The following is a 188,425-nucleotide window of genomic DNA, read 5'->3' as shown; positions in this document are numbered from 1 at the left end:
TACATTTTCATGCCTTTCTAGTTGTTTTGTGGTTATTATAATTATAAAGCATGAAGTGGAAAACGAGCAACTCCTAATTGGAATTGCTCGTTTTTTTATTGTGAGAAGCTAGTTTTTGCCCAGCTTCTTTTTGATATTCGGAAAGAAACCATATATATGACTTGATAAGGAATTAACAAGCAGAATGTTTTCTTAAATCATACAATTTCGATATAATGTGTACGAAAAAGGAAGTAATATTATGTATCAAGTTATTAAAATGTATGGAGATTTTGAACCCTGGTGGTTCTTAGATGGTTGGGAAGAGGATGTTACCAGTAGGGCTGCTTTTGAACGCTATGAGGATGCACTGAATGCCTTTCAAAAAGAGTGGGTACGGCTATCAGAGGATTTTCCAATGAAGAAAAGTAAGAATGGAACGATGGTGGCTTTTTGGGATGAATCAGACCAGCATTGGTGCGAGGAATGCGATGAATATTTGCAGCGGTATCATTCGCTGATGTTGGTAGAAGCGAGAGAAAATTTACCGGCTGGTTTTATTAAGCAACCTACGCAACCTCGTGTACGCCCCTGCAAATTAAAACAAAATAATTGCGTAAATGAATAATAAAAGAGGATTGACCTTTGCGGGTCAATCCTTTTTAACTGAATCTGATAGAAAAGGCTTTGGTGTCGAGCTCAACATGCCCGCCAATCCGAATGGTGAAAAGAGGCTGGGTATGGGCAAAATCCAAATCGTAGAGAACAGGGATGGTTTTGAGAGTAGGGTGCTTGTCCAAAATCGCCAGCAAAATCTTCTCCGTCATCTTGGTCTCTTTAGGAAAACGACCGAAGACAAGAGCCTGTGGATTTGGATAGGCTTGTAAAAGTGCAGTCAAGTGACGAGCGATAATGAGATAATCGTCGTCTTCCGCCTCCTCTAAAAATAGAATATATTCGTCTGGTCTGGGAGCAAACTCTGTTCCAGTCAGCAGGTTGAGGGTTGAGATGTTTCCGCCAATGGCAATACCAGAGGCCTGGCCTGGATTATAGACTTTCCATTCTGTTGGGTAAAAGGTGCGAGGGGCGTCTGGTAGGTACCAAGCGTCGCTAGACCATTCTGGACTCGGGATCAAGTCAAAGGAGTCTTGTGTCACAGCCTTGAGCCAGGCTTCTGTTTGATACTCTTGGGCTTGCACCATTTTGAAGCTTGAATAGGCTGGCCCCATATAGGTTGGCATGCCCGTCTTGGCATAGATGGCATTGAGCAGGGCAGTCGTATCTGAGTAGCCACAGAAAATTTTCGGATTTTGTGCAATCAAATCAAAATCCAGATAAGGTAGCAGTTCGTTAGAGTTGAAACCACCAATGGTTGTCAGAATGGCATCGACCGACTCATCCGCAAAGGCTGCTTCCAAGTCCGCAACACGACTGGCAATCGGAGCCGAATTGAACATATCGTTTTCAAAATAATGTTCTGAAAAGGAGAGTTTGAAGCCAAGTTCCTCTAGTCTTTCCTTGGCAGCTAGATTGGCCTCGAAGCCACCAATTCTTTCGATGGAAGATGACGGGCTGACTACGCGAATATGGTCGCCTTTTTTTAATTTTTTCATAGGAACCTCCAAGCTTTTTTATTATTTTATCAGAAAAGAAAGGAAAATCAAGTCAGCTTGCGAATAGATAGGGTGAGGAGGTTGTATGATTCAAGAAAAAGCAAGAAAGATGATTGAAGAGGCGGTGGCAGATAGGGTCAGTGACATCTATCTAGTTCCTAGAGGTGAGTGTTACCAAGTCTATCATCGTATCATGGACGAGCGGGAATTTGTGCAAGACGTGGATGAGGAGGAAGTAACAGCCATCATCAGCCATTTCAAGTTTTTAGCAGGTTTAAATGTCGGTGAAAAACGTCGTAGCCAACAGGGTTCCTGTGACTATGATTATGGTAGCGGAGAGATTTCGCTTCGCTTATCAACTGTCGGTGATTATCGTGGTAAGGAAAGTCTGGTTATCCGCCTGCTCTATGACAATGACAAGGAACTCAAGTTCTGGTTTGAGGCAGCCGAGCGGCTTGCAGAAGAAATCAAGGGACGAGGGCTCTACCTTTTTTCGGGTCCAGTCGGCTCTGGTAAGACCACACTTATGTACCATCTTGCCAGGCTGAAATTCCCAGACAAGCAGATTTTGACCATCGAGGATCCTGTCGAAATCAAACAGGAGGACATGCTGCAACTCCAGCTCAATGAAGCCATCGGAGCCACCTACGACAATCTGATCAAACTGTCCCTCCGTCATCGACCAGACTTGCTCATAATCGGTGAGATTCGGGATGCGGAAACGGCACGGGCGGTCATCAGGGCCAGTCTGACAGGTGCGACGGTCTTCTCAACAGTTCATGCAAGGTCTATTTCAGGTGTCTATGCCCGTATGTTGGAACTGGGGGTCAGCCCTGAGGAGTTAAACAATGCCCTTCAAGGGATTGCCTATCAACGATTGATTGGGGGAGGAGGTGTGGTAGATTTTGCAAAGGGAAATTACCAAAACCATTCCGCAGACCAGTGGAATGCGCAAATTGATCGGCTTTTTGCAGCAGGACATATCAGTCTTCGGCAGGCAGAAACAGAAAAAATTGCCCTTGGCTCGCCAGCGTAAGGTCATTGAGCTTTTCAATAATCTTTTTGCCAGTGGCTTTCATTTGGGAGAGATTGTTGATTTCCTCAAACGCAGTCAGCTTCTGGCAGATCCCTATACCCAGGTCTTGTCAGACGGGTTGCTGGCAGGCAAACCCTTTTCGAGTTTGCTGGCAGATTTGCGGTTTTCAGATGCGGTGGTCACACAGGTAGCTCTGGCAGAGGTTCATGGCAATACTAGTCTGAGTTTGAGCCATATCCAATCCTATCTGGAAAATGTCAGCAAGGTTCGTAAAAAGCTGATTGAGGTGGCGACCTATCCGATTATATTGCTTGTTTTTTTACTCTTGATTATGCTCGGTTTGAAAAACTATCTTCTGCCCCAGTTGGAGGAAGGCAATGCAGCGACCGTGCTGATTAATCATCTACCGACCATCTTTTTATCTCTAAGTGGACTTAGTTTGGTGGCGGTCTTAGCTGGTATGGTTTGGTTTCGCAAAACCAATAAAATTAAGGTCTTTTCCCGCTTGGCAGCTCTGCCATTTTTCGGAAAACTCATCCAAACCTACCTGACGGCCTATTACGCCAGGGAGTGGGGGAGTTTGATTGGGCAAGGTTTGGACCTGCCGCAGATTGTGGGCTTGATGCAAGAGCAGCAATCGCAGCTTTTTCGTGAGATTGGTCAGGACCTGGAGCGGTCGCTTTCCAATGGTCAGAGTTTTCACGAACACATCAAGACCTACGCCTTTTTTAAGCGGGAGCTGAGTTTGATTGTCGAGTACGGTCAGGTCAAGTCCAAGTTGGGTGGCGAGTTGACAGTTTATGCAGCCGAGTGTTGGGAGGATTTTTTCTCTCGGGTCAATAGAGCCATGCAGCTAATCCAACCGCTGGTCTTTCTCTTTGTGGCCTTAATGGTCGTTCTCATCTACGCAGCCATGTTGCTGCCGATTTATCAAAATATGGAGTTGTAAAATGAAAAAATTAGTTGAAATGAAGGTAAAAGGGTTCACTCTGGTGGAGATAAGCATATCTAAAACTCTTGATTTTTTGCCTAAATTTTCCACTCTATTTTGACATGTCCATCTTTCACAAAAACCTTATTTATTAAGCGGTTTAGTATGTGTTTCTGACTGTCATAATCAAGAGTGGTAACATCTTTTGTGTCCAGTAGCCGTTGGAAATTCTCCTTATCAATTTTCTTTTGGATGTCTGGGTTATTTTCTAATTCCTTTTCTAACAACTCTTTTTGTGTTAAGAGTGCATAGCTTTGCCTTTTGAGTTCGTCCAGGTATATCATGTCATTTAGATATAGGTCATTTAATCGTTTCAGCTTATTATTCAATTGGTCTATTTGCTTTTCAATGCCCTCTACATCAATTTTATTGACCATTTCAAACATTTTATCCAGCTTTGCTTGGTTTAGTTGTAACAGTCTAACTTGACCTAGTACAAATACCTCAATATCTTCTTTTTCATAGTATTTGGAATTGCATTTTTTACCCTCATTATAGACCGTGATACCCTTTGTGGTACGAGGAAATCTATTTACACATTGATACCGTCTGTACCTAGAGCCATCTTTTCGTTTAGTTCCTAAAATTATTTCTAGTGGTGCGCCACAGTAGCCGCATCTAATCATACCTGATAACATATATTTTGCTCTGAATGGTCTTGAATTTTTGTAAAATTGATAAGTTTCTATTTGTCGTTTCTTTAGTTCTGCCTGGGTTGTTTCAAAGGTTTCAGCATCAATGATTGGCTCATGGTTGCCCTGGTACACTTCCCCCCTAAACCTAATCATGCCCATATAGACTGGATTTCTTAGTATTCTGCTTATGCCTTGATAGTTCCACAGCTTGCCATTTCTCAAGATGTTATTTTCATTGAGGTAGTCTCTTAGCTTGGTTAATGACCTACCGCCCAGATACTCCTTGAAAATAGTCTTGACGACAATAGCCTCTGCCTGGTTGATATTCAGCGTGCTTGTCAGTCTATCGTAGGTATAGCCAAATGCGATTGTACTTGTCATCATTGGTTTACCAGACTTTGCACGCCCAATCTTACCCATCATCATTCTTTCTCTGATAGTATCTCTGTCAAGCTGTCCAAATGCGGATAGAATACCCACCATAGCTTTTCCTAATGGTGTCGAGGTGTCAAAGTTTTCTGTTAGGCTGATAAAGCCTATATCATTCTTTTCTAGTATATCCTCAATAAAGGCTATATTGTTCCGTTGTGACCGCCCTAGTCGTTTCAAGTCGTAGACCAAAACGGTGTTAAATCGTTTCTTTTGGGCATCCCTGGATAGTTTACTAAGGGCAGGTCTATCAATCGTAGCCCCAGAGAAACCAGCATCTACATAGGTTTCGTATACTGTCCATTTGTGTATTGAGCAATAGCTTGTTAGCATTGCGATTTGCTCATCAATGGAGTAACCTTCTTCCGCTTGTCCTTTTGTGCTGACACGTACATAAATTGCTACTTTATTCATCGTTCTTCTCCCTATTTTGTAGGTTTTATGGTAAAATAGGGTATAGAAAAAAGACCTAAGAAATTAGGTTGATTTTCCATACCAAGCACCTTATGCTCTCCATGACCAAACTTCGAGCATAAGGTTTTTTGTTTTGTAAAAAAGAAAAGGTAACTACCGAATGATAGTTACCTTTTAGGTTGGCGTTACGCCCTGATTTAACATTCCAAGCCATAGACGACTTGAAACAAGTAGGAGCTAGTCCCTTGATAACTATATTCTATCATATTCTATAAAATTGTCAAAGATTTTTGAAGATATTTTGCCTAATCTTCTCTTCCACGGCATCTAAGGTTTGACTAGATACCTTTATTTTTCCACAAGGGTCAAATTCATTTATTGCCATTACTTTATCTTTGCTGATAGTTGTAATATCTTTGCACATTGCATAGGATGTTTTATTGTATCGCTGGTAAGTTGCGGCAACTTCCTTAATTTTTTCGTTATCAGTAAAGTAATTTTCTTGTTTTTTGAAATACTCTTCCAACTCATCAAGTGTTGTGAACTCACCATGATTAGCAGCATGGATTTTTTCTCTGTAACTATAAAATTCTTTTTGTTTTTGTAATAAAGAAGTAGTTAGAAATTTCTCTGATTTTTTGGATATTAGACCATCTATTTTTACAGAAAACTTATTACTTTTGGAACTTATTGGAATGACAGTCAGCTTAGGGCTTTTAGGACTGTCAAAATTATTCAGCACAATTGCCCAATGATAATTAGACAATTCAGCACCAATATTGACACCAAAATTTACAAAAATCAAAGCACCACGTGGATAAACTTTATATTTTGGAGTGTATCCAGACCTATATCGACGTCTTTCTTTTCTCAGTAGGAGCGCTTTTTCATACAGCCAAGTTGGAAGGTGTCTAGTTTTATTAAAACTGGACTGACTTTCTTTTTTGAAAATCTCATTGGCATCGTCACAAAGGGTTTCAATTTCTTGTTTATCCAAATTTAATCCTCCCGATAAATCCCCACAACCTCACCGATTGTACGGATGTCATCATCCTCTGTTAAATAGATTTCCTCATAGCTATCATTGAGACTTTGGAGATACCAACTGCCCCCGTAGTCACGCTTGAGCTTTTTAACAAAGTTTTTGCCGTTTATCTGAAAGATACCAATGCTATTCATGTCAACCTGGCTGGTGACCTCAATAAAGAGCAAGTCATTGTTTTCTATCATTGGTTGCATACTATCACCGACAACTTGGGCAATAGTATCGTACTTATCTGGCACTTTTTCAGCAAGTAGCTTAACCTCCATATTGAGATTGTCCTCTTGAAAAGTACCATGCCCAGCTGCAACAATTCCTTGCACATAATCATTGATATAGTCATCCTCATCATGTCGCTTAGAGAAGATTGATACAACTTTATTCTCTTGCTCTGCTAGTTGTTTGTTAGCGTAGACAACCACATTACCTTTCCTATCATCGTTCAACTGACGGTAGATAGATGTTATTTCTGCCTCATCCGATGGCTGTTTAGAAAATTTCTCATGTCTATTATCTGATAAACCTAGAAGATAATCAGAGGTAACGGAAAAAATTTGAGCTAGTCGTTTTAAGTCTCTACCTTTAGGAAAGTTTTCGTTTTTTTCCCATTTAGAAACCGTAGTATAGGTTTTCATGTCTAGCATCTCAGCTAGTTCTGTTTGGGTCATATTCTTACTTTCTCTAAGCTCACGTACCCTATCGCCTAAATCACTCATGGCAACACCCCCTTATTTAGTTTTGATAAGTAAATTATATCAGAAACATGATTGCAAATCAACAATATAAGAAAAAAGTTTTAAGTTTTTTATTATTTTAGCTGATTTTTAAAAAAAATATAAAATAAATCATATAAAACACTTGACATAAGATTATAAATCATATAGAATGTAGTTACCAAATGAAAGGAGGACTGAAATGGTAACCATTGCAGAACTAAGAGCTAAGCGTGGCAAAATGTCACAGCGAGAGTTAGCAAGCGAGCTTGATGTTACGCAAACATCAATTAGTAATTGGGAGAAAGACCAAACAAAGATTGGTGGCGAGCATCTTATTAAGCTGGCAAAGTTTTTTGGGGTGTCAACTGACGATATTCTAGGATTGTCAGATGATGCAACCTAAAAAATTTTACAGCGTATATGATTTATAATCTCATTGAAAGGAGGGAATCTCAAGGTGGTTTTAACCAAAAGAAAAGCACCCAGGACGGCAATCCAATTGGGTACTTCTCAAAATTATCTACCTAAATTATACCACGGAATGAAAGAATTAGATAGCACACAACAATTATTGGTGAGTAATTGGCAGCGTAAGTATTATCAGTTAAGCGAGGTTTTGATAAATAGCTTAGTCGGTCTTACAGTTGCTGATACTCTGGAAATTTTAGCAAAAGCTAGAAAGGATAAGGCATGGCTCAACAGCATTACACCGTAAGCCATGTAATGGCAGACGGTACAGAGTTGGATGATATTACAGGGTATGTCATCCCAGATGATAATCCCGTGTATGAAATCTTTAGAAAAATCAATGAGGATAGACGGGAGGGCAACAAATAATGCAGTACATCTTTCAAGAATACGCATGACAATTATACCTCTATGAACAATCATTTTTTACAAGACCCTAACCTATCAAGTTCTGCTAAGGGTGTCCTAGCTGTCATTTTGAGTAATAAAGATGATTGGCGTATTTACCCAGACGAAATTGCCAAGCGCTCAAAAGATGGTCTGGTTAGTCACAGAACAGCTTTTGAGGAATTAGAAAAGCATGGGTACATAAGAACTGTTAAGAAAAGTTTAGGTAGGGGTAAAGGTATTCAGCATTATAGATTTGCTCAAGACATACCTATTGCAGATGATTATTTTGAATATATCTTAGAGAAGTTTGAAAAAAAGTTATCCCCAGAAACAGTTGATAACCCAGATGATGGTACTTTACAAGGTTAGGTTTTACAACTTTGTATTTTACAACTTTGTATTTTACAACTTTGTATTTTACAACTTTGTAAAATCGCACACTAATAAACACTAACTATACAACAAGTACTAATATTAAACAATCTAAGCCTTACGGCACTAACAGTCAATAATGACTAATTGACAACAAACTAATAGTAAATAAAAAGACAAAAGAGTTATCCACAGGAGGAAATCAAAATGACAAAAAAATATGAACTTGTCCTAGACGATACAATCAGCTTTTGGGGTTGGAAATTATTTCGCATCCGTGCCTTGATTAGCTTTGGTAGCGTTGAGGTGGGGGATTTAGGCGGATATATCGAAAAAGAGGATAATTTAAGCCATGATGGCAATGCCTGGGTATATGGCAATGCCTGGGTATATGGCAATGCCAAAGTATCGGGCAATGCCAAAGTATATGGCAATGCCAAAGTATATGGCAATGCCGAAGTATGGGGCAATGCCTGGGTATATGGCAATGCCAAAGTATCGGGCAATGCCAAAGTATATGGCAATGCCAAAGTATATGGCAATGCCGAAGTATGGGGCAATGCCTGGGTATATGGCAATGCCAAAGTATCGGGCAATGCCAAAGTATATGGCAATGCCAAAGTATATGGCAATGCCGAAGTATGGGGCAATGCCTGGGTATATGGCAATGCCAAAGTATCGGGCAATGCCAAAGTATATGGCAATGCCGAAGTATGGGGCAATGCCAAAGTATATGGCAATGCCGAAGTATGGGGCAATGCCAAAGTATCGAAGCTAGGCGACATTATTGTTTTTAAAAATCACTGGTCAAGCGGTCGTCACTTTACTTATACAAAATCCAACAAAATGTGGAAAGTCGGCTGTTTCTACGGTACAGGTCAAGAGTTGATTGAAAAAGCATACCGCGATAGTGAGAAATCAGGCAATTATTATAAGGCTTATGTTGATTTTGTAGAAACACTAGAACGATTAAGCGAGGAGTAAATTATGGCTGATTTAACTTTTCCAGAGTTGCAACAAAAGATGCAGCTTGGTAAACAAAAGAAACAAGGTGTAAGTTATTCATTCAGAAACGTTGAAGATATTACAACTAAATTCAAAGAGCTTGATAGTGGTTGGGTATTGAAATTTGAAGATTGCGACCCAATAGAGTTGCAAGGGCGACTGTTTTATAAATCTGTTGCTATAGCTAGCAAAGGCGATGAAACACACAGAGCGCACGGCTATGCAGAACTATCAGAAGTGCCGGTTATACATACCAAGAAAGGCACAACTATTCAGCAAATGCAAGTGCCACAATGGACAGGGGCAGTTAGCTCATACGCTAGAAAATATGCAGTACAAGGCTTGTTTGCCATTGGCGAGAAAGATGTTGATGAGTATCCATCAGAGGGAAATCAACAGCAACAAGACCAAAACAACCAACAAAACCAAGTTAAGTACATTGATAATATTCAGTATCAAGAAATCCTTAAAACTGTTGAAGAATTTGCGACAGTTAAGGGAGCGCCATTTGATACGGTTGCTAATTTTGTGTTGAACAAGTATCAAATTCAAGATTTCCATCAAGTACCAGTTGATGGCTATAACGTAGTGATGGAATATCTCAACGCACAAATTCAAAAAGCATATTCTAAACAAGGAGAATAAAAAAATGAAAGATGTAACTTTAAGCGAATTAGAGAGTATTAAGCCAATTTATGTACCTGGTAAAATAACTCTTGACTTTGAAAGCCTTGACAAAGCAATTACCCTTGCTGTTGCACAGTTGGAAGATAAAAAAATTGATGAGCTTGATTATAAAGAAATCAAGGCACAAATCACACGATATAAAGCCCTTGATGATGGATTAGACGCTGAGCGTAAAAAGATTGCTAAGAATTTCAAAAATCCACTTGATGAATTCGAAGAAAGACTTGAAAAGTCACGCATCCCACTGGGAAGATTGCTAGAAAAACTTAGAAAAGTCAGGGATGATATTGATGAACATGAGCGATTATTGCGCGTGGATATTATTCGGGCTACTTTTGAAGATAAATGTATGGTTGCTGGTCTTGAAAAGTCAACATTTGAGGCAACCTATGATACATATAGCTTAAAAAAATACTTTAAAGATGGTAAGTATGAACTCAAGAAAACAACTCTTGATGAAATGGATGCACTGGTACTTGCTGAATTTGACAAGCTGGAAGAATACAAAGCTAATAAGCAAGCTATCGAGGAACAAGCTCAAGAGTACGATTTACCAGCAGATGGGTATATCAGACATCTTGAAGATGGTAAGTCACTTGTTGATGTCCTAAAAATCATGAAAACAGACCGCGATGCCATTGCTTTACGCAAAGAGCAACAAGAGGCGCAAGCTAAAGCAGATGCTGACCGTCAAGCAGATATTGAACGACTTGCAAAAGAACAAGCCAATGCAAACATCAAGGCTATTGATGTAGAAACTGGGGAAATCATCGAAAATTACCCACCAGAGCTTGAGAGTGGAGCAAGAGGGGTAGATAGACCACAGTCCCAAAACACAGCCCCAGAAGTAGCAAAATTTGAGCCTAGCGAGCCAATGAAAGTTACCATGCTATTAACTTTACATGGTGGCAAACCACAACTAGATCAACTCAAAGAATATCTGGAGGATAACTTTATTAGTTTTGAAACTTTAGGAGGCATCTAATGACAATTACAGATTTAATTGAAAATGTAAAAGATTGGTCAGCTGCAAAAGGTCTTGATAAATCTGATGCAAGAAAACAGATGTTGAAACTATTTGAAGAATTTGGAGAGTTAAACGCTGGTATTGCCAAAAACAATACTACATTGATAAAAGATAGTATTGGTGATGTGATGGTTGTATTGACGATACTCTGTCAGCAACTTAATCTCGATGCTAGAGAAATATTTTTAACAGCAGACAGCCTTACAATACATCATCCAAAAACGTTAGAAATTGAAGTATTGAGCTTAATAACTGGAGCTTTAATAGGAAAGCTATCGACAGCAATTCTAAATAGAACAAATAGAACTCATGGAATCAAATCAAACTTGATTATACGAGAAATTGTATTAAAGTTACATTTCATATCAAAGTATTACGATTTCACAAAGGAACAATGCTTTGAGACAGCTTGGAATGAAATCAAAGACCGTCAAGGGAAAATGGTGGATGGTGTATTTGTCAAAGATGTTGACTTAAAGGAGGGTCAAGATGCCTAAGTATTATGTAACTGGAAAAATCGCCCAACTTGATATTGGTGCTGAAATCGAGGCTGAAACTTCATACATGGCAGCTATTGTTTTTGAAAAGACTTATGACCCACGATTGCACTTTGGTACTCATCAAATGCTGGTTTCAGAAGTCGAGGAGGTGGCAGATGGAAAATCGTATTAAGAAATTCCGAAAACTAAAAGGAATTAAACAAAATGAACTAGCTCAATTAATCGGTGTTGGCAAATTAGCTATGTTTAGGTATGAACATTCTGAGAGTATGCCTAGAGTTGATACAGCATTGAAGATAGCTGAAATTTTAGGTGTCTCGGTTGAAAACTTATTTTTTAGCCAAGAGAATTACAAACCGAAATATTATAATATAACAGCCCAAACTGGTAATTTGACGATAACTTTTATAGTTGAAGAAGAAAATGAGTTACTTGCTATTTTAGAGGCTGAAAGGTTACTTGAGGTTGAGTATGAACTTTATGGTGCTGAAATCATAGAGGTAGACGAGATGTTGAAAGATGGTGGAGAAGATGATAAATAACGTTGTTTTAGTAGGGCGACTGACTAGAGATGCTGAATTAAGATACACACCATCAAATGTTGCAGTTGCTACTTTTACCCTTGCAGTAAATCGCCCTTTCAAAAATGAGGCTGGTGAACGTGAGGCAGACTTTATCAATTGTGTAATTTGGCGACAAGCAGCAGAAAACCTTGCTAATTGGGCTAAGAAAGGCGCATTGATTGGTATTACAGGCAACATCCAAACACGCCACTATGACAATCAACAAGGGCAGCGCGTGTATGTGACAGAAGTTATTGCAAGTAATTTTCAATTGTTGGAAAGTCGGAACAATCAAAGCGGACAGCAGAACCAGAGCAACTCTTTCCAAAATGGAAATAACTCAAATAGTGGTAATTTCCAAAGTGGAAACAACCAAGGAGGCTATCAGTCTCCATTTGGAAATCAATCCACACCAGATTTTAGCCGTAGCAACCAACAATCATTTTTCCAAGGACAAACCACAAATCCTATGGATATTTCCGATGATGATTTACCTTTCTAGGATTGGAGATTTGAGATGAACAAAGTAAAAGTTGACTTACAATGTCCATATTGTGGGTTTTGTAAGATTTTGAAAACAGCATCATATAGAAAAGGCATCACATGCCCTACTTGCAAACAGGCAATATTTTTAAGTTGGGCAACTGGTGTTGAGGGTGAACTTGACAATCATGGATGTTATTTTCATGCTTACGAGCCTTTCAATATCCGAAAAATCAATCAAGAATTTCTAGATGCTTTTGATAATGCACCATCTAGACACCCTTTCACCATCAGAAATAAGATGAGAGGGTGATAGTGTGCAGAAAATGATAGTATGGGCGCTGTTTGATAGTGGTAATGGCTCATACACTAAAGCTATCAACACGCTTAATAGTTCGGGGGGGGCGAAGATTGAAGTATATCCGATAGGAATAGACATTGAAAACAAGAACAATCATTTTATCCCCCTCAATCTTGCTGATTACTCGCGACTATTTGGGGATAACAAGTTATTTGATACGCTTGATGAGCTACCAAAACCAGATTTGATTATTGCTAGTCCACCTTGCGAAAGCTGGTCAAATGCTAGTGCAATGGCAAATGGTAATGCTTGTTGGAAACAGGAAGATTTATCAGATAGCTTATTTGAACCACAAATACCACCTAGTATGTTTACCATCCGAGCAAACAAAGATTATGAGGAGACTTACCAAAACTACCAATATGATAGACAATTTATGAAACGGGTAAATGGTGAGCTTTGTGCCTTTAATACCATTGAAATCATAAAAAGGTATAAGCCTAAGTATTGGATTATTGAAAATCCAGCCACAGGGCGATTGTGGAAATATATTGAGGAAATCATAGGATTTCATTTACCCCACAAAAACCCAACACGTTACAACAATTATGATTACCCATTGCAAAAGCCAACCAAGTTTGCAAGCAACCTTTTTCTAAATCTCAATAATGAGATAAATCCAGCAGAGGTTGAATGGGGTAAATTCTCAAAATCATACAATGAGAGGTCGAACATACCTCAAAAACTACTTTTAGAGATATTTCAGACCGTACTAAACCAATTTGAAAAGGAACAACAACCATGACATTACTTGAATTAACATTTTTGACTATCGCCCTATTATCTGTTACTTGGATGGCAGTAATTTGGGTTTGGGCTTTGCGACTTGTACGCAAATACAGGGAGCAGGTGGAATACTACCAGCATCCAAATGTACAATGCCAGATTGCACGCCATGTACTCAAGCATGGCTGGTACAGTAAAGGTGGCGAGGTGTTTAGATGAAACTATTTGACGGTGCAAAACTAAAGCAGATGCGGCTAGATGCCAAATTGACACAGTATGACCTAGCCCCTCTGACCAATATCACACAGACCAGGATAAGTGATATTGAAAGAAATGTGAGGCAGCCATTGCCAAAAGAAATTGATGCCTTTATGGCAGTATTTGGAAAAACTAAGGCAGATTTTTTATCCGATGAAAGAGAGATAGTCGTTATCTCTGGCACATTCACAAAGACAAAAAAGGCTGGAAAGCCACCACATCCCTCGGAATTTCTAGCGGAAACAAGACCCGCTTGCGACCGTGGGACTACTGGCTCGCTTATTGATACAAAATCAGAACAGCTAGAGCTATTTTCTGGCACAGATGTCCAAGTTGGCAGCGATTTGGCAGGATTTGTACTAATTAGGGCAGATACATACAATGAACTTGTTGAAAGCCAAGCAAAATTACACAAAATGCAATCACTTTTGAAGTAGTGGAGGAAAAATATGCAGAAAAAACTAATCGGGTTAGACTTATCCCATATCGCAGATGGAGGCTTACAGGAGAAGTTAGACCATGAACTTGAAAAAGTCTTTGATAACATCCTTGACCTCAACACAGAGGCGAAAGCCAAGCGAAAAGTCACAATTACCCTAACTATGTCCGCCAACGAGGAAAGGACAGTAGTAGATACCGTGATGGATGTTAAATCCAAACTAGCACCACAAAATGGCGTCGCTACGACAATTCTTGTTGGGCGTGACTATGATACAGGGCGGGTACATGCTAACGAACTAAAAAGCAGCGTACCAGGTCAAATGTATTTTGATGATGATGCACAGTTGCGAACTGATACAGGTCAGCCAGTAGAAGAAGTGGAGCAACAAAGTGCATCAGCCACACCAGATATTATTGATTTCAAAAAGAAAGTAGGAGGACAATAACATGACTGAAAATATTAAGGCAGCATTGGAGTATGCAGTAGAATTAAATCAACACGGGTTGGAAATCGTAACAGCAGGCGATGGCACAGAGTATTATGATGCTAACAAGACACGTATGGTAGAACTTGACCCTAAACGTTATCCAAGGACTTTGGAGCTGTCCACATTGACAAGTCTTGTCGAGTATCTAAAATCAGACCTTAATGGCATGCAAGACCAACGCTTAATTGTTGCCGTTGAAAAAAATGACGAGGTTTGTGTTTGGTCTGAAAATGATGAGTTTGAGCATCGGACATTGCTTGTGGATGTGAAAGCTCGTGTGCCAGAGCTTACTTTTGGGCGTTTCATTTCATCGGAGCAATTCAACATCATGTTGCAATCAAATTTTATTGATGATGCTGACCGTGGGGCTTTACTTGACTTTGCTAGTGCCTTGAAAATCGAAAATGGGGCTGAAATCGAAGATAATGGGGTTAGCCAGGTGGCAACTGTCAAAACTGGAGTTGCCAGCCTAGCCAAAGGCAAAGTGCCAAATCCAGTTGATTTGCGACCATATCGGACATTTAACGAAGTGGAACAGCCAGCAAGTAAATTTGTCTTTCGGATTGACAAAAACGCCCAGATGGCTCTATTCGAGGCAGACGGTAAGCGTTGGGTACAAGAGGCAGTTGGTAACATTGCAGCCTATCTAAAAGCTGAATTGGCAGACCTGGAACACATTACAGTATTGGCTTAATTATAAGGAGGAAAAACAAAATGACCAAAGAAACAAAACTTACCGTAGAGCAAACCTTGGCAAATATCAAGGAATTTCAAAAGAACTTACACGGGGCATCCGCCCTTGGAGTTGTCACCTCAGAATTAGGCTTGTTTGGTGGCACAAAGACACATGCTATGGTCTGCTCTGCTTTGCATGATGTAAGCCATGCCTTAGATAAAGTTATCAAAGGGGCTGCACCAGATGAGGCGCTAAAAACAGCCTTTGGCATTGATGGCGTTGATGAAGATGGCAAAGACACAGGCGATGAGCCAACAGAAAGCATGTTTGCCGGTCAGATTGCTGTTAATGTCAAGACAGGGGAAATCCAAGGCATTGAGGACATCACAGACCCAGAACTGAAATCACAGCTTGCAACTGTTGCACAAGAAATAGCTGATAAGCTTAAAGGGTAGTTGCAATGTTGCTATTTATGAAGTTAATGCTGATTAGTGCATGTGCTTTCCTGGGTTTGCTCACATTGTGGGCAGACCACAGGACTTTTAAGGAAAATCTAGGCGATAAAATCTGGTGGTTTATTCTAGATGCTTATGCACTTGGTTTATTAGCCATTGCAGGCTATATGATTTTTAATTAGAGGAGAAAAAAGATGTTTGAAGAAATGACAGAAAAAGAACAAAAAACAATTAAGCGTGTGGCTCTTGTATGTGGTGTAGTATTAGCTGCTGTACTATTTCGGGTGACAGCAGTAACCAAAATCCCAGCAAACACAGTAGGTGTCTATTATAGTGCAACCTCTGGTGTACAGAATAAGACACTATCCAGCGGTTACCATATCAAAGTGCCATTTATGGACACTATCTATAAGCTACCAACATCGGTGCAAACCTCAAACATTGAAAAGGTAACCACCCAAACCAACGATGCCCAATTTTTGGACAGCACAATTGATGTGAAGTGGCGTGTATCAAACAACAATGCCATGCAGGTATTCAAGGACTTTCAGACCATCGAAACTTTGCAAGAAAAAGGCATCCAGCCAGCTGTACAACGTGCTATTGAGGAAGTCACAGTAAATTACAATATTGTTGAAATTCTTGGTTCAAAACGTAATGAAATCTATTCAGAGTTTGAAAAGAAACTAGCTGAAAAATTAAGCACCTATGGTGTGGAATTGGTTTCTGTCACTATCACAGATACCGATGCTGGGGATGAAATCGAGGCAGCCATCAAGAATGAGGCAGTAAAACAAAAAGAAGTAGATACCGCCAAGCAGGAGCAGGAAAAAACAAAGGTTGAGGCTGAAACTAAGAAAATCCAAGCCCAGGCTGATGCGGATGCAGAAGTCATTAAGGCCCAAGGTCAAGCAAAAGCCAACGCTGAATTAAATAACTCTATCTCTGAGAACCTCATCCGCATGAAAGAAGCTGAAGCACGCTTGGAACATGGTTGGGTTGAAGTTATCACTCAAGGGGATGTGATTGCAAACCAGGGGGAATAGATGAAACAGGCTATTAAATTTGTGATGGTAATGCTGGTTTTGACTTTTGCTATAAGTATGTCTGCTATCTACAAGTTACAAAAGCAAGTTGAGCAGCTTGAGGCAAGAAAACCAGTTATCATTTATCAAGTTGATAATGCTGGAGGTGACCTTTTTGGAACGGTTACAGAAAAAGCAATCGTTGATGGGCATTACACAGTTACAGTTGGTGCTTATGGCAAGTTTATTGTCACTCAAGAACAATTTGACAGTATCAAAATTGGGGATGATGCACCAGACTATTTGAGACAGAGAGGTAGATAGATGGCATTTCTTAAAAAAATAATTAAGAAGCATTTTTTCAAAAAAATCATTGCACAACATCAAGGAATCCTTGAGCCTGGATTTGGCGTTATTCGAATCCATAGTGGAGAGATTATTGTGTTTCAAGCAAATAGTTACACTAAAGACAGCAGAATGATATTCGGTGGAAAATCTGACAAAATCAATATCGATGGAGTAATACTTAATTTGGAGGAGGTAAGGTATGAATAAACGCCAAAAGAAAAAACGCCTTAAGCGTGAGAAAAAGCAACTAATCAATGCTATTGATTTCTTGGAAAATAGTTTTACAAAGGCAGCCCAACAGATGCGGTTGAAATACGATAAGATGCCTAATAGTAATGACAAAATTTATCATGATTTCTTTATCGCAGGGTTTGAGCTTTGTGTCGAGCAACTAGCCAATGTCAAAGACCTTGTAAATAAATTCGATGAAGTTTGAATTTGTTTTACCAAGGAACACACGGCATAAAGCTCAAAACATGGTTATCAATAGCAATGACAGGTTTCATTCTCAAATCAAGGCTAAGATGACTAAACGCATCAGAGTTTTTGCCCACTATCAGACTTTGGCAACCAAGGATAGGGAAGTGGCAGCATTTAGCCCCTTAAATCCTTGTGAGGTTACAGTTACAATTTACAGCCCAACCAAGTCTAAACTTGACCCACCTAATTTATATCCTACTGTCAAAGCTATTATTGATGGCATGACTGATGCGGGTATTTGGACAGATGATAATCACAAAGTTATTAAAAAGCTGTCTTTTGTCTATGGTGGTTTGAGTGAAGAAAAAGGGCATTATCGGTTAGTGTTTGATATAGAGGAGGTAAAGGATGAATAATTTAGAGTACATGGAGCAGCTTTTTAAGAGATACCACTTTGAGGCGTTGGGTATCGAGGCATTCGCTAATGATGCCAACAAGGCTAAAATTAAGCGATTAGGGATTGAATTACGGCAGGCAATGCTAGAATTTGAGCGTAAAAATGCCATCTAAGGAAATCAATCATGACCAAAAAGAAGATTGAACGCTTATCAGTCATGCACCGCAGGGAAATCACATGGCTCAAGTGGTATTTTTTGAGGGATAAGAAAAATCCTAAAAAGACTGTACTAGAGCAGATGATACATGATAGTTTCATGAAGAATGATACAGACCAAGCAACATTTTTGGTCAATCTAAAGCTGGTGACCTCTGAACATGTGGAAAATTCAGAAGAAAAGCTGATTGAGACTATAAAAGAGGTCTATGTTTATGAAAATATCAATGTCATTGGAGCGTGCCAAAAGATTTTATTCCTAAGTCCCAGTCCAGCCTATACCCACCTCAATAAATGGTTTGATGCCTATTTCTACGCCACCTATAAATACCTCCCTTTGGAAAGATAACAGTAAAAATTCCCTAGCCTATGTATCTATAATCAAGGTACATAGGCTTTTTTGCTAGGAGGAGAAACATGGATATATTGAAATCACATCACAGGCAAAATACATTGAGCCAGTACAACCTACTAGATTATGATGCCACGCGCACAGCTGGCAAGTATAATATCCCTACTCTTGAGCCAGTAGACCATGTGCCAACCAAACTACAAGGGTTTAACTATGTTTTGAACAAGCCTAACTATTCGGCAGGTGTCCACTTCTTTTTGGATGATTACCAGTTTGAACGAGTTTGGAAACGCCCAGATTTTTATATTGAGAAACTAGCTGACTTTGATTGTGTGCTTACACCAGATTTCAGTCTCTATACTGATATGCCACTTGCAATGCAGGTATGGAATGTGTATCGGTCAAGATTGATTGGTCAGATGATGCAGAACTGGGGCTATACGGTTATTCCCACGGTGTCCTGGTCACTAAAAGAAAGCTATGAGTTTTGTTTTGACGGCATACCTACAAAAAGCATTGTTGCAGTTAGTACAATTGGTATTAAAAAAAGCAAAGACCGTATCAAGGTATGGAAAGATGGCATGGATGCCATGATTGATAAATTGAAACCAAAGAAAATTTTGGTTTATGGCGGTCACATTGATTATGACTATAAAGGTATCGAGGTCTATTATTTTGACAACGATACGACAGAAAGGATGGACACATGGGAGGCAGAGGAGCAAGCTCTGGAATGAGCAAAACAGGTAAAAAGTATGGTACAGAATATGAGACTGTGCATAAGGTAGGTAATATAAAATTTGTTACTCAAAATGGTAGTGGTGGACAAGTAGCACCTATGGAAACTATGACCAAAGGTAGAATATATGTATTGGTTGATAAGCATAAAAACACCCTAAAGAGCATCACTTACAATGATACAAACAATAAACGTAGTAAGCAAATAGATTTAGACCATGAACATAAGAAGATGCAGCCTCATACTCATCACGGTTATTTTCATGCTGAATATGAAGTAAGTAAGAAAGGTGCTACCAATTTGAACACTAAAGAGAAAAAGATGGTTGATAGGGTGATGAAAGAATGGTATAATTATAATAGAAAACGCAAGGGATAGTATAGAAGGAGTACACCTTGATAGAGGTAGCCACGGTGCGAATCCGTGTCATTGCGTTACATCTAGCCCCTTAATTGGGGCTTTTTAATTTTATATCCCAAAAATAGCGTAAAACATCCCCTTTTCAACCTTATAAAATGAAATCATGAGTAGTAATACTTGTGATTTTTTTGTTGGAAAGGAGGTAGCGAATGAATGACAAGCAAATTCGCTTTGCGGATGAGTTTATCAAACTCGGAAACGCCACACAGGCAGCCTTAAATGCAGGGTATTCGGAAAAGACATCTTACAGTCAAGGACAGCGATTGTTGAAAAATGTTGAAGTAAAAGAATACATCAACAAACAGATGCAAGAGTTACATAAGAGTAATATCATGCAGGCAGAAGAAGCCCTATCCATCCTATCTGACATTGCTAGAGGTAAGCGAGATGAGGAGGTGTTGATACTTAACCCAACAACAGGTAAAGTTGAGAGGCACACCAAGAAAGCTGATAATGCCACAGTCATTAAGGCTATAACTGAAATCTTGAAACGCTACCCAACAGCTAAACAGTCTGAGAAACTAGAGCTTGAATTGGCTAAATTGAAAGCACAATTAAATACTGATAACGATGACGATGATGAGATTATCATCATTGATGACCAGGCTGATGAATTGGAGGGCTTGATTGATGACCTCTAAAAAAGCGAAGTTTAACAAACCTAAAAACATCAACCCTCATTTTAATTCTGTCTGGGCATCGCCAAAACCTTACAACGTACTAAAAGGCGGGCGAAACTCTTTTAAATCGTCTGTAATCGTCCTAAAGCTGGTCTATATGATGCTTAGATACATCAGAGCCAAAGAGACAGCCAATGTGGTAGTTATCCGTAAAGTAGCCAATACAATACGTGATAGCGTGTTTAATAAAGTTTGGTGGGCTATTGGTATGTTTGGAGCTACTAGACGATTTAACAAGACTGTTAGCCCTTTTAAAATCACACACAAAAAAACAGGCTCAACATTCTACTTTTATGGTCAAGATGACTTTCAAAAGCTCAAATCGAATGACATCGGGAATATAATCGCCGTTTGGTATGAGGAGGCGGCTGAATTTAGCAACCAAGAGGACTTTGACCAATCCAATGTTACCTTTATGCGCCAAAAGCATCCACGAGCCAAATTTGTACAGTTTTTTTGGTCCTACAACCCGCCCAGAAATCCTTATAGTTGGATAAATGAGTGGTTTGAAAGTATCAAAACACACGATGACTATCTAGCACATTCTAGTACCTATCTGGATGACAAACTAGGATTTGTAACAGAGCAGATGCTAAAGGATATAGACCGTATCAAAGAAAATGACTACGACTATTATAGGTATCTATATTTAGGCGAGGCTGTTGGTCTTGGTAACAACGTGTACAATATGACTACATTCCATCCAATCGATACTTTGCCATCGGATGACAAGATGATAGGTATTTCATTTGCATTGGATGGTGGTCACCAACAATCAGCAACAGCCGTATGCGCTTTTGGTATCACAGCTAAAGGCAAGGTTATCTTGCTAGATACGTGGTATTACAGCCCAGCTGGTCAAGTAGTTAAAAAAGCACCTAGCCAACTATCGCAGGATATTTACTACTTTACGACTAAGGTTGTCGGACAGTATAAAGTACCAGTGTTGCAGTACACGATAGATAGCGCAGAGGGTGCTTTGCGTAACCAGATGTATCTTGATTTTGCTATTAGATGGCATCCAGTAGCTAAACTAAAGAAAGTGACAATGATTGATAGTTTCCAATCATTACTTGCAGAGGGGCGATTTTATTATCTTGACACAGAGAATAATAAGGTATTTATTGAAGAACACAAGATGTACAGATGGGATGAAAAGACGATAAAGACAGATAACCCAAATGTCATCAAAGACGATGACCATACATGCGATGTGGCACAGTATTTTGTATTAGATAATGCAAAGATACTTGGTTTGCGTGTTGGTAATGTATAAGGAGGGCAGACATGAGCCTAATTCAAAAAGTAAAGGACTTTTTCAACCGTGGGAGGTATAACATGACGACATCACATTTAAGTAGCATCCTAGACCATCCAAAGGTAGCTGTTACACAAGCAGAATTTAGCAGAATACAACACAATCTATCTTATTATCAGTCTAAGTTTGATGATGTTGAGTACATCAACACAGATGGAGATAGAAAACGTAGAAAGATGCAACATTTACCTATTGCACGCACAGCAGCCAAGAAGATTGCTAGTTTGGTTTACAATGAGCAAGCAGAGATTTCAGCAAAGGATAAAACACTCAATGACTTTTTACAAGATATGTTATCTAATGACCGCTTTAACAAGAATTTTGAGCGATACCTAGAGAGTGCATTGGCACTTGGTGGGCTTGCTATGCGCCCTTACGTTGATGGCGATAAAATTCGTGTGGCATTTATTCAAGCACCAGTTTTTTTGCCATTACAAAGCAATACACAAGATGTATCGAGCGCTGCTATTTTGACTAAGACTATCAAGACAGAAAATCGAAAGAATGTGTATTATACACTTGTTGAATTTCATGAATGGGTAACCAAAGATGGTCAAGAAGTGGGCAGTACGAAAGATAAGAGTCTATACCGTATCACTAACGAGCTATATAAATCAATATCAGATAGCACATTAGGGGAGCGTGTGAATTTGAGTGAGCTATACCCAGACTTGCAACCAGTAACACTAATTCAAGGTCTATCACGCCCATTATTTACCTACCTTAAGACGCCTGGCATGAATAACAAGGATATCAATAGCCCTTTGGGTCTGTCTATCTTTGACAATGCCAAAACTACCATTGACTTTATCAATAGTACCTACGATGAGTTCATGTGGGAAATCAAAATGGGGCAAAGGCGCGTGATTGTGCCCGAACAACTAACGCAGCTCAAGGTACAGGATAACCAAGGTAACATTACATTTAAGCGACGCTTTGACGTGGAGCAGAATGTTTATATGCAAGTAGGGGCTGGCAATATGGACAGTGGTAGTATTGTTGACCTTACTACACCTATCCGCTCAAGTGATTACATTTCAGCTATTTCAGAAGGGTTAAAACTATTCGAAATGCAAATAGGGGTATCTAGTGGCATGTTTACCTTTGATGGTCAAGGAGTTAAGACAGCAACAGAGATTGTAAGTGAAAACTCTGACACATATCAAATGCGTAATAGCATTGTGGCACTTGTTGAGCAATCTATAAAAGAACTTTGTGTGTCTATGTGTGAACTCGGCAAGGCTGTTGGGTTGTATAATGGTAAAATCCCAGAACTTGATGACATTTCTGTAAATCTTGACGATGGCGTGTTTACTGATAGACATGCAGAGCTTGATTACTGGATGAAAATGGTAGCTGCTGGATTTGCCACACAGAAACGAGGTATTGCGAAAACCCTCAACATCACAGAGGAGGAGGCAACTAAAGAACTTGCTGAAATCAATGGAGAATTACCACCAGAGAGCGATGCAGAGCTCGCTTTGTATGGTAAAGGTCAACAAAACACAGTAGGAAACAGTAAAGATACAGTAGAGGGAGAAGATGATGGCGAAGTATAAGAAAAAACCAGTTGTAATTGAGGCTATTAGATTTACAGGCTCAAATTATGAAGAAATTAGAGAATTTATTGGAAAAAATACTTTATGCTCTGATTTAAGTATCGTAATACCAACACTTGAGGGAGATATGGTAGCCCAAAAGGGTGATTATATTATTAAAGGAGTGCATGGCGAGTTTTACCCATGCAAACCAGATATTTTTAATGAAACCTATGAGGTAGTTAGCGAGGCTTAATCATGAGCGATACAAAGAAACGCCCAACTATCAATGACCAGCAACTATCATTACAGATGCAAGCTGTGAGTGATATTTATGCCCAGATGCAAACAGAGTTGTTTGATAGTATGATTGAACGACTGATAAGGCGTGGCAGTGCAGACCTAGCAGAAAATCCCTATATTTGGCAACTGGAAAAGCTGAATGATATGTATATGCTAAATGAGGACAATCTAAAAATCATTGTCGAGCGTACAGGTATTGCAGAAGAGCTTTTACGGGAGGTTATAGCTAATGAGGGGCTAAAGGTTTATAAGGACACCAAAGAACAGCTAGAGGAGGATATGGGCAAGTTTCCAGATGGCAAAATCAGAAACGGTGTGACAGATGCCCTGGAGGCTTACACACAGCAAGCCATTAGTGACCTAAACCTTATCAATACCACGTTGCCACAAAGCGTGCAGACTGTCTTTAAGTCAGTAGTAGAGCAGACGGTGGCACAGGTAGTATCAGGAACTAAAACAAGTGAACGGGCATTGCATGATACCATCATGGCTTGGCAGAAAAAGAACTTTACAGGCTTTACTGATGGTGCAGGTAGAGAGTGGCGGGCAGACAGCTATGCTAGGGCAGTCATTAAAACAACCACTTTCAAGGTGTACAATGACATGCGGACAAGACCAGCAGAAGAACTTGGTATAGACACCTATTACTACTCTATCAAGCGGACAGCCAGACCATCTTGTAGCCCGTTGCAGGGCAAGATTGTTACCAAAGAGAGGAGCGAGCGGAAAGAACACGGCATAACCATACACTCTTTGCAAAGTTACGGCTATGGCACTGCTGGTGGTTGCCTTGGTGTCCATTGTGGGCATTACCTTACGCCTTTTATCGTTGGAGTAAACGAGTTGCCAGACCTACCAGACTTTTTGCAAGACCTCACGCCAGAACAAGCAGAAGAAAATGCACGTATCGAGGCTAAACAAAGAGCATTAGAGCGCACCATTAAGAACCATAAAGAAAGGTTACACTACGCCCATACAATGGGAGATGATGAGCTGATACAGGCTGAAAGACTCAAGGTCAGAATGTATCAAGGTAAAATCAAGGCTCTTGTTGATGAGCATGAATTTTTATCACGAGATTATACAAGAGAAAAGATTTACACATAGATTGGGTATTGCCATTGGCAGTGCCCTTTTTAGATAGGCTGAAAACAGTAAAAAATCCCATTCCAAAGAAAGTAAACTGAAAAAGTAAATAATATTTTGCTTTTTGGTGGGAGTTGTCCACCTAAAAAAGAACTAAGGAGGTACAAATGGCATTTACAACAGAGGAACTGCTCAAACTTGGATTGACAGAGGAACAGGCTAAAGATGTATTTGCTTTGCATGGCAAAGACTTAAATGCTAATAAATCAGCCTTGGAAACTATCACACAAGAGCGAGATAGTCTCAAATCACAATTGCAAAACACAGAGGCACAGATTGAAACGTTGAAAGCAGATGCAAATACAAGTGCTGAACAGAAAGAAGCTCTTGATAAATTGCAAGCTGAATATGACAAATACAAAGCGGATGCAGCTGCTGAACTTGCACAAACTCAAAAGGTCAATGCTATCAATCTTGCATTGAAAGATACCACCGCACACAATCCATCAACCTTGATGAAGTTCATTGATGTTGATGCCATCGAGCTTGACAAAAATGGCAACCCAAAACTAGATGACATTCTCAACGGCCTAAAGGAAAGCGACCCTTATCTTTTCAAAGCAGATGATGACAAACCTAACCCAAGCATCGTTGCTACTGGAAATCCAGCGGCAACTGACCCAGCACCAGATGCCTTTGCACAGGCTCTAGGGCTAACAGAATAAAAGGAGGAAGTTATGTCAATTAACTACATTACTAAACATGAGGGAAAATTTGAAAAACGTTTAATGCAAGGCTCTCTAACAGCAATCCTTGAAACACCAAAAGTTAACTGGCTTGGTGCACGTTCTTTTGAACTACCTACTATTTCTGTAACAGGGTATAAAGCCCATACACGTTCAAAAGGATACAATGCTGGAACTGTTTCAAATGATAAGAATGTTTACACTCTTGGTTTTGACCGTGATGTTGAGTTCTTTGTTGATACAGCTGATGTTGATGAAACGAACCAAGAAATTTCAGCGGCTAATATCTCTAACACATTTATTTCAGAACATGCAACACCAGAAGTGGATGCTTACCGTTTTTCTAAAATTGCGACAAATGCAATCACTAATGGTCATTATAAACAAGAGGATGACTATTCGGAAGTCAATGTTTTCTCACGTTTGAAAGCTGCCATCCTACCTATCCGTAAATATGGTGCATCAAATATTGTCGTCTATGTTTCAAGTGAAGTCATGGATTTCTTGGAACGCTCAAAAGACTTTACTCGCTCAATCGCAACCACTTCACCACAGGGAATTGACACCCGTGTGACTTCCATTGATGGAGTACAATTTATCGAGGTTTGGGATGATGCACGTTTCAAAACTCAATTTGATTTCACAACAGGGTTTGTTAAAGCTGATGGTGGTAAAGACATCAATTTCTTGATTGTTGCCAAACCAGCAATCATTGCAAAAGCTAAATTTAACTCTATCTATCTTTTTGCGCCTGGTCAACATACAGAGGGTGATGGATACTTGTACCAAAACCGTTTGTATCATGATTTGTTTGTCCTGAAATCACAAGAAGATGGGGTTTACGTTTCACATAAATCAGCGTAGGAGGTAACGGATGAAAAAGTACATCAAAGAAAACCAAGTCTATACTGTCCAAGAGGGTAGCGAACTTGAGGTACAGCTTATTGCGGATGGTTTTGAGGAACTGGTAAAAGATACAAAATCAGATTTGAGCAAACTGAAAATCAAAGAACTTGTTGAGATTGCGCAGGCGCACGGTCTAGAAGTACCAAACAATGCCAAAAAGCCAGAAGTCCTTGAATTGCTTGAGAGTAACGGAGTAACTATTGATGAATAAATACAAAGCTACTAAAAATCTCACTCTTAAAACACCGGGTATCTATGTCGCAGAGGGAGAAGTTGTTGAACTTGAACCAGCTTATGCTGAACAAGTCAATAATGACCTCAAATCAACATTCCCTAATGTGGATGCCGTTTTAGAGTTGGTTGAGGAGACAAAACCAGTCTCACGCAGTAAAAAAGCTGAAACTAAAGCATCAGAAGATGCTACTGAATAAATAAGGGGTGGCAACACCCTTTGTTTTTAAGGGAGGTTACTATGCCTTATTTAACTAAAGATGAGTTTGTTAAAGATTTAGGCTTTGATGATGTGACTGACTTTGACAAGCTGGCTAAAAGAGCAGAAGTTGCTATCAATCTCTATACTCAAGGAATTTACCAACGGTATATTGATTTTGAGACAGAGGTAGATTATCGCAAATCTGCTGTTAAGTTGGCAATGGCATTTCAGATTGCTTATTTGGATAGCTCTGGCATCATGACAGCCGATGAAAAACAAGCTATGACAAGCGTTTCTATTGGTCGTACTAAAATTGATTATGGCAGTCAACACCGTATTTCAGCAGGTCAACAATTCAACCTTTGCTTGGATGCTGAAAACGCCCTAAAACAAGCGGGATTTAGCTTAATTGTGGGAGTTGATTATGATAGATAAACGCTTACTACAAGATGTTGTTACAGTCCGTAAGGTTGAGGGCAAAGATGATTTTGGAGATGTAACGTATTCTGACCCATTGGATATTAAGCCAGTAAGGTTTGATAGGTCGGTGGCTGTTACAGGTACTAACAACTCTAAAACAAGGCAGAAAGTGGGTACTGTTTATATTTATCCTAAGTTTGCGAGTGTGACAGTTGATGATAGTTGGCTGGGTGCAATTGTAAATGATGGGGCGCGTGATTACCTTGTAACAGGGTATCAACCTAATTACCTTAATGGCAATATTTTCAGTTATGAGGTTGAGGTTACTTAATGGCAGATGTCAGAGTAACAGTTGACCTTGCAGGGGTTGAGAAAAAAGTATCTCCCCAATCTATGCAACGTGGCAAGATTGCTGCTGGTAGCGAGGCTTTGCTTATTATGGATAGTTCAATACCTCTTAGGGCAGGTGGAGGGGCATTAAGAGCCTCTGGGCGTGTAGAGCCTAATGGAGATGCGAGCTATAACACGGTTTATGCCAGAGCTCAATTTCACGGTACTAATGGGATTGTTGTTTTTAAAAAATACACAACATCTGGTACTGGAAAACGGTGGGATAAACCACTAAAAGCAAATATAGACAAGTTAAAAAAAGCCGCTATTAAAGGAATGGGTATTAGATAATGCAAAACAACAAAAACTTTCAACAGGTTTTACTAGACCACATTAACAACATCGAGCAAATACCACTAAAGGCGCGGCTCGATTATTTTGAGGATGATAAAGATGATTTGGTCATCAATGCCTTATCTGGCGGTGTTATTGATAAAGAGTACATGGATGGTACTAGAGAGGTATCACTACCCTTTGAGATTGCGATTAAGTGCAAGGAAAACAAAAAGGCTAGTGACACACTTTGGTTTATCAGTGGTGACCTATCATCACTTGACATTGACCTACCTAGTACAGACAACTCTTATACCTTTTTGTCATTGACAGTGGGCAAACCAGGTATCAATGGCAAAGACGAACAAGGTTACTTTGTTTATTCGATGCAAGTAACCGCAAAACTAGAAGTAGCAGGAGGATAAATAATGGTACGGAATAAAAATGCCAAACGTAAACACGAGATTGCGCCATTTGACCCCAAAAATCCAACAGTTGTACCAGGCGAAGAGGCTTGGAAACGACTAGCCAAATACATTGAAACTATCGATGATGAAACAGATGAAGAAACGGATGATACTGGTTACTATGACGGTGATGGGACTCCAGAAGAAACCGTCATTAGTGTCTCTGGCGCATATTCTGTTTCTGGGTCATACGACCCAGATGATGCCGCTCAAGCTATGATTGCAGCGATGAAGTACGAAACTGGTGATGCGCGCCGTGTATGGCATCGTGTGACAGAGTCAAATGAGAAAAAAACTTATACCCAAGTCGCAAATGTTTCTGAAATCAAAGCTGGTTCTGGAGATGCAACAAGCTACGAAGAGTTTGGTTGCACACTTAAGTGGATTAAGAAACCAATTATTGCAGGTGTAGGTGGATAAGAATTTTTGGAGGAAATAGAACATGGCAAATACTTTTAATCTGTTAGGAAATGATGAAAGTATCATTTTCAACATCGGTGAGCTTTCTTTGAAGTTCGTTCCAACCGACGCAAAATCACAAGAAGTGTCTGAAAAAGCTATCGAGTTGCAGACTAAAGCTGACAACATAAAAGAGGGCGATGAGTGGGAAAATCGTAAGAACATCAAAGAGTTGCTGGATGAATACTTTAGCACAATGTTTGATGCGGATGCCCCAGCCAAAATCTACCAAGAAGCAAGTGAAAACACTTGGGCTTATCTCAAGGTATTCTTGCAGATTTCAGAGGCTATCATGGAAACTAAGAAAAAACAAGAAAACGATGAAACATTTAAGAAGTATCTTGCTGAATAATGTTTGATATTTCCAAAAAAATGGATGACAAGCTGGTACTCAACAACATAGAGTATCAGCTTTTATTATCGTTTGATAGGGTCTTATGGGTCTTTGATATGTGGGGAAATAAAGAAATACCACCACAATTAAAACCTAAGTTAGCGCTGGCAAAACTAACTGATGATGTGACTTTTAAAGATATGGATACAGAAGAGGCTTTAGCAATTTATGCAGAAATATTTGAAAAGCACATACAAGTCACTAGAGCTATTGATGAGGTTGATAGATATGACATTGAGGGAAATGTGATGCCTAAAAAACCAAAAGATGACCTAGAAAGCGATGATAAACCCTTGTTTAGCATCAAATATGATGGCGAGTACATTTTTTCATCGTTTATGCAAGCCTATAACATTGATTTGATTGAGGAACAAGGTAAGCTGCATTGGAAGAAATTCAATGCTTTACTATCTGGATTGCCAGATGGCACAAAGTTTGTTGAAGTGATGAAAATTAGGGCTTGGAAACCCTCAAAAGGGGATAGCACTAAGGAAAAACAAAGGATGCGTGAATTACAAGAAGAATACGCACTACCCGATATTTAACAGGGAAAGGAGGTAACACATGGCAGATGGAAAAGTAACCATTTCGGTTGACCTGGACGGCAAGCAAGCTCAGGGGGGCATTGAAAAGCTAAAAGGTGCATTAGGTGGGCTTGGCTCAACATTCAAATCAATGTTGGGTGCAAATCTAGTTAGCAGTGCTTTAATGGGTGGATTTACCGCCCTTGGCGGAGCTGTCAAGAATGTTTTCTCATCAGCTATTGATGAGGGAGCGAAACTGCAACAGTCTCTTGGAGGTATCGATACTCTTTTCAAGAACTCAGCGGATACCGTAAAGAACTATGCAAGCAATGCCTATAAGACAGCAGGGCTTTCAGCAAATGAGTACATGGAAAATGTAACATCATTCTCTGCCAGTTTGATTTCCTCGCTTGGAGGAGATACCGCAGCCGCTGCTGAATTGGCAAACAGAGCCATGACAGATATGTCCGATAACGCAAACAAGATGGGTACTGATATGCAGGCTATTACTGGCACATATCAATCTTTGGCTCGTGGTAACTACGCTATGCTAGACAACCTAAAGCTTGGGTATGGTGGTACAAAGGCAGAAATGGAAAGGCTTATTAAGGATGCCTCCTCTTATAAAGATATACAAGATGAGCTTGGTATATCGGTTGAAGAAGGCAATATGTCCTTTGCTAACATGGTTAAGGCGATTTCTGTTGTGCAGAAAAAACTTGATATTACAGGGACAACAATGAAAGAAGCCTCTACAACATTTTCTGGCTCTTTGTCAATGATGAAAGGGGCTTTTAACGATTTCCTCGGAAACTTGACAACAGGCGGTGATATTACTAAGCCATTGCAGGCATTGGCAGAAAGTGCCTCAACGTTTTTCTTTGGGAACTTTATCCCAATGATTGCTAATGTTTTTAAAGGTCTCCCAACGGCTCTGTCTACCTTTATAGCCAGCGCTAAGCCTGCTCTTGTTAACGGTTTAAAAGGTCTATTACCAGAAGATGCTTTAAATAGCGTTACAAAGGTCATTGACCTAATCACTTTTTCGATTAGTGACATGGTGATGGCGTTTCAAGACTTTTACCAAGGTTTTGAGAAAACGGGGGCTATCAAGGTATTATCGAGTGCCTTATCAGAGTTGCTGACAGCAGGGCTTGACTTGTCAGAAAAGCTATCTGGCATTATCCCGTGGGAAACCATTGGAGCAGCCGCTGGGCATGTTGTTAAGTTTATCGCTCAAATCATCCAGGCGGTAGCTAAATTTTCCCAATCCATGAGTGGTGACACTTGGCGTGGTGTTGTAACTGGTATTGGTGGTGCATTGGTAGCCTTTAAGGCTTTTAACTTCCTAAAAACTTTCAATCCATTCAGCTTTTTCAAAAAAGGAGCAGAAGAGGCGATAGATGGTGCAACAGGCGGTATCAAGAGAGCCAAAAGTACTATTTCACAGGTTTTTAGCGGCATCTCTAATGTCATTAAGACCGCAGGAAATGCCCTAAAGTCCACTTTCCAAGGTATGGGCAAGATGTTTCAGGGGTTGGGTAAAACCTTTGAAGGAGTCGGGAAAGGGATAGGAGCAGTTCTAAAAGGTTTGATGCAAGGGTTGAGAGGTCTAAACCCAGCAACTCTACTATCATTTGGCGCAGCAGTTGGTATAGCCGCAGTTGGTATCGGTGCAGGTATAGCTATCATTGCAGCAGGTTTTGCCCTACTGGCAAGTCAAGGAGAGGGTATAGCCATCATCATTGAGGCGGTCGGCACAGCCTTTGGTACATTTGCCAGCATGGTCATTGGTGCATTTGCAGAGGCGATTGTTACCGTTGCAGGGGTGCTACCGATTATTGCTCAGTCATTTAACATGATGACCCCAGCAATCATCGCAGTTGGTGTAGCAATCAGTATGATTATCCGAGCATTTAGCTCACTTGCTCCCGTGATTACGGCACTAGGTACAGCGATTAGCGAGATTGTAACAGCCATTACAACAGGGGTGGCAGATATTGTTACGGCAGTTACACCGATGGTTGAAATCCTTTCAAGTGCCTTTGTACAGGTCGTAACAGTTGTATCACAAGCTATTGTGGAGATTATACAGGCTCTTGCTCCATTCATTCCAGCAGTTAGTGAGATGGTGCAGGCGGTAGCGCCAGTGCTACAAGCATTGGTTGAGGCATTCAACAATCTCATTAGTCAGATTAGCCCAATCATTGACAGCATCGCAAACCTATTCAAAACACTTGGCGAACAAATCACATCTATCTTAGATAGTGCCAGTGGGGTTGTGGAGTCATTTGGCTCTGCCATTCGTAATGTCTTGGATGGCATTGCAGGTATCTTTGACAGTATTGGCAATGCAGCTCTAAATGCTGGTAAAGGTTTCGATCAGTTGGCGCAGGGGATAGAACGTATAACCAAACTTAATCTACTTGATATGGGAGCAAGTCTAGCTGCGGTTGCTGCTGGATTAGGGGCTATAGGAGCAACATCTGGTGGACTTATTAGCGCTGGTTCGTCCTTGAGTGTTATTGTTCAAGGTTTGATGACAGTGCAATCAGTAAGTGCTATTGCTTCTGGTTCTTTAGCATCTTTAGGAAATGTTGCGGTTAGCGCAATGTCTATGCTTGTCGCAGGAGTTCAACTGGCAGTATCAGGTACAAAAAGTGGTATGGCACAGATAGTAAATGCAATAAGTTTATCCGCTAATCAGATGATACAAGCTGGTAAACAAGCAGGGGACGGTACAACCAAAGGTGTTGTTACAGGTATTCGGTCTGGAATCGGTCAAGCTGGCGGTGCCATGCATGCTATGATGACCGCAATCCGTGACACAGGTATGCAGGGCGTGAGTTCTATGCGTGTGGTAGGTAGCATGATAAGCCAAGGTTTAGCGCAGGGGATGATGTCATCTATCGGTTCTGTTACCGCTGCTGCAAATGCATTGGTAGCACAAGCAGAGCGAGCAGCAAAAGCCAAGGCGCAAATCCACTCACCATCAAGACTTTTCCGTGATGCAATTGGTCGTTTCTTACCGATGGGTGTTGCTGTTGGTATCGAGAAAAATACTAAGTATGTTGACAAAGCTATGGATGGTATGTATGAGCATATCAACGCTTTTAATTACAAGGCAGAGGATGTGATAGGTGTTGGTAAAACGAAACTATCTAAGGTTGTACAGGTCAAATCAGACCTTGAGAGTGCTATTAAAGCTACCGTTGAAGTTGCCAAAGAAAAGAGTAATGAACTTTTGGCGAAAGCTCTAGATGTTGCAGAAAAAGCTGTAGAACGACCAGCAGAAATGAGACTTGATGACGGCACTCTGGTTGCAAAAACAGGGCATAAGTTTAGTAGTTATCAATCTGAGCAACTACGCAGAGAGAACAGAATGAAAGGAATAATCACATGACAGCAATAATGACATTCAACGGTGTTGATTTGTCGCGCTACTTGCGAATTACAGAGATTATCCGCCCAATTGGAAACAAAAGGAGCGTAACAACTGATGACGCTCCTTCTTTGGGGGTTAATATCCAGCAAGTGAAACGTGGAGCTAAAGAACACACCATCAAATTTGACATGAAAACATCGACACCTATGGAGATGGAACGTTTGAAGCATGAATTAGCTGGTGTACTTGATGTGTCGGAACCTGTGAAAATCACCTATGGCGACGAGCCAGACAAGTATTACATGGGGATGCCGATAGATGAAGTGTCACAAGATAATTTGGCTCGTTGGTTTCAGCGGTCAGAGTTTAAAATTCTCATTCCAGATGGCGTTGCTCATAGTTCAACTTATCGTAAGTTTGATAATGCAACTGTAACAGGCGAAAAGATGGTGCTTAACTTACGAAATGATGGAAATGTGCCAGCAAATCCAATCATTACTGTTAAGCATAATGCAGAAAATGGTTATATCGGCATTGTTAATAGTACTGGTGCAATTGAGCTAGGTAATATCGAGGAGGAGGATAGTCAGACTTACCAACAATCAGAAATCTTGTTTGATTATGTTTCCAATAATGGAATTATCAAGGGTTTTGCTGATGGAAAGAAAAATGTGGCTATTTTAAATGACAACTCACAATCGTTTGATACCCAACTATATATAAAAAATGAATTTGGTCGTCCGCATTTAGCTTTGGGTAATCGTGGAGCTGGTGTCGGACCTAACCATGCTGGTTCGATTAGTTGGGATATACCATTGGATAGCGCGGGTCAAACTGGGGCGCTTAATGAATATATCTGGTGGAGGCAGATATTTTGGGCTGGTGCCGTCAATCAATACGGCTTTATTAAAGTTATGGTATCTGACGAAAAAGGACAGTTTTTATATGGAGTTGAGACATATAAACGCTCTATTGGTGTAGAAAGTGAGTACAACTTTTTGGCATCAGATGGTAAGGGAGGATTTAATGTATTAAAACGTTGGACTTTTAATGCTACTCATCTTGATAGTGATAACCCGTTTAATGCCGAAAGAGGGTGGTCAGATATAAAACGAAATGATGACCAAGTGCAGGTTTTTTGGTGGGGTAGTTATCCAGTATTTACCATACCAGAAATAAAAGGTAAAAAGTCCGCTAAGATACATGTTTCAATAGGTGCAGTAGGAGGAAAACCAGCCATCCATCATGCTTATATTGATAGTATCGTTTATCGTAAAGATTTTGTACAGGGAACAAAGGATATTCCTAATCGCTATATGATAGGGTCTAATGTCGTTGTTAATTGTGAGAACGATAGTGTAACTGTAGATGGTTTGTCTAAATCTTCTGATTTAGTTGATGGGTCTAGTTGGAGACTGTCTATACCAAAAGGAGAGTCACAGTTGGAAATTTATTGCTCGAGCTGGGTAAGAAATAAACCGACTGTAAAAGTAGAATTTGAAGAAAGGTGGTTGTGATGCTATTAACAATTCATGATGCAAATCTAAGAAAAGTAGCATTTATTGATAACGATAAACAAGAAACTTTAAACTACTATGATGACACTTGGACACGCAGCCTAGAAACAGGGTCATCAACTTTTGAATTTACAGTATACAAGAAAGCTATAAAGTCTGATACAGCGATAAATAAAACATATAACTTGTTGAATGAGCGTGCTTTTGTCTCATTTAGACACAACGGTAAAAGCTATGTATTTAATGTGATGACTGTTGAGGAAAATGAGCAAACCATCAAATGCTATTGTGAAAACCTGAACTTAGAGCTTATCAATGAGTACGCCAATCCGTACAAAGCTACTAAAGCTATGTCATTTGTTGAGTATTGTAACTCAATGGATTTGTTGAATTTCACTCATTTATCCGTTGGTATCAATGAGATTTCAGACCAAAAACGGACTCTAGAATGGGATGGGCAGGATACCAAGCTTGCCCGCTTACTAAGTCTTGCCAAAAAGTTTGATGCAGAGATTGATTTTGATACGCAGTTAAACGCTGATAGTTCCATCAAATCCTTTAAGGTAAATGTGTATCATGAAAACGACGATAAACATCAAGGGGTAGGGCGTGTCAGAAACGATATTCAGCTAACATATGGGAAAAATCTTAAATCAATCACACGTAAGATTGATAAAACAGGTGTCTATAATGCTATCCGTCCAACAGGTAAACGGACGGTAAAAAATGGTAAAGGGGAAGAAGTAGAGGAAATTGTAACCATCGGTAGCCTTGGGGAATGGTCTGAAAATAACAAGGATGGGGTGCGTGAGTTTTACCAGCAAGGAGATATGCTCTACGCTCCATTGTCAATGCAGATGTATCCATCAACTTTTACCAGTTCTACCACAAATGACCAATGGATTAGGAAAGATATGGAGGTTGATAGTGATAGTCCATCAGTTATTAGGGCGTCTGCTATTGCAAATCTTAGAAAAAACGCCTATCCTGCATTGACCTATGAAGTGGATGGCTTTATTGATGTTGAAATTGGTGATACTATCAGGATTTATGATGACGGATTTAGTCCTATCCTAATTGTTGAGGCAAGAGTGTCAGACCAAAAAATCAGTTTCACTAACCCCGCGAGCAACAAAACAACTTTTTCTAATTTCAAAGCTCTTGAAAACAAATTGTCTGATGGTATTCAAGCTGCTTTTGAGCGTTTGTTTGAGGCATCCAAACCTTACTTAATTAAGTTATCAACAGACAACGGTATTATTTTCAAAAACCAGATTGGTGAGAGCTTAATTACACCTACTTTGTACCGTGGTGGTAAGCCGGTAGTTTCTGGTGTCACATGGCGTTGGTCGCTAGATGGCACGGTCACAACAGGCATGACTTACCTTGTTAGGGGTTCGAGCATAACAGATACAGTCACTTTAACAGTAGCAGCTTACATTGGCAATGATGAAGTTGCTGTTGACGAGATTTCACTTGTCAATGTTATCGATGGAACAATGGGAACACCCGGTTTACCGGGTAAAGATGGTCGCACTCCCTATGTGCATACAGCATGGGCTAATAATTCAACGGGTACGGATGGATTTTCTTTAGATAGTTCTGTTAATAAACTCTACATTGGTATCTATACTGACTTTGAGCCAATGGATAGCCAAGACCCAAGAAAATATAAATGGACAAAAATAAAAGGCGACAAGGGGGATAAGGGCGATACTGGTGCGCGTGGTATTCAAGGTATACAAGGTGTCAGAGGTGAGCAAGGTATCCCAGGAGAGAAAGGTGCTGATGGTCGTACTCAATACACTCATATAGCCTATGCTGACAATGCCATAGGTGGAGGTTTTAGCCAGACAGACCAAAACAAGGCGTATATCGGCATGTATGTTGATTTCACCGCCACAGATAGCACAAATCCTGCATCATATCGCTGGACCAAATGGAAAGGCTCTGACGGTGCTCAGGGCGTTCCAGGAGCAAAAGGAGCAGATGGTAGGACACCTTATATACATTTTGCTTATGCAGAAAGCGCTGACGGTCGTATAGGTTTTAGCACCACCCAAACAGGCAACAAACGGTATATAGGCACATACACAGACTATGTGCAGACAGATAGTACAGAGCCAACAAAATACAAATGGGTTGATATGGTTGGGACAGTATCATCGGGCAGCAATAACTTATTGCCAAATGCAGATTTTAGCAAGTTACATGATACAACTACAGTTTTCACGGTAGCAGGAGTTACTTACCATAATACTATATTGAAAAATTGGAATAACTTTTACAACAGTGGTATTGCAAATCCCACAACGTCGATGCATAGCTATCTAACTGACAAAATCGTTGCTGGAGAGCAAGTTGTTGTATTCGATGAGTCTGATGGTAGTAGAAACTGGAAATCAATCAATACAAACATTGATAGCAAAAAGCTACGAGCTGGAGAATATTATTTCTCGGCAGATTTGATGACAACATTGATTGGGTCAAAACTATTTTTTGGTTTTTACTATACAAAAAAAGGTGGAGGTCAAAATTTTCACGCAGGACAAGCCACCGTGTATCCAACTGCTGCTAATACATGGCAACGGTTAGGGGCGGTTGTCAAAATAAATGATGATATTGATTTGAGTGTAGCAAGTCATCGTTTCTATATCTACGGATATGGTTTCACAAGTAATGCGATTTTGTACCTCAAAAAACCGAAATTGACAGAGGGGAATGTTATGAGTGACTTTTCGCTGTCGGTTGAGGATGTCAATGAGTATATCAACTCGAAAGCAGACCAAGCGCTGACGCAGGAACAAATTAATGCCCTAAACGAGCGGGCGCAGATACTTGATGCAGAGCTTAAAGCAAAGGCATCTATGGATGCGCTTAGTGACCTCGAGAAAGCTTATCAATCATTTGTAAAATCAAATGCTGATAGCCAAGCAAAAGCAGAAGCGGATTTGGCAGAGGCAGGTCGGCGTATCGAGATGCTTGTTACGCAGTTTGGTGGCTTTAAAGAGCTGAAAACATTTATTGATACTTATATGTCAAGCTCTAACGAGGGTTTGATTATCGGTAAGAATGATGCAAGCTCAACCATTAAGGTATCAAGTGATAGGATTTCCATGTTTTCGGCGGGCAAGGAAGTCATGTACATCAGTCAAGGTGTTATCCATATCGACAATGGTATCTTTACGGCATCTGTACAGATTGGACGATTCCGTACAGAACAATATCATCTCAACGCTGATATGAATGTCATACGGTATGTTGGGTAGAAAGGGATAGATAATGGCAAAATTTAGTAATGCGAGTGGGTCTTTGTACTTGAATGTGTACATCGAGCCAGGCACTCAAAATATAGCTAATAATACAACAGTAGTAAACTGGCGAATAACAGTTAGTCGTACAGGGGCGTATCTCACACGAAATGAGCAGGGGGATAGTACACTTAGCCTTGATTTAAACGGGGGTAGAGTGCACTCCTCCAATCCAAGATGGCGAACATCTGGCGAGGAATTTCTGATGGCTAGTGGTTCGACAACGATTACCCACAATGCAGATGGCACTAAGAGTTTTCCGTTTTCGGCAACATTTAACCCTAACAACGGTCTACATGGGGTTATCACTGTGTCGGGGAATATCGGCTTGGCAACTATCCCACGCTCTAGTTCTGTTTCTGTAGAAGATGGTACGATTGGTAGCCCAATTGTCATCACAATTGAGCGAGCTAGTCCAACATTTACACACGTATTGAGATATGGTTGGGGCGATAAGAAAGAGGTTATTGCATCTAAAGTTGCAACAAGTTATTCTTGGACAATACCGATGGATTTTGCCAACGATATACCAAATAACGTAAGTGGTGAATGTACTATCTACATAGATACCTATAATGGTAACGAGAAGATTGGTACACAGCAAGAGAAGATTAAAGTCACCTTGCCATCTAACGTTAAGCCAACATTTACAAGTTTGACACTAACAGATGCTAATACTGCTGCTAGAGCGCTGTTGTCTGGAAACAATTTCTTGCAAATTATTTCTAATATCCAAGTAACATTTAATGGACATGCAGGTACGTATGGTTCAACCATCACAGGTTTTAGGGCTGAATTGGTCAATAAAAACCAGGTCACGAACTCAAACGGCGGCTCTCTTGGTATCATGAATTTTAACGGCTCCGCAACAATCCGCGCCAGCGTCGTTGATAGCCGTGGCAGATGGTCTGATACCAAAGATGTTACCATCAATGTCATAGAGTATTTTGCCCCTATTTTGAGCTTTACAGCACTGAGGACTAGAGAAACACCTAATATCGTCCAGATTGTCAGAAACGCTAAGATAGCACCAATTACGCTATCTGGTAGCCAAAAGAACATTATGACCTTGACTTTTAAGGTTGCGCCTCTAGGTAGTACCAGTTATACGGCTGACAATGGTAGTGCGTCTGGCAGTTGGACAACTCAAAATACGTTGACCAATTCGGCAGCAAACATGGCTGGAAACTACCCAGCCAACAAGTCATTTACCATCATTGGCACGCTGTCGGACAAGTTCACAAGTGTTGAATTTTCGGCGACAGTAGCGACCGAAAGTGTTGTGATGAGTTATGACAAAGATGGCAGGGTTGGTATAGGTAAAATTGCAGAGAATGGTTCTGCGGGGTCATTGGATGTGGCAGGTAATATCTATGCAGGTGGTAAGCAGATACAACAGTATCAATTGACAAATGTCGAAGGAAATACTATCTACGCATACAATACAGATGTAAATACTCATGTTAACAATGGAACGCGCTGGATAAATCCAGGCTGTGCAAACAGTCCTTTTCCTTCGCAATATGGCTGGATCGAAACGTGTAGAGCTACAACCGATATATTTCAGATTGCTAAGTCTTGGTACGGCGAGTGGAAAATGTATAGAAGGCATGCGATAGGCTATAGAGCGTCAGACGGTTCCGCTACCTGGTATCCTTGGGTTGAAATAACTCCACAAACCAATCATCCAATGCTACAAGAGAAACCACTAAAGACATTGACGATGGGATTTCCGTATGGGCTCAATGCGACATTGACTCGTAAGGACAACTTAGTCACTATCACACTTAATCGTCGCATTACCAACATTGACGTCTTTGAGTATAGTCAAATGGTTGAGACTATACCGTCAGGGTATCGCCCAACCGTTGAGACGCACATGCTTATGGCACCGAATGTAGGTGGCTTTACAAAATCGCCCTCAGTATTACATTTTGCATCAGATGGAAAAATTAGGTTAACAAATGGGACTGGGGGTGCTCATGTATATACTGGCACGATTACATACATCACTAATGACCCATATCCAAACTAAGAATACGTAAAAAATCCCTAGAAATCTATCAGATAATGAAATCATGAAGGAGGTAAAGACTATGTTAAAAGTTACCAAAACACGCCAAACAACGGCAGAATTTATTGTAATTGAGGATAAGCAAGAGAAACTTGTCAAAACCACAGTAATCAATACAGGTGCTGATGCAGTTTCAACTGTTTATGAAACCTTACATGAACCAGAACTCTATGCCAAAAATCGTCGAGATATGCGCAAGCATGAGCAAGAGTTGCGAGAGTTACGCTATAAAATTGAGGATGAGATTTTAGCTGAACTTGAAGCAGAGAATGTTGAAACAGACTGAGGGGGTGAATGAGTGCCACCTTGGTTGAAAGATAGTGCTGTCCTTGTCGCTCTTATCACAGTTTCTGGAGGGGTTGTTGGTACGTTAATCAGTACCATTTCAAATTTTTTTATTGGAAAACGTGATAATGAAGTTAAACAAGGTCAAAAAGAAATCATCCAGTCGTTGGATGTCTTAAAAAACGACAATATAAAAATAAAGGCAGACTTAGCTAGTAATGCAGAGGAACTTGACAAGCTAAAAAAGAACTCTAAGGACATCACTAGATACCGCTTGTATCACGACATGACAAAAGACATTCTAAATGGCTATACCACATTAGAAAACAAGCGTGAAATAGCTAAACTATTTGACTCTTACAAAATGTTGGATGGAAATGGTGAGATTGAAATGATGTATAAAGAGGAGTTTATTGATTTGCCTTTGCGAAAGGAGAAGAAAGATGAAATTGACAAACAAGCAATATGACGTTGCCAAAACAACGGTAACCATCGTAGCACCAGCTGCAATCACTTTAATTTCTGCTTTGGGTGCTTTGTATGGATTTGATGCAACAGTAATCAACGGAACTATTGCAGCCGTGGCAACTTTTGCTGGTACTGTACTTGGTGTCTCTAGCAAGAATTACCACCAAGAAAATAATTAGTGAGGGGTATCATGAAAGCGATAGGGAAAATTCTACTGATTTTGGTCTTGATACCGCTATTTATTGTGATTAGCTTTGTTGTTTTCTTGGTTAGCCCGTTTTTAGAATTATTAATGAAGGGGGATTGACATGCTAAATCAGATTGTTTTGTATTCCAAGAATTTAGCCAATGCTAGAGCAGGTGTTGATAAAGACGGTGCATGGGGTTACCAATGCGCAGATTTATCTTGTTTTATTGTAAAAAATTGGCGTGGTGTTGACATTTGGGGGAATGCTATTGATTTGTTAAATAGTGCAAAAGCGCAGGGCATTAAGGTTGTGCCGTATGTACCTGGCATCAAACCTAAGGCAGGGTGGATTTTTGTCATGCACTACGTTGCAGGAGATGGTATTGATTATGGTCACACTGGCGTAGTTGTCGAGGACAGCGATGGCAACAGTATGCGTACCGTTGAACAAAACCTTGCGGGTAATCTTAACGTTGGCAGTCCAGCACAATATCATGTCCGTAGTATGAATGGTATGGTTGGCTTTATTGTGTTGGCAGATTCTCCAGATTCAGAACCAGCCAAACAAATAGAAACCGGTCGTATTGCTGAAACTGGGGTATTTACTTTGAACAGTACAGCAATCAATGTACGCCGACAGCCCCACCTTTCTGGCGAAATTGTCGCAACATATCAAATTGGCGAAAGTGTAACCTATGATAGTTATCTAACTGCTGCTGGTTACCGCTGGATTAGTTGGATTGGTCGTAGTGGCAAGCGTAGTTATATGGCTATTGGTCAAGTCGATGCTAACGGTCGCCGTATAAGTTTGTGGGGTACATTAAAATAACCCAGAACAGCCTAGATTTGACTTTCAAATAGCAAGGGGTATGATTTACTCTAGAATACAAAAATAATCGCTCTAGGATAAAATCTAGGGCGATTTTGACTATTTTAGAAACATTTTGCGAATTGATAAGTAAGAGGTGATTAAAATGAATGAAGTACAGTATATTTTTTTAGAGGCTAAAGCCAAAGGATTGTTTGGCGATACCGTGGATGTTGTCAGAAAGAATGGCAAGATATTTGATTTTGTCCTACCAGGCGAGCAAGTTCTATCTCATGAGGTTGTAACCAATGAGCCATTGGCAAGTGTATTGGTGGAGATTGCTAGTTACTAAGAGTTTTAGATACGCTAATTGAAATGTTAGTCGTTTTGGGGATCATTAGCCTGCTCTTGCTCTTATTTGTGCCAAATTTGAGCAAACAAAAGGATGCTGTTCAAGAGAAAGGAAATGCGGCTGTTGTCAAAGTAGTGGAGAGTCAGATGGAGCTCTATGAATTGGAATATGACGAGGAAGCAACGGTGGAGGATTTGCAACAGGCAGGTTATATTACTGAAAAACAAGCAAAACAGTATGCTACGGCGAAAAAATAAGGCTTTCACCCTGTTTGAAAGCCTGCTGACCTTGTTTGTTGTCAGTTTTTTAGCTGTTTCCTTATCAGGAACAGTACAAACGGCCTTTTGGTCTGTTCAGGAAGAAATTTTTCTCTGGGAATTTGAGGCCATCTATAAAGACAGTCAGAAATTGGCAGCTAGTTCCCACCAAAAAGCGAACCTTACTATCGGTGGACAGGAAGTTACAAATGGTTATCAGGCTGTAGAGGTGCCCAGAAACGTAGAGGTTTTAGAGGAGAAAACTATTCAGTTTGAAGAAGATGGTGGAAATTCTTCTCTGACCAAGATTCGTTTTCGGCTTAGTCGAAAGACAGTCACGTATCAATTATATATAGGGAGTGGTCGCTATAAGAAAACAGAAGAATAAGGCTTATATTTTGCTAGAAAGTCTGGTTGCCCTTGCGACCCTAGTGACTATTTGCAGCTTGATTTTATCAGCTGTGGATGCAGGTCGTAGGCGACAGGATTGGGAATTGGAACAACAGGAGGTTCTCAATCTAGCACAGATGGCTGTTCAGACCGGGCAAGATAACCTAGCCTTAAACGGTGTTACAGTTCAGGTTCAACGAACAGCGGATAAGATTGTTGTTTTCCACGAGGGAAAGGAGGTTTTATCGGTTGTTAAAAAGTAAAATTCCTGCTTTTACACTCTTGGAATGTTTGGTGGCTTTAATCATCCTATCAGGAAGTCTTCTGGTCTTTGAAGGCTTGTCAAAACTGCTGGTCCAAGAAGCGCATTACCAAGGTCAGACCGTTCAAAAGGAATGGTTGGTCTTCTCTAGTCAATTGCGGTCGGAGTGGGACCAGGCTGAATTGGTCAAGGTTGAAAATGGCAAGATTTATGTCAACAAAGGCGAACAGGCTTTGGCCTTTGGCAAGTCACGGTCGGATGATTTTCGGAAAACAAATGACAGGGGACAGGGTTACCAGCCCATGCTCTATCAGGTGGATAGCGCAGCTATTTCCCAAGAAAACCAGCTGGTGCGCATCGACTTTAGCTTTAAAAACGGAGAGGAGCGGGCCTTTATCTATGCTTTTAAAGAAAAAAGTTAAGGCGGGCATCCTGCTCTATGCCCTTTTGATGCTGGCGGTTTTTAGTCTTTTGCTTCAGTTTTATCTACACCGCCAAGAGGCTGAGAGTCGCTTGGTACAGGTGGCAAGGCAAGAAACGACTGCTTATATCATGGCTCAGATGGTCTTGGATAAGGTCGAGCAGGACCTGCAAGTAGAAAAAATAGTTACGGGAGCGGTAGTGAATGAAAAGGAAGCAAATTTAACCACAGGTTCTAAGCAGAAGGAGAATAGAGGAAGGGTCTCCTTTCAAGAGGGACAGGCTCGTTATCAACTTAAAGGAGACCAACTATTGGTTACAGTTGGGTTAACAAGTGATGGTCTGTATACCTATCAATTTCCTTTGGGGCTATCATCAGAAGGAGGGTGAGTTGACTCGCTCTCCTTTTTGGTGCAAAGTCTGTGAAATTTTGATAAGATAGGAGTATGAATTTTGAAAAGATCGAACAGGCTTATGACCTGCTATTAGAAAACGTACAGACTATCCAAAACCAGCTAGGTACCAATATCTATGATGCCATGATTGAGCAAAATGCTGCTTACGTAGCTGGTCAGCATGAGACGGACCTTGTTGTCAATAACAATCAGACCTTGAAACAACTAGATTTAACCAAGGAAGAATGGCGTCGTGCCTACCAATTCCTGCTCATCAAGGCCAATCAGACTGAACCCATGCAGTATAATCACCAGTTCACACCAGACTCTATCGGCTTTATCCTATCTTTCCTAGTAGACCAATTGGTGCCGACTCAAAAGGTGACGGTTCTGGAAATTGGTTCGGGGACAGGCAATCTAGCTCAGACCATTCTTAACGCCAGTCAGAAAGACTTGGACTATCTGGGGATTGAAGTGGACGACCTCTTGATTGATTTGTCGGCAAGTATTGCGGATGTCATGCAGGCAGATATTTCTTTTGCTCAGGGAGATGCGGTACGTCCGCAGATTTTGAAGGAAAGTCAAGTAATTTTGGGAGATTTGCCTATTGGCTACTATCCAGATGACCAGATTGCTAGCCGTTATCAGGTCGCCAGCCCAAATGAACATACCTACGCCCATCATTTACTCATGGAACAATCCCTCAAATATCTAGAAAAAGATGGCTTTGCGATTTTGTTGGCTCCAAATGATTTATTGACTAGTCCGCAAAGCGATTTGCTGAAAGGTTGGTTACAGGAGCAAGCCAATATTGTTGCCATGATTGCCCTGCCACCAAATCTCTTTGGGAAGGCTGCTATGGCCAAGTCTATTTTTGTCTTGCAAAAGAAAGCTGCAAGATCGTTGACGCCGTTTGTTTATCCCTTACAAAGTCTTCAAGAACCAGAAGCTATTCAGAAGTTCATGCTCAATTTCAAAAATTGGAAGCAAGAGAATGCAATTTAAGTGAAAATCTGTTATACTAGTTAGGAAAACGCTTTAAAAGAGGTAAGATATGTCAAAAACAATTGCAATTAATGCAGGTAGTTCAAGTCTAAAATGGCAACTTTATCAAATGCCAGAAGAAACAGTATTAGCGGCAGGGATTGTTGAGCGCATCGGTTTGAACGATTCCATCTCAACAGTTAAGTATGATGGGAAGAAAGAAAGTGAAGTTTTAGATATTCCTAATCATACGGTTGCGGTTAAGATTCTCCTAGAAGACTTGCTTAAACACAACATCATTGCTGCTTACGAGGAAATTACTGGTATCGGACACCGTGTTGTTGCAGGTGGAGAGATTTTCAAAGAATCAGCTGTTATTGGACCAAAAGAGGTTGAGCAAATTGAAGAACTAAGTGCTTTGGCACCGCTTCATAACCCTGCTCACGTAGCAGCAATGCGTGCATTTGAGGAAGTACTACCAGAAGTTTTGAATGTAGCTGTTTTTGATACAGCCTTTCACACTACGATGCCAAAGCATGCCTATCTTTATCCGATTCCACAAAAGTACTATACCGACCACAAGGTTCGTAAGTATGGAGCTCACGGAACTAGTCACTATTATGTAGCGCATGAGGCAGCAAAAGTATTGGGACGTCCGATTGAGGAATTAAAATTGATTACGGCTCACATCGGAAACGGTGTATCTATTACTGCCAACTACCACGGTCAATCAGTTGACACTTCTATGGGCTTCACTCCTCTAGCTGGTCCAATGATGGGTACTCGTTCGGGAGATATTGATCCAGCGATTATTCCTTACTTGATTGCAAATGTTGATGAGTTGAAGGATGCTGCGGATGTTGTTAACATGCTGAATAAACAATCAGGTTTGCTTGGTGTATCGGGTTATTCAAGTGATATGCGTGACATTGAATCAGGTTTGGAAGCTAAGAACCCAGATGCTGTTTTGGCTTATAACATTTTTATCGACCGTATCAAGAAATTCATTGGTCAATATTTTGCTGTTTTGAATGGTGCAGATGCCCTTGTCTTCACAGCAGGTATGGGTGAAAATGCACCGCTTATGCGCAATGACGTAGTAGAAGGTTTGTCTTGGTTCGGTGTCGAAATAGACCCAGCTAAGAATGTTCGTGGTGCGAATGGTGACATTTCAACGCCAGAATCAAAAGTTCGTGTCTTGGTTATTCCAACGGATGAAGAATTGGTTATTGCGCGTGAAGTTGAACGTTTGAAATAAGAAAAACGAACTGGTAGTCGGAGACTGCCAGTTTCTCTTATAGTTTATACCTTTAGAAAGGTATAGTTTTTAGCAAGTGGTCAAAATATATAGTGTGTGATACAATAGACTAGCAAAGAAATTTGCACAGAGTAGATGGTTTGCGTCAAGTGTATGTGGATGGGATGTTGCCACATAACGAAGCTGATCTTTGCTTGCATCTGATGTCTCCTAGAGTAGGAACATTGGTCCTGGCTGAGAGTAGCGCGGTAAACCATTGCATCCGCTGTCGAATACACACGACAGCTCCATTTTTTGAAAAAGGAGCATTTTTTATGGAAAAGAAAATTCCAAAACTAACGGTGCAGTTGTTGGCTACTATTGCGATGACCCTTGCCTTGGTCATGATTGTGGAGAACTATTTCTCTATTCGGATTTCTGATACTTTACAGGTTCAGTTTACCTTCATTCCCAATACTATTTTGGGAGCTATTGCGGGTCCAGTTTGGTCAGCTGTCTTTGCGGCTATTTCAGACCCAATATTTGTCTTGTTTAGTGGGCAAACGGTCCTCTTCACTTGGATTTTGATTGAGGCGGTATCTGCTTTTATCTATGGCTGGTTCTTCTATCGAAAACCGCTAGACACCAAGAACAAAGCTGATTGGCTCTATGTTGCTGGGATTGTTGTCTTGATTCAGGTTGTGATTTCCTTTATCATGACACCGATTGCCCTCCATTTCCATTTTGGAACACCTTGGATTGCCCTGTATAGCAGTCGTTTCATAAAAGCTATTTTTGAAATTCCATTACGCATTGTCGTGACCATGCTTGTCTTGCCAAGTTTACAAAAAATACCTGAATTGGCCAAGTTAATGGGCATTAAATAAAACAGTATCGAGCAACAGGTCATCCCCCTGTTGCTGCTTTTGTAGAGAGGGAATCATGAATTATCAAGAAACTCGCCGGTGGCTATCTAGTCGTCCTGCATCAGATTTAGAAAACGGCGTTGCACGTGTCAGCTGGCTCTTGGGGCGCTTGGACAATCCCCAGCTTCAAGTGCCGACCGTACACTTTGTGGGCACAAACGGTAAAGGTTCGACCCTCAATGCCCTGCAGGCTATCTTGCAGTCTTCGGATTACACCGTCGGCCGCTTTACATCACCGTCTATCATTGATTTTCGAGAGCAGATTGTCTACCAGCAAGAGATGATTTCGGAGGAGGATTTTGCGAGGATTGTGACAGACTTGCAGCTTTTGATTGAAGACTTGGACCAGACGGCTGGACTGGATGCCATCTCGGAGTTTGAGATTGTCGTGGTGGCTATGTTTGTCTACTTTGCCTACTACCAGCGTCCCGACATTCTCTTGGTGGAGGCAGGCATGGGCGGTTTGCAGGATGCGACCAATGTCCTTAATCCTCTAGCGGTGGTTTGTCCCTCCATCGGCTTGGATCATCAGATTTTTTTGGGAGAGACCCACGCAGCCATAGCCCGTCACAAGGTTGCCGTCTTGCGTGAGAGGGTTCCTCTCATCTATGCGACCGATTTGCCAGAAGTGGAGGCAGTGTTTGAGGATCACGCCAGTCAGCTTCAGAGTCCGACCTATGCGGTGGGACGGGAGATTCTTTTGGAAAATAGCAGAGCAGGCTTTGCGGTTTCAAGTCCTCTCGGCCGTGTGGAAGAGTTAACGCTACAGATGCAGGGTCGTCACCAGGAGGTCAACGCAGCCTTGGCAGTGACAACAGCTCAGCTCATTAAACCTCATTTTCCAAAAATTACCAATGAAACCATCCGCCAGGGCTTGTCCCAAGCCATCTGGCCGGGCCGCTTAGAATTGATACAACCAAGGCTCATGATTGACGGAGCCCACAATAATGAAAGTATCGCCGTCCTGACACAACTCTTGGAAGAAAAGTATGCTGACAGGGATATTGAAATCCTCTTTGCGGCCATCAATACCAAGCCTGTGGACCAGATGTTGTCCCAGCTTAGCCAATTTGGACCTGTTAGCGTTACGACTTTTGACGATTTCAGAGCGGTACAGTTAGAAGATTATCCGTCAGGCTATGAACGAGTTCAGACCTATCAGGAGTGGTTGGAGCAGGCGGACTTGGACAATCCCAAAAAACTCTACCTGATTACAGGCTCGCTATATTTCATTACCTATGTGAGGAAGTACATTTTAGAAGAACTTGTATAGAAAAAAAGGCTTTGCCGGGCATTCAACCCAGCAAAGTCTTTTGTTTTAATAATTTTTAATCAAATCAACCGTTGAGCGGTCTAGTTTTTTAACGATGGCCTGCAAGAAGGCTTGGGCTTCTAAGAAGTCATCCATATTGTAGAGGGTTTGGTGAGAGTGGATGTAACGAGCGCAGACACCGATAGTTGTTGATGGAACACCATGGTTTTTCAAGTGGGCTGCACCGGCATCTGTTCCACCTTTACCACAGTAGTATTGGAATTTAACACCAGCTTCTTCGGCAGTTGTGAGGAGGAAGTCTTTCATGTTTTTTAACATGATATGACCTGGGTCATAGAAACGAAGCAGAGTTCCGTCACCAATTTTTCCTTGGTCGCCATAAATATCACCTGCGGGTGAGCAATCAACAGCGAGGAAAATGTCTGGATTGAACTTGGTTGTAGAAGCATGAGCTCCGCGTAGGCCAACCTCTTCTTGCACATTTGCCCCGGCAATCAACTGATTTGGCAATGCTTGACCGGATAGGTTTTCCAGTAATTCAGTCACCATAAGGACACCGAAGCGGTTGTCCCAAGCCTTAGAAATAACATTTTTTCCGTTGGCAGTTAGAATTGTTTCATTTTTGGGAACGAGGACATCCCCCGGCCGAACGCCGAACGCCCAAGCTTCGTCATAATTGGCAAAACCAGCATCGAAAATAATATCAGCAATGGCAGGCAGGCCAGGAGCGTTAGCCCCACGTGAAAGGTGAGGTGGTACTGAGCCTGAGATGGCTGGAATGGTACGACCGTCCTGCAACTGAAGAGTGAAGGCCTGGCTAGAAACAACCAGAGGATTCCAGCCACCTAATTCGACAACACGGAAAGTACCGTCTGGCTTGATTTGGCTAATCATAAATCCAACCTCATCCATGTGGGCGGCCACTAGGATACGAGGAGCATTTTCAACAGCCGTATCCTTGATGCCAAAAATTCCACCTAGTCCATCTGTTTCGATGCGGTCCACATGCGGTGTGATTTTCTGGCGGATGTGGTTGCGAACCTGTCCTTCAAATCCCGGTAAGCTTTGCAATTCTGTAACTTCTTTAATTTTTTCAAAAAGAGTCATTATTCTTCCTCCATGACATGATTACTACTATTTTATCACGAAGAGCTAGACTTGTCCTACTATTATGTCAAAAGGATCTTCTCAGCTGTCACAAGTCCAATGGCATTTTTGGGAAAATTCCTGGGAAATATGATAAAATAGTCAACATGAAAAAGAAAAAGACAGCCTTGCTAGCAGGCTTATTGGGGGCAGGTGTGCTCACCGCTAGTGCTCAATTTTACCGTAAAATCCAAGAAGACCGTAAAAAAGCACAGGCCTTGCAGGAGGTGCGTGACTTTTTCGCTGATTTAGGAGAGATTGCCACGGTCTATGTGGATGAAACGGCTTCTACGCAGACCACTCTTATCGGAGGGGTTGTGATGGAGGCAGGACAGGTATTTTTGTTTGAAAATACCAAAGGTTCTATTCAATACAGGGAGGAAGAAAGATGATTTTTCCAACAAATCTTGAAGAAGTAGCTGCCTTGATTGAAGATGGCAAGCCGACTGTTTTTCTATTTGTGACAACTTGGTGTGGAGATTGCCACTATATCAAACCGCATGTGCCAGCTATCGAAGAAGCTTTTCCAGATCTCCGTTTTGTGCAACTGGATCGAGATGACTTTATGCCTTTGGCACAGGAATGGGCTATTTTAGGCATTCCAAGTCTAGTTGTTTTGGAAAATGGTAAGGAAATCGGTCGTTTTGTCGATAAGAATCGCAAGACCAAGGAAGAAATCATGAACTTCTTATCTGGACTGGGTAGATAGATTAGCAGAGAAGCTCTGCCATTTCCCAAAAGAAAGGAAAGAACATGAAGAAATCACTAGGAAAAATCCTTCTAGCACCTGTGGTGCTGGGGTTGAGTTTGAGTCTTTCTCCCTTGGTGCAGGCTGAGATTCAAACAGATGTTATCAATGAAAAATGGGGCAAGCCAACACTAGTCTACGGTGGAGGTTTGTCAGATGCGCAGGCGACAGAGGTTAACAATCTATTTGGTATTTCGGATGTTAATAATGTTAGCCGTCAGGTGGTTGTTGGCACGGATATGGACCAATATTTAGGTACATCTGGAGCGGACACAGCCTCCCTCTATTCATCTGTCTTGGTGCAAAAGCAGGACGCTGGAAAAGGGGTTGTGGTGGACATCAAGACACCGCAGAACATCACCTTGATTACTGAAACGCAGTATGCCAATGCGGCCATTACTGCCGGTGCGACAGACGTCTTGATTGACGTTGCAGCACCCATTCAGGTGACGGGAGAGTCCGCTCTGACAGGTGTTTACAAGGCTCTTGCAGCCAATGGTGAAACAGTTGATACCGCTCGAACTGAAGTAGCTCAACAAGAGCTAGAGACAGTCAATGAAGTGGCAACGGCTCACACAGGTGACACTAATTTTGATAGTTCAGCCTTGGATAAGGCGGTAGCGGAAATCAAGACAGCTCTTGCCGACTACAAAAAGTCCAATGGTCAGGTAGCTTCTGAATCAGACATCAATACTATTATTAACGATGTCTTGGCCAATAACGGTTTGGAAAATGTCATCACAGCAGATGAAGTTTCAAAATTGGTTACCTTTGCCAAAGCTTATCAGGAAACCTCTGCCATTGATTCGGCTGAGGTTGCTGCCCAGCTCAACCAGTTCAAACAACAGGCGGAGCAACAAATTTCAGAAGCCTATAAGAATCTACAAGATTCAGGGATTTTAGAAAAAATCGGTGCCTTCTTTGAAAATCTTTGGAAAGGCTTGACCGGTCTATTTGCATAAAGGAGAAATGAAAAAGAAATGATTTTTACATATAATAAGGAACACGTCGGCGATGTTCTGATGGTGATTGTTGCTGAGGACAAGGGACAAGCTGTCCAGTTTGAACGCAAGGGTCAAGTGGCGCGTGTTTTCCTAGAGGAAACAGGAAAAACAGTGGCTTGGAATATCTTTGAAGCATCAAGTTTGATTGAGATTGCCGGAAATGGTCAGGTTTTCCTGACAGACGAGCAAGTTGCGACCTTGAATGTAGAATTGGCAAAAGAAGGTTTTACTGAAAGCTTGGTTAACGACAATGCTCCAAAGTTCGTAGTCGGTCAGATTGTGGAATTGGTTCCTCATCCAGACAGCGACCACCTCAATATCTGTCAGGTCAATGTCGGTGGTAAAACAGTGCAAATCGTAGCTGGTGCCCCAAATGCTGCCCAAGGTTTGAAAACCATTGTAGCTCTTCCGGGGGCAATGATGCCGAGCGGTAGCCTGATTTTCCCAGGGAAGTTGCGTGGTGAAGATAGCTTTGGTATGATGTGCAGTCCGCGTGAATTTGCTCTGCCAAACGCACCACAAGTCCGTGGTATTATTGAATTGGACGACTCCGCAGTGGTCGGAGAAGCCTTTGATCCAGTAAAACACTGGAAGGGATAGAAAAAGAAGAATTGGTCAGATGGCCAATTCTTTTATGCTGTTTCAATTTTTCCTTCAATAGCTTGTTGGAGTTCCGCTGTCAAAGTCTGATGTGAATTGAGTTGGAAGTAGAGACTGGACAGGAAATGCTGGAGGTTGAGCCACCGGAAGTAGTCCAGAGGTTCTTGGTTGGGAAAGTCTAGCTTGTTAATCCATTCTGCCAGCTCCTGGCTTGACACTTTTTCATTCAGCAGGAGGTAGACAGGGATTTGTGCCAGACGGATTTCTTCACCAGCGGAGAAAACTTGCTTTTGTTTCTTTAGACAAGTGACAATAGCCTGCCAGACTTCTTCGGTTTTATCATTGGGAAATTGCTCATGACAGCTTGCAGCCAGAAGAAAATCTGCTCCGTGGGCAGCGGTATGGATCCAGCCGAGTTTTTCATCGTAGCCAGACCAGTCATTTTCAATCGTCAAATAATTCAAGGCCTGTTGGAAAAGCAGTTCGCGGTCGTCAGTGCTTAAAAATGCAGAGTACTCAGAATCTTGGTCATTGTCAACAGACAGCAGAAGACAGTAAAGCAAGCAAGTAAAACTTCGTTTTAGTGTGGAGCTTTCTAGGGAAAGGGGATTGGTTTCTTGAGAGAATTGCAGTAGCGACTGTGCTTGTTCTCTTGTAATCAAACCATTTAGAAAGATGTGGCAAAAACTAGTATAAACCAGATCGTCGCGTATAGCAGGATCTGGATGACCGATGTTTTCCAGCAACCAGACTAGCTCCTGATTGGTATAAGCTTGGGTGGCTTGCAACTTTGAGGTAAGGATATTTTTCATCTATTTTTCTCCTTTTTCATCGTTTTATCATCTTTCCTACGAATAAATAAGTAGGAGGATAAAAAATGTATAATAAAATCATTGCAATCGGTCGCTTGACGGCCCAACCGGAACTGACTCAAACGCCAAATGGCAAAAATCTGACTCGTGTTACAATTGCTGTGAATCGCCGTTTCAAAACAGAAAATGGCGAGCGTGAGGCAGACTTTTTGAATGTTATTTTCTGGGGAAAACTGGCGGAAACACTTGTCTCTTATGGTAGTAAAGGAAGTTTAATTTCTATTGATGGTGAGTTGCGGACGCGAAAATACGAAAAAGATGGCAGCAACCACTATGTGACCGAAATCTTGGGCAATACCTTCCAGTTGCTCGAAAGCCGCGCCCAACGTGCCATGCGAGAAAATAATACTGGCGATGACCTAGCTGACTTGGTCTTGGAAGAGGAAGAATTGCCGTTTTAATATCCGTCCCAAGACCGATGGAGAATGTTGAAAAGTAGGTTATACTATAGTCAATCCTAAATATTTTTCATATCTCCTTAAAAACGCTGACGAAAGTTGGCGTTTTTTGCTGTTCATTTTCTATATTTCCACCATTCTACTAGCATAACAATCAGTGACAATAGGATAACGCCGTAGAAGAAAAAGATGATGTAATGAGGGTGGCTAAAGAAAAATATCCAGACTAGCCAGAGTAGATAGGCGAATATCATTTTCCCCCAAAAGCCTAATTTACGTTTTAAAAACCATTCTGCAAAACTTTCGTAGGCTGAAAATCGGCTTTCTAGGTAATCTGTTTTTAAATCTCTAAAAATTTTCATGAATACCCCCTAACTTGTTAAAAATAGTATAGCATAGTTTACCAATAATGAATAGGTAAATTCTATCTCATACTTAAGAAGGATTTTCACGAAAAAGGAATAGAATTTTCTTGACTATTTTTGACCAAGTGATACAATAGGAAATGTGAATTAGCACTCGGAGGTAAAGAGTGCTAAAAAGACCAGGAGGTAATACTATGTTGAAACCATTGGGCGATCGTATCGTCGTAAAAATTGAAGAAAAAGAACAAACAGTTGGTGGATTTGTCCTAGCAGGTACAAGTCAAGAAAAGACAAAAGAAGCAAGTGTCCTAGCGATCGGACAAGGGATTCGTACCTTGAATGGTGACTTGGTTGCCCCAGCAGTGGCAGTTGGAGATACTGTTTTGATTGATGCCCATGCAGGATTGGAAGTTAAAGACGGAGACCAGACCGTTCACATCATCCGTGAAGCAGACATTTTGGCAATTGTAGAATAGAGGTAGAAAAATGGCAAAAGAAATTAAATTTGCAGCAGATGCACGTGAAAGCATGGTCCGTGGTGTCGATATTTTGGCTGATACAGTCAAAGTAACCTTGGGGCCAAAAGGTCGTAATGTTGTCTTGGAAAAAGCTTACGGTTCACCACTCATTACCAATGACGGTGTGACCATTGCTAAAGAAATCGAGTTGGAAGACCATTTTGAAAATATGGGTGCTAAGTTGGTATCCGAAGTGGCTTCAAAAACCAATGACATTGCTGGTGACGGTACAACAACTGCCACTGTTTTGACTCAGGCTATTGTTCGTGAAGGTTTGAAAAACGTAACTGCAGGTGCCAATCCAATCGGTATCCGTCGCGGGATTGAAGCAGCAGTTGCAACAGCAGTTGAGGCTTTGAAAGCACAAGCAAGTCCTGTATCGAATAAAGCTGAAATTGCTCAAGTCGCAGCAGTATCTTCCCGTTCTGAAAAAGTTGGTGAGTACATTTCAGAAGCTATGGAGCGCGTGGGAACAGACGGTGTTATCACCATTGAGGAATCTCGCGGTATGGAGACAGAATTGGATGTGGTTGAAGGTATGCAGTTCGACCGTGGTTATCTGTCACAATACATGGTAACAGATAATGAAAAGATGGTGGCTGAGCTTGAAAATCCATTCATCTTGATTACCGATAAGAAAATTTCTCATATTCAGGATATTTTGCCGCTTTTGGAAAGCATTCTCCAGACTAGTCGTCCGCTCTTGATTATTGCTGACGATGTGGATGGCGAAGCTCTTCCTACTCTTGTTCTCAACAAGATTCGTGGTACCTTCAACGTTGTTGCAGTCAAAGCTCCAGGCTTTGGTGACCGTCGCAAAGCTATGTTGGAAGACATTGCGATCTTGACAGGCGGTACAGTGATTACAGAAGACCTTGGTTTGGACTTGAAAGATGCGACCATTGAAGCACTTGGTCAGGCTGCTAAAGTTGTGGTCGACAAAGATGGTACAACCATTGTTGAAGGTGCTGGAAATCCAGAAGTCATTGCCAACCGTGTCGCTGTTATCAAGTCACAGATTGAAGTGACGACTTCTGAATTTGACCGTGAAAAATTGCAAGAGCGTTTGGCTAAATTGTCAGGCGGTGTTGCAGTTATCAAAGTCGGTGCCGCTACTGAGACTGAGTTGAAAGAAATGAAACTCCGTATCGAAGATGCCCTCAACGCAACACGTGCAGCAGTTGAAGAAGGAATTGTTGCTGGTGGTGGTACTGCCCTTGTCAATGTTATCGATAGCGTAGCAAAATTGGAGTTGACAGGTGATGATGAAACAGGACGCAATATTGTCCTGCGCGCCTTGGAAGAACCAGTACGTCAGATTGCCTATAACGCAGGCTATGAAGGTTCAGTTATCATTGATAAATTGAAGGATTCTGAGCTTGGAACAGGCTTTAATGCTGCGACAGGCGAATGGGTGAATATGATTGAGGCAGGAATTATCGACCCTGTTAAGGTGACTCGTTCAGCTCTTCAAAATGCGGCTTCCGTAGCCAGCTTGATTTTGACGACAGAAGCAGTCGTTGCCAACAAACCAGAACCAGCCGCTCCAGCTATGCCACAAGGTATGGATGGAATGGGTATGGGCTACTAAGAAATAGCAAAATGACACAGCTGATTGGCTGTGTTTTTTCTTGAAAATTTCAAACATATCTATTTGACAATGGGTTTGGGATATGGTACTATATTAGACGGTACTTTTTACTTTTGGTCTCTCAAGAGTGTACAGGGACGTGCTGACAATTGTTGCAAAAGTACACACAGATAGGGGTTGTCACCAATGCCTTATCACCAAAAATAAAAAATATATACAGGAGAATGTAGATGCCTACAATTAACCAGTTGGTACGTAAACCACGTAAGTCTAAAGTAGAAAAATCTAAATCACCAGCTTTGAACGTTGGTTACAACAGCCGTAAAAAAGTTCAAACAAACGTTTCATCACCACAAAAACGCGGTGTTGCAACTCGTGTCGGAACAATGACACCTAAAAAACCTAACTCAGCCCTTCGTAAATTTGCTCGTGTACGTTTGAGCAACCTTATCGAGGTTACTGCTTACATCCCAGGTATCGGTCACAACTTGCAAGAGCACAGCGTTGTTCTTCTTCGTGGTGGACGTGTAAAAGACCTTCCAGGGGTACGTTACCATATCGTTCGTGGTGCACTTGATACTGCAGGTGTTAACGATCGTAAGCAAGGCCGTTCTAAATACGGTACTAAACGTCCAAAAGGCTAAGAAAGGGGAAATATAAATGAGTCGTAAAAATCAAGCGCCTAAGCGCGAAGTATTGCCAGATCCATTGTATAACTCAAAATTGGTAACTCGTTTGATTAACCGTGTTATGTTGGACGGTAAACGTGGTACTGCTGCATCAATCGTTTACGGTGCCTTTGATCAAATCAAAGAAGCAACTGGTAACGATGCACTTGAAGTATTTGAAACAGCAATGGAAAACATCATGCCTGTACTTGAAGTACGTGCACGTCGTGTCGGTGGTTCTAACTACCAAGTTCCAGTTGAAGTTCGTCCAGAGCGTCGTACAACACTTGGTCTTCGTTGGTTGGTAACAATCGCTCGTAACCGTGGTGAGCACACTATGATCGATCGCCTTGCGAAAGAAATCATGGATGCAGCAAACAACACTGGTGCAGCTGTTAAGAAACGTGAAGATACTCACAAAATGGCAGAAGCAAACCGCGCATTCGCACACTTCCGCTGGTAAGATAGGATATTTTAGCGTTAAACAAATGCTAGCCAAAATAGGAAAATTGACGCAGAAACTTCAGTTTCTAGGAGATTTTATCTTTTTGGCAGACATTTGTAGCTAAAATTCAACTAAGATTAAGATACGAGGGCGTCAAGCAACTCCTAAACAAAATAGGGAAGCGAAGCAGATTGCTGTGCAATCAATGAGGTTCTCACCTAAAGGTAGCCCCATTTGTAATTGGCTAAAGCCAAAACAACTGCGTCTCTTTTTGTCAGTGAGTTGTAGCCCGAGTTCAATTAGGATGTGAGGACGTTAAGTCAGTTCTACATAAATCAATTGAGATTATGGTAGCAACTTATCGTTCAACCATCACAAATCGGATTGAGGCTTGCCTCATCCACTTCACACCATTAGTAAGAACTTAAGCGGGTGGGATTTGCCCACTCGCTTTTCTTAAAATATGGTATAATCAGAATAGAAATCTAAAAATATAGGAGAACAAACCTCATGGCACGCGAATTTTCATTAGAAAAAACTCGTAATATCGGTATCATGGCGCACGTTGACGCGGGTAAAACAACGACAACTGAGCGTATTCTTTACTACACTGGTAAAATCCACAAAATTGGTGAAACTCACGAAGGTGCATCACAAATGGACTGGATGGAGCAAGAGCAAGAGCGTGGTATCACTATCACATCTGCTGCGACAACAGCTCAATGGAACAACCACCGTGTAAACATCATCGACACACCAGGACACGTGGACTTTACAATCGAAGTACAACGTTCACTTCGCGTTCTTGATGGTGCAGTAACCGTTCTTGACTCACAATCAGGTGTTGAGCCACAAACTGAAACAGTATGGCGTCAAGCAACTGAATACGGTGTTCCACGTATCGTATTCGCTAACAAAATGGATAAAATCGGTGCTGACTTCCTTTACTCAGTGAGCACACTTCATGAGCGTCTTCAAGCAAATGCTCACCCAATCCAATTGCCAATAGGTTCAGAAGATGAGTTCCGTGGTATCATCGACTTGATCAAGATGAAAGCTGAAATCTATACTAACGACCTTGGTACAGATATTCTTGAAGAAGATATTCCAGCTGAATACCTTGAGCAAGCTGAAGAATACCGTGAAAAATTGGTTGAAGCAGTTGCTGAAACTGATGAAGAATTGATGATGAAATACCTTGAAGGTGAAGAAATCACAAATGACGAATTGAAAGCTGCTATCCGTAAAGCAACTATCAACGTTGAATTCTTCCCAGTATTGTGTGGTTCAGCCTTCAAAAACAAAGGTGTTCAGTTGATGCTTGATGCAGTTATCGACTACCTTCCAAGCCCACTTGACATCCCTGCTATTAAAGGTGTTAACCCAGATACAGATGCTGAAGAAGAGCGTCATGCATCAGATGAGGAGCCATTTGCAGCTCTTGCCTTCAAGATCATGACTGACCCATTCGTAGGTCGTTTGACATTCTTCCGTGTATACTCAGGTGTTCTTAACAGCGGTTCATACGTATTGAACACTTCTAAAGGTAAACGTGAGCGTATCGGACGTATCCTTCAAATGCACGCAAACAGCCGTCAAGAAATTGAAACTGTTTATGCAGGTGACATCGCCGCTGCGGTTGGTTTGAAAGATACTACAACTGGTGACTCATTGACAGATGAAAAAGCAAAAATCATCCTTGAGTCAATCCACGTTCCAGAACCAGTTATCCAATTGATGGTTGAGCCTAAGTCTAAAGCTGACCAAGACAAGATGGGTATTGCCCTTTCTAAATTGGCTGAAGAAGATCCAACATTCCGCGTTGAAACAAACGTTGAAACTGGTGAAACAGTTATCTCTGGTATGGGTGAGTTGCACTTGGATGTCCTTGTTGACCGTATGCGTCGTGAATTCAAGGTTGAAGCAAACGTAGGTGCTCCTCAAGTATCATACCGTGAAACATTCCGCGCTTCTACACAAGCTCGTGGTTTCTTCAAACGCCAGTCTGGTGGTAAAGGTCAATTCGGTGACGTTTGGATCGAATTCACACCAAACGAAGAAGGTAAAGGTTTCGAGTTCGAGAATGCTATCGTTGGTGGTGTGGTTCCACGTGAATTCATCCCAGCGGTTGAAAAAGGTCTCGTAGAATCTATGGCGAACGGTGTTCTTGCTGGTTACCCAATCGTTGACGTTAAAGCTAAGCTTTACGATGGTTCATACCACGATGTCGACTCATCTGAAACAGCCTTCAAAGTGGCAGCATCTCTTGCCCTTAAAGAAGCAGCTAAATCAGCTCAACCAACTATCCTTGAGCCAATGATGCTTGTAACAATCACTGCACCAGAAGATAACCTTGGTGACGTTATGGGTCACGTTACTGCACGTCGTGGTCGCGTTGATGGTATGGAAGCTCGTGGTAACACACAAATCGTTCGTGCTTATGTTCCACTTGCTGAAATGTTCGGTTACGCAACTGTTCTTCGTTCAGCAACACAAGGTCGCGGTACTTTCATGATGGTATTTGACCACTACGAAGATGTACCAAAATCTGTACAAGATGAAATCATTAAGAAAAACGGTGGCAATGCATAATTGCTAACCAAGGCAGCTTCGGCTGCCTTTTTCTATGTAAGTTCCTGCATTAAAGTATGCAAACTCTTGCAATTTTCGGTAAATAGTTATATAATAAAAACGTTGAAAAGATGCTTGTAGGCTTACAAGTTAATATTTTCACAAAAGGATTAAAAGGCTTGCCTTTTAAAATAAAGAACTCGATTTTCATAAGGAGGAAATCATTCATGGTAGTTAAAGTTGGTATTAACGGTTTCGGACGTATCGGTCGTCTTGCTTTCCGTCGTATCCAAAACGTAGAAGGTGTTGAAGTTACTCGTATCAACGACCTTACAGATCCAGTAATGCTTGCACACTTGTTGAAATATGACACAACTCAAGGTCGTTTCGACGGTACTGTTGAAGTTAAAGACGGTGGTTTCGAAGTTAACGGTAAATTCGTTAAAGTTTCTGCTGAGCGCGAGCCAGGAAACATCGACTGGGCTACTGATGGCGTAGATATCGTTTTGGAAGCTACAGGTTTCTTTGCTTCTAAAGAAAAAGCTGAGCAACACATCCACGCTAACGGTGCTAAAAAAGTTGTTATCACTGCTCCTGGTGGTAACGATGTTAAGACTGTTGTTTTCAACACTAACCACGACATCCTTGATGGTACTGAAACAGTTATCTCAGGTGCTTCATGTACTACAAACTGTTTGGCACCAATGGCTAAAGCTCTTCACGATGCATTTGGCGTTCAAAAAGGTTTGATGACTACAATCCACGGTTACACTGGTGACCAAATGGTTCTTGACGGACCACACCGTGGTGGTGACCTTCGTCGTGCACGTGCTGCTGCTGCAAACATCGTTCCTAACTCAACTGGTGCTGCTAAAGCTATCGGCTTGGTAATCCCAGAATTGAACGGTAAACTTGACGGTGCTGCACAACGTGTTCCAGTTCCAACAGGTTCTGTAACTGAATTGGTTGCAACTCTTGACAAGAAAGTAACTGCTGAAGAAGTAAACGCTGCTATGAAAGCTGCTGCTACTGAATCATTTGGTTACACTGAAGACCAAATCGTATCTTCAGATATCGTAGGTATCTCATTCGGTTCATTGTTTGATGCAACTCAAACTAAAGTTATCGAAGTTGATGGCGAGCAATTGGTTAAAGTTGTTTCATGGTACGACAACGAAATGTCTTACACTGCACAACTTGTTCGTACTCTTGAGTACTTCGCAAAAATCGCTAAATAATCCTTAGTGAAAATCGAAGAGGCTTCGGCCTCTTTTTTTGTATTTTCGGATTGCTGGAATATGGCTGTTTTCTTATGCTAAAAATATGAATGAGATGAGTTGTTTCTGGTTTGGCAATTTTAGAATTTGAAAAATCTGATTACGAGGCGATAGTTTTAGATTTCATAACATTTGTGAAAAAAATATCTTTATGCAAGAAAAAATACAGAAAATATGATACAATGGTAAAGTAAATATAATTTAAGGAGTTCTTATCTAATGGCAAAATTGACTGTTAAAGATGTAGAATTGAAAGGCAAAAAAGTTCTTGTTCGCGTGGACTTCAACGTGCCTTTGAAAGATGGCGTTATCACTAACGATAACCGTATTACAGCAGCTCTTCCAACTATCAAGTATATTCTTGAGCAAGGTGGACGTGCAATTCTTTTCTCTCACCTTGGTCGTGTGAAAGAAGAAGCTGACAAAGAAGGTAAATCATTGGCTCCTGTAGCAGCTGACTTGGCAGCTAAATTGGGTCAAGACGTTGCTTTCATTGCAGGTGCTACTCGTGGTGCTGAATTGGAAGCAGCTATCAATGCTTTGGAAGATGGACAAGTTCTCCTTGTTGAAAACACTCGTTTCGAAGATGTTGATGGTAAGAAAGAATCTAAAAACGACGAAGAACTTGGTAAATACTGGGCTTCACTTGGTGACGGTATCTTCGTTAACGACGCATTTGGTACTGCACACCGTGCACACGCATCAAACGTTGGTATCTCAGCAAACGTAGAAAAAGCAGTAGCTGGTTTCCTTTTGGAAAACGAAATTGCTTACATCCAAGAAGCTGTTGAAACTCCAGAACGCCCATTTGTAGCAATCCTTGGTGGTTCAAAAGTATCTGATAAGATCGGTGTTATCGAGAACCTTCTTGAAAAAGCTGATAAAGTTCTTATCGGTGGTGGTATGACGTATACATTCTACAAAGCTCAAGGTATCGAAATCGGTAACTCACTTGTAGAAGAAGATAAATTGGATGTAGCAAAAGCACTTCTTGAAAAAGCTAACGGTAAATTGATCTTGCCAGTTGACTCAAAAGAAGCTAACGCATTTGCTGGATACACTGAAGTTCGCGACACTGAAGGCGAAGCAGTTTCAGAAGGCTTCCTTGGTCTTGACATCGGTCCTAAGTCAATCGCTAAGTTTGACGAAGCTTTGACTGGTGCGAAAACAGTTGTTTGGAATGGACCTATGGGTGTATTTGAAAACCCAGACTTCCAAGCTGGTACAATCGGTGTAATGGACGCGATCGTGAAACAACCAGGCGTGAAATCAATCATCGGTGGTGGTGACTCAGCAGCAGCGGCTATCAACCTTGGCCGTGCAGACAAGTTCTCATGGATCTCAACTGGTGGTGGTGCATCAATGGAACTTCTTGAGGGCAAAGTGCTTCCAGGACTTGCAGCTCTTACTGAAAAGTAAAAACTTGCGACGAAAAGAGTTGGGCAACCAGCTCTTTTCTAGTGCAAAGGCTAGATTTTCTGTGAACGTAGTGAGTTAGAAAATCAGCCTAGGTAAAGGCTAAAATGCAACGGATTTCCGTTGCATTTTGTGCATCGCGTAGAGTTTCTACGAAGCTAAGCGAGTTAGAAAGTCTAGCAAGGTGAAAAGTATTGCCTGGTCTCGCAGCACTTACTGAAAAATAGGCGGTAAGTCAGCTCAAAATATCTGGGGGATATTTTGAGGTTGGAAATAGAAGAAGCGAAGCTTCTGTCAAAAATGATTCCGTTGCTCGTCACTTTGTTTTTATAGGGTGCTAACTTCAAATAGTCCACTGGGCTATTTGAACTCCGTAAGGCTGAATAGGTTGGTCACAACTGCCATTCAGCTACCAAACAAAAATATAAATGTAAAAAGACGTTGTTTTTTTACAGCGTCTATTCGTTTATCTTACTTCTGGGTTCCTTCTTGCAGCTGATTTAAAGTGGCAGATTATTGGTTTTTTGAAAAGCTGGTGTGAACAGGAGGCTTTTCCTGTCGAGCTTAGGAGAAAAGAAAAGCTGGGCAGGTATTTGCTATTCTATTTTCCGAAATCATGTTAGAATAGAGGTATGTTAAAAAAATATACATTTGATCCAAAGAAATTTCGGTTGGGGATGCGGACGTTCAAATCGGGTTTGGCAGTCTTCCTAGTTATTCTTTTGTTTGGTTTTATGGGGTGGCAAGGGATTCAGATTGCGGCTTTGACGGCTGTGTTTAGTTTACGAGAAGACTTCGATCAGAGTGTCCATTTTGGAGCTTCTCGTATTCTGGGTAATTCTATTGGTGGTTTTTATGCGCTACTTTTCTTTATTTTGGATAGATTATTCTTAGATCATTTTTGGGTAACTGCGGTTTTTGTTCCGATATTTGTCATGTTAACGATTATGACAAATGTGGCGATGAATAATAAAGCGGGAATTATTGGTGGAGTGTCAGCTTTATTAATTATTACATTGTCTATTCCTGCTGGTGATACGATTCAATATGTGTTTATTCGTGTGTTTGAAACTTTTATCGGAGTTTTCATTGCGATTCTAGTTAATTATGATGTGAATGTTATAAAAAAACGTTTTCAGGATAAATGATGTCACAAAATATAACATCGCCTATTGACCTCAAAAAAAAATTCTCCTATAATGGTAGGCAGAAAGGAGTTCGTTATGAGAGAAAAAGAGTTTCGTCGTTCCTTAGCCATCTTTCCGATCGGTAGTGTGATGAAGTTGACAGATTTAACTGCTCGTCAAATTCGTTACTATGAAGATCAAGGCTTGATTAAGCCCGATCGCAATGAAGGGAATCGTCGCTTGTATTCTCTAAACGATATGGACTTACTTTTAGAAATCAAGGATTTTTTGGATGAAGGTTTGAATATTGCTGCGATTAAGAAGGAATATGCAAATCGGGAAGCGAAAGCTAAGGTCCAAAAGCAGCAGAAAACCTTGACTGATGAAGATGTCCGTCGTATCTTACATGATGAATTCAGTCGTCAGGGACGATTTTCAAGTCCTAGTTCCATTTTCCGTTCGTCGTAATTAGCTTTTAAAATAGAGGAGAAAAATAATGACATTCACAGTGGCAGATATCAAGCGCGATATCAAAGAGAAAAACGTTACCTTCCTACGTCTTATGTTTACAGACATCATGGGAGTGATGAAAAACGTAGAAATTCCAGCAACTGATGAGCAGGTCGAAAAGGTTTTGTCAAATAAGGTCATGTTTGATGGTTCATCTATTGAAGGATTTGTTCGTATCAATGAATCAGATATGTATCTTTACCCAGACTTGGATACATGGACTATCTTCCCTTGGGGTGATGAAAATGGCCGTGTGGCTGGCTTGATTTGTGATATTTATACAACAGATGCTAAGCCTTTTGCTGGTGACCCACGTGGAAATTTGAAGAAATCGCTTCGTCACATGGAAGAGGCAGGTTTCTCTTCATTCAACCTTGGTCCAGAACCAGAATTCTTCCTCTTTAAGATGGACGAACAAGGAAATCCAACGCTTGAAGTAAATGATAAAGGTGGTTACTTTGACCTCGCACCAACGGACTTGGCTGATAATACACGTCGCGAAATCGTCAATGTCTTGACAGAGATGGGCTTTGAAGTTGAAGCGAGCCATCACGAAGTGGCAGTAGGTCAGCATGAAATTGACTTCAAATATGCGGATGTCTTAAAAGCTTGTGACAATATTCAAATCTTCAAGTTAGTTGTTAAAACAATTGCTCGTAAGCATGGTATGTATGCGACATTTATGGCCAAGCCTAAGTTTGGTATTGCTGGCTCAGGTATGCACTGCAACATGTCCCTCTTTGACAAGGATGGAAACAATGCCTTCTTTGATCCAGAAGATCCTCGCGGTATGCAGCTGTCTCAAACTGCTTACCATTTCCTTGGTGGTTTGATTAAGCATGCTTATAACTATACTGCTATTACAAACCCGACAGTGAACTCTTACAAGCGTTTGGTTCCAGGCTTTGAAGCTCCTGTGTATATTGCTTGGGCTGGTAAAAACCGCTCACCATTGGTTCGCGTACCTGCATCACGTGGAATGGGAACTCGTTTGGAATTGCGCTCGGTTGATCCAACTGCCAACCCATACTTAGCTATGGCCGTTCTGTTGGAAGTTGGCTTGGAAGGTATTCAAAATAAAATTGAAGCACCAGCACCAGTAGAATCTAATATCTATGCAATGTCTGATGAGGAGCGTCGTGAAGCAGGAATCACTGATCTTCCTTCAACTCTTCACAATGCATTGAAAGCTCTTCGTGAAGATGAGGTAGTTCGTGCAGCTCTAGGTGATCATATCTATACGAATTTCTTGGAAGCTAAGAAAATCGAATGGGCAAGCTACGCAACCTACGTTTCTCAATGGGAAATCGACAACTATTTGGATATGTATTAAACAAAGGACCCCGACGGGTCCTTTGTTCATGAGCCGAGAAATTGGAAAGCGAGTAATGTTGCTAGGACCATTTTTTCATGAGCTTGAAAACCAGATAGCGAATTAGGACCCCAACGGGTCCTTTGTTCATGAGCTTGAAAATCAGAGAGCGAGTAATGGTCCAGTGGAGTGAAGTAGTCTGGGAAGAGACTGTTTCAGCCTGAGCTAAGAAATAGCAGGGCGAGGGGATGGATATGAGCTTGAAATCGGTCTTTTTTCAAGCTGGGTTATCTTGTTATACTCAATGAAAATCAAAAGTAGCCTAGGAAACGAAGCCAAAGATAGAACTGGAGTTCATCAAGGCAAGTTGACAACGGATAATTTTGATTTTCGAAGAGTATTAATATAAAATAAATCCCAGAGGTTCACCTATGGGATTTTAGTGTGTTATCGGTCAGGCGTCAGAATCATTGGGATAATGATTGGTTCACGCTCTGTTTTTTCGTATAGGAATGGTCGTAGGGCGTTAACAATGGCGCCGTTGACTGTTTGGATATTTGCGTCTTTGTTGCGCATGGCGATGCGGATAGCGTTGAAAAGGACGCGTTGGCTTTCGCGAATGAGCTCGCCAGATTCTCTCATATAGATAAAACCGCGACTGAGGATGTCTGGTCCTGCTAATATCATCTTAGAATTAAAATCGACAGTGGCTACTGCAAGGACAACACCATCTTCTGAAAGATCGCGGCGGTCTTTGAGGACTGCTGCGCCGATTTCACCGATGCGGTTTCCATCGACATAGATGTCTTGGGCGTTGAATTGACCTGCGAGACGTGCAGAATCTTTTGTCAGAGCAAGGACATCTCCGTTTTCCATGATGAAGATGTTATCTTTTGGAACGCCTGTATCAACAGCTAGGCTGGCATGGATTTTTTGCATGCGGTATTCACCATGGACAGGCATGAAGTATTTTGGTTTGATCAAGCGGAGCATGAGTTTTTGCTCTTGTTGACCACCGTGCCCAGAGGTATGGATGTTGTTAATCTTGCCGTGAATCACATCGACACCGGCTTCAATCAAGATATTGATGAGCTTGTTGACACCTGTGGTATTTCCCGGAATAGGACTGGACGAGAAGATAACCGTGTCGCCTGGCTGGAGTTGCACTTGACGGTGGGTACCGTGGGCGATGCGAGAGAGGGCTGCCATAGGCTCCCCTTGACTACCTGTACAGAGAATCATGATCTCGCTGGCAGGGTATTCTTTAATCTCGTTTGGCTCGATGAAGGTATCCTTAGGCACCTTGATGTAGCCGAGCTCGATACCGTTAACAATGGCTTTTTCCATGGAACGTCCAAAAACAGCGATCTTGCGTCCGGTCTTAACCGCTGCATCAGCCGCCTGTTGGAGACGGAAGATGTTGGAGGCAAAGGAAGCAAAGATGATACGTCCATGGATGCCTTCAATCAGCTTCATAATGGACTGACCGACCACTTTTTCCGAGTTGGTGAAGGTTGGGACTTCAGCATTTGTCGAGTCGGAGAGGAGGCAGAGAACGCCTTCTTCACCGAGGGCAGCCATGCGGTGAAGGTCTGCTGGCTCGCCAACTGGAGTGAAGTCGAACTTGAAGTCACCGGTACAGACGATTTTTCCTTGCGGGGTGTCAACGACGATACCAAGTGGTTCTGGAATGGAGTGGGTGGTGCGGAAGAAGCTGACTTTGAGGTGCTTGAAGGTCAACTCTGTATTATGATTGATTTCATGCAAGGTCGCATCACGGAGCAGTCCGTGTTCTTCCAATTTGCCTCGAATAAGGGCAAGGGCTAAAGGTCCAGCATAGATTGGGACATTGGCCTGCTTGAGTAAGAAGGGAATGCCTCCGATGTGGTCTTCGTGCCCGTGGGTAATAACCAGACCTTTAACGCGGTCTAGGTTTTCAACGATGTAGGAGTAGTCTGGGATAACGTAGTCGATACCCAATAGGTCATCTTCTGGGAACTTGATACCGGCATCGACGATGAGAATTTCATCCTTATACTCGATACCGTAGGTGTTTTTCCCGATTTCTCCCAAACCACCGATGGCGAAAACGCCAACTTCATGAGGTTTTAGATTGACTGATGACATGGATTAAAACTCCGTAATTTTGAAATCTGCGTGCTCTTTCTCGTATTCAAGATGATTGTCTGATAAGAGGTCGATAAATTCGATATTGTATTCAGGGCGGTTGGTTTCCACCAATTCACGCGCGATAATACGACCTTCCAATTCTGATGCAGCATCGATGTCTAGATAAAGAGCACGTGTCTGCTCGCGACGTGGGCTAATTTTTGATTCTTGATAGAATACTTTATAAATCATGTGTAGTATAGTTCCTTTCTTTTTGACTGGCAACTATGAAAAAAGCCCCAAACAGTTGGGGCTGTCTGGTAATGCCTATTCAATTTTCTCGAGTTGTCAATTTATTCAGTCTAAATGTACTCTTCATTATACCATAAAATTTGCTGATGGTAAAAGGGTTTGGTAGGAAAATGGAAAAGTGTCATGATTTTCAGAAATTCGGTATTTCAGAAGGGGATAAATCAAAGAAATGAGTTAGGATTCCGAGTGTGTTGGGATTACTAAGACTAAGTTCAATTGTGCCGAGAAAAGCCTGTCAACTGCCAGATAGTGATGTGACTTACTAGAATGACAAATCGGTTCGATCCATTAACCTACTAGAAATCACAACCGATTCTTTTCATTATTTGAAAAAATATCCAAGATAGCTTACAATAGAGAGTAGCATTGTACAGAAAGAGAAATTTATGAAAATACTAGCTTTAGACAGCTCCAATCAGGCTCTGTCGGTTGCCTTGGTGGAGGACGGTCGTTTGCAGGCGGAAACCCTGCTGGCCGTTAAGAAAAATCATAGTATCAGCCTCATGCCCGTGGTCGATTTTTTGGTAGCACAGGTGGGATGGACGCCCAAAGACCTGGATAGGATCGTGGTCGCTCAGGGACCTGGTTCCTACACGGGTCTTCGTGTGGCGGTGGCGACTGCCAAGACTCTGGCCTACACCCTCAAGATTGACTTGGTGGGGCTATCCAGTCTTCAGTCTCTGGTTCCTCCTGGCCTGACGGGTCTGGTGGTGCCCCTCATTGATGCCCGCCGTAACTGCGTCTATGCAGGTGTTTATGAAAATGGCAGAGCAGTCGAGCCAGACCGCTACTGGTCTTTTGAAGACTTGCTTTCTAGCCTGTCTGGTAAGGGAAACATCACCTTTGTTGGCGAAGTAGAAAACTTTATCGAGCAAATCGAGCAAGCTCTGCCAACTGCTCAGTATCAAGCCAGTCTGCCGTCTGCCTATCAATTGGCAGTAATCGGTCAAGATCTACCAGCTGTAGATGTCACTAGCTTTGAGCCTAACTATCTCAAGCGGGTAGAGGCAGAGGAAAACTGGCTCAAGGACAACCAAGCTGGCTCAGAAAGTTATATCAAGCGTGTATGATAGAGATTAAGCACTACGACGGCCAGGAAAATCTGGCGGAGGCTGTTTTGGCAGTTATGCAGTCAGTTTACGAAACATCTCCATGGACTTTGGAACAGATTGCCTCTAGCATGTCTAGTCAGGATGAGGACTACTATCTGGCCTATAAAGGTCAGGAATTGGTCGGATTTTTGGCTGTTCAGACGGTACTGGATGAGATGGAAATCTTGCAGATTGCTGTCAAGGCTGATTTTCAGAGGATGGGAATCGCCAGTCAACTGATGGCTGCTGTGATGGACTGGGATGGGGACATCTTCCTCGAAGTGAGGGAGTCCAACAGTGCAGCTCAGGCCCTCTATACACGCCAGCATTTTACCAAAATAGGAAAACGAAAAGACTACTACCGCCATCCTGTTGAGGACGCGGTGATGATGAAGAGAGAACGTGATGAAAGATAGATTGATTTTGGCGATTGAGACCTCCTGTGACGAGACCTCGGTGGCTGTTTTACGAAATGACGCGGAGCTTTTGTCCAATGTCATTGCCAGCCAGATTGCCAGCCATCAGCGGTTTGGTGGGGTGGTGCCTGAAGTGGCCAGCCGTCACCATGTGGAAGTGATAACGGCCTGTATCGAGGAGGCCTTGTTGGAGGCGGAAGTGACGGCAGAGGACTTGACGGCTGTGGCTGTGACCTATGGGCCTGGCTTGGTCGGTGCCTTGCTAGTCGGGATTTCGGCTGCCAAGGCCTTTGCCTGGGCTAACGGTCTGCCACTCATTCCTGTCAACCACATGGCAGGGCATTTGATGGCGGCGCGTGCGGTCAAGGAGTTGGAGTTTCCACTTTTGGCTCTTTTGGTCAGCGGTGGGCACACGGAGTTGGTCTATGTGTCAGAAGCGGGCGACTACAAGATTGTCGGTGAAACGCGAGATGATGCGGTCGGAGAGGCCTATGATAAGGTAGGACGGGTCATGGGTCTACCCTATCCAGCTGGTCGTGTGATTGACGAATTGGCACATGAGGGGCAGGATATTTACGACTTCCCTCGTGCTATGATTAAGGAGGATAATCTGGAGTTTTCTTTCTCTGGTTTGAAATCCGCCTTTATCAACCTCTACCACAATGCTCAGCAGAAAGGGGAAACCTTGTCCAACGCGGACCTGTCAGCTTCTTTCCAAGCCTGTGTTATAGACATCCTTATGGCTAAGACCAAGAAGGCCTTGGAGCAATACCCTGTCAAGACCTTGGTTGTAGCGGGCGGTGTGGCAGCCAATCAGGGCTTGCGAAAGCGGTTGGCGGCTGAAATCACCGATGTGGAGGTCATCATTCCCCCGCTTCGACTCTGCGGTGACAATGCGGGCATGATTGCCTTGGCAGCGGTCAGTGAGTATAATAAGGAAAACCTTGCTGGCTGGGACCTCAATGCCAAGCCTAGTCTGGCTTTTGAGAATTTATAGAATAAAAACCTCTTACGTCAATGATACGTAAGAGGTTTATTTGTGGATTTTTCGCCAGCGATTTGGAGAAATTTGGTAATGTCTTTTAAAAGCAGTTGAAAAATTGAATTGGTTGGAGTAGCCGATTTCTTCAGCAATTTCCTGTAGTGTCTTAGTGGTGTTTTTTAAGAGTTCGCAGGCTTCGCTGAGTCGGTATTGGATGATAAATTGTTGAGGTGAGATGTTCATTTGCTCCTTGAATAGGCGACTGAAGTAGTGGCGGTTGAGGTTGCATACTTGTGCCAAATCATCGACGGATATAGCTTTCTCATAGTTTCGTTCTACGAAGTTGATGGCCTCTCGTATATAGAATTCCTTGTTTTCATCGTGTTTACTGCTTGTTTTGGTCAGAGAACAGTCGATGAGATAGGAGATAAAGAGGTAGAGGTGCCCAAGAAGGCAGGCGCTTTTTTGGTGATGGAGCGCGAGAATTTGTTTCATTTCATGGTAGACAGGGCTAGAGGTGGGCATTTCTCGTTGCGAAAAAATAGGTTGCTCTTTTGAGAGTCCTGCTTGTCTGAGAAAGTGCTCAGTTTTCAGACCGTCAAATTCAAGCCAGATATAGGTCCAGGGGTCCTTCGCGTCTGCTTCGTAGCTACAGATGGCATCTGGGGAGATAAGAAAGCCCTGTCCTGCGGTTAGGTGGTATTCACGTTGGTCGGAGGTATCGTAAAAAGTACCTGAACCAGAGATGATGTAGTGAAACAGGTAGTGTTGTTTCATAGTTGGGCCGAATGAGTGAAGTGGCTTACAGGCTTCCATGCCAAATTGGATGGGGTAAAAATCTACATAGGATCTGTTATTAAAGACGTAAAATTCAGGTTGTATTTTCATTGTATTCTCTCCACAAAAAATGTAAAGGCTTACAAATAGTATAACATATTTATATGTAAATGTGACATTTTATTTGAAAAAATTAAAAAATATCCCAAAATCATATAGAAGATGTCAAATATTCCTATTTTATTATAAAGCGCTTACATGTTATAGTTATAGTAGAAACAACAAAGTTCGTCGACGTATTCGACAAAAGAAAAGGAGTATTACCATGAAGAAATTTGGTCGCTATGTTACCTTGTTTGCGGCTGCAGGCCTACTGGCAGCGTGTTCTACTTCGACTGAGTCTAGTAAAGCTACGGAAGGAAGTAGTTCAGGAAAGACAGAAATATCCTATGCTATTTGGGATTCTGGTCAGGAACCTGGTTTGAGAAAGATTGCGGATGAATTTGAGAAAAAGAATCCAGATATTAAAATCAATATTCAAGTATCTGACTGGGATTCTTACTGGACCATGCTAGAAGCTGGTGCGACAGGTGGTTCATTGCCTGATACCTTCTGGATGCATTCAAATGAGATTTATCGCTATGGTTCCAATGAAATGCTATTGCCATTGGATGAATACTTAGCCAAGAGTGAAGATGCTAAACTAGCTAATTTCCCAGATGGTTTGAATGAAATCTACAACATAAATGGTAAGCAATACGCTATTCCAAAAGATTTCGATACAATTGGTCTTTGGTACAATAAAAAATTATTTGACGAAGCAGGTATTCCATACCCAGACGATACTTGGGATTGGAACAAGTTGAAGGAAGTGGCAAAACAATTGACCAAGCCAGATGGTAGCCAATATGGTTTTGGTGCTGGTTTGAGTAACCAAGAGGGCTACTACAACTTTATCTATCAAAATGGTGGTAAGGTTATTACTGATGATTTGAAATCAGGCTACGATGATCCTAAGACCATAGAAGCCTTGGATTACTACTTTAGCTTTGTCAAAGAAAAAATTTCACCAGCTATTACAGTGGATAAAGAGCGGGCCGAAGCATTCCAAAACGGTCAAGTGGCTATGAGCGTCTTCGGTTCTTGGAATTTATCTGGTTTCACTGCTAATGACTACATTCGTGAAAATGCTGATGTAGCTGTCTTGCCAAAAGGGCCAGATGGAACTCGTGCAACCATCTTTAATGGATTGGGTCATGCCATTGCTGCTACCACTAAACATCCAGATGCTGCTTGGAAATGGGTTGAATACCTCAGCTCAAAAGAGGCACAAGAAATGCAGGCAACACTTGGTGTGGCAATCTCGGCTTATAAAGGCGCGGCAGATACTTGGGTAGATTCAAATAAAAACTTTGCTATCAAGAACTATGTTGACATGGTGGATTATGCACAGATTCGTCCATATTCACAAACAACCATCAAGTGGGAAGATAAGGCTTACGAGCTATTGAAACCTGCTTATCTTGGAGAAAAAGCAACTGAAGAAGCTGCCAAAGAAACAGCTGATATGATGAATGCTGAATTAGCAACTGAAAAATAGGTAGGAGGTCTTGGGAAGTTGATTCTTCCCCGGACCTTCTTATTAAATGAAGAAGGATGGGGATAAGATGTTCCGAAAAAAAGGAAGTTTAAATGAGGCAATTTGGGGATGGGCAATGGTAGCGCCGACCATTATCGGATTAGTCGTGCTCAATATTATTCCTATTTTCCAAACTATGAAGATGAGTTTCCATAAGAGTGGAGATTTCGGCAGAGGTGACATCTTTGTCGGCTTGGCAAATTACCAACGCATGTTAGGGGATGCGCAAGTGTGGCAGGCGACATGGAATACCTTGAAATATACGATTCTAGTTGTTCCAGCTACCGTTGCCTTGGCCATGTTGCTTGCGGTTTTGTTGAATTCTAAGATTAAAGGGAAGCATATTTATCGGACAATATTTTTCCTGCCTATGGTGGCAGCACCAGCCGCGGTGACTATGGTTTGGAAATGGCTCTACAATACGGACTTCGGCTTGATTAACTATGTCTTGCGTCGTTTGGGGCTGGGTGCTGTGAACTGGATTGAAGATCCAAAGATTGCTCTCTATTCCATTGCTCTGATTGGAATTTGGAGTACTGTTGGCTATAGCATGATTTTAATTTTAGCTGGTTTACAAGAAATTCCGACGGATTTTTATGAGGCGGCTCGCATTGATGGAGCTAGTCCAGCCAAGCAATTTTTCTCCATTACCCTGCCCTTGGTTTCGCCGACCTTGTTCTTTGTTGTGGTAACTAGTGGCATTCAATCCATGCAAGTCTTTGATGTTATCTATATGATGGAAGACATCCGAAGTCCTGCCTATGATAAGACGGTATCTCTGGTTTATCTGTTTTACAATAATTCCTTTAAATATTCGGATAAGGGCTACGGTTCTACCATTGTCATGTTGTTGTTATTGATTATTCTTGTCGTTACTTTCGTTCAGATGAAGGTACAGAAAAAATGGGTGCATTACCGTTAAGGAGGTTCATGTGAAACAATCAGCTTTTAAATCAACTATCTGGATGCATGCCTTCTTGATTTTAGTGGCAATGGGCATGCTGATCCCATTCGTTTGGATGGTGTTGACGTCTTTTAAAACGGTAACCGAATCCACTCAGATGAATCCTTTCCAATTTTTACCAAGTAAGTGGATGGTGAGCAATTATACGGAGGCTATTCGGACTAATAATTTTCCGATACTCTATCTGAACACCATTTTGATGATGGTATGGCGTATCTTTAGCTCGGTTATGTTCTCAGCTATGGCAGCTTATGCCTTTGCTCGCTTGGAATTTCCTGGGCGGAATTTCTTGTTTGGTCTGGTCCTCTTTCAAATGATGGTGCCACCTCAGTTATTCGTCATTCCTCAGTATTTGATGATTGACCAACTTGGTATGCGCAATACGATTTTTGCTCTGGTATTTCCAGGAATTGTCAGTGCCTTTGGTACATTCTTGCTCCGTCAATTTTTCATGGGTCTTCCAAAAGAATTGGAGGAATCTGCAAAATTGGATGGTTGTAATATCGGGCAGACCTTCTTTAAGGTCATGTTGCCTTTGGCTAAGTCTGGCTTGATTGCCTTAGCGATTTTTACGGCTTTGTTTGCTTTCAAGGATTTGTTGTGGCCATTGATTATCAACTCAGAAGCGGACAAGGCTACCTTGTCTAGTGCACTTTCTAAGATTCAGGGAGCTTACGCTGTTAACTATCCTCAGCTCATGGCTGCAAGTGTTTTGGCTATTTGGCCGATGTTGGTACTGTATGTGATATTCCAGAAGCAGTTTATCCAAGGGATTGCGACATCTGGTGGAAAATTATAGGAGGCTACAATGGGAATTATCTTTCATGAAAAGACAAAGGAATTCCATCTTTACAATGAGTTTATTAGCTATGTGTTGACGGTCTTGCCTAATGGTCATATTGGTAGTTTGTATTATGGAAAGCGTGTAACAGAAACAGCTTCCTATCAGTATGTGCGTGAAGATGAGTATCGTGCTTTGACTTCCTTTGTAGAAGACGATGACCGTTTCTTTTCGCTCCAATATGCCAATCCTGAATTTGCTTGTTACGGTACAACGGACTATTTTTCTCCGACTTTTGAGTTGGTGCAGAAGGATGGTAGCAGCCTGTCGCACTTTGTGTATCAAGGTCATGTGATTTATGCTGGGCGATCGGCTTTGAAGGGTCTTCCTCATCTCTATCTGGATGAGGAGGGACAGGCAGATAGTTTGGATATTCATTTGTTGGACGAAGAGTCGCAGACCCGCCTGGTCTTGTCTTATACGATTTTTCGAGATTATCCAGCGGTGACTCGCTCTGCTCGTTTTGAACAACTCGGAGAACAATCTGTCTGTTTGAACCGTGCCTTGAGTATGACACTTTGTCTGCCTGATATGGACTATGATTGGTTGCATTTGGATGGGGCTTGGGGGCGTGAGCGGCATCTGCAACTATCGCCTCTTCATCAAGGTTGTCAGTCTATTTACAGTCTCAAAGGGGCTAGTAGTGCGGAGCACAATCCCTTTATGGCTTTGAAACGCCCAACTGCGGATGAGCAACAGGGAGAGGTACTGGGCTTCTCGCTCGTCTATAGCGGAAACTTTTTGGCGCAGGTGGATGTGAGTTCTTTCCAAAAAACAAGAGTGAGTATGGGAATCCATCCTGAGCGTTTTTCTTGGACATTAGATAAGGGAGAAGAGTTCCAGACGCCTGAGGTTGTTATGGTTTATAGCGAGCATGGTTTGAATGGCATGAGCCAAACCTATCACCGCCTCTTCCAAAAACATTTGGTACGTGGCTATTGGCGTGATAGAGAACGACCTGTTCTCTTGAATAACTGGGAGGCTATGAGTTTTGATTTTGATGAGGAAACAATTCTTTCCTTGGCCAAAGAGGCTGCAGGTCTTGGTGTTGAACTCTTTGTCATGGATGATGGTTGGTTTGGCAAGCGAAACCATGACCGAGCAGGCTTGGGAGATTGGACGGTCAATCGTGAGAAATTGCCAAGTGGCTTGACAGGGATTATTGACCAAGTTCATGCTATGGGAATGAAATTTGGACTTTGGATCGAACCTGAAATGGTTAATAAAGACAGCGATCTATACCGAGCGCATCCAGACTGGATTTTCCATCATCCTCAGCATAGTCAATCTCACGGACGCCACCAATATACTTTGGATTTGTCGAGGGAGGATGTTTATCAAAATATTCATGACCAACTCCATCGGCTGTTGGCTGAGCATGATATTGATTATATCAAGTGGGACATGAATCGCTATATGACAGAGGTCTTTACATGTACACGGGAGGCGGAGCGGCAAGGTGAGACCTTCCATCGCTATATTCTCAATCTCTACCGTCTATATGATAGTCTGATAGCAGCTTTTCCGACAGTCTTATTCGAGTCTTGTTCAAGTGGTGGAGCTAGATTTGACCCAGGAATGCTCTACTATGCACCTCAAACCTGGGTCAGCGATGACACGGACGCCATGGAACGCTTGAAAATCCAATATGGAACGAGTCTGGTCTATCCTTTGAACAGTATGGGTTGCCATGTGTCAGCTAGTCCGAATCAGCAGTTGGGGCGTGCTACTCCACTAAGCACACGTGCCAATGTTGCATTCTTTGGAAGTTTTGGCTATGAGTTGGATTTGTTTGATTGTAGCCAAGAAGAGTTGGAAGAGATGAAAGAGCAGATTACCTTTTACAAGGCTCACCGTGAGATTTTCCAACAGGGTATTTTCACTCGCCTGAAAAGTCCATTCGATGGTGAGATAACGGCTTGGCAGGTCCAATCCTTGGATGGTCAGCAAGTTATCGTGGGTTATTATCGTCGGTTAACAACTGCCAATCTTGCTTATCAACGCTTGTATTTGCAGGGGTTGGAAGAGGAAGCGGTCTATCACCTTGATGGAGAAGTTTATACTGGTAGCCAATTAATGCATACAGGTTTGTCGATTCGACATGGAGACCATGTTGGAGACAATAAGGACTTTACTTCTTATTTGATGATCCTCCAGAAACAACAGTAGCCTCCCTATCCCTCTAGGTTCAGCCATTGGTTGAACCTATTTTGTGTGGAACTCAGGAAGTTTATTGCACTTTTTCAAGTATAAAGGCATAATGCTTGCTTAGCTATAAGGGAAGACTTGAAAAACGAGTTGCAATGTGAGAAAATGAGAGAATAATTCTTCAATCAATTAGTGAGGGGAAGGGAGATAATGAATGAAGAAATATGCTTTTCGTGAGGGCTTGCGGGATGCCATTCCCACAGCTCTGGGCTATGCCAGTATCGGTTTAGCCTGCGGTGTGGTATCGGTCAATTCAGGCATTTCAGCAGTGGAAATGGCTTTGATGAGCCTCTTGGTCTATGCAGGGAGTGCCCAATTTGTCATGTGTGCCATGATTTTGGCAGGTGCCTCCTTGTTGTCGATTGCGGTGACGGTTTTCTTTGTCAACCTGCGGAATTTTCTCATGTGTCTCCATACGACGACCATTTTTCAAGGCAACAGTCTGGGGTCCAATATCCTGATTGGCTCTTTTGTGACAGACGAGTCCTATGCGGTTCTCTTGCGGAAACACATTGAGGAAAAGCAGATTGCACCAAGCTGGATGTACGGCAACAACTTTGCGAGCTATGCTTCTTGGGTTATATTTACCACTTTAGGCAATCTCATCGGAGGTTTGATTCCGAATCCCGAGCAGTTTGGTTTAGATTTTGCCCTAGTGGCTATGTTTGTCGGCATTTTCTCAGGTCAGTTGGAGGCCATGGCTCGGACTATTCCTTTGAAAAAAATCGGCTTGATTTTGCTGGCGGTTGGTCTAGCCTATGTCGGTCTGTCTGTGCTAGTGTCGTCCTATGTTGCGGTGCTTCTGGCGACGCTTTTGGGTTGTTTTGTGGGGGTAATGATTGATGATAAAAACTAGCATTTTACTGATTATTCTGGTGTCGGCTCTAGTGACCTGGCTGCCACGCGTCCTGCCTTTTGTCCTGACACAGAACAAGTCCCTGCCTCCAAAGTTGGTGAAATTTCTCAGCTTTCTACCCATCACCATTATCTTTGCATTGACCCTGTCCAGCATCATGGACGAAAAGGTGGGATCCCTTCCCAGCCTTCTCCCTGTCGAAAGTCTGGCCCTCATTCCGACCTTTTTGGTGGTCCTGAGGACCAAAAATATCCTCCTCGCAGTAGTCGTTGGTGTCTTGACGACAGCTGCTCTCCGCTTACTTTTCTAGGAGGGACTTATGGTTAAGAAAAATGCCAGAGGTGTGGCACTTTGTCTCGTCTTGGCTGGAATAAGCTGGTGCTTAGGGAGTTGGTTTTCAGTAGTTGGTGGGCCTGTTTTTGCCCTTCTAATCGGGATGAGCCTGCACTCTTATATCTCAAGGAAAAATGCGTTTCAGCCAGGCTTGACCTTTACCTCTAAGAAGATTTTGCAGTATGCGGTGATTTGTTTGGGATTTGGATTAAACTTATCAGCGGTATTGGCTGTTGGACGTCAATCTCTTCCAATTATTCTTTCCACTATCAGTTTTGCCTTGTTTTTGGCATTTCTGATGTGGAAAATCTTGCCCATTTCATCTCATCTGGCGACCTTGATTGGCGTAGGGACCTCTATCTGTGGTGGCTCTGCCATTGCGGCGACGGCTCCCATTATCCAGGCAGATGATGAGGATGTGGCTCAGGCTATCTCGGTCATTTTTCTCTTTAATGTCTTGGCGGCCTTGGTCTTTCCGACTTTGGCAACCTGGCTTGGGTTTTCGACCGATTCGGGTCAGGCCTTTGGGTTGTTCGCCGGAACGGCGGTCAATGACACCTCGTCGGTAACCGCGACAGCAGCTACTTGGGACAGCCTTTACGGACTGGGCAGTCAGACCTTGGATACGGCTGTGACGGTAAAGCTGACGCGGACCCTGGCTATTATCCCGATTACAACGGTCTTAGCGATTTGGCAAGCTCGAGGAAAGGGAGTTCAGGCAGACAAGAAGTCCCTCTTGGCAGGTTTTCCGACCTTCATTCTGTACTTTATTCTAGCCAGTCTGGTGACTACAATGGCAGGTCATGTTGGACTGGGTGCGGATTTTTTTGCCCCAATCAAAACCCTGTCCAAGTTTCTCATTTGTATGGCCATGGCGGCTATTGGTTTGCGAACAAATGTCTTTTCTTTGGTGAAAAATGGCCGAGCTGCTCTTTTTGTCGGACTAGTTTGTTGGCTGGGCGTGACTGTGTTGACACTGGTTTGGCAGGCAATTTTGGGAATTTGGTAAAGCAAAACTCTTCGAAAATCAAAATTATCCGTTGTCAACTTGATTCGATGAACCTCAGTTCTATCATCACCTTCGTTTCCTAGGCTACTCTTGATTTTCATTGAGTATAAAATAGCCTTCTCTTGCGAGAGGCTATTTTTTATGATTTCAAGCGGAAAGTCTGCGGGGCTTTTTTCAACAAAATCCAGTAGCCAATGCTGACATAGGTAATCATAGCTATGGAAATGAGTAGGATGTACAAGTGACTGCCTATATCCAGCTTGATATTGAGATAGGCTACCCAGTAGAGAGCTCCACTGAGAAATTTATAGACTGGGTTGACAACCTCCATGTCCTTGGTAAAGGGTTGGAGAATATAGTAGATAAAGAGGTCGTGGAAGGAAAATAGGGCTGTTAGACTCAGCAGGAGCAGAGCAGTTAGGAGATAGGTTTCAATAGGTAGCTGCGCTCTAGTAAAGATGATGAGGGCCAATAAAAGAGATCCTGAGAATGCAGCATTTAATTTTACAGTTTGCAGAAAACGGTAATGAAAGCCTGCAATAATGGTTTTTGCTTCGCGGTAAAATGGATAGTGGAGCATGGAAATATCGCAATTAACAAAGACCATCTGTGCGACAGCCTTACCCATGGAGGCGGCATACATGACCATGAAAGCAAAAGGCAGTCCCTCGATATAGTTGGTATTGCTTATCTGAATGTCATCTTTTGAAAACCAACGAATTCCTTCAATAAAAAGGACAATAGCCAAAAGACAACCCAAGCGAAAGTGCAGTTTTTTCGTAAGGACAGAACGATAGCGGTCAAATAGCAGAGCGTTTAAGTAGGTCATGCCTGACAGATGAGTCAGGTCCTTTCCTGTTTCCATACTCAGTTTCGCCTGCATCTGCAACCCTTGTCGGGTGTACTCGTTCCCTTTGGTCATCTCAAAAATTTTCTTATCCATCTGCAAGGACTGGTCCATGCAATAATAGAGATAGTCTAGATGGTTGGTTTGTTGCTTCAAATAACCATAGCCAAACCAAATGAGCAAGGCCTGACAGACAAGGATAGGCAGTAAAAAGATGGGAGACAGATGATTGCGGAAAAGGATAAGGCAGGCAATAGCTGCTAGACCAGTACCCAAGATAATCCAAGATTGCCAAGAATTACGGCGGGATAGAATCCGTCGATTAAAAAACCAACGATTGAGAGCCTGACCAGTAAAAACTCCTGTCGGAATGGTCAGTAATCCCAGAGGCAGATAGAGCCAATTTCCTGACAGGCTAGAAAAAATCAGCAGGGCAGGCAGGTAGGACAGACTGGTGATAATGGGTTCTACAAATAGTTGACTCTGGAGAAAACTAGATTGGGAAAGTCCAAAATTTTGCATAAATTCCCGCTCGGACTTGGCGATAAAAGGCTCAAATCCCTTGCCAAACCGATAGATGAAGCTGACAAAGGTCATCCAAATGGAAAAGCCTAGAAGCCAGTTTTCATCTTGGATTTGCCAAGAGGTTAGATGCCCGTTCGCTAGGAGATTAATCCAGAAGGAAGCAAAGTAGAAATTCAAGGCCAGCCACAAACCCTTAACAAGAAAGCGACTGGGGATGGAGAGGACGTGTAGGATCAAAAAGAGACCAGACTTAAAACTGTAAGACTTGAAAATACTCTCTGGAATCTTCTTGCCTACAAGTGGCAGTTTTCGCAGGTAGTAGAAGAATCCATTGACTGTCCGATAGAGGTTGTACTTTTCCTGATACCAAAAATAACGTAGGATTATTTTCATAAGCCCCTCCTAGTCTGCTGTCAAGAGGGCAACCACTTCCTGTTCAAAATCAGGATCGTGGAGCTTGTCACTCGGAACAGCCTGTAGTTCTTGGTGATGTAGTAAAACAATCTCGTCACAGAGATCCTGAGCCAGTTGTAGAATATGGGTGGAAAAGATAATAACGGAATCCTTCTTAGCCTCCCGGATCAGCTGTTTGAACTCGTGGGCAGCCACAGGGTCAAAGGACGTCAGTGGCTCATCTAAGAGAAGGACAGGTGGCTGGACAATCAAGGACAGGAGCAACTGGACCTTGTTCTGCATACCGTGGGAAAAGTCCTTGAGTAGACGGTGCTGGTCTTCTTCTCCGATACAGACCAAGTTTAGCCATTCTTCTGGACTACGAGGAGATTTGAGCTTATCCTTGTGAATATCCATATAGAAACGGACAAACTCGTAAGCCGTCATAAAGGCAGGTAGTTGCGGATAGGTCTGGGTAAAACCGATGTCCGTATTGTCGTAGTCAAAGGCATTTTCATCCTTCACAAACTGAATCGAGCCACCATCCAAGGTCAGATTACGGGCAATGCAGTTGAACAAGGTCGTCTTACCTGCCCCATTCCGCCCTAGCAAACCGTAAATCTTGCCTTGTTCGAAGGTAAAGGAAGTATCTTCCAAAATGATTTTATGGTCGAATTTCTTGGAAACGGAAGATAGTTTCAGTTGCATAGCCAATCTCCTTTTGTTATATTGTTATGGTTTTATCATACAATAAAAAACAAAAAAATTCAAGCAGATTTTTGCTTGAATTTAGAAAGAGGATAGGGGTTGTTTTTGCTGGCCTTGGCCATCGAAGTTACTATCTGCAAGCCAGTTTTCAAGGGCACGCTTGCGGTCAGGCCATTCGTGGTCTAATAGAGAAAACCAGGCAGTATCCCGATTGCGTTCCTTATAGACTAGAGCCTGACGGAAGGTTCCTTCGTAGATAAAGCCCAGACGTTTGGCAGCGGCCTGACTGGTTTGGTTGAGTGAGTCGCATTTCCACTCGTAACGTCGATAGCCCAGTTCTTCAAACACATAGGTCATGAGAAGATAGTGGGCTTCTGTCGCCTGTCGGGTCCGTTGCAGTTGAGGAGAAAAGATGACCCAGCCCACTTCAATGCTACGATGGTTGGTATCTATTCGCATGAGGGCAAAGGTTCCGACTGCCTGATTGGTTACTTGGTCAATGATGGCAAAATAATAGGGGTCGGTCGAGTTCAAAAGAGTCTGGAAATAGTCCTGAAATATCGCTCTGTCCTCAAAGGGGTCAAGGGGCAAGTAGGTCCAGTCAGCTTTCTTGGTATTTGGTCCATAAAACTGATAGAGATCATCTGCATGGTGCAGGCTCAGTTTTTCTAAGCGGACTGTGTGTCCTTGTATAGTCTCCAGACTTGGTCGCTCACCACTGGTGTAATGTGGCAAGGGCATACCAATTTCTTGACCGAATGAATTGATAGGCATGGCTTTCTCCTAGTAATGTAAACTTCCAGCCACCCAGCCAGTCGCAAGGCAGTAGGTAATGTTAAAGCCACCGGTGTGGGCGTTGATGTCCAAGACCTCACCAGCAAAGTGGAGACCAGGCACCTTCTTGCTTTCCAAGGTTTTGGGATTGATTTCCTTGAGGTCAACGCCACCCTTGGTCACAAAGGACTTGGCCAGGGACATCTTGCCTGTAATCTTGATAGGTAAGGCTTTGAGGAGGGTGACCAGTTCAGTCAGGTCTTTTTGGGAAACTTGTTTGACCTTGCAATCGTAGTTTTCAGCGAAAAAGTCGGCTAGGCGGTCTGGCATGAGTTCAGAAAGAGCATTCTTGACGGATTTTTCTCTGTTCTTTTCTAAATGCTCAAACAAATCTTGGTCAGAATGGGTCGGAAGAGCATCGAGAAATGCGGTTTCGCCGCCTTTGACAAAACTAGACAAGCGAAGAGCAGCGGGTCCCGACAGGCCAAAGTGGGTAAAGAGCAGGTCGTGGGTGATGACGTGCTTGCCGTAGGTCAGGGTGACATCGTCCAGGGAAATGCCTTGAAGCTTCTTGTGGGGGAAGTCGGTCAGGACAGGGCTTTCTGCGGCTTCAATCTCTGTGACTTCAAGCTTGAAATGGCGGGCAATGTCGTGTCCAAAACCGGTTGAGCCAGTGGAAGGATAGGTCTTGCCGCCGGTGGTGACAATGAGCTGGGGAGCTGTAAAGACTTCCTCGCTGGTCTTGACATGGAAGAGGTCGTCCATCTTGCGAACGGACACCACCTCAGTTCCTGTACGGATGTCCACGCCATTTTCCAGCATCTTCATCTCCAGACATTTGATAATGGTCTGGGAGCGATCGGTGGTCGGAAAGACACGGCCGTGGTCCTCCACCTTGAGCTTGACCCCATTTTCCTGAAAGAAATTCATGATGTCGTGGTTGTCAAACTGGGAAAAGACGCTGTAAAGAAAGCGGCCGTTGCCAGGAATGCCAGCTAGCAGGTCTTCCAAGGTGCCGTTGTTGGTCACATTGCAACGTCCGCCACCTGTGCCAGACAGTTTCTTGCCCAAACGCTTGTTTTTTTCGAGGAGCAGGGTTTTCTTACCGTAAAAGCTGGAAGAAATCGCGGCCATCATGCCAGCAGGCCCCGCTCCGATAATAATAGTATCTACTGTATTCATGCCTTTATTGTATCATATTTTCATCAAGAAAGTAGTTTGAGTCTTTGCTATGATTTGTGGAGTTTTTCCTTGAGATTGCGGAAGACCATTGACGGGTTAGGGGAGTATACTTAAACTAAGGGAAATTAGTTTTTATCAGGAGCCTGTATGTACAAGCAAAGTAATTTTGTGGAAGCTGCATTGTGAAACCAGGTTCTAACAATTCCGTATGTAGCATGAAAGAAAGTAGGTAGAAGAATGGTAACTGAGCAAAGAGAGTATCGTTTTCCAGAAGGTTTTTTGTGGGGATCCTCCACTTCAGGGCCTCAAAGTGAAGGAAGCGTAGCTGGTGATGGAAAGGGGTGGAATAACTGGGATTACTGGTACAGTCAGGAACCTAAGCTCTTTCACCAGCAAATAGGACCGGAACAAACATCGACTTTTTATGAACATTTCCAGTCAGATTTGGATTTGTTGGTGGAAACAGGTCATAGTATTTTTCGCACCTCTATACAGTGGTCACGTCTGATTCCGGAAGGGATAGGCGAGGTCAATCCGCAAGCTGTGGAGTTTTATAGGGCTGTATTTGCAGGTATTCGAGAGCGTGGGATAAAGCTTTTGGTCAATCTTTATCATTTCGATTTGCCTTATGTCTTACAGGAAAAAGGGGGCTGGGAAAATAAGGAGATTGTCTGGGCCTATGAGGCTTATGCTCGCCAGTGTTTCAGTCTCTTTGGAGATCTGGTGGATCATTGGATTACCTTTAATGAACCCATTGTTCCAGTAGAATGTGGCTATCTAGGAAGCTATCATTATCCTTGTAAGGTGGATGCAAAGGCAGCTGTGGTCGTAGCGTATCATACTCAACTGGCTAGTTCTTTGGCTGTTCGGGCCTGTCACCAACTACACCCAGACCACAAAATTTCCATTGTTCTCAATCTTACTCCTGCCTATCCAAGAAGTCAGAGTCCAGAAGATTTACAGGCAGCGCGGATTGCTGAGTTATTTCAAACGAGAAGCTTTTTGGATCCATCTGTTTTGGGACAATACCCGAGGGAACTGGTTGACATTCTTGAAAAACACGGTTTACGTCCAGAAACCACAGAGGAGGAATTGACCATTATCAAAGAAAATAGGGTTGACTTCCTGGGGGTAAATTATTACCAGCCACTGCGCGTGCAGGCTCCTTCAGAAGATGGATGGAACGGAGAAGCTACTTTCCTATCCCAATATTTCCAGCCTTATGATAAGCCTGACAAGAAAATCAATCCCCATAGAGGCTGGGAAATTTATGAAGAAGGGCTGTACGATATTGCTAAAAATATCCAGGAAAACTATGGCAATATCGAATGGTTGGTAACTGAGAACGGCATGGGAGTTGAAGGGGAGGATGTTTTTGAAGAAAATGGCATGATTCAGGATGACTATCGGATTCACTTCATGGAAGACCATTTGATTCAGCTCCATCGAGGTATTGATGAAGGAGCGAACTGTAAGGGCTATATGGTCTGGACCTTTATTGACTGCTGGTCTTGGTTAAATGCCTATAAAAACCGATACGGTTTGGTCTCGCTTGACCTCCAAACTCAGAAGCGTACTGTCAAAAAATCTGGATATTGGTTCAAGCAAGTGAGTGCTAAAAATGGTTTTATTAGATAGAATGTATATTTCGTTTCTACATAACATTGCATTGAGATAAGATGCTTTTGAGGTTTGTGATTATTCACTAATGCTTGGTAAGAAAATTCCCCTAGATTTGACAGGGATAGGGTTCTGTGGTAATATTTTAATGATACAAACTATGAGAAATGTAAGTACCGAGGATATTATGGGAATCGAAAAAACAGTCAGTGAGTTAGCTGAAATTTTAGGAGTGAGCCGGCAGGCTATGAATAATCGTGTCAAATCACTTCCTGAAGAATTTGTAGATAAAAATGACAAGGGTGTGACCGTTGTAAACCGTGCTGGCTTGATTAAGTTGGAGGAAATCTACAAAACAACCATTTTTGAAGATGAGCCGATTAGCGATGAAGTCAAGCATCGTGAATTGATGGAAATTTTAGTTGACGAGAAAAATGCTGAAATCATCCGCTTATATAGTCAATTAAAAGCCAAAGATAAGCAACTTGCCGAAAAAGATGAACAACTCAAGGTCAAAGATGTGCAGATTGCTGAGAAGGATAAACAGTTGGATCAGCAACAGCAATTGACACTAAAAGCTATGGCCGATAAGGAAGTTCTCAAGTTGGAATTGGACGAAGTTAAAGCACAGGCAGAAGAAGTGCAAGCTAAAGGCTTCTTTGCACGTTTGTTTGGGAAATAAAAAGGTCCGGGGGACCTTTTTATCATGAGCTTGGAAACAAGAGAGCGAATAAAGGTCCGGGGGAGTGAAACAGTCTGGGAAGAGACTGTTTCAGCCCGAGCTTGGAAATAGGAAAGCGAGGTACAGTCTGGGGATAGACTGTTTCAGCCCGAGCCTGGAAATAAGAAAGCGAGGTACAGTCTGGGGATAGACTGTTTCAGCCCGCGCTAAAAAATGGAAGATGATATGTGATATAAGAAGATTGGTGGGCACCAATCTTTTTTAGTTTAAGTAGTGAGCACAATTGAATTTTTGTTTTTCATTATATTAATTGGGCTCAAAGACTCTAGAAATCAGAAATGAAAAGGGATACAATTAAGACAAGGAGGAAAATATGGTTGATAATCGTACCATGGCAATTCTGATGGAATTGTTTGCGAATCGAAAAGAAAGTTTGTACGAACTTAGTATTCAAACAGGAATTGAAAAGGAGCAGCTACATTCTAATTTGGAACTAGTCAATCAATTGTTGCAAGAACATTCCTTCCCGCAGATACAATACAAAGATAGCGAGTTTGTTATTTCTACGGAGCTTTACAATCAAAAAGAAAGTGTATTCTCGCTCTTTCGCAATCGCCAGATCTATCTTTCGCAAGAAGAAAGACAGCTTCTTATCTATCTTTATACATTTATCCGAAAAGAATTTGTATCAAACGTTCACTACCAAGAATTATTGAGTGTGAGCCGTAACACAACATTGACGGATATTAAGAATGTAAAGGAACTTTGCTTGGACTTTCAAGTACGCTTGGAATATACGAGGGCGAAGGGCTATCATCTAATTGGTCGAGAAAATTGGTCGAGAAGAAGATAAACATCGCTTGGCGCTTTATGCACTCAGTAATTGTTTGCAGTCTTCGATTGGTGTATGGGCTTTGGATTATATTCTTAAATCTTGGGGTGAGGAAAATCCTATTGAAGAATTGAAAATAGTGAGTCAACAAGCTTGCAATTATTATAAAGTCTCAGCTTTAGAAGAGAGATTGGATGAATATTTGTATTTTTTGATATTTCTATTTATCCGTCAGGCGCGTGTTGGCAACCTTATTAACTGGAATTTTGAAGGAAAGGTAGGGTTTGTAAAAGATTTTCTGCAACGCCTTTGGAAATTATTACGTTTAAAAAGTACTAGCACATTAGAATTAAATGCTGCGACACAAGAATATCTGTCACATTTACTGCAAGGATGCTTAGAAGGTGAGAGCGGAGAAAAGGATGATCTATTTTACCACTTGACTGTAGAAATAGTGGAAGAGATGGAACGTTTGTCCTTAATTGCTTTTGAACATCGCTCGGAAATGATTGAAGGTTTGCAACGTCACCTAATTCCTGCTTACTACCGTTTAACATCTCGTTTGGTAAATGTCAATTCATATACTGAAACCATCAAAGAAGAGCATGCCGACTTGTTCTATCTTGTAAAAAAAGCTTTGCGACCTTTGGAAGAGCATCTAGGTTTTACTATACCAGATAGTGAGGTATCTTATTTTGTCATCCACTTTGGTGGCTACATCGAAGCAGGTCAACAACGTTCATATCGTTATCGGGCCTTGGTTGTTTGCCCAAATGGAGTGAGCTCTTCGCTGATTGTAAAAGAAAATCTACGGCAACTATTTCCTAATATCTATTTTGCCGATACCCATTCCTTACAGGATTGGAAGATGCTAGACATGACAGACTATGACATGGTATTTGGAACTATCAAGCTGAATATAGAGCTACCATTTTTCTTGGTATCCCAGCTGATGACCTCTAATCATAAAAAAGAATTATTTCATTTGGTTAATCAGCATTTCCCAAATGCGGCTTATTTTCCGATTGAGATTGAGCAGTTATTATCACTTGTTGGGAAACATGCAACCATTCATCAGGAGCAGGCTTTAAAATATGAATTGGTGCAGTTTCTCAATCAGCGCTCCCATGAGCAAAGGGGAAGGAGTCCTATGTTAGAAGAATTGATTACAAAAGAGACCTTTCAATGGTCTGAGGAAGTTTTAGGCTGGCAAAAAGCAGTTGCCCTGGCTGCACGACCTCTGGTAGATAAAGGAGCTATAGAAACTCGATATATTGATGCTATGATAACGAAGGTAGAAGAGTTTGGTCCATTTATTGACCTAGGTAAAGGAATTGCGATTCCACATGCACGACCAGAAGATGGGGTTAATGAGGTAGGGATGTCAATGTTGGTATTGGATAAGCCAGTTTATCTATTGGATGACCCTAGTCATGAAATTCGGCTGTTCATTTGTATTGCAGCCGTGGATAATCAAACCCATCTCAGAGCACTCTCGCATTTGACAAAAATTTTGCGAGAAGAAGAAAATATTCGACAACTTGTCGGCGCCAAAGAATTCGCCGACGTACAACATTTATTAAAGGAGGAACAGTAATATGTTACGAATTGGAACAGCCTGTGGTTCAGGTTTAGGCTCTAGCTTTATGGTTCAAATGAATATTGAATCCATTTTGCGAGATTTAGGTGTATCAGATGTTCATGTGGAGCATTATGATCTAGGTGGTGCCAATCCGAGTGAAGCAGATGTGTGGATTGTCGGACGTGACCTGGCTGATTCTGCAACTCATTTAGGAGATGTTCGAATATTGAATAGTATTATTGATATGAATGAGTTGAGGGAACTTGTCACGGCTATCTGTCAAGAAAAAGGTTTGGTTTAAATCGTATACACAGGGGATGACCCGCAAAGATAAAATTATAAAGGAGACAGAAAATGATATTGGATTTTCTCATTGATATTGCTAAGACTCCGGCAATTCTGGTTGCTCTCATTGCTATTCTAGGTTTAGCCTTACAGAAAAAGCCCGCAGCAGATTTAGTTAAGGGGGGATTGAAAACTTTTGTTGGTTTTATTGTTGTTGGTGGCGGAGCGAATATTATTGTTGGCTCGCTTGAGCCATTTGGTCAAATGTTTGAACAAGCTTTCAACTTGAAAGGGGTTGTTCCAAATAATGAAGCTATTGTAGCGATGGCTTTGGATAAGTATGGAACTGCTACATCCTTGATTATGTTGCTTGGAATGGTCTTCAATATTGCTATTGCTCGCTTTACACGCTTTAAATATATTTTCTTGACAGGACACCACACACTATATATGGCCTGTATGATTGCAGTTATCATGAGTGTTGCAGGATTCACTTCTGTCGGCCTAATTGTGATGGGTGGGTTGGCTTTAGGTCTGATTATGACACTCTCCCCAGCCTTCGTTCAAAAATACATGATTCAATTGACAGGAAATGATCATGTCGCCCTAGGTCACTTCAGTGCACTTGGTTACTGGTTGAGTGGTGTAGTAGGCGGTTTGGTCGGTGATAAGTCTAAGTCTACTGAGGATATTAATTTCCCTAAAGGTTTGGCATTCTTGCGTGATTCAACTGTCAGCATTGCCATTTCTATGTCCTTGATTTACATGATTGTGGCTTTGTTTGCAGGCGGTGATTATATTAAGGAAAACCTTAGTGGTGGTACTAACAGTATGATTTACGCCTTGACCCTAGGTGGAACTTTTGCAGCAGGTGTTTTTGTTATCTTATCCGGTGTACGCTTAATTTTGGCGGAAATTGTTCCAGCCTTCAAAGGAATTTCAGAGAAGTTGGTTCCGAATTCCAAACCAGCCCTAGACTGTCCAGTTGTTTATCCTTATGCACCAAACGCCGTGTTGATTGGCTTTATCTCTAGTTTTGCAGGTGGTATTGTCAGCATGATTATTCTTGCCTTGACTGGCGGTGTCGTTATCCTTCCAGGTGTCGTACCACACTTCTTCTGTGGAGCAACTGCAGGGGTCATGGGAAATGCGTCAGGTGGTGTTCGTGGCGCAGTTTGTGGTGCTTTTATGCAAGGGGTTCTCATTAGTTTCTTACCTGTATTCTTACTTCCTGTTTTGGGAGACCTTGGTTTTGCTGGTTCAACTTTCTCAGATGCAGACTTTGGTCTTTCTGGTATTTTCCTGGGAGTGCTAGCTAAGAATGGCGGTATCCTCACAGTTTCGGTTGGTATCTTTGCTGTCTTGGCTTTGATGCTTGGATTGTCATTGGTGAAAAAAGAACAGAAAGAAGGATAATATGACTAGTGGTACAGCTGATTTGAAACGATTTGCCAAAGAAATTCGCTACCATACCTTGGCGACTTTGAATCAATTAGGATTCGGTCATTATGGTGGTAGCTTATCAATCGTAGAAGTGTTGGCTGCTCTATATGGAGAAATTCTGGACATTCGTGTCCAGAATTTCTCTTCTAAGGAGCGAGATCACTTTATTCTGTCCAAGGGACATGCAGGTCCAGCACTTTATAGTACGTTGTATTTGAAAGGCTTCTTTGATAGAGATTTTCTCTTGTCGCTAAATCAAAATGGAACACATTTGCCTTCACACCCTGACCGAAACTTAACGCCAGGGGTGGATATGACAACGGGTTCGTTGGGGCAAGGGATGAGTGTCGCGACAGGTGTTGCTTATGGTAAGAAGATAGAACAGTCACCGTACTATACCTATACTCTGGTAGGGGACGGGGAGCTTAACGAAGGTCAATGCTGGGAAGCAGCTCAGTTTGCTGCTCACCACGAACTATCGAAACTGATTTTGTTTGTGGATGACAATAAAAAACAACTAGACGGTCGTACCCATGATATTTGCCAAACCTTTGATTTTGTTGAAAAATTTCAGGCTTTTGGTTGGGAATCAGTGCGTGTGAATGGTGCCGATATAGATGCTATTATAAATGCTATTCTAACAATGAAGTCAAGTAAGTCTCCTCAACCAAAATGTATCGTTCTTGATACTACTAAGGGGCAGGGAGTTACCTTCTTAGAAGAATTAGAAAGCAATCACCATTTGCGTTTGTCGGGTCAATTACGGGAAGATTTAGAGCAAGTAACTCTTGTTTTAGCGAGAGAGTTGGAGGTGACGGAATGAGACAGACAAAGGAGATGCGACTGGTTTATAGTGATTTTCTAGCTCAGGTAGGGCAGGAAGACACAACCATAGCAGCTATTGAAGCAGATTTATCCAGTTCAATGGCTACCAACAAATTGTCCTCTGTTCTGGGTGGACGCTATGTCAATGTAGGTATCATGGAGCAGGAAATGGTAGGGGTAGCAGCTGGATTATCTCTTCTAGGATACAAGCCATATATTCATACCTTCGGACCATTTGCTAGTCGTAGAGTCTATGATCAGGTGTTTATCTCTCTAGCTTATGCCCAGCTCAATGCCACGATTGTAGGGTCGGATGCGGGGGTATCAGCGGAGATGAATGGTGGGACTCACATGCCGTTTGAGGAGCTGGGCTTAATGCGGCTCATTCCAAAAGCGCGTGTTTATGAGGTCAGTGACGATGTCCAGTTTCAAGCTGTTCTTAAAGAAACCATCAAGGTAGACGGGTTGAAGTACATTCGTACCATTCGGAAAGCGCCAACGGCTATTTATCAAGGTGGAGAAGATTTTAGCAAAGGCTACTGTGTCCTTAGGCAAGGGGAGGATATGACCTTGCTTGCGAGTGGTATTATGGTAGAGCAGGCATTAAAGGCGGCGGATCAGTTAGAGGCTCAAGGAGTATCTGTTCAAGTCATTGATCTTTTTCGTATCAAACCAATTCATGAAGACATACCAGCTCTATTATCGGGAAGGCCAGTATTAACTGTAGAAAATCATAATCGAATTGGCGGCCTAGGTAGTAGCATTTGTGAATTAATGGCTACAGATTTGACGACCCCAGTACATCGAATTGGTATTGAGGAGTCATTTGGTCAAGTTGGTCAACAGGCCTATTTGATGGATGTTTATGGACTGACAGCAGAGCATATTGTTAAACAAGCACAATTAATGTTACAACAATAGTGAGATAGTGATTCGTATTTTATGTAGCCTTTCGATTTACTTTGGCTTGGAAATAGGAAAGCAAATCAAATGTAAGAAATCAAGCTCCACTTAGGAACTTGATTTTTTCTATACTTCATCCATTACTTTCACAATCTTCCATCCTTGATGAAGGCTTGCAATTCCTGTCAGAATATGGGACACTAGAATCATGAAAAAGATACAACGTGAATTTCAAAAAATATATTACAACCTAGACAAGATTCTCTTGCTCTTCTTTACCCTGTTTACCTTTATGGAATTTGTTTGGATACCGCTCAATTCATGGATTTCTGAGGGGCTCTTAGCTATGACAGGGCATGCCTACCTTTCACCGACGAATTTGTTGTCGGTGTTTGCTGAAAATCTGCTCGTGACAGGCTTGTTTATTCTCCTCTTTTTTGTCAACATTGCTATTGCCTATCTAGAATTAGCTCTATTGTTCACAGGGGTTTGGCAACTGTTGGATGAAAAAGTCAAGCACCTCCCCGACTATTTACGGGATGTACGAGATAGTATGGTGGCGATTATCCGTCACAGCAGCCTACCAAAGGTTTTATTTCTGCTCTTTTACTCAGTTATTCTTCTCCCGTTTTTACGACGGGTATTAAATATCTATTATTTTAATAAAATCGTAGTACCCCAATTTATCGTAGATTACCTATCCAACACAGTCTGGCTAGGGATATTGATTTTGTTCTTTCTCCTCTTGTTCTTCTGGCTCGCATCACGCTTTATGTACGCTCTGCCGAACATTTACTTTGAACACAGGAGTGTGAAGGAGTCCATCGCTTATTCTTGGAAGAAGACCAGGGGAAGAAAACAAGTCAGTTCCTTTTTCCGTCTGATTTGGCTGGTCACTTTTCCAGTCCTCCTATTCACAGGAATAGGGATATTGCTCTATCTAGTACAGCTAGTGGCTGAACCTTATCTACCAGACACAGGCCCTTCATATTGGCTGGCAGTTATTTGTTATGCAATCCTAAAATTAGCCTACTACGGCGTAGTTGCACTCTTTATGATAGGATTTGTAAGTCTCTTAACAGGGAAACAATTGCCAAACTACTGCCGTAAACGCCTCCGTCATCGCCTGCGATTGGCAATTTTGCTAGTATCTGGTCTGGTATTCGGTACCCAAGGAGCGCTTGCACTCTACTATCCCTTCGATACCCTGCCAGTTACCATTTCCCATCGCGGTGTTGACAATGGCAATGCTGTCCAGAACTCTATCGAGGCCCTAGAGAAAACCTCTCAACTCAAGCCAGATTATATTGAGATGGATGTTCAGGAGACGAAGGATGGTCAGTTTATTGTCATGCATGATACGGATTTATTGGCTTTGACGGGCAATCCCGGAGGTACACATGACTATACTCTTGCAGAGTTGACAGGGATGACTGCATCAGAAAACGGCATGGCAGCTCCAGTTCCTTCTTTTGATGAATATCTTGAAAAAGCGGATGAGCTGGGACAGAAATTATTGGTAGAAATTAAAGTGACCAAGGCAGATTCGCCAAAACTCACCCAGAATTTCTTAAAAAAATACGGTCAACGTTTGATTGCCAAAGGACACCAGATGCAATCATTAGACTACCGTACTATTATCGAAATAAAGCAGTATAGCGAGAAATTAGTATCCTTCTTTATTCTTCCGTTCAACTCTATCTATCCGACGACGGTTGCTGACGGCTATACTATGGAGTATACCTCGCTTGATCAAAATTTTATGGTAAAATCTTGGATTCGTGGGAAGTCAGTTTATGCTTGGACACCGAATGAAGAAGAGAGTATGACCAAGATGCTGCTACTACAAGTGGACGGTATCATCACTGACAACATGACCGACCTCCAAAGTCTGATGGAGGAAATGAAAGAGAATCGACGTTATCCAGACCTCTTTTTCCTGCAATTTCAGTCTTTGATTTATAATTTTGAATAAAAAAAAACGCGAGAGGAGAATATCCAATCGCGTTTTCTTTTAAAAAGGTAATTTACCTGCAAAGGCACCTAGTTTTTTTTGAGTTGCCTCGTCAACTTTTGTAAGTGCAGCGTTGACGGCTTGGATTGTCATTTCTTGCAAGGTTTCAAGGTCGTCTGCATCCACAACATCAGCCTTGAAGTCGATAGAAACCAATTTCTTATCTCCAGTAAAAGTAGCAGTAACCAAGTCCTGTACAGAGCTACCAGTAAATTGAGTAGCAGCCAACTCAGCTTGGCTCTTCTCCATTTGTTTTTGAAGTTTTTGAGCTTGGCGCATCATGTTTTGCATATTCATCATAAGATTTTTAAGATTCCTTTCCTATCAAGGGGTTAGACCTTGTTTGTAATTTTTCCTTACCTTATTTTGCCTTATTGTTAAAAATTTTCAAAGGCAGAGGCGTAGTAAATATTATAACATGTTTTATGTAGATAATGCTACCTTCTTAAAATAAGTTATAGTCAGCAATATCGGATATAAACTTGACATATTAATCTATTTTAAATTGACTTTGAGGGATAAATTCGCTATAATATAAGAAAAAACTGGTTATAACCAGAAATCAAGGAGGAGCTATGTTCCGTTTAGCAAAAGAAGAACTTGAAAAGTTGGGGGCTATTATTACGGCGACCGAAATTTACCAACAGCCAGGCTTATGGAAGGAAGCGCATCAACTCTATCTTGACCAATTGGAAAAAATCGAGAGTTTTCTAAAATCAATCAAGGAAAAACATGACTTTGTTCACGTTGTTTTTACAGGTGCAGGGACTTCTGACTTTGTTGGTCAAAGCATTGCCAACTACCTCAACCAAGTCAATGATTTGAAACACATTCGTTTTTCTGCCATTGGTACAGTAGAGCTGGTTGGTCGTCCATATGATTATTTGCAGGCAGATGTGCCAACAGTTTTGGTATCCTTTGCTCGTTCAGGTAATTCACCTGAGAGTGTGGCAGCAGTTGAAGTCGCTAAGCAATTGGTAGATAAATTGTATCAAGTGACCATTACCTGTGCACCAGAAGGTAAGCTGGCACTAGCGGCTGAAGGAGATGCTGAAAATCTCCTGCTCTTGCAACCAGCTGGTTCAAACGATAAGGGCTTTGCCATGACGGGTTCTTACAGCTGTATGGCTCTGACAGCCCTCCTCGTCTTCTCACCAGCCAGTCAAGAAGAAAAAGCTGCTTGGGTTGAGACCATTGCCCGTCTAGGTCAAGACGTTTTGGACCGTGAAGACTACGTGCAAGACTTGATCAACCTTGATTTTGAGCGAGTGATTTACCTCGGTTCAGGTGGTTTCTATGGTCTTGCCCACGAAGCTCAGCTGAAGATTTTGGAGTTAACAGCTGGTAAGATTGCGACCATGTACGAGTCCCCACTCGGCTTCCGTCATGGACCAAAATCATTCATCAACGAAAAGACCTTGATTTTCCTCTTTGCCTCAAACGATGCCTACACACGCCAGTACGATGTGGACTTGCTTAATGAAGTTCATGGTGATGGCATAGCAGAGCGGATAGTGGCATTGTCGGCTGATAAGTTAGTCGGTACAGAAGCAGCTAATTTTGTCTTGGCAGAAGGCGGAGCAGATCTGCCAGATGTCTTCTTAACCTTCCCTTACATCCTCTTTGCCCAAACGGTATCTATCATGGCAGCTATCAAATGCAAGAACCTACCAGATACACCATCTCCAACAGGCACCGTCAACCGTGTAGTGCAGGGTGTGATTATACATCCACTATAAAACATACTAAGATTAGTAGTGAGGAAATCTCCGACGGGAGAAAGTACTCACTACTTTTTCTTTATGATAAAGTAGAGGTGTCTTGTTAAGTCGAGAACTCTTTTGACGCTAGACGTCGCATCAAAAACTGGCAAGGCACCTGTTTTAGAAAGAATGTTATCAAAGTATGTGGGACGCCAGACGTCGAGTATTGAAAATGACATCACTAAAACAAGGAATCATTCAAGACAAAGAGGTAATATCATGCGAGTAGTATTTGGAATTGACGTGAGTAAGGTAAGTTCAGAAGTAGCCATTCTAGTCAATGGCGAGAAGGTACATAACTACACCATGTCCAATGATGCCATTGGCTTTTCTCGGCTACTTGGCGATTTGAAAACCGTTCACAAGCCTGAAATCATCTTTGAAGCAACAGGCGTCTATTCTCGTCGTCTTCAAGCTTTTCTGGATGAACATGGCTACGCTTATACACGGCTCAATCCCTTAGAAGCCAAGAAGCAACTGGATAGCTTGCGTGTGCGGAAAACAGATCAAATTGACGCTGAAAAACTGGCTCAGTCTCAGTTTGTACTGAATCGTAAACCGACCTATGTCCAAGAAGAAGTCTACCAAAACTTGCGGAATCTCAGCTGTTTCTATCAGAATCTGACCGAGGACATCGTTCGGGCTAAAAACCGCCTGCACAAGGTCTTACAGGTCACTTTCCCTGAATTGGAAAATATCTTGTCAACACCAACTGGTGAACAATACTGGAACTTAGTTATAGCTTTTCCTTGTAAGGACTTCGTGTTTGAGTTAAGCAAGGATAAACTCTCAGAAAGCATTCGTCAATCCACTTCAAAACGGATTTCGGACAAGCGTGTGGCGTACTTAGCCGATAAACTGATAGCACTAGCTAATCAATCTTATTGTGCCGTCAAGAAAACCTCTCCAATGCTGGAAGAGGTCCGTTACTATACAAAAGAATTGCTTAGACTTTCTGAACAGAGACAGGCAGTCTTAGACGAAATGGTGGAACTAGCTCAACCTTTACCAGAGTATGACATTCTGCTTTCTATTCCTGGTATCGCTGAGACTACTGCAACAAGTATTATTGGCGAACTGGGAGATATTCGCCGTTTTCAGTCTGCCAATCAAATCAATGCCTTTATCGGTATTGACCTGAGACACTATGAATCTGGTAACTTCCTCGCTAAGGAACACATTACCAAGCGTGGAAATCCCTACGCTAGAAAGATTCTGTTCAAATGCATTCACAATATCGCTTCAGCCAGTCATACCAATCCTTGCCATATCGCAGACTTTTATGAGAAACGAAAAAGACAATCGCAAACGACTTCAACGAAGCCACACACGATTGCCTCCATACATCGTCTCATTCGGACAATGTATTACCTCATTACGCATAATAAGCTTTACGATTATACTTCTACCCAAAATCGGTAAAACTGTTTATGCTCTATCATTGTAACACCTTATCAAAAAATTTCAACATAAGGTGTTGCTTTTGTATACACTTTTTACACTAAACTTTAGTCCAAAATAAAATAATTTCCTTATTTTGACTACTGAATTCAAAATATTGTTCATCAAATACCTTGAAAGGCTTGACAAATGGTAGAAAAGAGTTACATGTATTCAATGATGAAGAAACGTAGCTATTCGGTAGAGTTTTAATATATAAAAAATACACCCGACACCTGAATATCATGGTACAATAACAGTATATAATAAAATATAAATTAGGAATAATAGAAATGGAAACTGCAAAGAAAAAATTCAGATATAGTATTCGTAAATTTAAAGTCGGTGTAGGCTCAGTGCTAATTGCCACTTGCTTACTTGGGGCTGGGGTCTCGACAACAACCGCTTTTGCAACGACAGTGGCTTCGGAATCTACTCAAGTTGAAGCAACTCAGCCAACGGGAGAAACCGAGCCAACAGTACAGATTACTGGAACAGTAAGTACAGAAAATACGAATCTTGAATCAAAAGTTGCGCCAGAAGCTAAAGAAGAAGTTCCAGCAACATCAGAAACTCCAGTTGCTGAAAAGGCAGATCCAGAAGTGAAGTCTGCTGAACAAAATATAGCCTCTGAACCTGAAAAATCAGAAGAACCAACTCCTGCCCCAGCAGCCCTCACGAGCGAAGCTAAGGAAGAAGTATCAGAGAATACCGAAGTTAAAAATTCACCTCTTCAAAATCTTAAAAAACTTGTAAAAGAGTTAGAAAGAGATTTGGAAGAGCTGGAGGTGTTTAGGGATTATACTAAATCAGATTATTCACTGCAAAAAGAAACTTGGGAATCTTTTTTAAGTGTTGGAGAGGCAGATATAAAACTTGCTCATACACTTGAAGAGGGGGATGCTAAGATTCAAAGTGTATATGGAAGATTGGCTGATTTTAAACACCATATTACGATGGAACGCTTAACACGTGAGGTTGCTCAGTATCGTAAAAAATATATTAACGATCCAGAAATTGAAAAAGAGTATAAGACATATTTAGAGCAAAGAGAGGATAGCGGTACTTTTAGCCAAGAAGGAGATTTACTTAGAGTATCTGTTGGGAATTCAGAAGCAGCACTTGAAAGGATTAAAGAGAGAGCTGAAAAAATAGAAGGTGATAACCTCAAAACAGAAGTTCCTAAGGAAGCACCTAGAGTAGCCGAAAAACCAAAATTAGATTTTAAAGTTCAAACACGAACAACATATCAATTTTTAGATTTCGAAACGAAAGAGCAGGAAGATCCAAACTTGCCACTTGGTGAGAAAGAGGAACGACAAAAAGGTGAGAGAGGCGAAGAGTCTGAGACTTATCAAGATGTGATTGTTGGTGATACAATTGTAGCAAGTACACTCATTTCCAAAAAACGTAAAGAGCCAGTCAATCATCTGATTGCAAAAGGTACTTTGGTAGAGAAACATCCCGATACAGCACCGACAGCTCCTGAAAAACCAAAATTGGACTTTACTGTTAAAGAACGAGTAGAGCGAGAAATTTTGGATTATATGGTGGAAGAACAAGATGATGCTAGTTTGCCGCTCGGTCAAACAAAAGTGCTTCGTGAAGGTCAAAAAGGTGAATTGGTTAAGAAATATCAAGATGTGATTGTTGAAGGGAATGTCATAGCAAGTAATCTCCTTTCAGAAGACCGTAAAGCCCCAGTCAACCGTCTGATTGCAAAAAACATGTTAGTAGAGAAACATCCTGATACAGCACCGACAGCGCCTGAAAAACCAAAATTAGACTTTACTGTTAAAGAGCGAGTAGAGCGAGAAATTTTGGATTATATGGTTGAAGAACAAGACGATGCTAGTTTGCCACTTGGTCAGACAAAGGTTCTTCGTGAAGGTCAAAAAGGCGAATTGGTTAAGAAATATCAAGATGTGATTGTTGAAGGGAATGTCATAGCAAGTAATCTCCTTTCAGAAGACCGTAAAGCCCCAGTCAACCGTCTGATTGCAAAAGGCATGTTAGTGGAAAAAACACCAGATATTACGTCGAAAGCTGAGGACGAGGCTCTAAAACCAATGGAACCAGAGGCTGGTAAGCCGACTCCTCCAACACCGGAAGCACCAAAAACGGAAATGTCAGACGCTGAGCAACCAAAAGTGGACAAACCACAAATGGAAGCACCGAAAACTGATAAAGTAGAGTCTGACAAACAGATGCCAGAGGCTAAGCAACCAGAAATGGAGCAACCGAAAGCAGAAGACATGCCGAAGGAGGAAATGCCAAAGGCTGAGCACCCAAAAGCGGAAGACTCTACACCTAAGACAGCAGTTCCAGAAGTCGCGCCAAAAACGGCGGAAAAACCAAAGCTAGATTTCACAACAAAAGAACGAAAGGTAGAAGAAGCTCTCCCTATCAAAGAAGAAATCAGATATGATGCAAGCCTAGCGCTTGGCAAATCATACCTTCTTCAAGAAGGAAAAGCAGGTAAAAAAGTATCTGTTTATCAAGATGTCATAGTTGATGGTAAAGTTGTCGCAACCAACCTATTATCAGAGACTGTTGTTGAAGGTCAAAATCGTATCCTTGTAAAAGGTAGCTTGGAAATGAAGAAAGAAGAAGTAAAAACAACTCCTTCAGTACAATCGAATCCGACACTGAGTCACAAAGGTGCACCTTCTGCAAACAAAGCAACACTACCTGCAACAGGTGAACAACGCAATAACCTAGCCTTAGTAGGCCTTGGTTTAGCTGGAATTAGCTTGACAGTAGTCGCTACAGCTATAAACAAAAAATCTAAAGATCAAATCTAAACCATTATGAAACAGCGACAAAGAGGCCGGGCGGAAACGCCCAGCCTCTTTTTAGAACTGAAAATCAAATATTAGTGCGGTAAAATTAACTGTGATTGACTTAAATCAAGGTGGATTTGCCATTGAGAATTATCCCGAACAGTACACTCAAAGTCAGTGGTGTAGAGAATCAGCTCCAAGACATCACCTTTTTTCAGCTGATAAATGGTCGGCTGCAGTTTCCAAGTCAGGTCCATCCACTGGTCAGGCACCACTTCCTCGACAGTCATCAGGTCGGTGCGGTTTTGCAGGTTCATAAAGCCCTTGGTCACCAAGCGTTGCGGCATCTCCACATAAGGCAACTCCACCAGATTTTCTTGGGCATGGTAACGACCGTTGTTCAAGCTCAGCCGCGTTTTGGGCGTTGGGATTGGGGCTAGGCGTTTTTTGCTTCCCTTGTCCAATAGCTGAGCAGATAAGAGGCCTTTGGCTACACTAGAAGCCACACGGAGTTTCAAGGTGACCTGTCCGTTGAGCAGGAGGTCCTCCCTTACAGGCAGCTCGATGCTGACTTGGTTGGCCTTGCCTGCATAGAGGTCTTGGTGAAAGGCAGGGTAGGATTTGCCGTAGCGGTCAAAATTTTCTTGGGCATACTGATTGGCAATGGTCTGGCTTCCAGTACCTAGTGGCAAGACAGCCTCGTTTTCACCACCAAAGGTGTCCAAGGTCGTCCAAGTTTGCTCACCGCTATTGTCCTGCCAGATAACCGTTGGCAGTTGGTAGTTATTCTCGTAGCTCAGCAGTTTTTGACTGAGCAGGGCGTTCATGGACTCACGGAAGTCGATAGACTGCCAGTTGTTCATATACACGTGGGCACCGTTGTGGAAGAAGAGGTGTTTTTTGATATGGCTTGGCAGGGTGTGGAACATATTCCAGACATGGATTGGCTTGACATTCCAGTCCTGTGAGCCGTGGGTAAAGACTACCTCACACTTGACCTTGTCAGCGTGGAGCAGGTAGTTGCGGTCATGCCAATACTGGTTGTAGTCGCCACTGGTGCGGTCCAGGGCAGCACGTTCTGCCGCCAGTCCTTTTTCGTAAGCTGATTTACTGCGGAGGAAATCCCCTGCTTGCAGACTCTTGGAGTAGGTCAGGGCGGTCAAGCTGTCCAGATCCTCGCCTGGATAGCCGCCAGGGCTGGTCACCAGCCCGTTTTCACGGTAGTAGTCATACCAAGAGGAAATCCCTGCTTCTGCGATGATGACTTCCAATCCGTCTACGCCAGTTGTTGCCAAGGCATTGGACATGGTACCGAGATAAGACAGTCCCGTCGTCGCTACCTTACCATTGGCCCAATCGGCCTTGACCTCAATCGAGCGGGTGTGGTCTGTGTAGGCCTTGGTGCGACCGTTCAGCCAGTCAATCACCGCTTTATAGCCCTCCACCTGTTGGTAGTCGCCAGATGTCATGTAGCCCGTCGAGCCCAGAGTGCCGACCCCAGACACATGGAGGCTGGCGAAGCCACGAGCGAGGAAGTAGTCATTGAGGGAGTATGAAGTCATGTGGCCCAGTTTTTCGGTAGCAGCGCTGATAGGTAGCTCGCGTTGGTCTAAGTCCAGTTTGGTGATGTTGGTCTGATTGACCTCAATGGTGCCAGCTGGTTTTTCTGCTAACTCCCCTTCCATCTTGTGCAGGGCCTTATCGCTGGCTACATCGTTAACTCCTTGATGATAGGGGCTGTTGGTAATCACCGCAGGGATTTTCCCGTCAAATTGCGGACGGAGGATGGAAACTTTGACAATATCAGTCTGGCCAGTCCCAGCCGTATCGACAGGCGTTTCGACATAGACCACCTCTCGAATGAGATTTTTTGTTGAAAAGGTTGCCAAGGATTTGCCGTTGAAGAAGTGGTAGTGATTGTCCTCTGGAATGAGATCGTCACTAACCAGCTGGTCAATCAAGGTGTTTCCAGACTTGGTGCGGGTAGCCAGCAACTGGTAGAGGTTGTCTATGATGTCCCCGTAGACAATCGGGAAGTTGCTTTTCTCCACGAAGTCCATGACATCTGTATAATCTACGCCAGGCACAAAGCCCAGCAACTGAAAGGCAACTTGGTAGAAAATCTGGTCAGTCAACTCACGGTCAGACTGGAAGAAGGTCAGCAGGTCCGTATCCCAGTCCGCAATCATGTTGGACAGGGCAAAGTCGGTGTTGGCTGTCAGGAAATGGCACTTTCTGACAAAGGTTTCTAAATTTGTCTTACTACTTGCATCAGGAATCAGTTGAAATCCTAGAGCACCAAGCTCTTGCAAGTAGACGGAGGTCTCTTTTTTTATAAAAGAAAATTGATTAAAGCGCATAAATTCTCCTCTTTTTTAGGATAATAGTCTATAATAGCTATTATATCTGATAAGCTAGTGTTTGTCTAAAAATTATCAGTATATATAAAGATATTAATGTATAAAACGACGATACAATTAGTTGTAAAATGACGAAATTTTTTATACAATATTGTAGAATGACTGAGGAGTGAAATGTATCGTGTTGAGAAAAAATGAAACTATAGTCCCTGTTTTACGTATTAATAATAGGGCTATTAACCAAGGATTTTTAGAAAAAAATCTAGGAATGAAAACCAAGCTAGAAGATGGTCCTTTTGCTGATTTTGGAGATAGAATAAGCCCAGAAACGAAGCTCGTTTTGACAGAATCTCCTGGTAATCGCACCCGTGCTGTCGAAGGGCTTAAAAAATTGAATAAAATTGTGATAAAAGTAGACAATGCCTCTGAAATTGAAGCTTTACTAGCGCAAGGGTCACAGTATAGTCAGCTCTACCAAGGAAAAAATGGCTATGGTTTTGAAGCTGTATCGCCAGAAGGAGACACCTTCCTTTTACATGCAGAAGCGTCTGTTGATGACCTAAAAGCAATCCTTCCACCTGTTCCATTTAAGGTGCAGGATGACTTTTCTGGATTGACTGCTTTTACAGTAGAGTCTATTTGGATTAATACCCCACAGGCTAGTATCAGCCAAGACTATTATGAGGCTATCCTACCTCAACAAGCCTTTTTGCGTTTTGTTGGAGCAGAAGGTAAGGATTTATTAACTCCTGCAGAACAAGTTTGGGATTTAGAAGGCTTGCGTTTTCCCGTTGAGCAGGATTTTGATTGGGTACATTTGGAAAGCCAGTTGGAAGGACCATTCTTTAAAGATAAAAAAGCAAGCTTTATCCAAACGGTTGACCCAAGTGGTATTGAATTGTGGTTCGAAAAATGAGACAAGTAATTTTAGACAAGGTTTCAGAGCAGATTGAGCAAGGAGTTTATCCTGGTGCCAGTCTGGCTCTTTTTTCTAAGAGTCAGTGGCAGGAATATTATTTAGGGACCCAGGATGGTCAGTTACCAGTTGAGGCGGGTTTGACCTATGATTTGGCGTCTGTTTCCAAGGTGGTTGGAGTAGGGACTCTTGCGACTTTTCTGGTTAATAGCGGAGCTTTGGAGCTAGATAGGACCTTGCAGTCTTATTATCCAGCTTTTGCGGATAGTGAGGTCACCATTCGGCAATTATTGACCCATACTAGTGGTATCAATCCCTTCATTCCCAATCGGGATAGTCTGGATGCCGACCAGCTCAAGGAAGCAATTTTGAAGATTACCGTAACGGATAAGAAAGATTTCCTCTACACAGACATTAATTTTCTCTTGCTGGGCTTTTTGTTGGAGGAACTGGGTAGAGACAGTCTAGACCAGCTGATTAGTCGAGACGTTCTAGAGCCCTTTGGTATGTCCCAAACCTCCTTTGGACCAGTCAGTCAGGCGGTGCCGACGGTGCGTGGCGTCAAGGCAGGTGTGGTGCATGATCCCAAGGCGCGTGTCTTGGGCCTCCACGCGGGAAGTGCAGGTCTCTTTTCGACCGTAAAAGATTTGGAAATCTTTTTGGAACACTGTCTGACGGCTGACTTTGCGGCGAATTTAACGCAGGATTACGGTTTTGATGATAAGCGCAAGCGGTCTCTGGCTTGGGATAAGAAGGGGGACTGGTTGTTCCACACAGGCTATACGGGGACCTTTATCATGTACAATCGTCCCTTGCAGAAAGCTGCGATTTTTCTTTCGAATCGTACTTTTGACAAGGATGAGCGGGCCCAGTGGAAGTTGGATAGAAACCAGGTTATGGTCTTGATTCGTCAGGTCTTGGAGGAAGAAGAGGCTATTGACTAATACTCTTCGAAAATCAACATTATCCGTTGTCAAGAGCCTTGATGAGTGAAAAGCTCCAGTGGAGGTTTTCAGCCTGTTACCTTGAAATAAGAAAGTAACAGAGTTCTATCTTCGACTTCGTTTCTTAGGCGACTTTTGATTTTCATTGAGTATATAGTCGTTTAGTTTTTCTTTTATTGCTTCGACGAGTGAGGAAACATCGTTTCCTTATTTCCAATTTCAAACACTCCACTGGAGTATTTGAACTCGCTTTGCCGTACTCTGCAGGGGTGACTTGCTCCGCAAGTGCTATCTCCAACCTTGCACAGTCACTCGACTGTACAAGCTGTCTGCAGCTCGTTGCCTAGTACTAAAAGTAAACTAAAAGACTATAACTATCCTTCCGCAACACTCAGTAGATTTTTCGACATAGTAAAAGGACCTGCATGTGCAAGTCCTTTTGTGTTTGCTTGATTAAGCTTGACCTGAAACTTCTGCAGCGTGGTCGTCCATTGAAAGAACTTCGTGGAAGACACGTTGAGTCAATTCAGTTTTTTGCTCTTTAGTGAGGTATTTGGTGTTTACGCAGTATCCAGAGATACGAACGATGACATCTTCACCTGCCATAATCTTGTCATAAACGTCGTTCAAGTCCATAACGTTCAAGTTGACGTGTTGACCACCTTGTTCGAAGTATCCGTCAAGGATTGTCACCAAGTTGTTCACTTGCTCATCGAATGTTTTACCAAGAGCTTTTGGTGAAACTTGAGTTGTCAATGAGATACCGTCGTTGGCATGTTTGAAGTTGAGTTTAGAAAGAGTATTCAAGTTTTGCAACCAACCACCACGAGATTTAGAAGTTGGGTTGGCACCTGGTGGGAAGAATTCCACTTTAGAAGTGTTAACAGAACCATCTTCGTTGAGGAATACACCGCGGTGAACTGGTGAGTTAGCTGTTTGTTTAGAGTAAGCAACGTTTGAAGTGATTGTCAAGATAGACACAGTTGCTTCAGCATTCTTGTACAATTTGTGCTTGTTCAAGCGAGAGAAGAATGCTTCCATGAGCCATTTCGCGATGTCATCTACACGGTCGTCATCCTCACCATAACGTGGGAAGTCGCCAGTTACTTCGTAATCGTAGATGAAGCCATCTTCGTCACGGATTGGTTTCACTTGTGCGTACTTGATAGCAGACAATGAGTCAACAGTATTTGCGAAGCCACAGATACCGAAGCCCATGTTTGCACGAAGGTGAGTTGGCAAGAATGCCATTTGAACTGCTTCATAGTTGTACTTGTCAGTCATGTAGTGGATGATGTTCATAGCATCTACATAAGTGTCAGTCAACCAGTCAAGGGCTTTTTCAAAGTTGGCAATAACTTGATCGTAGTCAAAGATTTCAGAAGTATTTGGTTCAACACCATCGAACACTTTATAATCTTTGTGAACATCGTCGTAGCCGTTGTTCCAGCTTGAAAGAAGAGCTTTAAGAACGTTCACACGAGCACCGAAGTACTGAATGTTGTGGCGTTGGTCTTCACTTTCTGGGTCAAGTGGTGACACACAGCAAGAGATACATGACATTTCGCCATAACCATCTTTCGCCATTGTTGTCACACCTTCGTATTGGATAGAAGAGTGTTTGTGGCTCATTGCCATACAGTAGCGACGGAATGAATATGGAAGTTGGTCTGACCAAAGAACTGTCAAGTTTGGTTCTGGAGAGTTACCGATGTTGTCAAGTGTGTTCAAGAAACGGTAGTCCATCTTAGTAACACGGTGACGACCGTCGTTACCCATACCTGCCATAGAGGTTGTCAAGAATGTTGGGTCACCAGAGTAGATTTCGTCGAAGGCTTTTGTACGAGCGAATTTCACTGTACGAAGTTTCAATACGAAGTCGTCAACAAATTCTTGGATTTCAGATTCAGTAAATGTACCACGAGCCAAGTCACGTTCTGCATAGATGTCGAGAACGATCGGCACACGACCAAGAGAAGTTGCTGCACCGTTGATAACACGACATACTGCCATGAAGGCGATGTTTGTCCATTGGATAGCTTCTTTGGTGTTCATCGCAGGTTTGCGAACATCAACACCGTATAAGTCACCTAAGCGTACAACTTGTTGCAATGCTTGGTATTGAAGGTTGATTTCTTCACGAAGACGGATTGATTCTTCATCGATTTCAGTAATTGCATTCCAGTCAGCTACTTTTTCTTCCATCAAGTAGTCTGCACCGTAAAGTGCCAAACGAGCGTACATACCGATGATACGACCACGTGAGTATGCATCTGGAAGACCAGAAACGTGGTGTGAGTGACGAGCACGGCGGATGTCAGCTGTGTAGGCACGGAAGATACCGTCGTTTACAGTTGTAGCGTGTTTTGTATAGATTTCATGAAGGAGTGGGTCTGGAGTATAGCCGTTTTCGATAAGAGTTGTTTCAGCCATACGAATACCACCACGTGGCATGAAATTGAGTTTGAAGAGCTCATCGTTTTGGATACCAAAGATGAGTTCGTTCTCTTTATCGATGAAACCTGCTGGAATATCAGCGATAGAAGTAGCACGATCTACGTCCATTGGGAAGCGAGTGTCTTCGTAGCCAGCTTTTGTTTCTTCGATGATTTTTTTGATATGAAGTGAACGCTCAGTTGGGCCTGCGAGGAAGCTTTCATCTCCATCGTATGGAGTGTAGTTGGCTTGAACGAAGCGTGTTACACTTGCCTTATCTTGCCAATCTGTACCTTTAAAGCCTTCCCAGGCTTGGGCGAAAATGTCTTCAGCAACATTTTTTGTTTTAACTTTTGTTGACATGAGGGTTCTCCTTTTATGCTTTTGGGTATCGACTTTGTATCAATACCAACATGTCATCATTATACCATTTGAAAACACTTTCTACAAGACAAAAATACTTGAAAATAAATGAAAAACCTTTCAAGGAATATGAAAAAATTTGAAAGACATAGTTGGTATTTTCAAAGTGAATTTCTGCTTGTATTTGTAATAAGGTGATAAGCTGTCGTTTATTGTATTGGTAAGATGGCTGGTTCAACGAATCTAAAGGCTGAAACTTCCTAAGAAATGCGGTATAATATAGCGAGTTAAACTTGAAAACAGGAAGAGGCAGTCATGTTAATTTTTCCCTTAATCAATGATTTATCTAGAAAAATTATTCATGTAGATATGGATGCTTTTTTTGCTGCCATTGAGGTCAGGGATAATCCTGCTTTGAAGGGCAAACCTGTTATCATTGGGGCTGACCCAAGACTATCTGGCGGTAGAGGAGTGGTGTCTACCTGTAATTATGAGGCGCGTGCCTTTGGTATTCACTCGGCTATGTCCTCAAAAGAGGCCTATGAGCGTTGTCCTCAGGCGATTTTCATTTCTGGCAATTATGAAAAATACCAGGAAGTTGGGCGACAGGTTCGAGAAATTTTTCATCGCTATACTGATTTGGTGGAGCCCATGTCTATCGATGAGGCTTACTTGGATGTAACAGAAAATAAGTTGGGTATCAGCTCTGCGGTTAAGATTGCCAAGCTTATCCAATACGATATTTGGAATGAATTGCATCTGACAGCTTCCGCAGGCGTTTCCTATAATAAATTTTTAGCAAAAATTGCCTCTGATATGGAAAAACCGCACGGTTTGACCTTGATTCTACCTGAAGATGCTGTTGGTATTCTCGCCTCCCTGCCTGTTGAAAAATTTCACGGTGTGGGGAAGAAGACGGTGGAACGCCTGCATGAGATGGGGGTCTACACGGGGAAAGATTTGCTAGATGTACCAGAAATGGTTTTGATAGATAGATTTGGGCGTTTTGGCTTCGACCTTTATCGGAAAGCGAGGGGCATTTCTAATTCGCCCGTTAAAGTGGACCGTGTTCGTAAGTCAATTGGAAAGGAAAGAACCTATCGCAAACTTCTTTATCGGGAGGAGGATGTCTTGAAAGAGCTAATCAGTCTCTGCCAACGGGTCGCAGCCAGTTTGAAGCGAAATGGAAAAAAGGGGCGAACAATTGTTTTAAAGGTACGTTATGGTGACTTTTCTACCTTGACGAAACGTCATAGTCTAGAGGTGTATACGGACCAGACGGAAACGATTGAGAAAGAGGTTCGTCAACTAATTGAAGAAATTGGGAAGATTGAAAAAGGTATTCGTTTGCTGGGTGTGACCGTGACTAATTTTCAAACTTGAGTTCTGTTTCAGTCTATGATAGACTGAAAAAAAAGGAGAAGAGATGCAAATTTCAAGTAGATTTACCATTGCCAGCCATATCTTGGTTCTCTTGGCTCTGGAAGGAGAAAAAGAAAAACAGACCAGTACTAGCATTGCAGGCAGTGTCGGGGTTAATCCTGTCATTATCCGAAATATTTTGTCCCAACTCAAGGAGGCTGGTCTGGTAGAAGTAGCGCGTGGTGTTGGAGGTGCTCGCTTGGCACAGGGTCCAGACCAGATTACACTTTTGCATGTCTATCAGGCTGTGGAGTTATTTGGAGAAAAAGGTCAATTATTCGCTTTTCATGAGCAACCGAATCCTTCCTGCCAAGTAGGTCGCAATATTCATCCCCTGCTAGATAGCCGTTTGGAAAATGCTCAGTCGGCTTTGGAAAAAGAGTTGGAACGCACGACTATTGCTGATTTATTAGCCGAATTATAGGTATTCAATCATCCTCGTGATGATTTTTTTTAAACTTTTTAGTTGTAATGCTTGACATTACAACAGGCATAGTATAAACTAATGGTTGTAAATAAAAACGTTACAACGAAACAAGTGAGGTATCAATATGAAAATTGCTATTATTGCAGCGAATGGTCAAGCAGGTCAAACTATTGCAAAGGAAGCAGTAGAACGTGGTCATCAGGTGACGGCTATTGTCCGTTCTGAAAACAAGAGCGTAGCCCAAGAAGTAATCCAGAAGGATGCTTTTGCTCTTACCAAAGAAGATTTGGCCGGTTTTGATGTAGTAGTCAATGCTTTTGGTGCTTGGACACCAGAAACCTTGCCGGATCACGCTCGTCTTGCTGAGCATCTAGCGACCATCCTTGCTGGTAGTCCAACTCGTCTTTTAGTAGTTGGTGGTGCAGGCAGTCTTTATTTAGACGAGAGCCAGACAGCTATGCTGAAAGATACACCAGATTTCCCTGCGGACTACCTGCCAATCGCTGAGGCTATGGGTGCTGGTCTAGACCTCTATCGTCAGGCGACAGCAGTTAACTGGACCTATATCAGCCCTGCAGCCGATTTTGATGCAGAAGGTCAAAAAGCAGGTGCCTACACTATTGCTGGCGAGGTTTTCCAAGTCAATGCCCAAGGTGAAAGCTATATTAGTTATGCCGACTATGCTGTGGCTTTGGTTGACATTGTGGAAAAAGGTGGCTACCAGCAGGAACGAATTTCCGTACTTGCATAAAAATTTTAAATGGTCTAAAAGATAGTTCCCATCGAGGAATTATCTTTTTATTTGTTACTTGCATATAGTATAATAATATAAACAAAAAGAAAAGGAGAACCCCATGATTCACTTGATTTGTCCCAATCCAGCCCTAGACCGCACGCTTCTTGTGGAAAAGATTGAAAAGAATATTCCCCTGAGACCGACAGAAGTGAGGGATTATCCTGGTGGAAAAAGTTTCAACGTGGCCTATGCACTTCGAGAAAATGGAGTGCCAGACTACACTATCCATACCATTTTAGGTGGGCAGATTGGTCGCTATATTCAGGAGCTTAATGCTGATGGTGGAAATGCCCTGCGCGTGGTTGAAAATGACCAGAACACCAGAACCTGCAATATTTACGTAGAAACCAGTACAGGCGATGTAGTACTATTTTATGAAAAAGGTTTTGAACTAACAGAGGATTTGCTCAACCAATTCACTCAGCAGATTGAAAATAGCCTGCAAGCTGGCGATATCCTAGTCTTTTCTGGTAGTCTGATGAAGGGGATGCCGGATGATTATATTCAGCGGTTTATTGAAAAATACCCAGAGGTTCTGACCATAGTGGACACCAGTGGACCAGCTCTACGTGCGGCTTATCAAGCTCGCCCAGCCCTTATCAAAATCAATAATGAGGAGCTGAAAGATATTTATCCAGAGCTGGATGAAGAAAGTCCTGAAGCTATTTTAGGTATTCTGAAAGAAGTGACCCCTCATGAGAATATCATTATTACCATGGGAGGCAGAGGCAGTCTGGCAAAAATTGGTCAGCGCTTCTTCCGTATTCAGTCACCAAAGAAAGAAACGCGTAATCCGATTGCCGCAGGGGATTTCTATCTGGGCTTGCTAGTCAAGGGAATCAGTCAAGGTCAAGCCCCAGAAATCTTTTTGAAAGAAGCAGCAGCCTTTGCGACAGCTAATTGTTTGAATTATTTTCCAGAGGTTGAAGCAGAGCAGTTTGAAGAGATAGTAGATACAATATTACTAGAGGAACTGTAGCATTGTATCCTTTTACTCATCGTGCTATAATGGCAAGGAGAAACAAGGTGAGATGGGGGATAGTAGTGGAACAGTTGACGGTTCTTTACCAAAATTTAAAACGGCGATATGGTGAATTTCACTGGTGGAATGATGAAAATCCTATAAAGGATTTGGTATCTATGATTCTTATTCAGCAAACAACGGAAGCAAATGCCAAGCGTGCTTTAGAACAGTTGGAGGGACGGTTGACAATTCATTCGCTTTTAGAGATGCCTGTGGAGGATTTACAAGAATGCATTCGCCCAGCAGGATTCTTCAAGCAAAAATCACTCTACATTCGGTCAGTGGTTGAGTGGGCCAATCAGTTCGATGGAGATTTTTCTCGCCTAGATCGTGTTGAGACAGCAGTACTCCGAAAAGAGCTGCTGAGCTTGAAGGGGGTTGGCAATGAAACTGCGGATGTTATTTTGCTCTATTTGTGTCGAAGAAGTGTTTTTGTGGCGGATCAATATGCTCTTCGACTATTTAATCGGTTAGGACTTAGCCAGTCTCAGGATTATTTGAGTTTGAGACAGGAATTTACAGAGCAGATAAAAGATTGGTCGGTAAAAGACGCTCAGGAGCTTCATGCACTGATTGATGAACATGGCAAGCAGTTCAGATTAACAAAGGGGCAGCTTGATGAATCATGGTTGATGATATAGTCATACTCTTCGAAAATCAAAATCAGACGTTGTTGACTTGATTTGATGAACCTCAGTTCTATCTGCATCTGCGTCGCCTAGCTTGATTTTGATTTTCATTGAGTATCAATTAGTGTATTTTTTATTACTACGAAGAGCGAGGAAGCCTCATTTCCTTATTTCCGAGTTTAAACACTCCACTGGACAGTTGAAGTAGTCTGCATATCGTTGACTTGTACTAAAAGCAAACGAAACGATTATAAAAGAGTAAAACCAGCAAATCTACTGACTTGCTGGTTTTTATGCTTTAAAAAATTCTTCAATATCTGCCTGTTCTATGCCAATCATGGGGTCGATGGTTAGTAGGTTATCTACAGTCAAAATGTATTCTGTGGGTTGGGGACTTGTTTTTTGTGGCTGGTCTTGATCAAGAAGGGAGAGTTGTTGGCTGTTTTCTTTGACTACTTTAACCTGTTCTTTTCTGTCTGGCTGTGTAGGGGGCTGGGTTTGCGTGGTTGTAGCTGTTTTGCTTTCGGCTTTTTCAGCTAAAGCTTCCTTGCTATCCTGCTCTGCCATTTCCCCTTGGAAACGTGGGACCAGATAGGTTTTTCGGACGGTTCCGGCGTTTTTGACGGCGTAGTCGAAGGCGGAGATTTCGCCCAGGAGGATGAGCTTGCTCTTGGAGCGGGTGATGGCGGTGTAGACCAGATTGCGCTGGAGCATACGGTGGCTGGTGCGCGTGATGGGAAGGATAACGACCTGGAACTCGCTGCCTTGGGACTTGTGGATGGACATGGCATAGGCCAGGGTAATCTTGTACCATTCGTTACGGGGATAGGTGACCTCGCTACCGTCGAAGTTGATGGTAATCTCGTCCTGCTTGGAGTCGGTGTACTTGGCAGGCAGGAGGTCGGTGATGTAGCCCAAGTCGCCATTGAAGACATTGGCTTCGGCGTCGTTGACTAGATGAATGACCCGGTCGCCTTGGCGGAAGGCTTGCTCGTTATGGAGGAATTCTAACTCTCCCTCTTCCAGTGGATTGAGCAGGGCCTGGGTCATGGTGTTGAGTTGGTCAATACCTGCAGCACCACGGTACATGGGAGCGAGGATTTGTACTTCGTTTGCAGGAATGCCTGACTTGATAGCTGCGCCGACAATGCGCTCAATCAGGGCTGGAATTTGTTCGTTTTGCGCTTCAAAATAGGAGCGGTCAGCCTTTTTCTCACGGAAATCACTAGGCAGAGCCCCTTGGCGAATCTGGCTGGCTAGGGTAACAATAGTCGAATCATCGGATTGACGATAGATGCGTTCCAGAGTGATGCTGGGTAGCTTGTCAATTTTCAAGAGGTCAGCAAGGACTTGACCGGGACTGACAGAAGGTAATTGCTCCGCATCGCCAACAATCAGAACTTGGGTCTGAGATGAGATGTTCTGGAAGAGCTGGTTTGCCAACCAAGTGTCGACCATAGAAAACTCATCCACGATGATAAAGTCGGCATCCAAATAATCATCACGGTAGGATTCTTCCTGTCCTTCGACAAGCCCCAGATGTCGGTGGATGGTGGCAGAAGGCAGGCCTGTCAATTCATTCATCCGTCTGGCTGCTCGTCCAGTTGGAGCGGCGAGAAGGACTGGGCATTCTTCTCGGTTGCGAGTTAGGTCAATCTTATGCAAGATGGCATAGACTGCGATAATGCCGTTGATGACGGTTGTTTTTCCAGTCCCTGGTCCGCCTGTCAGAATGAAAAGCGGATTGGTAATGGCTTGGACGATGGCTTCTTTTTGAATGTCATCGTAGGTGAGAGAAGACATGCTTTCCAGCTCTGCTATGGCAGCCTCAACGTCTGCGCGTGGGAAGGGTTTGAAACCATTTTTTCCCATCAGGCGGATCAGGTTTTTATGGATACCATGTTCGGCAAAGTAGAGGCTGTTGTCAAAAATCTTTGTGCCTTCTTGCTGTACCTTGTCGTCTGCAATCAGTCCCGTCAATTCTTTTGCAACAGCAGCGGGGTCCAGCTCTGTATGGCGGGATTTTTCCAGCAGTTCAAGGGTTGCTTCCAGCAAGTCTCTGGCCTCCACATAGGTATCGCCTGTTTCCATGGAGCGATGAATGAGGCTAAAGAGCATACCAGCCCGAAAGCGTTGGGGGGAATCGCTGGCAATTCCCAGGTTTTCCGCAATCCTATCGGCAATGGTAAAGCCGAGCCCTTGGACATCTTCGACCAGTTGATAGGGATTTTCTTCAATAATCTGAAGTGTTTTTTCCTTATACTGGTCTTGGATTTGAAAGGCCAATTTATTGGGAATGCCATACTCGGCTAGTTTTGCCAAGATCAACTCGGTTCCATAATTGAGGCGGAGTTTTTCGACAAATGCCTGCATGTTCTTGCTGGATAGACCTGTGATTTGAGTTAGTTTTTCAGGTTCAGCTAAAATCTTATCAATGGTATCTTCGCCATAGAGTTCAACGATTTTTTCAGCTGTTTTGCGTCCAATTCCCTTGAAATGCTCGCTGGAGAAATACTTGACCAGACCAGCTGAGGTAGGCTTGCTGCGTTCGTAACGCGAAATTTGCAGCTGCTGACCATACTTGGGATGGGTGACCAGATTGCCATAGAAACGATAGTCTTCTCCTTCAATGACATCGGCAATCGTTCCGGTCACAATAATTTCGTAGTCATCATAGTCTGCGTCTGTCTCCTCGATTTCAAGGAGAAGGATTTTATAAAAATTACTAGGATTTTCAAAAATAATCCGGTCAATAGTGCCGGTAAAATACACTTCGTTCATAGAGTTTATTTCCAATAATAATGAAAAAGAAGTTTGGAACGGATTGCTCCAAACTTGTTTGTATTAATCAACAGTCCCAATACGGTTGAGAGGCCACATGCGAAAGACAACTTCTCCTTTGATGTTTTCACGGGAAAATGTTCCTACACTACGACTATCTAGTGAGACAAGGCGGTCATCTCCCATCAGGTAGTATTGTCCTTCTGGGACTGTCACGGTAAAGTCTACGTAACCATTGGCATCTTGTGTGAAAGCTTCAGCAGATTGGGCCACAGCTTGGAATTGTTTGTTGTAAGAATAGACTTCTTGAAGTTTATCTTTCTGGAATGCAGCGAGATATTCATCTAAGTAAGGCTCATCCACTTTTTGGTCGTTAACATAGAGGACATCGTTTTCGTAGCGAATGGTGTCACCTGGCATGCCAATCACACGTTTGACAATCAGTTTTTCCTTGCCGTCGCTGTCTGTCTCACTGGCTACAACAATATCAAAGCGGTCGATAGAGGATGTTTTGAGCATGATGAGTTTTTCTTGGTGTTGAAGCGTTGGGTCCATGGAATGGCCATCGACAGATACAGGGTTCCAGATAAAGTAACGACTGGCAAAAAAAGCTGCCATAAATAGTAAAAAGATACCCCATTCAGCTAAGAAGGCGACTAGTGGTGAGCGTTTTGTTTTTTGGATTGCTCCCATATTTTTTCCTCATTTCAATAATTTTTGTGCTTTTTGTGTATTGGCAAAGTGGAGTTTGGCAGTTTGGTTGAGACCAGCCATACCATAGTCTTTTAAGATGCTTGCTGCGACTTGGTCGGATTTACTACCCGCACCAGACGGCAGATTCATCCCAACTAGTTGACCAAGCTGGACAAGATTTTCTAAAAACATACTTCTTGCAATAATAGAAGATACTGCCACAGCCAGATACCTGCCCTCAGCTTTTTCTTCCAAGGTCACGGGATTGACAAATTGATTGGCTTCCTTCTTCAAGTATTTTTGATAATTTTGACTGGAAGTGAAGGCGTCAATGACAATCTTCTCAGGCTGGACACCCTTTTGCAAGAGTAGGAAAATAGCCTGATTGTGTAGGGCCACCTTGACAGACACCGCATTGTAGCCTTGCTCGATGACTTCGTTGTATTTTTTCGGTGACAATAGCAGAGCTTGGTGGGGGATTTTCTCTTTTAAGAGAGGGGCGATTTGGCAGATTTTTTGGTCTGTCATTTTCTTGGAATCATCGACACCAAGCGACTTGAGAAAGGCATGGTCTTCTGGGCGGACAAAACTAGCAACGACTGCCAAACCTCCAAAATAAGATCCATTTCCAACCTCATCCGTACCAATCATGGGCAGGTTTTGACCAGGTATGGTCGTCTGTCCAGAGCTTTCTGGCTCATAGCCCCAACGGCTTGCTTCCTGCTCTGCCATTTCCCCCTGAAAAACGACTTTTCCAGAAGTGTAGATGGACAGGCTGGCACCGGTCAGTTTGAAAAATGCTTCTATGTAAGGATTTTTGCTGGTCTGCCGATAGCGGTCATAGTGGGCCATCATGGCTTGTTTTTGCTGGGCAGAGGTCTTTAGTACAACGGTATTCATGTTCTTATTGTAACACAAATGCTAGTTAGAGTGTGCAGAAAAGGGTGGAATTTACTATAATGGTAGAAGAAAGTGAGGTACACTATGGAAGTGCAAATGAAGTATAAATGGGCGACTCTGGGAACAGGTGTCATTGCCAACGAATTGGTTCAGGCCTTGCAGGATATGGGAGGAAATCTTTATTCGGTAGCCAACCGTACCTATGACAAGGGTGTGGAATTTGCGCAAAAATATGGCATCGAGAAAGTTTATCGAGAAATCGATGAAGTGTTTGAGGATCCTGAAGTAGACATTATCTATATTTCTACGCCTCACAATACCCATATCAATTATTTGAGAAAGGCCTTGAAGGCTGGGAAACATGTCCTCTGTGAAAAGTCTATTACGCTTAATTCAGAAGAATTAGCAGAAGCCATTCAACTGGCAGAAGAAAATCAGGTTATCCTGGCAGAAGCCATGACTATTTTCCACATGCCAATCTATCGTCAGTTGAGCCAAGTGGTTGCCAGTGGTAAGCTGGGAGATTTGAAGATGATTCAGATGAACTTTGGTAGTTACAAGGAATACGACATGACCAACCGCTTTTTCAATAAAAACTTGGCAGGCGGCGCCCTCTTGGATATTGGTGTCTACGCTCTGTCCTTTGTCCGTTGGTTTATGACAGAAAAGCCAAATCAGGTTTTATCTCAGGTTAAATTGGCTCCGACAGGTGTGGACGAGCAGGTAGGGATTTTGCTCAGCAATGATGCAGGAGAAATGGCGACTATCGCCCTGACCCTCCATGCCAAACAGCCAAAACGGGGGACTATTGCCTACGATAAAGGCTACATCGAGCTCTACGAGTATCCTCGTGGTCAGAAGGCGGTCATTACCTATACCGAAGACGGTAGTCAAGAGGTAATCGAAGCGGGCGAGACAGCCAAGGCTCTTTCTTATGAAGTGGCGGATATGGAAAAAGCTGTCGCAGGCATCGAAAACACCATGCACCTAGCCTACACCCAAGATGTCATGGACATCATGACCCAACTCCGTAAAGAATGGGGCTTGGTTTATCCTGAAGAAATGTAGGGTCTTGACTAATCCGAAAATAGAAATGAGAGTGAGCTAGTAGCCAATTGTTGGATTACTGCCTTACTCTTATTTTTTACTTATAGTCTTCGAAAATCCAGACGTTGTTGACTTGATTTGGTGAACGTTAGTTCTATCTGCATCTGCGTCTCCGAGTCTGTTTTTGATTTTCATTGAGTATTATCTAATAATATGACAGTCAGATGACATTTATATTGATTGTGTGACAGAAAAGTCCTAAGATTACATAGTGGAGACAGTTTATTTAAAAGAACGGTTGAAGGCTTGTTTTTCAGATTTAATTTAGGTAAGATAGAACCATCTCAAAAATAAAGAAGGAATAAGATTATGAAACGTAAGAGAACAAATAAACCACAACATATGCGTCGCAAGAGAAAAACACCCATCATGAAAAACAATAAGAAGATGTTGTACACATCTTCATTGGCTCTTTCCCTCTTTAGTACAGGGATGATTTCGACAAATGTTTTAGCCATCGAATGGGCTCCACGTACTGTTTCTGAAATTAGCCCAGAAATTGTACAAGAAGAAGGAAAGATGACCTATACTGTTCAGTATGGAGATACCTTATCAGCCATCGCCTTAGCTATGAATATTGATATGGACTTGCTGGCGAAAATAAATCAAATTGCAGATGTCAACTTGATTTTCCCTGATACGGTACTGACGACGACTGTTGACCAAAACAATCAAGTGACTCAGGTTGAGATTGAAGCTCCTGTTCAGGGAAACACAAATGAGACCGTTCAGGCAACTGTTGACCTAACAACCAATCAAGTAACGGTTGAGGATACGGTTGTTCCCTTGGATCAAATTTCATCAGTTACCGACTCAGCACCTGTAGAGGAAGTTGTAGAACAGCCTGTAGCAGAAGCACCTGTAGAGGAAGTTGTAGAACAGCCTGTAGTAGAAGTGCCTGTAGAGGAAGTTGTAGAACAGCCTGTAGCAGAAGCACCCGTAGAGGAAGTTGTAGAACAGCCTGTAGTAGAAGCACCTGTAGAGGAAGTTGCAGAACAACCTGTGGTTGAGGCACCTGTAGAGGAAGTTGTAGAGCAGCCTGTAGTAGGAGCGCCTGTGGAGGAAGTGGTGGAGCAACCTGTGGTTGAGGCACCTGTAGTAGAAGCACCTGTAGAACAGCCTGTAGTTGAAACTCCACAAGTGACAGCCCTATCAACCACTACAACAACAAGTACAAGTGCTTATGATATCGGTTTGCAACCTCAGGTAGCAGCCTTCCGCGCAGAAGTAGCTAATGCCTTCGGTATTACTTCTTTCTCAGGTTACCGTCCTGGTGATTCTGGCGACCATGGTAAGGGATTGGCAATTGACTTTATGGTGCCTGAGAGCTCAGCTCTAGGAGATCAAGTGGCGGCTTATGCAGTTGCAAACTTAGCTTCTAAAAATATCAACTACATCATTTGGAAACAGCGCTTCTATGCGCCGTATGACAGTATCTATGGTCCAGCCTATACATGGAATCTGATGCCAGACCGTGGTAGCATTACAGAAAACCACTACGATCATGTGCATGTATCTTTTAATTAGACTTACAAAAATAACCGTTTCAGCCTTATCTGAAACGGTTATTGCTTTATATGTAGTAATATAGTCGAATGAATTAACTTTCAGACAAGGAACTGAGATGCAGGTAGCGGGAGTGGGAAAGACATCGACTGGTCAAAAAGAGTTCGTCAACAAGTCCTTATTTCCAGTTGTTGAGCTGAAACAGTCTATCCCCAGACTGTTTCCCTCCCGCCCCCGCATAGCTCAAACTGTCTGGGAGACAGTTTGAGGTTGGAGATAAAGCGAACTTTGTTCGCAACGATCGTAAGGTCAGATTTGGAGTGTAAAATACGAATTGCTGAGATTTGCTTCGCAAATCTTATCTCCAACCTTTAACAGTCCACTGGACTGTTAAACCCAATCAACCACTGCGCTGAGATGTTGACACGAACTCTGAGTAGTGGTCCTGGGCTTTTTGCCCAGCCTAGGTTGGAAATAAGACTTGCGAAACAAGTCACTTTCGTAGAGTACGGCAAGCCGAAAGTGACGATGTATCAAAGTTAATTCAAATGACTATAAAAAAAGAAACAACTATCTCCCCCCAGATAGCTGTTTTGTGCGCAAACTAAGTATAAAATATATTCCTAAAAGAAACCTTAAACCAAGAACTTGCCTTCACAAGTAACATACTGAGCTGTGAAGACGGGTTCTAATTTTAGGAAAATTAAAATTGACACGTAGAGTGTTATTTTCGGATGTTTTATCGTTTATTTAACTTGAATTGCCAGTGCTTGATAAGGCTTGAGGGTAATTTTCTTACCGAGTTTGTTGTCAGGATAGTTGCTGATGAGGACTTGGCCGTGGGCATAGTCGTCTGCCAAATCTAGTTCAACCTCTTCTGCAAAGAAATTGTTGAGGACCAACAGTTTTTCGCCATTTAGCAAGCGTTCAAAGGCGTAGACTTTCTGGCTATCCTTGTAGGCTGCCTTGTAGTCCCCTTCTGAAATCAGAGGGAGTTCTTTCCGCAGGCGGATGAGTTCTTGGTAGAAGGTAAAGATTGGGCCTGTTTTTTCCTGTTCAACGTTAATCGTTTGGTAGGATTTGCCAGCTTTCAGCCAAGGAGTTCCTGTTGAGAAGCCTGCATTGTCAGAAGCATCCCATTGCATCGGGGTGCGGGAATTGTCACGGGACTTGGCCTGGATAATCTTGAAGGCCTGCTCAGGTGCGTGACCTTGGTCCAAGAGCATCTGGTAGGCATTGATAGACTCCACGTCTACGTAGTCGTCCATGCTGTCGTAGTCAGGGTCAATCATGCCGATTTCCTCGCCCATATAGATGTAAGGCGTACCGCGGGACAAGTGGATAGAGGCTGCTAGCATGGTCGCTCCTTCGTTACGGAAATTCTCCACATCAACAAATCGGTTGAGGGCTCGAGGCTGGTCGTGGTTGTTGTAGAAAAGGGCGTTCCAGCCATTTCCAACGGACATTTCTTCACCCCAAGTGTGGAAGAGGCGTTTGAGTTCTTCAAAGTCAAAGTCCATGATGGTCCATTTTTGACCGTCCTTGTAGTCCACTTTCAAGTGGTGGAAGTTGAAGGCCATGGACAATTCTTCCCGCTCAGGAGCCGTGTAGAGAATGCAGTTTTCAATGGTGGTGGCAGACATTTCCCCGACGGTCATGAAGCCTTTTTCTGCTCCAAAAGTGGCATTGTTCATCATCTTGAGGTAGTCGTGGGTAATCGGGCGGTCGGTGTAAGCAGGCTTGCCGTCGTTGATTGGGCAGTCTTCGAGGACTTCATCCTTGCCGATCAGGTTGATAACGTCGAAGCGGAAGCCCTTGACACCCTTGTCCTTCCAGAAGTTGACCACCTTGAAGAGTTCTTCACGGACATGAGGGTTTCGCCAGTTGAGGTCGGCTTGGGTCACGTCAAAGAGATGGAGGTAGTATTTCCCAGTATCTCCAAAAGGAGCCCAGGCATTGCCACCAAATTTAGACACCCAGTCAGTTGGCTGGTCACGCAGGATAAAGAAATCTTGGTAATATTTGTCGCCGGCTAGGGCCTTTTGGAACCATTCGTGGTCGGTTGAGCAGTGATTGAGGACCATGTCTAGCATGAATTCAATGCTCAATTCTTTGCCGACAGCCACCATTTCTTCAAAGTCAGCCATGGTCCCAAAATCAGGATTGACGGCTGTATAATCTGAAATGTCATAACCGTTGTCTCGTTGAGGACTTGGGTAGAAAGGGTTGAGCCAAATCACATCAATACCTAGCTCTTTTAAATATGGGAGTTTTTCAATAATTCCTCGTAAATCCCCTACACCATTTCCAGTTGTATCCTTGTAAGATTTTGGGTAGATTTGATAAACAACCTTTCGTTTGTCTATTGTCATTTTGCTCTCTCTTTCTTGATTTTTCCTTCTTGCATAAGCAATGATAGGAGGTGCAAGTTACCTTGCGCCCTCCTAGAACATTAATTCTTTGTAACTGTCAGAATAGTTTCGCCTTGCGAGATGGCACGAGGAAGATTTCCGATAACTTGGGTGTCAAAGTCAGTTTGGTTGGTCACGATAACTGGTGTTTCAGCGATGAGACCAGCAGCCTTAATGACATCGATGTCAAAGCTAATCAATTTATCACCAGCTTTTACCTTGTCACCTTGATTTACATGGGCTGTAAAGCCTTTACCTTCCAAACCAACAGTATCCATACCAATGTGCATAAGGAGCTCAACTCCGTTTGTAGCAGTGATACCAACAGCATGGTTAGTTGGGAAGAGGACAGAAATTTCTCCGTCAACAGGTGCTACCAGAAGACCTTCCGTTGGGTCAATAAGGACACCTTGGCCCATGACACCTGATGCAAATACAGGGTCAGTAGCTTGTGACAATTCTTTGGTTTGACCAGTAAGTGGGCTAATCAATTCGATAGCAGCGCCAGTTTCAACAACAGTTTCAGTTACGACTACAACTTCTTCAACAGTTTCTTCTTTTTTTGAAAATGCACCTGTACGTTTGAAAACAGCTGTCAAAATCATTGGGACAACAATCGCAACAACCATTGTCATAAAGAATGCACCCCAGTATTCAGCTTTAATAGACAAGATACCTGGAAGACCACCGATACCGATAGAAGCTGCTTGGATGTTGAAAGTTACAGAGAGTAAGCCTGCGATACTTGAACCAATCATAGCAGCTACGAATGGGTAAATGTATTTTACGTTGACACCAAAGAGGGCTGGTTCAGTAACACCTAGGTAGGCAGAAATAGTTGCAGGAAGTGAAACTTGCGCTTCTTTTTCATTGTGACGGTTCATGAGGAAGTAGGCAAATACTGCTGAACCTTGAGCAATGTTAGAAAGAGCAATCATTGGCCAGAGACCAGTTCCACCAGCATCCGCAATCAATTGTGTATCGATGGCGTTTGTCATGTGGTGAAGACCAGTGATAACGAATGGTGCATAGAGGGCACCGAATACTGCACCGAAGAGCCATTTCAATGGACCAGTCAAACCTGCCAATACAACAGTTGACAACCATTGACCGATTGTCCAACCGATAGGACCAAGGACAGTGTGAGCCAAGATAATTGCTGGAAGAAGTGATAGGAATGGTACGAAGATCATTGAGACCACTTCTGGAACAACCTTACGCCAGAAGATTTCTAGGTAAGACAGTGCCAAACCAGCAAGGAGGGCTGGGATAACTTGCGCTTGATAACCGATACGGGCAATACTAAATGCACCGAAGTTCCAAGACCAGTCGCTGGCGATGGTTGCTGCATCTGTACCAGGTACAGCATAAGCGTTGAGCAACTGTGGAGAAACCAAACAGATACCAAGGACGATACCAAGGATTTGAGAAGTTCCCATTTTACGAGATACGGACCAAGTGATACCTACTGGCAAGAAGTGGAAGATGGCTTCACCTGGCAACCAGAGGAAGTGATTGACACCATTCCAGAAAGGAGAAACCTGAACGATAGTGTTCCATACAGGGTTACCATCAGCATCGAAGACCAACTGCCCATCTTTCATAGCTTGTCCAAGCCATTCCATCTGAACACCTTCCAAGACGTTACGGAAACCGAGAATCAAACCGCCGACGATAAGGGCAGGAATGATCGGTGTGAAGATTTCCGCCAGCATGGTCATGACACGTTGGATGGCATTTTGGTTACTTTTAGCGGCTGACTTTGCAGCTTCTTTTGATACGCCTTCGATACCAGACACAGCTGTAAAGTCATTGTAGAAGATTGGTACATCGTTACCGATGATGACTTGGAATTGACCAGCGTTGGTAAATGTTCCTTTTACTGCTGGAATATCTTCGATGACTTTTACGTTTGCTTTTTTCTCATCTGCAAGAACAAAGCGCATGCGCGTTGCACAGTGAGTTACTGCATTGACATTCTCTTTTCCGCCAATAGCTTCTAGGAGCTGTTTGGCTTCTTTTTCAAATTTTCCCATATATTTTTCCTTCTAGACGGCTTATGGAATCCGTCACCCTATATTTTTTAGACATCTCTCGAAGCATGTCCTTTTTTTGAAATTTGTACGGACAAATTTCTTTTATGTTATCATTGTATCCGATTTCAAAAAATAATGCAAGCGTTTTTGCTTAGTTTTTTTTAATTTTGAAATGAATTTTGTTATAATGTTGATAGTTGTATGTTATTTGACAGATGAATTTGCGAGGAAATGATGAAAAAATACCAAGAAATTTATAATGACTTAAAAGAAAAAATACGGACAAATGTTTATCCGGCAGAAAGCTCCCTACCGACAGAACAGCAACTTCAGGAAATCTATGGTGTTAGTCGTGATACGGTTCGTAAGGCGTTGGCGATTTTGACTGAGGGAGGTTTGATTCAAAAAGTGCAAGGGCGTGGTTCAATGGTCCTTAAGCAAGAAATTCTCAATTTCCCAGTTTCAGGTTTAACTTCTTATCAGGAATTGACAAATGTTCTCCAGCTTTCTACCAAGACAGATGTTGTCAGCTTAGATATGATTACCGTTAATAGTAGCCTTTCGCACTTGACAGGCTTTGAGCCGTATAGCAAGGTGTGGAAAGTTGTCCGTACACGTTCGATTGACGGTAAGGTCTCTGTTGTGGATACAGATTATCTTGCTGTCGATGTCGTGCCAGAGTTGACAACTGCTATTGCTGAAAAATCCATCTACGAATACCTAGAAAATAAGTTAGGCCTTGATATTGCTTATGCACAAAAAGAGATTACGGTAGAGCCGACCAATCGAGAAGAGCGTGAGCTAATGCAATCGAAGGATGATTATTTGGTCTTGATTAAATCTCGTGTCTATCTCGGTGATACCCAACAATTCCAATATACAGAAAGCAAGCATAAAATTGATAAATTCCGCTTTGTAGATTTTGCTCGTAGAAAGCATTCTTTATAGGAGAGATTAGCCAAATCAATTTTTTTACGCTATAATAGATAGAAGAAGAGGTAAGATATGGCAAACTTAAATCGATATAAATTTACATTTGGCGAGAAGCAATTAACCTTGACAACTGAGCATGATAATTTATTTATGGAAGAGATTGAGCGTATTGCACAGGAAAAATACCAAGCCATCAAAGAAAAGATGCCGACGGCGGACCCTGAAACCCTCGCGCTTTTGTTGGCAATCAATGCTCTATCCGTTCAACTAACGCGCGAGATGGCATTTGAACAAAAGGAACAAGAACTTGCAAGCGTCAAAGAAAAGGTCTTGAAAAAGAATGTGACCTTGATTGACTTAGATGAGCTTGAGGACAAGGTATGATTTCATTAGCAATTATTCTCATTTTGGCATGGAGTTTCTACATTGGCTACAGTCGTGGTCTAGTTCTACAGGCCTTTTATAGCATGGGAAGTATTATTGCTCTGGTGGTTGCAACGGCTACTTATAAAAAATTGGCATCCTTCCTTTATCTCTGGGTGCCATTTGCCAATGCTACTCAGGGGAGCTCCAACTATTATTTTGATGAGAAATATCTCTTTGACCTAGATATGGTATTTTATGCGGGATTGGCCTTTCTTTTGATATACGTCTTGGTTTATGCTATTGTGCGTTTCATAGGAATATTTGTCCATCTATTAGAGGCTTTTAATCCTGATACAAAAACGACCAATCTCATAAGCGGCGCCTTGGCTGTCTTGGTGACTTTTATTTCTCTTCAGATTGTCATGGTCTTGCTATCAACTATTCCGTTAGCGATGATTCAAGATAAATTGCACAGTAGTTTTCTTGCCAACATCATGATTCAGTACACACCATTCACTAGTAGCTTTTTAAAATCTCTCTGGTTGAGTAATATAGCAGGGTAAGGGAGACCTTATCCTTTTTATCGTCATTTATAATATTCTTCGAAAATCAAAATCAGACATTGTTGACTTGATTTGATGAGTGGGAGTGGGAAAGAACTCGAGCAGTCTAAAAGAGTTCGTCAACAATTTTTCGTTTTAAGTTGTTGAGCTGAAACAGTCTATCCCCAGACTGTTTCACTCCCACCCCCGCACAGTTGATTAGGTCAGATTTGGAGTGTGGAACACGAACAAATCTGCCAATCAACCACTGCGCTGAGATGTTGACACGAATTCTGAGAAGCGAGGATGGACTTTCTGCCCAGCCTCAGCCTGCTCCCTTGAAATATAAAAGGAACAGAGTTCTATCTGCATCAGAGCGAAACGAACTACGTTCGCCTATTTCCAACCTCTAAAGGTTCCCCCGAACCCTTGGAGCAAGTCTGATTTTGATTTTCATTGAGTATTAGTTGACTGTTATACCTTTAATGTAAGAGATTGGGAAAGACTATATTTTTATCTTTTATTGTTTTGATAATGAGATAAAGCTAAGGAAAAGACTAAGTAGGAACATATGAATAATAAAATTATTGAAACCCTTGAATTTCACAAGGTAAGACAAAAAATTGAGCCCTATCTCTTGACGGAACAGGGCTTTGAAGAATTACGACAGTTGGAGCCCATGGTGGAAGTCCATCGTATCCAACAGGCCTTCGACGAGTTGACAGACATAGCGCAGATTTTTGTGGAAAATCCTTATTTCAGTCTGGCTGCTACTAGTGACATCGGTCCAGCCATGCGTCGTTTGGAATTGGATACAGACCTCAATATCGCTGAATTATTAGCTGTTAAAAAGGTCTTGGAAGTTTCTAAATCTCTCTTGGATTTTTATGGAAATCTGGAAAATGTCAGTCTTAGCCAGCTGGATAAACTCTTTGAGAAGATTGAGCTTTTTCCACATTTACAGGGCTCCCTCCAGTCCATCAATGATGCTGGTTTTGTAGAGGATTTTGCCTCAGAAAAGCTGGCTCGTATTCGAAGAAAAATCCGTGAAGCTGAAGATCAAGTTCGTCAGGTCATGCAGGATATTTTGAAGACCAAGGGCGACATGCTGTCCGATAGTATTTTGGCAAGCCGTAATGGACGCAATGTCCTTCCTGTTAAAAATACCTATCGCAATAAGATTGCAGGGGTTGTCCATGACATTTCAGCTTCGGGTTCGACCGTTTATATTGAGCCGCGGGCAGTGGTGACCTTGAACGAAGAAATCAGTCACCTACGTGCAGAAGAACGCCATGAGCTCAACCGTATCTTGCAGGAATTGTCGGATATGCTCCGTCCGCATAGTGGCGTGATTCGTAACAATGCCTGGCTTATCGGGCATATTGATTTCGTCCGTGCTAAGCATCTCTTTGCGCGTGAACATCAAGCAGTTGTACCCAAACTATCTGAGAAGCAGGATATTGCTCTTCTCAACGTTCGACATCCGCTCATTGCTAAGCCTGTACCAAATGACCTTTATTTCGGTAGTCAGTTGACGGCTATCGTGATAACAGGTCCCAACACAGGTGGTAAGACCATCATGCTTAAGACCTTGGGATTGACCCATCTGATGGCTCAGTCTGGTTTGCCTATCTTGGCTGATAAGGGTAGTCGGGTAGCTATCTTCAAAGAAATTTTTGCGGATATTGGGGATGAACAGTCGATTGAGCAGAGTTTATCAACCTTCTCCAGTCACATGACCCACACGGTGGAGATTTTAAGAGCAGCTGATCAAGATTCTCTCATTCTATTTGACGAGTTGGGAGCTGGGACAGATCCGCAAGAGGGTGCGTCTTTGGCTATGGCTATTTTGGATGACCTTCGTCTGAGGGGGATCAAGACCATGGCAACCACCCACTACCCTGAGCTCAAGGCTTATGGGATCGAAACCCCTGGTATTGAAAATGCCAGCATGGAGTTTGATAGCAATAGCTTGCGTCCGACCTATAAGTTTATGCAGGGTGTTCCTGGTCGCTCCAATGCCTTTGAAATTGCCCGCCGTCTTGGTCTATCTGATATTATTATCCAGTCAGCCCAATCTTGGACGGATACAGATAGCGATGTGAACCGCATTATCGAGAAATTGGAAAGCCAAACGGTTGAAAGCCGTCGTCGCCTAGATAAGATTCGTGATGTGGAGCAAGAAAACTACAAGATGAATCGAGCCCTTCGTAAGCTCTATGACGAGCTCAATCGTGAGCGGGAAAATGAGCTCAACAAGGCACGTTTGGAGGCCAAGGAAATTGTAGATATGGCATTGGCAGAAAGCGAGGATATTCTCAAAAATCTTCATGCTGCAGCCAGTCTTAAGCCCCACCAGATTATCGAAGCCAAGGCAGAGCTGAAAAAGTTGGCGCCTGAAGTGGTGGATCTGTCTAAGAACAAAGTCTTGAAAAAAGCCAAAATTCAGCGGGAAGCCAAGGTGGGCGATGACATTATCGTTACAGCTTATGGACAACGTGGGACCTTGACCAATCAGCTCAAGGACGGGCGTTGGGAAGCTCAGGTTGGCTTGATTAAGATGACCTTGGCCAAAGATGAGTTTGAGTTAGTCAAGGCGGAAAAGGCAGAGCAGCCTAAGAAACGCCAGGTTCACACAGTCAAACGTGCCAATGTACGAGGACCAAAAGCCCGCTTAGATCTCCGTGGCAAACGCTACGAAGAGGCTATGATGGAGCTGGATGAATTTATCGACCAAGCCCTTCTCAACAATCTGGCACAAGTCGACATTGTCCACGGTATTGGTACAGGGGTTATCCGAGAAGGGGTGACAAAGTACCTTCGCCGAAACAAGCAAGTCAAGGAGTTCGGCTATGCCCCACAAAATGCAGGTGGCTCAGGCTGTACTATTGTGACGTTTAAATAGTAATCAACCGATGGGAGATTCTTATGATTATCAGAAAATATCAAACCAGTGATGAAAAAGGCTGGGTTTACTGTAAGGCACTCAGCTATCTCTTCTCTCCATTCTTTGATGATAGAGAAACAGAGAAACCCGAACTAATGACAGACGTTTATGATTATCGTGTGGAATGGGTGGCTGAAGTGGACGGGCAAATCGTTGGTCTAATTGACATCGATATTTACACGGAAGAGTGCAGCCAGTCTTATATTTACGCACCAAGTAAGCGAACAGCTTATTTTACTAACCTAGCAGTCCACCCTGATTTTCAAGGGCAGGGCATTGCACAAGCGCTTTTTGAAAAAGCAGAGCAGGAGTTGAGAGAGCAAGGTGTAGAGAAATTAGCCATCTTTACTCGTGAGGATGACGCAGCCAACCATTTATATCAAAAATGGGGTGGTAAGGTAGTCTGTTCGGATTATCTAGTGGTCGGAGCGCCACAAGATGTTCCAACCTTCCGCTTTGGAATTGATTTAGAGCGAGGTAGATTGTCCTTTTCAGATATGGAAGGTCAGCCAGTTCCCTACTATTTGAGAGAAGGTGTTTATGTAGTCAGTGAAGAAGCTGGCTTGGATCTCTTTGATATAGAAGATGTCTATCAAGAATTAACCTATGTGGTGGATTTAACAGAAAAAAGTTGAAACATTTTCACCTTTTTTCTGTTTTTGTAAATAAATCAGGTACGTGATTTCCCCCTCTTCCCTCTGCGGTCTAGTTTGGCTTGACCAATACGTTTTTCCAAGTCACTATTTTCTCGACACATCTATCTCCCCTCTTTTTCCCGTAGCACCTACTCTGTCACCTTGTCTCATTGTTACAATTGGATTTGATAAGCAAAACAATTTTTCATTTCTCGCTTGTATCGTTGCGGACAAGTTTGGCTTTACCCATTTGTTTTTACAACTGAAATTTTTATAGATAGGTTTAACTCATTTCTCTTCCGTAGCAAAAATTCGCTTTCTGTTTTTTTTTGGTGTAGAATGATAGTAGAAAAACAGAAACGGAGAAAATTATGGTTCAAGTTATTACAGATGCAAACTTTGAAGTTGAAACACAAGAAGGCGTAGTCCTTGTTGACTTTTGGGCACCATGGTGTGGTCCTTGTCGTATGCAAGCACCAATTTTGGAGCAATTGGCAGATGAAGTGGACGAAGATGAATTGCGTATTTACAAGATGGATGTTGATGAAAATCCAAACACAGCTCGTCAGTTTGGAATCATGTCTATCCCAACTCTTTTGTTCAAAAAAGATGGACAGGTTGTGAAACAAGTTGCTGGTGTCCACACGAAAGATCAAATCAAAGCTATCTTGGCAGAGATTGGTTAATTGAAAATGTAAACAAGTAGTGAGCTCAGATTCGCTACTTGTTTTTTCACAACTGAAGGCATGTTCAAAAATCAGATTGTGAAGGTTGGCACAAGATGTTATAATAACCTTATCATTGTCATTTTAGAAAGGTTAGATATGTCAACTATTAGTTACAAACCATTAAATCTTTATCGTCAGTTTAAAACAGCAGCTCAAGAGTTTCCAAATGTTGCCATTTATTTTGACCACCCCTACGCCTCCTTCCCTGAATTAGGATTGGAAAATACCTATCAAACAGTTTTTGAGGCCATTCAAAGAAGAGCTGCCCAATTTGCAGCGACAGGTATTGGCTATGGGGACAAGGTGGTTCTGTATAAGAGCCCAGCTTTTGACACCTATTTGTTAGCAGTAGCGGCAACAGCTTTGGGAGCAGTTCCTGTTATGATTTCCTACCATTTGCCATCTTCGAATTTAGATGTGTTTGCGGAGCGATTGGAAAAGTCTTTCATTGTCTATGACCAGGAAACGGAAGAACGTGTGGCAGGAATGACCCGAACTGACCTGGTTACAAAGGTATTTTTACCCCAAGTCCTAGTGCAAGAAGCAGTTGCTTTTGAAGAAAATCTCCTGCCAGAAGACGTCATTCAATACATGACCCATACTTCAGGAACAACAGGTGTTCCAAAACTAATCTGCCACACAGCACAGACCATGGGCTGGCGAGTAGCATGGCAACAGACTATTTTTGACAAGATGACGGAGAGAGGCTTGCTGGCCTTCCACATCTCCCCTGTTCATTCACGCTATAATATCGGCGTGTCGTCGGCGATTGGGCTAGGATTCCCCCTCTACCCGCTTTCTTCTGCAAGAAAAGATGATGTTGAACGGGCGCTTGCTCTTCATCGTCCAAGTGCTCTGGAAACCCATCCTAACAACTTTGTCCAATGGGCAAGATTGGCCAAGGAACAACCAGAGGTCTTTAGTAGCATTCGTTATTACCATTCAACCTTTGATGCTATCAATATTGGTACGCTTCGCGCCTTCTTGGAGGCTTCTAAAGAGCAACATCCAGTCTTTATGCAGGTTTATGGTCAAAGTGAATGTGGTCCAATGATTTTACGTTACCATCGTTTGGAAAATCTAGGAACAGTTAGCGGACGAGATATGGGGATTGGTCTGGAAGGTTACACAGAAGCACGCATCACAGATGCCCAAGGGAATCCTCTCCCAGCTGGAGAAAACGGACATATCCAGTTCCTGTCAAAAGGCCGTGCTGTGACCTACTATAAAGAAGATGCCCGCTTCCAAGAAAATGTGTACGGTGCTTGGTGGGATAGTGGTGACTACGGATGCATGACTCCAGAGGGTACACTTCTTCTAAAAGACCGTCAAGTTGACCTGATTGAGCACATCGACAGCAATCTAGCCTTGGAAGATTTATTGCTGGATAAATTGGACTTTTTATCAGAAGTCGTGATTATCCGCGATGTCAATGGTGCACCGCAGCCGATTATTGCTCTGGCAGAAGATGCTGGGATGAACTGGGAAGCTTGGTGGGCAATGGTTGCAGATCTACCACTATTGAAAGAACCCATCTTGATGGCTTATGACGACATTCCACGTACTGCGACCATGAAGGTTCAACGCCTCAAAATGGAAGCAGAAATGAAAGAAAAAAATCTGTAAGGGTGACGAAACCACGCTTGCAGATAAGAAGGAGTTCACATGAAAGAAATTTACCTAGCAGGCGGTTGTTTCTGGGGGATGGAAGGCTACTTTTCCCAGATTGATGGTATTCTTGACACCAGTGTTGGCTATGCCAATGGACAGGTGGAGACGACCAATTATCAACTCCTCAAACAAACAGATCACGCAGAAACGCTCTATCTAGCCTATGATGAGACTCGTATCCATTTGCGGGAAATTCTCCTCTACTATTTCCGCGTCATTGATCCCTTCTCTGTCAATCAGCAGGGGCCTGACAAGGGGCGCCAGTATCGGACGGGTATCTATTACACAGATGAGGCTGATTTGCCGACCATCGAGCAGGTCATGACGGAGCAGTCCCAGATCTTTGGCGGACGCCCCCTAGCCGTTGAAGTGGAGCCACTCGCGCATTACATCCCCGCCGAAGACTACCATCAGGATTATCTCAAGAAAAATCCCCAAGGCTACTGCCATATCGATCTTGGGCAGGCAAAAATCCCTCTGATTGATGTTGCAGACTACCAAAAGCCAGACCAGCAAGTCTTAAAAGACAGCTTGACCGACCTCCAGTATCAAGTCACTCAAGAAGCTGCGACGGAAAGACCCTTCGAAAATGAGTTTTGGAATAGCGACCAAGCTGGCATCTACGTCGATATTACGACTGGTGAGCCCCTCTTTCTCTCGACGGACAAATTCGACTCAGGCTGCGGCTGGCCCTCCTTTACCAAACCAATCAGCAAGGAAGTTGCGACTTATTTCCAAGATCTCTCCCACGGCATGAACCGCATCGAAGTCCGCAGTCGGGCTGGTCATGCTCATTTAGGTCATGTCTTTGATGACGGACCGCGTGACAAGGGTGGATTACGTTACTGTATCAACTCAGCAGCCCTTCGTTTCATACCGAGAGAGGAAATGGAAGAAGCAGGATATGGCCTGTTTTTGGAGTTGCTTAAATAAATTTATGAGCGCAGAAAGTCTATTCGCAAAGAATAGGCTTTTTGTGTATTAAAATTGTATGTTTAAAAAGATGATTTTGATATAATAATTTATATATAGATGTTATTTTAATTGGACAGGTGATCTATTTTTATCGGGTTTGAGCGATTAGAAACATCGCCTTTTCTTATATTTTAGAGAATAGGAAGACAGGTGATTGTGATGAAAGGAAAATTTGTACTTGTATCGACTATCATTCTAGCCGTCTTTATGATTTGGTTGGGCGTCAGCCAAAAGGAGACTATGCTAGTTCATTATTATCCTTCTGTGACCACCTTGTCGGTATCTGAGGACGTGACTTACTCAGATGTACGACAGCGATTAGAGGAATATTCTCAACAGACGGATAGTGTGATTGCCAGGCGGATAATTGAGCCAAGTACATCAGGTGGACGTACCTTTTCCTATGACAATTTTAGTCAGTCTTCCCTACCAAGAGGACTGGAGGAATTTCAGGCATCAGAAAAAATGGAGTCTGCACTTCTAGCCAAATATTTTATTCTCCAAGGAAAAGCGACGGTAGAGGAACTTCGGTCTCTTCTTGTTTCGATTGGATTTGACGAGGTTCAGATTCGGAAGCCTTCGACTATTGCTACTTTACTCGCATTTCTGACACAAGGTGGTCAATTCTTAGCCATACTGGTCTTTCTCATTACCTATATGGCTTTGGTAGTGGTTGCCAATGTAAGGCAGTTGCGTACAGCAGGTATCCGTTTGATTGCAGGAGATTCACGTTGGCATTTATTTCTACTATCTCTACAGGAAAATGCGAAAGAGATAGCTCTAACTATCCCATTTGCGGTTCTTCCAGCAGTTGGACTGGCCTACCTCATTGGATTAGATAGCTATTCTGTCTACTATCTGGTCGCAGCTCTAGTAGGCTATCATTTCTTGCTTGGTTTGATTGCCCTTTTTTTCGCTGCTACATTTACCTTGGCCATTCGAACCTATCACTTTTTACTCTTGTTAAAAGGGAAGATGCCCCTGCAAGGAATCCTGACCATTATGGTTATGGGACAAATGCTGGCTCTACTGGTAGTGTCATTGGGTATGTCTCAAACCGTCTATTATTCAGGAATTTGGCAGGAATACCAAGCAGGCACCCAGCAGTGGGAGAAAGAAGAGGATTACTATAGTTTAGCTTGGAATATTTCTGCGGATGATCGCTCAGGACTAAATTCGTCTGAAAATTGGTATCCTTTACTAAAGCAAGCTTTGGAGGAAGACGGAGCTATCTTTGTCAAAAGCAATTTGAATGCCTATTTAATGGGCTCCCAACTGGAAGATGGGACAAGCCTTGACAGCTACCATCCAGCAGGCAACACCCTCTACGTTAGTCCAAATTATTTGCAGATACAGGATGTAGACTTGTCGGACGAAGCATTACCTTCTCTACAAGAAGGAGAATTTCAACTTCTATTACCTGAAACATTGCGTCCTGAAAGTGATAGGTATCTCCATCTTTACCAAGATTATATCAATCGTATGGTTAGACCTGCTAATCAAGCAAGCTCAGCTACCATCAAGGGAAAAGTTGCCTATTTAAAAGATGGGCAGAAGCAATTTATCTACAATCATCGTTCTGGTCAACATGTGCAATATTTGAAAGACCCTATTTTAGTTGTGCTGACACCGTCAAGTCTGGGAGAGGAATCTGCTGACTTTTGGCTGAATGAAGTAGATAGCAGTATTTTATTTAAAAACAGAGATAAACTTTTGCGCGAATTGAAGGCAAGAAATCTGTTTCAGTTTGTCAATGAAGTGAGAAGTAGTTCCTCCCTCTTTACAGAACTTTTAGATCGTATTCGGATAGAGACCATTTCAACATCTATGGGTGCTATTTTAGGGATTGTGACATCAATTATCCTGTTTAATACCATGAATCTATTATACTTCGAAGAGTTTAAACGTGATATTTTTATCAAAGAAATTGCAGGGATGGATTTCTTGGGAATCCATAAGAAATACCTAACGTTCCAACTGCTTTTCCTCTTGTTGGCTCTTGGAGCAAGCATGGCAGTGACAGGTCACATTTTCATAAGTAGTATCAGTTTTGCCTTGTTTATGGTCAATGCCCTCTGTTTATTGAGGTGGCAGGCGAGGAAAGAAGGAGCTTGGAATATCCGTATTTTGAAAGGAGCCTAGTATGTTTTCTATCCAATCAATTCAAAAGAAATTTGGGAAACGCAGCTTGTTTTCTGATGTAACGCTAGACTTACAGGCTGGAAAGGTCTATGCCTTGATAGGTGCCAGTGGTAGTGGAAAAACGACCTTGCTGAATATTTTAGCCAAGTTGGAGTCCTATGATGCAGGTGATATTCTCTACAAGGGGAAGGATTTGAAAAAGTTGAAGCCCCATCTCTTTTTTAGGGAGGAATTAGGCTATCTCTTTCAGAATTTTGGTCTTTTAGAAAGTCAGACAATCAGAGAAAATCTGGATTTGGGACTGATTGGTCAGAAATTGTCCAAAGACGAAAGGAAATCGCGGCAGGAAGAGGCACTTGATGCAGTTGGTCTGTCTTATCTGGACTTGTCCCAGCCTATCTATGAACTCTCAGGAGGGGAAGCTCAGCGGGTAGCACTTGCTAAAGTCATCCTGAAAAATCCTCCATTGATTTTAGCAGATGAGCCGACGGCTGCCTTAGATCCTAATAGCTCCCAAGAAATTATGGATATTTTGTTATCCTTGAAGAGCCCAGAACGGCTAATTGTGATTGCGACCCACAATCCTTTGATTTGGGAGCGAGCAGACCTTATCATAAAAATGGAAGACTTGTAAAAATTCATACTCTTCGAAAATCAAAATTATCCGTTGTCAAGAGCCTTGATGAGTGAAAAGCTCCGGTGGAGCTTTTCAGCCTGTTACCTTGAAACAAGACAGTAACAGAGTTCTATCTTCGGCTTCGTTTCCTAGGCCACTTTTGATTTTCATTGAGTATCAGAAAATATTCTTGATTTTTTCGTGAAATTAGATTAAAATAAAACTAGATAAAACTGAATAACCGGTTGATATTGGGTAGAAGGGAAACTGACTGTTCAATGGACGGAACTCTGGAGAGACCATTTTGGCACCGAAGGGGCAAGGTAGTTCTGCTTGGAAAAGTAGAGCTACTGAAACTCTCAGGTAAAAGGACAGAGCGTTGAAAAATAGGCTTTTTCTGTATTTTTCACGTTGATTCTAGAGGTTGAAGGGTTCAGCCTCTTTTTGTTTTTCCGGCAGCTTTATCGGATTAAGAATTATGCTTAGGAGGAACTATGTTAGAACTATTTAAGGCTATCAACAATCTTGTTTGGGGACCGCCTCTCTTAATACTTTTGGTCGGTACGGGTGTTTACTTTACACTCCGTTTAGGGATGTTTCAAGTTAGCAAGTTACCAACCGCCTTTCGTTTGATTTTCTCTAGTGACCAGTCTGGTCAGGGAGATGTGTCTAGCTTTGCGGCTCTTTGTACAGCTTTGGCAGCGACAGTTGGTACGGGAAATATCGTCGGAGTGGCAACAGCCATTACGACAGGTGGACCGGGGGCTCTTTTCTGGATGTGGGTAGCGGCCTTTTTCGGGATGGCAACCAAGTATGCGGAAGGATTTTTAGCCATTAAATACCGTACCAAGGATGCCAACGGTCAAGCAGCAGGTGGGCCTATGCACTATATCACCTTGGGGATGGGACAGAAGTGGAAACCCTTGGCTGTTTTCTTTGCTGTCTCAGGTGTCCTCGTAGCGCTTTTGGGAATGGGGACATTTTCACAGGTTAATTCGATTGCATCTTCCATGTCTTCGAGTTTTGGCTTAGCTCCCCAGTTGGTCAGCATTGTGACAGCCATTTCAATTGCTTTCTTTATCTTTGGGGGAATTGAAAAAATATCGGATGTTTCGACCAAAATCGTTCCTTTCATGGCGATTTTATACATTTTGGCAAGTTTGATAGTCTTGTTAGTTCACTGGAATGAACTGTTGCCGACACTTGGTTTGGTTCTGAAATCTGCCTTCTCACCTGCAGCAGCAGTAGGTGGCTTTGTAGGGGCAACTGTAAAAGAAGCAATCCAACGTGGTATTGCGCGTGGAGTGTTTTCAAATGAATCTGGTCTAGGTTCGGCGCCTATCGCAGCTGCGGCAGCCAAATCGGATAATCCTGTTGAGCAGGGATTGATTTCTATGACGGGTACCTTTATCGATACGATTATTATCTGCACCTTAACAGGTTTGACAATCTTGGTAACAGGTCAGTGGTCTGTCGAAGGATTGGAAGGAGCTCCTCTGACACAGGCAGCTTTTGCAACAGTTTTTGGCAATACAGGATCTATTGCCTTGACGATTAGTTTGGTACTTTTTGCTTTTACAACTATTCTCGGATGGTCTTACTATGGTGAACGCTGTATCGAGTTTCTATTCGGTACCAAATCCATCTTGCCTTATCGTCTGTTATTTGTGGCAATGGTAGCCCTTGGTGGTTTCCTCAAACTAGACTTGATTTGGACCATTGCAGATATTGTAAATGGTCTCATGGCCCTACCAAACTTGATTGCCTTACTAGCTCTCTCTCCTGTTATCATCAAGGAGACACGCCAGTATTTTGCAAAGAAGAAATAAGATAAAAGACAGTCGTTTGGCTGTCTTTTTGTTCTTTTAGGATGTTTTCTGCTATAATTATCTCATGAATGATTTTATTACCAAGTATTTGTCTCAATTTAATATTGAGGCCATTGTGACAGCGGGTCTAAATAAGGTTTTATCGCTTGTTTTACTCTTTGTTGCATTTTACATTATCAAGAAGATAGCCAAAGCTTCTGTGAAAAAGGTTTTGGTTCCCTCTCTAAAGGTATCTACACAAGACATTGGTCGTCAGAAGACCATCAGTCGTCTGGTGGAAAGCATCCTAAATTACCTACTCTACTTTATCCTTATCTACTGTATTTTGAGTGTCCTCGGTTTACCTGTATCCAGTCTTCTTGCAGGAGCCGGGATTGCTGGGGTAGCTGTTGGGCTGGGCGCACAAGGTTTTCTCTCAGACTTGGTCAATGGATTCTTTATCTTAATTGAACGACAGTTTGACGTCGGAGATGTGGTTAAGTTAACCAACGGACCCATTACCATTTCAGGAACCATCGTTAGCATGGGAATCCGAACAACACAAGTACGTGATGCAGATGGGACATTGCATTTTATTCCCAATCGCAACATTCTAGTGGTGTCCAATCAGTCAAGAGGGGACATGCGGGCTCAAATCGATATTCCACTCAAATTTAATACCGATTTGGAACAAGTCTATCGCGTAATAGAAGAGGTCAATTTGAGGGAAATCAGCAATTTTGACCAGATTACAGGTGTGACTGTATTAGGCCCCCAAAACGCTATTTCGGGACAGTTTGTATTTCGTGTTAATCTTTTCGTAGCCAACGGTCAACAGAACAAGATCTATCATCAATTCTTTGGTTTTTATCAAGATGCTCTGCGTCAAGCAGGAATAGATTTACCTTCAAGTGGACCAACTGTTTTAAAATAAGGAGTTTATTATGCAAACAAAAGATTTTGTCGTTGAAAATGGGCAGATGTATTATAAGAAGAAACCCTTGTACAAACAGCCTCTCTTTTGGACGACCATTGCTGGTGCCGTCCTCTCCTTTATCCTAGGAGTAACCTGTTTTATTTTTATGATTGGCCTAAGCGCAGCAAATTTTGATAATTGGGATACAGGTAGTGACGGGTACATTGATGAGACTGTGGAATACACGGAGTATCAAGTTGGTGACTCAGTTGATTTTTCTAACGGTCTTCATGTAACAGTAACGTCTATGGGCAAAGACGATAGCATAGAACTAGTAGATAGCTACTACAGCACAGCTTATGTTGTTGAAATGGAAGTTGAAAATTCGACCGCAGAAGAACTCTATTTTGACGAATACTATTTCAGTCTCATGGATCCCGTTAGTCAGATTCCCTTTACCCTGGATTTGCGGACCTATGATGTGAATCTAGTTGAAAAGCTGAAGCCAGGAGAGAAAGTACAAGTAAAACTTATCTACGGTATAGATAATGAAACAAACTTTGGTTTTACCTACGAAGATGCCATGTGGACGGAATTAGTCGCAGAAGGTATCTAATTGCTGTAGAAAAAGTTTTAAATACTGCACAATTTACGGGTTTACAACGCCCCTTGGTTCAGATTGTTCGGCTTGGTAATCGACCTATCTGTTATTTTTACATTTTAAAAAGGAGAACATGTTTATCCACTGTTCTCCTCTTCTTTTAATGAAAAATACCCCCAAAATTAGCACGTCAATTTTGGGGGCGTTTTTATTATAGTTTAGTAAACTAAAAGTAAGCTTATACCAAACCTTGGGCAATCATGCTATCCGCAATTTGTTCAAAGGCTGCGATGTTAGCACCTGCAAGGTAGTCTGTACCAAGGTCGTATTTTTCAGCAGTTTCTTTGGCTGTGTTGAAGATATTTGCCATGATGTCTTTAAGACGGCCGTCTACTTCTTCACGAGTCCATGAAAGACGAAGGCTGTTTTGGCTCATTTCAAGGGCAGATACAGCTACACCACCAGCGTTGGCAGCTTTTGCAAGACCGTAAAGAACGCCGTTTTCTTTATAAACTTTGATAGCATCAAGGTCAGATGGCATGTTGGCACCTTCAGCCACACAGTAAACGCCATTTTTCACAAGGGCAGCAGCTTGCTCGCCGTTGATTTCGTTTTGAGTCGCACATGGAAGGGCAATATCAGCCTTGCCGTCGTAGTTCCATACAGAACCTTCGAAGTACTTAGCAGTTGCTTTTTCTGCAGCGTATTCTGTCAAACGAGCGCGGCGTTTTTCTTTGATGTCCACCAAGAGGTCGAAGTCGATACCAGTTTCGTCAATGATGTAACCATTTGAGTCTGAAACAGAGATGACTTTTGCACCAAGTTCAGTCGCTTTTTGAACAGCATATTGTGCAACGTTACCAGAACCTGAGATAAGGACTGTTTGGTCTTTGAAGGATTTACCGTTTGCTGCCAACATGTTATCAGTGAAGTAAACCAAACCGTAACCAGTTGCTTCTGGGCGGATCAATGAACCACCAAAGCCAAGAGGTTTACCAGTCAAGACACCTGCATCAAACTGGCGGAGGCGTTTGTATTGACCGTACATGTAACCAATCTCACGACCACCGACACCGATGTCACCAGCAGGGACGTCAAGTGAAGGTCCGATGTGTTTTTGCAATTCAGTCATGAAGCTTTGGCAGAAGCGCATGATTTCAGCATCAGTTTTTCCTTTAGGATCAAAGTCTGAACCACCTTTACCACCGCCGATTGGAAGACCAGTCAAGACGTTTTTGAAGATTTGCTCAAAACCGAGGAACTTCAAGATGGATTGGTTTACAGTTGGGTGGAAGCGAAGACCGCCTTTGTAAGGACCTACAGCTGAGTTGAACTGAACACGGTAGCCACGGTTGACTTGAACATTTCCATCTTTATCTGTCCATGGAACACGGAAGCTGATGATACGCTCAGGCTCAACGATACGGGCCAAGATGTTTTCTTCGATGTATTCTGGGTGTGCTTCAAAAACAGGCTCAAGTGTAGAGAAGAGCTCTTCTACAGCTTGGAGGAATTCTGTTTCATGTGGGTTGCGGGCTTTGACTGCTTCAAAAGAAGCTTGGATGTAAGCTTTGGCATTTGACATGGGATCACCTGATTTCTTTTTTATTTATTAAATTGTCTGACAATTTAATTTATCTGATAATTATTATAGCACCATGATTTTTAAATGTAAAGAAAAAAATGATAATTTTTCTAAACTTTCTGAGCAAGTTGCGAGTAGATAAAAAGTAGACTTTCTTTACATACGAACATTGACAAATGAGGAATGATGGTATAATATAAAAGTTGTAAGTAAAATATAGGGGTATATATATGAAAAAGAAATCTGTTGCTATTCCAGTAACGCTTGCTACAGGTGTTTTAGCTGTTGGGACAGTTGGTTTTCAAGCAAACCAAGTCAGTGCCGATACTATTGTTCCTACTGTCTCAGAAGAACAAGCTACACCAGTAAAAGTTGTTAGTGAGCAAGAGCTTGCAAGTGCACAGGCAGCTGTGACAGAAGCTGAGCAAGTTGCCCAAGCTGCTTCAAATACTGCTACGGCTAAGGAACAAGTTGCTGCTAACGCTGTTCAAGGCGTTGTGGAGGCGACTGATAATCTAGCAAAAGCTGAAGAGCTTGTAGCGAAGGCTACTGAGGCAGAAATCGAAAAGACTCAGACTACTATAGAAGAGTTAAAAGAAACAGCTGCCAGTCAAGAAACAGCTCAAACTCTTGCTGAAAAGGAACTGGCTGAGGCTAAGCAGGCTGAAAAGGTTCCAGCTGAGAAGGTGGCTCAAGCACAAACAGCCTATGAAAAAGCTAATTCTACATTATCTGCTGCACAAGCTACGGCTACAGCAGCAACTAACCAAGTTGCCGAAGCCCAAGCCGCTCTTGCAACAGCAGAAGCAAATGTAGCGACAACTACCAACCAAGTTGCAACTGCCGAGCAAGCAGTTCAGGCAGCCCAAACCGCTTTGCAAACGGCTGAACAAGCCGATAAGGAAACAGCTCAACAATTGGCGGTAGCCAAGGAGAACTTAGCTCAAGCCAAACAAGCACAGGCCACTGCTGAGGCTGATTTGGCTACAAAAGTAGCTGCGGTGACTACGGCTGAATCAAGTGTTAAAGAAGCCCAAGCGGCAGTTGCAGCAGCAGAAGCATATCTAGCTAGTTTGGTTTCAGATGGAACAGAATTAACTCCGCTAGAATTCTTCGGAGCAGAGGTTGAAGAGCCGTCTGAAGGAAATGCTATGGTGGGTGTGTCAGGCACTTTCTACGAACCTGATCAAGCAGCTATCTTAGCTAGAATTAATGAAATTCGTAAGGAAGCTTTTGATGAAGGCCTTGTAGATCGTTATGTACCTCTTAAGTGGTCAACTATTTTAGAGTATACAACTCAAATTCGTGCTGCAGAGGCAGAGTATACCTTGGGTCACATTCGTTGGACAGATAAGAGCATCTTTACTGTAGACACTGATAATCCTGAAATTGTAGCCGTACGTTCTGAGAATTTGGCTTGGAATTTTGGTCGATCAGGTGAGGCAATGTTGACTGCTATTGAGCAGTTTTATGCAGAAAAAGAAGATTTTGTGAACCAGACTCCGGATGCGGTAGTAGGTCACTATGTATCACTAATCAACCCGAATTACACCCATACAGCCCTATCAGCTTTCTTGTCAGCTGGCAATGATGGTTGGACAGGTGTGGCACAACACTTTACTGTAGGGGATACCACAGAAGAAGCGGTTGGTTTGTATGGTGATGCCGTACAGATTTTAGAAGCCAAAGAAGATTATTTATTTGATTACGAATTGCTAACGCCTGAAATAATATCAGATGTTAATCAGAATATAGTGCTGAATGTTTCAGCAGTTTTTGCCCCTTACGATGACTATGCCCGTGTCGTATCTGTTTATTCAGGACTAACTTGGGAATCTGCTGATGAGAACATTGCTGTAGTTTCAGAAACAGGCGTGCTTACAGGTATCTCAGAAGGCGAAACAAGCGTGTATGTAACCTTCCCAAATGGCAAGAAAGAAACGGTCAAAGTCAAAATAGTTGATATTCAAAAAGCACGCGATGCAGTTGAGCAAGCTAAAGCGAATTTAGCGAAGCAGGAGGCCGAACTTGCGAAAGCTAAGACAGCACGTCAAGCGGCACAGACAAGCGTAGAGACTGCGAAAGCTACCGTTGCAAATCGTCAAACAACTTATAACCAATTATTATCTGTTGAGTCTAAAGTCACGAAAGCTCAAGCGGAACTTGATAAGGCTCAAGCTACTCTTACGGATGCAAAAGAAAAAGCAGCCGCTGCAAAACAAGACTTAACTACTGCTGAGCAGACACTTGCTGATAAAGAACAAGCGGCAAGTGTTGCAAAACAAGATTTATCAGTCGCTCAAGCAGCCCATACGACTGCAAAAAATGCTTTATCAGAAGCACAGGCAAGCCTATCCGCTTTACAGGAAATAACTGCAACGAAAGAAGCAGCTTTGAAACTTGCAGAGGCTAACCTTGCCAAAACAGTCGCAGATTTGAAAGCAGCAGAAGCTTATCTTGCAAGCTTACTCAATGCACAAGAGAACTATCGTCTAGCTCAGCAATTGCTTGAGGAGGCGAAAGTAGCGGCAGCAGAAGCTCTTGCGCAACGTGATGCAGCCTTGGAAGCTAAACAAGCAGCGCAGACAGATTTTGAAACTGCTCTAGCAAAATATAAGAGCATGAGACTTGCTTATGAAGCACAGTTAGCTTTGCAAAAAGCGGCGGAAACTAAAGAATTGAAGCAGGCTCCTGTAGCGACTCCTAAACCATTGTCAAAACCAGAAGTTTCTCAAACAAGTAGCAAGGTAACTGCAACTCAAACTAAGACTCTACCTGCAACAGGTTCTGTCGAGTCAATGTTAGGATTGACAGGTTTGGCATTGCTAGGAACATTAGCTCTTGCTAACCAGCGTAGACGTAGAAACTAATAACCTAGAGAGAGTTCCAGTTGGACTCTCTTTTTAAAATACGAACATTGACAGCGATTTGCCTCATCTCGAGAGAAGCTATGCTATAATGAAACAAATAAAAAAGACGCTCTTTGTTATGCCAATTGGGAAAGCCGTCAGTTTTTTATGGCTGGTTGACAATGGTTGGTATCTATTGAGCGAAAATAGGAGGAAAGATGGTTTCAACAGCAACGACACTCGGTGGATTTACCTTTGATAATTGTTTGATGAATGCGGCAGGGGTTTGGTGCATGACCAAGGAAGAATTGGATGCGGTTAAGAACTCGAAGGCGGGGACTTTTGTAACCAAAACAGCAACCTTGGACTACCGCGCGGGTAATCCAGAACCACGTTATCAGAATGTTCCGCTTGGTTCTATCAATTCGATGGGTTTACCAAATCAGGGCTTGGCTTACTATTTGGATTATCTACTAGAATTGCAGGAAATGGAGCCAGAACGCACATTTGTTTTATCTTTAGTTGGAATGTCGCCTGATGAGACTCACGAGATTTTGAGAACTGTAGAAGCCAGTGATTTTAAGGGGCTGACAGAGTTAAATCTTTCTTGTCCCAATGTCCCTGGAAAACCGCAGATTGCCTATGATTTTGAAACGACAGAAACCATCTTGCAGGAGGTCTTCACTTACTTTACCAAACCACTTGGTATTAAGTTACCCCCTTATTTTGATATTGTGCATTTTGACCAAGCAGCAGCGATTTTCAACCAGTTTCCTTTGAAGTTTGTCAACTGTGTCAATTCGATTGGAAATGGTCTTTATATCAAGGATGAGTCAGTTGTCATCAAGCCTAAAAATGGTTTTGGTGGTATCGGTGGAGAGTATATCAAGCCGACTGCTCTTGCCAATGTCCACGCTTTTTACCAACGCTTGAAACCGGAGATTCAGATTGTTGGGACTGGTGGCGTCTTGACAGGTCGGGATGCCTTCGAACACATTCTCTGTGGAGCCAGCATGGTTCAAGTTGGAACAACCCTGCAAAAGGAAGGTGTGGCAGCCTTTGAACGCATTACGGCTGAATTGCAGGCCATCATGGCTGAAAAAGGCTACGAGACCATTGAAGATTTTCGTGGCAAGCTACAGCACTTAGATGACTGAGATCATCTGTTGAAGACATAAAAAGAAGCTAACATTGCACTGTTCTCCCAGATAGTCTTTTAGGGAGTCGCGAGGGGATAATGTTAGCTCTTTTTAAATGGTCTGTGAAGAGCGGTCTGATAATCGTTTGAGGAATGGAATACATAATCAGAAACATATATTTGTGAGATGGAATTCTGATTTTGTTTAGATTTTTTAGCAAAAATGTCGTATACTAATATTAGAACCTCTATTTATAAGTTATGTACTTTTATGGAAGAAATAGTTTTTTGAGGGACTACTGACTGTATTTTGAACAAAGGTTCTTAAGTAGGGAGTATGAGGGTAAAGGTATGGAGAAAAGAGCGAACTATATTCGCAGAAAACGATATGCGTCCTATCGGACAAAGATGCATTTGTTTTTTATTTGTGGCTTAGCGACTATTATCTTGGCGATTATTATTGTAAGCGAGCACCTAGTTCCTAGGCTGAATCAGGCCTCAGAATCAATGCACCCAGATAATTCTGTTCGCATCATGGCTCATGGAGATTTGCTCTATCACTTGCCTATTCTTCGAGGAGCAGAACAGCCAGATGGAAGTTACGATTTTTCTGAGAATTTTACCTACGTAAAGCCCTAGATAGAACAGGCTGATTTCGCTATCGCAGACTTTGAAGGGACCATTTCCCCAGATGTCGAATTAGCAGGTTACCCACTTTTTAATGCGCCTGCCATTGTCGCCAACAATATCCATGATGCAGGCTACGATTTGGTGGACTTAGCCCACAATCATATCTTGGACTCACATCTTTCTGGATTGGTTTCCACTGTCAATACATTTAGAGATGCAGGTGTGGATACAGTCGGTGTCTACGCCGAAGGCAATCGTGCAACTGCACCACTCTACATTCGGGAAGTCAATGGTATCCGTATAGCTGTCCTAGCCTATGCTTACGGTTTCAATGGGATGGAGGCTTTGCTGAGTCAGGAGGAATATGATGCCTATTTATCGGATTTTGATAAAGAAAAGATGCAGGCAGAGATTGAGCGAGCTGAGAAAGAGGCAGATATTACCATCGTCATGCCTCAGACGGGTGTGGAATACCAGTTGGAGCCTACGGAGGAGCAGATTAGTCTCTACCATCAAATGGTGGACTGGGGAGCGGATCTTGTCTTTGGCGGCCATCCCCATGTGACAGAGCCTGCGGAGATTGTGGAAAAAGATGGTCAGAGAAAGCTGATTATCTATTCCATGGGGAATTTCCTGTCCAACCAGCGTCAGGAGACCATGACAGATGAGGTCAATGCCAAGTGGACAGAGCGAGGTGTGTTGATGGATATAAGGATTCAAAAAGAGAATGGGCAGACAAGTATTCAAACTGCTCAAGCCCATCCAACCTGGGTAAATCGTATCTCTCAGGGAACGTATTCACTGGATGGTTATGAGCGTTTTAGCTATCAGACCTATGTATTGGAAGACTGGGTCGCTGGTGGTCGATATTATGGACAGCTAGATGAAGAAACACAGGCGCGTGTGGATGCAGCCTATCAAGAAATGAAAGACTTTGTCAATTTGGTATGGTGAGGAGAGAGAAGATGACAGTTCGATTAATTGCAACAGACATGGATGGGACCTTTTTAGATGGTCAGGGGAGTTTTGATAGAGAGCGATTTTCACGGGTCTTGGATCAACTAAATCAGAAAAAGATTCCTTTTGTTATCGCTAGTGGCAATGGAATTGGGCGATTGCTACAATTATGCCAAGGATTTGAGCAACGACTGATTTTTGTGGCTGATAATGGTGCCCATATCTATCATCAGGGAAAAACACTCATTCGTCGGACTATTCAGCAAGAGGAAGTCGAAGCAATACTGCATTTTTTCAAAGGACGTTGGGCGGATATATGTTTGATGTTGTCGAATGAAGAAAACATTTATATGCAGGCTGGGGCAGGTATGCCATTTGCAGGGACGGATTTGCCAATAGAACCAGCTCAAATGGCTGCCTTCCAAAATCGTGTGACCTATTTAGACGACCTCAGTGCCTATCCTAATTTAGAACCTATTTATAAGGTTGGTCTCTGGGTTCCTGAAGCACGTGTAGAATCGATAACGGAAGAGTTTAACCAGGCTTTTCAAGGTCAGCTGGTTGCAGTGACTAGTGGCTATGGCTCCATTGATATCTTGCCGCAAGGGATTCATAAGGCGTGGGGCTTGGAACAGGTTTTGATCAGTTTGGATATCGAACCTGAACAGGTGATGGCCTTCGGTGATTCAGACAATGATATTGAGTTATTGTCCTATGCTGGGCATTCCTATGCCATGGAAAATGCGACAGACAAGGTCAAGGCAGTAGCCAAGTACCGAGCTCCCAGCCATTTGGAAGCTGGTGTGCTTCAGGTCATTGAAGAATATATAGTCATTTAGTTTATCTTTGATTACTTCGACGAGCGAGGAAACGTCGTTTCCTTATTTCCAACTTCAAACACTCCACAGGAGTGATTTGAACTCGCTTTGCCGTACTCCAGTACAGCCTGCGACTTTTTGATGCGAACGTTGTTCGCTTTATTTCCAGCCTCCAAAGGTTCCCCGAACCTTTGAAGCTAGTACTAAAAGCAAACTAAACGACTATATTTTATAAGTATATAGAAAAAAGCTAGAACTCTCCGTCCAGAGAATGCTAGCTTTTTTTAATTTCCAACGCTGGTGAACTTGGTCATACCATGGCGGAAGAGTTTGTAATTGATGGTAAATAGGACCAGGACAACTAGTGGCAGAGCCAGTCCCCACATAGACAGGTCTAGGAAGTAGAGGGCTGGGAAATAGGCTGTAAAAGCATAAGGGAAAACAAAAATCAGCAGGATTTGAATGATTTTTGGATAGATATTGAGTGGGTATTGAGCCATCTGATTGAGGGCGAAAATTCCCATAGTCAAAGGAAATGATTCTACAATCCAAAATGCTAGAGCAGTTGGACCGAGCTGAATAGCTGCATAGAGTAGGCCAATACAAATGGCAATAAAGATTAGTAGGGCTAGTTTTCCAAGACTCCATTCCATACCCAGTTCCTTGGAAGCTTGGGCTAGTGCAAGGGAACCGATGAGGGTTGTTCCGATTCCTTGTGGCTGGATTCGTTCACAGATAAGCTGAAAAAGAGGATTGACAGGCATGAGGAGGAGGCGTTCAAATTCGCCTTGTCGGATGTAGCGACTGCCAAACATCCAGAGATTGTCAAAGAAAATCAAGTGAATGGAGCGTCCGACGGTCGCTATTCCATAGATGAAAAGCATTTGACCGTAGTTGAAACCAGCAATTTCCTTGATATTTCCAAAGAGGATGTTGAGGAAAATCAGGTAGACAATTTGTTCAATCAAAGAGGAGAAAAGCCCGATGAAGAAGTCCACCCGAAAGGACATCTGGGCCATCATGTAGACCTTGATGTTATATAGATAGAGGCTGATATATTTCTTCATGTTAACCTCCAAAAATGACAATACGACGCTTGGCTTGGGACCAAAGAGCGGCGATGAAGCAGGCTAGAATGGGTATCCATATAACTTGCAATCCCAAAGCTCTTAGATCGCTTTCCTGTCCCAATAAAATGGAAACTGGAACGTTAACCGCATAATTATAGGGAAGGAGTTTCAAAAAGTTTTCCACAACCTGTGGATAGAAGCTGAGTGGCAAAAGCGCCCCAGAGGCTAGATTGAAAAGTCCCATTCTCAGAAGCATGACTCCCCAGGCATTGACTGTAAAAAATGCTAAGAAGCCAAAAGCCATATCCAGCAATTGAACGATAAACATCCCTAAAATCGAACTGACCAGAAAGAGCAAAATGGTCTGGCCGTCAGGCAGGTAGAAATCTTGATGAACAAGTAGGATACCGATAAATACGATGGCAAATTTTATCAGTTCCAAGAGTTTATTTCCAAGGTCTTTGAAAAAGAGGGCTAGGATAAAGGAATAGGGTCTGAGAAATTCTCCAGCAATGCTTCCTTTTAAAATGCTATAAGATAAATCTTCTCCGAGTGAGAAGGAATTTAAACTGGCTAGTAGATTAGCAAAGATAATGTATGTAGTAAAGGTTTGCAGGGTAAAGCCATTGACTTCTGATTGAGTGAAGAAAATGGTTTTCCAGACATAGAGAGCCACCAAAATCTTCACTGCCAGTGAAACGAAAGTCGCCAGAAAGAAAGCCTTGTACTGCATGGCATTCATCATGGTCAGGCGGGTCATGTAGAGATATTTACGCATGGATACCCTCCTCATAAATTTGGCGGACCATGGTTTCAATTTCCAATTCCTTCATGGTGACATCTTCAATTGAATAATGATTGAAAACTTGCTCAATCACCTGGGCACTGGTCCAGACCTTGCTTTGGTAGTGGATTTCAAAGTGAAAATCATCTTTACGAATAAATTCCCAGCCTTCTAGCTGCAAGTCTTTTTCAATCGGCTTTTCTGTGGAGAAGAGAATGGTCTTGACTGTGGAAAAGCGTTCTTTGAGGACGGTCAGTGAGCCATCGTAGACTTTCTTGCCCTTATCAATGATAAAAATCCGCTCACAGAGGCTCTCGATGTCCTTCATATCGTGGGAAGTAATCAAGAAAGTGGTCTGGTATTCTTGATTCATATAGCGGATGAAGGAGCGAATGGTCTCCTTGACGCTGGCATCCAAGCCGATGGTTGGTTCGTCCAAAAAAACAACGGCAGGCTGGTGGATAAAGATAGCCGCAAATTCACAGCGAACCCGTTGGCCGAGTGACAGATTACGGATTGGTTGCTTCATAATATCAGCCAAGTCCAATAGATCAATCAAGACAGCCAATCGCTCTTTGAATACCTTATCTGGAACATCATAAATTTTTGCGTGAAGGATAAAAGATTCCTGGACAGGCAAGTTCCAATCCAAGTGAGATTTTTGTCCAAAGAGAACTCCGATTTGTTTATTGACAGCCTTGCGATTTTCTTGCGGATTGAGGCCGTTGATACGAACCTGTCCTTGGTCTGGGAAGAGGACTCCGGTAAGCATTTTGATGGTGGTGGATTTACCAGAACCGTTGGAGCCGATATAGCCGATGATTTCGCCTTTTTCTACCTGCAAGGAAATATCTTGGACGGCAGGAATTTTCTTTTTCTTGGGTTTGAAAAAGGCATTAATCGAACCTTTGAGACCGACTTCCTTATCTATGATGGAATAGGTTTTTGATAGATGTTCAGCTTGAATCATATCATAATCTCCTGTTTGAAAACGTTTGCGTAAGATAAGGATATTATAACATATTCCCCAGAAAGTGGCTGTAAAAAGTCACATTTAAGGTAACATTTTGATTAGAAAATCGGTCATATATTGAGGAGATTCTTGCTTCCCATTTTTAATCCATACCTGCATGATACCGAAGAAGGCATGTGAAAAATAGATGCTACTGTATTCTTTTTCCAGTTGTGATAAATTCTCTTTTCCTAAGCGCTCCGCTAAATCATTGGCAACAAGAAGTCGGACTTTATTGATAAGAAAATTTTGGATTTCTTGAGTTCCGTTATGGGTCAGTAGGGCAGAAAGCAATTTTTCACGATAGAGCAACTCGAAAATTTCTAAAAATGATGATTGGCGATTGCCATCATAACGGTCAAATATAGCCTCTAATTTGTGAAAAAGTCCTTGTTGGTAGGAGTCGATTAATTCGTACTTATCCTTATAGTGGGTATAAAAACTAGAGCGACTAATTCCTGCTGTTTGAGCGAGGTGGGTGGTTGTAATTTCGTTAAATCCTTGAGTTTCTAGACAGGTTACCATAGCTTCTAAAATAGCCTGTCGAGTTCGTTCTTTCCGATTATCTGTTCCCATAATTTCTCCTTTTGAACATTTTTAGACACAATGTCCAAAAAACAATTCTTCTGACTTGATTTTGAAAATGATACTTGTATAATGTATTTTATCAGTTTTTGGACAGGATGTCTAAAGGAGGTTCTTATGTCGGAAAAAGTAAAGAATTTTTTCAAAAAACCAATGACCATGATCACCATTCTCGGTGTTGCCTGTGTCCCAGCCTTATATAACATTAGTTTCCTAACCTCTATGTGGGATCCTTACGGCCGACTAGACCAGTTGCCTGTAGCAGTTGTCAATCAAGACCAGTCGGCGAGCTTTCAAGATAAAACCCTCACCATTGGTGATGATATGGTGGATAATATGAAAGAGAGCAAGAGTCTGGATTTCCACTTTGTATCAGAAACGGATGCGGAAAAAGGTTTGGAAGAAGGGGACTATTATATGGTCATCACCCTACCAGAAGATTTATCAGAAAAAGCATCTAGTCTCTTGACGGATCAGCCTGAACCACTAACAATTTCTTACCAAACCTCTAAGGGGCACAGCTTTGTCGCTTCTAAGATGGGCGAATCAGCTATGGAGAAATTAAAGGAATCTGTTTCAGAGACGATTACCGAAACATACACAACTGCCGTTTTTGATAGCATGGGAGAGATTCAAGCGGGTATGGTTGAGGCAGCAGATGGAAGTCAACAATTAACAAATGGAGCTAGTCAATTGGAGTCAGGCAGTCAAATACTTTCAAATGGACTGACTACTTTAACGACTTCAGGTCAATCACTGGTGACAGGAGCAAATCAATTGGCCACCGGTCTTGTATCTTATACAGATGGAGTCAATCAGGCTGCGACAGGCAGTCAAACACTGTCCAGTGGCTTAACGACCTACACAAATGGGGTGGCGAGTCTTGCTTCAGGTGCGGAGCAATTAAATGCCAATTCCTCTCAGCTCATCGCTGGGGTGGGACAATTGCAAACAGGAGCAAGCCAGGTCGAACAACTGGTAACAGGAGCCAATCAATTGCAGGCGGGCTTGGAGCAACTCGCTAGTTCAACTAATTTGTCTGCTGAACAGTCTAGTCAGATACAGGCCTTATTGACAGGACTTCCCCAGTTGCAAGCGGCCATCAATCAATTAAATGATAGCCTCTCAAGTATAGGAGGACTTGCAGTAGATACCACTACTCTATCTAGCCTCTTGACGGAGATGGGGGCTCAAGCTCAAGGATTGTTGACTGCAGCACAAGCCGATAAAACAGCCAGCATTGAAGCTTTGCAAGCAACGGCTACCTATCAGAACTTGACAGCTGCTCAGCAAGCTGAATTGGTTGGAGCCCTCCAAAACTCGCCTTCGACAACAGCGACAGCAGCCCAAACGATTTTGGGTCAATTGTCTCAACTCAGTCAAGCCTTATCTAGCCTACAAAGTCTTTCTGGCATGGCAACACAAATGAGCCAGCTGCAATCAGCTGTCGGTCAGATTAACACGGCTGCCAATCAAGCATTGCCAGGTGCCACAACAGCCATTGAAAACCTATCAAGTGGCTTGAGTCAGGTCAACACCGCTTTGAACCGGCAAGTTCTACCAGGAACTCAAACCTTGACGAGTGGTGTGAGTCAACTTCAAACGCAATTATCAAATGGAGCGAGTCAACTCATGTCAGGAGTAACAGCCTATACCGCAGGTGTTGCCCAATTAGCAGAGGGTGGAGCTCAGTTGGTTGCGAATAATAGTAGCATCCAATCAGGAGGTAGCCAGTTAACATCAGGATTGGCAACCTTGGCGTCCAACTCCAGTCAACTTGTCAGCGGTTCAGGACAACTGGCTTCTGGTAGTCAGCAATTAATTGCTGGTGCGGATCAATTAGCTAGTGGCGGTCAAACCTTGACAAGCGGTATTTCCAGTCTTCGTACAGGTAGTGAAACCCTAACAAATTCACTCAGCTCAGCCAGTCAACAACTATCAGTCATCTCTGTAGAAGACAAAAATGCACAAGCAGTTTCTCAACCAGTCACCTTGGAACACAGCGACCAAGATGATGTGAAGACCAACGGTGTCGGAATGGCTCCTTATATGGTATCTGTCGCACTAATGGTTGCAGCCTTGTCAGCGAATGTTATTTTTGTCAAACACATTGACAATCGCTCCTACAAGAATCGTTGGGATTGGGCTAAAGGGAAATTGTTACTTAATGGTACGATAGCCAGCCTAGCAGCACTGATTCTGTACGGTGTTCTTCGCTTGATTGGAATCGATCCAGCTCATCCTATGGCAACCTTGGGATTAATCCTCTTAGCTTCATGGACCTTTATGGCCCTCGTTACAGCCTTGGTGGGTTGGAACAATCGTTTCGGCTCCTTCGCAAGTTTAATTATCTTGTTACTACAGCTTGGATCAAGCGCAGGTACCTACCCAATCGAACTCAGCCCACGCTTCTTCCAAGTCATTCAGCCCTATCTTCCAATGACCTATTCTGTTTCAGGCCTTCGTCAAACCATTTCTATGGTTGGAAATAGTAGTCATCAAGTTTGGATGCTGAGCCTCTTCTTAGTAGGCTTTATGGGACTAGGTCTCTTGATTTATAATCAAAAAGATGAATAATAATAAAACCAACTGCTCCATGTGAACAGTTGGTTTTTGGTTGATGTAGTTATTTTGGTGTTCCTAAATTGATTGTCGCATTGGTGGCTTCAATGGTCAGTTTGTTCTTGCTACCTTTGTTTTCTAGGGTTAGGGTCTGTAGATCGTTTTCTGTCTTGACAGGGAATTTGGTGTACTTATCGCTAGTGAAAATACCGACTTCCCCTAGTCGCTCTTTTAAGTAAGGGTCTTGGTTAACCATCTCTCTCAAATCATTTTCATCTTCATAGTAGTAACCTTGGGCTTCTACTAATTTTTTCTTGTCGATCTGGTTGGTGATGAGCAAGTTGCTATCTGCTAGACTCTTGTCCGTCACATCCAAAAATGTCGTAGAGGAGTAGGTGTCGGATGGAGTGAAACGATTATCGCCAAGAAGAGTCGTTTGTCTGCTATCTAGCTGGCTATAGCCCTCGATGGTCACATTTTCCAAACTGGTTTCATACAGGCGGATGCTACTTTCCTGGAGGTTGATGTGCATATCTTTTAGAGTGGATTGTGTCGCTTGGAAGTAGCCTGCTTCGATCTGGCCGCTGTCAATGGTCACCTTGTCAAGAGTGACACCACCAGACAGATTTGCCTCTTTGATATGGATATTCTCAATCGTGAAACCGCCAAAATCATAGAAGTGGAGATTGTGTCCCTCTAATTTATCCAGTGTCTTCCCTTTAGGCACTTCAATGGTGACGGAGAAGACATTGATACGACGTTGGGCCAAGCTTTCTCCCAGATACTGCATGATTCCCTCAATGGCAAATTCTAGTTCCTGTGCAGAGAGGGTTAAGATGCCGTCTTTCTCACTGAGTTTTAGAGGGTTTTGGATATTGTTGTCGGAGTTGGCATAGGTCACATGGTAGTTGCTATCGCTAGACTCCTTGATATAGACGCTGTGGGGGATAAAGTCAATTTTAATGGTATTCAAATCTGTGAAGGTCTTATGGACTTCCGTCGGAGCAGCAACCTCTTCCAAACGGGTTACGCCTCCTGTGAAAAATCCAATGCCAGCCAGAATTAAGCCTGCAATCAGGCTGACAAAGCCGATAATAATGGCGATGGTTAGTTTCTTTTTCATGCTCGTTTACCTCGTTTCAAGATCCATTTGAAGCAAGCCTTGACCAGTCGCCAAGACCAGTAGGCAAAAAATCCAGTCAAGATGTAGATGAGAATAGCTCCGCCAATCAAAGACAAACCTGAGCCAAACCCCATGAGGAAGATATTGAAACCTTCTGACATAAGGCTAAAGGCTTCCCAAATCAGATAGCCACCGCTGGTGAGAAGTCCGACACCCAGAACAAAGGCACCGACAATGAGGGCCAAGATGAGCGCCACCAATCCCAATAGACTAGCTAGGAGAATGAGCAAAAGTGGAATGGCGATAGGCAGGGAAATGACAGCTAGGATAGCCAACCAGAGCGTTCGTTTTGTTTGGCTAAAATTACGGAAGTAACGACCGAGGAAAAAGGCGCCGAGGATAAGAGTCGCAAACAGAGGAATGACTCCGATAAACTCTCCCATGATAAAGAGTAGGAAGAAAGAGAAGAGACCTGTCATACTTAAGGCTCCCAGACCAACCCAGAGTTTCCAGTTGAGTTGAATAGGTTCTTGTTGATCCTTCTCTTCTTGGATTTGCTTGTTGAGCATGTTGTTGATGAGTTCGCTGGCGGCTTCTTTTGGTGAACCAAGTTCTTCTATAATTTCTGTTTCACGCTCTGGTCCAGCCTCGTCAAAATACTCATTAAAGAAGCTGATGGCTTCAAAGTATTCTTTGTGGGGCAGTTTTTTGAGATATTTTTCTAACTGCTCCATGTATTCAGTTCTTGTCATGGCGGACGCTCCCTTCTATGATGCCGTTTATCGTGTTTGTATAGGTATCCCAGTCATCTTTGAGTCGGACCAATTCTTCGTGACCTAACTGAGTTAGGCTATAATACTTGCGCATACGACCCTGATATTCTTGGGAATAAGTAGTCAAAAAGTCATTTTGCTCCAATCGCTTTAGGATGGGATAGAGGGCGGACTCCTTGATGTTGGCAATTAATTTAATGGTCTGACAGATTTCATAGCCATAAGAATCATCGGATTCCAAAATAGCCATGATGAGAAATTCTGTCAGCACTGCGGGGACTGGAAAATGCATAGGACGCTCCTTTCCTTTGTTGTTAGTTGGGTTCGGTTTTGATATATAGTGTTCGGTTGTATATATCAAAAATTGTTATATATTAAATATACACCTACAAAAATAAATTGTCAAGTGATTATGTGCAAATAAATAAAATAGCTTAAGACAAATTTTTAATGTGTAAACGTTTTATAGCCTTGAAAAATATTTTCAGAGTAGTAAACTTAATAACAGTACTAACATTAAGGGATTTTCTGGACTAAAAGAGAATGGCCTCAGATGGATTAGTAGTATTTAAGGTGGTGTAAAGATGAAACTATATGTTCAGTTTATGATTATTCTGGTATTTTCATTTTTAGGGGAAGCTATTTCGACTATTTTTCATCTTCCTATTCCGGGAAGTATTATTGGCTTAATCCTCCTATTTTTAGCCCTAGAGTTCAAATTGATTCGTCTTCGCCACATTCATACGGTTGGAAATTTTTTGCTGGCTAATATGACCATTCTTTTTTTGCCTGCAGCGGTGGGCATTATGGAGAGATTTGATGCAATTAAAGATTATTTACTTCCTATTATCATCGTCATTTTAGGCGCCATTTTTTTAAATATCTTAGTAATTGGTTTTGTTGTTCAATTTGTGAAGCAAAAGTTTGAAGGTGACTACATTGATACGGAGGGAATTCATGACTGAACTTTTTTCAAATCCTATTTTTGGTATTATGTTATCAATTGCAGCATATTTGATTGGAATGCTGATTTATCGGAGATTTCCTCATCCAATCACAACCCCACTGTTGGTAGCTACAGGATTGATTATTGTCTTTTTAAAAATGACAGGTATTTCCTATAAGGAATATTATGCAGGAGGTTCCTATCTAAATATGCTTATTGTGCCTTCAACAGTAGCTCTGGGTATTCCTTTGTATCGTTCTTTCCATCTAATGAAACATCACATTCGAAGTATTTTATTGGGAATTTTTGTTGCTTGCATTGTCAATACTGTCTTTACTGCCCTAATTGCAAAATGGTTTGGAATGGATTTTTTTCTTGCAATCTCTCTTTTTCCAAAATCAGTTACCACTGCTATGGCTGTTGGTATTACTGATAAAATGCAAGGAATAGCAACTGTTACTCTTGTAGTCGTTGTTGCAACAGGAATTCTGACAAGTGTTCTTGGTCCGGTCTTTTTAAAGCTACTAAAAATTGAAGATCCGGTAGCTGTTGGTCTTGCTTTGGGAGGAACAGGACATGCCATTGGAACGGGTACAGCGATAAAATATGGGCATACGCAAGGGGCGATGGCTGGCTTAGCTATTGGGATTACAGGAATTATGTATGTGGTGATTAGTCCTATAGTTGCGCAGATTATCTTACAATAAAAAAACTACGGTAGGAATTCCAACCGTAGTTTTTTTTAGTCTATATAAAGTTTGGATTGATTATTCAACCAACTATAAAGAAGTCCGATAAAGAGACCGCCCCCCACGTAGTTTCCTAATCCAGAAAAGAGGAAATTGCTTAGTACACTTAATAGAGTCATTCCTTCAACTGGTCCACCATTTGCAAAAAAGGCCAATGAGAAAAGGGAGAAGTTTGCGATGACGTGCTCATATCCCAAGAAAGCAAAGATAAAGATGATGAAAATAACGGAAATGAGACGTCCGGCATCATCTTTGATGCGTAAGAAGGTAAATACGCCGATATTCACGACAATATTAGCAAAAATTCCTTCAATAAATTGAGTCAAAGGTGTCTTTGAAAGCTTGGCCACCGTCGCTTCAAATAGGTAGCTGTGAGCATCAACGTGCTGATAAGGCAGTGTCAATGAAACAAAGTAACAAACAAGGACAGCACCGATAAAGTTGAAAAGGATACAGGTTGCCAACATCTTGAGGGCTGTTTTAGTAGGAATCGTTTTTCGATGGCTGGCTACTGTCATATACATCATGTTGGATGTTCCTAGTTCGGCATTCATATATAAAATCATGAGTAGCCCCCAACCAAACATCAACCCATAGCTAAATTTCCCGAGTCCTTCTGCGACATGGTTGAGTTTATCTGCGGTATAAAGAGAAATGACAATCCCCAAACCTAGATAGAGGCTGGCTAACATCGATCGAACAGCGTAGGCAGAAAAACTGTGTTCAAACAAATCTGCTTTTTTCTTAATGCTTTTTTCAATTGTATATAGTAGTGTATCTTGGGTAGCTCCCATCCTAATCTCCTCACTTTATCTACTACTTTTATAGGGTAAACGTTTTCTTTTTGTCGAATGGCTTTACTTTGTTTATTATACTTGATAAAATGGTTGTTGTCCAAAAAAATTTAACTTTTGAAAGGAAATATAAGAAAAATATGGATGTTACATGGACAGTGAAATATATCACTGAATTTTTAGCGACTGCACTCCTTATTATCATTGGTAATGGTACAGTTGCAAACGTTGATTTAAAAGGCACAAAAGGAAACAACTCTGGTTGGATTCTCATTGCGATTGGCTATGGTTTGGCAGTTATGATGCCAGCATTGATGTTTGGTAACGTTTCTGGTAACCATATCAACCCAGCATTCACACTTGGTTTGGCTGTTTCAGGTCTCTTCCCTTGGGCTCACGTTGCTCAATACATTGTTGCCCAATTGTTAGGCGCAATGTTTGGTCAGTTAGTGGTTGTAGCAGTTTATAAACCTTACTTCTTGAAAACTGAAAATTCTAACCATATTCTTGGTTCATTCTCAACTATCAGTGCGCTTGATAACGGAACGAAAGAAAGCCGTAAAGCTGCGACAACTAATGGTTTCTTGAATGAGTTCGTTGGTTCATTTGTATTGTTCTTCGGTGCCCTTGCTTTGACCAAACATTTCTTTGGTGCAGAGTTGGTTGGTAAATTGATTGAACAAGGCTATGATAAAACAGTCGCTGAGACAATGACTGCTCCCTATACTGCAGGTTCAATTGCAGTTGCTCACTTAGGCATTGGTTTCCTAGTTATGGCACTTGTTGCGGCTCTTGGTGGTCCAACAGGTCCTGGTCTTAACCCAGCACGTGATCTTGGTCCACGTATCGTTCACCATCTCTTGCCAAAATCAGTCCTAGGTGAAAACAAATCAGATTCTAAATGGTGGTATGCTTGGGTTGGTGTATGTGCTCCAATTATCGCATCAATTGCTGCTGTTGCACTATTCAAATTCTTGTATCTATAATATAGAGAACCCGTTTCGTCGGGTTTTTCTTTTTGTTTTATGGATATTGAGGTGATTCGGTTGTCTGCTCTGCTATTTTCCTAGAAACTATGCTACAATAAAGCTAGAAAAAATCGGAAAAGAGGCTAGAATATGTCAGATGTTATTGCTTTTGGCTATGGAAGCAGTCGAGCAGAGATGCAGCTCAAGCGACTCAATCGTCATGGAATCATCGCAGGTGCGACAGGTACAGGGAAGACCGTGACCTTGAAGGTCTTGGCAGAGCAGTTGAGTGATGCGGGAATCCCGGTCTTTCTATCGGACATCAAGGGTGATTTGAATAGTTTGGTTGCGGCCAATACCAAGGAGATTGATCCTAGTCGCTTGGAGAAAACCCACTATCTTGATTATAACCCTGTTGGCTATCCAGTTGAGTTGTGGGATGTCTTAGGGGAAAATGGGACTCCTGTCCGCATGACTATTTCAGAGCTTGGACCTGTCTTATTGACGCGCTTGCTGGGTTTGAATGATACTCAGGAGTCCATCTTGAATATCGTTTTCAGCGTGGCAGATGAGCGTGGTCTTCTCTTGATTGACTTAATGGACCTGCGGGCCATGCTCAATTTTGTGGCTGAAAATGCAGCAGAGCTGAGCCAATATTATGGAAATATTCCAGCTCGTTCGGTTGGTGCTATCTTGCGTAGTCTGGTCGTTTTGGAGCAACAAGGTGGTAAGATTTTCTTCGGTGAGCCAAGCCTTGACATTGCTGATTTGATGCGTACAGCAGAAGATGGCCGTGGTGTTATTAACGTTCTTCAAGCTACTGAGCTGTTCAATCAACCAACTCTTTATTCGACAGTCCTGCTCAGCCTTTTGTCAGAACTCTATGAAGTGCTGCCTGAGGTGGGCGATTTGGACAAGCCTAAGATGGTCTTCTTCTTTGACGAGGCTCATGTTCTCTTCAAAGATGCTCCAAAAGTTCTTCTTGAAAAGATTGAATTAATTGTCCGTTTGATTCGTTCAAAAGGTGTAGGTGTCTTCTTTGTAACGCAGAATCCGACGGATATTCCTGATAGCGTGGCAGCCCAGCTGGGAAATCGCATCCAACACGGTCTTCGCGCCTTTACACCAAAAGAGCTCAAAACTGTCGCGACTGTTGCCGAAACTTTCCGTCAAGAAGGTGATAAGGATTTGGCTAAGGTCATTCAGGAGTTACAAGTGGGTGAAGCTGTTGTGTCTACCCTTCAAGCTGACGGCACACCAAGCTTTGCGGATCGGGTTTTGATTTACCCACCGAAGAGTATGCTTGGAACGGTGGAGCCGAGCGCCCTCTTGTCAGTCATCAACAACTCTCCTTTGATGGAAAAATATGCTGACGCGGTCAACCGTGAATCTGCCCACGAGCAGATTTTAGCCATGACAGAGGCCAAAGAAGCCGAACTCATCAAAAAAGCAGAGCAGGCCGAGGCGGAAAAACAGGCAGAAAAAGAAGCTAAGGCAGCCGCAAAAATGGAAGAGAAAGCTCAGAAAGAAGCGGCTAAAGCTGCACAAAAAGCCAGTCAGCCAGCTAGTCGCAAAACAGATTCTATGATGGATCGCTTTACCAAGAACCTGATGAGTCAGGTTGGACGGGAAGTTGGGCGCGTGGTGACTCGTGGCATTATGGGCATGTTAAAAGGAAAATAAGATGAGGAACTGGGAAGGAAACTTCTCAGTTTTTTTATCTAGACAAAGTTCTTGCCAGATGCCACAAAATTCGTTAAAATAAACACAAATCACTAGTTAGTAGGGAGTTGCCATGACTGATCAATTGCAGGCATTATTGAAAGACTATCAGCCCCAGCCCTTGGGTGAAAAACGTTCCTATGCAGTCTTCTTGCCCTTAGTCTGGTCAGACAATCAGTGGCAGGTCTTATATGAGATTCGGAGCGAGTCCATTTCTCAACCGGGAGAAGTCTCATTCCCAGGTGGTGGAATTGATGAAGGCGAGACAGCAGAAGAAGCTGCCATTCGTGAGGTTATCGAAGAACTTGACATTCAACAGGAACAAATTGAGTTGCTAGGGGAAATCGATTATCTAGTTTTTGGCCGCTCGACGATTCGCTGTTTTGTCGGTCGACTTCACTTGGACTGGCAGACTCTTCAACCCAATGATGAAGTGGCTCGATTCTTTACAGTTCCACTGGAAACCTTGCTGAAAACGGCCCCTGTCTATTATCAACTGGATTCACAGATTGTCCCAGATTGTGACTTTCCCTTTGAACGTTTGAGAGGTGGGGTTGACTATCCTTTCAGTCATCACAAACGCTCCGTTCCCTTTTATGAAAATCTACCAGAAAACATCTGGGGAATGACTGCTCAATTTACCCATCGTTTTGTGGAAATAGTGAAAAATAATCTATCGTGAAATGATAGGTTATTTTTTTTTTGAGGAAAAACCAGCCTTTGCGATATGTATCAGTGAAAAAATGTAGCCAAAGCTCAACATGAGCAATGTATAGAAAAATACAAAAAAAACAGGTGCGTAGCAGGTAAAAGATAGCTATGACTGGTATACTTTGTACGGTCCATATTTTGAAGTGCCATCATCTATCCAGAAATGCGACAACATTCATGTAAACGCATTCAGTAGATGAGTGGGAAAATGTATAAATCTATATTTTAAGAAGGAGCCAATTATGAGCAAGCAGAAAGTTGTGTCCAGTCTATTATTAAGCACAGTCGTATTAGGGGGATTAGCCTTTTATCCAACGACAACGGTTAAAGCAGAGGTGCTAGAACCAGATGTTACATCAGTTAATGCAAGCGATGCTACTAATATACCGGTAGTATCAAATGAAGAGGAACTCGAAGACGATATCGCTTCGGAAGAGGAACTAAATGAGCAAGCCGAAGAGGTTACTAAGCCTTCTTCGCCAGAAGCACTTCTCCAACCTCGTGCGATGATGAGTGATTCTACTAATAGCGATATGGAAGAAATTCCGGTAGATGATTCTGTTTCAGAAAAAATAGCTGATACGCCACTAATTCAAACATCGAATGTGGATTCTAAAGCGAAGGGCGATGATCAGGCTAAGATTAGGGCTTCAGTATCTGTAGAGCCGTTGAAGGTTGAAAAAAATAAGCTTGAATGGCAAGTGACTTTTGACACAGAGGCATGGTCTTTTGATAAATCTCCTGGAGGTTTTTATTTTGTTCTTCCAGAAGGCTTGGAATTGACAGAAATTATTGATAATGACCACGGTAGTTCGAATATAATTAATGATTTCCCTACAGATGTTAATGCTCCGAAAAATGACGGTGGACAAAAATACCGTTTCTTTAGTAAAGAAGAGAAGAGACAGGATGATAAGAATTTTGATAGTCAATGGGGTTGGTCAGCAGAGCAAGCCAATCCTGATGTCACGGTTCAGAAATGGAAATCAGAAGGTCGTTTTTCTAAGATTTACTTCATAGATAAGATAACAGATACTACCCGGGTGACCTATGCTTTAACTGCTAGGATAACTGATTCAAACCAAAAATCATTCCCAGTTGCGGCAGTGATGAAGACGTTTGGGTATACAAATTGGAGTGGGGTACAGTTTACTTCGCTAGGTGCACGTGAGATTCTCCTTGAAACTCCGAAAGAAACCCCTATGCCACCTAAGGAGGCTCCAAAACCAGAAGAACCAAAACAAGAGGCTCCACAAACCCCGGCGCCAGACGCTCCTCAACCAGAGGGGTCAAAAGATACTCCGGAGGCTTCACCAAAACCAGAAGCGCCTGAATCAAGTGGAATAGTTGAACTTGGAACAATTCCAAAAGAAAGTTTAAAAGTGAAGGTTACTTTTAAGGAGAAGGGAGATATACTTACGACCCCAGATAGTACATATAGACTACAAGAAGGTCAGTATTTAGAAGAAGTAATCATTGGAAGTAATATCGAGGATACTCTTGCAAGAGCCCAAAAAAGAGTGACAACGAAAGAGGGGTATGAATTTGTTGGATGGGCTCTTGAAAGTGACCCTGAGAAGGAAATTGAAAAGAATTTAAAAGTTTCGCATGATATAACTTTGGTTGCTATTGTACGGAAAAAGTCCTCAGAGGAAACACTGAAACCGATGGAACCCAAAGTTGAGAAACCGACTCCAGAAGTACCACAGGTACCAGAAGCGCCATCAACTCCAAAAGAGGAAGCACCGAAGAAAGAAGTTCCAGCTCCAGAGGTTCCATCAATACTAGAAGAGCAACCAAAAGAAACTCCAGTGCCAGAAGTTCCAAAACAAGAAGAAGTCCAACCGGAAGCACCAAAATCTGATAAAGTAGAAACTGACAAACCAATGCCAGAAACTAAGAAACCAGACATGAAGCAACCGAAGGCGGATGATATGCCTAAGGAACAAAAACCGAAAGCTGAAGAGCCAAAGGCAGAGCAACCACAAATGGACAAACCACAAATGGAAGCTCCTAAGAAAGATTCAGAAGCACCAAAAACTGGTAAAACAGAAACTGACAAACCAATGCCAGAAACTAAGAAACCAGACATGAAGCAACCGAAGGCGGATGATATGCCTAAGGAACAAACTCCGAAATCCGAAGATCCAAATGTGGAGCAACCACAAATGGAAGCTCCTAAGAAAGATTCGGAATCACCAAAAACTGGTAAAGCAGAAACTGACAAACCAATGCCAGAAACTAAACAACCAGATATGAAGCAACCGAAGGCAGACGACATGCCTAAGGAACAAACTCCGAAATCCGAAGATCCAAAGGCGGAGCAACCACAAATGGAAGCTCCTAAGAAAGATTCGGAATCACCAAAAACTGGCAAAGCAGAAACTGACAAACCAATGCCAGAAACTAAACAACCAGATATGAAGCAACCGAAGGCAGACGACATGCCTAAGGAACAAACTCCGAAATCCGAAGATCCAAAGGCGGAGCAACCACAAATGGAAGCTCCTAAGAAAGATTCGGAAGCACCAAAAACTGGTAAAGTAGAAACTGACAAACCAATGCCAGAAACTAAGAAACCAGACATGAAGCAACCGAAAGCAGACGACATGCCTAAGGAACAAAAGCCGAAAGCCGAAGCTCCAAAGGCAGAGCAACCACAAATGGACAAACCACAAATGGAAGCTCCTAAGAAAGATTCGGAAGCACCAAAATATGATAAAGTAGAAACTGACAAACCAATGCCAGAAACTAAGAAACCAGATATGAAGCAACCGAAGGCAGATAAACAAGAAGCAGAGAAAGCTCAAATGCCACGGACAGAGGGTATGAAGCCTGAATCTAAGGTTTCAATGATGCCAAAAGCAGAGGCACCAAAAGCAACTTTGCCAAATACAGGCGAAGCAAGTAGCGCAATAGGCTGGCTAGGTGGTGCTTTAGCCACTCTTGCCACAGGCTTGTATCTATTCAAAAACAAAAAAGAAGAATAGTTAGAGAGTTTGTAGAAATGCTTGTTTTAGGGCTAACTGTGGACATATTAAAGGAACTAGTTTTTAAGATTGTTGGCTCAATTAAAAAGAAAAAAGTAGTAATCATTGATTCAAATAAAAAAACAAAACCTGCTAAACTAACTATAAAATCCACAACTGATAAAGGTACAATATATTTAGAAATTCCAAGTGAGATTTCTGATAAAGTCTATCAAGAGTCTATAGAAAAAATAGTAGATGCCAAAAAAATTCTTGATAATAGTAGTGGAAAAGGGATTGACGACTTATTTATTGTAGAAGATAAACCTGGAAATTTATCAATTATGACATTGAACGAGTAGTTATCCAATATTTTTATTGATACTAGGATGGAAGATTGAAGTGATCCAACTTTTAGTAAAAAATGGGTTATGTAGAATACCATGAATAGCGATTTTATGGAATACCTAGTAATCCATTAGGATTAGAGGAAAACTATTCTCTAAAATCATATTTCCTTACAAACAAAATAATAAGGTCTAACTTTGTAGAGTTCCCATTTGATATTATAAGTTATAATGAATTGCAGTTGGATATAATTTGCTAGAGATTAATTACTTCTATATACTAATAAAAAAGGAATTTGGTGAAATAGTACCTTGACTATATAATAGAATAACGGATTTTTAAAAAGATTAAGTCTCTATTCCAATTGTAATAAATGTTCAAAATTCCAACATATTCTTGTTGATTTTTGATATAATGTAAAAAAACAACAAAGGATTAAACATGAATAAACGAGAACGACTGGAAGAAATTACACGTTTGGTAAACAAAAAAGGTACTATTCGAATTTCTGAGATTGTTGAATTGCTAAATGTTACTGATATGACTGTTCGACGTGATTTTATTGAATTGGAAGAGCAGGGGGTCTTGACTAAAATACACGGTGGTGCTAGAAGTAATAAGGCTTTTCAATATCGGGAATATTCTCATTCTGAGAAACACATTCAAAATAAGGAAGCCAAGCAAGAGATAGCAGAAAGAGCTGCACAACTGATAGAAGATGGAGACACGGTATTTTTAGGTCCAGGAACAACAGTTGCCTTTCTGGCTGAGGCCATTAATAATCCTCGTCTCACTGTCATCACAAACTGTATGCCAGTTTTTACAATCTTATCTCAAAAGAAGACAGAGGATTTTCAAGTCTTTCTTCTTGGAGGAGAATATCGCCAAGTGACAGAATCGTTTGTAGGAGAAATTACCAATACAAGTTTAGAAAAAATGCGATTCAGCAAGATTTTCTTTTCAGGTAACGGACTTAAGGGAAGTGATGTCATGACTTCCACTCTAGCGGAAGCCTATACGCAAAACATTGCCATCAAACATTCTTTAGAAAAATATCTACTGCTAGATGCCTCGAAAATTGGCAAAGATGATTTTACTTCCTTTTGTGATTTGAATGATGTAACTGCTCTAGTGACAGATATGAATGCAAAGGATGAAAATTACCAATTATTACATAACCACATTGAAATTATTTCTACAAAATCATAAAGTTATCAAAACCAACAGAAAAATGTTGGTTTTTTGTTTGTATATGAAAAAAACAAACAAAAACAAAACAAAATATGTTGACTTTGTGTTTATTTGGTTGTATAATTTAAACATAAAAAGCGAAAACGCTTTTTCTAAGTTTTGCAAAACAAAGATTTTCTGCCACATATGGCTACAACTTTCTATTTTTGTTAGGAGATAGGTTATGACAATCATTATCGGTGCTGATCCAGCGGGCTCAAAACTAAAAGACGTTATTAAAGATTATTTACAAGAAAAATCATATGACTTTAAAGATGTCAGTGATGGAAGTGATTTTGTTGATACAACTTTGGCAGTAGTTGCAGAAGTTAATCAACAGGAAGGAAATCTTGGCATTGTGATTGATGCTTATGGTGTTGGTCCATTTATGACCGCAACTAAAGTCAAAGGGATGATCGCTGCAGAAGTTTCAGACGAACGTTCTGCCTATATGACAAGAGGACACAACAATTCGCGTATTATTACAATCGGTAGTGAGATTGTAGGAGAAGGAATTGCTAAAAATATCGTTAAAGGATTTGTTGAAGGCGAGTATGATGGTGGCCGTCACCAAATTCGTGTTGATATGCTAAATAAAATGTGCTAATTGTTGTAAACAAAGGAGAATAAGAGATGAAAATTGCAATCGGTTGTGACCACATTGTAACCTATGAAAAAATCGCTGTGGTAGATTATTTGAAAAATCAAGGATATGAAGTGTTGGACTTTGGGACTTATGACAATGTTCGTACTCATTACCCAATCTTTGGTAAAAAAGTTGGTGAAGCTGTTGCAAGCGGACAAGCAGATTTGGGAATTTGTATCTGTGGAACAGGTGTTGGAATCAACAATGCTGTAAACAAGGTACCTGGTGTTCGATCAGCCCTGGTTCGTGATATGACCTCTGCACTCTATGCAAAAGAAGAGTTAAATGCCAACGTCATTGGTTTTGGAGGAAAGATTACAGGTGAGTTGCTCATGTGCGACATCATTGAAGCCTTCATTAAAGCAGAATATAAACCAACTGAAGCAAACAAACGTTTGATTGAAAAGATTGCTGCAGTTGAAACGCTCAATCAAGAGCAGGCTAATCCAGAGTTCTTTACTGAATTTCTTGAAAAGTGGGATCGTGGAGAATACCACGACTAGGAGGCTCACATGATTTTGACAATCACTTTAAATCCGTCAGTTGATATTGCCTATCAATTGGATACCTTTCATTTGGATACGGTCAATCGAGTAGAAAAAGTTCAAAAAACAGCTGGCGGTAAGGGGCTTAATGTCACACGAGTTTTGAAACAAATTGGTGAAGATGTTGTAGCAACAGGCTTTATTGGCGGTGAGATTGGAAGCTATGTCAAGAAACAACTCACTCGAAATGATATTAAAGATTCCTTTGTGGAAATTGGGAGCGAAACACGTAACTGTATTGCGGTTCTTCATGATGGCAAACAGACGGAGATTTTAGAACAAGGCCCAACTATTCAAGAACACGAAGCCTTGAATTTTATTGAACACCTTGAAATTATTCTGAACAATGTAGATGTTGTTGTTATTTCAGGAAGTTTGCCTAAGGGACTTGCTAGCAATTATTATGTTGAGATTGTAGAACTTTGTAAAAAATGCGGTGTAGCTGTTGTTTTGGATTGTTCTGGTGAGGCGCTGAAAAACGTTTTAGAAAGTCAGCAGAAGCCGACAGTTATTAAGCCGAATACAGAAGAGTTATCACAACTGATTGGTAAAGAAGTTACTGATGATATTCAAGAGTTGAAATCAGTTTTGTCTGGTCAACTTTTCCAAGGAATTGATTGGATAGTCGTCTCATTAGGAGCAAAGGGGGCTTTTGCCAAGCACAATGACAAGTTCTATCGTGTCAAAATTCCAAAAATCAAAGTCGTCAATCCAGTAGGATCAGGAGATTCAACTGTTGCAGGTATTGCAGCTAGTTTGGTACATGCCTTACCTGATACAGAATTACTTAAAAAGGCTAATGTTTTAGGCATGTTAAATGCCCAGGAAGAGCAGACGGGTTACGTCAATTTAGAAAATGCAGAATCGTTGTATTCTCAAATCGAAGTCGAAGAGGTATAATATGGTAGTCACAGCAGATAAAAGAACATATATGGAAAAAGTAAGCAATGAAGCAGGTATTATTTCAGCTTTAGCTTTTGACCAACGTGGAGCCCTGAAAAAAATGATGGCAAAACATCAGACAGAAGAACCTACTGTGGAGCAGATGGAAGAACTAAAGAAACTAGTTTCAGAAGAATTAACACAGTTTTCTTCCTCAATTCTGTTAGATCCTGAATTTGGTTTGCCAGCATCACGCGCTCGTGACGAGAAGTGCGGTTTGCTACTAGCTTATGAAAAAACTGGCTATGATACAAGCTCTACTAGTCGATTACCAGATTGCTTAGTAGAGTGGTCTGTAAAACGACTAAAAGAAGAAGGGGCAGATGCTATCAAGTTTTTACTCTATTATGATGTTGATGGAGACCAATACGTCAACCTTCAAAAACATGCCTATATTGAACGCTTAGGTTCAGAATGTCAAGCTGAAGGGTTACCATTCTTCTTGGAAATTTTGAGCTATGATGAAACGATTGAAGACAATGCCAGTGTGGAATTTGCAAAAATCAAACCTCGAAAAGTAAATGAGGCTATGAAAGTATTTTCGGATGAACGCTTTGGAGTGGATGTTCTCAAGGTAGAAGTACCTGTGAACATGAATTTTGTAGAAGGCTTTGGAACAGGGGAAGTCGTCTATACAAAAGAAGAAGCAGCTGAATATTTCCGTCAGCAAGAAGCGTCAACGGACTTACCATACATTTATCTTAGTGCAGGTGTTTCAGCGAAACTCTTCCAAGATACACTAGTGTTTGCACATGAAGCAGGTGCTAAATTTAACGGTGTTCTCTGTGGTCGTGCGACATGGGCAGGTGTTGTGCCAGTTTACATCGAACAAGGTGAAGGAGCTGCGCGTGAATGGTTACGTACTGTTGGTCGTGAAAATATCGAGGGACTTGATGTAGTCTTGTCTCGAACAGCAACTTCTTGGCTAGAAAAATAATTGAAACAACAACCATTTTCTTAAAAGAAAGGGTTTACATTTTCTGAGAATATGCTATAATAATCTCATCAGCAAGAATAGAGTGGATTGTAACTAATTCGATTAGGCAAGACTACAAATGGATTTGAGAGTAAGATATTCTCGGTTTGTTTGTAGTCTTTTTTTGCTTAAAAATATAGGAGGGATATATGTTTAGGATTATACAGTCACTAAATAATAACGCTGCCCTTGTGAAAAATGAACATGGGGAACAGGCAGTCGTGATGGGATTAGGTATAACCTTTCAAAAGAAGAAAGGGGATTTAATTGTTAAGGACAAGATAGAAAATATCTTTTCGCTAAAAAATGATGAAGCCAAAGAAAATTTTCTAACCTTATTAAAAGATATTCCACTAGATTTTATTTCGGCAACCTACACGGTTATTAATCATCTGGTAGAAACTTATCATTATCCTGTACAAGAATATCTATATGTGACACTGACAGATCATATCTATTTTGCATATCAGGCGGTTTTAAAGAATAGTTATCAAGAAAGTAAGCTACCCAATATTTCAGCCGAATATCCATTGGAATATAAAATGGCGCGTGAAGCCTTAGCTATGTTTCGTGAAAAGTTGCTAAATGATTTTCCAAATGATGAGATTGGTAAAATTGCACTTCACTTAATCAATGCAAAAGGTGAAACAATTCATCCCACAAGTGAAGAACATGACATCAGTAAGAAAATTATTGCTGAGGTTGAACAAATTTTGATAGAGAATGGGATTAAACGCTCAAAAGAAAATAGCAATTTTTATGATCGCTTTATGATTCATTTGTCCTATTTTCTGAATTACTTAGATAGATCCCATCAGTCAAATGAATCGATTGCTAGTTTGGAACAGTACATCAAGCTCCAGAATCCAAGAGCCCATCAGGTTGGAAGTCAGATTTTTGAGATGATTACATCATTGGTTGATGAGCCAGTAAATGATAGTGAAAGGTTCTATATTGTATTACATATTCAACGGTTATTGTAAATCATACTCTTCGTAAATCCAATTCAGACGTTGTTGCCTCAACTTGATGAACTTTTGTTCTATCTACGTTTTCGTCGCCTAGTCTGAATGGTATTTCCATTGAGTACATAAAAAATAGGAGGTTCATATTATGAATAGAGAAGAAATTACTTTATTAGGTTTTGAGATTGTTGCATTCGCTGGTGATGCTCGTTCTCGTTTGATGGAGGCACTGGCTGCTGCTCAAAAAGGTGATTACGCAAAAGCAGAAGAACTAGTTGAAGCTGCCAATGCTTGTATTGTTGAAGCCCACCATGCTCAGACAAGTTTGTTGCAGAAAGAAGCGGCTGGTGAGGATTTAGCCTTTAGTGTGACGCTCATGCATGGTCAAGACCATCTCATGACAACATTGTTATTGAAAGATATGATGGGTCATATGATTGAACTTTACAAACGAGGTGATAAGTAATGAATAAATTGATTGAATTCATTGAGAAAGGGAAGCCTTTCTTTGAAAAGATTTCGAGAAACCCTTATTTAAGGGCTATCCGTGATGGTTTTATCGCTGCCATGCCGGTTATCTTGTTCTCAACTCTCTTTCTAATGGTAGCATTTGTACCTAATATCTTTGGATTTACTTGGTCTGATGAAGCAGTTGCGGCTATCATGAAACCTTACGGTTATACAATGGGTATTGTAGCTGTCTTAGTTGCAGGAACGACCGCAAAATCTTTGACAGATGCGTTTAACCGTCAATTGCCAAAAACCAATCAGATTAACTTCATTTCAACCATGATTGCCTCAATTTCAGGTTTCTTATTACTGGCTTCTGATGGTATTGAAGGTGGATTTGCCAATGGTTACATGGGAACTAAGGGACTTTTGACAGCCTTTCTGGCAGCCTTCATTACGGTTAATATCTATAAGGTCTGTGTGAAAAACAATGTTACCATTCGTATGCCAGACGAAGTTCCACCGAACGTATCCCAGGCATTTAAAGATGTGATTCCATATGCATTGTCTATCTTTGTCTTGTATGGAATTGATCTTGTGACACGTCAATTCCTTGGAACAAGCGTTGCTGAGGCGATCCTGAAATTATTTGAGCCTCTATTTACAGCCGCAGACGGTTATGTTGGTATTACAATTATCTTTGGTGCCTATGCTTTGTTCTGGTTTGTAGGGATTCATGGTCCATCTATTGTGGAACCAGCAATTGCAGCCATTACTTATGCCAATATTGAAACCAACTTCCAGCTTCTACAGGCGGGTCAACATGCGGACAAAATCCTGACTTCAGGTACTCAAATGTTTATCGTAACAATGGGTGGTACAGGTGCTACCTTGGTTGTGCCATTCATGTTTATGTGGTTGACTAAGTCTAAACGAAATAAAGCAATTGGACGTGCTTCAGTTGTTCCAACTTTCTTTGGTGTAAATGAACCGATCTTGTTCGGTGCACCACTTGTACTCAACCCAGTATTCTTTGTTCCATTCATCTTAGCTCCAATTGCTAACGTATGGATTTTCAAATTCTTTGTTGATACGTTAAAAATGAACAGTTTCAGCGTCAACTTAGCATGGACAACTCCAGGACCGTTGGGGATTGTAATGGGAACAAACTTTGCTCCACTCGCCTTTGTACTAGCTATCTTATTGGTCGTTGTCGATGTACTTATCTATTATCCATTCTTGAAAGTTTACGATGAGCAAATTCTTGCTGAAGAACAATCAGGGAAAGTTGAAAATAGCTTGAAAGAGAAAGTGGCGGCTAACTTTAATACTGCCAAAGCGGATGCTATTCTTGAAAAAGCTGCAGTCGAAACCGAAATTTCTGAACAAACCAATGTTTTGGTACTTTGTGCAGGGGGTGGTACAAGTGGATTGCTTGCCAACGCTCTAACTAAAGCTGCAAAAGAATATGGTGTTCCAGTTACAGCTACAGCAGGAAGCTATGGGGCGCACCGTGAGATTTTGCCAGAGTATCAATTAGTCATCCTTGCACCACAAGTAGCATCGAACTATGATGATATAAAACAAGAAACCGATGCATTGGGTATTAAACTCGCCAAAACTGAAGGGGCTCAATACATTAAACTCACTCGTGATGGTCAAGGTGCTCTTGACTTTGTCAAACAACAGTTTTAGAACCTATATTCACGGTTCAGCACTTCCATCTAAGGCTAGTTTTTCAGCTACTCATCGTTAGTTTTTTTCAAAATACAGTCAGTATTCCCTCAAAAAACCGCCTTGATTAGCGAAAAACTATCTCTTATATACAAGCACTTCACTTGTGAATACAGGTTCTTAATCAAAAGGGGAGGGAGTTATCATCTCCAACTCCTACCCCTTTATTTATTTTTGATAGAAGAAGGTAGGCATATGGTTAAAACATTACCGAAAGATTTTATATTTGGTGGAGCAACTGCTGCATATCAGGCAGAGGGTGCTACACAGACGGATGGAAAAGGTCGTGTTGCGTGGGACAAGTATCTAGAAGATAATTACTGGTACACTGCGGAACCAGCTTCTGATTTTTATAATCGTTATCCAGTTGATTTAGAACTAAGTGAACAGTTTGGTGTGAATGGCATTCGGATTTCAATTGCGTGGTCTCGTATCTTCCCAACAGGCTTTGGAGAAGTGAATCCAAAGGGAGTAGAGTATTACCATAAATTATTTGCGGAATGCCATAAACGTCATGTAGAACCATTTGTAACGCTTCACCATTTTGATACACCAGAAACGCTACATTCTAATGGTGACTTTCTAAATCGAGAAAATATTGAGCACTTCGTCAATTACGCAGCGTTTTGCTTCAAAGAATTCCCCGAAGTTAATTACTGGACAACCTTTAATGAAATCGGTCCAATTGGTGATGGGCAGTATCTTGTAGGGAAGTTCCCGCCAGGTATTCAGTATGACTTAGCTAAGGTATTCCAATCTCACCACAATATGATGGTTTCACATGCCAAGGCAGTTAAGCTCTACAAGGATGCTGGTTATAGTGGAGAAATTGGTGTTGTACACGCATTGCCAACGAAATATCCTTATGATCCAACCAATCCTGACGATGTTCGTGCAGCGGAACTAGAAGATATTATTCATAATAAATTTATCCTCGATGCAACATACTTGGGTTACTATTCTGAAAAAACGCTTGAAGGCGTTCGACATATTCTGAAAGTGAATGGTGGGGAATTAGACCTTCGTGATGAAGACTTCGCTGCCTTAGATGCCGCAAAAGATTTGAACGACTTCTTGGGCATCAATTACTATATGAGTGATTGGATGAGGGCTCATGACGGTGAGACTGAAATTATCCATAATGGTAAAGGTGAAAAGGGAAGTTCTAAGTATCAAATCAAGGGAGTCGGTCGTAGAGAGTCTCCAGTTGATATTCCAAAAACGGACTGGGATTGGATTATCTATCCGCAAGGCCTTTATGATCAAATCATGCGTGTGAAAAATGACTATCCAAACTATAAGAAAATCTACATTACTGAAAATGGTCTAGGCTATAAAGATGAGTTTGTAGATGGTACAGTCTATGACGATGGTCGAATTGATTATGTGAAAAAGCATTTAGAAGTGATTTCAGATGCTATCTCAGATGGTGCCAATGTTAAAGGTTATTTTATCTGGTCCTTGATGGATGTATTTTCTTGGTCAAATGGATACGAGAAACGATATGGATTGTTCTATGTTGACTTTGAGACCCAAGAACGTTATCCAAAGAAAAGTGCATATTGGTATAAAAACGTAGCGGAAACACAGGTTATTGAATAAAACTAATACAAGGATGCCTAGCTCAAGTTAGCATCCTTGTTTTCATATAAGGGAGGCAGTTTTTATGCTCGAATTAAAAAATGAGAACTTAACAGTACAATTTTCTGAATTAGGCGGGCAAATTACTTCTATTAAAGACAAGGATGGTATCGAATATCTTTGGCAAGGTGATCCGACCTATTGGAGCGGTCAAGCACCAGTTCTATTTCCGATTTGTGGAAGTTTACGAAATGATTGGGCTATCTATGAACCTGCAGAAAGACCGACATTTACAGGCACAATTCCAAGGCATGGACTTGTGAGAAAAATGCTGTTCAAAAATGTAAATAGTACTGAAAACTCTTTGGAATTTTCTATTTCATCAAACGAAGAAACCGTAAAAAATTACCCTTTTGAATTTGAACTTTCCATTAACTACTCACTACTTGGCAATACAATTCGAACTGAATATCGGGTGAAAAAACTTGAGGGACATAGAAAGCTACCTTACTTTATTGGTGGTCACCCAGGTTTTAATTGTCCCTTGTTGGATGGTGAGAGTTATGAAGACTATTATTTAGAATTTGAAAAAGTAGAATCTTGTACAGTACCTAGAAGTTTTCCAGAAACTGGCTTACTTGATCTGCGAGACCGCCGGCCATTCTTGGAAAATCAAAAGACCTTGGACTTGTCCTATAAACTGTTTGAGCATGATGCCATAACATTGGATCAATTAGCATCACGAAAGGTAACCTTGAAATCAAAAAATCATCAGAAGAAACTTTCGATTGCATTTGATGATTTTCCATATTTAGTGATTTGGTCAACTACAAATCAGAGTCCCTTTATTGCATTAGAACCTTGGAGCGGACTCTCTACATCACTGGAAGAATCTGATATATTCAATGCCAAGCGAAATATTAGTTATGTGGCTCCAAAAGAAGTTGATAAAAAACATTTTGATATTATTATCGACATAGATTAAACTTAAAATTCAGATAGTGAAGCTACTCTCAAGCCGTTTTATTTGAAAAGAAATAAACGGTTTGGGAGTTTTTGCATTCATAATTAATGATTCAGAATTTGTTTTGGGTATTTTGGATCAGATATTGAGTTAGATAAAAAATTCTAATATAATTATAGTGATGATATCTGGAGAGGACTTGTAAAATGAGTTATTGTGTTGCGAGAAAGAAACCAAATGATATAGATGTAAAGCGTCATCTGCGTGAAGTGAATTTTTTATGTCCACTATGCAAAAAAGACTTACAGCCAAATGGACAGAAGAAAGGGAACAAACTTTATGAGATAGCTCATATTTATCCGAATAGTCCAACTCCACATCAGCAAAAAGAACTTATTAATGTGGAGAAACTTGGAAATAATTCAGAGTCGTTTGAGAATAAGATAGCTTTGTGTAAAGATTGTCATTCAACCCAAGATTATAATACCACTAAAGAAGATTATCAGAAATTATTGAAGATAAAAAAAGAATGCTTAAATGAATCAGCAATAAGAGATATTTTGAATCAAGAAATACTCGAACAAGATATAGCAAATATAGTAGATAGGCTTACCAAGTTAACAGATGATGAAATTGATAGTGTGATTGATTTAAATTATGATGTAGTAAAAATTGAAAACAAGTTTGAACTTAATGAGAGTAGTCAATTAAAAAGAAAAATAAAAAATAATGTTAGAGAGTATTATCTTTGATGAATGAAAAACTATCTCGAAATTGAGATAGCTGACTAGTCTATTTTATGGTGTTAATTGGTGTCAATTTTATCCAAATCAGTGGATTTTAGTCCATTTTCATGGAAGTTTCATTTTCGTAAATGTTGATATAGCGGGATTTGTAAGGGGTGAGAATTCTTCGTTTTCAATAGCGAAATTCTCAAAACGTTAATCTGCTTGTTCAAATTATCGTACAACGCAAACACTTCTCAATTTTGGGAAGTGTTTTTTGACATTTTTTAGTAAAATATATGTCGCTTTACCTATGTTTGTTTTAGGTTGTTGCTTAAATGCTAGCTTCCATCCTCTGTTCCTTTTGTTATAGAATGTCCGATTACGTAAACAAATCATGCAAATGCATTTATTTTGAAATGTATTTGCATAAAATAAAGCGATGTGCTATAATTGAACCATAAATAGAACGGAGGAGCAAGATAATGAAAAACATTCAAGTTCGTGTAGACGACTATGTGAAGGACGAAGCGGATAAGTTATTTAAAGCCTTAGGAACAACGACAAACGAAGCTATAAAGATTTTTTTAAAAATGTCTCTAAATAACAAGGGATTTCCATTTCCTATTAGGATAGAATCCGATAATATGTTGGATAGGATTGAAGGGAAAATGTTACCTTTGTCAGACGAAATGATTGCAGAGGCTTATCCCTCAATTGTAGGGGAATTTTATAGAAATGCCGAATTCGACGAAGGGGTTATAGATGAAATAGTCCAATTAAAAGGTTTTTTAGATGAGTACTCTGGAGAAGAAGAGGTGGATTTGGCAGAGGCTCACTTGAAAATTATTGATATAATCAAACAAGATTTATTGATGGTTGCAGATGCAGATTCTGGAGATTATGAATTAGTTGCATGGCATTTGACACAAACGGACTTACTGGAAGATGTAGAAAAAGTAGCTATTTTAGATGAATACTTTGTTTTTAGTAGACAGATTTCTGCAAGTATGAGGGTGCAATTATTTATGAACTCAGTTTTGCCCTATTTGGCAGATAGAGAGGTTGAATTGCTTGCGTTTATGAATGCTGGTTTTTGGAGAACAGAACAAATTGAGGAACAGAAAGCATTGCTATTGGCATTTAAAGAATGCGGTATTGAAGTAATTAGTAGAGGACAAAGTTGGGGTGAAATGATACATTTTGTTGATTTAAGAGTGATATAGTCTATTATGGAATGCTTAGAGAAGATCTATCTTAAAAAGGAAAACATAAGATTGAACAGGCTATGATAGATTTAGCAGAAATAATTATTTGATTTATTTTAATCAGTTAAAATTCAGTTATTTTGCTAAAATCAAAAGAAAAAAGCCTTTGAAACGTTGATTTCATAGGCTTTCTGTATGTTGTCTTATTTTACCTCAGTAAAAATCACGTGCTTACGCAATTTTGGTGAGTATTTTTTCAATTGAAGACGGTCTGGAGTGTTACGTTTGTTTTTTGAAGTAAGGTACAAACGCTCACCAGATTCTTTGTGTTCAAGTGTAATATTTACGCGCATGGTATCTCCCTTCTATTATTCAGCTGAAGCAGCCTTAGCGATTTTACGTCCTTTGTAGTATCCTTTCAAAGATACACGGTGTGAACGTGAGTAATCTCCAGTAGTTTCATCAAATTTCACAGTTGGAGCTGCTACTTTATAGTGAGTACGACGTTTGTTTTTCTTCGCTTTTGAAGTGCGACGTGCAGGTACTGCCATTTCTTTCTTCCTCCATTAAATGTCAGGGCTAAGCCCCTTTTAAATCTAAAATAGTGCGTATGACTTTCGTCAACTTTAACAGTATAACAAAAGTTTTTTGTAAAGTAAAGTTACTTGACAGATTTTTTTCACTTTTTTGGAAAATAGCAGAGCATTTATGGTAAAATAAGGAGGATTGCAAGGCTCGACTGGTAGAGTTTGAGCCCTTAAGACTTAATTTGGAAAGGAAGAAGCACAACTTCGGGCGACATAAGTTGGCTTTATATACTTTAGTATGAAACTTCAAAAACCTAAAGGAACACAGGATTTACTACCGCAGGATTCTGCCAAATGGCAGTATGTGGAAAACTTTACCCGCAGCATTTTCAAACAGTACAATTACGCTGAGATTCGCACACCAATCTTCGAGCATTATGAGGTGATCAGCCGTTCGGTTGGCGATACGACAGACATTGTGACCAAGGAGATGTACGATTTCTATGACAAGGGAGAGCGTCATATCACCCTCCGTCCAGAAGGGACGGCACCCGTTGTCCGTTCTTATGTAGAAAATAAGCTTTTTGCCCCAGAAGTGCAAAAGCCAGCTAAGTTCTATTACATGGGCCCAATGTTCCGCTACGAGCGTCCGCAGGCTGGTCGTCTACGCCAGTTCCACCAGATTGGTGTGGAGTGCTTTGGCTCTAGCAACCCAGCAACAGATGTGGAAACCATTGCCATGGCTTATCACTTCTTTGAGGAGTTGGGAATCAAGGACATTCGCCTCCACCTCAACAGTCTGGGCAATCCAGAGAGCCGTGCCGCTTATCGCCAGGCCCTGATTGACTATCTGACGCCGCTCAAGGACCAGCTTTCCAAGGACAGCCAACGCCGTTTGGAAGAAAACCCTTTGCGTGTATTGGATTCCAAGGAAAAAGAAGACAAGGTCGCTGTGGAAAATGCACCGTCTATCCTGGACTATCTAGACGAAGAAAGTACAGCCCACTTTGAAGCGGTCAAGTCCATGCTGGACAGCTTAGGTATTGCTTACACCATCGACACCAACATGGTACGCGGTCTGGACTACTACAACCACACCATTTTCGAGTTTATGACAGAAGTGGGAGGCAATGATCTGACCATCTGTGCCGGTGGACGTTACGACGGTTTGGTGTCCTATTTCGGCGGTCCGGAAACACCAGCCTTTGGCTTTGGTATGGGCATTGAGCGCCTCATCCTAGTCCTTGAAAAGCAAGGCATTGACCTTCCTCTCGACACCCAGTTAGATGTTTACATCGCGGTTTTAGGTCAGGAGGCCAATAGCGGAGCGCTTGAGTTGGTTCAAGCCATCCGCAAACAAGGTTTCCGTGCAGAACGTGACTATCTGGACCGCAAGCTCAAAGCCCAGTTTAAGTCAGCAGATGTCTTTGGTGCCAAGGCCGTCATTACCCTGGGTGGTAGCGAAATCGAATCTGGACAGGTTGTGGTTAAAAATAACCAGACAAGAAGTCAAGTTGAAACAAGCTTGGAAGCACTCAAAACAGATTTCGCAAGTATTTTAGAAGAATTGGAGAAGCAGTAGTCTAGGCTGCTTCTTTTTTATTTTAGAAAGCAAAAAAAGAAGCGATTGGATGATCACTTCTTGAAAATAGTGGAGAACGCATTAGTGTGAGTGGCAGAAGTCTAAGACCATGCGACCTTGGATAGTTCCTGCTGCCATTTCATCAAAGACTGCTTCGGCATCTTCGACAGGACGTTTTTGAACGACTGGAACAACTAGTCCCATAGCACCGAAGTGGAAGGCCTCTTCTAAATCTTTACGAGTACCAACTAGTGAGCCGACCACTTTGATACCGTCTAGCACAGTCTTCACGATACTGAGGTCCATGTATTCAGATGGAAGTCCGACAGCCACCACATAGCCACCAGCACGAACACTGTCAATAGCTTGGTTGAAGGCTACTTTGGAAACAGCTGTTACAACAGTAGAGTGTACACCGCCACCAGTAATTTCTTTAATATATCCAGGAACATCTTCTACTTCAAGTCCGTTGATTGTCACATCTGCACCAACTTCTTTGGCGAGTTCCAATTTATCATTATTGATGTCTACGGCGATAACATGGGCGTTGAAGACTTTTTTAGCGTATTGTACAGCAAGGTTTCCGAGTCCACCAGCACCATAGATAGCAATCCATTGACCTGGTTCCAAGTGAGCTTCTTTAATCGCTTTGTAGCAAGTAACGCCAGCACAAGTGATCGAACTTGCTTGAGCTGGATCAAGACCTTCTGGAACTTTTACTGCATAGTCTGCTGTTACAATACATTGCTCAGCCATACCACCGTCAACAGAGTAGCCGGCATTTTTTACGGTACGGCAGAGAGTTTCGCGACCGGTTGTACAGTATTCACACATGCCACAGCCTTGGAAGAACCAAGCAACGCTGACACGGTCACCGACTTTTAGACTGGTAACACCAGGTGCGATTTCTGTAACAATACCGATTCCTTCGTGACCAAGCACGCGACCAGGAACCTTACCAAAATCACCATTGGCAACGTGGAGGTCAGTGTGACAAACACCACAGTACTCAATTTGGACCAAAGCCTCACCAGCTTCGAGTGGACGAAGTTCCTTATCGACAACGACAACACCAGTAGATTCTGGATTTACAACGACTGCTTTCATAAGCAGACCTCCTGTTTTAATATTTTATGTACATTTTTGGATGTGTTAATATAGTTGTTTTATATTGTTAAGAATATCACAATGTGGACAAAAATGCAAGAGTAGAAAAGAAGGGACAAATGAATAAGAAATTGAAAATTATCACGTAATTACTACAATATTTTCAAAAAAATCTATTTACTTGGAAGCGTTTTCTTGATAAACTAGTATCGTAAATGTTAGAGAAAGAATAAATTATAAAGATTTGTCTTACTTTATGTATTTTTTGACTAAACAAAGCAGAAACAAATCTGAACGTTTTCTGAAAACGAGAAAAAGTAAGCGTTTTCTATAACAAAACAGAAAAAATGTGAAAAAATTAACAATTTCTCTTTACAAATAAAATAAAAAATAGTAGAATAACATTGTGAAAAAGTTAACAAATAGTTAGCGAGTATATTTGGAGGAACACAATGGCTGATAAAAAAGTAGTATCACCAGAAGAAAAGTTGGTAGAAGCGCGCAAGCACGTCGATGAGCTTGTTCAAAAAGGTTTGGTTGCTCTTGATGAGTTCCGTAAACTTGGTCAAGAAGAAGTAGACTATATTGTAGCGAAAGCTTCGGTTGCAGCCCTTGATAAACACGGTGAATTGGCAATGCACGCCTTTGAAGAAACCAAGCGTGGTGTATTCGAAGACAAGGCTACTAAGAACTTGTTTGCCTGTGAGCACGTTGTCAATAACATGCGCCACACGAAAACTGTTGGTGTTATCGAAGAAGATGAAGTAACAGGTTTGACTTTGATTGCTGAGCCGGTTGGTGTTGTTTGTGGTATCACACCAACAACAAACCCAACTTCTACAGCAATCTTTAAATCATTGATTGCCTTGAAGACACGTAATCCAATTGTCTTTGCCTTCCACCCATCTGCACAAGAATCTTCTGCTCATGCAGCTCGTGTTGTCTATGAAGCAGCTGTGGCAGCTGGTGCCCCTGAAAACTGTATCCAGTGGGTAACAAAACCATCTATGGAAGCAACGTCTGAATTGATGAAGCATGATGGTATTGCAACAATCCTTGCAACTGGTGGTAACGCAATGGTGCGTGCGGCCTACTCTTGTGGTAAACCAGCTCTTGGTGTAGGTGCGGGTAACGTTCCAGCCTATATTGAAAAATCAGCAAACATCCGCCAGGCAGCACACGATATCGTCATGTCTAAGTCATTTGACAACGGTATGGTCTGTGCGTCAGAACAAGCAGTTATCATTGATAAAGAAGTTTACGATGAGTTTGTAGCAGAATTCAAGTCTTACAAAACTTACTTCGTTAATAAGAAAGAAAAAGCTCTTCTTGAAGAATACTGCTTCGGTGTGAAAGCTAACAGCAAAAACTGTGCAGAAGGTAAATTGAACGCAGACATCGTTGGTCGCCCAGCTGCATGGATTGCTGAGCAGGCTGGCTTCTCAGTACCAGAAGGTACAAACATCTTGGCAGCTGAGGTTGCTGAAATCGGTGAAAAAGAACCATTGACTCGTGAGAAATTGTCACCTGTTATTGCCGTCTTGAAAGTTGATGGTCGTGCAGAAGGTCTTGAAGCAGCTCGCCAAATGGTTGAATTCCACGGTCTCGGTCACTCTGCAGCTATTCATACGGAAGACGCAGAATTGGCGAAAGAGTTTGGTACAATCGTACGTGCTATCCGTGTTATTTGGAACTCTCCATCTACTTTCGGTGGTATCGGTGATGTTTACAACGCATTCTTGCCATCATTGACACTTGGTTGTGGTTCTTACGGACGCAACTCAATCAGTGATAACGTAAGTGCTATGAACTTGCTCAACATCAAGAAAGTAGGAAGACGTAGAAATAATATGCAATGGTTTAAAGTTCCTTCTAAAACATACTTCGAACGTGATTCTATCCAATATCTCCAAAAATGTCGTGACGTTGAACGTGTCATGATCGTTACAGACCGTGCTATGGTAGAACTTGGATTCCTAGATCGTATCATCGAACAATTGGACCTTCGTCGTAATAAAGTTGTTTACCAAATCTTCTCAGACGTTGAGCCAGATCCAGACATCACAACAGTTTATAAAGGTACAGAATTGATGCGTACCTTCAAACCAGATACAATCATCGCACTCGGTGGTGGTTCACCAATGGATGCTGCCAAAGTTATGTGGCTCTTCTACGAACAACCAACAGTTGATTTCCATGACCTAGTTCAAAAATTCATGGATATCCGTAAACGTGCCTTCAAGTTCCCAGAACTTGGTAAGAAATCTAAGTTTATCGCGATTCCAACTACATCAGGTACAGGTTCAGAAGTAACACCGTTCGCCGTAATCTCTGATAAAGCAAACAACCGTAAATACCCAATCGCTGACTACTCATTGACACCAACTGTGGCAATCGTTGACCCAGCACTCGTATTGACAGTACCTGCACACGTTACAGCAGATACTGGTATGGACGTATTGACTCACGCTACAGAAGCATACGTTTCAACAGTAGCAAACGACTTTACAGATGGTTTAGCACTTCAAGCTATCAAACTAGTATTTGAAAACCTTGAAAGCTCAGTGAAGAATGCTGACTTTGTATCACGTGAGAAAATGCACAACGCATCAACTATGGCAGGTATGGCCTTCGCCAACGCATTCCTAGGTATTTCTCACTCAATGGCTCATAAGATTGGTGGACGTTTCCATACTGTTCACGGTCGTACAAACGCTATCTTGCTTCCATACGTTATCCGCTACAACGGTACTCGTCCAGCTAAAACAGCTACATGGCCTAAGTACAACTACTATAAAGCAGATGAAAAATACCAAGACATCGCTCGTCTTCTAGGCTTGCCATGTTCAACACCAGAAGAAGCTGTTGCTGCATACGCACAAGCAGTTTACGACCTCGGTGAACGCATCGGTATCCAAATGAACTTGAAAGCACAAGGTATCGACGAGAAAGAACTCAAAGAACACTCTCGCGAATTGGCTCTTCTTGCTTACGAAGATCAATGTACACCAGCTAACCCACGTCTAGCAATGGTTGACCACATGCAAGAAATCATCGAAGACGCCTACTACGGTTACAAAGAACGTCCAGGTCGTTTGAAATAATCCTATTCCGTCGTCTTTCGTCGTTAGATTTCCTTGGTGAACTTCAGTTCTACCTTCGTCAATCTGCCTAGAAAGGCTTAGGACTAGAATTTTTTCGGCGTCAAGTCAGTATACTGAGCCTTGCTCAGTTGAATGGAGTATGATTTATAGGTAAATTGCCTCCAAATATCGTAAGACAATCCTCTATTGAAAAATAGGGGATTGTTTGTTTAGAAATATGGTGGAGATCCTGAAAAAAGCGAAAGTGGTTGGAAAGTTAGGGTTTAGCCGAGAAAAAGAGACTTTTCTATCTATCTTTCACAATTTTCTGTCAATTTATGGTAGAATAGAAAAAATAGATTTTTTATGAGGGATACCATGACATTAGTATATCAATCAACACGCGATGCTAAAAATACTGTATCGGCAAGTCAGGCGATTTTACAAGGCTTGGCGACCGACGGTGGTTTGTTTACACCGATTTCTATTCCAACAGTTGACTTGGATTTTTCTGTTCTTAAAGACGCTTCTTATCAAGAAGTTGCCAAGTTGATTTTATCGGCTTTCTTGGACGATTTCACGGCAGACGAGCTGGACTACTGTATCAACAATGCCTACGACAGCAAGTTTGACACGCCAGCTATTGCTCCAGTTGTCAAGCTCAACGGTCAGTACAACTTGGAGCTCTTCCGAGGTTCAACCATTGCTTTCAAGGACATGGCTCTGTCCATCCTCCCTTACTTGATGACGACGGCGGCTAAAAAGCACGGTTTGGAAAATGAGATTGTCATCTTGACCGCGACTTCAGGCGATACAGGCAAGGCGGCTATGGCTGGTTTTGCGGACGTTCCTGGCACGCAAATCATTGTTTTCTACCCACGTGACGGGGTGTCTAAGGTCCAAGAATTGCAGATGACCACGCAGACAGGGGCTAATACCCACGTGGTGGCCATTGACGGAAACTTTGACGATGCCCAAACCAACGTCAAGCATATGTTCAATGATGAGGCTCTTCGTGCCAAGTTGGCGGCTAAGAAACTCCAGTTTTCATCAGCCAACTCCATGAACATCGGCCGCTTGGTGCCACAGATTGTTTACTATGTCTATGCCTACGCTCAGCTGGTTAAGACTGGTGAGATTGCGGCGGGAGACAAGGTCAACTTCACCGTTCCTACAGGCAACTTCGGCAACATCTTGGCGGCCTACTATGCTAAGCAGATCGGTCTGCCAGTTGGCAAGCTCATCTGTGCGTCCAACGACAACAATGTCTTGACTGACTTCTTCTCGACGGGCGTTTACGACAAGAACCGTACCTTCCGCGTGACCACTAGTCCGTCCATGGACATCTTGGTGTCCTCGAACTTGGAGCGGTTGATTTTCCACCTCTTTGGGAATGACGCTGCAAAAACAGCTGAGCTGATGGAAGCTTTGAACACAACTGGTCAGTATGACATTCAAGGAGCTGACGCGGATATCTTATCTCTCTTTGCTGCTGCCTTTGCGACAGAAGAAGAAACCGCTGCGGAAATCAAGCGTGTCTATGACGAGTCAGGCTACATTGAAGATCCACACACGGCTGTTGCCTCAGCTGTCTATAAACAGTATGTGGAGCAAACAGGTGACCAAACTCCGACAGTGATCGCTTCTACAGCAAGTCCTTACAAGTTCCCAGTAGTTGCGGTTGAAGCGGTGACAGGCCAGTCAGGCTTGACTGACTTTGAAGCCCTTGCCAAATTGCATGAGATTTCAGGTGTAGCCCTACCACCAGCTGTGGACGGCTTGGAAACTGCACCAGTCCGCCACAATACCGTTGTTGCAGCTGCAGATATGCAGGCTGAAGTAGAGCGTTACTTGGGTGTTTAATTTTGATTCATTTTATGACAAACTGCTCATCTTGAGTGGTTTGTTTTTTATTCTTATTAAAATTAAAATTTACAGACAATTCAAAGAATGATATACTATAATGGAATATGTTTTAGAGAGGTAATCAATGGCACAAGAAGAAAAAATTTCTCGTGAAAAGAAAAAAGCCCTCTTGAAGCGGCTCAAAGAACGTATCAAGCCCAAGATGAAGCTGGTCTATTTGGCAGCCTTTCTATCCTGGGTACAATTTTTGATGCGGATTATTTCCTTCTATCTGATTGCTAAGGGCTTTGTGACCTACTATGAGGGTGGGCAGGTTGATTTAGTAAGGTTTGTCCTTATCTTGCTGGGGCTCAATGCTTTTGGCTATGGTATGGCCTTGATTGCCAAGCGTTTGCAGGGCTTGGGTTCCCAGTTTGCTCGGGATTCACTTAAGCAGTCTTTCTTTGAGGCCCTCTTGGCCAAGGACGGTCAGTTTGAATCAAAGGCAACAGCGGCGGACGTCTTTAACATCGCTTCACAGGGGATTGACAGCCTGGATACCTACTATTCCTACTACATGGCTTCTTCTTTACGGACCCAGTTTAACTGCGCGACCGTTCTCTTGCTGGTTTTTCTGATTTTCCCGATGGGTGCGGTCATTTTCATCTTGGCCTTGCCTCTGATTCCCATTTCCATCATCGCAATGCAGAAGCGGTCCAAGCGGATTATGAATCGCTATTGGGGTTCCTATATGGATGTGGGCAATCTTTTCCTGGACGACCTCAAGGGGCTCAACACTCTTTACTCCTATCAGGCGGATGAGACTTATGAGAAGACCTTCAATGAGCAGGCCGAGGACTTCCGCGATGCGACCATGGAGCTACTCAGCTTTCAGTTGCAAGCGGTGGGCTATATGGATGCGGTCATGTATCTGGGGATTGGCTTGTCTGGTTTTATGGCGGTCAATAGCCTAGCGGCAGGCAATTTGTCCCTCTTTAGTATGCTCTTCTTTGTCCTCATTGCGACGGAGTTTTTTGCACCCATACGGGAGCAGGGCTACGGTATGCACTTGGTTATGATGAATACCAAGATGGCGGATCGCATCTTTGGTTTCTTGGACAGTATGACAGCGGATCAGGAAATCGATGCTGCCCATGTGCCTGCTTTTGACAGTCTAAAACTAGAAGATTTGGCCTTTGCCTACGGAGAAAAGCCAGTCTTAAAAGATATTTCTATGACCATGACGGCTGGTAAGGTCTATGCTTTGGCAGGTGAGTCAGGGCAGGGGAAAACGACCTTGGCCCAGTTGCTCTTGGGACGCTTGCGGTCGGATAAGGGAGCTATTTACTTGGGTGAGCAGGAGATTTCAGGTGTCAGTCAGTTATCTCTGAATGAGCAGGTCCTCTATGTGTCGGGCCAGTCAACCTTGCTCAACCAGTCAATCTATGAAAATTTACGCATGGCTTGTGACTGGTCCAAGGAGGACATCTTGGATTGGGCAGATCAGCATGGGGTCTTGCAGTTTGTTAAGAATCTGCCAGACGGTTTGGATACGATTGTGGGTGATGACGGTGCCTTCTTGTCGCCTGGTCAACGCCAGCAGGTCATCTGTGCCCGTGCGGTCTTGACCAAACGCTCCCTTTATATCTTTGACGAGGTGACGTCCAGCGTCGATCAGGACAATGAAGGTTTGATTTACGACCTCATTAACTTGGTGGCCAAGGATGCGATTGTCATCATCATTACCCATAAGATGAAACAAGTGAAGCAGGCAGATGACATCCTCTTCCTGTCTGCCCAAGGAGCTGTGACAGGCAACCATGCCACGCTTTATCGGACTAGCTTGGCTTATGGTCAGCTGGTTGATCAACAAAGAGAATTGGAGGAAGCCGTTTATGGATAAGAAAGAAATGCCAACAAGTGTGCTGATTCCGAGACTCTTGCAGTCCATGAAGCACCTCTTGCCACGGATTGCGGTGGCGGTTTGCTTTGCGGTCTTGGGACAGGTGGTGACCATTGCTATTCCAGTTATGCTGGTCTATCTGGCTTTCAATGCCCTTACTGGCAATCCTGCCCCGCTATGGACCTTGGGAATCCTCATTCTCCTAGCGCTTTTACGTGGTGCCTTCCGCTATGGTGAGCACTACTTTGGTCATTATGTGGCCTTTCATACCCTAGCGGCTTACCGTCGTTTGATTTTTGCAAAATTGCGGGCCCTGGCTCCTGGTAAATTGGATCGACAGGACAGCGGTAGCCTGCTTAAGATGATTGGGGAGGACATTGAGGCCTTGGAGGTTTTCTTTGCCCACACCATTGCTCCGATTTGTACAGGGATTCTGGTGGCTCTTGGTTTGACAGTCTATTTTGGGTTATCCAGCTGGGGTATGGCTCTATTGGCTCTGGTGACTTATGCCCTTTTGGCGATTGCTATTCCAAATCGTTTTGCTCAGCAGTTACAGCCCTTGCTCAAGGAGCAAAATGCTAGCCGTAAGGGCTATGTTTCCTACTTTATTGAAAGTCTCAAGAGCATGAAGGACCTGATGCAGTTCCAGCAGACAGATGCTCGTTTTGCCAAGCTGACGCAGAAAAGCCAAGAGGTCAATGGTCAGGAGCGAAAGGTCGCTCAAACTAACTTCATGCAGTATGCCGTTTCCTTCTTGGTGGTGGGCTTGTCTATCATGGGCTTTGCCTGGCTGACCTTCGACTTGGTTGGCAGTCAGAGTTTGGACTTAGCGACAGGAGTAGCCCTCCTGGTTTCTTTCACTAGCTCCTTTGCTCCCTTCTTGGAGCTCAGCCGTTTGCCACTTGGTTTCAAGCGGGCTATGAATGCCGGCCGCAATATCTATGCTCTTTTGGATGAAAAAGAAGCAGAGCGAACAGGTGACTTGGTTGAGGTCAGCGTGAAAGACATTGCCATTGAGCAACTGGACTTCGACTATGATGACCGAGAAACAGGGCTCTATCGTAACCTGTCTGTCCAGTTTGAACAGGGTGGTATTATTGGTTTGGTCGGTGAGTCCGGTGCAGGAAAATCCACCTTGATGAAACTAATCATGCGGTGGTATGACTGGCAGCAAGGCCAAATCCGCCTGTCTGGCTTGGATAGTCGGCAGGTAGATAAGGCACATTTGCAGGGGTCTTTTGCCTATGTACCACAGGTGCCGCAAATCTTCCGCCAGACCATTCGGGAAAATCTCCTCTTGGGACGGACGGATGTGTCGGATGAAACCATCATGGACTTGGCAGAAAAATGCCACATGAAAGAACGGATTTTGGCAGCACCGCAGGGCTTGGATACGCTTGTGGAGGCCGGTGATTTTTCAGTAGGAGAGGGGCAACGCTTGGAACTCATGCGGGCCCTGCTCAAAAATGCGGATTGCTATATCTTTGATGAGCCAACTAGTAACCTAGATTCGCTCAATGAAGCCCGCTTTATCCAGCTGGTTAAGGAACATTGTCAGGGCATGGTCTTCTTGATTTCCCATAGAAGCTCGACCATGGCTTGTGCGGATACCATTTTCCGCTTGGAAGACGGACAATTAGTAAAGGAAAAATAAATGAAGAAATTACAAGTAAAAGATCTGATGGTAACAGGGGCTTTTGCTGCCCTCTACTTTGTTTGTGTTGGTCTAGGAACCTTGTTGAGCTTGGTTTTTGATCGTTCGGGCAATATGATGTATGCACCTGCTGGAGCAGCACTTTTGGCAGGCCCTGTTTATATGTTATTGGTAGCCAAGGTTGGTAAATTTGGTTCAATTAGTCTGGTTGGAGCAGTAATGGCCTGTTTCTTTTTCCTATCAGGCTATATGACAGCGGCCTTTCTCCCAAGTTTGACCTTTGGTTTTTTGGCAGAAATGGTAGCGAAGTCAGGTCACTATAAACAAAAATGGACCAATCTTTTTAGCTATATCATTTTCTCTTTTGGAAACTTAGGACCTATTATTCTTATGTGGTTCATGCGAGATGCCTATGAGGCCAATCTTTTGGCACGTGGAAAATCAGCAGAATACATCGCTCGTGTCATGCTTGATTTCACTCCAGAGAATGTGCTATGGTTGTCAACGACCATTATCTTAACAGCTCTTATCAGTGGTTTGTTTGGTCAATATATGCTTCAGCGCTATTTTAAACAATCAGGTTATCTTTCATGAAATTAGATGCTCGTACAAAAATTATTCTCGTCATCTTCACTAGTTTTACCTATGGGATGAGGCTTACAATATTAGAAAATGCAGTGCTGGTCTTAGGTCTTAGCCTGCTTTTCTGGTTTTCTGGCAAGCGGAAAATGGCTATAATGAGTCCGATAGCCTATTCTATTTTTTGTCTGTTGTCCTATATTACATTTTTACCAGCATGGCTGACGCATTTGTTGCTTGTATTGACCTATACATGGCCTCCGCTTTTGGCAGGACATCTATTACTGATGACGACAAGTGGTTACGAACTCATTCATGGCTTGCGGAAATGGCGGTTGCCAGAGGTATTTCTTTTGACGTTGGGAGTAATGTTTCGTTTCCTACCTGCCATTAAACAGGATGCTCGTACGATTTGTGCCTCTTTGAAGGTTAGAGGAATTTTTTTACGGAAGAGAGATGTGGTTTGTAAGCCACTCCAGTACATGGAGTTTTTCTTGGTTCCCTTGATGATGTCTCTCTTGCGAACAGCTCAGGAATTGACAGTAGCCAGTCTGGCAAAAGGTTTGGCTGTATCTACAAAATCACCTGCATATATTCGGTCGTCTTGGACCGTGCTAGATTGGAGTCTTTGCTTATGTTGTCTCGTTTTTCTGATTCTCGTCCGGCTGTGACGGTAAAAAATGTAGCATTAACTTATTCAGGGGCAGATAAACCAGCCTTGCAGATAGAGGATTTGACCATTCCAGAAGGCCAGTGTGTTGTTTTATGTGGGCAGAGTGGCTCTGGGAAGTCTAGTTTTCTCAAGGTACTGAATGGTTTGACGCCAGAATATTATCCTGCTCAGCTTTCGGGACAAATTTTCTTAGGGAACTTGGATTTACAAAAATCTAGTCTGGAAGAAACATCTCGGCACATTGCTTCAGTCTTTCAGCATCCGTCTACTCAATTTTTTCATAGTCAGGTCTTGCAGGAATTGGTTTTCCCTTGTGAAAATCAGGGTTTGTCAAGAGAAGAAATCGAGAATCGCCTGGCTTGGGTTATGGAATTATTTGGTTTGGCTTCTCTTAGCCAGCGAACGATTTCCAGCCTATCAGGTGGTCAGCAACAACGTCTAGCCTTGGCTGTTGCAGCCATGCAAGGGACAGAAGTCTTGGTTTTAGATGAGCCGACTGCCAACCTAGATCAGGAAGGGATTGCGATTGTACAGGACATCTTGAAAACTTTAAAAAGCCAAGGAAAGACCATCATTATTGCCGAGCATAGACTGTCTTATCTCAGTCAGTTGGCAGATCGCTATTTATATTTTCAAGATGGGCAAGTGGTGACGGATTATCTAGCAGATGAGTTTTTAAGTCGGACAGAAGAATGCCGTCAGGATATGGGACTGCGTTGTTATGACTCGGAGCCTTATGGGCGGGCAATAGCGGAGCTGGCGGACCAGTTTGTTAATGATAAAGAGGGGTTACTTGTTGAAAATTTATCGGTAAGTCAGAAAGAGAATACTCTCTACAAGATTGAAAAGCTTTGCTTGGCACCAGGACAGGTGGTGGGTTTGGTTGGATCGAATGGTTCTGGAAAAACAAGCCTTGCTCGTTATCTGGTCGGTTTAGCGGAAGATAAGAAGAGTAGGATTTCTTGGCAAGGTCAAACCTTGTCTGGTCGCCAGAGATTGGAAAAAACAGCCTTTGTTATGCAGGATGTTCGCCTCCAACTATTTGCGGAAAGTGTTAGGCGAGAACTTACTCTTGGAAGGAAAAATAGAGCTGTCGATGAACATTTGGTAGCTCGTTTTGGTCTATCGGACTTGTTGGAGAGGCATCCGGTCAGTTTATCGGGTGGTGAACAACAGCGCGTGATGATAGTGGCCAGCTTACTGGCAGATAAGGAAATTTTCATTTTTGATGAACCGACGAGCGGTTTGGATTTGAGACGAATGCAACAAGTTGCTTCTGCTTTAGTAGACTTAAAAATGAAGAATAAGTTGGTTTTGTTAATTTCTCACGATGAAGAGCTATTGAATCTTGTTTGTGATAAAATAGTAGATATTAAACAGTTGAAATAGAGATTATGAACAAACAAACCTATAAAGAAATTTTAACCATTGCCTTTCCAGCCATGGGGGAAAACCTTCTCCAGATGTTAATGGGAGTAGTAGACTCTTATCTAGTAGCCAGTATTGGCATCGTAGCTTTGTCTGGAGTTTCCCTTGCTAATAATATTTTAGTCGTCTATCAGGCGGTTTTTATTGCCCTAGCAGCAGCGGTGTCTTCTCGTTTGGCTCAGACTTTGGGTGAAGAGGACTCAGAAGGCATTGGAGGAACTGCTAGTGAAAGTGTCAAGTTTACAGTTTTTATCGGTCTTCTTTTAGGGATTTTTTCAGTTCTGGCAGGTCCAATAGTACTTACTAGCTTGGGGGCAGAGTCAGAAGTGGTACAGGCTGGAGGTCTTTATTTGATATTGGTTGGTGGGGGAGCGCTTTTTTTGGGACTTATGACAAGTTTGAGTGCAATCTTACGAACCTTGGGGGAAACACGTTTTTCTATGTATATCAGCCTGTTTTCTAACATTTTAAATGCACTATTTTCAGCATTTGCAGTCTTTGTGCTTCA

At 42.1% G+C, this 188,425-nt stretch carries 189 protein-coding genes, 1 pseudogene and 2 riboswitches (1 of these 192 running past the window's edge); of the genes and pseudogenes, 156 read left to right on the top strand and 34 right to left on the bottom strand.

Annotated elements, in window-relative coordinates; translation table 11 throughout:
- The first annotated feature begins 241 nt into the window (after window positions 1–241).
- On the top strand, window positions 242–607 hold the full coding sequence (locus ODU41_RS08515; RefSeq protein WP_024395451.1) for a DUF1033 family protein: 366 nt from the start codon (window positions 242–244) through the stop codon (window positions 605–607).
- Window positions 608–641: 34 nt separating this feature from the next.
- On the opposite strand, the gene ODU41_RS08510 is transcribed toward ODU41_RS08515, so the two are convergent.
- The gene (locus ODU41_RS08510) at window positions 642–1,592 is read right to left on the bottom strand and encodes a S66 peptidase family protein (protein WP_336384850.1); all 951 of its coding nucleotides are present in this window, start codon (window positions 1,590–1,592) and stop codon (window positions 642–644) included.
- A gap of 85 nt (window positions 1,593–1,677) precedes the next feature.
- On the opposite strand from ODU41_RS08510, the gene comGA reads away from it, so the two are divergent.
- Together comGA and comGB are read left to right on the top strand one after the other, a co-directional pair.
- The gene (gene comGA / locus ODU41_RS08505) at window positions 1,678–2,628 is read left to right on the top strand and encodes a competence type IV pilus ATPase ComGA (protein ID WP_105143432.1); all 951 of its coding nucleotides are present in this window, start codon (window positions 1,678–1,680) and stop codon (window positions 2,626–2,628) included.
- Entirely contained in the window at window positions 2,540–3,577 is a 1,038-nt protein-coding gene (comGB, locus tag ODU41_RS08500) for a competence type IV pilus assembly protein ComGB (protein ID WP_269088784.1), read from the top strand. The genes comGA and comGB overlap by 89 nt, the downstream gene beginning before the upstream one ends.
- Before the next feature lie 80 nt (window positions 3,578–3,657).
- Here comGB and ODU41_RS08495 read toward each other — a convergent pair whose 3' ends face one another.
- From ODU41_RS08495 to ODU41_RS08485, 3 genes are all read right to left on the bottom strand, one after another.
- Window positions 3,658–5,097 carry a recombinase family protein gene (locus ODU41_RS08495; RefSeq protein WP_105116294.1) on the bottom strand — a complete coding sequence of 480 codons (1,440 nt, stop codon included), beginning with the start codon at window positions 5,095–5,097 and terminating at the stop codon, window positions 3,658–3,660.
- 280 nt (window positions 5,098–5,377) lie between these two features.
- Complete coding sequence (locus ODU41_RS08490) at window positions 5,378–6,094, bottom strand: hypothetical protein (protein ID WP_238143049.1); 717 nt, start codon at window positions 6,092–6,094, stop codon at window positions 5,378–5,380.
- A gap of 2 nt (window positions 6,095–6,096) precedes the next feature.
- Window positions 6,097–6,855, bottom strand: a complete 759-nt coding sequence (locus ODU41_RS08485) for a helix-turn-helix domain-containing protein (RefSeq protein ID WP_398578897.1) — start codon at window positions 6,853–6,855, stop codon at window positions 6,097–6,099.
- A 199-nt stretch (window positions 6,856–7,054) separates the two neighbouring features.
- Between ODU41_RS08485 and ODU41_RS08480 the strand changes: the two genes are divergently transcribed.
- The 61 genes from ODU41_RS08480 (at window position 7,055) to ODU41_RS08180 (ending at window position 48,140) form a co-directional block, all read left to right on the top strand.
- Window positions 7,055–7,258, top strand: coding sequence for a helix-turn-helix domain-containing protein (locus ODU41_RS08480; protein WP_105131554.1), 204 nt, complete (start codon window positions 7,055–7,057; stop codon window positions 7,256–7,258).
- Window positions 7,259–7,312: 54 nt separating this feature from the next.
- Window positions 7,313–7,570, top strand: coding sequence for a hypothetical protein (locus tag ODU41_RS08475; RefSeq protein ID WP_105131555.1), 258 nt, complete (start codon window positions 7,313–7,315; stop codon window positions 7,568–7,570).
- On the top strand, window positions 7,546–7,692 hold the full coding sequence (locus ODU41_RS08470) for a BOW99_gp33 family protein (protein ID WP_184495818.1): 147 nt from the start codon (window positions 7,546–7,548) through the stop codon (window positions 7,690–7,692). The genes ODU41_RS08475 and ODU41_RS08470 overlap by 25 nt, the downstream gene beginning before the upstream one ends.
- Before the next feature lie 42 nt (window positions 7,693–7,734).
- Window positions 7,735–8,082 (top strand): transcriptional regulator, encoded by a 348-nt coding sequence (locus tag ODU41_RS08465; RefSeq protein ID WP_105131556.1) that lies wholly within the window; start codon window positions 7,735–7,737, stop codon window positions 8,080–8,082.
- Window positions 8,083–8,292: 210 nt separating this feature from the next.
- A complete protein-coding gene (locus ODU41_RS08460; RefSeq protein ID WP_398578896.1) occupies window positions 8,293–9,069 on the top strand; it encodes a polymer-forming cytoskeletal protein in 777 nt (258 codons plus the stop codon).
- A gap of 3 nt (window positions 9,070–9,072) precedes the next feature.
- The gene (locus tag ODU41_RS08455) at window positions 9,073–9,735 is read left to right on the top strand and encodes an ERF family protein (RefSeq protein WP_398578895.1); all 663 of its coding nucleotides are present in this window, start codon (window positions 9,073–9,075) and stop codon (window positions 9,733–9,735) included.
- A gap of 4 nt (window positions 9,736–9,739) precedes the next feature.
- Window positions 9,740–10,762, top strand: coding sequence for a DUF1351 domain-containing protein (locus tag ODU41_RS08450; protein WP_398578894.1), 1,023 nt, complete (start codon window positions 9,740–9,742; stop codon window positions 10,760–10,762).
- The gene (locus ODU41_RS08445) at window positions 10,762–11,301 is read left to right on the top strand and encodes a MazG-like family protein (RefSeq protein ID WP_074392399.1); all 540 of its coding nucleotides are present in this window, start codon (window positions 10,762–10,764) and stop codon (window positions 11,299–11,301) included. Before ODU41_RS08450 ends, ODU41_RS08445 begins: the two co-directional genes overlap by 1 nt.
- Window positions 11,294–11,476: a hypothetical protein gene (locus tag ODU41_RS08440; protein WP_074392400.1), complete on the top strand. Its 183-nt coding sequence runs from the start codon at window positions 11,294–11,296 to the stop codon at window positions 11,474–11,476. The genes ODU41_RS08445 and ODU41_RS08440 overlap by 8 nt, the downstream gene beginning before the upstream one ends.
- Window positions 11,460–11,846, top strand: a complete 387-nt coding sequence (locus ODU41_RS08435; RefSeq protein ID WP_074392401.1) for a helix-turn-helix transcriptional regulator — start codon at window positions 11,460–11,462, stop codon at window positions 11,844–11,846. Before ODU41_RS08440 ends, ODU41_RS08435 begins: the two co-directional genes overlap by 17 nt.
- On the top strand, window positions 11,836–12,369 hold the full coding sequence (gene ssb / locus ODU41_RS08430) for a single-stranded DNA-binding protein (RefSeq protein WP_074392402.1): 534 nt from the start codon (window positions 11,836–11,838) through the stop codon (window positions 12,367–12,369). Before ODU41_RS08435 ends, ssb begins: the two co-directional genes overlap by 11 nt.
- Window positions 12,370–12,384: 15 nt before the next feature.
- Window positions 12,385–12,663: a hypothetical protein gene (locus tag ODU41_RS08425; RefSeq protein ID WP_398578893.1), complete on the top strand. Its 279-nt coding sequence runs from the start codon at window positions 12,385–12,387 to the stop codon at window positions 12,661–12,663.
- A gap of 13 nt (window positions 12,664–12,676) precedes the next feature.
- Entirely contained in the window at window positions 12,677–13,456 is a 780-nt protein-coding gene (locus tag ODU41_RS08420; RefSeq protein WP_105119251.1) for a DNA methyltransferase, read from the top strand.
- On the top strand, window positions 13,453–13,656 hold the full coding sequence (locus tag ODU41_RS08415) for a hypothetical protein (protein ID WP_074392405.1): 204 nt from the start codon (window positions 13,453–13,455) through the stop codon (window positions 13,654–13,656). The genes ODU41_RS08420 and ODU41_RS08415 overlap by 4 nt, the downstream gene beginning before the upstream one ends.
- Window positions 13,653–14,132 (top strand): helix-turn-helix domain-containing protein, encoded by a 480-nt coding sequence (locus ODU41_RS08410; RefSeq protein ID WP_074412311.1) that lies wholly within the window; start codon window positions 13,653–13,655, stop codon window positions 14,130–14,132. Before ODU41_RS08415 ends, ODU41_RS08410 begins: the two co-directional genes overlap by 4 nt.
- A 12-nt stretch (window positions 14,133–14,144) precedes the next feature.
- On the top strand, window positions 14,145–14,582 hold the full coding sequence (locus tag ODU41_RS08405; RefSeq protein ID WP_105130531.1) for a hypothetical protein: 438 nt from the start codon (window positions 14,145–14,147) through the stop codon (window positions 14,580–14,582).
- A gap of 1 nt (window position 14,583) precedes the next feature.
- Window positions 14,584–15,318: a hypothetical protein gene (locus ODU41_RS08400; protein ID WP_024410599.1), complete on the top strand. Its 735-nt coding sequence runs from the start codon at window positions 14,584–14,586 to the stop codon at window positions 15,316–15,318.
- Between the two features lie 20 nt (window positions 15,319–15,338).
- Window positions 15,339–15,755 carry a hypothetical protein gene (locus ODU41_RS08395; RefSeq protein ID WP_105119255.1) on the top strand — a complete coding sequence of 139 codons (417 nt, stop codon included), beginning with the start codon at window positions 15,339–15,341 and terminating at the stop codon, window positions 15,753–15,755.
- 194 nt (window positions 15,756–15,949) lie between these two features.
- On the top strand, window positions 15,950–16,801 hold the full coding sequence (locus tag ODU41_RS08390) for a prohibitin family protein (RefSeq protein ID WP_105116277.1): 852 nt from the start codon (window positions 15,950–15,952) through the stop codon (window positions 16,799–16,801).
- On the top strand, window positions 16,802–17,104 hold the full coding sequence (locus tag ODU41_RS08385) for a DUF1372 family protein (RefSeq protein ID WP_105119256.1): 303 nt from the start codon (window positions 16,802–16,804) through the stop codon (window positions 17,102–17,104).
- A complete protein-coding gene (locus tag ODU41_RS08380; protein WP_105100306.1) occupies window positions 17,105–17,335 on the top strand; it encodes a hypothetical protein in 231 nt (76 codons plus the stop codon). It abuts the gene before it with no gap.
- Window positions 17,328–17,564, top strand: coding sequence for a hypothetical protein (locus ODU41_RS08375; protein WP_105119257.1), 237 nt, complete (start codon window positions 17,328–17,330; stop codon window positions 17,562–17,564). The genes ODU41_RS08380 and ODU41_RS08375 overlap by 8 nt, the downstream gene beginning before the upstream one ends.
- Window positions 17,554–17,964: a hypothetical protein gene (locus ODU41_RS08370; RefSeq protein ID WP_105153830.1), complete on the top strand. Its 411-nt coding sequence runs from the start codon at window positions 17,554–17,556 to the stop codon at window positions 17,962–17,964. Before ODU41_RS08375 ends, ODU41_RS08370 begins: the two co-directional genes overlap by 11 nt.
- Window positions 17,957–18,118, top strand: a complete 162-nt coding sequence (locus ODU41_RS08365; protein ID WP_161946501.1) for a hypothetical protein — start codon at window positions 17,957–17,959, stop codon at window positions 18,116–18,118. The genes ODU41_RS08370 and ODU41_RS08365 overlap by 8 nt, the downstream gene beginning before the upstream one ends.
- Window positions 18,119–18,129: 11 nt before the next feature.
- Window positions 18,130–18,510: a hypothetical protein gene (locus tag ODU41_RS08360; RefSeq protein WP_105153829.1), complete on the top strand. Its 381-nt coding sequence runs from the start codon at window positions 18,130–18,132 to the stop codon at window positions 18,508–18,510.
- 68 nt (window positions 18,511–18,578) lie between these two features.
- On the top strand, window positions 18,579–19,250 hold the full coding sequence (locus ODU41_RS08355) for a DUF4417 domain-containing protein (protein ID WP_398578892.1): 672 nt from the start codon (window positions 18,579–18,581) through the stop codon (window positions 19,248–19,250).
- The gene (locus ODU41_RS08350) at window positions 19,247–19,630 is read left to right on the top strand and encodes a hypothetical protein (RefSeq protein WP_014736095.1); all 384 of its coding nucleotides are present in this window, start codon (window positions 19,247–19,249) and stop codon (window positions 19,628–19,630) included. Before ODU41_RS08355 ends, ODU41_RS08350 begins: the two co-directional genes overlap by 4 nt.
- Window positions 19,631–19,821: 191 nt before the next feature.
- Complete coding sequence (locus tag ODU41_RS08345; RefSeq protein ID WP_024410592.1) at window positions 19,822–20,313, top strand: terminase small subunit; 492 nt, start codon at window positions 19,822–19,824, stop codon at window positions 20,311–20,313.
- Window positions 20,303–21,628 (top strand): PBSX family phage terminase large subunit, encoded by a 1,326-nt coding sequence (locus ODU41_RS08340; RefSeq protein ID WP_029751998.1) that lies wholly within the window; start codon window positions 20,303–20,305, stop codon window positions 21,626–21,628. The genes ODU41_RS08345 and ODU41_RS08340 overlap by 11 nt, the downstream gene beginning before the upstream one ends.
- Before the next feature lie 11 nt (window positions 21,629–21,639).
- Window positions 21,640–23,229 carry a phage portal protein gene (locus ODU41_RS08335; RefSeq protein ID WP_398578891.1) on the top strand — a complete coding sequence of 530 codons (1,590 nt, stop codon included), beginning with the start codon at window positions 21,640–21,642 and terminating at the stop codon, window positions 23,227–23,229.
- Window positions 23,216–23,464, top strand: a complete 249-nt coding sequence (locus ODU41_RS08330) for a hypothetical protein (RefSeq protein ID WP_029751996.1) — start codon at window positions 23,216–23,218, stop codon at window positions 23,462–23,464. Before ODU41_RS08335 ends, ODU41_RS08330 begins: the two co-directional genes overlap by 14 nt.
- Window positions 23,465–23,466: 2 nt before the next feature.
- Window positions 23,467–24,618, top strand: a complete 1,152-nt coding sequence (locus tag ODU41_RS08325) for a phage minor capsid protein (RefSeq protein ID WP_398578890.1) — start codon at window positions 23,467–23,469, stop codon at window positions 24,616–24,618.
- Between the two features lie 146 nt (window positions 24,619–24,764).
- A complete protein-coding gene (locus ODU41_RS08320) occupies window positions 24,765–25,322 on the top strand; it encodes a phage scaffolding protein (protein ID WP_398578889.1) in 558 nt (185 codons plus the stop codon).
- Between the two features lie 12 nt (window positions 25,323–25,334).
- Complete coding sequence (locus tag ODU41_RS08315) at window positions 25,335–26,207, top strand: hypothetical protein (RefSeq protein ID WP_029751992.1); 873 nt, start codon at window positions 25,335–25,337, stop codon at window positions 26,205–26,207.
- Between the two features lie 10 nt (window positions 26,208–26,217).
- Window positions 26,218–26,460 (top strand): hypothetical protein, encoded by a 243-nt coding sequence (locus ODU41_RS08310; protein ID WP_172077546.1) that lies wholly within the window; start codon window positions 26,218–26,220, stop codon window positions 26,458–26,460.
- Window positions 26,453–26,680, top strand: coding sequence for a hypothetical protein (locus ODU41_RS08305; RefSeq protein WP_024410586.1), 228 nt, complete (start codon window positions 26,453–26,455; stop codon window positions 26,678–26,680). The genes ODU41_RS08310 and ODU41_RS08305 overlap by 8 nt, the downstream gene beginning before the upstream one ends.
- 41 nt (window positions 26,681–26,721) lie before the next feature.
- Complete coding sequence (locus tag ODU41_RS08300; RefSeq protein ID WP_029751989.1) at window positions 26,722–27,117, top strand: hypothetical protein; 396 nt, start codon at window positions 26,722–26,724, stop codon at window positions 27,115–27,117.
- The gene (locus ODU41_RS08295) at window positions 27,107–27,433 is read left to right on the top strand and encodes a putative minor capsid protein (RefSeq protein ID WP_014736085.1); all 327 of its coding nucleotides are present in this window, start codon (window positions 27,107–27,109) and stop codon (window positions 27,431–27,433) included. The genes ODU41_RS08300 and ODU41_RS08295 overlap by 11 nt, the downstream gene beginning before the upstream one ends.
- On the top strand, window positions 27,433–27,783 hold the full coding sequence (locus tag ODU41_RS08290; protein ID WP_398578888.1) for a minor capsid protein: 351 nt from the start codon (window positions 27,433–27,435) through the stop codon (window positions 27,781–27,783). Before ODU41_RS08295 ends, ODU41_RS08290 begins: the two co-directional genes overlap by 1 nt.
- Window positions 27,783–28,190 carry a minor capsid protein gene (locus tag ODU41_RS08285; protein ID WP_105116264.1) on the top strand — a complete coding sequence of 136 codons (408 nt, stop codon included), beginning with the start codon at window positions 27,783–27,785 and terminating at the stop codon, window positions 28,188–28,190. The genes ODU41_RS08290 and ODU41_RS08285 overlap by 1 nt, the downstream gene beginning before the upstream one ends.
- 3 nt (window positions 28,191–28,193) lie before the next feature.
- Complete coding sequence (locus tag ODU41_RS08280) at window positions 28,194–28,652, top strand: phage tail tube protein (RefSeq protein ID WP_016056173.1); 459 nt, start codon at window positions 28,194–28,196, stop codon at window positions 28,650–28,652.
- Window positions 28,653–28,674: 22 nt separating this feature from the next.
- A complete protein-coding gene (locus ODU41_RS08275) occupies window positions 28,675–29,043 on the top strand; it encodes a hypothetical protein (RefSeq protein WP_016056172.1) in 369 nt (122 codons plus the stop codon).
- On the top strand, window positions 29,043–29,630 hold the full coding sequence (locus ODU41_RS08270) for a Gp15 family bacteriophage protein (RefSeq protein WP_105116263.1): 588 nt from the start codon (window positions 29,043–29,045) through the stop codon (window positions 29,628–29,630). The genes ODU41_RS08275 and ODU41_RS08270 overlap by 1 nt, the downstream gene beginning before the upstream one ends.
- Before the next feature lie 19 nt (window positions 29,631–29,649).
- A complete protein-coding gene (locus ODU41_RS08265; protein ID WP_105119271.1) occupies window positions 29,650–33,012 on the top strand; it encodes a hypothetical protein in 3,363 nt (1,120 codons plus the stop codon).
- Complete coding sequence (locus tag ODU41_RS08260) at window positions 33,009–34,511, top strand: distal tail protein Dit (RefSeq protein ID WP_105119272.1); 1,503 nt, start codon at window positions 33,009–33,011, stop codon at window positions 34,509–34,511. The genes ODU41_RS08265 and ODU41_RS08260 overlap by 4 nt, the downstream gene beginning before the upstream one ends.
- On the top strand, window positions 34,511–37,780 hold the full coding sequence (locus ODU41_RS08255; protein WP_398578887.1) for a phage tail spike protein: 3,270 nt from the start codon (window positions 34,511–34,513) through the stop codon (window positions 37,778–37,780). Before ODU41_RS08260 ends, ODU41_RS08255 begins: the two co-directional genes overlap by 1 nt.
- Window positions 37,781–37,793: 13 nt before the next feature.
- The gene (locus ODU41_RS08250) at window positions 37,794–39,857 is read left to right on the top strand and encodes a DUF859 family phage minor structural protein (RefSeq protein ID WP_398578886.1); all 2,064 of its coding nucleotides are present in this window, start codon (window positions 37,794–37,796) and stop codon (window positions 39,855–39,857) included.
- Between the two features lie 61 nt (window positions 39,858–39,918).
- Entirely contained in the window at window positions 39,919–40,182 is a 264-nt protein-coding gene (locus tag ODU41_RS08245; RefSeq protein ID WP_105116258.1) for a hypothetical protein, read from the top strand.
- A gap of 24 nt (window positions 40,183–40,206) precedes the next feature.
- Window positions 40,207–40,650: a hypothetical protein gene (locus ODU41_RS08240; protein WP_226961255.1), complete on the top strand. Its 444-nt coding sequence runs from the start codon at window positions 40,207–40,209 to the stop codon at window positions 40,648–40,650.
- On the top strand, window positions 40,625–40,828 hold the full coding sequence (locus ODU41_RS08235; protein ID WP_014736074.1) for a phage holin: 204 nt from the start codon (window positions 40,625–40,627) through the stop codon (window positions 40,826–40,828). The genes ODU41_RS08240 and ODU41_RS08235 overlap by 26 nt, the downstream gene beginning before the upstream one ends.
- A 129-nt stretch (window positions 40,829–40,957) precedes the next feature.
- Entirely contained in the window at window positions 40,958–41,665 is a 708-nt protein-coding gene (locus tag ODU41_RS08230; protein WP_398578885.1) for a CHAP domain-containing protein, read from the top strand.
- 145 nt (window positions 41,666–41,810) lie between these two features.
- Complete coding sequence (locus ODU41_RS08225) at window positions 41,811–41,996, top strand: hypothetical protein (RefSeq protein ID WP_105116256.1); 186 nt, start codon at window positions 41,811–41,813, stop codon at window positions 41,994–41,996.
- 23 nt (window positions 41,997–42,019) lie between these two features.
- Window positions 42,020–42,253 carry a competence type IV pilus major pilin ComGC gene (gene comGC, locus ODU41_RS08220; RefSeq protein ID WP_398578884.1) on the top strand — a complete coding sequence of 78 codons (234 nt, stop codon included), beginning with the start codon at window positions 42,020–42,022 and terminating at the stop codon, window positions 42,251–42,253.
- A complete protein-coding gene (gene comGD, locus ODU41_RS08215) occupies window positions 42,234–42,641 on the top strand; it encodes a competence type IV pilus minor pilin ComGD (RefSeq protein WP_105143429.1) in 408 nt (135 codons plus the stop codon). The genes comGC and comGD overlap by 20 nt, the downstream gene beginning before the upstream one ends.
- Window positions 42,613–42,906, top strand: a complete 294-nt coding sequence (gene comGE, locus ODU41_RS08210; RefSeq protein ID WP_105143428.1) for a competence type IV pilus minor pilin ComGE — start codon at window positions 42,613–42,615, stop codon at window positions 42,904–42,906. Before comGD ends, comGE begins: the two co-directional genes overlap by 29 nt.
- Entirely contained in the window at window positions 42,893–43,327 is a 435-nt protein-coding gene (comGF, locus tag ODU41_RS08205; protein ID WP_105143427.1) for a competence type IV pilus minor pilin ComGF, read from the top strand. Before comGE ends, comGF begins: the two co-directional genes overlap by 14 nt.
- Window positions 43,305–43,715: a competence type IV pilus minor pilin ComGG gene (gene comGG / locus ODU41_RS08200; protein ID WP_253222461.1), complete on the top strand. Its 411-nt coding sequence runs from the start codon at window positions 43,305–43,307 to the stop codon at window positions 43,713–43,715. The genes comGF and comGG overlap by 23 nt, the downstream gene beginning before the upstream one ends.
- Before the next feature lie 56 nt (window positions 43,716–43,771).
- Entirely contained in the window at window positions 43,772–44,725 is a 954-nt protein-coding gene (locus ODU41_RS08195; protein ID WP_171997572.1) for an N-6 DNA methylase, read from the top strand.
- A 49-nt stretch (window positions 44,726–44,774) separates the two neighbouring features.
- Window positions 44,775–45,962 (top strand): acetate kinase, encoded by a 1,188-nt coding sequence (locus ODU41_RS08190; protein WP_014637319.1) that lies wholly within the window; start codon window positions 44,775–44,777, stop codon window positions 45,960–45,962.
- 125 nt (window positions 45,963–46,087) lie between these two features.
- Window positions 46,088–46,232, top strand: a riboswitch (THF riboswitch).
- 44 nt (window positions 46,233–46,276) lie between these two features.
- Window positions 46,277–46,828 carry a folate family ECF transporter S component gene (locus tag ODU41_RS08185; protein WP_105143424.1) on the top strand — a complete coding sequence of 184 codons (552 nt, stop codon included), beginning with the start codon at window positions 46,277–46,279 and terminating at the stop codon, window positions 46,826–46,828.
- A gap of 55 nt (window positions 46,829–46,883) precedes the next feature.
- Window positions 46,884–48,140 carry a folylpolyglutamate synthase/dihydrofolate synthase family protein gene (locus ODU41_RS08180; RefSeq protein WP_105143423.1) on the top strand — a complete coding sequence of 419 codons (1,257 nt, stop codon included), beginning with the start codon at window positions 46,884–46,886 and terminating at the stop codon, window positions 48,138–48,140.
- 45 nt (window positions 48,141–48,185) lie between these two features.
- Here the strand turns inward: ODU41_RS08180 and pepA are convergent, their stop codons facing one another.
- Window positions 48,186–49,250: a glutamyl aminopeptidase gene (gene pepA, locus ODU41_RS08175; RefSeq protein ID WP_398578898.1), complete on the bottom strand. Its 1,065-nt coding sequence runs from the start codon at window positions 49,248–49,250 to the stop codon at window positions 48,186–48,188.
- Between the two features lie 143 nt (window positions 49,251–49,393).
- Between pepA and ODU41_RS08170 the strand changes: the two genes are divergently transcribed.
- The 4 genes from ODU41_RS08170 to ytpR are packed head-to-tail and all read left to right on the top strand — an operon-like array spanning window position 49,394 to window position 51,638.
- Window positions 49,394–49,678: a DUF4651 domain-containing protein gene (locus tag ODU41_RS08170; RefSeq protein ID WP_012774909.1), complete on the top strand. Its 285-nt coding sequence runs from the start codon at window positions 49,394–49,396 to the stop codon at window positions 49,676–49,678.
- A complete protein-coding gene (locus ODU41_RS08165) occupies window positions 49,675–49,995 on the top strand; it encodes a thioredoxin family protein (protein ID WP_044676366.1) in 321 nt (106 codons plus the stop codon). The genes ODU41_RS08170 and ODU41_RS08165 overlap by 4 nt, the downstream gene beginning before the upstream one ends.
- A 44-nt stretch (window positions 49,996–50,039) precedes the next feature.
- Window positions 50,040–50,996, top strand: coding sequence for a DUF1002 domain-containing protein (locus ODU41_RS08160; protein ID WP_208546261.1), 957 nt, complete (start codon window positions 50,040–50,042; stop codon window positions 50,994–50,996).
- 18 nt (window positions 50,997–51,014) lie between these two features.
- Complete coding sequence (gene ytpR / locus ODU41_RS08155; RefSeq protein ID WP_208546260.1) at window positions 51,015–51,638, top strand: YtpR family tRNA-binding protein; 624 nt, start codon at window positions 51,015–51,017, stop codon at window positions 51,636–51,638.
- Window positions 51,639–51,670: 32 nt separating this feature from the next.
- Here ytpR and ODU41_RS08150 read toward each other — a convergent pair whose 3' ends face one another.
- Window positions 51,671–52,450 (bottom strand): DUF2785 domain-containing protein, encoded by a 780-nt coding sequence (locus ODU41_RS08150; protein WP_172005286.1) that lies wholly within the window; start codon window positions 52,448–52,450, stop codon window positions 51,671–51,673.
- Between the two features lie 65 nt (window positions 52,451–52,515).
- Between ODU41_RS08150 and ODU41_RS08145 the strand changes: the two genes are divergently transcribed.
- Entirely contained in the window at window positions 52,516–52,911 is a 396-nt protein-coding gene (locus ODU41_RS08145) for a single-stranded DNA-binding protein (RefSeq protein ID WP_074391339.1), read from the top strand.
- A gap of 113 nt (window positions 52,912–53,024) precedes the next feature.
- Here the strand turns inward: ODU41_RS08145 and ODU41_RS08140 are convergent, their stop codons facing one another.
- The gene (locus ODU41_RS08140; RefSeq protein WP_074391340.1) at window positions 53,025–53,270 is read right to left on the bottom strand and encodes a hypothetical protein; all 246 of its coding nucleotides are present in this window, start codon (window positions 53,268–53,270) and stop codon (window positions 53,025–53,027) included.
- 197 nt (window positions 53,271–53,467) lie between these two features.
- Between ODU41_RS08140 and groES the strand changes: the two genes are divergently transcribed.
- The 10 genes from groES to glnA all read left to right on the top strand — a co-directional run bounded on the left by groES (window position 53,468) and on the right by glnA (window position 64,729).
- Window positions 53,468–53,749 carry a co-chaperone GroES gene (gene groES, locus ODU41_RS08135; protein WP_074391341.1) on the top strand — a complete coding sequence of 94 codons (282 nt, stop codon included), beginning with the start codon at window positions 53,468–53,470 and terminating at the stop codon, window positions 53,747–53,749.
- Window positions 53,750–53,759: 10 nt separating this feature from the next.
- Complete coding sequence (groL, locus tag ODU41_RS08130; protein ID WP_398578883.1) at window positions 53,760–55,382, top strand: chaperonin GroEL; 1,623 nt, start codon at window positions 53,760–53,762, stop codon at window positions 55,380–55,382.
- A gap of 230 nt (window positions 55,383–55,612) precedes the next feature.
- Window positions 55,613–56,026 carry a 30S ribosomal protein S12 gene (gene rpsL, locus ODU41_RS08125; protein ID WP_002940030.1) on the top strand — a complete coding sequence of 138 codons (414 nt, stop codon included), beginning with the start codon at window positions 55,613–55,615 and terminating at the stop codon, window positions 56,024–56,026.
- 16 nt (window positions 56,027–56,042) lie between these two features.
- Window positions 56,043–56,513 carry a 30S ribosomal protein S7 gene (gene rpsG / locus ODU41_RS08120; protein WP_002940031.1) on the top strand — a complete coding sequence of 157 codons (471 nt, stop codon included), beginning with the start codon at window positions 56,043–56,045 and terminating at the stop codon, window positions 56,511–56,513.
- 492 nt (window positions 56,514–57,005) lie between these two features.
- Window positions 57,006–59,087 carry an elongation factor G gene (gene fusA, locus ODU41_RS08115; RefSeq protein WP_011921743.1) on the top strand — a complete coding sequence of 694 codons (2,082 nt, stop codon included), beginning with the start codon at window positions 57,006–57,008 and terminating at the stop codon, window positions 59,085–59,087.
- A gap of 206 nt (window positions 59,088–59,293) precedes the next feature.
- Window positions 59,294–60,304, top strand: coding sequence for a type I glyceraldehyde-3-phosphate dehydrogenase (gap, locus tag ODU41_RS08110; RefSeq protein ID WP_002938507.1), 1,011 nt, complete (start codon window positions 59,294–59,296; stop codon window positions 60,302–60,304).
- 258 nt (window positions 60,305–60,562) lie between these two features.
- Window positions 60,563–61,762: a phosphoglycerate kinase gene (locus tag ODU41_RS08105; protein WP_014637337.1), complete on the top strand. Its 1,200-nt coding sequence runs from the start codon at window positions 60,563–60,565 to the stop codon at window positions 61,760–61,762.
- A gap of 629 nt (window positions 61,763–62,391) precedes the next feature.
- A complete protein-coding gene (locus ODU41_RS08100) occupies window positions 62,392–62,907 on the top strand; it encodes an aromatic acid exporter family protein (protein WP_024414154.1) in 516 nt (171 codons plus the stop codon).
- Between the two features lie 75 nt (window positions 62,908–62,982).
- A complete protein-coding gene (locus tag ODU41_RS08095; protein WP_002940041.1) occupies window positions 62,983–63,354 on the top strand; it encodes a MerR family transcriptional regulator in 372 nt (123 codons plus the stop codon).
- Window positions 63,355–63,382: 28 nt separating this feature from the next.
- Window positions 63,383–64,729 carry a type I glutamate--ammonia ligase gene (gene glnA, locus ODU41_RS08090; RefSeq protein ID WP_011921751.1) on the top strand — a complete coding sequence of 449 codons (1,347 nt, stop codon included), beginning with the start codon at window positions 63,383–63,385 and terminating at the stop codon, window positions 64,727–64,729.
- A gap of 426 nt (window positions 64,730–65,155) precedes the next feature.
- Here the strand turns inward: glnA and rnjA are convergent, their stop codons facing one another.
- Both rnjA and ODU41_RS08080 read right to left on the bottom strand, forming a co-directional pair.
- Window positions 65,156–66,835, bottom strand: coding sequence for a ribonuclease J1 (rnjA, locus tag ODU41_RS08085; protein WP_002938522.1), 1,680 nt, complete (start codon window positions 66,833–66,835; stop codon window positions 65,156–65,158).
- Window positions 66,836–66,838: 3 nt separating this feature from the next.
- Complete coding sequence (locus ODU41_RS08080) at window positions 66,839–67,069, bottom strand: DNA-dependent RNA polymerase subunit epsilon (protein WP_002938523.1); 231 nt, start codon at window positions 67,067–67,069, stop codon at window positions 66,839–66,841.
- 446 nt (window positions 67,070–67,515) lie between these two features.
- Between ODU41_RS08080 and tsaB the strand changes: the two genes are divergently transcribed.
- From tsaB to tsaD, 3 genes are read left to right on the top strand one after another with little or no spacing between them, the layout of a single operon-like run.
- Window positions 67,516–68,199 (top strand): tRNA (adenosine(37)-N6)-threonylcarbamoyltransferase complex dimerization subunit type 1 TsaB, encoded by a 684-nt coding sequence (gene tsaB / locus ODU41_RS08075; protein ID WP_398578882.1) that lies wholly within the window; start codon window positions 67,516–67,518, stop codon window positions 68,197–68,199.
- Window positions 68,196–68,636, top strand: a complete 441-nt coding sequence (gene rimI, locus ODU41_RS08070) for a ribosomal protein S18-alanine N-acetyltransferase (RefSeq protein WP_367126778.1) — start codon at window positions 68,196–68,198, stop codon at window positions 68,634–68,636. The genes tsaB and rimI overlap by 4 nt, the downstream gene beginning before the upstream one ends.
- Window positions 68,626–69,633, top strand: coding sequence for a tRNA (adenosine(37)-N6)-threonylcarbamoyltransferase complex transferase subunit TsaD (gene tsaD, locus ODU41_RS08065; RefSeq protein ID WP_105155990.1), 1,008 nt, complete (start codon window positions 68,626–68,628; stop codon window positions 69,631–69,633). Before rimI ends, tsaD begins: the two co-directional genes overlap by 11 nt.
- A gap of 36 nt (window positions 69,634–69,669) precedes the next feature.
- Here tsaD and ODU41_RS08060 read toward each other — a convergent pair whose 3' ends face one another.
- Complete coding sequence (locus ODU41_RS08060; RefSeq protein ID WP_014637344.1) at window positions 69,670–70,506, bottom strand: AraC family transcriptional regulator; 837 nt, start codon at window positions 70,504–70,506, stop codon at window positions 69,670–69,672.
- A gap of 214 nt (window positions 70,507–70,720) precedes the next feature.
- Between ODU41_RS08060 and ODU41_RS08055 the strand changes: the two genes are divergently transcribed.
- The 7 genes from ODU41_RS08055 (at window position 70,721) to ODU41_RS08025 (ending at window position 78,245) form a co-directional block, all read left to right on the top strand.
- Window positions 70,721–71,995 carry a sugar ABC transporter substrate-binding protein gene (locus ODU41_RS08055; protein ID WP_024389223.1) on the top strand — a complete coding sequence of 425 codons (1,275 nt, stop codon included), beginning with the start codon at window positions 70,721–70,723 and terminating at the stop codon, window positions 71,993–71,995.
- A 67-nt stretch (window positions 71,996–72,062) separates the two neighbouring features.
- Window positions 72,063–72,956, top strand: a complete 894-nt coding sequence (locus ODU41_RS08050; RefSeq protein WP_105179873.1) for a carbohydrate ABC transporter permease — start codon at window positions 72,063–72,065, stop codon at window positions 72,954–72,956.
- A gap of 10 nt (window positions 72,957–72,966) precedes the next feature.
- Window positions 72,967–73,797 carry a carbohydrate ABC transporter permease gene (locus ODU41_RS08045; RefSeq protein ID WP_105179874.1) on the top strand — a complete coding sequence of 277 codons (831 nt, stop codon included), beginning with the start codon at window positions 72,967–72,969 and terminating at the stop codon, window positions 73,795–73,797.
- Window positions 73,798–73,806: 9 nt separating this feature from the next.
- A complete protein-coding gene (locus tag ODU41_RS08040; protein WP_398578881.1) occupies window positions 73,807–76,008 on the top strand; it encodes an alpha-galactosidase in 2,202 nt (733 codons plus the stop codon).
- A 193-nt stretch (window positions 76,009–76,201) separates the two neighbouring features.
- Window positions 76,202–76,903, top strand: coding sequence for an AzlC family ABC transporter permease (locus ODU41_RS08035; RefSeq protein ID WP_248017977.1), 702 nt, complete (start codon window positions 76,202–76,204; stop codon window positions 76,901–76,903).
- Complete coding sequence (locus tag ODU41_RS08030; RefSeq protein ID WP_044686677.1) at window positions 76,890–77,213, top strand: AzlD domain-containing protein; 324 nt, start codon at window positions 76,890–76,892, stop codon at window positions 77,211–77,213. Before ODU41_RS08035 ends, ODU41_RS08030 begins: the two co-directional genes overlap by 14 nt.
- Before the next feature lie 9 nt (window positions 77,214–77,222).
- Window positions 77,223–78,245: a YeiH family protein gene (locus ODU41_RS08025; protein WP_248017978.1), complete on the top strand. Its 1,023-nt coding sequence runs from the start codon at window positions 77,223–77,225 to the stop codon at window positions 78,243–78,245.
- 139 nt (window positions 78,246–78,384) lie between these two features.
- Here the strand turns inward: ODU41_RS08025 and ODU41_RS08020 are convergent, their stop codons facing one another.
- The 4 genes from ODU41_RS08020 to ODU41_RS08005 all read right to left on the bottom strand — a co-directional run bounded on the left by ODU41_RS08020 (window position 78,385) and on the right by ODU41_RS08005 (window position 82,674).
- Complete coding sequence (locus ODU41_RS08020) at window positions 78,385–80,010, bottom strand: hypothetical protein (protein ID WP_248017979.1); 1,626 nt, start codon at window positions 80,008–80,010, stop codon at window positions 78,385–78,387.
- Window positions 80,011–80,019: 9 nt separating this feature from the next.
- Window positions 80,020–80,718: an ABC transporter ATP-binding protein gene (locus ODU41_RS08015; protein WP_248017980.1), complete on the bottom strand. Its 699-nt coding sequence runs from the start codon at window positions 80,716–80,718 to the stop codon at window positions 80,020–80,022.
- An 81-nt stretch (window positions 80,719–80,799) separates the two neighbouring features.
- The gene (locus ODU41_RS08010; protein ID WP_398578880.1) at window positions 80,800–81,492 is read right to left on the bottom strand and encodes a GNAT family N-acetyltransferase; all 693 of its coding nucleotides are present in this window, start codon (window positions 81,490–81,492) and stop codon (window positions 80,800–80,802) included.
- A gap of 9 nt (window positions 81,493–81,501) precedes the next feature.
- Entirely contained in the window at window positions 81,502–82,674 is a 1,173-nt protein-coding gene (locus ODU41_RS08005) for an NAD(P)/FAD-dependent oxidoreductase (RefSeq protein ID WP_398578879.1), read from the bottom strand.
- Window positions 82,675–82,911: 237 nt separating this feature from the next.
- Between ODU41_RS08005 and ODU41_RS08000 the strand changes: the two genes are divergently transcribed.
- The 9 genes from ODU41_RS08000 (at window position 82,912) to ODU41_RS07960 (ending at window position 92,821) form a co-directional block, all read left to right on the top strand.
- A complete protein-coding gene (locus ODU41_RS08000) occupies window positions 82,912–84,312 on the top strand; it encodes a glycoside hydrolase family 1 protein (RefSeq protein WP_044680071.1) in 1,401 nt (466 codons plus the stop codon).
- Between the two features lie 169 nt (window positions 84,313–84,481).
- Window positions 84,482–84,976: a DUF536 domain-containing protein gene (locus tag ODU41_RS07995; protein ID WP_012774919.1), complete on the top strand. Its 495-nt coding sequence runs from the start codon at window positions 84,482–84,484 to the stop codon at window positions 84,974–84,976.
- 373 nt (window positions 84,977–85,349) lie between these two features.
- Window positions 85,350–85,829: a hypothetical protein gene (locus ODU41_RS07990; RefSeq protein ID WP_398578878.1), complete on the top strand. Its 480-nt coding sequence runs from the start codon at window positions 85,350–85,352 to the stop codon at window positions 85,827–85,829.
- The gene (locus ODU41_RS07985; RefSeq protein WP_398578877.1) at window positions 85,798–87,405 is read left to right on the top strand and encodes a BglG family transcription antiterminator; all 1,608 of its coding nucleotides are present in this window, start codon (window positions 85,798–85,800) and stop codon (window positions 87,403–87,405) included. Before ODU41_RS07990 ends, ODU41_RS07985 begins: the two co-directional genes overlap by 32 nt.
- Before the next feature lies 1 nt (window position 87,406).
- The gene (locus ODU41_RS07980) at window positions 87,407–87,691 is read left to right on the top strand and encodes a PTS sugar transporter subunit IIB (protein ID WP_002935998.1); all 285 of its coding nucleotides are present in this window, start codon (window positions 87,407–87,409) and stop codon (window positions 87,689–87,691) included.
- A 53-nt stretch (window positions 87,692–87,744) separates the two neighbouring features.
- A complete protein-coding gene (locus ODU41_RS07975; protein WP_011921778.1) occupies window positions 87,745–89,091 on the top strand; it encodes a PTS ascorbate transporter subunit IIC in 1,347 nt (448 codons plus the stop codon).
- 1 nt (window position 89,092) lies between these two features.
- Complete coding sequence (locus tag ODU41_RS07970) at window positions 89,093–89,941, top strand: transketolase (RefSeq protein ID WP_044683669.1); 849 nt, start codon at window positions 89,093–89,095, stop codon at window positions 89,939–89,941.
- Complete coding sequence (locus ODU41_RS07965) at window positions 89,938–90,864, top strand: transketolase family protein (protein WP_208546078.1); 927 nt, start codon at window positions 89,938–89,940, stop codon at window positions 90,862–90,864. Before ODU41_RS07970 ends, ODU41_RS07965 begins: the two co-directional genes overlap by 4 nt.
- Window positions 90,865–91,054: 190 nt before the next feature.
- On the top strand, window positions 91,055–92,821 hold the full coding sequence (locus ODU41_RS07960) for a glycerophosphodiester phosphodiesterase (RefSeq protein ID WP_398578876.1): 1,767 nt from the start codon (window positions 91,055–91,057) through the stop codon (window positions 92,819–92,821).
- Between the two features lie 39 nt (window positions 92,822–92,860).
- On the opposite strand, the gene ODU41_RS07955 is transcribed toward ODU41_RS07960, so the two are convergent.
- On the bottom strand, window positions 92,861–93,160 hold the full coding sequence (locus tag ODU41_RS07955; RefSeq protein ID WP_002941492.1) for a YbaB/EbfC family nucleoid-associated protein: 300 nt from the start codon (window positions 93,158–93,160) through the stop codon (window positions 92,861–92,863).
- A gap of 275 nt (window positions 93,161–93,435) precedes the next feature.
- Between ODU41_RS07955 and ODU41_RS07950 the strand changes: the two genes are divergently transcribed.
- The 3 genes from ODU41_RS07950 (at window position 93,436) to ODU41_RS07940 (ending at window position 98,867) form a co-directional block, all read left to right on the top strand.
- Window positions 93,436–94,599, top strand: coding sequence for an SIS domain-containing protein (locus tag ODU41_RS07950; protein ID WP_044772398.1), 1,164 nt, complete (start codon window positions 93,436–93,438; stop codon window positions 94,597–94,599).
- Between the two features lie 243 nt (window positions 94,600–94,842).
- The gene (locus ODU41_RS07945) at window positions 94,843–96,045 is read left to right on the top strand and encodes an IS110 family transposase (protein WP_279630751.1); all 1,203 of its coding nucleotides are present in this window, start codon (window positions 94,843–94,845) and stop codon (window positions 96,043–96,045) included.
- 311 nt (window positions 96,046–96,356) lie between these two features.
- Window positions 96,357–98,867: a G5 domain-containing protein gene (locus ODU41_RS07940; RefSeq protein WP_208546079.1), complete on the top strand. Its 2,511-nt coding sequence runs from the start codon at window positions 96,357–96,359 to the stop codon at window positions 98,865–98,867.
- A 71-nt stretch (window positions 98,868–98,938) separates the two neighbouring features.
- Here ODU41_RS07940 and ODU41_RS07935 read toward each other — a convergent pair whose 3' ends face one another.
- Window positions 98,939–101,206 carry a Xaa-Pro dipeptidyl-peptidase gene (locus ODU41_RS07935; protein WP_208546080.1) on the bottom strand — a complete coding sequence of 756 codons (2,268 nt, stop codon included), beginning with the start codon at window positions 101,204–101,206 and terminating at the stop codon, window positions 98,939–98,941.
- A 169-nt stretch (window positions 101,207–101,375) separates the two neighbouring features.
- Between ODU41_RS07935 and ODU41_RS07930 the strand changes: the two genes are divergently transcribed.
- Entirely contained in the window at window positions 101,376–102,122 is a 747-nt protein-coding gene (locus ODU41_RS07930; RefSeq protein WP_398578875.1) for a CppA N-terminal domain-containing protein, read from the top strand.
- Complete coding sequence (locus tag ODU41_RS07925) at window positions 102,119–103,066, top strand: serine hydrolase domain-containing protein (RefSeq protein ID WP_208546082.1); 948 nt, start codon at window positions 102,119–102,121, stop codon at window positions 103,064–103,066. The genes ODU41_RS07930 and ODU41_RS07925 overlap by 4 nt, the downstream gene beginning before the upstream one ends.
- Window positions 103,067–103,519: 453 nt before the next feature.
- On the opposite strand, the gene pflB is transcribed toward ODU41_RS07925, so the two are convergent.
- Window positions 103,520–105,865, bottom strand: coding sequence for a formate C-acetyltransferase (gene pflB / locus ODU41_RS07920; protein WP_023369171.1), 2,346 nt, complete (start codon window positions 105,863–105,865; stop codon window positions 103,520–103,522).
- 315 nt (window positions 105,866–106,180) lie between these two features.
- Between pflB and dinB the strand changes: the two genes are divergently transcribed.
- The 5 genes from dinB (at window position 106,181) to ODU41_RS07895 (ending at window position 110,175) form a co-directional block, all read left to right on the top strand.
- A complete protein-coding gene (gene dinB / locus ODU41_RS07915; RefSeq protein WP_024402036.1) occupies window positions 106,181–107,248 on the top strand; it encodes a DNA polymerase IV in 1,068 nt (355 codons plus the stop codon).
- A gap of 43 nt (window positions 107,249–107,291) precedes the next feature.
- Window positions 107,292–107,711, top strand: coding sequence for an Rrf2 family transcriptional regulator (locus ODU41_RS07910; RefSeq protein ID WP_172076236.1), 420 nt, complete (start codon window positions 107,292–107,294; stop codon window positions 107,709–107,711).
- A 127-nt stretch (window positions 107,712–107,838) separates the two neighbouring features.
- Complete coding sequence (locus tag ODU41_RS07905; RefSeq protein WP_208546083.1) at window positions 107,839–108,465, top strand: NAD(P)-dependent oxidoreductase; 627 nt, start codon at window positions 107,839–107,841, stop codon at window positions 108,463–108,465.
- A 103-nt stretch (window positions 108,466–108,568) separates the two neighbouring features.
- Window positions 108,569–109,489 carry a 1-phosphofructokinase family hexose kinase gene (locus ODU41_RS07900; protein ID WP_208546084.1) on the top strand — a complete coding sequence of 307 codons (921 nt, stop codon included), beginning with the start codon at window positions 108,569–108,571 and terminating at the stop codon, window positions 109,487–109,489.
- Window positions 109,490–109,536: 47 nt separating this feature from the next.
- The gene (locus tag ODU41_RS07895; protein WP_014636205.1) at window positions 109,537–110,175 is read left to right on the top strand and encodes an endonuclease III domain-containing protein; all 639 of its coding nucleotides are present in this window, start codon (window positions 109,537–109,539) and stop codon (window positions 110,173–110,175) included.
- A gap of 279 nt (window positions 110,176–110,454) precedes the next feature.
- Here the strand turns inward: ODU41_RS07895 and ODU41_RS07890 are convergent, their stop codons facing one another.
- The 3 genes from ODU41_RS07890 to rnhC all read right to left on the bottom strand — a co-directional run bounded on the left by ODU41_RS07890 (window position 110,455) and on the right by rnhC (window position 114,537).
- Window positions 110,455–112,944 carry an ATP-dependent RecD-like DNA helicase gene (locus ODU41_RS07890; protein ID WP_208546085.1) on the bottom strand — a complete coding sequence of 830 codons (2,490 nt, stop codon included), beginning with the start codon at window positions 112,942–112,944 and terminating at the stop codon, window positions 110,455–110,457.
- 63 nt (window positions 112,945–113,007) lie between these two features.
- Window positions 113,008–113,637, bottom strand: a complete 630-nt coding sequence (gene lepB, locus ODU41_RS07885) for a signal peptidase I (RefSeq protein WP_011921809.1) — start codon at window positions 113,635–113,637, stop codon at window positions 113,008–113,010.
- A gap of 9 nt (window positions 113,638–113,646) precedes the next feature.
- Window positions 113,647–114,537, bottom strand: coding sequence for a ribonuclease HIII (gene rnhC / locus ODU41_RS07880; RefSeq protein ID WP_398578874.1), 891 nt, complete (start codon window positions 114,535–114,537; stop codon window positions 113,647–113,649).
- An 84-nt stretch (window positions 114,538–114,621) separates the two neighbouring features.
- Between rnhC and ODU41_RS07875 the strand changes: the two genes are divergently transcribed.
- The gene (locus tag ODU41_RS07875) at window positions 114,622–115,605 is read left to right on the top strand and encodes a Gfo/Idh/MocA family protein (RefSeq protein ID WP_398578873.1); all 984 of its coding nucleotides are present in this window, start codon (window positions 114,622–114,624) and stop codon (window positions 115,603–115,605) included.
- 348 nt (window positions 115,606–115,953) lie between these two features.
- Window positions 115,954–117,171 carry a LysM peptidoglycan-binding domain-containing protein gene (locus ODU41_RS07870; RefSeq protein WP_398578872.1) on the top strand — a complete coding sequence of 406 codons (1,218 nt, stop codon included), beginning with the start codon at window positions 115,954–115,956 and terminating at the stop codon, window positions 117,169–117,171.
- Window positions 117,172–117,896: 725 nt separating this feature from the next.
- Here the strand turns inward: ODU41_RS07870 and treC are convergent.
- Together treC and treP are read right to left on the bottom strand one after the other, a co-directional pair.
- The gene (gene treC / locus ODU41_RS07865; RefSeq protein WP_398578871.1) at window positions 117,897–119,522 is read right to left on the bottom strand and encodes an alpha,alpha-phosphotrehalase; all 1,626 of its coding nucleotides are present in this window, start codon (window positions 119,520–119,522) and stop codon (window positions 117,897–117,899) included.
- An 80-nt stretch (window positions 119,523–119,602) separates the two neighbouring features.
- Entirely contained in the window at window positions 119,603–121,597 is a 1,995-nt protein-coding gene (gene treP, locus ODU41_RS07860) for a PTS system trehalose-specific EIIBC component (RefSeq protein ID WP_398578870.1), read from the bottom strand.
- A gap of 234 nt (window positions 121,598–121,831) precedes the next feature.
- On the opposite strand from treP, the gene treR reads away from it, so the two are divergent.
- From treR to ODU41_RS07795, 13 genes are all read left to right on the top strand, one after another.
- Window positions 121,832–122,545, top strand: a complete 714-nt coding sequence (treR, locus tag ODU41_RS07855; protein WP_012774930.1) for a trehalose operon repressor — start codon at window positions 121,832–121,834, stop codon at window positions 122,543–122,545.
- 57 nt (window positions 122,546–122,602) lie between these two features.
- Window positions 122,603–122,914: a hypothetical protein gene (locus ODU41_RS07850; protein ID WP_002935948.1), complete on the top strand. Its 312-nt coding sequence runs from the start codon at window positions 122,603–122,605 to the stop codon at window positions 122,912–122,914.
- Window positions 122,911–123,459, top strand: a complete 549-nt coding sequence (locus ODU41_RS07845; RefSeq protein ID WP_002935945.1) for a CvpA family protein — start codon at window positions 122,911–122,913, stop codon at window positions 123,457–123,459. The genes ODU41_RS07850 and ODU41_RS07845 overlap by 4 nt, the downstream gene beginning before the upstream one ends.
- Before the next feature lie 550 nt (window positions 123,460–124,009).
- Complete coding sequence (locus ODU41_RS07840; RefSeq protein ID WP_398578869.1) at window positions 124,010–126,343, top strand: endonuclease MutS2; 2,334 nt, start codon at window positions 124,010–124,012, stop codon at window positions 126,341–126,343.
- Window positions 126,344–126,366: 23 nt separating this feature from the next.
- The gene (locus ODU41_RS07835) at window positions 126,367–127,020 is read left to right on the top strand and encodes a GNAT family N-acetyltransferase (protein ID WP_044668969.1); all 654 of its coding nucleotides are present in this window, start codon (window positions 126,367–126,369) and stop codon (window positions 127,018–127,020) included.
- Between the two features lie 371 nt (window positions 127,021–127,391).
- Window positions 127,392–127,706, top strand: coding sequence for a thioredoxin (gene trxA, locus ODU41_RS07830; protein WP_012775426.1), 315 nt, complete (start codon window positions 127,392–127,394; stop codon window positions 127,704–127,706).
- 138 nt (window positions 127,707–127,844) lie between these two features.
- Window positions 127,845–129,374, top strand: coding sequence for an AMP-binding protein (locus tag ODU41_RS07825; protein ID WP_105134535.1), 1,530 nt, complete (start codon window positions 127,845–127,847; stop codon window positions 129,372–129,374).
- A gap of 39 nt (window positions 129,375–129,413) precedes the next feature.
- Window positions 129,414–130,352, top strand: coding sequence for a peptide-methionine (R)-S-oxide reductase MsrB (gene msrB / locus ODU41_RS07820; protein WP_105134536.1), 939 nt, complete (start codon window positions 129,414–129,416; stop codon window positions 130,350–130,352).
- A gap of 201 nt (window positions 130,353–130,553) precedes the next feature.
- Window positions 130,554–132,536: a DUF1430 domain-containing protein gene (locus tag ODU41_RS07815; protein ID WP_398578868.1), complete on the top strand. Its 1,983-nt coding sequence runs from the start codon at window positions 130,554–130,556 to the stop codon at window positions 132,534–132,536.
- A gap of 1 nt (window position 132,537) precedes the next feature.
- Window positions 132,538–133,170 carry an ABC transporter ATP-binding protein gene (locus ODU41_RS07810; protein WP_105134537.1) on the top strand — a complete coding sequence of 211 codons (633 nt, stop codon included), beginning with the start codon at window positions 132,538–132,540 and terminating at the stop codon, window positions 133,168–133,170.
- Window positions 133,171–133,432: 262 nt separating this feature from the next.
- A riboswitch (glycine riboswitch) is annotated at window positions 133,433–133,537 on the top strand.
- 109 nt (window positions 133,538–133,646) lie between these two features.
- Window positions 133,647–134,981: a sodium:alanine symporter family protein gene (locus ODU41_RS07805; RefSeq protein WP_105134538.1), complete on the top strand. Its 1,335-nt coding sequence runs from the start codon at window positions 133,647–133,649 to the stop codon at window positions 134,979–134,981.
- Window positions 134,982–135,045: 64 nt separating this feature from the next.
- Window positions 135,046–135,894, top strand: coding sequence for a mechanosensitive ion channel family protein (locus tag ODU41_RS07800; RefSeq protein ID WP_024384756.1), 849 nt, complete (start codon window positions 135,046–135,048; stop codon window positions 135,892–135,894).
- A gap of 10 nt (window positions 135,895–135,904) precedes the next feature.
- On the top strand, window positions 135,905–136,492 hold the full coding sequence (locus tag ODU41_RS07795) for a DUF4352 domain-containing protein (RefSeq protein ID WP_398578867.1): 588 nt from the start codon (window positions 135,905–135,907) through the stop codon (window positions 136,490–136,492).
- A 223-nt stretch (window positions 136,493–136,715) separates the two neighbouring features.
- Here ODU41_RS07795 and gdhA read toward each other — a convergent pair whose 3' ends face one another.
- Entirely contained in the window at window positions 136,716–138,062 is a 1,347-nt protein-coding gene (gene gdhA / locus ODU41_RS07790; RefSeq protein WP_014636785.1) for an NADP-specific glutamate dehydrogenase, read from the bottom strand.
- 230 nt (window positions 138,063–138,292) lie between these two features.
- On the opposite strand from gdhA, the gene ODU41_RS07785 reads away from it, so the two are divergent.
- From ODU41_RS07785 to ODU41_RS07770, 4 genes and pseudogenes are all read left to right on the top strand, one after another.
- A complete protein-coding gene (locus ODU41_RS07785; RefSeq protein ID WP_398578866.1) occupies window positions 138,293–140,932 on the top strand; it encodes an LPXTG cell wall anchor domain-containing protein in 2,640 nt (879 codons plus the stop codon).
- 197 nt (window positions 140,933–141,129) lie between these two features.
- The gene (locus tag ODU41_RS07780; protein ID WP_015646373.1) at window positions 141,130–142,068 is read left to right on the top strand and encodes a dihydroorotate oxidase; all 939 of its coding nucleotides are present in this window, start codon (window positions 141,130–141,132) and stop codon (window positions 142,066–142,068) included.
- Between the two features lie 332 nt (window positions 142,069–142,400).
- Window positions 142,401–143,633: pseudogene (locus ODU41_RS07775) on the top strand (CapA family protein).
- Between the two features lie 11 nt (window positions 143,634–143,644).
- A complete protein-coding gene (locus ODU41_RS07770) occupies window positions 143,645–144,475 on the top strand; it encodes a Cof-type HAD-IIB family hydrolase (RefSeq protein ID WP_398578865.1) in 831 nt (276 codons plus the stop codon).
- A gap of 263 nt (window positions 144,476–144,738) precedes the next feature.
- Here ODU41_RS07770 and ODU41_RS07765 read toward each other — a convergent pair whose 3' ends face one another.
- The 4 genes from ODU41_RS07765 to ODU41_RS07750 all read right to left on the bottom strand — a co-directional run bounded on the left by ODU41_RS07765 (window position 144,739) and on the right by ODU41_RS07750 (window position 147,896).
- Entirely contained in the window at window positions 144,739–145,521 is a 783-nt protein-coding gene (locus tag ODU41_RS07765) for an ABC transporter permease (RefSeq protein ID WP_024384750.1), read from the bottom strand.
- 1 nt (window position 145,522) lies between these two features.
- Window positions 145,523–146,302 (bottom strand): ABC transporter permease, encoded by a 780-nt coding sequence (locus tag ODU41_RS07760; RefSeq protein WP_398578864.1) that lies wholly within the window; start codon window positions 146,300–146,302, stop codon window positions 145,523–145,525.
- Window positions 146,295–147,278 carry an ATP-binding cassette domain-containing protein gene (locus ODU41_RS07755; protein ID WP_398578863.1) on the bottom strand — a complete coding sequence of 328 codons (984 nt, stop codon included), beginning with the start codon at window positions 147,276–147,278 and terminating at the stop codon, window positions 146,295–146,297. Before ODU41_RS07755 ends, ODU41_RS07760 begins: the two co-directional genes overlap by 8 nt.
- Window positions 147,279–147,362: 84 nt before the next feature.
- Window positions 147,363–147,896, bottom strand: coding sequence for a TetR/AcrR family transcriptional regulator (locus ODU41_RS07750; protein WP_024400371.1), 534 nt, complete (start codon window positions 147,894–147,896; stop codon window positions 147,363–147,365).
- A 126-nt stretch (window positions 147,897–148,022) separates the two neighbouring features.
- Between ODU41_RS07750 and ODU41_RS07745 the strand changes: the two genes are divergently transcribed.
- Complete coding sequence (locus ODU41_RS07745) at window positions 148,023–150,482, top strand: YhgE/Pip family protein (RefSeq protein WP_398578862.1); 2,460 nt, start codon at window positions 148,023–148,025, stop codon at window positions 150,480–150,482.
- Between the two features lie 49 nt (window positions 150,483–150,531).
- Here the strand turns inward: ODU41_RS07745 and ODU41_RS07740 are convergent, their stop codons facing one another.
- Genes ODU41_RS07740 through ODU41_RS07730 form a run of 3 tightly spaced genes read right to left on the bottom strand, consistent with a single transcriptional unit; the run spans window position 150,532 to window position 152,655 of the window.
- The gene (locus ODU41_RS07740) at window positions 150,532–151,590 is read right to left on the bottom strand and encodes a DUF4097 family beta strand repeat-containing protein (RefSeq protein ID WP_044673755.1); all 1,059 of its coding nucleotides are present in this window, start codon (window positions 151,588–151,590) and stop codon (window positions 150,532–150,534) included.
- Window positions 151,587–152,342, bottom strand: a complete 756-nt coding sequence (locus ODU41_RS07735; RefSeq protein WP_012775489.1) for a DUF1700 domain-containing protein — start codon at window positions 152,340–152,342, stop codon at window positions 151,587–151,589. Before ODU41_RS07735 ends, ODU41_RS07740 begins: the two co-directional genes overlap by 4 nt.
- Window positions 152,329–152,655 carry a PadR family transcriptional regulator gene (locus ODU41_RS07730; RefSeq protein ID WP_002937550.1) on the bottom strand — a complete coding sequence of 109 codons (327 nt, stop codon included), beginning with the start codon at window positions 152,653–152,655 and terminating at the stop codon, window positions 152,329–152,331. The genes ODU41_RS07735 and ODU41_RS07730 overlap by 14 nt, the downstream gene beginning before the upstream one ends.
- A 292-nt stretch (window positions 152,656–152,947) precedes the next feature.
- On the opposite strand from ODU41_RS07730, the gene ODU41_RS07725 reads away from it, so the two are divergent.
- Both ODU41_RS07725 and ODU41_RS07720 read left to right on the top strand, forming a co-directional pair.
- Window positions 152,948–153,328, top strand: a complete 381-nt coding sequence (locus ODU41_RS07725; RefSeq protein WP_002941098.1) for a CidA/LrgA family protein — start codon at window positions 152,948–152,950, stop codon at window positions 153,326–153,328.
- Complete coding sequence (locus tag ODU41_RS07720) at window positions 153,321–154,016, top strand: LrgB family protein (RefSeq protein WP_002937552.1); 696 nt, start codon at window positions 153,321–153,323, stop codon at window positions 154,014–154,016. The genes ODU41_RS07725 and ODU41_RS07720 overlap by 8 nt, the downstream gene beginning before the upstream one ends.
- A gap of 35 nt (window positions 154,017–154,051) precedes the next feature.
- Here the strand turns inward: ODU41_RS07720 and ODU41_RS07715 are convergent, their stop codons facing one another.
- Window positions 154,052–154,852: a formate/nitrite transporter family protein gene (locus ODU41_RS07715; RefSeq protein ID WP_141587713.1), complete on the bottom strand. Its 801-nt coding sequence runs from the start codon at window positions 154,850–154,852 to the stop codon at window positions 154,052–154,054.
- Between the two features lie 140 nt (window positions 154,853–154,992).
- Here ODU41_RS07715 and gla point away from each other — a divergent pair, with 140 nt between their 5' ends.
- From gla to ODU41_RS07630, 17 genes are all read left to right on the top strand, one after another.
- Window positions 154,993–155,838 carry an aquaglyceroporin Gla gene (gene gla, locus ODU41_RS07710; protein WP_024411425.1) on the top strand — a complete coding sequence of 282 codons (846 nt, stop codon included), beginning with the start codon at window positions 154,993–154,995 and terminating at the stop codon, window positions 155,836–155,838.
- Window positions 155,839–155,970: 132 nt separating this feature from the next.
- The gene (locus tag ODU41_RS07705) at window positions 155,971–157,503 is read left to right on the top strand and encodes a helicase HerA-like domain-containing protein (protein WP_398578861.1); all 1,533 of its coding nucleotides are present in this window, start codon (window positions 155,971–155,973) and stop codon (window positions 157,501–157,503) included.
- A gap of 112 nt (window positions 157,504–157,615) precedes the next feature.
- Window positions 157,616–158,224 (top strand): CoA pyrophosphatase, encoded by a 609-nt coding sequence (locus ODU41_RS07700; protein WP_105119372.1) that lies wholly within the window; start codon window positions 157,616–157,618, stop codon window positions 158,222–158,224.
- Between the two features lie 271 nt (window positions 158,225–158,495).
- Window positions 158,496–161,243: an InlB B-repeat-containing protein gene (locus ODU41_RS07695; protein WP_398578860.1), complete on the top strand. Its 2,748-nt coding sequence runs from the start codon at window positions 158,496–158,498 to the stop codon at window positions 161,241–161,243.
- A 17-nt stretch (window positions 161,244–161,260) separates the two neighbouring features.
- Window positions 161,261–161,584 (top strand): hypothetical protein, encoded by a 324-nt coding sequence (locus ODU41_RS07690; RefSeq protein WP_029170914.1) that lies wholly within the window; start codon window positions 161,261–161,263, stop codon window positions 161,582–161,584.
- Window positions 161,585–162,011: 427 nt separating this feature from the next.
- Window positions 162,012–162,779, top strand: a complete 768-nt coding sequence (locus tag ODU41_RS07685) for a DeoR/GlpR family DNA-binding transcription regulator (protein WP_398578859.1) — start codon at window positions 162,012–162,014, stop codon at window positions 162,777–162,779.
- Window positions 162,780–162,984: 205 nt separating this feature from the next.
- The gene (gene lacA / locus ODU41_RS07680) at window positions 162,985–163,407 is read left to right on the top strand and encodes a galactose-6-phosphate isomerase subunit LacA (protein ID WP_398578858.1); all 423 of its coding nucleotides are present in this window, start codon (window positions 162,985–162,987) and stop codon (window positions 163,405–163,407) included.
- 26 nt (window positions 163,408–163,433) lie between these two features.
- Window positions 163,434–163,949 (top strand): galactose-6-phosphate isomerase subunit LacB, encoded by a 516-nt coding sequence (gene lacB / locus ODU41_RS07675; RefSeq protein ID WP_002941130.1) that lies wholly within the window; start codon window positions 163,434–163,436, stop codon window positions 163,947–163,949.
- Window positions 163,950–163,958: 9 nt separating this feature from the next.
- On the top strand, window positions 163,959–164,891 hold the full coding sequence (locus ODU41_RS07670) for a tagatose-6-phosphate kinase (protein WP_398578857.1): 933 nt from the start codon (window positions 163,959–163,961) through the stop codon (window positions 164,889–164,891).
- 1 nt (window position 164,892) lies between these two features.
- Window positions 164,893–165,870, top strand: a complete 978-nt coding sequence (lacD, locus tag ODU41_RS07665) for a tagatose-bisphosphate aldolase (protein ID WP_398578856.1) — start codon at window positions 164,893–164,895, stop codon at window positions 165,868–165,870.
- Between the two features lie 188 nt (window positions 165,871–166,058).
- Complete coding sequence (locus ODU41_RS07660) at window positions 166,059–166,892, top strand: PRD domain-containing protein (RefSeq protein ID WP_044677201.1); 834 nt, start codon at window positions 166,059–166,061, stop codon at window positions 166,890–166,892.
- Between the two features lie 130 nt (window positions 166,893–167,022).
- Window positions 167,023–167,340: a PTS lactose/cellobiose transporter subunit IIA gene (locus ODU41_RS07655; RefSeq protein ID WP_002935220.1), complete on the top strand. Its 318-nt coding sequence runs from the start codon at window positions 167,023–167,025 to the stop codon at window positions 167,338–167,340.
- Entirely contained in the window at window positions 167,340–169,019 is a 1,680-nt protein-coding gene (locus ODU41_RS07650) for a lactose-specific PTS transporter subunit EIIC (protein ID WP_398578855.1), read from the top strand. The genes ODU41_RS07655 and ODU41_RS07650 overlap by 1 nt, the downstream gene beginning before the upstream one ends.
- 234 nt (window positions 169,020–169,253) lie before the next feature.
- Window positions 169,254–170,660, top strand: a complete 1,407-nt coding sequence (gene lacG / locus ODU41_RS07645) for a 6-phospho-beta-galactosidase (protein WP_398578854.1) — start codon at window positions 169,254–169,256, stop codon at window positions 170,658–170,660.
- Window positions 170,661–170,724: 64 nt separating this feature from the next.
- Entirely contained in the window at window positions 170,725–171,624 is a 900-nt protein-coding gene (locus ODU41_RS07640; protein ID WP_398578853.1) for an aldose 1-epimerase family protein, read from the top strand.
- Window positions 171,625–171,809: 185 nt separating this feature from the next.
- Window positions 171,810–172,355, top strand: coding sequence for an ABC-three component system protein (locus ODU41_RS07635; protein ID WP_074391394.1), 546 nt, complete (start codon window positions 171,810–171,812; stop codon window positions 172,353–172,355).
- A gap of 458 nt (window positions 172,356–172,813) precedes the next feature.
- Window positions 172,814–173,554: a type II toxin-antitoxin system RelB/DinJ family antitoxin gene (locus ODU41_RS07630; RefSeq protein ID WP_074391395.1), complete on the top strand. Its 741-nt coding sequence runs from the start codon at window positions 172,814–172,816 to the stop codon at window positions 173,552–173,554.
- Window positions 173,555–173,739: 185 nt separating this feature from the next.
- Here the strand turns inward: ODU41_RS07630 and rpmG are convergent, their stop codons facing one another.
- Window positions 173,740–173,889 (bottom strand): 50S ribosomal protein L33, encoded by a 150-nt coding sequence (gene rpmG, locus ODU41_RS07625; RefSeq protein ID WP_002262412.1) that lies wholly within the window; start codon window positions 173,887–173,889, stop codon window positions 173,740–173,742.
- A 15-nt stretch (window positions 173,890–173,904) separates the two neighbouring features.
- Window positions 173,905–174,087 (bottom strand): 50S ribosomal protein L32, encoded by a 183-nt coding sequence (rpmF, locus tag ODU41_RS07620; protein ID WP_002937589.1) that lies wholly within the window; start codon window positions 174,085–174,087, stop codon window positions 173,905–173,907.
- Window positions 174,088–174,361: 274 nt separating this feature from the next.
- Between rpmF and hisS the strand changes: the two genes are divergently transcribed.
- A complete protein-coding gene (hisS, locus tag ODU41_RS07615; RefSeq protein ID WP_398578852.1) occupies window positions 174,362–175,645 on the top strand; it encodes a histidine--tRNA ligase in 1,284 nt (427 codons plus the stop codon).
- A gap of 81 nt (window positions 175,646–175,726) precedes the next feature.
- On the opposite strand, the gene adhP is transcribed toward hisS, so the two are convergent.
- Window positions 175,727–176,752 (bottom strand): alcohol dehydrogenase AdhP, encoded by a 1,026-nt coding sequence (adhP, locus tag ODU41_RS07610; RefSeq protein WP_024408509.1) that lies wholly within the window; start codon window positions 176,750–176,752, stop codon window positions 175,727–175,729.
- Window positions 176,753–177,204: 452 nt separating this feature from the next.
- Between adhP and adhE the strand changes: the two genes are divergently transcribed.
- From adhE to ODU41_RS07570, 8 genes are all read left to right on the top strand, one after another.
- Window positions 177,205–179,856, top strand: coding sequence for a bifunctional acetaldehyde-CoA/alcohol dehydrogenase (gene adhE, locus ODU41_RS07605; RefSeq protein ID WP_074391397.1), 2,652 nt, complete (start codon window positions 177,205–177,207; stop codon window positions 179,854–179,856).
- A gap of 357 nt (window positions 179,857–180,213) precedes the next feature.
- Window positions 180,214–181,698, top strand: a complete 1,485-nt coding sequence (thrC, locus tag ODU41_RS07600; RefSeq protein ID WP_074391398.1) for a threonine synthase — start codon at window positions 180,214–180,216, stop codon at window positions 181,696–181,698.
- A 127-nt stretch (window positions 181,699–181,825) separates the two neighbouring features.
- Window positions 181,826–183,583, top strand: a complete 1,758-nt coding sequence (locus ODU41_RS07595; protein ID WP_398578851.1) for an ABC transporter ATP-binding protein/permease — start codon at window positions 181,826–181,828, stop codon at window positions 183,581–183,583.
- Window positions 183,576–185,237 (top strand): ABC transporter ATP-binding protein, encoded by a 1,662-nt coding sequence (locus ODU41_RS07590; protein ID WP_398578850.1) that lies wholly within the window; start codon window positions 183,576–183,578, stop codon window positions 185,235–185,237. Before ODU41_RS07595 ends, ODU41_RS07590 begins: the two co-directional genes overlap by 8 nt.
- Window positions 185,238–185,831, top strand: coding sequence for an MptD family putative ECF transporter S component (locus ODU41_RS07585; RefSeq protein ID WP_011921864.1), 594 nt, complete (start codon window positions 185,238–185,240; stop codon window positions 185,829–185,831).
- On the top strand, window positions 185,828–186,487 hold the full coding sequence (locus ODU41_RS07580; protein ID WP_398578849.1) for an energy-coupling factor transporter transmembrane component T: 660 nt from the start codon (window positions 185,828–185,830) through the stop codon (window positions 186,485–186,487). The genes ODU41_RS07585 and ODU41_RS07580 overlap by 4 nt, the downstream gene beginning before the upstream one ends.
- Entirely contained in the window at window positions 186,451–187,878 is a 1,428-nt protein-coding gene (locus ODU41_RS07575) for an ABC transporter ATP-binding protein (RefSeq protein WP_313680607.1), read from the top strand. Before ODU41_RS07580 ends, ODU41_RS07575 begins: the two co-directional genes overlap by 37 nt.
- A 5-nt stretch (window positions 187,879–187,883) precedes the next feature.
- Window positions 187,884–188,425, top strand: partial view of an MATE family efflux transporter gene (locus ODU41_RS07570; RefSeq protein ID WP_398578848.1) — the start only. The gene runs 736 nt beyond the window's last position; 542 of the gene's 1,278 nt are visible here — the first part of the coding sequence; the start codon lies at window positions 187,884–187,886; its stop codon lies beyond the right edge, outside the window.

Origin of the sequence: Streptococcus sp. 2022WUSS083, from assembly GCF_044427155.1 — a bacterium.
In the GTDB taxonomy this organism is placed as follows: domain Bacteria; phylum Bacillota; class Bacilli; order Lactobacillales; family Streptococcaceae; genus Streptococcus; species Streptococcus hashimotonensis.
The sequence above is the reverse complement of the archived record's forward strand: the minus strand, read 5'-3'. Positions and strand labels throughout refer to the sequence as shown.

Bases quoted from the DNA above. Each gene is read 5' to 3' on its own strand.
- ODU41_RS08515 (WP_024395451.1), top strand. From the start codon at position 242: ATGTATCAAGTTATTAAAATGTATGGAGATTTTGAACCCTGGTGGTTC.
- ODU41_RS08510 (WP_336384850.1), bottom strand. From the start codon at position 1,592: ATGAAAAAATTAAAAAAAGGCGACCATATTCGCGTAGTCAGCCCGTCA.
- comGA (WP_105143432.1), top strand. From the start codon at position 1,678: ATGATTCAAGAAAAAGCAAGAAAGATGATTGAAGAGGCGGTGGCAGAT.
- comGB (WP_269088784.1), top strand. From the start codon at position 2,540: ATGCGCAAATTGATCGGCTTTTTGCAGCAGGACATATCAGTCTTCGGC.
- ODU41_RS08495 (WP_105116294.1), bottom strand. From the start codon at position 5,097: ATGAATAAAGTAGCAATTTATGTACGTGTCAGCACAAAAGGACAAGCG.
- ODU41_RS08485 (WP_398578897.1), bottom strand. From the start codon at position 6,855: ATGAGTGATTTAGGCGATAGGGTACGTGAGCTTAGAGAAAGTAAGAAT.
- ODU41_RS08480 (WP_105131554.1), top strand. From the start codon at position 7,055: ATGGTAACCATTGCAGAACTAAGAGCTAAGCGTGGCAAAATGTCACAG.
- ODU41_RS08470 (WP_184495818.1), top strand. From the start codon at position 7,546: ATGGCTCAACAGCATTACACCGTAAGCCATGTAATGGCAGACGGTACA.
- ODU41_RS08465 (WP_105131556.1), top strand. From the start codon at position 7,735: ATGAACAATCATTTTTTACAAGACCCTAACCTATCAAGTTCTGCTAAG.
- ODU41_RS08460 (WP_398578896.1), top strand. From the start codon at position 8,293: ATGACAAAAAAATATGAACTTGTCCTAGACGATACAATCAGCTTTTGG.
- ODU41_RS08455 (WP_398578895.1), top strand. From the start codon at position 9,073: ATGGCTGATTTAACTTTTCCAGAGTTGCAACAAAAGATGCAGCTTGGT.
- ODU41_RS08450 (WP_398578894.1), top strand. From the start codon at position 9,740: ATGAAAGATGTAACTTTAAGCGAATTAGAGAGTATTAAGCCAATTTAT.
- ODU41_RS08445 (WP_074392399.1), top strand. From the start codon at position 10,762: ATGACAATTACAGATTTAATTGAAAATGTAAAAGATTGGTCAGCTGCA.
- ODU41_RS08440 (WP_074392400.1), top strand. From the start codon at position 11,294: ATGCCTAAGTATTATGTAACTGGAAAAATCGCCCAACTTGATATTGGT.
- ODU41_RS08435 (WP_074392401.1), top strand. From the start codon at position 11,460: ATGGAAAATCGTATTAAGAAATTCCGAAAACTAAAAGGAATTAAACAA.
- ssb (WP_074392402.1), top strand. From the start codon at position 11,836: ATGATAAATAACGTTGTTTTAGTAGGGCGACTGACTAGAGATGCTGAA.
- ODU41_RS08425 (WP_398578893.1), top strand. From the start codon at position 12,385: ATGAACAAAGTAAAAGTTGACTTACAATGTCCATATTGTGGGTTTTGT.
- ODU41_RS08420 (WP_105119251.1), top strand. From the start codon at position 12,677: ATGATAGTATGGGCGCTGTTTGATAGTGGTAATGGCTCATACACTAAA.
- ODU41_RS08415 (WP_074392405.1), top strand. From the start codon at position 13,453: ATGACATTACTTGAATTAACATTTTTGACTATCGCCCTATTATCTGTT.
- ODU41_RS08410 (WP_074412311.1), top strand. From the start codon at position 13,653: ATGAAACTATTTGACGGTGCAAAACTAAAGCAGATGCGGCTAGATGCC.
- ODU41_RS08405 (WP_105130531.1), top strand. From the start codon at position 14,145: ATGCAGAAAAAACTAATCGGGTTAGACTTATCCCATATCGCAGATGGA.
- ODU41_RS08400 (WP_024410599.1), top strand. From the start codon at position 14,584: ATGACTGAAAATATTAAGGCAGCATTGGAGTATGCAGTAGAATTAAAT.
- ODU41_RS08395 (WP_105119255.1), top strand. From the start codon at position 15,339: ATGACCAAAGAAACAAAACTTACCGTAGAGCAAACCTTGGCAAATATC.
- ODU41_RS08390 (WP_105116277.1), top strand. From the start codon at position 15,950: ATGTTTGAAGAAATGACAGAAAAAGAACAAAAAACAATTAAGCGTGTG.
- ODU41_RS08385 (WP_105119256.1), top strand. From the start codon at position 16,802: ATGAAACAGGCTATTAAATTTGTGATGGTAATGCTGGTTTTGACTTTT.
- ODU41_RS08380 (WP_105100306.1), top strand. From the start codon at position 17,105: ATGGCATTTCTTAAAAAAATAATTAAGAAGCATTTTTTCAAAAAAATC.
- ODU41_RS08375 (WP_105119257.1), top strand. From the start codon at position 17,328: ATGAATAAACGCCAAAAGAAAAAACGCCTTAAGCGTGAGAAAAAGCAA.
- ODU41_RS08370 (WP_105153830.1), top strand. From the start codon at position 17,554: ATGAAGTTTGAATTTGTTTTACCAAGGAACACACGGCATAAAGCTCAA.
- ODU41_RS08365 (WP_161946501.1), top strand. From the start codon at position 17,957: ATGAATAATTTAGAGTACATGGAGCAGCTTTTTAAGAGATACCACTTT.
- ODU41_RS08360 (WP_105153829.1), top strand. From the start codon at position 18,130: ATGACCAAAAAGAAGATTGAACGCTTATCAGTCATGCACCGCAGGGAA.
- ODU41_RS08355 (WP_398578892.1), top strand. From the start codon at position 18,579: ATGGATATATTGAAATCACATCACAGGCAAAATACATTGAGCCAGTAC.
- ODU41_RS08350 (WP_014736095.1), top strand. From the start codon at position 19,247: ATGAGCAAAACAGGTAAAAAGTATGGTACAGAATATGAGACTGTGCAT.
- ODU41_RS08345 (WP_024410592.1), top strand. From the start codon at position 19,822: ATGAATGACAAGCAAATTCGCTTTGCGGATGAGTTTATCAAACTCGGA.
- ODU41_RS08340 (WP_029751998.1), top strand. From the start codon at position 20,303: ATGACCTCTAAAAAAGCGAAGTTTAACAAACCTAAAAACATCAACCCT.
- ODU41_RS08335 (WP_398578891.1), top strand. From the start codon at position 21,640: ATGAGCCTAATTCAAAAAGTAAAGGACTTTTTCAACCGTGGGAGGTAT.
- ODU41_RS08330 (WP_029751996.1), top strand. From the start codon at position 23,216: ATGGCGAAGTATAAGAAAAAACCAGTTGTAATTGAGGCTATTAGATTT.
- ODU41_RS08325 (WP_398578890.1), top strand. From the start codon at position 23,467: ATGAGCGATACAAAGAAACGCCCAACTATCAATGACCAGCAACTATCA.
- ODU41_RS08320 (WP_398578889.1), top strand. From the start codon at position 24,765: ATGGCATTTACAACAGAGGAACTGCTCAAACTTGGATTGACAGAGGAA.
- ODU41_RS08315 (WP_029751992.1), top strand. From the start codon at position 25,335: ATGTCAATTAACTACATTACTAAACATGAGGGAAAATTTGAAAAACGT.
- ODU41_RS08310 (WP_172077546.1), top strand. From the start codon at position 26,218: ATGAAAAAGTACATCAAAGAAAACCAAGTCTATACTGTCCAAGAGGGT.
- ODU41_RS08305 (WP_024410586.1), top strand. From the start codon at position 26,453: ATGAATAAATACAAAGCTACTAAAAATCTCACTCTTAAAACACCGGGT.
- ODU41_RS08300 (WP_029751989.1), top strand. From the start codon at position 26,722: ATGCCTTATTTAACTAAAGATGAGTTTGTTAAAGATTTAGGCTTTGAT.
- ODU41_RS08295 (WP_014736085.1), top strand. From the start codon at position 27,107: ATGATAGATAAACGCTTACTACAAGATGTTGTTACAGTCCGTAAGGTT.
- ODU41_RS08290 (WP_398578888.1), top strand. From the start codon at position 27,433: ATGGCAGATGTCAGAGTAACAGTTGACCTTGCAGGGGTTGAGAAAAAA.
- ODU41_RS08285 (WP_105116264.1), top strand. From the start codon at position 27,783: ATGCAAAACAACAAAAACTTTCAACAGGTTTTACTAGACCACATTAAC.
- ODU41_RS08280 (WP_016056173.1), top strand. From the start codon at position 28,194: ATGGTACGGAATAAAAATGCCAAACGTAAACACGAGATTGCGCCATTT.
- ODU41_RS08275 (WP_016056172.1), top strand. From the start codon at position 28,675: ATGGCAAATACTTTTAATCTGTTAGGAAATGATGAAAGTATCATTTTC.
- ODU41_RS08270 (WP_105116263.1), top strand. From the start codon at position 29,043: ATGTTTGATATTTCCAAAAAAATGGATGACAAGCTGGTACTCAACAAC.
- ODU41_RS08265 (WP_105119271.1), top strand. From the start codon at position 29,650: ATGGCAGATGGAAAAGTAACCATTTCGGTTGACCTGGACGGCAAGCAA.
- ODU41_RS08260 (WP_105119272.1), top strand. From the start codon at position 33,009: ATGACAGCAATAATGACATTCAACGGTGTTGATTTGTCGCGCTACTTG.
- ODU41_RS08255 (WP_398578887.1), top strand. From the start codon at position 34,511: ATGCTATTAACAATTCATGATGCAAATCTAAGAAAAGTAGCATTTATT.
- ODU41_RS08250 (WP_398578886.1), top strand. From the start codon at position 37,794: ATGGCAAAATTTAGTAATGCGAGTGGGTCTTTGTACTTGAATGTGTAC.
- ODU41_RS08245 (WP_105116258.1), top strand. From the start codon at position 39,919: ATGTTAAAAGTTACCAAAACACGCCAAACAACGGCAGAATTTATTGTA.
- ODU41_RS08235 (WP_014736074.1), top strand. From the start codon at position 40,625: ATGAAATTGACAAACAAGCAATATGACGTTGCCAAAACAACGGTAACC.
- ODU41_RS08230 (WP_398578885.1), top strand. From the start codon at position 40,958: ATGCTAAATCAGATTGTTTTGTATTCCAAGAATTTAGCCAATGCTAGA.
- ODU41_RS08225 (WP_105116256.1), top strand. From the start codon at position 41,811: ATGAATGAAGTACAGTATATTTTTTTAGAGGCTAAAGCCAAAGGATTG.
- comGC (WP_398578884.1), top strand. From the start codon at position 42,020: ATGTTAGTCGTTTTGGGGATCATTAGCCTGCTCTTGCTCTTATTTGTG.
- comGD (WP_105143429.1), top strand. From the start codon at position 42,234: ATGCTACGGCGAAAAAATAAGGCTTTCACCCTGTTTGAAAGCCTGCTG.
- comGG (WP_253222461.1), top strand. From the start codon at position 43,305: ATGCTTTTAAAGAAAAAAGTTAAGGCGGGCATCCTGCTCTATGCCCTT.
- ODU41_RS08195 (WP_171997572.1), top strand. From the start codon at position 43,772: ATGAATTTTGAAAAGATCGAACAGGCTTATGACCTGCTATTAGAAAAC.
- ODU41_RS08190 (WP_014637319.1), top strand. From the start codon at position 44,775: ATGTCAAAAACAATTGCAATTAATGCAGGTAGTTCAAGTCTAAAATGG.
- ODU41_RS08185 (WP_105143424.1), top strand. From the start codon at position 46,277: ATGGAAAAGAAAATTCCAAAACTAACGGTGCAGTTGTTGGCTACTATT.
- ODU41_RS08180 (WP_105143423.1), top strand. From the start codon at position 46,884: ATGAATTATCAAGAAACTCGCCGGTGGCTATCTAGTCGTCCTGCATCA.
- ODU41_RS08170 (WP_012774909.1), top strand. From the start codon at position 49,394: ATGAAAAAGAAAAAGACAGCCTTGCTAGCAGGCTTATTGGGGGCAGGT.
- ODU41_RS08165 (WP_044676366.1), top strand. From the start codon at position 49,675: ATGATTTTTCCAACAAATCTTGAAGAAGTAGCTGCCTTGATTGAAGAT.
- ODU41_RS08160 (WP_208546261.1), top strand. From the start codon at position 50,040: ATGAAGAAATCACTAGGAAAAATCCTTCTAGCACCTGTGGTGCTGGGG.
- ytpR (WP_208546260.1), top strand. From the start codon at position 51,015: ATGATTTTTACATATAATAAGGAACACGTCGGCGATGTTCTGATGGTG.
- ODU41_RS08150 (WP_172005286.1), bottom strand. From the start codon at position 52,450: ATGAAAAATATCCTTACCTCAAAGTTGCAAGCCACCCAAGCTTATACC.
- ODU41_RS08145 (WP_074391339.1), top strand. From the start codon at position 52,516: ATGTATAATAAAATCATTGCAATCGGTCGCTTGACGGCCCAACCGGAA.
- ODU41_RS08140 (WP_074391340.1), bottom strand. From the start codon at position 53,270: ATGAAAATTTTTAGAGATTTAAAAACAGATTACCTAGAAAGCCGATTT.
- groES (WP_074391341.1), top strand. From the start codon at position 53,468: ATGTTGAAACCATTGGGCGATCGTATCGTCGTAAAAATTGAAGAAAAA.
- groL (WP_398578883.1), top strand. From the start codon at position 53,760: ATGGCAAAAGAAATTAAATTTGCAGCAGATGCACGTGAAAGCATGGTC.
- rpsL (WP_002940030.1), top strand. From the start codon at position 55,613: ATGCCTACAATTAACCAGTTGGTACGTAAACCACGTAAGTCTAAAGTA.
- rpsG (WP_002940031.1), top strand. From the start codon at position 56,043: ATGAGTCGTAAAAATCAAGCGCCTAAGCGCGAAGTATTGCCAGATCCA.
- fusA (WP_011921743.1), top strand. From the start codon at position 57,006: ATGGCACGCGAATTTTCATTAGAAAAAACTCGTAATATCGGTATCATG.
- gap (WP_002938507.1), top strand. From the start codon at position 59,294: ATGGTAGTTAAAGTTGGTATTAACGGTTTCGGACGTATCGGTCGTCTT.
- ODU41_RS08105 (WP_014637337.1), top strand. From the start codon at position 60,563: ATGGCAAAATTGACTGTTAAAGATGTAGAATTGAAAGGCAAAAAAGTT.
- ODU41_RS08100 (WP_024414154.1), top strand. From the start codon at position 62,392: ATGTTAAAAAAATATACATTTGATCCAAAGAAATTTCGGTTGGGGATG.
- ODU41_RS08095 (WP_002940041.1), top strand. From the start codon at position 62,983: ATGAGAGAAAAAGAGTTTCGTCGTTCCTTAGCCATCTTTCCGATCGGT.
- glnA (WP_011921751.1), top strand. From the start codon at position 63,383: ATGACATTCACAGTGGCAGATATCAAGCGCGATATCAAAGAGAAAAAC.
- rnjA (WP_002938522.1), bottom strand. From the start codon at position 66,835: ATGTCATCAGTCAATCTAAAACCTCATGAAGTTGGCGTTTTCGCCATC.
- ODU41_RS08080 (WP_002938523.1), bottom strand. From the start codon at position 67,069: ATGATTTATAAAGTATTCTATCAAGAATCAAAAATTAGCCCACGTCGC.
- tsaB (WP_398578882.1), top strand. From the start codon at position 67,516: ATGAAAATACTAGCTTTAGACAGCTCCAATCAGGCTCTGTCGGTTGCC.
- rimI (WP_367126778.1), top strand. From the start codon at position 68,196: ATGATAGAGATTAAGCACTACGACGGCCAGGAAAATCTGGCGGAGGCT.
- tsaD (WP_105155990.1), top strand. From the start codon at position 68,626: ATGAAAGATAGATTGATTTTGGCGATTGAGACCTCCTGTGACGAGACC.
- ODU41_RS08060 (WP_014637344.1), bottom strand. From the start codon at position 70,506: ATGAAAATACAACCTGAATTTTACGTCTTTAATAACAGATCCTATGTA.
- ODU41_RS08055 (WP_024389223.1), top strand. From the start codon at position 70,721: ATGAAGAAATTTGGTCGCTATGTTACCTTGTTTGCGGCTGCAGGCCTA.
- ODU41_RS08050 (WP_105179873.1), top strand. From the start codon at position 72,063: ATGTTCCGAAAAAAAGGAAGTTTAAATGAGGCAATTTGGGGATGGGCA.
- ODU41_RS08040 (WP_398578881.1), top strand. From the start codon at position 73,807: ATGGGAATTATCTTTCATGAAAAGACAAAGGAATTCCATCTTTACAAT.
- ODU41_RS08035 (WP_248017977.1), top strand. From the start codon at position 76,202: ATGAAGAAATATGCTTTTCGTGAGGGCTTGCGGGATGCCATTCCCACA.
- ODU41_RS08030 (WP_044686677.1), top strand. From the start codon at position 76,890: ATGATAAAAACTAGCATTTTACTGATTATTCTGGTGTCGGCTCTAGTG.
- ODU41_RS08025 (WP_248017978.1), top strand. From the start codon at position 77,223: ATGGTTAAGAAAAATGCCAGAGGTGTGGCACTTTGTCTCGTCTTGGCT.
- ODU41_RS08020 (WP_248017979.1), bottom strand. From the start codon at position 80,010: ATGAAAATAATCCTACGTTATTTTTGGTATCAGGAAAAGTACAACCTC.
- ODU41_RS08015 (WP_248017980.1), bottom strand. From the start codon at position 80,718: ATGCAACTGAAACTATCTTCCGTTTCCAAGAAATTCGACCATAAAATC.
- ODU41_RS08010 (WP_398578880.1), bottom strand. From the start codon at position 81,492: ATGCCTATCAATTCATTCGGTCAAGAAATTGGTATGCCCTTGCCACAT.
- ODU41_RS08005 (WP_398578879.1), bottom strand. From the start codon at position 82,674: ATGAATACAGTAGATACTATTATTATCGGAGCGGGGCCTGCTGGCATG.
- ODU41_RS08000 (WP_044680071.1), top strand. From the start codon at position 82,912: ATGGTAACTGAGCAAAGAGAGTATCGTTTTCCAGAAGGTTTTTTGTGG.
- ODU41_RS07995 (WP_012774919.1), top strand. From the start codon at position 84,482: ATGGGAATCGAAAAAACAGTCAGTGAGTTAGCTGAAATTTTAGGAGTG.
- ODU41_RS07990 (WP_398578878.1), top strand. From the start codon at position 85,350: ATGGTTGATAATCGTACCATGGCAATTCTGATGGAATTGTTTGCGAAT.
- ODU41_RS07980 (WP_002935998.1), top strand. From the start codon at position 87,407: ATGTTACGAATTGGAACAGCCTGTGGTTCAGGTTTAGGCTCTAGCTTT.
- ODU41_RS07975 (WP_011921778.1), top strand. From the start codon at position 87,745: ATGATATTGGATTTTCTCATTGATATTGCTAAGACTCCGGCAATTCTG.
- ODU41_RS07970 (WP_044683669.1), top strand. From the start codon at position 89,093: ATGACTAGTGGTACAGCTGATTTGAAACGATTTGCCAAAGAAATTCGC.
- ODU41_RS07965 (WP_208546078.1), top strand. From the start codon at position 89,938: ATGAGACAGACAAAGGAGATGCGACTGGTTTATAGTGATTTTCTAGCT.
- ODU41_RS07960 (WP_398578876.1), top strand. From the start codon at position 91,055: ATGAAAAAGATACAACGTGAATTTCAAAAAATATATTACAACCTAGAC.
- ODU41_RS07955 (WP_002941492.1), bottom strand. From the start codon at position 93,160: ATGATGAATATGCAAAACATGATGCGCCAAGCTCAAAAACTTCAAAAA.
- ODU41_RS07950 (WP_044772398.1), top strand. From the start codon at position 93,436: ATGTTCCGTTTAGCAAAAGAAGAACTTGAAAAGTTGGGGGCTATTATT.
- ODU41_RS07945 (WP_279630751.1), top strand. From the start codon at position 94,843: ATGCGAGTAGTATTTGGAATTGACGTGAGTAAGGTAAGTTCAGAAGTA.
- ODU41_RS07940 (WP_208546079.1), top strand. From the start codon at position 96,357: ATGGAAACTGCAAAGAAAAAATTCAGATATAGTATTCGTAAATTTAAA.
- ODU41_RS07935 (WP_208546080.1), bottom strand. From the start codon at position 101,206: ATGCGCTTTAATCAATTTTCTTTTATAAAAAAAGAGACCTCCGTCTAC.
- ODU41_RS07925 (WP_208546082.1), top strand. From the start codon at position 102,119: ATGAGACAAGTAATTTTAGACAAGGTTTCAGAGCAGATTGAGCAAGGA.
- pflB (WP_023369171.1), bottom strand. From the start codon at position 105,865: ATGTCAACAAAAGTTAAAACAAAAAATGTTGCTGAAGACATTTTCGCC.
- dinB (WP_024402036.1), top strand. From the start codon at position 106,181: ATGTTAATTTTTCCCTTAATCAATGATTTATCTAGAAAAATTATTCAT.
- ODU41_RS07910 (WP_172076236.1), top strand. From the start codon at position 107,292: ATGCAAATTTCAAGTAGATTTACCATTGCCAGCCATATCTTGGTTCTC.
- ODU41_RS07905 (WP_208546083.1), top strand. From the start codon at position 107,839: ATGAAAATTGCTATTATTGCAGCGAATGGTCAAGCAGGTCAAACTATT.
- ODU41_RS07900 (WP_208546084.1), top strand. From the start codon at position 108,569: ATGATTCACTTGATTTGTCCCAATCCAGCCCTAGACCGCACGCTTCTT.
- ODU41_RS07890 (WP_208546085.1), bottom strand. From the start codon at position 112,944: ATGAACGAAGTGTATTTTACCGGCACTATTGACCGGATTATTTTTGAA.
- lepB (WP_011921809.1), bottom strand. From the start codon at position 113,637: ATGGGAGCAATCCAAAAAACAAAACGCTCACCACTAGTCGCCTTCTTA.
- rnhC (WP_398578874.1), bottom strand. From the start codon at position 114,537: ATGAATACCGTTGTACTAAAGACCTCTGCCCAGCAAAAACAAGCCATG.
- ODU41_RS07875 (WP_398578873.1), top strand. From the start codon at position 114,622: ATGGAAGTGCAAATGAAGTATAAATGGGCGACTCTGGGAACAGGTGTC.
- ODU41_RS07870 (WP_398578872.1), top strand. From the start codon at position 115,954: ATGAAACGTAAGAGAACAAATAAACCACAACATATGCGTCGCAAGAGA.
- treC (WP_398578871.1), bottom strand. From the start codon at position 119,522: ATGACAATAGACAAACGAAAGGTTGTTTATCAAATCTACCCAAAATCT.
- treP (WP_398578870.1), bottom strand. From the start codon at position 121,597: ATGGGAAAATTTGAAAAAGAAGCCAAACAGCTCCTAGAAGCTATTGGC.
- treR (WP_012774930.1), top strand. From the start codon at position 121,832: ATGAAAAAATACCAAGAAATTTATAATGACTTAAAAGAAAAAATACGG.
- ODU41_RS07850 (WP_002935948.1), top strand. From the start codon at position 122,603: ATGGCAAACTTAAATCGATATAAATTTACATTTGGCGAGAAGCAATTA.
- ODU41_RS07845 (WP_002935945.1), top strand. From the start codon at position 122,911: ATGATTTCATTAGCAATTATTCTCATTTTGGCATGGAGTTTCTACATT.
- ODU41_RS07840 (WP_398578869.1), top strand. From the start codon at position 124,010: ATGAATAATAAAATTATTGAAACCCTTGAATTTCACAAGGTAAGACAA.
- ODU41_RS07835 (WP_044668969.1), top strand. From the start codon at position 126,367: ATGATTATCAGAAAATATCAAACCAGTGATGAAAAAGGCTGGGTTTAC.
- trxA (WP_012775426.1), top strand. From the start codon at position 127,392: ATGGTTCAAGTTATTACAGATGCAAACTTTGAAGTTGAAACACAAGAA.
- ODU41_RS07825 (WP_105134535.1), top strand. From the start codon at position 127,845: ATGTCAACTATTAGTTACAAACCATTAAATCTTTATCGTCAGTTTAAA.
- msrB (WP_105134536.1), top strand. From the start codon at position 129,414: ATGAAAGAAATTTACCTAGCAGGCGGTTGTTTCTGGGGGATGGAAGGC.
- ODU41_RS07815 (WP_398578868.1), top strand. From the start codon at position 130,554: ATGAAAGGAAAATTTGTACTTGTATCGACTATCATTCTAGCCGTCTTT.
- ODU41_RS07810 (WP_105134537.1), top strand. From the start codon at position 132,538: ATGTTTTCTATCCAATCAATTCAAAAGAAATTTGGGAAACGCAGCTTG.
- ODU41_RS07805 (WP_105134538.1), top strand. From the start codon at position 133,647: ATGTTAGAACTATTTAAGGCTATCAACAATCTTGTTTGGGGACCGCCT.
- ODU41_RS07800 (WP_024384756.1), top strand. From the start codon at position 135,046: ATGAATGATTTTATTACCAAGTATTTGTCTCAATTTAATATTGAGGCC.
- ODU41_RS07795 (WP_398578867.1), top strand. From the start codon at position 135,905: ATGCAAACAAAAGATTTTGTCGTTGAAAATGGGCAGATGTATTATAAG.
- gdhA (WP_014636785.1), bottom strand. From the start codon at position 138,062: ATGTCAAATGCCAAAGCTTACATCCAAGCTTCTTTTGAAGCAGTCAAA.
- ODU41_RS07785 (WP_398578866.1), top strand. From the start codon at position 138,293: ATGAAAAAGAAATCTGTTGCTATTCCAGTAACGCTTGCTACAGGTGTT.
- ODU41_RS07780 (WP_015646373.1), top strand. From the start codon at position 141,130: ATGGTTTCAACAGCAACGACACTCGGTGGATTTACCTTTGATAATTGT.
- ODU41_RS07770 (WP_398578865.1), top strand. From the start codon at position 143,645: ATGACAGTTCGATTAATTGCAACAGACATGGATGGGACCTTTTTAGAT.
- ODU41_RS07765 (WP_024384750.1), bottom strand. From the start codon at position 145,521: ATGAAGAAATATATCAGCCTCTATCTATATAACATCAAGGTCTACATG.
- ODU41_RS07760 (WP_398578864.1), bottom strand. From the start codon at position 146,302: ATGCGTAAATATCTCTACATGACCCGCCTGACCATGATGAATGCCATG.
- ODU41_RS07755 (WP_398578863.1), bottom strand. From the start codon at position 147,278: ATGATTCAAGCTGAACATCTATCAAAAACCTATTCCATCATAGATAAG.
- ODU41_RS07750 (WP_024400371.1), bottom strand. From the start codon at position 147,896: ATGGGAACAGATAATCGGAAAGAACGAACTCGACAGGCTATTTTAGAA.
- ODU41_RS07745 (WP_398578862.1), top strand. From the start codon at position 148,023: ATGTCGGAAAAAGTAAAGAATTTTTTCAAAAAACCAATGACCATGATC.
- ODU41_RS07740 (WP_044673755.1), bottom strand. From the start codon at position 151,590: ATGAAAAAGAAACTAACCATCGCCATTATTATCGGCTTTGTCAGCCTG.
- ODU41_RS07735 (WP_012775489.1), bottom strand. From the start codon at position 152,342: ATGACAAGAACTGAATACATGGAGCAGTTAGAAAAATATCTCAAAAAA.
- ODU41_RS07730 (WP_002937550.1), bottom strand. From the start codon at position 152,655: ATGCATTTTCCAGTCCCCGCAGTGCTGACAGAATTTCTCATCATGGCT.
- ODU41_RS07725 (WP_002941098.1), top strand. From the start codon at position 152,948: ATGAAACTATATGTTCAGTTTATGATTATTCTGGTATTTTCATTTTTA.
- ODU41_RS07720 (WP_002937552.1), top strand. From the start codon at position 153,321: ATGACTGAACTTTTTTCAAATCCTATTTTTGGTATTATGTTATCAATT.
- ODU41_RS07715 (WP_141587713.1), bottom strand. From the start codon at position 154,852: ATGGGAGCTACCCAAGATACACTACTATATACAATTGAAAAAAGCATT.
- gla (WP_024411425.1), top strand. From the start codon at position 154,993: ATGGATGTTACATGGACAGTGAAATATATCACTGAATTTTTAGCGACT.
- ODU41_RS07705 (WP_398578861.1), top strand. From the start codon at position 155,971: ATGTCAGATGTTATTGCTTTTGGCTATGGAAGCAGTCGAGCAGAGATG.
- ODU41_RS07700 (WP_105119372.1), top strand. From the start codon at position 157,616: ATGACTGATCAATTGCAGGCATTATTGAAAGACTATCAGCCCCAGCCC.
- ODU41_RS07695 (WP_398578860.1), top strand. From the start codon at position 158,496: ATGAGCAAGCAGAAAGTTGTGTCCAGTCTATTATTAAGCACAGTCGTA.
- ODU41_RS07690 (WP_029170914.1), top strand. From the start codon at position 161,261: ATGCTTGTTTTAGGGCTAACTGTGGACATATTAAAGGAACTAGTTTTT.
- ODU41_RS07685 (WP_398578859.1), top strand. From the start codon at position 162,012: ATGAATAAACGAGAACGACTGGAAGAAATTACACGTTTGGTAAACAAA.
- lacA (WP_398578858.1), top strand. From the start codon at position 162,985: ATGACAATCATTATCGGTGCTGATCCAGCGGGCTCAAAACTAAAAGAC.
- lacB (WP_002941130.1), top strand. From the start codon at position 163,434: ATGAAAATTGCAATCGGTTGTGACCACATTGTAACCTATGAAAAAATC.
- ODU41_RS07670 (WP_398578857.1), top strand. From the start codon at position 163,959: ATGATTTTGACAATCACTTTAAATCCGTCAGTTGATATTGCCTATCAA.
- lacD (WP_398578856.1), top strand. From the start codon at position 164,893: ATGGTAGTCACAGCAGATAAAAGAACATATATGGAAAAAGTAAGCAAT.
- ODU41_RS07660 (WP_044677201.1), top strand. From the start codon at position 166,059: ATGTTTAGGATTATACAGTCACTAAATAATAACGCTGCCCTTGTGAAA.
- ODU41_RS07655 (WP_002935220.1), top strand. From the start codon at position 167,023: ATGAATAGAGAAGAAATTACTTTATTAGGTTTTGAGATTGTTGCATTC.
- ODU41_RS07650 (WP_398578855.1), top strand. From the start codon at position 167,340: ATGAATAAATTGATTGAATTCATTGAGAAAGGGAAGCCTTTCTTTGAA.
- lacG (WP_398578854.1), top strand. From the start codon at position 169,254: ATGGTTAAAACATTACCGAAAGATTTTATATTTGGTGGAGCAACTGCT.
- ODU41_RS07640 (WP_398578853.1), top strand. From the start codon at position 170,725: ATGCTCGAATTAAAAAATGAGAACTTAACAGTACAATTTTCTGAATTA.
- ODU41_RS07635 (WP_074391394.1), top strand. From the start codon at position 171,810: ATGAGTTATTGTGTTGCGAGAAAGAAACCAAATGATATAGATGTAAAG.
- ODU41_RS07630 (WP_074391395.1), top strand. From the start codon at position 172,814: ATGAAAAACATTCAAGTTCGTGTAGACGACTATGTGAAGGACGAAGCG.
- rpmG (WP_002262412.1), bottom strand. From the start codon at position 173,889: ATGCGCGTAAATATTACACTTGAACACAAAGAATCTGGTGAGCGTTTG.
- rpmF (WP_002937589.1), bottom strand. From the start codon at position 174,087: ATGGCAGTACCTGCACGTCGCACTTCAAAAGCGAAGAAAAACAAACGT.
- hisS (WP_398578852.1), top strand. From the start codon at position 174,362: ATGAAACTTCAAAAACCTAAAGGAACACAGGATTTACTACCGCAGGAT.
- adhP (WP_024408509.1), bottom strand. From the start codon at position 176,752: ATGAAAGCAGTCGTTGTAAATCCAGAATCTACTGGTGTTGTCGTTGTC.
- adhE (WP_074391397.1), top strand. From the start codon at position 177,205: ATGGCTGATAAAAAAGTAGTATCACCAGAAGAAAAGTTGGTAGAAGCG.
- thrC (WP_074391398.1), top strand. From the start codon at position 180,214: ATGACATTAGTATATCAATCAACACGCGATGCTAAAAATACTGTATCG.
- ODU41_RS07595 (WP_398578851.1), top strand. From the start codon at position 181,826: ATGGCACAAGAAGAAAAAATTTCTCGTGAAAAGAAAAAAGCCCTCTTG.
- ODU41_RS07590 (WP_398578850.1), top strand. From the start codon at position 183,576: ATGGATAAGAAAGAAATGCCAACAAGTGTGCTGATTCCGAGACTCTTG.
- ODU41_RS07585 (WP_011921864.1), top strand. From the start codon at position 185,238: ATGAAGAAATTACAAGTAAAAGATCTGATGGTAACAGGGGCTTTTGCT.
- ODU41_RS07580 (WP_398578849.1), top strand. From the start codon at position 185,828: ATGAAATTAGATGCTCGTACAAAAATTATTCTCGTCATCTTCACTAGT.
- ODU41_RS07575 (WP_313680607.1), top strand. From the start codon at position 186,451: ATGTTGTCTCGTTTTTCTGATTCTCGTCCGGCTGTGACGGTAAAAAAT.